This is a genomic window from Rheinheimera sp. 1928-s, from assembly GCF_029269265.1.
Taxonomy (GTDB): domain Bacteria; phylum Pseudomonadota; class Gammaproteobacteria; order Enterobacterales; family Alteromonadaceae; genus Pararheinheimera.
Genome location: NZ_JARIXP010000004.1, coordinates 403,701 through 588,418 on the forward strand (window position 1 = coordinate 403,701; position 184,718 = coordinate 588,418).

Sequence of the window (184,718 nt, forward strand, 5' to 3'; positions counted from 1 at the left end):
CTGTGTCTGCTTTGGTTAAATCGCTGGCAAAAGAATTAGGCCCAAACGGTATTCGTGTTAATGCGGTAGCGCCGGGTTTTATCGAAACTGATTTAACAGCCCATTACAGCGAAGAGAAAAAACAACAACTGACAGCACAAATCAGCTTACGCCGTTTAGGTCAGGCTGACGAAGTAGCGGCTGTGATCCAATTTTTATGCTCAAACGACGCCCGTTATATCACTGGCCATATTCTGGCGGTGGATGGTGGTTTTAGTTTATGAAGGGCCTGAGTTTTGCTCACAGACTAGAGCTGTTTGGTGACGCCATAGCCCTGCGTTTACCTGATAACAGCACTATCAGTTACCTGCAGCTGGCAAAACTAGCTGATCAGTACAGCAGCACTTTAAACAAAGTTGTGCCGAAACACTCTTTGCTGGCTTTGCGCTTTAGTTCCACTTTATCTGCTGTAGTAGCTTATCTGGCGGCACTTCGTTGTGGCAAAGCGTTGTTATTACTGGCACCGGATTTGGCAGATAGACAAACTTTAGCTTTAATCGAGCGTTTACATATTGCGGCGGTGATCCGAAGTTCTGGTGAAATTCAGCTGAGCGCTTATCAACACACCGCTTATAAACAAAAAGTGCGGCCCGATTGTGCTTTGTTACTCAGCACCTCAGGCAGTTCCGGCTCGCCCAAATCAGTGATGTTGTCCCTTCAGAATATCGAAGCCAATGCCCGCGCTATTTGTGACTATTTACCGATAGAGAGTACAGATACGGCCATTACGGCCTTACCGCTGCACTATTCCTATGGCTTGTCAGTGCTGAATAGTCATTTATGTCAAGGTGCATCCATCTTACTGACAGAAGCACCTTTAATGAGCAAAGAATTCTGGCAACAAACCAGAGACTTCAACATAACCAGCTTACAAGGCGTGCCTTTTAGTTATCAGTTGTATCGCCAGCTGCGGCTGGAGCGTATGCCCCGCCCTGCGCTGCGTTATTTGACCCAGGCCGGAGGCAAACTCAATAGCAGCCTGACTGACTATGTGCAGCAATTATCAAGTACGCTGCAAAAGCCGGTTTATCTGATGTATGGCCAAACCGAAGCCACAGCCCGTATTGCTTATTTGCCGCCGAAACTCATTCAGCAGTATGCCGATTGTATTGGTAAGCCGATTCCCGGAGGCGAATTGCTGCTGCGGGATCCTATTACGAAACACCTGATCACCGCAGACTTCACTGAAGGCGAGCTATGTTACCGTGGCCCTAATGTAATGTTAGGTTATGCCAGCTGTGCTGATGACTTAACCAGTACCGGCGTTTTAACTGAATTAAGCACAGGTGATTTAGCTGAGCGTCTGCCCAATGGCTTGTACCGTATTATCGGGCGCTTAAGCCGTTTTCTAAAAATTCAGGGCAAGCGACTGCAACTGGATCATCTGGAACAACAACTTTCAGTTTTAACAGACCCTGTCTGTTGCACTGGTAACGATGAGTTGTTAGTAGTCGCTTACACACAACAAGAACCAGCACTGACAGAACAAATACAACAGGTCTTACGCGAACAACTGCAACTGCATCCTGCTTTATACAAACTACTGCAATTGGATGCTTTGCCTGTGCTTTCCAACGGTAAAGCCGATTACCAGGCGTTATTGCAGCTTGCGAAGGAAAGTCATGATGCTGGTTGAACGAGAACCTTATAGCCTGAATGCGGCCGAAAAACAGCCTTTGCTGATGACGGAGCTCAACGAGCTGACGCAACATCATCAACAACAATGCCAGCCCTACCAGCAACTGCTGGAGGCTCAGTGGCCAGATGTATTGCAGAACCTATCAAATAGCACAGAACAACTACCTTATCTGGCGGTACGGCTATTTAAGCAGTTAAAACTGCAATCTGTGCCGGATGCAGATGTCTTTAAAGTGCTGTATTCCAGCGGCACCACAGGCACACCGTCCCGTATTGTGCTCGACAGCGCAACTGCCGCCATGCAGTCAAAAGTTCTGGTGAAGATCATGCAGCACTGGCTGGGTAAAGCCCGTTTGCCTATGCTGATTATTGACCACCCTGGCGTGATTAAAGATCGCAGCAATTTCTCTGCCCGTGGTGCCGGTATTCAGGGCTTATCTTTTATGGGGCGCAATCATTGTTATGCACTGAATGATGATATGAGTATTAACTTTGAAGCATTGGATCAGTTTTGCCAGCAGTTTGGCGATGGCCCTGTGTTTGTGTTTGGTTTTACTTTTATGGTCTGGCAGTTTTTTATTCAGCAATTAGAACAGCAGCAAAAAAGGATTTCTTTGCCACGGGCTCTGTTATTGCATAGCGGTGGCTGGAAAAAACTGCAGGACCAAGCCGTCGACAATGCCACCTTTAAACAGCAGGTACTGGCTCAAACCGGTATTAGCAAAGTGCATAACTTTTACGGCATGGTAGAACAAGTGGGCGCTATTTTTGTTGAATGTGAACAAGGCCATCTGCACTGCCCCAGTTACGCCGATGTATTGGTACGCACACCAGGCAGCTGGCAAACAGCAGCTGTGGGAAAAGAAGGTGTATTGCAGTTAATATCTACCCTGCCACGCAGTTATCCGGGCCATAGCTTATTGTCAGAAGACCGCGCCGTGCTGTTAGGTGAAGATAACTGCCCTTGTGGCCGTATGGGCAAATATTTTCATATTTTAGGCCGCTTGCCGCAGGCTGAAGCCCGAGGCTGTAGTGATACTTTTTCGTCAGGAACAACTCCATGAGCTGGACCATTTTAAACCCTGCAACGGCTAGAGCAGAACTGCAGCAACCTTTTGCTGAACAAGATTTTGCTTATTGTCAGGCCTTGTCTGAAGCTTTATTAAAAGCTCCTCAAAGCAGGGATTTTCCGGATTTAATAGCATTGGGTTTCTGGTTACGCCAGGCTAATTTAAAGCCTCTGCTGGCGCCTTATCAGCAAGGCCAGTTTATACGTCAACCCTTAGGTTTGGTGTTTCATAGTGCGCCAGCTAATGTCGACAGCTTATTTGTGTACTCAGGTATTTTAAGCCTGCTCTGTGGTAATAAAAACGTCATTCGTTTATCCAGCCGAAGTGGCGGTAGCACAGCTGTATTAATAGAGAAAATTCGAGCTCTTGCAGAAACCTTCCCAATGCAAAACGCTCGTTTTCAACTGGTGCAATGCGACTACAACAGCGCTGAACTTAAAGCCTTGATTAGCACTGTCGATGGCCGGGTATTATGGGGCTCCGATCAGGCTATACAAGCGCAGCGCCAGTTAGTAATGCCAGCTCACGCCCGCGAGCTGAGTTTTGGTCATAAGTTTTCCTTGTGTTTATTAGGCGCAGAGCAAGTGCTTTCTGCCGATGACACAGAGTTTAAACAGCTGAGCCAACTGTTTTATCGCGACCAACTGACTTTCGCCCAGCAAGGCTGTTCTTCCGCTAAAGCTGTAATCTGGTTAGGTGACGCAGCACAAGTGCAACAAGCGCAGCAGCGGTTTTGGCTGGCGTTAACTGAGCTTATAAAGCAAAAGCAACCTCTCAATAGCAGTGAGCAGTATCAGGCCTTAGCCACAGCGCAGCAGCTGATTATGAGCAGTGAACAACAGCTGATGCTGACACAGCAACAGAGCATTTCCCGTGTGGCAGTCCACACACTAGAGCCTGTGTTTATTCATCAGCATCAGGGTTGTGGTTTATTTTTGGAGCTACAACTTTCAAATCTTGCGCAGTTAAACCCTATGCTGACTCAAGCGCATCAGACCTTAACCCTCTGGGGTGTGGATCCAAGCTTGTTAAAAAACTGGCTGACAAGCGTGCATACAGGTCTTGATCGGGTGGTGCCAGTAGGACAAGCATTAAGCTTTAGCCCGGATTGGGATGGTGTGAATTTAATAGAGCAGTTTAGCCGTAAGGTGGTGTGTTCTTTTTAAGGCTGCTGTTTAAGTTGTTCTAAATAATCAATAAGCGCAGAACAAGCTTCAGTGTTTACCATACTGAACTTCTGCTGCAAGGCCTGCCTTTTTGAAGCAAAACGGTCTGACTCTAAATCCAACGCCATCTGTTCTAACATCTGAGCAAAATTCTCAGCCACACTACCGGCAATAAAATCTTCTTTGCCGATGGCAAACTGTCCCCGCACTTTAGCGTACTGATCAATGTCATACATAAAATGCAACACAGGTTTATTGCAAAGTAAAAAGTCAAAAGCCACAGACGAATAATCAGTGATCAACAGATCTGCATCAGCCAGCCAGGGATAAACATTAAAACGCCCTGGATAATGGAAAATCCGGTCGCACCCTTCTTGCTGGCGCAGCTCATCAAAAGGCGCCAGAAAAGGATGAGTTTTCATCACAAAAACTGCGTTATGCCCAACAAGAAACTGCTGCAGTTCAGGCCAGTGGATTGGATGTTCATTCTGGCCGTTGTCACGGTAAGTTGGCATATAAAGGATGAGTTTTTTACCAGCGCTTTGCCGTTGTAATTGTGACAGCGGCAAAGCGTTATGCCAGCAACGTTGTGGTGGTGCCTGCAGCAAGGCATCGTTACGTGGATACCCCAAATCCAGATAGTGTTTTGCTTTAAACATGCCGGGGAAAATCTGCTGATTAAACCAGCTGGAGCTGGAGACAAAAGCTTCATCCAGAATATGTGGAAAATGTTTATTGCCTGCCAAATGCTTAAAAGGTAAACCATGCCATAGCTGGACAACCTTAGCCTGAGTGCGGATGCGGTTAAATACAGTATCAGTTGACTCATGATCCAGCACCAATACCTTTGCTCTTTGCAATAACCAACGTACCTGCCAGGGTTTATCTATTTGCGCTGGATGAAAACCCCGCTGCGCATCTTTCACCACTAAATATACGTTCTGATGTAGCTTTTGGTGCTCATCAAAAGCCACTAATACGTTGCTATCAACATATTTTTCGGCGTAGTAGACTACAGGGCCTTTGGGTAACAGATCCAGCAGTGAGGCAAGACTCTCGTTCATCAGGGTTTTGAGTTTTTTTAGTATGGAGCCTGCTTTGTAAGGCTTAAACAGCAATGGACTCAGGCTTGTACAACACCATATTTTTTTTGCGACAAAGCCGTTTTTCAACATGCCTTCAGCTATTTTCTGCTGGAAATCACTGATAGCAATCAATACAGCGTCATGGGGTTTGCTGTTAGAGACATGATTACAAACATCAGGCCCCTGCTTCAGGTTATCCACCATACCAAGCACAGTAGCACCTTGCTGTTGCATTAATAGCGCAAGGTTCCTGCCGGCTGGATTATCCGGAGCTATATACAGGCGTTGCCCCTGCCAGTCTTTGACTTCACGTTGCATAGGCATAAAACTCGTGATGAGCGAGAGCTTTGTTGGCAGGCATTGCTAATCCAAAAAGTCCCGTTTGAGTTGCATAAACACCTGAATAGCTTTTTTCAAATCCGTAGAAGATACATTGTCAGTGCGCGGCAAATACACCACCTCGCAATAGGGCTTTAAAAAATCAAACTTACCCTGCCAGTCTGACCCCATCACAAACACATCCACCTTGTGCTTTTGCACATCGCCGATTTTTTGCTCCCAGTTTGATTCGGCAATCACTTCATCAACAAAACGTACACTACGCACCAGCTCCACTCTGTGTTCAAAGGGCATTAAAGTGGTCTTGCCTTTGGTCGCATTAAATTCGTCAGTAGAGACAGCTACAATCAGCTTATCACCCAACTCGCGCGCCCGTTTCAATAAATTCAGATGACCTATATGGAACAGGTCAAAGGTGCCGTATGTGAGTACTGTTTTCATAACTCTCCTTAACAAAGGCTAGCGAACTGCTAAGTACTTTGACAATAGTTGATCGACCCATACCAAATCTCCCTCGACAACAGGAGCTTGTCGGGTTAGTTGATTTCTTAATAAAAAACGGCGAAAACGCCTGTATCTTGCTATTAATCCATTATCAACCATTCGACCTATATACGCGCTCAGCGCAAGCTGTGCATAATCAGAACTTATCAGGCCAGCCAGTTGCTCCTTATAGCGTTCAATATCAGTCTGATGCTGCCAGTTAATTGCAGCATGTAACTTACCCCAATGTTCGGCTTCAGTGGTCTCCCGCACCATCCATATACCACTCATCGGATTGATCGTCCCCTTCGCAACAGCAACGGCTGCAATAGTCAGTTCAATGAAGTTATCATTTTCATACTGTGCTGAACGGATCCGTTCAAAGGCATCTTGAATAATGTCTTTACGGTAAAGCGCCCAGAGGATTTGTTCGTAGCGTTTGAGATAACGCTGTATGTCCAGTCGTTTATCTCCACTCAAACGAGGGAACGGTAACGAAGCTCCTGCCCATCTGAATTGCTGGTATGAGAATTCATTAAAACGAACAGGCCGACCAAAACTAGCACTGTAATCGGGTTGCTTTATCATCATATCCGCAGCTGATGTTAGAGCGCCGGGAAGAAAAAAGTCATCATCAGGTGATAACGCAACCAATCGAGTTGTTATATGGCCTAACGCTACCAGTACTTTTTCAGAAAATGACAATCCAGGTAAATGCAAATACTTCACTGTGTCAGGTAAAACCTCATTGTAAGCGGTATCTGAGGAGTCGACGATCATCAGCGCAAAGCCCAACTTCCCATAATAGGTAACACAGCGTTCCAGATAAGAATGTCTTTGGTGAGTTGGTACTAAAATAGTGAACATAATCAATTGGCTCTGATTCAATAACGGCTATTTTTTCGGTCATTCAGTAGGTTTTCTATCGCATTCCTGCCAGATAAAAAGGATTGGTCGCTCCAAAAATAGTCCCAACGCCCAAACCTGCCTGCACTGTATATCGGCACTGTATTTAAATACTGAAGTATCTGATCGCGCAGGTTTTCCATACCATGGTTAAATATGACGTTACCAAAAGGAAGCTGTTTATGATGACAAAACAAAATGCTTTTCTCATCAGCAATCTCCATCTGCAGCAGGCTTTGTCTAACATTGTGGATTAAAGCCTGAGGATCAGGAGCCGGAGTACCCGACAGACTATAAATTTCGAACTGCAACGAACTGCATCCATCTGGCGCATTCGCCGGTGCTTTTATTGACGGAGAATAAGCCCGAGCTGCGTATTGCTCCTGATCATAAATATAAAACCACAAATAAGGAGGCACCTGAGGTTGGTTCAGCCCTACAGAAACTAAATCAACTCTGGTCCACAATAAATTTCGTGCAGCGTCTTTTATCTCTTCAGGACAAAAGGTTAGCATTTCAATTAACTTGGGCAGTGGCAAGGTGTTTATTAAGGATTTATAACTCTCAGTTGTCCCATCCGAAAAACTGACAATTTTATTGATGAGATCAACAGACACAGCTTCTTTATTGCAGCGGATCTGAATAGCTTCAGCAAGTGGCTTGATAAACTCGAAATAGCCGCCTTGCTTTGGGTAACGCATCTGACTGGCATAATAATGATTATCCTGCCGTTGCTCTAACGCGCCCTGTAAAATTTCTTTTAGCTCGGCCCTGCGCATCCGGTCGCCTATCCAACTTAAAGACAACTGTTCAGCCGACAATCCCCAGTACTTCTTCGTGTAACGCAACGGATAGCGATCAGCAATGACCTCTCCATATTGCTGGATCAGCCATTGCTGATAATTCTCGACAGAACCTTCAGGACGCTTGATGAAAGATTCAATGCAGGCCACACGGTCTTCAGTTGACAAGGGATAAAGATTATTTTGTACCGGATGTTTTAGCCACAGCCCTTGGTCAAAACAGTAGGGGTTTGGCGTATGCACATGATGTGGAGTGTTCAGAAATATTGAGTTTACATAGTCGCTTTTCGAAAACGATAAATGCACCGCATTATCAAAACGAAAACCCTGAACTTCAAAATTTGACACTAAACCACCAGGGTGGCTTGCAGCCTCAAAACACTCGGCCTCTAACCCAGCTTGCTGTGCATGGTAGCAGGCAGAAATACCTGCAATACCTGCTCCTAATACTATTACATCAGCCATGATTTAATACCATCTGTGCAAATTGTCGAATAAAGTCAGCTAAGTTGCCCTTAGGTTGATACTGCTCGTAACTGCTTCGTACCACAAGTGTTGTGCTCTGCGACGGATGACTGTCTGGGACAGTCTTGATCTGGCAATTCAGTTCTGGCAGGACCTTAGCAACCAACTGCGCAAACTCCACTATAGACAATGTGTTCAGACCAAACACATTGAGTACCTGCACCTGACCAACAAGCTCTGTCGCACGCACTACATCATCGACACTGACAAAATTCCGCAGTTGCTGACCACTGGAGCGGATCTCAATTTTTCCTTTTAAGACTGCGCTTTGCACAAACTCAAAGGGAACCAGGCTCCACCGATAAAAGTCGCTGAGTTGTGGTGGTAGCCCATAAATATTGGTTGGGCGCAGAATCAGTGGCTGGTAGCCACCGTAGGAGGCCAGATCCAACACAATACGCTCAGATAAATAATGCGTCAGGCCATAGTCATTTTTCGGCGCTACCAGACTAAGTTCATCTAGCTCGCCACTGCTGCGGCCATAAACATGAAAGGTACTGAAATAAACCAGCTCAGGGATCGATGAGCGGCGGCATAATTCAACCACTTGCCTGGTCAATACAACATTCACTTGGTAGCTAAGTTGTAAGTCTTGTTGTATCTGGGTTTCGTTCACAGCAGCAGCCAAAATCAGGCGATGGATTTGGATATTTAGTATTAATGAATCAATAGAGCTCACGGCAAAGTCATCATCCTGGCGTCGTCCAAGCGTATAAACCTTCCACCCCAATTGCTGGTAATAACGATGCAGGGCCTGCCCAACAAAACCGCTGCCACCTACCAGCAAAAGATTCTTCATAAAAACGGACTCTCAAATTGATCCAGTGCAGGAAAACCTTGATCCCGCAGCGAAACGACAGGCTCAGTAACGGGCAACTCAAAGGGTAAGGAACGCCAGTGTATGCCCTGATCATGGTCTGGTGCATAAAGACTGTCAGTCTGATACAGCATTAAAGTTTGAGCTGTAACAGCTAAAAAACCATGGGCTATGCCTACAGGCAGGTACAGCAGTTGAGGTTTAGCCGCAGATAACGCAACAGTACAGGTCTGGCCAAAAGTGGCTGAGCTCTTGCGTAAATCAACCAACAAATCCAATGCCTGACCAGCAGCACAATGAACCAGTTTTTGATGAGCAAAAGGTGGGGTCTGAAAATGCATACCTCTGAGCACATGCCGTTCAGACCAGGAGTAAAACTCTTCTTTGTGCTTGAAGTCGATGCCACTCTTAGCCAACTCAGCCTGATGATAGGTTTTTACAAAGCGCCCTCTTTCGTCACTGGAATGCGGCAGATCAATTAGCTTGCAGCCCAACAGCGATAGTTCAGTCACATTCATCAGTTTCTCGCTTCAAGTTGTCTGAAGAACTCATAAAACCTGCTGATCGTAAAGTCTAAGTGGTCACTGGTTAGTCCAGGATATAAGCCAATCCAAAAGGTATGCGACATAATATGGTCAGTCACAGTCAACTCGCCGGCAACCCGGTAGTTCAGATTTTGAAAATACGGCTGTCGGGTCAAATTACCGGCAAACAATAGACGTGTACCAATCTTTGCCTGATCCAAAAAATTAATAAGCTCAGCCCGGCTAAAGCCTTTATCGGTTTTAATGCTCACAGGATAACCAAACCAACTGGGGTCAGCGCCTGGTGTGGCCTGAGGTAAGACCAGATAGTCCTTTAAACCAGCTAACCCCTGCGTCAGATAGTTAAAGTTTTGCTTCCTTGAAGCAATAAAGCTCTCTAACCGATCAAGCTGAGCCAAAGCACAGGCTGCTTGCATATCGGTAATTTTCAAGTTGTATCCCATGTGTGAGTAGGTGTATTTGTGATCATAGCCTTGCGGCAAGTCGCCAAACTGCTGATCAAAGCGTTTGCCACAGGTATTGTCTCGTCCGGGATCGCAATAACAGTCTCTTCCCCAATCACGAAATGACTCTATTATTTTCTTTAAACGCAATGATTTAGTGAACACGGCCCCACCTTCACCCATAGTGATGTGGTGCGCCGGATAAAAACTTAAGGTAGCGATATCACCAAAAGAACCCACCAGCTTGCCGTTGTAAGTGGTACCCAAGGCGTCACAACAATCTTCTATCAGCCATAAATCAAACTCATCAGCAAGGGCACGGATGGTGGTTAAATCAAAAGCATTTCCCAACGTATGAGCAATCATAATGGCTTTGGTTTTGTCACTGATCGCCTGCCGGACTAACTGGGCATTAATGTTTAATGTATGCAGGTCCACATCAACAAAAACAGGGATTAAGCCGTTTTGAACTATAGGATTGACTGTGGTCGGAAATCCTGCGGCGACGGTAATCACTTCATCACCCGGTTTTAGCCTGCGCTCCCCTAACTGTTCTGAGGTCAGCGCGGTTAGCGCCAGTAAATTAGCGGCCGAACCAGAAACAGTCGTCAATACATGTTTTACACCTAAAAAGGAACTTAACCGGCGCTGAAACTCCTGATTAAACCGCCCTGTGGTTAACCAGGCATCCAATGAGGCGTCTACCATCAATTGTCGCTCTTTTGCACCTACGACTTTGCCCGAAGGTGGAACTGCGGTTTCGCCCGCAATAAAAAGTTTAGGGGCGTCTGCCAGAGCTGAATATTGAGCAACCAATTCAGCAATTTTTGTTCTGATGTCATCCTGATTCAAGATGTAACTCCGGGTTCAGTTGTCAAAAGGGTCTGATAATTCTGAATTTCAGCCCAACAATAGTTATACATAGCTTCGCCTCTCAAAAAGGCGTGCTGCCACTGCACTATGCCTGACAAAGTGCTTTGAAGTGAGCAAAAAGTACGCCAGTTCAATTGCCTCCGTGCTTTTGTACTGTCCACACTCAATAATGTAGTTTCATGACACTGCTGCGTCTCGGAGCGCCACCCACCCGAGCCCCAGGCCCTGATTAATTCTTCAACGACCCATTGCACAGGCTGGCTGGCGTGATCATCAGGACCAAAATTCCAGGCATCCGCATACCGAACCCCCTCTTTTACCAGATGCTCGGCTAACACCAAATAGCCGTGCAGAGGCTCAAGCACATACTGCCACGGACGAGTTGCGGACGGATTACGCAGCACTATCTCTTGCCCATGTTGTAATGCAGTTAACACATCGGGAATTAAACGATCAGGCGCGTAGTCGCCGCCTCCAATCACATTTCCCGCGCGCACAGTGGCAATAGCACAGCGATGCGTTGCATAGTCGACCGCATTAAAAAATGAACTGCGAAATGATGCGGTAACTAACTCAGCGCAGGCTTTGCTGCTGCTGTAGGGATCATAACCTCCTAAAGGATCGATCTCTCGATAGCCCCAGTGCCACTCTTTATTTTGATAAACCTTATCTGTGGTCACCACCACCACTGCCCGCACAGAATCAACTTGTCGTATGGCCTGCAGCAGATTAGCGGTCCCCATCACATTCACCTGAAAGGTTTTGAGTGGGTCCAGATAGGATGCCCTAACCAAAGGCTCAGCCGCTAAATGAAAAACCACTTCTGGCTTCACTGCACAAACAAAAGATTGTAACGCCTGCAAGTCACAGATATCGCCAATCTGGGAGTGCATGCCTCTGGCAACCTCAGCACTGGTAAATAACGCAGGTTCAGTTTGTGGGGCTAAAGCGTAGCCGTACACATCAGCCCCTAATTGCTGCAACCACAGAGACAGCCAGCTGCCTTTGAATCCGGTGTGGCCGGTCAGCAATACCCTTTTGCCAGCCCAAAATGAAGTATCAATCATGGTTAATTCCATATCTTCCAGGGAGCTTTACCAGTGCGCCAAAGCTCTTCAAGCATCACTTTATCGCGCATGGTATCCATAGGCTGCCAAAACCCATGATGTTCATAAGCCATTAGCTGACCATCCTCCGCCAGTTTTTTTAATGGAAATTGCTCCCACACAGTTAAATCATCTTCAATATAATCAATAACCTTTGGCGACAACACAAAAAAACCACCGTTGATCAGATTGCCATCACCTTTGGGTTTTTCTTTAAAACTGGTGACCTTCTCGCCTTCAATCTCCAAAGCACCAAAACGAGCCTGAGGTACAGTCGCGGTCAAGGTGGCAAGACAACCGTGTTTTTGGTGGTATGCAATGGATGAGGTGATATCGATATCACCGACGCCATCGCCATAGGTAAAGCAAAAATAATCGTCATCTTTGACAAAATCACGGACCCGCCGCAAACGGCCTCCGGTCATGGAGTCTTCGCCCGTATCCACCAACGTGACTTTCCAGGGTTCAGCGCGATGATTGTGAACATGCATCTGATTGTTCTGCATGTCAAAGGTGACATCAGACATATGCAAAAAGTAATTGGCAAAATACTCTTTGATCAGATAGCCCTTATAACCACAACAAATAACAAACTCGTTAATGCCATGCGCTGAGTAGGTTTTCATGATATGCCACAGCATCGGCTTGCCACCAATATCAACCATAGGTTTAGGCTTTACCGTAGTTTCTTCACTTAATCGGGTTCCCAGCCCACCTGCCAGTATCACTGCTTTAGTCATAGCTACTCCAATCCGCTGTCATTTTCACCTTCACTCAACTTAAGCACAAGTTATGCCAGAACACTATGTCGTTTGAGTGTCTAAATAGTTGATCTCAATCCCCTCACAGAGCCGCAGGTAATCCATGATGGCTTCGATCACCTGCAAGTTATTGCAGCGCGTCAAATTCCAGACATGAGAAGAGGCAGCGTTAATCCAGGTGCTTAACCCCGGGTCGACGCTAATGACTCTGAGCCCGCTAAAACAATGAGCAATAGTCGTTAATGCCATCGAATAAAAGCCAACCACAGTGGCGGGAGGTGTGGCTTGCTGACGCAGCCAGTCTTCTATTGGCAAATGCTGCTGCATGATGGCAACAGGCAACTCAAGCCTTATCCTGGCGACAAAATCAGGGTTGGTGATGCGATGGGGTACATAGTGAATACACTTGCCTGGGAACAGCGCCACCACCTTTCTCAACAAGGCGATATAGTGGTCTTCACTCAGATAACTCAGTTGTGTTTCTCCGCCACCAAGTAACAGCACAGCCTGCTCGTCCACAATAGGGAAATGCTGTTTCATCGCCTGAAGTGGATTCTTGCATATGCTGAGCCAGGGCAAAGCAGGTAAATCAAAGACTGTAAATAACTCAAGGTGGGCCGGTGGCTGTGTGCATACCTGGTATTTTTGTCTGGCCAGCAAAGCCTGCTGCGCGCGCACTGTGTCTGGGTCGGCAGGAAAATCAAAAAACAGCCCCTGACTAAACAAGTAGCGGTAGAACACCAGGGGCGCATTGCCATCATCCATCAGTACCAGCTTAGGTCCACTTAAACTGCAAACGATATCCCTTTGCCATTGTTGCCTTATATTGGAGAAAAACACCAACTGATAGCCTTGCTGCTTCAGCCAGGGCAAATGCTGAGCATAAATACTGATCCTGTCTTCAATAGCACCGCTAACTCTGGGGACCTGAATCAAATGGGTAGGTTTCAAGCGGGTTAATAACTGCTGCAACTGACTGTAGGCATCGGCTCTGCAACAATCACAGGTGATGATATCGTAGTCGTCTATGCCATATTCTCGCACTGCTTCTTGCAGGTTAAACACCTGAGATGGTGTATCGATAACAAATAATGCACGTAAAGCAGAGGCCATCACATCGGTTCCTTTGCTGAGCTTGGGTAATTTGCCATTTGCTCATACCACTGCAAACGCTGAATTTGAGTAGTTAAATCACAAAAATGCTCAGGATCCTGAGCTAAAAACGCCTTCACCTGAGCATATAGCCCCGCTTTAAACTCATGATCTATATTATTATCAGGTGGTACTGGCTGCCACACCACCGTGCCACGCAGTTGCTGTTGCACTTGCTCCAGAGGCATAAATTGAAAACGCCTTTGCGCTGAACTGAGCTCCAATGCCCAACGCCCTGCAGATTGCCAATTGCCTTGATAGCTGAATAAGGCGCCAGACTCTGACACACCTGCCCCTGTCATCACTGCGGCAGAAGGATGCCAGGGCAGTGAGCCAGTAAAAAGACTATTCATCTGCTTAGGCGTTCCACCCAGATAAAAAGCCAGATCGATAATGTGAGCTGTGTTGGCAATCAGCCAGCGCGCTTTGACTTCATCCGGGTGGCTGGTGGCTTCGATCTGATGAGACCACTCTGTCATTTCAAAGTAAAAAGACAATACACCGCCATCGTCTTTGAGTTGTTTTCTGGCATGCTGAACACCAGCATAAAAACGTCTGTTGTAACCAATCAATACTATGGTTTGTTGTTGTTCTGCAAGCTGACGCAATTTATCCAGTTGCCATTGATACAAAGCCCCTGGTTTTTCCAACAAAATATGCTTAACACCGTAGTGCAGAAGTGCAAGACAACTTGGATACAGGTCTACGACATTCACAGCAACAATTGCAATAGTAGCGCAGTCTGGTTGCGACTTTAAGAATAGTTCCAGCCCACCACTGACCACTTGTGCCCCGGTTTGCTGACGGAAGTTCTGACAGCCTTGATCTGAGCGTCCTATCACCAGCGGTGTTTGCTGTAGTTGTTGCAAGACTTTGTAATAGGCCTGCGCCATAGGCCCTGCGCCAATTAACCACATCATAAATACTCCTCAGGTTATAGGGCAGTGATTCAGTTCAACTGACTCTTGCCGAAAATAGGCCAGCAAACTGTGAATAAGCGGCAGATGTAAAGCGGCAGATTCAGCAAAAGGAGTTAAAGAACAGCTGCCACTTCGAAGCAAATCGTCCACTACGCCTGCAGTCAACTGGCTTTGATACAGCATAGGCATATCTCTGAGTATCAGCTCTCGCTCGCCTCTTCTGTGGACAGAGCCTTTGACTTCATCAATGTCAAAACACACCTTGGCAGAGCTGCATTCTATGAGCACTGACGTTGGTGCACGTTCATCGGCAGTGCAGTGAAGAAGCAGTTCGGAACCTTGGCTAAATACACAACGCAAAGTACCAGCCACTTCAAGATATCCCACTCTTTTGCTTTGAAGACTCTGCACTAGCTGGCTGTGGTCAACACTAAGCAAAGATTCAGAGCTTAAAAACGACACTAAATCAATAAAGTGAATGCTATTGCAGGCCATTCCCCACAAATTCCCCTGAACCTTCATCAACACAGGCGTCTTAGCTGTTATAAGGCTCAGTTGCCGATACAACGGATAACAACGCCTTGGACAGTTCACATAAGCCTGAACCTCATACTGCTCAAGTAGGTTCTGCATCAGTGCATAGTGTTCAGGCCGCTGAAACAATACTTTTTCCAGCACCAGATAACGCACTTTGGCGCAGCGCAGCAGCTCTTGGCTCAACTCAAAGCGCACTGCCGCTCCTGTTGCAATCAAAGCGAGGTCATACTGCGAACTGAGTTGCTCAATGGACTGGAAAAAACGGATCTGAGCCGCGTTCACCTGCACCTGAGCCAGACGTTGTTTGGCTTTTTCAACAGACAATACATCAGGTTCTACCACGTCAATACTACAGTCAGGCAAACTGGCCATAGACTGCAAATGACGGGAGCCCAACTCACCTGCGCCAACTAACACCAGGCTGCAGTGCATGAGGCTCATAAGGTGAATCCATCATCAATAATCAGGTTTTGGCCTTGCATAAAAGTGCTATCGTCAGACAGCAAAAAGACCACAGCCCCACAAATATCGGTTGGATTAAGCATACCTTTACCTAAGGTATGCTGTTTATACTGCTGTAAAAATGTCTCTGGTTGCCCATCAAGTAAACCACCAGGGCTTACCGCATTTACTCTAAAACGAGAGTCATTGACATAACTGCTAATGTATTTAGTCAACTGCACAATGGCCGCTTTTATGGCGGCGTATTCCACAGGCATGGTCATAGGCGTATCTTTGTAGAGGTCAAACTTAGGCGCAATCACGCCATAAACAGAGGATAAATTCACCACTGACAACGGCTGCTGATGCACGCTGAAGTGCTTTGCCGCTTGTTGCGCAAATAAAAATGCCGCGCCCAGATGCAACTGCACATTTTCATTAAAGCTCTCTAGTGTGACATCAAAAAAATGCCGGCCGTAACTAGGATGCCGGGGGTAGGTACAGTTCACCGCACCAGTTAATTGAGGGTAAGTCGCAAACAATAACGCCACTTGCTCTGGCTGATTAAAATCAACCTGATGCAAAACCAGTTGCTGATCCGTGCAACCAACAGCTATCAAACGTTGGCGTAATTTGTCCAGATCCAGATCAGCAGCGATAACCACAGCGCCCCGCTGCACTAACACCTGACACAAAGTGCTACCTAATAAACCCGCAGCACCGGCAACTAATACGGTTTTACCTGTCAGCATCTGTTGTCCTTTCATTGGTTTTTACTGAGTTCTGCTGCGCTCAGCAACACTTCCGCCAGCATAAAGTCATAGATATCATCAATATCGACAGCACGCTGTTTAGGGATAACGACTGCCGTCACTTTACCCGCCAAAACCCCTGCACTCTTGCGGATATAATGTGGTGATGTTGCATAAACCACGGTAGTTAAATCAAACAACTGCGGGGCATCCTGACGGCGAATTAACTGGCCATTGGCTTTGATGGCTATATCGACCAGGCCATCTGGCAGTTGCCGCACCATATTAAAATAGGGGCTACGCTGGGCTGGTGTCATGCTGACACAAATATCAGCACCCGTTTGCTGCAACTTTAACAGCGCTGACTGCACATCCTCTTTGCTGCGTAGTGGCGCGGTGGCAGGCAAGCTGACAAAGTGATCAAACTGGCCATAGTGGTGCTCAACCCAATCGACGGCATGACGCCAGGCGAGAAATTCTGCGCTGGTGTCAGTGGCCAGTTCTGCTGGGCGTTCAATCACAATGGCACCCGCCGCCTTTGCGGTGCTGGCAATCTCAGCATCGTCTGTAGAGACAAACACCTGTTCAATCTCAGGAAGCTGTTGCGCCAGCTCAACGGAATAACACAACAGAGGTTTTCCCAGCAGTGGTTTGATATTTTTCCCCGGCAACCCTTTGGAACCGCCACGGGCAAAAACAAAAGCAAAAGTACGCATTAGTCTGTGTTCTCCGCTATCCGTCTGGCTTGTTCAATCAGCGCTAAGACAGCTAAGCCATCCTGCAGCGGCACAGGCGCCACTTTTTCTTCTGTTACAGCAGTAAAAAAGTCCTGCAACATCAGCAGATAAATTTGGTTTTTATCCCAGAGTGGCTGATGATACAGCTGCTGTCGGCCATCTGTATTAATCAGACAAACACTGTTTTCCAGCAGATCCCATTCTATACGACCTTGCTGGCCTGAAATAATGCAACGCCGTTGTGGCACCTGCTGTAAAAAATCCAGATGCAACTGACAAAGCAATGAATTGTCGCCAGACAACATCAAATCGGCACGTTCTTCCACATCCAGCTTTAATTCGCCCTGTTTTTGTAAGCGGCAAAACTCTACAGATAAAGGGCCAAACAACCAGAGCAAATAATCCAGTTCATGACTCAGTTCCAACAGAGCACCACCACCAAATTCTTGTTTTGCAGACACTGAATCCCGATAATCAATCTGCTTACGCCATTGGCTCAGATGTTGTCCAACCATAGCCTGAACCAAATACACAGGCCCAAGCCTCTGTTCTGCCAGCAGTTGTTTGACCACCTGAGCAGAGGGTAAGTAACGTAGGCAATAGCCCAGACTCAACAGCGGTGTTGACGGAGGCTCAGACAAAAAGTCTGCTGCTAACTGGCGCTGATGACTCAGAGGTTTTTCAATCAAGGCAGCAATACCGGCATCACGAAAAGCATTCGCATGCTGCAAATGTAAATGGGCCGGAGAAGCGATCACGGCAAACAAAGGCTGGACGGCTATCGCCTGCTCGAGGCTCAGCTGGGTTTGCCCAGCCAGTTCATCATCAGGCAATTGGCGGCCACTCGCTGAGACTACATAAATTTGTGCCTGTGGCCATAACAGCAGCAGATTAGCTAAATGTCGTTTACCTATACTGCCCAAACCCACCAATACAATCGTCATTACTACTCCGTCAGCTTTGCAGGGAATGGTTATAAATCCTGTAGTGTGTCATTCACAAGTTGCTGGGCTTTTTTAAAATCATCCAGTCGTCCTATATCAATCCAGTCCTGCTCAACCTGAAAATGATTCACTTGCTTTCCATCTTGCAGCCGCGCCGATAATAAAGTGGGCATATCAATCTGATCACCGGCTTTGACCTGACGAATAAAATCAGGCTCAAGCAAATAAATACCTGCATTAACAAAATAATGATGGACTGGCTTTTCGACAATGGCAGTAATACGGTGGCCATCTGTGCTAACCACGCCATAAGGCACCTGATAATCAAACTGACGCACACAGACGGTCGCCTCTCCGCCTTGTTCTTCATGAAACGAAAGCAACTGAAGAAAATCTATATCGGTCAGCAAATCACCATTCATCACAAATACAGGCTCTGTTAGTTCTTGCTGCGGTAACAAGCCTAAAGCCCCGGCCGTGCCCAGAGGCTGACTTTCATGCAAATAATTAATAGAAACTCCCCATTTGCTGCCATCACTAAAGTGAGACATGATTTGTTCCGGCATATAGTGGGTGGATATAAAGAAGCGATGAAATCCGGCCTGAATAAACCGCAGCATAATCAGTTCAAGAATAGGTTTATCACCAAGCTTTAACATAGGTTTAGGACATGATTCAGTCAGAGGCCGCAATCTGGTGCCAAAACCGCCCGCCATCAGACACACCGCATTATCCAATTTAGGCTTTTGCAGCAAATCATATAAAAACTCAATCGAAAGCAGTTGTCCATCGTCAGAGACAACCGGCAACAACAGCAGTTGAAAGCGCTCCATGCATGACAATAAACGGGTTTTGCTCCAGTCAGCCTGCGCTACTCGTGGCTCTTTTTGCATAATATCTGAAACAGGCGAGGCTAAACTGATGCCCTTCAATAGCGAACGTCGCACATCACCATCGCTGACAGTACCTAGCAAAAGCCGCTGGGCATCAACCACCACCAGACTGCGGCGGCCTTGCTGATCCATCAGAGCTATAGCGTCCGCTAATGGCATCTGAGGCAAGACCAAAATCTGTTCCCACTGTTTAAGCTTGGCCATTTTATTGTTCTCCGCTGATTGCATGGGATAACCGGACTAGAGCTGAACCACCGCGCACTGTTGCATGTGCAGCCAGGTTTTTGACCACTACTGTACCAGCCCCGACCACAGCTCCTGCAGCAATATTAATGCCCTGAATGACAGTGGCTCCGGCCCCAACAAATACCTGTTCAGCCACAGTCACCTGACCGCAGAGCACAGCTCCCGGGGCTATATGGCTGTGAGCTGCAATCACACAATCGTGTTCAACTAAAGCTCTGCTATTAATAATAACGTTATCGGCAATATTGCTATCAGCTTGAATCACAGCTCCGGCCATGATTTGCACCCCCTGCCCCAACTGGACGCTTGGACTGACCACAGCAGACGGATGCACCAGATTGATAAACTCAAACCCAGCCTGACGGGCTTTGCTGAATAATGCATAACGCGCCTGAGACTGAGGCATCATGCCAACCCCATTGACCAATTTCACCTGCTGCGGATTGTAGCTGGTCAGCGCGTCATCATCACCCAATACGGCCAATCCCCGCCATTGCTGGACTTTTTGCGCCCAAAGCAAGGGACAACTCACGCCTAAAACCGGGGTCTGCGTAAGTTGCAGCATCTCAAGCACCACCTTCGCATGACCGCCTGCGCCAAGCAATATTACGCCTTGCATGACGGTTCCTGAGTCACAGGGTCCATGGCCTGATAAGAACAAGTAGCGGTTTGTCCAAGTAAATCCCAGTAATGTATCGCTGCTGTGCCTCTGCAGCTGCGGGCACTCGTCAGGTTTTCTGCGGTAAATGTCTGACCCGCTGCTATGGCTGTTTTAGCAACAATTCGTTGCCGCACCACTTGCTGCGTATCCAGCTCAACAGCTTGTGGCGCTTTGATACCGGATCCCAACAGCAATTCAACCCGTCGAATTTGCTGCACCATATCTTTGAGCTCGCCGGGAGTTAATGAAGCCTTGTGATCCGGGCCTGGCAAATTACGATCTAAGGTAAAGTGTTTTTCAATGATAGTAGCGCCGCGGGCAACAGCAGCGACTGGCACTAACAAACCATCACTATGATCCGAATAACCCACTGGCAACTGAAAACTTTGGGCTAATGTGGTCATGGCCGCTAAATTAACCTGCTCGTCAGGACACGGATATTGCGAAGTACAATGCAGCAGTGTGACTTGCTTTTTCAGGTTCTGCTGAGCAGCAATACTGCTCCAGTTTTGCCAGACCTCTCGTAGACCTGCCGGCGGCACGTCAGCCGTGGACGCATGCGCAACAACGGCCAACGCCAATTCAATCTCGCCGAGGGTTGCCATACCAGTTGACAGAATGAGTGGCTTACCACTGCGCGCGGTTAACCATACTAAAGGCGCATTTGTTAGTTCACCGGATGGGATCTTATAGCGCTTTAGCTGCAAATTAAGCAGAAACTCAGTGCTTGGCAGGTCGAAGCCTGTCGACATAAATTCAAGCCCTAATTGTTCCGCATAGTCTTTAAGTTGGTGATGCAGAACCTGGGGTAGTTCTAAGCGTTTGAGCATCTGCCACTGGCTTTCGCTGGCATCGGTAAGTTCTTTTTGATACTGAGCTTTTGGTGTTTGTCTGGTGGCTAATAAATCAGCCTGAAACGTCTGAAATTTAACAGCGTCAGCACCTGCTTGTGCTGCTGCATCAACCAAAGCAAAAGCTAAATCAGCATCGCCATTATGATTGACCCCAGCTTCAGCAATAACAAAGGTTTTGCTCATTTAACAGTCCTTGCCTGAAGGCACATCATAGAATTTCTTTTGGCTGGAAAGTGGGATGGTTTTTAATAGTGACACCACTTTGTGACTCACTTCGCCATCACCGTAGGGATTACAGACTGCTGTGCAATCGAGTTGCATAGCAACGGCTATTGAGGTTTTTATTTCGGTCAGGTCATGGCCACAATGCAGCACAGAGCTCGCCGCCAACCGACCCGCCTGACGTTGCCCCACATTGACACTGGGCACATGCAATGAGGGTACTTCAATCACCGCACTGGAAGAATTACCCACTACCACTTTTGCATGCCGCACTGCCGCCAAATAACGTGCCTGCCCAAGCGACGAAAACAACTTAATGCGCTTGGGGTGCTGTTTTTGGGCCAGTTCAAGTTGCTCAATAATCAACCGGCCACCTTCGTCCGCATTTGGATAAGTGCCAATCAGATAAAGCGATTCAAAACTCAAACAGGCGTCCAGTACATTGCAAATGGCAGAGCTGGTACTGGCAATATCCTGAGTTTCCGGATGGTAAGTCAATAACAGGTAGTGTGCATCTGCAGGCAGACCAAGTTCTTTTAGCGTGTTTTCGCGTGACCAGGCCGTTTGCTTGGCTATGGCTTCAAGACCAGGCGCACCGACACAAAATACCCGTTCAGGAGACTCACCTAACTGGATCACTCGTTGACGATACACCTCAGTCGAGGTTGCATGGTACTGGCTGAATTTTGTGATGGCATGCCGTATTGCATCATCATAAGCGCCTTCGGTCAGTTCACCACCGTGCAGATGAAACAAGGGGATGTGCATGAGCATCGCAGCCTGCGCCACTGCCAATGCCTCGTATCTATCGCCAAGCAACACTAACAAGTCTGGCTTAAGCCTTTGCAAGGCATCGGCAAAACCAATCAGCCCCAGCCCCATACTTTTTACCGTTGCTACCGCACTGTCTGCCGAAAGTAACATATCGATGCGTGCTGCAATCTCAAAACGATCCTGTTCTATCTGCTGCACCGTGTAGCCATACTCAGGTGATAAATGGCTGCCAGAGACAATCAGCTGCAACTCCAGCTCGTGATCGCTTTGTATTGCCCGTAACACATAATATAGCAAGCCATAATCAGCCCGGGTGCCTGTGAATACCGCAATCCGACGTTTATGGATGGTCATGCGGCAAGCTCCTAACCGAACTGGGCAAATTAACCAAATGCTCAGACAGATAGTGTGTGACAGCTAAGTCAGTACGGATACAGTTCTCATACATAGCTAGTTGATGCATGGGTCGCCAGGCTGGGCGCAACATAATGCCCTGCTCTGCTGCGGTTTCAAGCAATTGTGTTTTTACTTCAGTTGAAGGACAAATCACTGCATTGAGCCAGTAGTTGGAGCGCGCATAAGGCGGCTCTTTGACACAACGAAACTCTGTGCCAGCAAAAAAGTCCTGATACAAGGCTGCTATTTCGCGTTTATCGGCGATAAAACTATCCAGTTGTTCCAATTGTCCGCAACCTAAAGCGGCGTTCAGATTTGGCATGCGGTAATTAAAACCATAGTCGTCATGCACAAACTCATAACTATGTGGAACTTTGGCTGTGGTTGTCAGATGCTTCAGCGCTATACCATCGGCTGGGTCAGCACAAAGCACCATGCCACCTCCCCCTGTGGTGATAATTTTATTGCCGTTAAAACTCAAAGTACCAAAACGCCCCACAGTACCGGTATGTCTGCCTTTATACAGAGACCCCAGACTTTCAGCAGCATCTTCAATTAAGACTAACTGCCATTGCTGGCACAATAACAGCAGCTCATCCAGCTCAACCGGGTGGCCAAAGGTATGCATAGGCACAACAGCCCGCACCCGGCGCTGAGTTTGGCGATGGATACAAGCTCCGTCCGTCAGTTCACACTGTTGCTGTAAAAACTCAGCCAGTGACTTTGGACATAAGCCCAAACTCAATTCTGAGACGTCAACAAATACGGGGTCTGCACCTGCCCAATGAATAGCATTACAGGTTGCAACAAAAGTAAAGGACTGAGTCACCACCAAATCATGGTTCACCACGCCTGCAGCATATAAAGCAGCCTGCAAAGCAGCTGTGCCGTTCATTACTGCGACTGCTTTAGACGATTTGCAGTACGAGGCCATATCCGCTTCGAACCGGTCAACGTAAGCTCCGACACTGGACACAAAAGTAGAGTCTAAGGTGTGCTGCACATAAGCGGATTCTTGTCCGGCAAAACGAGGGGCATGCAAAGGAATAAAGTCCTTAGTCTGGTAAAGCTCTCGGATAAATCGAAACAAAGTCTGCTGCATCAGGGCTTCTACTTGTTGTATTGACTGGCTTTGTAGCGGGCCAGATGTTCAGGCTGAGTGAACCATTCAATAGTACGACGCAGGCCTTGTGTTAAATCTACCGCAGGTGAAAAGCCTGTGAGTTGCAGCAGTTTGCTGTTATCGCCCCATAATCTGAACACTTCGGAACCACTTGGACGCAAACGTTGCTCGTCTATCACAAACTCGACGTCACTTTGCATCAGACTGCGGATCAAATCTAAGGTATCGGCTACTGAAATTTCATAATTCGAGCTGATGTTCACCGTCTCACCAATAGCTGCATCACAACGGCTGAGCACTTCAAAACCAGCGCAGGTGTCCTCTACATAATTAAAATCACGGGTTGGACTGGTGTCTCCCAACTTGATGCGTGTTGCACCTGTCGCGATTTGACTGATAATTGTCGGGATCACAGCACGAGCCGACTGACGTGGCCCATAGGTATTAAAAGGCCGGACTATGGTCACAGGCAAATTAAAGGCATGGTAATAACTCATCGCCAAGGCATCAGCAGCAATCTTAGAGGCGCTGTAAGGTGACTGGGCTTGCAGCGGATGTTTTTCATCAATAGGCACATACTGTGCTGTGCCATAAACTTCACTGGTAGATGTTTGTAAAAACCGTTTTACTCTATGTTTCAGTGCAGCCTGACACAGATTCAGCGTGCCATTGACATTAGTCTCAATATAACTTTGTGGTGCGCTGTAGGAATAAGGTATAGCAATCAATGCGGCCAAATGAAAAACTACATCGATATCCTGACACAAGGCGTCACAAAAAAACGCATCTCTCACGTCACCATACTGAATATCAAGCGATGGATGAACAACACCATCCAGCCAGCCAGCCGAGTTAAACGAGTTATACTGAGCTAAAGCCCGAACCTGATAGCCTTTCTCGAGTAGGTATTCCACCAGATGAGAACCGATAAAACCATCGGCACCTGTAACCAACGCTTTTTTCATCTGGTTATCCTTGTTTTACTGGTTTAAACAAATACTGAACACTGACGCCATCAAACTCAAAAGGCTCCTGCATGTAATGAGTCTGACCATCCAGCAGATAGCCGCGCCATACAGCCAACACTTGATTAAACGTCTGTAAAAATTCACTACTGTCTTCAGTAATGTTAGCAGCCAGTTTTGTCAGTACACCAGCCATGTAATTTGCACTACCGTGAAACAGACAAAAGGTGATGTCATTGTCTTTCACTGCTCTTTTACGCAAAAACTGCCACTGCTTTTCGATCAAAGCTGTCGCATCTTCTTTGTTTTCTGCATCCTGTTGCAATATGTCCAGCCACTGCTGCATTGAAGACTCAAACACAGCAGTATCAAATTGCGCATAGATAGACTCTGCTAATTCAGGGAAAGCCGGGAAATAAGCAGTAGTTAGCAGTCCTGCCAGCTCGGCCTCTTTGTCTTTAACACCAGAGGCCTCAAGCAAAATATTTTCTGGTTGCAAAGCAATGGTTCCTTTAATTTTTACACCATCGCTGCAGTTATAAACTTCAATTTTACGGCCAGCCTTGGATATAGCTTGTTCCAGTAATTTACGCGACACATCAAATTCAGGTTTAGTGTACACCATAGGCCGGAAATTCCCGGTTGAAGGAACTCCACCACCATGACGTAGCTGATAGTTATACACCTGCGAACCATCAGCCTTGTAATAAGAAGAATGCTGTGAATGGTGTTGGTTAATGTCGATAAAACCTAAATCGACACCAAAAAGATAAAAGTGTTTAAAACCTAATTTGATGGCGTAGTTCATTACCAAGTTAGTCACTGTTGGGTACGCATAAGCCAAAGAGGCTACGTTAAAACCACGCTTTTTCAGGCCATTGTGAAACACATAAGTTGACGCCTCTCCATCTTTAAAACACAACAGCGTTTCTTTGAATAAAGCGGCAGTATCCGGGTGAATACCATTTACACTGAGTAAACGAATACCTTTTAGATAATCCGTGTCATCAATTTGAGTGATCCAGTCAAAAGTAGCTCTGTTTTGTTCTATCTCAGCATGAAAGTCAGGCTGGATACCATTTCTGTGGAGAGACCTCAGCGCAGTACCACAACTGATCACAATAACCTGATCCCTGTACTCTTTTAGGTAGTCAAAACAGTGATCCAGGCTCGGACCGTTACCCACCACAAAAACAGGCAAATTCAGCGCAACATGGTTTTTGTATCCGGCATTACTATGTTGTAAAAACCTTTGCCCGCTAAAGACACTGTGATGAGTATGTGCAATACCAAAACGGGCGTGATCGTAGTATTCACCAAGAGCCAGAACAACTTTTAACTCGGATCGCAAATCACTGATCGCTTTTTGCATACCAATATTGAAATAGGTACTAAGCATATAAGTATCAGCAACTGAATAAGCTCCAATCTGATAAAACTGAGCCATTAGATCATAAAAATAATGGCTGCCATCTCCGCCTAAGTTGAGGTATATCCGACCTTTTGCTTCGTCTGCTTTAGAAAAAATTCCGGCCCAGTCAGTTACCCATAAACTGGCAGCAAAAAAATCTAGGTTAGGTTCACAAATAAACAGGTTTTTAATCTGATGCTTTTCAGTTAACAGTTCAATATGCTTACCAAGTGCAACACCAAAAATAATCAGCGTATTAACCACTGCTGGTAACTGACTTTGCTGATTCAGAGCTTTATCTATGAGTGGCTGTAGTTCGGCAACCTTAGAAAAATGCAAATAACTTTTATATTTAGAGCTTGTGCGCTGATTCAGCACCACATCGTCTTTAAACGGATGATTGACAAAGTAATCAACAAGCTCTGCCGATTCAGCCTCAAGGTCCTGATGAAGCAAAGCATTACGCTTCTGATGATACAGATTAGGGTTACCTTGCAGGTCTGACACCAGTTGCCAGGCCCGGGTTTTATGCTCCAGCATCGCCTTATGAACTTTAGGGTAAAACTTCTCTAAAGCTTCCATATTGACGTTATACAAGGCCTGCGCCTGCTCTGTTTTATAGTCTTGAGGTGTGTATTGCCCCAATAAGTTACCGGCGCGCTCAGACACATAATCCGCATAATCTTTGTATTCGGTAAACTGATGCCCTGTATGAGTCAGGGCTTCTTTATCACCGGAATGCTGCAGCAGGTAGCGGATCACATCGTCCATCATAGGATGAAACTGATGGCGATAGACAAACACTTTGTCCAGAGCCTGATCAAACTCAAGGAGTTCTTTTAACTCATGGGGTACAGCACTGGCGTCAGACCCTATTTGCAAAAAGATATGAGTGCCCATGCTGGTGGCCGTATCCAATAACTGTTGCCAATTATTGGCCTGAGCTGAACAAAGTAAAATATCTACATTAGGCTCATACACCACCAGATAACGAATATTGCAGTTCATCACCAGCTCGTTCAGGTGATAGCCCAAACCCAAACCAAAGACTAACAACACATCCACTTTTTGCGGTAATGCTTGATGCCGCCAGGTTAAATCATCTGTTTTACTTTGCAGGTTAAAATAAGCGGCATGAGAATAGAACTCTTGTACCTCAGTCAGCACTTCTTGTTTTGCAGAACTTTGGTAAAACACCCGGCCAGTGGCGAAATCGACAATATTTAATTCTGCATCTTTAGTACAAAACAAAGAATATTGCTGCACTTCATGGTCATTAATGATGCCGACTAAACTGGGGATATGTTGCCGAAAGGCGTCAATATTCTGGCGTATGTTGCGCCCTATGCTGACAGAGACTTGTTTTTCCAGAGCTTCTTGCTGCTCGGTGTTATCGAGGATTTGGTAATTAATATATTTCAGCATAAGGGCCTGGCACCTGCTTAATTATTGTCTCCGTAGCTTTGATGTGCCTTTTTACCTTTGCGTAATTGCAACATCCTGACAGCTACAGTACTTCTCTCGGAAGTGACTTGTTCAGTGATAAGACTAACCCACTGCAAGTTATCTGCCAATATACTTTGTAAATCAGGTGTTTGTTGAGGGTTTTCACAGAGTTGACGCAAGAGTTGATCGAACTCTTGCCAATAGAGAGAGAAGTCTTCGGTGGAATATTCTTCCTGCGCCAGCAACTCGACAATTTGCTGGCGTTTGGCTTGCAACATCACAACTAAATCCGTCATTAAGCAGACGCCAACGCTGCCTGCCCCTGACGCTCAGCCAGCAACTGAAAGCCTTTTTGCCGTTCTTCGACCGGAATAGCATCCCAGCCTGATTTAATTTTGATCATAATTTCAATCACATCATCGACTTTTGCCGGGCTACTTTCGCGACTGGCCTGCATCAGATGATTGACCATAAAATCGTACAGAGACCATAGGTTCTGCGATACATCGCCACCTACATCCATATCCAAAGAATGTTGCAAGGCAGAGATAATACTCATGGCTTTAGACACTGTGCGGGATTTTTCAGCAAAATCTTTACGCTCCATAGCGCCTTTGGCTTTTGCCATATTTTCCAATGAGCCCTGCATTAATAACTGAATAATGCGATGCGGGTCTGCAACTGCTAAATCATCTTTGATCCCTACAGATTTGTAGGCCTTAATACCGTAACTCATGGCAAGCTCCTGTTAACTACCATACCGTGGCAAGTTTGCCAGCTGTTGCACCAGGTAACTGGAGGTACTTTGTAATTGGCCCAAAGTGGAATCCAAAGCTCCGTAACGCTGACGCAAGGTTTCTTCGTAGCTCACTATATATCGTTCAAAGGCCTCACGATCTTTAGTATTTTTTTTCAGTTGGTCTTTTAACGAGGTTTCTTTGTTCACTAATAAACCATCCCGGTCCGTAAACTGGGAAATCACTTTGTCCAAAGACTTGCTAATACCACCTGAAGCACCAAATAAGTCGGCAATTTTATCGTAATTATTTTCCAGCGCATTATCAAAACGTTCACGGCCAGAGTCGGCGCCATATAAACGAGTACTGGAAATCTCCATTTTACCCTGGTCATTAAAAGTGATACCCAGAGCATACAAGTTATTCAGCTCGTCACCACCTGAAGAAAAAGCACTGCCTAAAGTTCTGGTAACCTGACTCATGATGCTTCTGACCATAGGGTCACTGGTTAACGCTCCACCTTCAGAGACAACTGTTTTACCATCATCTCCTATAGTGCGGTTTTTAGTTAAGCTGTTCACCTCTGTCAATAAACCGTTATAGGCGTCCATAAAAGCTTTAATTTTCTCTTCAGCGGCTTTTTTATCTGTCTCTATAGACAAAGTGGCATTGTTATCGTCTGGCGTAACGGCAAGCACTGTCAATTCAGTATCCTGAATCGCATTAGTAAAAGTGTTGTTTTTACTAAATACGCTGATACCGTCAATCACGACTTCAGCATCGGCAGCTTCAATCGCCACGCCTAAACCGCCTGAACCATCAGTATCGTTACCAAAAGCCCTGGTCGAAAGGCTATTCAGTTCAGCATTATCGTTGGTAATACGTAAGTCATTAGCTTCACCAGTGATTGATGATGTCAGCACTAATTTAGTACCTATACCATCACCGGCATTAATAATATTGGCACTGACGCCAAAATTACCACTGGCATTGTTCACTGCTTTACGGAACTGATCCAGGGTCATACCAGCGGTGACGTTTACATCAAAATTTTTACCATCAGCGCTAAACGTTAATTTACCCGCTGTGGTACTGACTACTGCAGATGCACTGGTATAAGCTTCGTCCGCACTTTCAATCCGGCTGCCTGTGGCCAGCGACTTGACTTTAATATCAAAATTACCGGGCGCAGCTGTGCTGCTGGATTTTGCTTCAAGATAAGTTTTAGTATCTGTAGGTTGTTTAATGCTGGTCGTTCTGGCTCTGAGTTTATCTTCACCCAAAGCAGTTATCGTATCTTTAAATTTTGTTAACGCGGATTTTAATTTACCAAAACCAGAAAGCGATGAATCCAGCTCCTTTTTCGTAGTGTCCAGACGACTGACTTTACTGTTTCGCTCCACTGTCACTAACTGTGTAACCAAACTTTCAAGATCTAGCCCTGATGCTGCACCTAATGACCGGATAGCCATGATTCATCCTCTCTTTATATCGTTTTGTCGATCATCAAACCTGTCGAAGCTCCCAGATCTTCCTGTAATCTTTTGATTGCTTTGGCCATCGTCAGTACTTCTTCAGACGGGATCTGACGAATGACTTCTTTGGTTTCAAAATCAACCACTTTCACTACTGGTTTTCCAGATTCTTCATCAACAGAAAAATTTAAAGTGCGTCCTTGAGAGTTAACAAACTGGTTAATATTCTCAACAGCCTCACCCAACTCATCCTCCGTAATAGCTTGCTCTGCTTGTGCAGACTCAGCCTTTACTTTGGACTCTGGTTCGGCAGTTTCTGGACCACTTTTTATTTTGTTCAGCTCAACTGCAACATTAGCAGCAGCTTTGGGGGCTGTTGGCTGATAACCAAAATTACCCGTAATTACTGAACTCATTTGCATCTACCTCTGTATCGGCAAGCAAGGCGAAAACTTTAGTCTTCGCCTCCCTCAATCTTTACCTAAAAGGCTGGTATTAACCTAATAAGGATAGTGCAGTTTGAGGCCTGGTGTTAGCCTGCGACAGGATAGTTGTACTCGCCTGTTGCAAAATCTGTGCCCGGGTCAATTCAGCAGTTTCTTTGGCAAAATCTGTATCACGGATCTGGCTGCGGGCAGAAGATACGTTTTCAACGATGTTGCTTAAGTTACGGATAGTAGACTGGAAGCGGTTTTGCAGCGCACCCAAATCTGCCCGTGCTGAGTCAATCGTTTTGATTGCACTGTCAATACTTGCTAATGCAGCTGAAGCACCACCTACTGTAGAAACTGATAGTGAAGCTAAACCTAAACCAGAAGTACCATAACCACCACCTGTACGTGACAGGTTGATGCTGATGGTTTGACCAGCGTTTGCACCGACCAGGAATTTGGCAGAGAAATCACCTTTCAGTAAGTCAATGTTACCAAACTGAGTGTTCTGAGCAATACGGCTGATTTCAGTTTTTAAAGCTGAAACTTCTTTTTGTAACGCAATACGGTCAGATGAACCGTTGATACCGTTCTGTGATTGTACCGCTAATACACGAATACGTTGTAATGAAGTTGTAATTTCATCCATCGCACCTTCAGCTACCTGAGCCACTGAAATGCCGTCGTTTGCGTTACTGATAGCCTGGTTTAAACCATTGATCTGACTGGTTAAACGGTTGCTGATTTGTAAACCAGCAGCATCATCAGCAGCGCTGTTGATACGAAAACCAGAAGATAAACGTTTAAAAGATGTATCTAATGCACTGCCAGAACTTAATAACTGACGTTGTGCGTTTAACGCGGATACGTTGGTGTTTACTGCTAAAGCCATAAGTCACTCCTTAAAGCTGCGACGGGTCTGCAAACCCTGGCACAACCTTCATTGTTAAGCGGAACCCCGCAATTCTCGCCAAACTGCAATTTGGCTTAACTAGCTATCGGCAAGCAACTTCAGGACTTTAGTAAAAAAAGGCAATTATTTTCCAGCAAGCGGCAATTAATTTCACTTTTCGTTATTTTTCAAAAAGTTATGGGTGAAATTATTTTTTAAAATAAATAGAAATTCGCAGTTTTATGCCCCTTTTTATAAATCACAGGCAAAAAAAACGGACTCTTGTAGAGTCCGTTTTTATTACCATGTCATCAAAGTCGGGTTTAGATTAACCTAACAGTGACAAGGCCGCCTGTGGACGCTGATTCGCCTGAGACAGGATAGTGGTACTGGCCTGTTGCAGGATCTGCGAACGAGTCAACTCTGCGGTTTCTTTAGCAAAATCAGTATCTCTGATCCGGCTACGCGCTGATGACACGTTTTCCACAATGTTACTCAGGTTACGAATGGTAGATTGGAACCGGTTTTGTAAAGCACCCAGATCCGCTCTTGTGCTGTCGATAGTTTTGATTGCACTATCGATGCTGGCTAATGCAGCTGAAGCACCGCCTACACTGGATATCGATAAGTTATTGATACCCAAACCTGACGAACCAAAACCCCCACCAGTGCGTGATAAATTCACGCTGATATTTTGTCCGGCATTGGCTCCCACCAGGAACTTGGCGGAGAACTTACCATCCAGCAGCTTAATGCCACCGAACTGAGTTGTTGTTGCAATACGGCTGATTTCCGTTTTCAGCGCTGATACTTCTTTTTGCAATGCAACCCGGTCTGCCGAACTATTGATACCATTTTGCGACTGTACTGCTAGTACCCGGATACGCTGCAGAGAGTTAGTAATCTCATCCATCGCGCCTTCGGCCGTTTGAGCCAGAGAAATGCCGTCGTTCGCATTGCTGATGGCCTGGTTCAAGCCGTTGATTTGGCTTGATAAACGGTTACTGATCTGTAAACCCGCCGCATCATCAGCTGCGCTGTTGATACGAAAACCTGATGATAAACGTTTAAACGCCGTATCCAATGAATTGCCAGATGTAATTAACTGACGTTGTGCATTGATCGCTGATACGTTGGTATTGACATATAATGACATGGTGTCATCCTCCGGTTAGTAAATAAGTAGCCATAAAGCCTTTCCTTTTTTCCTTTGGCAGGAGCTCCTCGCTATAGGTGCGTCAGAGCAGTGCCATAAAGTTGGTCGTACGGATCCGGCGCCCAATGCCTTCCAGATCCAGTGCTGTTCGTGTTGTCCCCCTGGTAGTTGCTGCTTCTATCGCTTCAACTACCCTGGGTAAATTCAGTCGCTGAACTTAAACGTTCTGCTTTGTCCGTTACCCTTGTAACAATGACAATGCCGACTGAGGTCTCTGATTTGCCTGCGATAAGATAGTGGTGCTGGCCTGCTGCAATATCTGCGAGCGTGTCAGTTCAGCCGTTTCTTTCGCAAAATCTGTGTCTCTAATCCGGCTGCGAGCTGCCGAGATATTTTCCACAATGTTCGACAAGTTGCGGATCGTGGACTGAAAGCGGTTTTGAATCGCACCCAGGTCGGCTCGTTTGGAGTCGATGACGTTGATCGCACTGTCGATTTGTGCCAGAGCTCTGGAGGCGCCAGCTAAACTACTGATACTTAAGCCCGCTATTCCTAGCCCAGATGCTCCGAAACCACCACCGGCTCTTGAGATATTCACACTGATGGTCTGGCCCGCATTGGCCCCCACCAGGAAAGTCGATGAATACATGCCGTCTAACAATTTCACACCACCAAACTGGGTGGTTGTGGCGATACGACTGATTTCAGTCTTTAACGCCGATACTTCTTTTTGCAGCGCTACGCGATCTGCCGAACTGTTAATGCCGTTCTGCGATTGCACAGCTAAGACCCTGATGCGCTGCAACGCATTGGTAATCTCATCCATGGCCCCTTCTGCCACCTGGGATAATGAAATGCCGTCATTGGCGTTTCGTATCGCCTGATCCAGGCCCTGTATCTGGGCGGTCAGGCGGTTACTGATCTGCAAACCAGCTGCGTCGTCTGCTGCGCTATTAATGCGAAAACCAGACGAAAGTCGTTGAAACGATGTATCAAGGGTTTTACCCGAGTTTATAAGTTGCCTCTGCGCATTCAGCGCCGAGACATTGGTATTTACAAATAACGCCATATCATTTCTCCTGAGCGTTTATTGAACAAAAAGTGGACACGTCATTTTATATTTAATCTAATCCACTCAATTACTGTATCGGCAAACAATATTGTTTCTTTAGCTATTTTTTATAATTTATCAAACAAACATTCCACTATTAGATACAAATAAAAAAGGCCATACGGTAAAGCCGTATGGCCAAAGAGCATAAAGCTCAGGAGTCGTACTAAAGATCGATTCAATATGTAATATTTATTGTTGAGTAATTAACCTTGTAACAAAGACAGTGCAGACTGTGGTCTTTGATTCGCCTGGGACAGAATAGTAGTACTGGCCTGTTGCAAAATCTGCGCACGAGTTAAATCAGCTGTCTCTTTTGCGAAGTCGGTATCTTTGATCCGGCTTCGTGCTGCCGAAATATTTTCGACAATGTTCGATAAGTTACGAATAGTTGACTGGAAGCGGTTTTGAATCGCACCTAAGTCTGCCCGCTTGGAGTCAATGACGTTAATGGCACTGTCGATACTTGCCAGAGCTCTGGATGCACCAGCTAAACTACTGATACTTAAGCCTGCAATACCTAAACCTGATGAACCAAAACCACCACCAGCTCTGGATATATTCACACTAATGGTCTGGCCCGCGTTAGCACCTACCAGGAAAGTGGAAGAGTACATACCATCCAGCAACTTCACACCACCAAACTGCGTTGTTGCGGCAATCCGGCTGATTTCTGCTTTTAACGCAGAGACTTCTTTTTGTAACGCAATACGGTCACTGGAACTGTTGATACCATTTTGTGACTGTACTGCAAGTACACGAATTCGTTGTAAGGCGTTGGTAATTTCATCCATCGCGCCTTCAGCAACCTGAGATAATGAAATACCATCGTTCGCATTTCTTATTGCTTGATCCAAACCATTCACCTGGCTGGTCAAACGGTTACTGATTTGTAAGCCTGCAGCATCATCTGCAGCACTATTGATACGGAAACCTGAAGATAAACGTTGAAACGCTGTATCTAATGATTTACCTGAATTGATTAGTTGCCTTTGGGCATTTAACGCCGAAACGTTAGTATTAACAAATAAAGCCATGATATATCTCCTGAGTTTTTTATATTTGCAGAGTAATTATTTTGTTGTTCCCTGCTTAATTACTGTATCGACGTCAGGAGGTTTTTCTTGAGGATTTTCTTTAATTTTATTGAATAAATTTAAAGACTTAGGATATTTTATTGCGGGTATTTTTGCAGCTAACTATAGTATCGGCAGGCAACTGCAGAACTTTAATTCAAATACTGGTTTTAAAGCCAAATAGGCGAAAAAGCTGGGGAAATAGAAGTTTGAGCACTTGTGGAATAGAGCAATGAGGCAGAGCTACACCTGGCGGCTTGCTCTGCGCCCCTTAATGTTGAAGCTGATAGATGTAACTGTCGTAATCAAGCAGTAGTTGCTGAACTATAGCGGAGGAATCAGTGGCTTTTGCTGCAGCGTCCAGACAAGTCTGAGTGTAATCAGCTGCAAATTCTGCATCAGTCAGATAACGCTGAATAAACTCCAGCCGTTCCTGATCAGAAGAAAACACAAAGTCATCCCCTATATACTGATACACATCACCATAGGCTTCAGTCAATACCGGGATCCCCAGACTTAAAGCTTCAATGGCAGAAGTACCACCGCCCTGGCGTCTGGGGTTAAGCATAAAGTGGCAATTGGCGATGAGGTCTATGGCATTGCTGACTCTACCACTGAAATAACTGCAGGATTCTAGCTCAGCCGGAAATCCTTCAATCGCATCAGGCCCGATAAAAACAAAAGCCGACTGCGGAAGCTGCCTTTTAATCATCAACAAAGTGTTGATAAAATCGGATCGCATTTCATGCTCAAGCCGGTAACCGACAACGACAAACTTCAGTATTTTATCTGCTACCTTGCTGCTTTTTACACAGTCAAACTTACGTAATCTGAACGGCAAACGACTGGTCAGCACCGGATGAGATAAAGACAGAGCTTCAAGCCGTAACTGATCTTTTTCTGTCAGTTCGCGATGCAACACTGGCATAGCATACAAAGGCGTGACTAGAGAAGTGACACAAGGTACATTCAGTACAGGCCGGCTTTGAGCAATAAACTCCAATACAGGATTTAAACCACCCACACCAATAATAAAGCGTGGATTGAGTTGGTTAATCACATTGACTAAATCAATCAGATGCTCTGTATCGTCCATTGGTGTTATTTGCATAAAATCAAAGTATTGATCCCAGCATTTAACCACTGCACCACCCACATTAGGTTGCTGTTTGCCTGCGTCCAAATCAAACAAGGTATCGCCTTGAAAGTATTCGTTACGCACTGTGCCAAAAAATACCGGTGCTGGCATCGGATACACATAATGCCCAGACTTGGCTACGCTGGTACAACAAATCACCACAGGGTGTTTACCCATAGCTTTTAAAGCGCTGGCGTAATTTAAAATGGTTAGAGTAGGCCCGTGCTGAACCGTGACAAACTGATTGGTCAGCAGTAACACAACGTCTTCGTTGCCGCTGCCTATCAAAGGGCTGACATGGCAAAACTCTGCACTTTGCTGGCAAAAATTATCAATCATCAATCGGTATAAAGGAGCGTAGTCATACGCAAAAGACTGGCCTACAAAATTAGCACGCATCAGTTGGCTATACAGCATGTTCTGCTGCAAAAAAGGCAGAGTACTAAAAAGGCTCAGTAGTTTTTGCCCATCCACACTTTGATCCCCCAGCAACAATAACCGTACTTTACGCCATAAAGTGACAGGCACAGAATCAGGGCTGAAGTTCTTTAAAAGGTTGAGTTGGTTTTCTGGGTCAAGAGTAGAAAAGTTGACTGTGTCCCAGTGATGAAATTCATTGACTGGCCAGTCACTGGGTTGTAAATACAGTTGATCAAAACGAGAAAGTTCTTGCAAAGACATAACAGGCTTCCTGCCGGAGAATAAAGTTTAAGAAAAGTGCTTAGTTAATATAGTCAAATAAACTCAGGCCCGTCACTCTGCCAAAGGTAGCCTGTACCGCTTGCAATGCAGTTTCCTGTTTTACCAGTTCAGTAATACCCGTACTGTAATCCAGTTCCACTACGTCGGCTTTGTGAGATTTAGTGGCAATGAGTACATCTTCATTACTGCCAAAAATGCTGTCAATCACATTTAAGCGACCACCAATAGAAGACACGGCAGAATCGACTTTTGTTGAAGCATTGTCAATTTCAACAGTGGCATCCAGAATACGCTCGTTCAGCACATCCCCGCTGTCGCCTGCTTCAATGCCATTAATTAAGTCGGTTAAAGAATTCAGAATATTGGTTTTTTCCGGCGGTTGTAGGCTGAAATCCACAGTGCCACCCGGTGCCGCACCAGTCACATCAACCGACAAACCATTGTAGTTAATTGGCTCTCCAGGCGTATACGTACCTGTGACTGCTGGTACTTGAGAGGCACCATTGCGCTGAATTTCATAATTGGATGGCGCAGAAAATACCACTGAGTAGTCATTGTTACCCGGTGTTAAACCGTCATAATTTTGCTTATAAAAATTATCAAACACACTCTGGTTGGCCACTGTCACTTTAGCCGCAGTCACAGGAGCGCCAACTGTTGCATTGCTGGTCTGAAAACGCTTGTCCACACTGTCAAAAATACTGCGACCGCTGTCATTGGCGGCTATCGAAATGGACAAAGACAACTGAATAGATTTTTGACCTTCGTCACCATTAAACTCGTATTCTCCGGTGGCGCTGTTCAGGCTGTAAGGCTGGGTTTGATCCTGGAAGCCAGAAAACAAATAGCCACCCAGTTCATCCCGACGATTCATCAAATCAAATAATTCATCACGAATATTGCCTAACTGATCACCTATAGCTTTGCGATCGTTCTCATCGTAGGTACCATTGCCTAACGACAAGGTTAAAACCCGGGCTCTGTCCATCGCATCACGAACACTGCTAAGCACAGTTTCCTGGAGTTCAAGGCTGTTACGTGCTGCAGTGTTGTTATTCTGATACTGATTGGTTTGCTGAATATTGGCTTCCAGACCAATAGCACGGGCGGCGCCGGATGGATCATCAGCAGCAGTCAGAATTTTGGTCTGCTTGTTCAGCATTAAACTTGCAGTTTGTAATTTGTCCTGTGTACTTAAAATTGAATCCAGGCTCTGGCTGTATTTCATGTTAAACGTAGTACGCATTATTACCTCGCCGCCTGCAACAGCGTGTCAAAAATTGTTTGTGACGTCGACAAAATTTTAGCCGCCGCTGCGTAAGTTTGCTGAAACCGCACTAAGTCCGCCGCTTCTTCATCCAAACTGACACCAGATAATGATTCATGCCATGCTGTCGTTTGTTCTAACAAGGATTTAGACGATGCAGCGGCAACACGAGCCTGACTGGTGTGAGTACCAACAGAGCCAACTAACTCCGAATAAGCCTGGTTAAAGGTTTGATACTTATCTGCATTGACTGTGGTGGCCGCGTTGATGCGAACCATATCGGAATTTTGCAGATCACCCAGTAACAAGCCGTTTCTGTTGTCTTCAAAACCGCCAGTGTTGTAAGCAACACTGAATGTATCGCCCACTTGCGGCACACCTTTAACAGAAAAATCAAAACCAGCATCAGCAAAGTTCACCGAACCGCCTAACAAGTTCTGATAATCAGTGCCGGCGAAGGTAATAGTCTCACTGACAACAGGAGCACCTGAGTCTTCGATCAGAAACTGATTATTGCCCAAATAAGTAATAGAAATGGGGCCATCGGTAAAGTTAGCAGGCTGCGATAATCTGTTGCCTGTCTGGCCTACGCTGGTGATAGATAGTTTATCTATTTCAGCATTGCCCAGATTGGTCAGTGTTTTTTCTCCCTTAAGTGGCGATGCAAAAGCCAGAGCCTCAGGGCGATTTGTTGCCAGACTAATATTCTGTGCCGCCATACTTAAAGGCTTTAAATCAAACTGGTCACCCGCAGCAAAAGCCGGAGCACCGTTGGTTAAGGTAATATTTAAACCAAAAAAATCGTTGGTATCGTCTGATGTGACAGTGACAGGAAAAGTCACACCGGTCCGGCTGATAGCAGTACCTGGTATCACATTGCCTGACGCGTCCATGGCTTCGACAGTAAACGCATCGGCAGCGGTGAAGGTGATACGAAGGTCATTCGCCGGAATATTTTTGCCTTGCCCTGCAGCCACTGAGGCAGTAATTGCCCCACTACCAGTATTACCGGCATAAGGAAAAGCAGTAAAATTTGGCAAGGTAAATAAATCGCCACCCAAATTACCATCGGCATTCATGCCTAAACGGTTTTGGGTGTTAAAGGCGTCGGTAAAGGCTAATGCCAGTTGCCCCAACTCCCGCTGAGCTGGATCCAGCACTTTAGTCCGAAACTCAAGCGATGCGCCTATTTTGCCTCCTAAATCTGTTTCGGAGACATTAATGATCACATTCTGATTGGTACCAGCTTTAAGCTGTAAAGTTTTTCTGTTTGGATCCGGGTTGCCCGCCACGCTGAACAAATTAAACTTGCCGTTTTCAAGTACAAGAGACTGGCCACTGCCCAGAAAAACCTGTTTATCACCGTTTTCAGCATCCAGCACATTAATATCAACCAGAACGGACAACTCTTTAATGGCCTGGTCTCTTTTATCGAGCAAGTCTAACGGCGGTGGCTTAGCCGGATTATTACCGTAAGCCAAAATCTCTTGATTTAAACGAGCAATCACCCCGATTTGCTCATTGGCATCCGCAGCATCTGTTTCCAGTTGCTGACTGAGGTACTTGTTCTGCGCTGTCATTTGGTTGGACAACGTATTGAATCTGTTTAATAAAGTTTGAGCATTCCCCATCACTAACTGGCGGGACGCTGCATTGGTCGGATCGTTAATGGCCGTTTGTAACTGACTAAAAAAAGATGACATACCTGTCGAGATACTGTTGGACTGATCGGACATCAAAGTGTCAACACGGCTCGCTTCGGATAAGTACTGGTTCGCATAACCAACAGAAGAGGTATCACGCCACATTTGCTTTTGGGCAAACTCATTGACCAGACGTTCTGTGGTGCCACGCCCCACTCCCAGCCCCAGTATGTTCGATTCAAACTCTGTGCGCTGCCTGCTGTAGCCTGGAGTGTTCAGATTGGCGATGTTATTACTTGTAGTCGAAAGCAAAGCAGTACTGGCCAGTATGGCTGAGGTTCCAATCCGAAGTAAGTTATCTGACATCTGAGTCTCCGCTGATGCCTGTGCATCGTTGCTTTATTAACCGGCATGGCTGGTTAAACATCTGGTTTTATTCTCTACTCGTTGTTTGCAAGCAGGTTTCGTGCCTGTTTGAAAGTTTCGCTGTTAAATACCGATAAAATTTTCTGAGCGTAATTTGGATCTGTGGCATAACCTGCCGCCTGCAGCTGCTGAAAATAGGCTTTGGGGTTATCCGCCATAGCCACAGCCTGCTGATAACGAGGGTTGGATTTTATAAAGTCGACATAATCCCCCAAGCTTTGCTCTGGCGATTCATAAGCACGGAATTTGGCTTTTTCTTTTTGTGCCACGCCCTGACGGTACTCCAGGGTATCTACCACAGCGACGTCACCTTGCCAGCTGTTATGCGCTTTGATGCCAAAAAAGTTGAAACTGTTATTGCCTTCAGCCGTTTTAAAGGTACGTTGCCCCCAGCCGGTTTCTAAGGCGGCCTGAGCTAACAACGCCAATGGCTCTAAACCTAGCTTCTGTGCCGCTTGTTTAGCAGCTGGCATTAGTTTCTTTATAAAGTCGCCAGGGCTTTCAAAAGTCCAGTCGTCATTGTCGGGTTCAGAAATCAGTGTTTCAGTGGCCACAGCTGAGGGTGCAACTGCTGCAGGTTGCGCTATATCAGCTGACTTTTTCACTTGAGCAACAACAGCTGCCGCATCCGTTTTTGCAGCTGCACTGCTCGTTAATTCACGCACAGGAGCGGCTTCAGTCGGTACCTTCAGCATAGAAGCTGGCGTGGTCTTGCCTTTTGTTGGCCGTAATTGCTGTACCAACAAATCGGCTAAACCTAAACTACCTTTTTCTGACAGATCAGTTGCCAATTGTTTGTCGTACATATCTTTATAAAACTTGGTAGCCTGACTGTTGAGCGCACCGTCATCTTCAAATACTTCATTGGCCTTACGCATGCTGCTCAGCAGCATGCCCATGAAAATAGACTCGAATTGTTTAGCCGCTTGTTTCAGCGCTTTATCATCATCTCCACCGGAGTTGTGCTTCAGCTGCTGTAAGCTGGTTAAATCATGATAGTTAACTTTGTGCTCAACTTTACTCATTTAGATCACCACAAGCTCACCATGAATGGCGCCCGCTTCTTTTAAGGCTTCTAAAATGGCCATCAAGTCACCTGGCGCTGCGCCTACGGCGTTGATGGTGCTGACTAAATCATCCAGTGTCGTGCCGGGGTCGAATTTAAACATGCGCGATCGGTCCGGCCTTACATCAATAATAGTATTTTGTTCAACAGCCGTATCCCCGCCGGCTAAAGCGTTGGGTTGCACTACAACAGGATTCTCGGCAATGGTCACAGTTAAGCCACCATGAGTGACAGCTGCAGGAAAAAGCCGTACATCTTTACCTATGACTATAGTGCCGGTTCTGGAGTTAATAATGATTTTTGCTGACTGGCTGGCTGGCTCCAGAGTTAAATTTTCCAGAGTCGATAAATAAGACACCCGCTGATCCATATCCCGTGGCGCTCTGACCTGTACTGAAGACGCATCAAGCGACAATGCAGTGCCTGGACCAATAAAGTTATTAATGGTTTCCGCCAGAGTTTTGGCAGTGGTAAAATCTGATCGGTTTAAATTAAAGGTAATAAAGTCACCATCAGCAAAAGGCGACGGTACTTCACGTTCTACCGTAGCACCATTGGGAATACGCCCTACAGTGGGGGTATTAACCATCACTCGTGAGCCATCCGCACCTTCAGCCCCTAAACCACTGACAATCAATGAGCCCTGGGCTACCGCATAAACATTGCCATCCAGACCTTTAAGGAAAGTTTGCAATAAGGTACCGCCACGTAAGCCTTTGGCACTGCCCATAGAAGATACTGTGATATCAATGGTCTGGCCCGGCTTACTGAACGCAGGTAACTCTGCATGTACTGCCACAGCGGCCACATTTTTGATCTGAGACTTCATTCCAGCCGGCATATTGATGCCAAAGTTGCTTAGCATGGTTCTGAAACTTTGTTCAGTAAAAGGGCTTTGCTCGCCAGTACCAGGCAAACCCACCACCAGACCATAACCCACCAATTGGTTACTGCGCACCCCTTGTACACTGGTTAAATCTTTAATGCGGGCTGCTGAAGCCGGGAAAGACAAAGCTCCGGACAACACGACCAACAAAAGGCTTTGGATTAGTTTCATCATTTCACCTGTATTAAAACGGCCACAACACACCATTAAAGAACCGGGTTAACCAACCCGGGCCCTGGCCACCATGAGTTGCCCCTGTGCCACTGTATTCAATGCGGGCATTAGCAATTTTGGTGGACTGAACAGTATTCCGCGAATCTATATCCTCAGCACGAATCACGCCTGTTAGACGAATAAACTCTTTACCCGTATTCAGTGTCAGCCACTTTTCACCACGGATCACCAGATTACCATTGGCCATCACTCGCAATACGTTTACCGAAATATCACCAACCAGGCTATTGCTTTGGTCTGCTTTGGAGTCGCCTTTAAAGTCTGAGGCGGAATTAGCACCAAACTGCAGGGTATTGCCAAGTGCACTGACCTCACGGCCACCTAACCCAATCATAGGATCAAAACTGGCAGAGCTGTCTTTACCAAACTCTGTTTTAGCCGTTTTAGAAGCCTGAGTATTTTCTTTCAGTACGACAGTAATAATGTCACCAGGGCGACGGGCTTTATTGTCTGAGTACAAGCCATTAGACAACCCCTGCGCAAACAATGAACCATTGTTTGACAGCGGAACCGCTTCTGGCTCTGGTGGCAGAGGCGCAAAATTCGGGTCATCCGGCATAGGTTCATTGAAGCTGCCAGCACAGCCGGCACAAAGTTGCAGTGTCAGTACTAACAAAATTAACTTGTTCATCCACCTACTCCTACAGCTGCTGGATCATGGTACCCAGCATCTGATCAACAGTTGAAATTACTTTGGAATTCATTTCATAAACCCGCTGACTTTCAATCAGGCTGACCAGCTCTTCCGTCACATTGACGTTTGAGGTTTCCAAAGCGCCCTGCACTAAAATACCGCGGCCTTCCAAACCAGGAATACCTTGCACCGGATCGCCGCTGGCAGCTGTTGCAGTAAATAAGTTTTGTCCAACAGGTTCTAAACCTGCCGGGTTAACAAAGTTGGTGACTGTTAACTGACCTAAAACAGCCTGATCAACCTGACCCGGTAAACGCACTGAGACTTCACCATCCTGAGAAATAGTGATGCTTTGTGCATCTTCAGGGATCACTATGTTTGGCTGAATTTGGTAACCCGCGCCTGAAGTGACTAAGTTGCCTTCACTGTCTGTCGTGAACTGACCATTTCGGCTATAAGAAATAGTGCCATCCGGCATCAGTACTTCAAAAAAACCATGGCCCTGGATCATCACATCCAGACTGCCTTCGGTAGTGATCATATTGCCTTGAGTAAAGCTTTTTTGAGTTGCCACTACTTTAGTACCAGCACCTAACATCAAGCCATTAGGCAACTCTGAGTTCTGTGAAGAGCGGCCGCCCGGCTGATTAATGTTCTGATACAACAAATCTTCAAATACAGCACGGCTCTTTTTAAAGCCAATAGTGCTGGCGTTGGCCAGGTTGTTTGAAATCACCGAAATGTCACGCTGCTTCGCGTCCAAACCGGTTTTACTGATCCATAAAGCTGGATGCATGCTAACCTCCCAGGCTTACGCCTACATAATTCTCATAATTTGGTTGTGTTGCCGATCAATATCTTCGGCTGTTTTCATCATTTTGACCTGTACTTCAAACTGACGTTGTAAACTGATCATCTGGGTCATTTCGCCAACTGCATTGACGTTACTGCCTTCCACTGCTCCGCTCATCACTCTGACCGTTGCATCTAATTCTGCGATTTCGCCATCTTTACGCCGGAACAAACCGTCTGTGCCTTTTTCAATATCCTGAAATTCAGGTTTAACCAGCTTAAGTCGTGCCACTTCCTGCATCGCATTGGCTGGCGCGCCTTCTGGTCTGATACTGATGGTGCCGTCATCACCAATTTCCATTTTGCTGATAGGCAGAGGGATCTGAATAGGACCATCTTCACCTATCACACTTAAGCCCGAAGCCGTTTGCAACATACCTGTCGGACTAAGCTGCATATTGCCTGTTCTGGTATAGGCCTCATTACCCTCGGCATCCTGAACAGACAACCACCCCTTGCCCTGCACTGCGATGTCCAGGTCACGCTCGGTGATAATAAAAGCGCCGTCGTCAAAATTTTGACCAGGTCGTTCTGTCAGCGAAAATACCCTGGTGGGTAAACCTTCACCAAAAGCCTGCATTGCCCTGGCCTGCTCCAAATCAGCTTTGAAGCCCGTCGTAGTGCTGTTTGCAAGGTTGTTCGCTTTAATACTGATGCCATTCATATTCTCTTTGGCACCGCTCATCGCGATATACAGTAAATGGTCCATAGTCCGGCCTCCACTTGAGATAAGTTAAGTAAAGCAAGACTGATGCCAAGAAGAAAACACTCTGTGGCCTAGCAGAAGGGAATGAATCTATATAATTGTATTTAATGGAAAAATTAAGATAGCCATCGTTTTTAATTTTGCACTATCAACACGGGGCTGGCTAGTTGGCTGGCGCAACAAACTTGAATCTGTTGGTAACGGAAAACGCCGTAGTGGTTGTCGTAAAGTTATAATTTGTGACTTCGATTTGTACACGAACCTTAGAAGTGACCAGCAAAGGCTGCTTAAAAACATGACTTTGGCGTTCGCCACAGTTGTAGGATCCGATAAATACCTCAGACGGACTGTACAATCGAAGTACACAATCAACAGATAAGGCCTTGATCGGGTTAAAGCCAATCATAACCAGCGTATCCAGTTGTTCTGGCTTCGCTATGTTCAGGGTACGGCTTTGAGAAGCGCCGGCTTTAAGCACAAAATCAGTGGTGATCAGCACGTCCTGTTCTGCGCCAGAACAGCAGAATGTCGCGAATATGCCGAACGTCAGAAGGGTTCTGAATTTCATCATCACCTCGGTAGTTGCCAACTATGCGCTACGAACAGAGATCTTCCTGAGTTTTCCAACAGAGCACATAAACCCCAGGAACAAAAAAGCCCAAAGTGAAACACTTTGGGCTTTTCCAAATCGCTGATTATCGGATCTGCAACACAGTATTTTGTAAGGTACTGTTAACTTCAAGCGCCCTTGAGTTGGCCTGGAAGTTACGCTGAGCGGCTATTAAATCCACCAGTTCGTTGGTCAGGTTCACATTCGAACTTTCCAAAGCTGAGGAATTAATAGCGCCAAAAGTACCAGAATTTGCCTCACCTGCTAAAGCTTCACCCGACATTAAGCTTTGACGCCATGAGGTGTTGCCAGCCTGGGTTAACCCTTGTGGGTTAGCAAACTTCACCATAGCTACCTGAGCTAAATAGGTTTGATCGCCGTTGGAGTAAGACGCCATCACTTTGCCTGTCGCATCAATATCTACGCTGGTTAAACGACCCACTGTAGTACCGTCACCATCCAGACTGCCCAGCTCAAATTTAGAGGAGTACTGAGTTGGATTTTTAGTGCCAGCCGGATCGGTAAAGTTGATTGAAACATCAGTGGTAAACTGAGCACCGTTGGCCAATAAACCATCTAAGGTCGCTTTAGGCATCACCAAAGATGGCATAGGCGTAGTGGTTGGATTACCGTTTAAATCAAAGTCCAGCACAGGTGTAGCCGCAGGCAAGGTAAAAGGAGTTCCAGTATTGTCATCTAATACCGCATAAACTTCCCAGTCATTGTCTGTAACCGGATCAGTACGACGGAAATACATAGATAAAATATGAGGTTCACCCAAACTGTCATACACAGTGGTCGAAGTCTGGTTGTTATAGGTTGCCGAGTTAGTGGCATCAAAGGCCGGAAGCGGCACTGCTTTAGGCTGCTGACGTGAATCCAGGTTCATGGTCAAAAATACGTTTTGTGTGGCACGTGGTGCACCAGCTGTATTTGGGATCTGAATAGGTGAAGTGGTACTTAAACTAACCGAGGTTGTTTCACCTGTGGCAGGGTTCACTGGGAAACCTTGTAAAAAGCCGCCGTTGTTATCAGAGATAAAGTTATTTTTATCCAGTTTAAAGGCACCGGCTCTGGTATAGGAATAATCACGGTTACCAATTTCAGGAGCTATCGCAAAAAAGCCATCACCGGTAATAGCTAAATCCAGTGAGTTGTTGGTAAATTTTAACGAGCCCTGAGAAAACTGCTGCGCCACTTTAGAAGTAGTGACACCATCACCTACTTTAGTTTTGTTTGAGCTGAATACCGAAGCTGCATACACATCCGCAAACTCAGCACGGGATTCTTTAAAACCTGTGGTATTAACGTTCGCTATATTGTTCGCTGTGGTATCAATGTCTTTTTGAGCAGCAGCCAGGCCACTTAACGCTATATTAAAACTCATAGTTCACCTCAAATCTTTGATTAGGTTGCAATTTCTTCAATATCAGATAATTTTTTCTGGCCTTGGCCATACACATTCAATAACAGGCCCTGAGTGGTGCCATTGCCTAAAGTAATACTGGTGACCGGAGCATACACAGAGGTGACTATGGCTTCATTTTTACCTGCAATAGAGCCCTCTACAGAGATGGTGTACACACCTTTCGGCGCGAGTTCCATGACCGGGTTGCCATCTTTATCCACTTTAGGAGTACCATCTTCATTCTCGGCCTGAGTATCTGTGGTTCCATCCCAAGGAAGCTGTAAACGACCTGCTGCGGCATCCTCGATAGTCACTGAGCGGACGACAACACCATCTGCATTTTTAATCTGCACTTTGATGTTAGTTGCATCTTCAGGGAAATTTGCACTGGCAACCACGGCATTTTCACCATCAAAGACCATATCGTCTGACTTCACCAATACATATTGCCCAACCAGAGAAGATGCCTGTAGCGCCTGACTGGAATTCATAGTGGTAGCAAAATCTTTAAAGTTGGTATTCAGCTGTGAAATACCATCAGCCATAGTGAATTGCGTCATCTGGGCTATCATCTGATCATTTTCAACAGGTTTGGTTGGATCCTGATAGGCCAACTGCTGTGTTAAAAGCGCAAAGAAGTCCGATTGGGTTAAAGCACCATTGCCTTCCGATTCCGGTGTTGTGGGCTTCTCCCCCCAATACATGCCATCTAAAGCACTTTTATCATTGGTTACATTACTCATGCCTTACCCCTTAGCGTTGGCCCATCATCAGCGTCCGGCTCACCATTTGTTTGGCGGCATCAGCCACCTGTACATTGGTTTCATAGGAGCGTGATGCTGAAATCATATTGGCCATTTCTTCCATAATGTTGACGTTAGGCTTGTAGATGTAGCCTTTTTCGTCAGACAACGGATGATGAGGTGCATACTCTACATTCAGCGGCGCGTCGGACTCGACTATACCCAAAACCTGAACTTTGGCGCTTTCCTGACCTTGTTGAGCCTGTTCCAGCGCTGTGGCAAAAACAGGGTGGCGGGCACGGTAGGTTTGATCAATGCTGCTGCTGATGCTATTGGCATTGGCCATATTGCTGGCGGTGGTATTTAACCGCACTTGCTGGGCAGACATTCCACTACCAGCAATATCAAAAACGTTATATAAACTCATGATTGACATACTCCGGTACTGGCACTATCAAAAAGGTTAGAAAGGCTCATTATTGTGATGCTCCGGTAATGGCTTTTTTCAGTCCACTGATACGACTATTCAGGAAGTTCAGTGTCGTCTGATATTCCATGTTGTTGCGGATAAAAGCATTTCGCTCTTCGTGAATGTCAACAGTGTTGCCATCCCCGGTATCAGGCTGATTAGGAATACGGTACTGAGACTCGGCATGGCGGGCTGTGGAGATTTCAAAGTGCCTTGGATCTGTGCGGCCAAGCGAACCAGACTGGCGTGACTGAGCACCGGCCAAAGCGGTTTGAAAATCCATGTCTTTTGCCTTGTAACCCGGAGTATCGGCATTTGCGATATTTTCGGCCAAGACTTGAGAACGTTTGTCGCGGATCAGTAGTGCTTCTGGGTGAAGCCCAAATGCGTTATCGAAGCTGATTGCCATTATTGCCATCCTGTTTTTCAGAGATGGCAAATACTAAGCAAAACTCAGGCCAGATTTTTTGTCAGACTTTTTTGCGGTACACAATGCCTGGATTACAACGCACCATATCAAAGTCGTTGTTCAGGCTGGAGAGGGATTCAGAAGCACCAAGAAACAAGTAACCACGCGGGTTTAACGCCTGTGAGAACTGTTTAATAATTTTCATTTTTACTTCAGGGGAAAAATAGATCAGTACATTACGACAGAAAATAATGTCGAACTTACCCAGCAGCGTATAACTGTCCAGTAAGTTTAAATGACGGAATGAAACGTTTTTACGTACGGCATCTTTTAGCCGCATCATGCCGTTGCCAGAATCGTCAAAAAATTTACTCCTGCGCTCCGGCGACAAACCGCGGGACAACGCCAGACCGTCATATTCAGCGCGCTGGCAATGCTCCAGCATCGCATTAGAAATGTCAGTCCCTAAAATATGCAAGCCCAAAGGAAAGGCTGAAGGCCGGCCCTGTATGAACTCCATGCCAGTCATTGCGATGGAATAAGGTTCCTGACCAGAGGAACTGGCCGCTGACCAAATTTTGACGGTTTTATGATCTTTTTCAAATTCAGGCAGGATTTGCTTTTTCAGCAGCTCATAAGGATAACTGTCACGAAACCACAAGGTTTCGTTGGTGGTCATAGCGTCAATCACAGCGGAACGCAATTGCCGCTCAAAAGGGCTTAGCGTTTTATTCAACAGTTCAGACAGCGACGACAAACCAAAACGCTGCATCAAAGGCGCAAGACGACTTTTGACCAGATATTGTTTGTTATCACCCAACACAATACCGCACTGTTGTTCGAGGAAATCCCGAAACAGACGATACTCACTTTCCTGCAGCTCTTTGTTTGCCACTAACATAAAACCTCTAATCAGTATGCAACCATTTCCGCACGGATTCGGCTAATTCATCCGGGTTAAATTTCGCAATAAAATCATCTGCGCCCACTTTTTGTACCATTTGCTGATTAAAAACACCGCTGAGCGATGTATGTAAAATCACATGCAAGGGTTTCAGCCTCGGATCCAGGCGAATTTCTGCAGTCAGGGTATAGCCGTCCATTTCTGGCATTTCTATATCAGAAATCAACAGCCCCACTTTATCAGTGACCGAATTTTGACAGGCCGCTGCGGTCTCTTGTAGATAAGTTAAAGCTTCACGGCCATTATTGACCAGGTGCATCTGCACCCCTAAACCTTCTAAAGCGCGTTTCACCTGATTCCGTGCTACAGCGGAGTCATCGGCAATCAGAATGAGTCTGTCCCCCAAATCTTCACTAATAGTCGAAGTGACGACATTGCTGCTGATCATTGTGGGTGACGGTGAAATTTCTTCGAGAATTTTCTCAACATCAATAATTTCAACCAGCTCTTTATCAATTTCAGTGATTGCGGTCAGGTAGCTCTGTTTACCACCAGTACCTTTTGGCGGTGGCATAATGGCAGACCAATTGATATTGATGATTCGTTCAACAGACTGGACTAAGAACCCCTGCACAGAACGATTGTATTCAGCGATGATAATAAAACAGTCTTTGGTATTTTCTATAGCACGGCCACCAGTGGCCAAACTCAAGTCAATTACAGAAATCGTCTGACCGCGGATATGGGCAATACCTCTGACGTATTTATTACGTTTTGGAATAGCGGTTAAAGGAGGACACTGCAGTACTTCACGTACTTTAAACACATTAATACCAAAACGCTGGCGACCACTGAGGCGAAATAACAAAAGTTCCAGTCTGTTCTGACCCACCAATTGAGTGCGCTGATTGACTGAATCCAGAATACCCGCCATAGAAGACTCCCCTGCCTGAAAGAATTAGTGCCCCCTAAGAAATCGGGAACGATTCTTGCTTAGGTCACGCTAGGATGAAAAATGACTGAAAATTGACATACTTATGTATGTTATAACCCTTTGCCGATAAAGCATAGCTGAAACCATATGAAAATGTACGATAATTTTTTGAAATACCCCCTGCTTTGCGCTTTGTCCGCAGCAGTGTTTTGTGCAGCATTTTCGCTACAGGCGGCAAGTTTCAGCCCGCAACAATTAACAGCGGCAGCAAAGGAATGGCTGGAGCAGCAGAAAGAAATTCCACAAGGTGCGCAAAGTCAGATCTCAACTCTGGACTCACGTCTGGGGCATAAAACCTGTGATCAGCCTTTGCAGTTTAGTTTTGCAGGTCCGGTCGGCAATCAGGCGACTGTACAAATTCGCTGTCAAAGCCCGCAAACATGGCAATTATTTGTCGCAGTTCGTTTTAGCCAGCAAACAGAAGCTGTGCTGAGTTTGCGAAATATAGCTTTAGGTTCTTTAATCACTGCCGATATGTTAACGCTTGGACAAGCAGATCTGAGGTTGACCCGGGGTTCTTTAATTAAAAACCCGGCTTCAGTACTGGGAGCCAGAGTGAAAAGAAGCCTGTCAGCAGGACAAGTTGTGACATTGCAGGATCTTTGTCTTGTATGTAAAGGCGATATAGTTACAATTAGTGGATTGAATAACGGTCTTGAAGTCAGGGCTGTAGGAATAGCTCAGATGGATGGCATTCTTGGTGACCAGATCCAGGTAACCAACAGACAGTCCAACAGAACCATAGTCGCAGAAGTAGTTGCAGTGAAAAAAGTTGCAATAAAATTTTAAATTCTGACTAAAGTTTTGTCGACCGCTGCCGTTATACAAAGTAAGGGATCCGAAACCGGATAGAGAGGATAGAAAAATGGCGATCAATGTAAACACAGGCCTGCCAGTCACTCAACAAGTGAAAGCAGATAAAGCCGAACAACAAAACGTTCAAAAACAGCAGGTTGTGCAACAACAGGCCGTTCAGCAGCAAGCCACTACAGGCACAGCTGCACAAAAACAGGATTCAGTGTCGCTGACGTCTCAGGCGCAGCAATTCAGTAAAGCTCAGGAGAAGGCCAAAGCCAGCTCAGGTATTGATCAAGAGAAAGTTGATAAGATCAAACAAGAGATTTCTGAAGGCAAATACAAAGTGAATGTAGAACAACTGGCGCGTCGTATTGTCCAGTTTGAAGGCGAGTTTTTCAATAAAAAATGAGTACCGCCAACTCCTCTATTCTCACCCTGCTAAATGAGCAAGAGCAGCACCTGGATGTGCTGTTTTTGTTGCTTCAGAGGGAACTGGACGCCATCCGGACCCGCGATGTTGAAGCACTCAAAAGTAATACCGAAGAAAAAATCCAACTCCTTGAACTGGTTCAGACTGCGGATCAACAACTAGCTGTATTACCCGAACTGGCTGAAGCAAAAGAACAAAGTTGGTTTCAGGAGCATTTACAGCGTCTTGAAGAAAAGCTGGCTCAGTGTAAATTCCAAAATCAGGTGAACAGCCAAAGCGTGGAACAAAGCCAGTTAGTGATTGAACGTTTTAAAACCGAGTTGTTACAAAGCCGTGGCCGTGCAGGGTTAACCTACACCAATAAAGGCAAAGCGGCTCAGGTAGATAAAGGGCCAGGCATTAAAGCCTAGACGCTCCGTTACCCGACAAAAAAAACCGTCATCTGACGGTTTTTTTGATCTGAAGGCTGCACCCGCTATTAATAGTACTTCACATTCTTTATGCGGCGAGCAGGTTGGCTGTTTAAATACAGGTCATACACCTGTTTAAAATCCAGTTCCAGCTCTGTGGCGTATACATCGCCCACCGGATAAGTTTTCACTACCCGGGCACCACGAATAATGCCACTGACAGAGGAGCTCAACTGGTCGTTGCCTACCATCATTTGCTGCATATTGGCGCGGGCGTCAATTCTTTGGCCATAAACCTGCTCTGCCAGCTCACGATAAGCCTCCAGCTTAGAGGCTTTCATCGCCATCAACATTCGTTCCTGCTCAGTGGCTCCAGGTTGTTGACTTAATGGCGCATAACCCACAGCTTTCAGTACCGGAAAACGTTCTGGTTCAACAGTTTCCCATTCTACATGCCGATCCGCTACCAAACTGCAGCCCGGTAATAAGGTCAGTAACAATGCGCTGATTGTCAGTTTGTTCATCATGGTGTGCCTCTGCCCACTTTCGCTTAATTTCATCAAGATAAAGAATGCACAATCCATGCCTTTTCTATAAATGAAGTTTTATTGGTAGAAACACGAATTCAGGCATAGCTTTTGCTTCGTACTCACTTAATTACTTTATTGAGGATTTGTCATGCGTCTATCTGCGCTCAGCTTATCAATGCTGGCATTGCCACTGGTTTGTGGCAATGCCATGGCTGATTGGTACGAGGCAACAGGTCAGGCCGTGTTGCGCTCTGGTGATACTAAAGCAGCAAGAACAGCTGCCACCGAAGATGCGGTGCGTAAAGCCCTGCTTTATTCAGGGGCCTCTATCCGCACAGTGCAACAAGTGACTGACGGCTTATTGACTCAGGAGTCTATGGTTTTACAAACTCAGGGCGAAGTCCAGCATGTACAAATAGTCTCAGAGACTGAAGAATACGGCTATATCAATGTCACTATCCGTGCTGATATTTATCCGGATCAAAATCAGTGTGCCAATCTGCAACTGAAAAAAGAGCTACTGATCAGCCCATTTATCATTGAGAACCGTGAACAGGCTATTGCAGGGCAATTGTACGAGCTGGATCAAGCCAGTACCAGTTTGTTTATTCAGAAACTGGAAGAGTCCTCCGGTTCAAGCCTGATTAAACTGCTGCCTCAATCTATCAGGCAAAAAGAACTGAGTTATGCCGACCGCAGCGCCTTACAACGTAATTATGGCGGCCGCTATTTGCTCAAAGCCAGTTTGGGAGATGTCTCTTTAGGAGAGCGTGTTGGCAGCAACTGGACTTTTTGGTCCGACCCGGACCGTGAACGTTTTTATCAGCTGCAGCTGGAGTTATCTGATATTCAGGAACAAAAAGTATTGCTGAACCAGAAATATCAAACCTCTGCCGTATGGGGTTTTCGTGACACTACAGTGATCAGTCCAAAAACCCAGCGTTTCTGGCAAACAGACTACGGCAGGTCCATCGAGCGGGTATTAAACGCAGCAGCTCAGGATGTAGAAGAAGCGTTACGCTGTGAAACCATACTGGCTGATATCACTCTGGTGGATCAGCACAAAGTGCTGTTGAACCTTGGCAGCAAACAAGGGTTAAAACTTGGCGACGAACTTACTATTCTGCATCGTCGCCAGCACAAAGACAGTTTAGGTCAATTGCAGGATCAACTGACTATCAGTGAACTGAAAGTGAAAGTGACTGAACTGACCCATCAGAACGCCTGGGCACAGAGTGTGAATATGGACTTATTAGCTAATGTTCAGGTTGGCGATGCAGCAACTTTGGTCCAAGAGCAAAGGTAGGTCAGCGCTTCTGGATCAGAGCGCCCTGCTTTTGTCATAACGAAGTTCAGCAAGATGACAGATTTGTTCAATAAAGAACCTGTTGAATTGACTGGAGTTCACAGCGCTCAATGGATGTGGTAGCTTAGCCCTCCTGTTCGCTCCATAGTTAAATGGATATAACGGCCCCCTCCTAAGGGGCAGTTACAGGTTCGATTCCTGTTGGGGCGGCCATCTTTTCCAAGTGCTGTTTTGCGGCACAACCTTACTGACTCTCTTTACAAGTATCAGGCTTACAGCTGTTGTAACACCAAAGCCGGAATTAACGTACTTGCTGAGCTGATGACGACATTATTCCTGGTAGAAACCACTCTGCTGGTGATTTGCAAACCACGACGTGTCGGAGTCATAGTACCTGTCAGGACATAATCAATGCCCTGAGGATTTCTGAGTTTTGATGTAGTGCGGGATAAAGATAAATCGCCTGTTGGACCTACAGTAATATTTTTCGTCAGTTTGTATTCAATCACTGCAGCACCATAACCAGGCAATACGGTACTCAACTCTTCAGCAAGCTGGTTACCTATTGTGCTGGTGTGTTCAAGCTGCGAATCAAACAAAACAAAACTCGCTACCCCTACTTTGGCGCCCTGCAATTGCTGATTTCCGGCCAGTTTAAAGGCCAGTTGCGCCACATAGTCACTCAATGATTTACGGCTTTGAATGAACTGGGGAGCCGAGTTATACAACTGAGGATCTGCAGCAGCCACAGCTAATTCAGAAGGTAAAGTTCTGCGGCTAAATTGTTTTACCCTCAAACCCGGAATAGGCTGACCATTGTTCACTGCAGCACTGTCTAATTGAGACTGCTGTGTCATACCCATGGCAGGCTCAGCCTCCTGAAAAGGTTGAGTCAGGCCAAACCATTCAGTGTCTCTGTTCTGTGTCGTTGCACTTTGTGTGTGGGAGCTTTCGGATGAAGAATCAGAGTCACATTTACAAAGTTCAGTGGATGAGCTGACCACTACGGAGCTTTCAGTGAAACCTTCGTCAGCCATCTGGTGGCTATCAGCTGTAGCAGACGAACTGGGGGTAACTTCTGTACTGCCAGTGCTTGAAGCAGCGCAACCGGATAAACACAGCACAGCTGCTATTAACAGTGCTTTGGCTGATTCAGAGGCCATAGTTGAATTCAATGAGTTCATAAAGTTATCCAGTTTCAACCTGTTAAGGTGTCCCAGCTGCTTTTAACTGCAACAAAGGTGCACTATGTGTTGCCTTTAACGCCTGCACCACATTTTGTGGAATAAAGGCCTGGGCCGATGCCAGCACTTTTTTATCGTTTACATTGACCATTCTGGCATTAACAATAACGCCACCATGATGGCGAACTAAGGTTCCGCCCAACACAACACTAATGGGGTACTGCTGAGTCAGCTCAAGGAAATCGCGGCTAAAGGTAAAATCACCAGTGGGAGTCACTCGAATATAATCTGTGGTTTTAAAATCTGTTACCGCTATACCAAACTGTGTAGCTTCATGCATAAAAGCCTCTGAGAGTTGATTCCCCAACAAATCACCTTGCTGGTAATCCCCGTCCAGATAAACAAAACTAGTCACCCCTACACTAAAAGTTGTACTTAACACTTCCAGATTGGCCGCTAAATCATGCATCAGACTTTGCACATAGTGATTGACCGTAATGGCAGGTTCAGGCTTGTAGCTATGTAACTTCATTCCTGCCATCCGGGCGTTTTGTACTGTGGCGCTATCGTATTGATTAACATAAAGCTCGTCCGAACTCGCTACAGGTTGATCCTTTTTATAGGTCACACGGCCTTGTTGCAGCTCAACCTTGTTGGCTGGCAAAGCAGGCCTGCCTTCAGAGTCAGTATCAATCAAAGGCGTACAACCGGAAACAGAGGCAACAGCAATGATGCTGCACAAAACAAAAAGCTGGTTATAGGTAGTCATCGATTAAGACTCCGAATTGCGATACAACTTATTATGGCGCAACTGCAACTGTTCGTTTGGCCATAACACATCTACAGGAATAACACTGGAAGCCGCAGCTAACACTTGCTGGCTTTTCAGGTCGATTAATTTGGCATTGACCGTGATATAGACTTCGCCTTCGGTCAGGGTTCCGGTGATCACATAACGCGCCTGTTGATTTTGTGCCAACAGACTTAAATCGCGTCCTAACGAATTTTCATAGCCTGTATGCACTAACACCGCATCATTTAAACGTATTTCACTCACCTGATACCCCAGTTGAGTAGCGACAGTTTGCATACTTTCCTGCAACTGCAGGGAGGCATTGTAGCTGGAATTGCGGCTGGTATCAGGAGCCATCAATTGCACGTCAGCAAAAGTAGTGACGGCTATAGCGCCGGATTCCAGAGGCTGTAATTTGTGAAACAGCTGATCAGCCAGCCGCTCGGTATAAAACAATAAGGGAGGATGCTGCGCCGCTTTTGAGAGTTCCACAGGATCGGCAAGATCTTGCCCTTGCGGCAAAGAACTGCAGCTGCATAACAGCAGTACTGTAATGACTGACCCGAATATTCGCACTGTAGCCCCCGGTGTTGGTGTTGCTTGCTGATCACTGTCAGATACACAGCAAAATTAATGCCATGAAGTTTTTGACGGTTTTTGCAATCCCGTAATTCGCCAGACTCGGTACCGTGGAGCATATGGACGGGAGGGGACAAGCCCCTCCCCTACAGGTTTATATCGCTATGGGGGCTTTGATCGCAGGATGCGCCAAATAATTGACCAGCTCAAAGTCGTCGATACTAAAACCAAAGATATCTTTGATAGCCGGATTTAATTTCATTTGAGGTAAAGGATGCGGTGTGCGGCTTAGCTGCTCGTTCACCTGCTCCATGTGATTGCTGTACAAATGGGCGTCGCCAAAGGTATGCACAAAATCGCCTGGAGTTAAATCACAAACCTGAGCCACCATCATGGTCAACAATGCATAACTTGCGATATTAAAAGGCACACCAAGGAAAATGTCGGCGCTGCGCTGGTATAACTGACAAGACAATTTGCCATCATGCACATAAAACTGAAATAAAGTATGGCAAGGCGGTAAAGCCTGTTTGCCCATAGCCGCATTGTCTTTAGGGCTGAATTTGGTATCTGGTAATACAGCAGGATTCCAACCGCTGACGATTAAACGCCGTGAATCCGGATTGGTTTTAATGTCATGGATAAGTTGACTGATTTGGTCGATAGTGCGGCCATCCGGCGTTTGCCAACTGCGCCACTGCGCACCATAAACCGGGCCTAAATCGCCCTGCTCTGTTGCCCATTCATCCCAAATACTGACCTTGTTGTCCTTCAGATACTGGATGTTGGTGTCGCCTTTGAGGAACCACAACAGCTCATGAATAATAGAGCGCAGGTGACATTTTTTGGTGGTCACTAAAGGAAAGCCCGCACTTAAATCAAAGCGCATCTGATAACCAAACACACTGATAGTGCCTGTGCCTGTGCGGTCTGATTTTTTATGACCATGTTCCAGCACATGGCGCATTAAGTCTAAATACTGCTTCATGCCTTGCTCTCTTTCTTCACTGCTTTTTTTGCACTGCTTTTACTTTCAGCTTCAGAGCCTGTTTCACGAGAGTAACCCCAGACAATCAAGCCAAGGCCAGCTGCTATCATTGGAATACAGAGCCATTGGCCCATCGACATACCCATCGACAATAAACCTAAATGCGCGTCCGGTTCACGGAAGAACTCAATAATAAAACGAGCCGAACCGTAACCCAGCAGGAATAAACCTGCGACATTACCTGCGGGCGGATTTTTGCGTTTGTACCATTGCAGCAAAATAAACAGGATGATGCCTTCACCCACCATTTCATACAGCTGGGACGGATGACGTGGCAACATACCGGAGTTTGGAAATAACACAGCCCAAGGCACGTCAGTAGTACGGCCCCATAATTCGCCGTTGATAAAGTTTCCTAAACGGCCAAAGGCCAAACCTAAAGGCAGCAGCGGCACCACAAAATCGCCAAGCTCAAGATACTTTTTGTTGTTGCGCCAGGCGAACCATGCCATAGCAGCCATCACACCTAACACACCACCATGAAAGGACATGCCGCCTTCCCAGGTGCGGAATAAATACAGCGGATCAGCGATAAAGTTACTGAAACTGTAAAACAACACATAACCAACACGGCCACCAACAATCACGCCTAAAAAGCCAAAAAACAGCAAGTCACTGACCTGATCGCGGGTCCAGCCAGACCCTGCTTTATCCGCTTGTCTGTTCGCCAGCCAGTTCGCCAATAGAAAAGCAATCACATACATCAGGCCATACCAACGCACAGCTACAGGCCCAATGCTAAAGATCACCGGGTCAATTTGCGGGAATAAAAAATAAGAGTCCACTATGAAAAGTCCTGTTCTAATCAATAAGTCAGCGTGGCGCAGTAACGCAAACACACATTCTGATAAGGTCAAACATTGTAACAGCCCTTGGTCCGGTTAAGCACGCAATTGGTTCAACAGCTGTTTTTGATCGAGGAAACGTTGTACGTGCAGACGAACTTGTTTTGGCGACTGACAGGCCAGAATTTCCGGCAGTAGCAATTGCAGCTCTGACATATTCACCCTGCGTAATAACCATTTTATTTTGGCAAGATTACTGCTGTTCATACTGAATTTGTCATAGCCCATAGCCGCTAAAATCAGCACACCGGCAGGTTCGCCTGCCAGCTCACCACAAATACTCATAGGCAACTGCAACCCCTGAGCCTGCAACGACATCTGGTGCAAAGCGCGTAATACCGCCGGATGCATCGCATCATACAAACCAGCCACTCGCGGGTTGTTGCGATCAACTGCCAATAAATACTGAGTTAAATCGTTGGTACCTACAGAGCAGAAATCAATTTTACGCGCCAGTTCAGGCAACTGATACATAATGGACGGCACTTCAATCATCACGCCCACTTTGGCTTTAGGCAGTTGCACCTCAGTGCCAGCTAATTCATCTGTCAGTTCAAAAGTGGCTTGTTTGATTAAGCGCAGCGATTCATCCACTTCTGCTAAATCCGAAATCATTGGCAGCAAAATATGCAAATTGCCCTGGCCTATATTGGCCTTCAGCATGGCGCGGATTTGCACCAGAAAAATTTCAGGGTGATCCAGAGTTAAACGAATACCACGCCAGCCTAAAAAAGGGTTTTCTTCGATAATACTGAAATAAGGCAGCGCTTTATCACCGCCCACATCCAGAGTACGCATCACTACTGCTTTGGTTGGATGTGAGGCTAATACTTTTTTATACAGCTCTATCTGCTCCGCTTCGGTTGGAAAGCGGTTGCGCATAATAAAAGGGAATTCAGTACGGTATAAACCTATACCATCTGTGTAGGATGGCTGAGTACTTTCCAGTTCAATCGCAAGACCTGCATTCACCATCAAGCTAAAAGGCGCACCACAGGCACTCTGGGCGTTTAAATGCATCTCTGATTGATAACGGGCACTCAACTGAGCATCTTCACTGATCAAGGCCTGATATTCAGCCACTATAGCTTCAGCGGGAGCCACTAAAATCTGACCACGGTAGCCATCCACAATCAGACGTTTACTTTGCCAGTGGAACAACGGCAGCTCGTCTAGCCCCATCACAGCCGGAATACCTAAAGCACGCGCCATAATAGCGGCGTGTGAGTTGACTGAGCCTTTCAGAGAAACAATAGCCACCAGCTGAGCGCGTGGAATTTCAGCCAACATAGTGGCAGTGACGTTATCGGCCACCAGCACCACTTTCTCCGGCAACTTATGATGGCGCTGCTCTGTATCGAGCAAATGATTCAGTACCCTTTGGCCTAGATCACGGATATCAGTGCCGCGCTCTCGCAAATAAGGGTCGTCCATATCGTCAAACTGGCGGGCAAACTTTTCAACCACACGTTTCAATGCACTTTTAGCACACCAGCCTTCGTGAATTTGTTTTTCAATTTCATTGCCAAGGCTGGCGGCGTCTAATAACTGATGGTACACATCAAAAATAGCCAAAGCGTCTGGCGGCAAATGCCCTGCCATACGTTCAGCTAAACGATTAAATTCGGCTTTGGTAATTTTGACGGCTTTGTAAAAGCGTGACAGTTCCTTTTCCGGATCGTCGACTTTCTTCAGCGATATCGCATCAAAGTCGCTGGACGGCTCCAATACAAAACCTTCACCTATGGCGATACCAGGAGCACCGGGCAAGCCCTGCAGCTGGCCTGTACTGTTATGTTGTTTTGAATTCTGGCTGGCGGCCTGACGCATTTCTGCATTCACCAGCACAGAGGCCAACTGTACTCCTAAAGTCACTAAAAAGGATTCTTCGTCTTCACTGAAGACCCGTGATTCCCCCTGCTGTATGGTCAATACACCCAGCACTTTACGGTGATGAATAATAGGGCAACCTAAAAAGGCCGAAAAACGGTCTTCACTGACTTCAGGGGTGACTTTAAAACGGGGGTGTAAATGAGCTTGGGCTAAATTGATTGGCTCTTCACGCTGACCCACCCAACCAATTAAGCCTTCAGAAAAACCAATAGAAATTTGGCCAACGGCTTCAGGATTTAAGCCATCAGTGGCCATCAACATAAAATGTTGCTGCTCATAGTCGGCTAAATAAACAGAGCAACACTCTGTTTTAAGAGCATTTTTTACGTTCGAGACTAAGCCAGCCAATGCGTTATTCAGTACCGGCTCTTGCGCCACATCCTGCACTATGCGCCTTAACTGGCTCAGCATTCCTAACCCCTTCTGATTAACTTCTCATTTTTTCCATCTCTACGAAGATACGGCAATGCAATAGGGGCAAACTCTTTCATCACCTTACGGTACACTTCCCGCTTAAAGGCGACGACCTGACGCACCGGATACCAATAACTGACCCAACGCCAGTCATCGAACTCCGGATGCGAAGTTTTTAACAGATTTACGTCTTCATCCTTACAGGTCAGGCGCAACAAAAACCATTTTTGCTTTTGCCCTATACACACCGGATTACTGTCCCGCCGAATTAAACGCTTAGGTAATTTGTACCTTAGCCAGTGTTTGGTTACAGCAATAATTTCTACATCTTCAGGCTGTAAACCAACTTCTTCGTTTAACTCGCGGTACATGGCCTGCTCCGGGGTTTCCCCGTCATCAATGCCGCCCTGTGGGTACTGCCAGGAATGTTGACCGTATCTCCTTGCCCAAAACACCTGTCCCTGGTGGTTGTATATTACAATGCCGACGTTGGCTCTAAAGCCTTCAGCGTCGATCACAAAAACCTCTAGCTTGGTTACAGCTGTTGTTTCATCGATTCTTTCATAAAGTCACGACTTCGGCAAATTGTATTTTCTACAGAGTTATCCACAATTTAACTGATTAATTAGCACCCACTGTGAACTTCTACACAGGCTCTGTTCATAAAGCTGTGCATAAGGGTGTTTTTGTTCTTGAATAACTTTGAATCGCTGGAATAACACTCAACCAATAAATAGAAAATAATCATAAAAAACATTGGGTTATAGTGAAAAGATTACCATTTAAGCAGTGTTACAACTGTGCATAACTTGCTTTGTTTGCTTTTTGAACAGCAAAATATGCCAAAAAATGTTAATGTTTTGAAAGACCTGAATCACTGCTGCTTTTATGACGCTTTTATGAGCCAGCCTCCCAAAAATACAGAAGAATTACTCGAACGTTGTTATCTGATTGCAGGCCTGACTTTAGGCCAGTTGGCAGAGCACTACCAACTTCAGCTGCCTGCCAATCTGCAACGGGAAAAAGGCAGTGTAGGCCAATTGCTGGAACTGGTATTAGGCGCCAGCAGTGGTAGCAAAGCTGAACCTGATTTTCCTCATTTAGGTGTGGAACTAAAGACCTTACCTGTGGACCGCTTTGGTAAACCTCTGGAAAGTACTTATGTTTGTGTGGCGCCTTTAACTGATGTGACGGGTTTGCACTGGCAGCAGTCCTGGGTTTGTCGCAAACTCAGCAAGGTGTTGTTTGTGCCCATACTGGCTGAACGTGCTATTCCTTTGGCTGAACGTCAGATAGGCACAGCTTTTTTATGGAGCCCGGATGCAGAGCAGCAAGCCCTGTTGCAACAAGACTGGGAAGAGTTAATGGAGCTGATTGTGTTAGGTGGCATCGATCAGATTAAAGGTGCTCATGGCAAAGTACTGCAGTTAAGGCCCAAAGCAGCCAACAGCAAAGCCTTAACTTCTGCTATTGGTGCTGATGGCCAACCTATTCAAACCCTGCCCAGAGGCTTTTATCTGAAGGCCAGCTTTACGGCTTCGTTGCTGGCCCGCCAGTTTGGTGCTTAACTCTGGTATTTACTCAACAGTTGTTGATAATCCCCACTGTCTTTTAATTGTTGCAGCGCCTGATTAAAGGAACTGACCTGCTCTGGTTTTACTGTGGATTTACTGAACATCACATAAATAGGACTTTCAGGCAGTTTCACCGGGTGAGGCTGAACTTGTTGCTCTAATCCTTTACGGCGGATAATAGCGGCACCAACAAAACTATCCTCAAGCACAGCATCCACCTGATCATCCAACAGCACAGCGATGTTTTGTTCACTCATCGAAGACTCCACAAACTGTGGACGCATTTGCTCGTCGCTATACAAAGCACTGATTTGTTCACCGTAATAGTAATCGCTGATCAAGCCTACCTTGTGCTTCGCCGCCACCATTTGAGCCACCGACTCAAAGTTGTAATTGTCGGCATCGTCTTTGCGAACAAACAACTGAAATTGTTCAGCACGGTAGGGTTCAGAAAATAACGCAAATTCCTCACGTGCCGGCGTTTTGGATGCGCCTAGCAACACATCCAGTTGCCCTTGTCGCAGTTGGCCTAATAAATCCTGCCAGGTGCCATGTTGCATCACTAAAGTACAATTCATCCGCCCTGCAACGGCTTGTACTATTTCAATGTCCAGTCCACTGGCTTGTTGTTCCAATCCGACATACTGGTAGGGTTCCCAGGATTCAAAACCCAGTTTCAGCTGGCAAGGTGCGGTTTTGGGTTCAGAGGGAGTTTCTGCCACTTTAGTGACAGCATCAGCGGGAGTAACAGCAGAGGTTTGAGTTTCAGCAGGTTTACAACCAAACAACAGCAGACAAACTACAGCGCTGCATAGAAAGTGTTGAACGTTCATAAGCGGCCTCTTTATTTTTTAGTGTCTATCCGCTTTGAGCTTAGTGCATCCGGGTAATTTTTCCTCTTACATCAGATACTTTTTGTAACTATAAGTAAAAAAAGCCACCCGTAGGTGGCTCAGATTTATTCATACAAAAGGCTGGCTAGTGTCAGACAAAACGACAGCGGAATTGACGGCCTTTGATTTTACCTTCGCTTAAACGCTTTAATGCGGCACTCGCCACGTCGTTGCGTACCGCTACAAAACTAACCATAGCCAGCACATTGATTTTACCTAGTTGGTCAAAGGACAAACCCAGTTCACCTGTTAAAGCGCCGACTATATCGCCTGGGCGAACTTTGTCTTTTTTACCGCCATCGATCATCACAGTACGCATAGGCGCGCGCGCTGGTACAGCGTCTTTAGCTGGATAAGCCGTTAACTCTGCCCACTGCGCTGTTAAACCCAGTTGATCTTCCAATGCGGCCAAACGGCCCATTTGTGAAGGAGTCACCAGCGTTAAAGCCAGACCCTCAGCACCAGCACGGCCAGTACGCCCTACCCTGTGTACATGCACTTCAGGGTCGTTGGATAAATCGTAGTTAATGACCAAAGGCAAAGCACTGATATCCAGACCCCGGGCTGCCACATCGGTCGCGACCATAATCAGACAACTTTGATTGGTAAACTGCATCAGCACACGCTCACGGTCACGCTGCTCTAAGTCACCATGCAATGACATGACGCTGTAACCGGCATCTGCGAGTTCATCACAAATATCCTGAGTGTCTTTGCGCATATTGGAGAAAATCAGCGTAGGCTTGGCGCCATGCCAGGACAATAGTTGCTTTAAGGCCGCAATTTTGTCGTTGGCTTCTACTTCAATAAACTTCTGCTCTATTTCAGTTTGTTCAGTATCTTCAACAAAAACCTGCACAGCATCTGCTTTTAAGTGACGTTTTAAATCGTTCACTTTGTCCGGGTAAGTGGCTGAAAACAGTAAGGTTTGGCGATCCGCAGGCAGAGCTTTCAGAATAACGCCAATATCATCAGCAAAGCCCATATCCAGCATACGGTCAGCTTCATCCAGCACCAGGGTTTCTACATCGGATAGGTTCAGCAGGTTACGGTCGATCATCTCGAGGATCCGACCCGGTGTGCCAACGATAATATGAGCGCCATGTTCTAAAGAGCCAATTTGTGGACCCACAGAAACGCCACCCACCAGCGTCAACACTTTAATATTGTGCTGACTGCGGGCTAAACGACGGATTTCCTGCGCGACTTGCTCAGCCAGTTCGCGGGTAGGACAAAGCACCAGCGATTGAATACGGAAACGTTTGACCGCAAGTTTATGCAACAAGGTCAGGGCAAAAGCCACTGTCTTGCCACTGCCGGTGCGGGCTTTGGCCAGAATGTCTTTGCCTTCCAACAGCGCAGGCAACGCCTGTTGCTGAATAGGAGTCATCTGACTGTAGCCAAGACTCTCAAGGCTTTGTAATAAATGTTCTGCTAACGGCAGACTGGTAAAAGTGGCGTTGCTCAAAAAATGGGTACTCTCTATTTATACAGAAATTGGCACAGGAAAAAGGGCGCGCACTATAACAGAAGCACCCACGCCGAGCGAGTATAAATTTTAAGCAACTTACCCTTCGTACTTGAAGCCGCAGCTTTGTTGACTGCGCTACTCGCCCCAGTCACATAGGACTACTATGCTCCTGGGGACTCCCACACTTGTCGTCGCGCTGCAACATCAATTACTTTGGGTAAGTGCACTTGCTGTTCAGGCAAAGACTGTCACTGTCTGGCGGCTGATGGCTGCTAACTGGCCGTCCGGTTGCCATAACTTGGCTTCAATATGATGATAACCATCAGCGCCATGTTCAATGCTAGCCAGATAAGACCACCAGTCAGTCGTCAGAGCTTGCGTTTCAGCGCCCTGATGCGGCTGAATAAACTCAATAGTCCAGGTTAACGAACTGGCAGGAGCCGGCTGGTTTAGTAAAGTTAAACTGACTGGCGGCCAGGCATCGACCAAGGCCAATAACTCCAGCACACCGACAGTTGTACTTTCACCTTCAGCAAAACGGATAAGCCCACCTAACTCTGTGCCTGTGCCCCCTGAAAATGGCATAGCACCGCGAGTGATATGGTAATCAAAATGCCGGGTAAATTCCGGCGCAGGCCCTTGTTTTGGCAATACCATAACCTGAGTACCAGAGTCTGGCGCTGCTTCTGCATTAATCTGATAAGCCGATGGACGTTCAGCACCAAAGCTCGCCAGCAATACTAATGCTACCTGTCCTTGCTGGGTAATCTCGACCATCGCCTGAATGACTGACTTACCCTGACGTAAAATACGCCGCGATACAGTGGCAGGCCCTGCATTTAAAGGTGCGACAAAAGACACAGACACTGAGCGCAGCGGGATTTGTGCCGGCAGCTCTGTGATTAAATGCGCCATAGCTAAAGCCGACGCCATACCACCAAACACCGCCCTGCCCTGGCCCCATTGCTCCGGCACTTCAATTTGCAGCTCATCCGGCTGTCCGGATTTAAACTGCTGCATTACATCGGCAAATAACATAGTTCTGTCCTTTTGTTACTCTGGTGGCGCAGCCACGCTTTATACAGTAGTGGCTTTACCACCAGGAAAAGAATATCTGATAATCCGGGCCACTACCGTAGCGTACTGGCGTAAAAAACTGCCGCTGTTATAAGCAATGCCATATTTTTTCGCAATAGCCTCTACCTGGGGAGCTACGTTCAAATAATGCAAAGCTGGCATATCCGGAAATAAATGATGTTCAATCTGGCAACTTAAATGACCAGTTAAAATATGAAACCAACGAGGTCCGGTAAAGTTGGACGAACCCAGCATTTGCCGATAATACCAGTGCCCACGGCTTTCACCTTCGCATTGCTCTTGGCTAAAAGTATGAACATCTGCAGTAAAATGACCACAAAAAATCACAGTGGAGGTCCATAAATTACGGATAATATTCGCCAACAAATTGCCCGCTAACACCCATAACCACATAGGCCCGGCAATTAAAGGGAAAAATACATAATCTTTAAGCAGTTGACGTGCGCCTTTGCCAAAAAAGGCTTTTTTCAAATCGCTGTGACTGACACTATTAATCCGATCAGGCTTCTTTTTACCAAAAAATACCCGCTCACCCGCCAACTCGTGGTAAGACACGCCCCATTGGAACAAGGTGCTCAATACCAAATAAGTGACGAACTGCCATAAGTTACGCAGCCGCCAGCGAAAGTCATTACTCAGGCGCAATAAGCCATAGCCAAAGTCGCGGTCTTTACCGATGATATTAGTGTAGGTGTGATGCTCAAAGTTATGAGTGCGTTTCCAGGAACCTGCATCACAGGCGATATCCCACTCAAAACGTTGAGAATGCAGCACAGGGTCATTCATCCAGTCGTATTGTCCATGCAAGACGTTATGACCTATTTCCATATTGTCGAGAATTTTTGCCAGCGCCAAAAGCGCAACACCTAAAACCCACAACCATGGCGTGATAAAACCCAGCACCATCAGGATGCGGCCAGAGACGGCGCTTAATCTTTGCGTCAGCAACATACGGCGGATGTAACGCGCTTCTTTATCACCCAACTGACTCATCACACCGGCTTTGACCTGATCCAGCTCAGCAGCCAGTTCCGACAATTGTTGTTCTGTAAGTTTCATCATGATCCTATAACTCAATTTGCAGATTGCTGTGCGCCGCGCTGATACACAACTGAATTTGTTCAGGGCCATCACCTGAGATTTGTCCAGTGCGTAAATTCAGTACCTGGCCTGATTTTTTCTGACACACACACTGATAACACACGCCTATCCGGCAACCAAAGCGTGGGTTGAGTCCTTGATGCTCTGCGGCCTGTAATAACGACACTCCTGCAGCGGCTTCCACTGTTGTTAACTTACCCTGCTGCATAAACAAGGCTTGTTTTACTGGTCCTTCTGCTGCAGTCACGGCCAATCCAAACAGCTCCGTATAAATAGCAGTTGATGGCGCGCCTTGTTGTATCAACTCGTCCTTGTACTGACGGCTCATCGCCGCCGGGCCACATACATAGTAAAAAGCCTTCGTCAGCGAAAAGCCTGCTTTAGCTTTTAATTGCTGCACTAAGTTCAACCGGCCGCAAGTTGCAGTTTCAATCAGTTGCAGTTCAAATAAAGGCTGTTTTGCCGCCAGTAGCTTCAGTTCCGCCAAAAAGGCGGCTTGCGCTGCATTTTTAACGCAATAAAACAACACAACAGGCGAAGTCCAGCAGCGTAAACTGCTTAACATGGACCAGAGTGGAGTAATGCCAGAACCTGCAGCCACCATCACTATGCTCTGTTCAAGCGCAGCATCCACTTTAGGTTCCAGTACAAAATCGCCCATCGCGTCACTGATACTCAAATGGGTGAATTCAGAAATGCCAGCAGCCAAAGCTTTAGTAAACTCGCCTTGAGATTGAATACGACAACTGATGCGGATTTGTTTTTGCCGCGCAAATACAGCAGAAGAGGAACTGATACTAAAACTGCGGCTGATATAACGGCCTTGATGCATCATGGTTACCAGAAGATGCTGACCTGGGGTAAAACCTGCCCAGGACGATGCAGGCTCTAACCAGACACTTAACATCTGATCGGTTTCCCAGCAAAAATCAACAATGCGGGCACTGTGATAATCCGGATGCAGCTGGGGCTTATTCCAGCGCAGCAGCGGATGCAGGTAGTAACCCAGCTTAGGCTGATTCGCCAGCATTAAACTAAATTGGCGATAGAGGCTCTGGCCCCATAAAGAGATCGTTTTGTTCACACTGGTCCTTCCACTCAATTTCAGCGCACAGTTGTACACTAAAAATAAGTTGAACTCCACTTCCAAGATCTGAAAATATATTATAAATACATCAAGGCACTGAATTAAAACAAATTTATAAATTAAAGAAATGAACAAAAAAACATATTTGAGTGAACATCTGTAATCTTTACTGATTTAAAAATGAAAATGGAGGGAAACTTGAACACAAGCCGCCTGTCTTCAGACAAAACGGCTGTTCCAGCAATGCCAGAGTGGAGTATGAAAACTCAGACTTTTAGTGCGGCCAGTTACTACCAGCATCGCAGTTTTCAACCCAAAGCACATTGTTACGAGAGTCGTTATTGATATAGACCTGATTCACAGCAGACTTCGGATAAATCAGCCCGTCCCCACAATCTGCACTTTGGCCTGGCCCTACCACAATTTTACTGCCGATTTTTAAGGTACAACTGCTCATTTGGTTGAGTACACTCCAGCTAGGGCAAATGGCATTGGCTTCTCTGTATTGATCCGTTGGGCCTTGTGGCAAACTAAAAGACCACCAGCGGCCATATAATGTATAGCTTTTCGCCTGATCCCAAACCCGATACACAGTTACAGGAGCTGTAGCTACAAACACCTGGCCCATACAAAGCTGGCCTTTGTCCGGCTGCCCTAAAGCGGATTGCAAAAGCTCCGGATCTGAGGTTACCTCTAAGCCAACAGCAGGTGCCTGAATACTTCCTACACAGTCAGTTGTCTGATCTGTAGTGTGAGCTGTGGTCACTGTTTGTGTTGGTTCTGGCGGCGTAGAGGAAGGTAAAGTGCTGCAACCTGCCAGCAATGAGGCAGCCAGCAGTATCCATAACTGGGGTGAATAAAAATGCATGGGGCAAACTCCTTGTTTTTGTGAATTCTGAGTAGCACGCCTGATTAGCCGTACACCAATCAGGCACAAGGAGCTTAGCCCAAAAAATGCGATTATCACCAGAACTATTTTGGGGACAGGTAAATAATCTAAAAATTTACAGCGTTTTTTCCATAAAAACGCTCAGAGGATCGAACTGATAAGAGGCAAAAGGCGCTCTGTACTGGTAGCCCAGCTTTTCATACAAGCCCAAAGCTTCGGGCTGGGAAATACCGGTTTCAAGTCGAGCCAACGGGATCTTTTGCTCAACAAGATAAGTTTCCAGCGCCTGCATCAGTTGTTTTGATACACCACGGCCTCTGAAAGCGTTCAGCACATACACCCGCTTAATTTCGCCATAAAGGCCATCATCCGACATTATTTTAACAGCGCCACAGCCTGCTAATTCACCATCCAGATAAGCCCCTAAAAACAATACATTAGGCAAAGCCAGCGCATCCAGGCTTTCCATATGATTACTTTCAGCAGGGTATAAAGAGGCCATATAAGCGTCAGATAAAGCCAATAAATGTGCAGCTGGGGCAGAGAAGGGATCAAGAGGTTTAATAAGCATCATCAAATTCTATTGAAGGTACAAATAAGGGGACCAGAGTCAGCAACTCTGATCCCATCACTTTAACTTAATACAGCCAAAGCACCGTCATACGAAGGTTCATCAGCAGTTTCAGCTACTTGCTCTGTGTACAACACAGTGCCATCAGTGCCGATAACCACGACAGCACGGGACAGTAAACCGGTCAGAGGGCCAGTAGAAAATTCCACACCATAATCTTTGCCAAATGAACTGCGGAAACTTGAACCGTTTTTCACCTGTTCTAAACCTTCAGCACCACAAAAACGCGCCTGAGCAAAAGGTAAATCGGCAGAAACACAGACAACTGCAGTGTTGCTTAAACCGGATAAGGCTTTATTAAAAGTGCGGACAGAGGTCGCACAAGTTGGGGTATCCACACTTGGGAAAATGTTCAGTACCACACGCTGACCAGCAAAATCTGCCAGTTTCAAATCGGCTAAACCCGCACCAGTTAAAGTGAAATCAGGGGCTTTGCTACCCACTGCCGGCAAATCGCCTATAGTCTGAATTGGATTACCTTTTAACGTTACTGTGGCCATAAATCGGCTCCTTGAGGTTAATAATTTAAGGGGTATAGGATGCACCAAAACCTTTTTTCGGTTTCTTTGGTTTCTCCTGAGCGGTAATAGCCAGTTGATAATTCATCATCTGACCATCTTTAATTTGTACTTGCTGAGTCACCCAATCGGCATTTTGCCATGGATGCCAGAGTTTTACCTGATAATCGCCATCTGGTACGCCGGTAAAGTTCGCCAATCCTTTGCCATCTGTTACCTGTAAAAACGGACTGTCGCCGACATAAATATAAGCCTGCATATAGTCATGAATATTACAGCCCAAAGCAATAATTCCCGCCTGATCAAATACCACAGGGGCTTCTGGTTTGTTGGCATAGAGTTTTAACTCAAACACCTTGGCTGGTGAAAACGAATACACATGATGGCGGGTTTTATCCAAATTAGGGAAATCCACAGAGGTGCCTGTCTGATAAGCCGAAACAAAAGGGATAAAAGTCAGGTCTTGTTGCTTCACTTCAGCTTTTTTTTGCGCAAACTGAAGGTTAGCCGGATCCAGCAGCTCAACGACCGCATCTTCCAGCGGTTGACCTTGCTGATCGGTCACAGTAATTTGAACTGCGGCCACAGCTCCCAGGCTATAACACAACAATAGACAAGCAGAAAAAAAACGGGCTAAAGTAGTCATTCACTAATTCTCCGGGGGCCAGAGCAGACAAAAGTCTGGTTAAACTAAAACAGTTTTGGCTTCTTGTCATCCTATGACAGCGAAAGCGGCTGAAACTTTGTCGCCTCGGCTATTTTTATCCCTTGCTGCGAACTGCTATTCTCAAGGCTGAATACCAAATAAGGAACACAGGATGTCCACTGCTCGTTTTGCTCACTTGTGTATCTCTCTGATCCCTGCATTATTTTTGTGTGCTGCAGCAACGGCTTCTGAACAGCTGAGCCTGCAGGGCCGTGGCGAATTTTACCTGAATAAACAAAATGATACAGCCCATTATTTAGAGCCATGGTGGCAGCAAGGCACAGGCCAGTTTGGCAATCATACCGAAGCAGGTGTTGGCCCCCAGTATCTGGTGGCCCATCTTGAAACCAATTCCGACTTCTCTGCCACAGTGCATGCCCAGTGGCACAGAGCCCCCGAAGCGGGCTTTGGCCTCACCGAGGCCTGGATCAACTGGAGCCCTTTACCTGTTTCCGGCTACAGAGTGCGCGCCAGAGCCGGGATTTTTTATCCGGCTATGTCGTTGGAAAACACCGACTTAGCCTGGACTTCGCCTTATACAAATTCGTTTTCTGCCATTAACAGCTGGATAGCGGAAGAAATTAAAACCAGAGCTGTTGAACTATCTGTCAGCAGGCCTGGGCGTTTTTTTAAATCAGACCACAGTATTCAGTGGGTAGGCGCTTTGTTTCAGGGCAATGATCCGGCGGGTTCCATTTTGACCTGGCGCGGTTTTGCCTTGCATAATTTGCAAACCAGCATTGGTGAGCGGGTCCACTTTGCCAATTACCCCAGCATAGCTGCGGGTGGCGAAATTGAATTGCAACCAGCATGGGTTGAACCGAACCGCGAACTGGATCATAAAACCGGCTATTACACAGGGCTACACTGGCTGCATAAAGATCAAACCGAAATACGGTTGTATTGGTACGACAACAGAGGCGAACCTACGACCTTTAAAGATGGGCAATATGCCTGGGATACCCGTTTCCTCAGCCTGGCTTTTCAACATCAACTGACAGAAGAGTGGCGCTTGCTGGCGCAAGTTCTGAATGGCGACACAGCTATGGGTGAGCAGGCTGTCGTTGCGGATTACCAAAGCAGTTACCTGATGCTGAATTATCAGTGGGAGCAACACAGCATCAGCGCCCGCTACGATCACTTTGAAGTCACAGATAAAGATCTAAGCTTGACCGATGACAATAACGGCAAAGGCCACAGCTGGACTTTTAACTGGACTTATCAGCTGACAGCGCATGTAAATCTGGCGCTGGAACACAGCAGTTTACAGAGTTTTCAACCGAACAGAACCCAATGGGTTGGCTGGCAGGCGCATGCAAAACAGCGCTCCAGCAGCCTGATTTTGGGCTATCGCTGGTAAGCCAAAGCTTAAAACAACGCTATGACTAACCCAATAACATCCACAGCGCCACTGCAAACATTAAACTGGCAGCAATACGGTTAAGCCACTGCACTTTATTTTGTTGCTGGAAAAATGCGCCCAGAGCTTTGCCGCCACTTGCGTACAGCAGCATAGACAGAAACTCCATTAAAATAATAAGAAAAACCAACACCAGCAACTGTGGCCAGAACGCCAATTGGCTATCGATAAAAGGCGGCAACAAGGCCATATGAAAAGCCCAGCCTTTAGGGTTAGACACAGCGGTAACAAAACCCTGACTAAATAAAGTGCGTCGTGGTAATAATTCCCGACGAACACCAGCCTGTGGAATAGCTAACTTGCCTTTGGCCCACCACATTTGCCAGCCGATATAAGCCAAAAATAAAGCACCAGCAATTTTAAACCACTGAAAAACAGTCGGAAATTGCAACATCATAGCGGCAACGCCACAAACAGCTAAAATGGCAACCAAAGCCACACCTAACATTTCGCCCCACATCATCCATAAAGTGCGGCGCACGCCCTGCGTCATTCCAAGCGTCATAGCCAAAGTCATACACATACCTGGTGTGACAGAAACAAATAAAAAAGTCGGAATAAAAGCGCCCATCAAAGCCAGATTAACCATAACTACCTCATCAGCTGAAGATGGCTATTCTGGCGCTGAACACTGATACCAGCAAGTAGCGCCGACTGGCTTTTTACTGCTCTGGTCGCTCGCGCAGGAAAACTGCAAAACGAGGTGTGCCTTTGTGCGTCAAACCATGGTACTGAAAGGTCACCAGACGCCCAATTTGGGGCGGATTTTTTCGCTCTTCCACACTAAAACCTGAACCTAACTTAAAGCGCCGTCCATCCGGTAATTCCACCAATAAAGCACCCAGCATGCCACTGAACTGACCTTTGCCCGGCAAATGCGCTACTACTCTGGCTTCTGCATCTTCCGCCAGTTTTAATTTCTGCAAATGACTGACCCGCCCGCTTTGATAAAGCGCATCAGCGCGATGCAACATCAATCCTTCGCCGCCTGCGGCTACCACCTGCTGCAACCACTCATTCAGTTCAGCCTTGGTTTGCAATTGTTTCTGCTCCAGCAACTGCACAAAAGCATTCTCTGGTAGTTGCTGCCGTAAAAACTGCAAACGCTCTGTAAAAGTGCCCTGCTGTGTTGGCGCGTCAAACACCATCAGTCGGATGTATTGCCAGTCTGTGTTATCAGAGCCTTGCTGCAACGCTTGCATCACCAGTTGGAACTTACCCCTGCCCGCCCATAACTCCGCATCCAACGCAAAATCAGGCAATTGTTTCAATAAATGATCCGGCAACTTTATCCATTGCCCGCTGCGACTACGCAGTTGTTTGCCGTCCCAAAAGGCTCTGACACCATCAAGTTTTTCGCTGATCCAAAAAGCAGATACGGCTTGGTGCTGCTGATAAGACTGAGCCAGTTGTAACTGGGGTAAGCTGCTTAAAGCAAAAGCCGGTGCTGATGAGAGCATGGCCGTACAACACAGCGATAAATACAAAATTCGCATTTGTCTATCCTCTTTGTTGTGTTCCTCTTTTAATTGTAGCCCTGCTTTATTTGAAAATAAAATGTTAACGAAAATGCACTTCTTTAGTGCTATCTTGTGCACTAAGGGAACATCAAGCTGTTGTTTTTTATGATAAACCCGGTCTGGAAATAATAAATTCACTAATAAAATCAAGTGATTGACATCTGGTTGTCATGCATAGGTATAGATACTGCTTCTGTTCTATGGCTCGTTTGTCTATTTGTTTTGGAGTCTGTTATGGTTCAGCTTTATTTACGCCAACACCCGCAACGCGATTTGCTGGAACAAGAATTACAGCAACGCTTTTTTCCGGCACTGGACTCTCCCTGTCAGCTTTGTCAGTTTGTGCTGACGCTGTCGAGCACCTCACGCAGTGCTGAATATCAGGCTATGCAACAACTGGCTCAGCAACATGGCAAAGATCTGCAGCCTCATGAACAGGACTGCAACCTGCAGCTTGGCAGCAGTTGGCTGCGTTGGGAGCGGCACAACGAATTTTCCACTTACACTTTTATCCGGCCCGGTGCTGCATCCAGCCTGTTCTGTGATCCAGAGGATTTAGTGCCTGATCCACACTGGTTTGCCAGCTTACCAGGCCAGTTATTCCGGGTGGTGCAGCTGAGCATAGTGCAACCCGCTCAGTTGGTAGCAAAAGACCCGGCAGAGCTTTTTGTCAGTGAACACCTGATCAGCAGCATGGTGTTTAACGGCAAAGCGCGGATCTGGACGGATTTTCGTAAACACAATGAAGGTGCTGGCCGTATGCTGGTGCTGGACCAAGGGTTAAGCCGCAGCGCCTTGGGCGCTTTGGTTCAGCAGCTGTTTGATTTGGGCAACTACCGTAAGCTGGCCCTGCTGGCCTGGCCTTATTGCAAACTGGCTTTGCATCAGTTGCCACAACAGGAGCAGCAACTGGCGGTCATCACCTCACGTATTGAGCAAAAGCAAGGTAATGATGAGCAACTGCTGGACGAACTGATCCAGCTGGCTGCTCAGACGGAACACCAGATCTCGGAAAACAGCAGTAGATTGCAGGCCAGTCATGCCTACTACCAACTGACGTTGGACAGATTAAAAAGTCTGGAAGAAGAACCAGTAGAAGGGCTGATGTCGTTACAGCATTTTACCGAACGGCGGTTAACTCCGGCCTGGCGTACCGCTCAATCTGTATTAAAGCGTCAGCAACAACTGGCAGAACGTTTGGGCCGTTCCACCGAGTTGCTGCGCACTCAAATCAATTTAAAGCTGGCATGGCAAAATCAGACCTTGTTGTCCTCTATGGATAAAAGAGCTCATTTGCAGCTGAAATTACAAAGTGCGGTCGAGCGTTTGTCCGTGGTAGCCATCAGCTACTATTCGCTGCAACTGTTAACCAAAGCTCAGGAGGCTATAGTGCACTGGGTGCCGCAGTGGCCAGCCAAAACTATTGAATCCATCAGTATTCCAGTGGTGGTCTCTATGGTGCTTTGGTATTTCTGGCATTTGCGGAAAAAATTGGCACACCATTAAAGCGATAAAAAGACAAATCACTTTGCTGTGAAATCTTCTATAGTTTGAAGCAGATATATACCCAAGTGACCTCAAGATGCAGAATTCGGCGGTAGATAAATGGAGATTTCATGGCCAAAGCCTGTTGCCGATCTGCCTCTGGAGCAGTTTAGCATTCAGCTTTTCGTTAGCGGCGGAGCAAAACTGGTTTCCGGTTGAAGTACAAGCCGACGGCAAAACTCTGGAGTACCAACCATTAGAAAAAATCAGTAAAGCATGGCGGCTCTGTGCTTTATTGCCTCATGGCAAAGATCATTACTGGTGGGGCGTGTCCTGGGGCTTAGCGGAAGAAGCTAAACGTCAGGGAGTACAACTCGGAATTTATGAAGCCGGAGGTTATGAGAATCTGCCACGCCAACGTCAGCAATTGCTGGATTGCGTCAGTAATAAAGCCGATGCGCTGATTATTGGTGCTATTTCAAGCGAAGGGTTAAACGATTTAATAGCGCAGTTAAAAGATGCGGGTATTCCTGTTATTGATTTAATTAACGGCATTAATAGTGACGCCATAACAGCCCGATCCTCTGTGTCTTTTGCTGATATGGCGACCAAAAGCATGTTGTATTTGCTGCAACACAGCCAACAAAGCTCTATTGATTTGGCATGGTTTCCCGGACCAGTTGTGGCTGCTTGGGTGCAGGATGCCGAGCGGGGGTTAAAGCAAACATTGCAAGGCTCAGAGGTGAAACTTTTACATGGTGGTTATGGTGCAACCGACAATTTTTCACAAGCCACTTTAGTGCGGCAGTTATTCAGTCGGGAACAACCTGACTATGTGCTGGCAAACGCTGTCGCAGCTAGTGTTGCTCAGAACTTTCTCTCGGCGGAAAACCTGACAAAGGTTGCGGTCATGGCCTATTACGCTAACCCTGATGTCGTCAGGCTGATCCAGCAAGGCCAACTACTGGCAGCAGCAACAGATTCACCTGTGATCCAGGCCCGTATTAGTATTGATTTGGCCTTACGTGTTCTGGAAAAACAAGCTTACGCCAGACAAGTCAGCCCGCAAATACGAATTTTGGATCCAAAAAGCATCCAAGAGTTGCCATTACAGCAGATCATAGCGCCAAAACAACAATGGATGATCCGTCAGCCTTTATCAGCCCCAACGCCTTAGTCTTTTCAGCATCAAAGTTTGGGCCCAAAACATAAATCTCCGGCATCACCCAAACCCGGCACTATATAAGCCTGCTCGTTCAGGTGCTGATCCAAAGCACCTAACCACAAATAACTGTTTTCAGGTAAATGTTGGCGCAAGGCTGCAACGCCTTCAGGTGCAGCGATTGCAGCGGCTACGTGCACAGAACGAGGAGTCGCCTGGCTGGCGATCAGTTGCCAGACTTTAAGCAAAGAACCGCCTGTAGCCAGCATAGGGTCTATCAAAATTAAATCACGGCCTGTTAAATCAGGCAAAGCAGCATAATTCATACGGATTTCAAGCTGTTCAGCCGATTCACCTTCAACACGATAAGCGCCAATAAAGCCACTGTCAGCGTCGTCAAAGGCATTGGCAAAACCCTGATAAAATGCCAGACCAGCTCTTAACACAGTCACTAACACAGGGGGTTGCTGTGGCACTGGGATCTCGGTTTTCCCCAGTACGGTGTGCACTTCAACCTTCTGTACCGGCAGAGTTTTTGCCAGTTCTGCTGCCAATAAAAAACCTAAACGCTCTAAGTTAAACTTAAAGCGCAGCCGGTCTTTTTGAATACCAGGATCACGCAGTTGTAACAAGATAGGGTGCACTAAACCCGGAGATAAATTCAGCTGAAATAGGTTCATAAAAAAACTCAGTCACTTGGTATGACTCGAAGGGTATAGTTTTTTTCCGTCAGGACGCAACCTGTTCTGAACAGATGACCTTGATTTTATCCACGGCGGCGCCATAACAGCATTATCAGGGCTTATCTGGAGCACGTATTGTGCCTTTATTGTTGTTAACTTTGCTGACCTTAGTGGTGTTGGCCGCGGTGTTTGTACCTCCTGCCTGGCGGCACTATCGCCGGAAAAAAATTCAGCAGCAGCCTTTTCCTGCAGCCTGGCGCCAGATCCTTAAGCAGCGTATGCCCTACTTCCGCGCTTTACCTGCCGATTTACAACTGCAACTGAAAAAGCTTATTCAGGTTTTTGTTGCCGAAAAACAATTTGTCGGCTGTGCAGGTTTAACCGTCACTGACGAAATGAAAGTCACTATAGCGGCTCAGGCTTGTTTGTTGCTGCTGAATAAACCTGCTCATTATTATCCAAAATTGCAGCAAATCCTGATTTACCCGGCCGCTTTTGTGGTGCCTGCCCAGCAGTCAGATGCTGCAGGGGTGGTGAGTGAAAGTGCACAGGTACGTTTGGGTGAATCCTGGCACACCGGCCAGATTGTGTTGTCATGGGTCGATACTTTGCACTCTGCCGCCATCTGCAACGATGGACATAATCTGGTGATCCATGAATTTGCTCATCAGCTCGATCAACTCAAAGGCCAGGCCACAGGAGCACCTTTGCTCAGAAGCAGAGAAGCTTATCAAGAATGGTCACAGGTGTTATCCCGGGAGTTTGAGCAGCTGCAGCGCCAGTTGGCTCATGGTTTACCTACCTTGTTTGACTCTTATGCTGCCACTAATCCAGCCGAATTTTTTGCGGTCATTTCTGAAGTGTTTTTTGAACAACCTGATTTATTCGCCGCTCAGCATCCGGCTTTGTATCAGCAATTAAAATCTTTTTATGCACTGGATCCATTGAACTGGGTGCACACTCACCCGGTAAATCAGCATTAACCACAGAAAAAAGTCGACCCTAGAAGGGCATTGCGCAATAATAACCGCCATTTTTTTAGCAAGCAGCGGATACACAGACAATGCAAATCACCAAAGATACAGTGGTTCAGTTTCATTACACCTTATCAGACGACACTGGCGTATTAGAAAACTCCAGAAGTCAGGACCCGGTTTTATACCTGCAAGGTCATGGCAACCTGATTGAAGGTTTAGAAAAATCAATGGAAGGCCATCAGGCCGGTGATAAATTTACCGTCACTTTAGCCCCAGCCGATGCTTATGGCGAGATCGCTGCCGACTCTATTCAAAGCGTTCAGGTGAAACACCTGATGGGCGCAAAAAAATGGAAACCGGGCATGGTGGCCGTGGTCAATACAGAACAGGGTCAACGTCAGGTCACTGTAGTCAAAGTGGGCATGTTTAAAGCTGAAGTGGATACCAACCACCCATTAGCGGGCAAAACTTTAAGTTTTGATATTGATGTGATTGATGTGCGTGCCGCATCTGCAGAAGAAATCGAACATGGTCATGCCCATGGCGTAGGTGGTCATCACCACCACTAAGTCGCAGTCAGGCTTTTATTTCAGCCGGACTTTTTGGTTCAGCAGCTCTGTTGCAGTTGCTGAACTGAATTAACCCTTGTCCTTGGCCTGCGCTTTCGTTAGATTAATAGGATGTTAAAGAAAAGCCTGAGGCGTTATGCTGATGCGATATGTTTTAGCTCTTGTGGTACTGCTGTTGAGCAACTACAGTCTGGGCGAAGCATCAAAACCAATGCTGAACTGGGCAATCAATACAGGTCCTCCTTTTCATATAGTCGGCGGCACCTTTAACCAGCAAGGCCTGTGCGACCAGTTACTCTCCAGTATTCAAACTCATCTGCCCAACATCAGCCATCAAAATTTATTGATGCCGCAAACCCGTATCCATCAAGCATTAAATAACAGAGAAACCTTATGTTTCCCTTGCATGATCCACAGAGCCCAGCCGACTAAAACAGCGGTGTTCAGTACCCCCACTCATTGGTACAGACCTCAGGGCGTGATTACCCGTCAGGCGCTGGCCGATCATTTAACTGAACAATTTGGCACGCCCCTGGTATTGACCAGACTGCTCCAAGCTAAAATCTTTAAACTTGGACTGGCCGCAGGTCGCAGATATGGGGATATAGAACCTTTACTGGAGCCTCATCGTAAAAGTGAGTTAATACGCTCTGGGGATGATGGTCCTGTCGCCTTACTGAAAATGATCCAAAGTGGCCGTATTGATTACACTCTGGACTACGACATTATTCTGACATACCTGAACAAAACAGCGCCGGAGCAGGCCAAAGGTCTGGTGTATGTGCCCATTGCCGAGTTATCCGCGCCTATTGCCGGAGCCGTGGGTTGCAGCAATAGCGACTGGGGCAAACAACAAATTGAACTCATTAACACTGTGATACCCAAAGTTCAGGCCGATCCGGCTTTTCAGCACAGCCTTGAATTGTGGTTTGATGGTAAGGTTTTGTCAGCACCGTCGGAGTCAAAAATCAAGCAAGAGCAGTAATTGGAGATAAATCAGTATGTTTGATCGACAAACTTCAGCAAAATTCAGCTGCAAAGCCTGCTTATACCAGTTAAAATCGAACGAAATGGCAGATGCCTGAACTCATGGATAAGAACTTGTCATCCCCACCAGATTTTAATCAAATGCAATTTGATAACTACCGCGACGAAAGACCGTCAGAGCAAGCTGCACCTGTGGTTCAGCAACGGCGGCGTCGCAGCCTGCTCCCCTGGTTATTTATTTTATTGCTGCTTTCTGGCGCCGCGCTGGTCCTCTACGAGCTGTCGACAGCCCATTATCAATCCACAGAAATCAGTGCTTATGCGAAAAAGCTGACCTATAAGCTGCAATCAGGCCCAACAGAACAAGTGTCTTACCCTATAGCCGGGCCTTTTGACCAACGTTTAGGCTATTCCAAATTACCCAAATTTATTCCAGCTTTAACCCAGCGTAATTTTGTGGTTGAGCAACAAGCTGCGTTTTCGCCTGAAATGCTGTTTTACACTCAGTTAGGTTTTTTTCCGCCTTACCGCGAAAAAGCTCAGGGCGGACTATTAATTGGCGACTGCCGTAACGAAGAGTTGTTTTCTTTTTCTCATCCACAACGAGTGTATAAACACCCGGCTGAGGTTCCTGCAGTAGTGCGTGACAGTCTGCTGTTTATAGAAAACCGTAAGTTATTAACCTCTCCTGCCCGCGCTAACCCTGCTGTCGACTGGCCACGTTTTATGATGGCTGCTGTGTCTCAGGTGACTAAAGTGTTAAATTTAGAAGGGCAATCAGCGGGCGGCAGTACGCTTGCGACCCAGATTGAAAAGTACCGTCATTCGCCACAAGGTTTAACCCAGGGCTTTACAGACAAATTTTTGCAGATGGTGTCAGGCTCAGTGCGGGCTTATCGTTATGGTGCCGACACCTCATTAACCCGGCATGAAGTGGTATTGGATTATTTAAACTCTGTACCTCTGTCCTCAGCTCCGGGTTTTGGTGAAGTGCATGGTGTGGGTGATGCGTTATGGGCCTGGTTTGGCACCGACTTTAGCCGTTTTAATCAGGTATTAAATGCTGAAGCTACAGAACAAAATAAAAGCTTAAGAGGCTTGGCTTTACGCCAGGTATTGGCGCTGATGATAGCCCAGCGTCGCCCCTCTTATTATTTATTGCAAGGCCATGATGATTTAGAGCAACTGACCAACAGCCATTTACGAGTACTGGCCAATGCGAAAGTGATAGATAAAGATCTGGCCGATTCAGCCATGTCACAGCGTTTATTGTTTAAAGGTGGTAAAGCGCCGGGCATTAAACAAGATGCGCAAACCCTCAAAGGCATTAACGTAGCTCGTGGTCGTTTAGGTACTCTGCTGAATCAACAGCTTTATGATTTAGACCGGCTGGATTTAACGGCCAAAGTGTCTTTGCATCACGAATTGCAACAAAAAGTCAGCCATTACCTCAATAGTCTGGCCTCCCCTGTGGTCGCGGAAAAAGTCGGCTTGTTGGGTGAAAAACTGTTAAGTGCCAGCAATACCGACAAAGTCACTTACAGTTTTACCTTGTTTGAAAAAACGCCGGGCGGTAACAGAGTGCGGGTTCAAACCGACAATACCGACCAGCCTTTTGATTTAAACGAAGGCAGCAAACTGGAACTGGGTTCTACCGCTAAGTTACGGGTTCTGACCACTTATCTGGAAATAGTAGCCGAGCTGCATGACTCTTTTATTGATGAACTGCCGGAAAACCTGTTAAACCTTGAAATAGCGCCAAACGATCATTTAACCCGCTGGGCTGCCACTTATATGGCGCATACGGCCGATCGTGATTTATCAAAAATGCTGGATGCTGCTTTACAACGCACTTATTCAGCCTCTCCTGTCGAACGCTTTTTTACCGGCGGTGGTTTGCAGGTATTTAACAACTTCCAGAAAAAAGAAGACAGCAGAGTTCCTACTGTACTGGAGTCGTTAAAAGAATCCATCAACCTGCCTTTTGTCCGTATTATGCGCGACATCGTATCCTACAGCAGCAGTTACCAGACGGCAGGCAGTACCTCGTTGTTACTGAAAAACGACAAAGACCCCCGTCGTGAAGAGTATTTACGCCGTTTTGCCGATAAAGAAGGCAGCTCTTTCCTGCAAAGGTTCTGGCGTAAGTACCAGAAAAAAACCGAAGAAGACCGTTTAAACACCTTTTTTGAAGGTTTAAAACAAACGCCGGATCGTTTAGCTGCAGTGCACCGTTATTTGTTGCCTGAGTCTGACTTTGCCAAATTCAGCGCCTTCTTGCAGCAACGTTTGCCGGAAGAAAATTTGACGGTCAAAGACATTGATGAGCTGTATAACAAATACGGCCCTGGTAAATTCAGTCTGATGGATCAAGGCTATATAGCCCGGGTTCACCCGCTGGAATTATGGTTACTGAGTTTTATGCAACAAAACCCGCAGGCGACGTTAACAGAAGCTGTGAATGCTTCAGCAGAGCAACGTCAGCAGGTGTACCGCTGGTTGTTCAGAACCTCTAACCGCAGCGCAAGGGATACCCGTATCCGCATTATGCTGGAAGTAGAAGCTTTTCTGGATATCCACCAGCGCTGGAAAAAACTGGGTTATGCCTTTGATCACCTGGTGCCGTCACTGGGCACGGCTTTAGGCAGCTCTGGTGACAGGCCCGCGTCTTTGGCAGAACTGATAGGTATTATTCAGAATGACGGTATGTTACTGCCGACAGTCAGGGTAGATCAGCTGCATTTTGCCGCCAATACACCTTATGAAGTGAAGTTGAAGTATCAGCCAAATGAAGCACAGCGAGTGATGAAACCAGAAGTAGCCAGAGCCCTGCGTTTTGCCTTGTCGCAAGTGGCAGATGGCGGTACTGCCCGTCGTTTACAGGGGTCATTCACTAAAGCTGATGGTTCGCCTTTAGTCATAGGTGGAAAAACAGGTACGGGTGATAACAAAATGGCAACCCAGGTGATCCGTGGTCGCACAGTGCAATCGACCACCATCAACCGCACTGCAACTTTTGTGTTTTACCTGGGAGAGAATCACTTCGGTACTCTGACCGCTTTTGTACCGGGTAAAGGCGCTGAAGATTTCAGCTTCACTTCTGCCCTGCCGCTGCAAGTTCTTAAAGGCATGGCGCCTATACTAAGTCCTTACATCCAGCAAGGTCAGCTTTGCCGTTAAACCAAGGGTCAGACTCAAAGACTCTGACCCTGCCAAATGCCTTTAGGGAAATGTTCTTCTAGAAAACCTGCCAGCTCGGGTTGTGGTATGGGCCTGGCAATCAAATAGCCCTGCGCTATATCACAGCCCTGCTGACGCAATAGCTCCAGTTGCTCACGTGTCTCCACCCCTTCAGCCACAACCTGAAGTTGCAGCTTTTGCACCATCGCAATAGTAGAAGCAATGATTTGAAAATCAGCGGCATTTTCCAGCATTCCTGACAAAAAGCTCTTATCAATTTTGATGCAGTCCATCGGCATTTTTTTCAGATAACTTAAGGACGAATAGCCAGTACCAAAATCGTCGATAGCAAAATGAATACCCATGGCTTTAATTTGCGACATGATGTTCAGCATAGTGTCTATGCTCTGCACCAAAGTACGCTCTGTCAGTTCCAGTTCAAAATAAGAGCCTTGCAGCTCGTATTTATCCAGCAGTCGTTTCAGTGTTGGGATCAATTGTGGGTCAACAAACTGTTCAGCCGACAAGTTAATGGCAATACGGAAATGATGCCAGCCACTGTGCAATAAATTCAGGCATTGCTGCATACATTGTTCGATGATCCAATAGCCCAGCGGCACTATTTGTCTGGATTGCTCCAGCACCGGGATAAACTCATCCGGCGGCACCATACCTCTGCTGGGATGACGCCAGCGGATCAGGGCTTCAAAACCATACAAAGCCCCAGTGGCTATCGTCATTTGGGGCTGAAAACTGAGACTGAACTGGTTCAGTAACAACGCCTCTTTTAAATCCTGTTCCAGCAATACGCGCTGCTGCACCCGCTGATACATATCCAGGTTATAAGCCTGAGCGCCATTGCCACCATTCACTTTGACTTCATGCATAGCTAAATCGGCCTGACGAATTAAATCATCAGCATCTGTCGGCGTAGCCATACTTATGGTTAAACCTATGCTGGCCGTCATGACAAAGTTTTGCTGATCAATGGTCAAAGGCTGCTGAATACGCTGCAATACCTGACTTGCTAAACGAAAAGGCGCATCCACATCTGCCTGTTGCGGCAACACAAAAACAAACTCATCGCCACCAAAACGACATAGCAAATCGTTGACACCACAACAATCTTCTAACCGCAGCGCAACCAGTTTCAGTAACTTATCTCCCTGCGCATGGCCCAGGCTGTCGTTGATGCGTTTGAAGTCATCCAAATCAACAAAAAGCACAGCCAGAAATTTGTTCTCCGTGCTTTGGCTGCTCAGCATACGCTCCAGTTGATACTGCAACATATTCCGGTTCGGCAACGTAGTCAGTAAGTCGTACATCGCCACTTTTTCCAGCTCATTGGTATGCTGCTCTACTTTATGGTTCAGTTGCTCCAGTTCAATACTTAACTCATCAGCAGCCTGACGTAATAAATCCACTTCATCCGGCCAGATGCTGGCATCAAACTGGCTTTGCTGACGAAAACCTGCATATTGTTTTTGTGATAGTAAAGGTAAAGCCTGACTGAGCTTTTTTAACCTCAGACTGATGCGGCGCATGATCAGATACACCAGCAGCACCATACCGCCAAATAAAAACACTGAGGTAATGAGCAATTGACGACGATAGCCATTATTAGTAGCGACAAAATCACTGATATTGTCCACCACAGTCAGGTACACGCCCTGGCTTTGCATTTCAAAAGCGGAGATCAGGTACTGCTGGCCATTGTGATGCAATTCCAGCCCTTCACTTAAAGCCAAATCCGCTTCAAGATCTGAGACTTTTTGCAACAGTGCTGTGACTAACCGCGGGTTAGAGCTGGACACCAGTTCGCGGTTGATTTTCCCTGTTGCTGATTTACTGGCCCGGATCAAGGCCACATCAGAATTTAAGCTTTGATGCAACGCCGATAAAATATCAACCAGCGTTGTGGTCACTGTCATCACGGCCACTTCACCTGAGGCGTTCAGCACAGGCAAACTCAGCTGTTTGACACAATACTGTACACATAAATTAATAGTCGACGGACTTTGTTGTTTCAGTACCTTTTGCACTAAAGTGGGAGAAAAATAAGAGGTTTGCTGACCACTATTAAACAGCAGTTGCATATCGCTGTTGTGCAACCAAATTTGCTCAATATTCAGATGCAGTTGCATATTGGCGCTTTGTTCAGCCAGATGCTGAATAAAAATTGAAAAATCAGGGTGCTGGCTTAACTGCACCAGATCAGAAAAGCTTTCCAACCAGACCCGCAGCTGTTGCTCAATAATGGTATTTTGTTGCAGATACTGCTGTCTTGCCGATTCACGTTTGACCTGCTGCTGCTGATCAAACTCCTCGCTCATTCGCATCAAACCCAAACTGGTTTGCAGCACCGTCATACAAAGCAAAGCGCTGATGGTCGCCAGCAGAATTTTCCAGGGTAAACTAAATACAAAAGGCCGCATGCTATTTAAAACCAATACATCAGTTGCATAGCCCACATTTGCCAGTATTCAGATTTATTATGCTGCAAGTCCGGCATCACAGGGTAAGCTAAACGTGCCGTGCCCTTCACCCAGTGGTGCTCCATAGTTAAACGCAGATTGTCTTTAATATCATAAGTTAAACCTAAAGTGACATCATCCTGATAACCAAAATAGGCAGGCACCATACCGCCTGTACTTTGTGAAAACTTAACCCCACTGCGATCATCTTTGTCCAAATCAAAGATATCCACACTCAACAGTGCCCAGGTACGTGGCATCAGGTTATAGCGCCCCTGCAGATACCAGCCCTGACTAAAACTGTTGCGTTTAAAACCAGGTACATAAAAATCACTGATATCCAGCCGCTCCTGCACCCATTCACTGCTCAACTCCCAGTATTCAGCCGCATAACGACCATTTAACATCACCCGTTGTACTGTCATGGCACCATCGCTGTATAAATCCAGTTCGGCTTTTTTGTAGCTGAAGTCTGAGTCGAGCAAAGATAGCCCCAATTGCCAGGCGGATTGATCCGGTCGCCAGAACACACTAGCCTGATGCACATAGTCTTGTTCAGCATTCCCTTGGGCTTGCGTACTTAACAGGATCTGACCTTGCTCTTTACTTAAGTTGGTTGCGCCCCAACTCCAGTTCAGTTCAATTTCACCTATGCTGGTGTCGTGGGTACTTTTTAATGCCAGACCATCACTGCCCACAGCAATATCGCGAAAAGAATCAAAATAGACAGATTGTGGCAATACTATGGCATTGCGGGTAAAAGGCACATCGCGGGTGGCAGAATAAAGCCAATGTTGGTTTTTAAAGCGACCAATAAACAAATTCAGTCGCCAGTCAAAATCGCTGTATAAAGTCCAATCTAAAAATAAGTAGTCCAGCCGGGTTCCTTTGGTGTAGCGGCGGCCACCATCCAGATACACCGCCTGTCCAGCCAGACGCAGCTTCTCCGACACCCCCCAGGACATATTGACTCCGACATCAGTCAACTCTGCGGAAATACTGTCATCCAGATTAACAAAGTTAGTCTCAGGCGCCTGAATGAGGCCCTGTGAAATAAAACCATGCCATTGCAGTTCATCAGCCTGCAACTGCCATGAGCAGCTCAGCAGTAGTAAAAGACACAGCTTACTGCGTAACATGAATGACTTTAAGCGTGGATAGTTCATCTGAATTCTCAATATAACCTATAGCCCCTTCGGTATTTGCTACCATTTCGCGCATTTGTTGCTCTGAAGTCAGCACCACAGGCGCTGCACCTAAACCCGAATAGGTAATTTTCTGCCAAATCCTGTCCAACTGATAAGGAAACATCTGCAGTTTCTCTTTGGCAAAACTCTGATGTATCGGATTTTTTGCCGACAACACAAAGACCCGGATCGCTTTGCCATCGGGCCAGTTTTGTTGCCGCATAGAATAGATGGCACGCAACTGAGTGACTGTCAGTTGGTCCATAGGCACGGCAGGATGCGTTACGACTTCAGTAGCTAAAGCAGAACATGCCCAAAGCACAAAGCCAGCAACGGCGAACTTGATATTCACGTCTTTGTGATTCCTCACGATATACCCGGATAGGTGCACTATCTTTGGATACACGTATTAAATGGCGGCAAGGGAGTTTGTGAAAAGTGTCGCCATGAAGCCTGGATTGTCCGCGCTCAGTATAGTAGCAGTAGCTGAAATTGTATTGTAGTGAAGAAAAAAAAGTAGTGTTTTCAGTGAAATGAGAATAACTCATGCTCTCTATATTTCAACAAATGGTGAACAGTAAACGACGAGACAAGAGTTGATAACACTGAATAAACAGAAATTAAAAAAGGGCCCGCTGAGGGCCCTGAAATCACCAGGAACAGTGATGCATGCAACAAGTTTAAGCCCGTTCAGCATGCCGTGTGCGCTTTACAAAGATGTGACAGCTGAGCGAAGCTTTGATGAAAACAAAAGATAAATCATGGTTTTACCATGGCCTGTTGAATTTGGTATTTAGCCAACAACAGTTGCCACTCCTGATCGGCAGGCATTTGTCGGATCACTTGCTGTAAAAACTGATGCAGCTGCGGATCGGTTTTACTTAGCATAAAGCTACGTTGGATCACGTCATGGGGTGTTTTGGCGACATAAAAATGCCTTGCCTGTTCGCCGTGACTGAATTTATAAGACAAAGTGGAAGAGCTGATAATGGTAAAGTCGCCACGCCCTAACCTGAGCATATCCAGCACATAATCCTCCTGTAAGGTATCTACCCTCTCCAGAATGCCTGAGGCAACAATCTCATCTATACCTTTGTATTTATAGCCTTGTGAGCCAATAAAGGTTTTACCTGTTAAATCAGCTAAGTCCTGATCCCGCACTGGTTTTCTGGCATCAGATACATACATATCCTTGTCATATAAAAAAGGGGCGGTAAACAGCATTTGATCTGCCAGAGACTTAAACCAGGCAGGCTGAACCCCAACCACTACATCAACAAAAGGATCTGCCAATAAGGCATCCAGTCGCTTTCTTGGCATTAACTCGGTTTTAAACTGGTATTTGTCTGTTTTGTGGTTTAAGTACGAGGCCAAATCAAAATACAAACCCCGTTGCTCCCCCCAATCAATCACATAAGGGGCTTTTAAATGATAAGTCAGCAACAACACCTGTTGTTTTGGCGCTGCATAAGCATTCGCTGTAAAACTAAAACTCAGTAACAAAATACAAAATCTAAACCACATAACCACAGATCCAAAACATTACTGGTTTGAGAGTAGATAAGTTTTACGTACAGAGCCAGTTTCAGCAGACAGGCAGTGCTCAATTTTTTCGCACTATTACAAGCGAAAGCAACAGAAACGAAACAGAACCACAGCTTTGCTCCAAACTGTGGTTGTGCAGCAGCGGTGAGATAAAAACTATTTAGTGGTTAGCAACTGGACTAAAGCAGCTCCGACAGCGGTGGCAGATTGTGGATTCTGTCCCGTAACCAGACGCTGATCCACCACCACTTTACTTTGCCAATTGGCTGCTGCACTGTAGCTGGAACCGCGCTTGATCAGTTCATCCTGCAAAGAGAATGGCACCACCTGGGTCAGTTTTACCTGCTCTTCTTCACTGTTGCTAAAACCTGTCACTTCCTTCCCTGAAATCAGATAGCTGCCATCGGCCAGTTTGATATTCAATAAAGCAGCAGGACCATGACAAACTGCCGCCACTATGCCATCGTTCTGATAGAGATCTGCAGCAAATTGTTGTAACGTTTTATCTTGTGGGAAATCCCACATGGTGCCGTGGCCACCGGCAAAAAGCACAGCACGGTAATCTGCAGCTTTTAAATCCGCTAACTTCAATGTCTGCTGTAATTTATTGCTGTGTATGTTGTCAGCCATAAACCACTGATTAACTTTATCTGCCTCAGCCAGGCTGCGTTCGTCCACTGGCGCTTTGCCGCCGGCAATGCTGGCAATATCGACTTCAATACCGGCATTGACCAGTTCTTGATAGGGATGTGTGACTTCACCTAACCAATAGCCGGTTTTTTCACTGGTATTGCCCATTTGGCTGTGGCTGGTCACGACAATCAATACTTTGTCGGCTGCCATAGCTAAAGCACTGCTTAGCGTCAGGGCTGCTGCCAGCCCCAGTTGTACAACGCGTTTTGATAATTGCATCTGTCACCTCTGTGTTGTGGATTTGATGGTGCTTAGTCTGCAGTAAGGCTAAACTTCAAAGAAGTGAATTGATTTAATATCAGCTATCCAAATTATGAATATCAAAAATAAAGATCTGAATTTATTGCTGCTGTTTAAAGTGTTGTACGAAGAGTTGAATGTCAGCACTGCAGCAACCCGTCTGAATCTGAGCCAGCCTGCACTCAGTCATAAACTGAATAAGCTACGCCATGAGTTTGCCGATCCACTTTTTGTCCGCGCTGCCAGGGGGTTAACTGCAACACCCAAAGCGATCAGTATCTCCACCGAAATATTGCAGCTGGTGTCTTCACTTGAAGGTTTTTATCAGCATCAAAGTGACGTAGATTTTTTAAATCAGGCCGACCGACTGGTGATCTACAGCACTGATTACATAGAAAGTGTATTACTGCCGGACTTGCTGCCACTGTTATCCGAACAGGCACCACAAGTTCAGCTGGTGATGCGCCATACTCAGGGGGTTTTGCCTAAGCAGCAGTTGGAACGTGGCGATTGTGATCTGGCCATTGCTGGCTTTTACCGTGATTTACCAGAGAGTTTTTATCAGCAACAATTGCAGAGCGAAGACTTTGTGGTACTGATGCGTCGTCAACATCCATTGGCCGAGCAGGAGCTAAATCTCGACCACTATTGCCAAGCCAGGCATATAGTAACCACACTGACGGGCGATCTGGATGGCCTGGTTGATCAGGAATTAGCCAAAGCTGGATTAAAGCGTCAGGTCAGTACCGGAGTTTCAGGTTTTTTATCACCAGCCCATATAGTTCACAAAAATGATGTGCTGCTGACCTGCCTGCAATCAGTGGCGAATATCGCGGTGCAGGCGAACTCAAATTTGCTGTTCAAAACCTGTCCTGTGTCATTACCACAAGTGCAAATCAGCCAGGTCTGGCACTCCAGAACTCAGGACGACCCGTTACGACGCTGGTTACGCCAGCATATTCATCGGCTGTTACATAATCCAGCCTGATGCATCAAGCTAAATTGATTAAACAATAAGAATGATTCCGCATACAGAACACAATTGACAATAATTACCATTCATAGTTAAATTAGCGCCCACTGATACAGCCAGTCAGGTAAGCGGCGTAGAACTCGTTATCAACTCCGCCTGTTTTCAACACCTTGATGGTTTGAGCGTTGAATTTATTACAAGGAATCCAGGATGTCTGCGATGTTGTTCACAACCCATTTCCGCCCGTCTCGTTTAGCTCTGGCTGTTGCTATTGCAGCCACTGGTTATGCCTGTAGCAGTAGCGCCGAAGAAAACCCAGTTGCAAAAAAATCAGTGATGCCAGCCATGGAAGTGGTGAAAGTGGTAGGTCAGAAAGAAGACCATCGTTTTAACGCTACAGGTTCAGTCAATCTGGTAGAACTGGAAGAAATTCAGCGGGTGCAACCTCTGTCAACTGAAGATGTATTGCGCCGCATCCCTGGCATTAATATCAAAAGTGAAGAAGAAACTTCTGTCATTGCTAACTTTGGCATTCGAGGTTTATCTGCAGGCGAGTCCAAATCTTTACTGCTCGAAGATGGTGTGCCTGTGGCTCCTGGTTTATTTATCGGTAACGACCGCTACTTTAACCCCCGTATTCAGCGGGTAGAACGGGTTGAAGTACTCAAAGGTTCATCCTCTTTACGTTATGGCCCTTCCACTATAGGCGGTGTGGTCAATTACCAGACCAAAACTCCGGATGATGGTGTCGAGCTGTCCGCCCGTGCCGGTTCTTTTAATATGAAAGAAGTGGGTATTGAAGCGGGTAATAAAAACGCTGCTGGTGATGCCTTTGCCGGTATTGTCGCTACCCATGCAACCAGCGATGGCTTTATGGATAAAGGCTACACCATGAATGATGTGATGGCCAAAGCTGGTGTTGAGTTTGCCAATAACCAGAAATTAGGTGTCAAGCTGTCCTGGTACGAAAATGACGTCAATATGTCGTACCGCGGTTTATTGTTAAATGACTACAAAGCTGGCGCTGACTACAACCCGGCTCCGGATGATGATTTTCTGGCTGACCGCGTGGCTTTTGATATCAACCACGAATGGCAACTGAACGACACTGCAACTTTAAACACATTGGTGTACTGGAGCGATGTCACCCGTGATTACTGGCGTTATGCTGTGGATACCAATGCGTCAGTTGCTGCAGGTCGTTGGGTCTATACGGATAGCCTGACAGGCAATAACAGATCCTTTGAGCGCACAGGTGCAGAAAGCCGTTTAACGCTTGAGCAGCCGTTGTTTGGCCTTGAAGCCAGCACAGAGTTTGGTTTGCGTTTCATGCATGAAAAATCCAACGATTTACGTATCACCACCACCCGCGCCGCAGATCGCACCGGTACTATTGCCGGTCATCTGCAGGACAGCGCTGACAGCGTCGCTGGTTATATCCAAAGCCGTATAGTACTGAGCGACAAACTGGCATTAACTCCAGGCTTGCGTGTTGAATCTTATCAGCAAGAACGCTTAAATCTGCAAACGAATGCGCTTGCTAAAACCTCGAATACTGAATATTTACCTGGTGTGGGTTTAACGTATGAGTTAACAGATGCAGCGCAGTTGTATGCAGGGGTCTACCGTGCTTTCTCTCCTGCATCCAATGCAGTAGCGCTGGATGGTCTGTCCGACGCTGCCTTGGATGGCGAACGCTCAGTCAATTATGAAGTGGGTGTGCGTGGTGTAGCGGGCTCCACCAGTTACGAAGTGGCAGCTTTTATGATGGATTTTAGCAATCAGGTAGTGACTGGTAACAGCAATGCAGGCATAGCGACCTCTAATGCCGGCGAGACCAGTCATTATGGCATGGAGTTTAGTGTCAGCCAGCCGCTGATGGCAGGTCTGAACCTGGATGCCAACGCGACCTGGGTACCGGAATCTGAGTTTGAAACCGGTGATTTTAAAGGCAATCGTATCTCTTATGCCCCTAAAATACTGGCCAATCTGGGCCTGAACTATCAGTTAGAACAATTGAACCTGTCTCTGAACCTGCATCATCGCGGTGAGCAATTTGGTAACGAAGCCAATACAGTCGAGCTGCCAACCGCAGCACCAAGTTCTATTTGGGGTGGTTTGTTACCAGCTTATACAGTGGTTGATTTACTGAGTCAGTATCAAATCAGTGATAACCTGAGTGTATCGGGTTCGGTCAAAAACCTGACAGATAAACGCTATATCAGCGGTCTGCGTCAGGGTATATACGTCGGTCCTGAGCGTTCTTTTGAACTGGGCGTCCGTTACCGCTTCTGATCATTTTTAGCAACCTGCCTGACAATCACGAGGCCACAGCATGACTTATCACAGCATGCTGTGGCCTCAACACCTGCTCTCACAATTAACAAGCCAGGAATATTACTGAATAAAATCCTGCGCTTAATTGATCTTCTGCAATCAGCTGCCAGTATTAAAACACCTACCCTGTTGCCATAAGTTCTTTATGCCAAAAACTCTGCTGCTGATCGCTATGCTCTGTTGTGCTCCCGCCCATTGCACAGTGCTTTGGCAAGACTTCAGGCTGAGTTATTTAACAGGTAACAATTACCGCTTAGGTGACAATAAACGCGCTATCTATACCTTTGAACATGCAGCGGCCACCAGTTGGGGCGACAGCTTCTTTTTTCTCGACCACATCAGGCCAGATACCGGTGATTTAACCAATTATGCCGAATGGGCACCCCGCTGGAGTTTTAGCAAATTGGGACTGGCTGAAGGCAAATGGGGCCTGATCAGCGAGGTTAGCTTGGCGACTACAGTCGAAATGTCCAGTCAGGCCACTCATCTGCTATATGGCGTTGGCGTTAATCTGGACATCCCCCACTTCCGCTATGTTCAGGTCAATCTGTACCGCCGTAATAATGATAACCGTAGTGACAACTGGCAAACGACTATTACCTGGGGCCTGCCTTTTGCAGTGGGTGATCAGGATTTTCTCTATGATGGTTTCCTTGACTGGGCCAGCGCAACAGAGGATCACAATGCCACTCTGAATATGACCTCGCAATTCAAGTGGCTGCTAAGTAAACCTTTGAATATCGAAGATAAAATATATCTTGGTTTTGAATATGTGTTGTGGCTGAACAAATTTGGCATCAAAGACCAGCCCAACTTACGCAGCAACGAATACAACCTGAACCTGCTGCTGAAGTGGCATTTTTAATCCTGCACTTTATAGAATAAATGAGCAGGCATAAAAAAAGCAGCCGGTTTATGGCTGCTTTTTACAAAACCTATCTGGCTTTATTCAACAATAATTTCAAACAAACCACGCATATTAGCTTTCGCTGCATCTGAGCGTAAAACTGATGGGTTTGCTTCATACTCCGCAGGATTTCTTTGACCAAAACCTATGGTTTTAAAGCGATTGGCGTCCACACCTTCAGCTATCAAAAAAGCTTTAATCGACTGGGCACGACGTTCACTTAATGCCTGATTATATTCAGCGCTGCCGCTGGCTGAGGTATAACCTGCAATACGCACACGCGCCTGAGGATTGGCTTTTAACGTTTGAACATGCTGGCGTAAAATGACTTTGGTTTCGTCATTTAACTCAGCCGTGTCAAAATTAAAATGTACATCTTCCAGCACCAGCACTTCGGGCTCTTTCACCACAGTTTGTGCCACTACAGCTGCTTGTGCTTTTTGCACAGGAGCCGGGGCTGCTTGCGGTTCTGCTTTAGTGGTTGAGCCAAAACGGTAGACTAAACCCAGAGAATACAAATCCAGATCGCCTTTGTTACCCACTAAATCGTCCATGCGATAACGTTCGGCTTCCAGTCGCAGTGTCAAAGCGGCGGATAAGTCATATTGCAAACCCAGACCAAACTTATGTTTGGTGTAGCTGTCATCCTGGTTATAAGCTGCAGTGTTAATTAAACCATTGCTGCTGTAGCGGGTTTTTGAGTCGTTTTGAGTCACGCCAATACGGGCTATTGCCGAAAAACGTTCTGTCAAAGGCAGAGTGCCGACCAGATCCAGATTCCAGCCCTTTAGCCCTGTTTCACCTCTGAAATCAGTCACTGGCAAGGTATTCGCCAGAAAACTAAAATCATTCAGATCAAAATAACCGCCCTCAACTGCCAGATAAGTGCCAAATTGATAACCTACATAGGCTTTGTAGCCTTGATTGCTACTGTCTTCGTCAATCGAACTAACGACGAAGCCATTGTCTTCCAGGCTGGTCTGAAGCCTTTCTGCATCAATATTGGCTTTAGACTGACCTATGTTCGCCCCTATGTACCAACCATTTTTGTCATAGCTGGACTGATCCTGAGCCTGAACATTGGTCGATATCATCAAGGGCAAGCTGCTGGCGAAAACCAACAGCACTTTCGCACTATTTAACTCTGTTAAGTTTTTCATTTCTTATTCCTTATCTCCGACTGACAAGCCTCTATTGAGGCTTAGTCACAGCATTGGCATCTAAAGTGACTTGCTCAGTCACGGAGAACAAACGACCTGTGATGGCAGTGCCTGTACCCAGATTGATTTGTGGCCAGGCAAATACGTTACCGGCAAAGCTGGTATTGCTGCCGAATACTGTGGCTCCGCCGGTCCGCCAGAATACATTCTTAGCCTGAGCACCACCGGTCAGTACAATATTTCCACCCGGAGCTCCGGTCGTGAAGGTGCCTGCAATCACAAAGATAAAGACTGAATCTGGATCACCCTGTGCATCCAGCGTCAGGTTGCCCTGCTGGATAATGACATTACCTGCATTGCGATAAACACCCCGAGTCATCACCCGACCACCCAGTTCCGCAGGCAAGGCCTGAGTTGCGGCAGCAGGATTAGGATCAGCAGCTAAAAATGTTGCAGCTACCCCTAAATCAGTACGAACCTGGTTAATAAAGGCCACCATAGATGCATAAGGCACAGGCACTACATAAGGTGGGGTGACATCATCAGGCGCATAAGACACACCATTGGTCAGTTGAGTAAACTGCCCTGCGACCGGGCCTGGAGTAAAACCAGCGTAAGCTGTGCGGGCTAAATCAAGGATGGCCATATCACCATCAGCGACAGCAGAGCCTGCAGTTGTAGTGATAGCCTGACTGGCTATCATGACAAAACGTTCCAGTTCACCCATAGCCGGCGCCTGAGGATTATTTGCTAAAGCCGCTGTGACTGTCAGCACTGCACTATCCTGAGCTGAACCTAAAGTAGCGGTAACAGTACTGCTGCCTGCTGCCATAGCTGTCGCCAGACCACTGTTTGGCTGACCACTGGCATTCATTACAGCAACACCGGTATTGCTCGAAGTCCATACCACAGTGCTAGTGATATTGACCCTGCTGCCGTCGGTGTAAACGCCTGTGGCAATGAACTGCTCAGTTTCATTTACTACAGCTGATGCATTCTCTGGCGTCACTTCAATAGCCGTCAGAGTTGCAGCTGTTACCGTCAGAGTGGTGCTGCCGTCTACCCCGGCAAAACTGGCACGGATTAACGAAGTACCAGCCGACAAACCGGTAGCAAGGCCGCTATTTGCAGTCAGACTGGCGTTCATGCTGGCCACAGCAATAGTGCCTGATGTCCAGTGCGCAACAGCAGTCAGATCCGCAGTACTGCCGTCACTGTAAGTTCCGGTTGCATTAAACTGGCGGCTTAAACCATCCACCACACTTGGGTTTAACGGGGTAACACTGATACTGCTTAAGCTTGCATTGGTAACTGTCAGAGTTGCTGCACCAGAGATGCTGCCCAGCGTCGCGCTGATTTGTACTACACCTGCTGCCTGACCTGTGGCCAAACCACTTGCTGAGTTACCATTGGCATTCATAGTGGCAGTTTGCGTATTGGCCGAAGCCCAGACCACAGACTGGCTGATATTCAGTGTTGAACCATCAGAATAAATACCTGTGGCCACAAACTGGCGATTAAGACCCACTGCAACAGATGAGTTCAAAGGAGTCACACTAATAGAACTTAAAGTTGCAGCTGTCACAGTCAGAGTCGCTTCTGCCGATACAGCCGCCAGAGTAGCGCGAATTTGCACTGTGCCAGCGCTTAGTCCTGCCACTAAACCACTATTGCTCTGCATATTGGCATTAGGTAAAGCCACAGCATTATCGGATGAGGTCCAGGTGACCAAAGAGGTCAGATTATCTGAGGAACCATCAGAGTAAATACCTGTTGCGGTAAACTGTCTGTTCTGACCTGAAACCACACTACTCAGCGCAGGCGTAACCACCAGACTAGTTAATGTGGCACTATTCACAGTTAAACTGGCACTGCCAGATACTGAGCCTAAAGTTGCAGTGATTTGTACTGTTCCTGCGGCCTGACCTGTCGCCAAACCACTATTCACAGCACCGTTGGCGTTCATAGTGGCAATCTGCGTATCGGCGGATGCCCAAACCGCTGAGCGGCTGACATCAAAAGAGCTGCCATCTGAATAATTAGCTGTAGCAATAAACTGGCGCGATAAACCCATTGTCACAGTGGAAACAAGCGGAGTTACCACAATGCTGTTCAAGGTCGCATTGCTGACTGTCAGCATGGTTTCAGCGGACACTACGCCTAAAGTTGCACTGATTTGGGTAGTACCGGCAGCAAGTCCTGCAGCTAAACCATGATTTGCACCTGCAGCAGAATCAATAGCAGCAATGGCCTGGGCACTGGAAGCCCAACTGACTAAAGCACTGATATCCTGAGACGATCCATCTGAATACACCCCTGTTGCACTAAACTGCCGACTGACGCCAACAAATAAATTAGCGTTTACCGGAGTCAGCTGTATCGACATCAGTACCGCATCAGTCACCGTCAGACTGGTCGTGGCAGACAAAGCCCCCAGAGTGGCGCTTATTTCTGTACTACCAGGAGCCATAGCGGCAGCTAAACCACTTGAAGCCGTTTGACTCGGGTTCATCATAGCGATAGATGTATCACTGGATAACCAGCTCACAACACTACTGATATTTTCCGTAGTGCCGTCAGAATACACCCCTGTTGCAATAAATTGAGTGGTTAAACCATCGGCCACACTGGCATCCAGCGGACTGATGCTGATACTGGTTAACACTGCATTGGTGACAGTTAAAAGAGTGTTGGCCGTTTTGCCGGCAAAAGAGGCTGAAATCACAGAGGTACCAGACTGCAATGCAGTCGCCAGTCCCTGACTATTAATGGTAGAGACAGCAACAGCAGCTGAGCTCCAGGTCACTTTGTCACTGATATCCAGTGAGGTGCCATTTGCATAGACACCAAGCGCGGTAAACTGCTGCGTTAAGCCTGCAGCTATAGTGGGATTTTCCGGTGATATTAAAATCGACTGGAGCCCATCTACAGGCTCCAATCCAAGAATTGGGTCTTTATCGCTATTACAACCAGCAATAAATAACAGCACAAGCAAGCTTAGTAGCCACCTGTAGCAGACGTTAAGCTGTACTTTTTGATTTCCTACCATGATGCCTATCCTTTCTTTTAGTTAACGCTGATGCGTAAAACACTTTTCAGCTGGATAGCTTTTCTCATAGCAAACCAAGCTCGTCTGTGTGCTATCGCACAGATGGATTCTTATATTTACAGCACCGTGAACCAGTTATTGACTGGCCTTCAGCCACATGTAATAAATTATTTGAAAACAATAATTTTTAGAGTAAATACTACGTAAAATAAAAACCCTAACAGACCTGTTTCACCCTCCTGTTTATCACTTTTAGCAGGGCCAAAAATGAAAAAAGCAGCCGATTTAAGGCTGCTTTTTTATTAGAATGTATTCACCTTACTCCACAATAATTTCAAACAAACCACGCATATTAGCTTTCGCCGCATCAGAGCGTAAAATTTCAGGATTAGCTTCATATTCAGCAGGGTTGCGTTGACCAAAACCTATAGTTTTGAATCGGTTGGCATCCACACCTTCGAGTATCAAAAATGCTTTGATGGACTGGGCACGACGCTCGCTTAAGGCCTGATTGTATTCAGCTGTACCGCTGGCTGAGGTATAACCAGCAATACGTACTCGCGCTTGCGGATTGGCTTTTAACGTCTGGACATGCTGACGCAATATCACTCTGGTATCGTCGTTTAATTCGGCTGTATCAAAATTAAAATGCACATCTTCCAGCACCAGCACTTCAGGTTCTTCAGCCGCAGTTTCTGCGACAGCCACAGGGTCAGCAGCGCGCACAGGTTGTGGTGCAGGAGTGGCAGCATAAGTTGGCTCTGTTTTGCCAAAGCGCAACATTAAACCTAAAGAATACATATCCACGTCACCACTGTGAGCGAGCAAATCGTCTAAGCGATAACGTTCGGCTTCCAGTCGTACCGTCAAAATAGGTGAAATATTATATTGCAGTCCCAGACCGTATTTGTTTTTTGTATAGCTGCCATCTTCATTGTAGCCGGTGACATCGATCAAGCCATTGCTGCTATAGGTATTTGAAGTTTCGTTTTGAGTCACACCAATACGGGCAAAACCAGAGAAATCTTCGGTAAATGGCATAATGCCCACTAAATCAAGATTCCAGCCCAACAGCTTGGTTTTACCGCGAAAATCGCTGGTTGGTGTTGTGTTTGCAAGTGCGTGGAAACCACCCACATTAAAGTAGCCACCTTCTACAGCCAGATAAGGGTTAAACTTATAACCCACAAAAATTTTATAGCCTTCGCTGCGACGGTCTTCCAACACAGAGTTAATATTAAAACCCTGATTTTCTAAATCAGTGCGTATAGTATCCTGCTCGATTCCGGCAATAGATTTACCGATGTTCATACCAGCAGACCAGCCGTTCTCTTCAAAATTGCTGTAATCCATTGCGTGAGCTGCGGGGATCATCAGTACTGACAAAAGGCTTAAAACCAAAGGCTTCAAACGAAAAAATGGGCTTGTTTTTTGAGTTGTTGATAACAAATTCAGAGCAGTACTTTGCTGTCCTATAACTTGCACATTCCTTGTAGCCTGATAGCTGTTCATAGTTTTTATTTTCCTGTAGTTAAAGCTGAGGTGTTCATTACCATCAGCTGTACAGGTTTTCTCATATCCGTTACTTTCCTTCCGTGCGCTGACGTACTTATAGCTGTCAAATTTATCTGTACTATTACGCGCAATGGAAAGTACGCGCTATGAAAAGCCATTTCCCTTATTCATAGCGCAGTTCAACTCAGCGAAAACAGGATTAACGCGGCTTTGAGGCCAGAGCACTGTCCTTTAACAGCAGGTAATAGAAACTGACCGCTTTGGCCATATTGTCTACACTCATGCGCTCATTGGTTCCGTGAAAACCAGCGCTGTCTTTTGCATCCAGCACCATAGGATTAAAGCGATAGGCATTATCAGACAGTTTTTCATAAAAACGGCTGTCAGTAGCCCCCAGCGTCAGGCCTGGTACCACCAGCACAGCGCCGTGGGTTTGGCGGGCAGTTTTAGCTATGAGCTCAAAAGCTGCGGCTTTGCTGTCAGCTACTTTAGAAGGCTCGAAGGCTTGGATCACCTTGATGGCAATACGTTCGTCATCTATCACTCTAGTGACATAGTCCACTATGCTTTGCACAGAATCCCGCGGATGCAGACGAAAATTCACTGTGGCTGTAGCTTCTATCGGCAGCACATTAGATTTAACACTGCCGGACAACATAGTGGCTGCTGTGGTGGTTCTTAATACGGCATTTCCACTGGGCATCTTGCTCATTTGCGCTTCAATGAGCGAGCCAAACAACCAGGTATTGGCCAGCAAGACACGCTGCAGCAGCGGCATATGGCGGCCTAAAGTTAGATAAAAATCCAGTGTTAAACCGTCCAGGCCTCCTGGCACAGGGGCTTGCTGCAATTTCACCAGTGCTTGTGCGATCATAGTGACCGCAGTTTCTGAAGCAGGCATAGAGCTGTGACCGCCCTGAGCTGTGGCCAGCAGCTCCAGTGTCAGAAAGCCTTTTTCTGCCACATTAATGCTGGCAATCTGAGGTTTGACACCAGGCACCAGACCATTGAGCACAAAGGAGCCTTCATCCAGTGACCAGGCCAGCTTCACCTGTTGTTGTTGCAACAGCTCCACTACAGCGGCTGCGCCCTTACGGCTGCCAATTTCTTCGTCGTGGGTCAGGCTGATATAAATATCCTGCTCTGGCTGATACTGCTGTTGCAGCAGTAAAGTTACAGCTTCCATCAAAGCCACCACAGCACTTTTATCATCCATAGTGCCACGACCCCAAATATAGCCCTGGTCAATCACACCCGCAAAAGGCGGATGTGCCCATTTTTTTTCGGTGCCTGGGATCACAGGCACCACGTCATAATGAGCTGACAACAAAATGGCTTGCTGCGCCGGGTCTTTGCCGGTCCATTTAAACAGCAAGGTGTAGTCATTCACTTTTTGCAGTTGCAGCTGCTGATGCAGCTCAGGATAAGTGCGGGCAAGCCAGTCAATAAATGCATCAAACTGCGGATAAGGGATCATTTTTACATGATCAAACGAGATAGTCCGAAACTGCACAGCTTCAGATAAACGCTGCGCTATCCGTTCGGGTTCTATGGCGACAGTCTGGACTGTCTCCTGAGATAAAGAAGCGGGTTGATAGCTCAAGGTACGTATAGCCAGCACTGCTATCAGCAAGACAAATGCTGCGCACAGAAGTAAAATGATTTTTTTCAGGGTCATGCCAAAGCTCTCTTGTTTTACCAAAGTCAGGCAACTACTGTTGCGGTCACTTTGGATATAACAAAAACAAGCGGGCAAAAGATCCGACTTTGCAAAATCAGACAAATACGGCCTTAGCCTGACTGCTGGCTACTCATCACAGCACTTTGCGGCTGCTTACGATACTGTTTAGGCGTTACCTGCAGACGGCTTTTAAACTGACTGAAAAAAGTTGAGTTCGAATTAAAGCCCGCCTGAAAGCCTATTTCGGTGACAGACAAAAAATCCATTTTAGGTTCAGTTAATAAACGTACCGCCTCCTCCACTCTGTAGTTATTAATAAAATCATAAAAAGACAAGTTGGCATAACCATTAATGGTTTCAGATAAATGATTCACAGAAACCCCCAGGCTTTGCGCCAGATCCGAAATTTTTAACCCGGCTTCCAAATGAGGCTGCTCAGCGCGCATACAAAGCTGCAACCTTTGCCACAAAGCTTTGGCATCCTGTTCTGTTAAGCTGCTGGTCTGGTATTTTTTTGCCGAACTCTGCTCTTTGCAGAACTGCTGCACCTGGCCACTCTCTGCAGTGTCCGTCTTTGGGCTTTTTGGCTGCTGACTGTGATCTTCAAACTGCACCATCACCTGACGTATGCCATAGGTGACCATCAGCAGCACGGTAATAAAAGGTGAAAACGCCTGCATCATGGCGCCAGTTAACATAACAGGACTCCCCAGATAATTCAGCAGGTCAAAAATTACTGTAGTGGCAGTGCTCGCGAGGTAACAACCACAAATAAGCATTAGCCAGTGTAGTTGCACCCCTTCAATGCTGGAGTAATAGGCTTTAATACGGCGCTGATGCGGAAATAATAAACGCAGCGCCAGCAACGAATAACAAATCAGTGAACTCCAGGCTGCCAGTCTGTGCAGCAGACGGTGCTGATACATCTGACCACAGTCTTTTTGCGCCGGGCAATCCATATAAAGCAGGCTTTGTTCAGATAAAGGCAATTGCAGCAACCACAGTGTGGCAAAGAGACCGGCAGGCAACAGATGCAACAACTGGCTCCAATGCCAGCTGTAGCCAGGTTCGGTCTGAAATCTGGTATAAAAATACAACAAAGGCCCTTGCAGCATCTGCAGCGACACCAAGGTATAAAGCCAGGGTCTGGCCTGACTATTTTCCACTTGCAACACATACACCAGCGCCAGCACAGAGGTGACCAATGTGCTTACACTTAAGCAATTCGCTGCCCGGCGATTTTGCCCGGGCGCACGCCAAATCACATAAGACAAACCAAAACCAAAGGCTACACAAGCCAGTATCAGCAGGTTTTTTAGCTGTAGCGTCACTTCCAGATCCAGCATCATCCGCTCCCTTTTCTTGCTTAACTCACCCAATCTCTGCAATCGGAACAGATCAGACCTGTACGGTTTAGCAAACTATACTGCAGCCGACTTCCGCACTGCAAGCTGCTCTGCCGCTGAAGATCATCTTGCAGCTTTGTTGTATATCGCTCGCCGCATTAAAGTGTGCAACTTTGCAAAGACGGATAAATTTTTAACTGCTTTGCTGCTTTTTTCTTCGACTTTGCAAATCAGGACGCTCCTGCCAGAGCGCGCTGCTAGAACAGGTGGAGAGTTACTCGCCATAAAGAGCGCAGAACTCCAAACCAGTAGCAACAATTTGAAGGAACAGCATTGTGATCAAATCAAAAAAAACACCGGTAGCACAAGCTATCCCTTATTTGCTGGGTTTACTGCCCTTAGCTGTATTGGCAGAGCAAAGCTCCGCAGAGTCGCAGCCCGAGCTGGAGCGCATTGTGGTCACAGCACAAAAACGTGGTGAAAACCTGCAGGAAGTTCCATTGGCGGTATCTGTGCTCAGCAGCAAAGAGCTGGACAGAGGCAATATCCAGAACTTTCAGGATATTCAGCATTCAGTACCCAACCTGTCGATGAATGTGATGTCGGCTTTTGCCACCACAGTGAATATGCGCGGTATTCCGTCCAGCCCCAATGGCGTATTTAATTCAGGATCCAGCCCTGGCTTAGGTATTTATGTCGATGGCGTAGTGTATTCCAGAGCCACAGGCTTTAACCAGGAACTGGCCAATATTGAAAGAGTCGAAGTGCTGCGTGGGCCACAGGGCACCTTATTTGGTCAGAATACCAATCTGGGAGTAGTCAGTATCACCACCCGCAAACCATCGGACACCCCCGAGGCTAAACTAAAACTCGACATAGGTAACTTTGGTTTAGTCAAAGCCAATGGCTTTGTCAGTGGCGCTTTAATTGAAGATGTGCTGGCTGCCAGCCTGAGCGCTTATGATGTCAAACGCGACGGCTTTATTGAAAACCTGGCAGATGGCTCGGACATGTTCAGCGACAACAGACATGGCGGCCGGGCTCAGCTGCGTTACACCCCAACTGCAGCGTTGACGCTGGATATTAACGCCGATGTGCTCAAAGACAGCAGTATTCCACCGGGCCGTAAACTGCTGGCCGACAGTGGCACAGGCTTAGGAGCTTTGGGCTTATACAATCAGGGCCAGCAGGCGGCTAACTTTATTACGGACGACCCGCATCAGGTGATGGCCAATTCTGAAGACTCCTACGGCATACGTGACAACTGGAGCGCCGACGCGACTTTGGCCTACCAGTTTGATAATGGTTTTGTGTTTAAATCTATTAGCGCTGAAAAAGTCTATGACTCTTTGCTGGCCAACGATGCGGATGCCACCAGCATCAATTTATCCTCCAGCATAGAATCAGAAAACAACAGGCAATTTACTCAGGAGTTTCAACTGATTTCTGACGAAAGCAGCGCTTTGCGTTACGTGGCAGGTTTGTATTATCTGGATAACGAAGCAGTCAACCTGCAGCGCTTTTTTACGAAAACCGGTATTTATGGTATCCCAACCGGCTTGAATGCCCCTATGCCCACCACCTTGAACTTACCTGCAGATGCAGGGGTGGAAATAGACGGCAGCCTGCGCACCAAAAGCAGCGCCGCCTTTGGTAACTTAACCTATGACATCAGCAGCAGCCTGAGCGCTTTTGGTGGTTTGCGTTACTCCAGAGTGGAAAAAGACATGAGCTTTGCGCAGGACGGTTATGAAACCAGTCTGCCTGGTTTTTTTCTGCTGAATTACATCCATATCCCTCAGACCAATCAATCGCAGCAGGATAACTTTGTGTCCTGGACTATGGGTCTGAATGGCAAGTGGAATGAAGATCTGAACCTTTACGGCAAAGTATCCAAAGGCTATAAAGAAGGCGGCTACAGTTTCAGACCCCAGTCTTTGCAGGCGATTGGCGGTGATGTCAATGCGCCGGATATAGGTTTTGCCGGTGAGCAGGTCATTAGCTACGAAGCAGGTTTAAAAACTGACCTGCTAAACCGCAGGGCCCGGTTTAATCTGGCTGCTTTTTATCTGGACTACAGTGATATTCAAAGCCTGCTGGTGGATGATGACGGCGTCAACCGGGTAGTAAATGGCCCTTCAGCGACCAGCCAGGGCCTGGAAGCTGAACTGGTATTTCGCCTGACACAACAGTGGAGCATCAGCTCTTCTGCAGGTTTTGCCGATGCAAAGTTTAACGACTTCAGTAACTGCCACAGCATAGACGACTGCAGCAACAACCAGTTGCCAGGGGCCGCTAAATGGACAGGCAATCTGGCGAGCAGCTATGAGTTTCCGGCCTTTGACGGCTGGGATGGTTTTGCCGGCGTCGATGCTTCGTATCGCAGTGCAATGTACTCGGATGCCCGCAACTTGCCACAGGCCAGGCTGGCCGCACTGACGCTGGTCAATGCGCAGCTCGGGCTGGTGTCTGCGGATGGTCAATACGAACTGATGTTGTGGCTGAAAAATGCACTGGATAAAGAGTATCAGGTGTATAGCAATGACAAGCTGACGTCGGATCTGGGCTTCAGCACTGCAGTGTACGGCCCGCCACGAACCTATGGTGTGTCTTTTACTTATAATTTCCTCTAACTACCGCACTACCACAGAGGCAGACCCATCAGATGAGTTCTGCCTCTTTCACTGCTCAGCTCAGACCGTCAATTGTTTGCACATAAATACAGAGTTCGGATCTTCCTTATACTGGGCAAAAGGCCCACAGAGTTCAAAACCAAAACTGCGGTATAAAGAACGGGCCGGGACAAAATAATCCATAGCACCGGTTTCCAGATACAACTGCTGATAACCCCGGCTTTTTGCTTCGGTCATTACATGCTGCAGTAGTAGCTTACCTACCCCCTGCCCTCGAAACGCTGTGGCACTTCGCATGGATTTAATTTCAGCTTGTCTGGTGTTTAATTGCTTCAGCGCCACGCAACCTGCCAGCTGTTGCTGCTGCCATAAAGTCCAGAAGCTGATGTCACTGGCTTTTAAAGCTGCCAAATCCAGCGCATGTTTACTCTCCGGAGGCGACACCGCATTCATGTCATTTAAATGCTCTTGCAACAAAGCAGCAATGTCAGAGCCTGTCAGATCATCACGTTGAACACGCATAGAAAACCAAAGATAAGAGTTTGTATTGGCTTAGAAATATATCGAAAGTATCGCAGAAGAACTAGTCAAGAGCAGAGATATAAAAAAGAAACAACGAGCCTTAGGCTCGTCGGACAAGACTCGCAATAAAAAGTAAAACTACGGCACCTGCTGTTGCTGTAACAATAGAGCCTAATAAGCCGCTGGCGCTGATCCCCAACATACCAAACAAGGCACCGCCCAACACAGCGCCCACTATACCGACGATAATATTGCCCAGCAGACCAAAGCCACTGCCTTTCATAATAAGTCCGCCAAGCCAACCAGCTGTGGCACCTATTGCAAGAAATACTAATAATCCAGTTAAACTCATTGCCATTCCCTCTGCTTGTTTAACGCTTAAAGGCTAAAAAGAGACCAGCCACAATACTGATAGCACCGCCAATATAAAACTGCATCACTTTGTCTGTCTCTGCGCCAGTCACTACTTCAGTCAATTGCGATTGCACTGAATCTGATAATTGAAACCCCCAGTAAACCAAACCAACGCCCAGCACTAACAACACTAAGCCAACCAGTTTTAATAACGAATTTGTTCCATTAGCCATATTTAATCCCTCAACATTTGATAAAAAACCACGGTCCAGACACGACAAAATCTCATAGATCAGCCCGGTACCAGTACAGTATTAGTCTAGCCAGCCTGAACCTCACCTGAAGTCAGTAGTTTGGGAACTAAAACTTCGTCGTCCAAAGTGACTGATCTGCCTGAGAAAATTGAGCAAATACAAAGCTCACAACAGACGGGCAGCAATGCACCCAACTTGGGGTTCACTGCTGCCAGGCTCTTAACCTCGGGTAACCAGGGTACGCTTGTTATGGGCCATCATCAGGCCTATCAAACCTATGACTGCCACAACCACACCTATAGGTTTACTGTATTCCACAGGTAAATTCAGACCAATACCAGCAGTCGCTATATAAGCCACTGTCATGCTGGTGCCAATCACGGCCGGAATGCTGGCAATCCAGTGCAAAGTGCCACGGTCAAATAAGTACTTAGTCGCCAACCATAACACGCTGGTGGATAACAACATATTGGAGAAGGCGAAATAACGCCAAATCAAGGAGAAATCCAGCATCGTCATAAAGTAAGCAATAGCCAGAATAGGTACTGACAATAACATTCTGTTGCGCAGGCTTTGCGGAATATTAAAAGCATCCACTATGGTCAGACGCAATGAACGGAAGGCAGTATCACCTGAGGTAATTGGGAATACTGCAACAGCCAGAATGGCCATCACACCACCAAAAACGCCCAGATAACCTGTGGCTATATGGTTCACCACTAAGCCAGGTCCGCCCTGAGCTAACATAGCTTTTAGCTCAACATAACCACCCGGAAAAGCGGCAATACCAGCCAAAGCCCAGACACAAGCCACAATACCTTCACACATCATGGCTCCGTAATACACAGGCCGGACGTATTTTTCATTGGTTAAACAACGGGCAATGATAGGTGCCTGAGTGGAATGAAAACCACTGATAGCGCCACAGGTAATAGTTAAAAACAGCAGAGGCCAGATCGGCGCGCCATCAGGATTAGGAGTTAAAAAATCATGTTCATGGTGGCCATCAAAATAAGCAAAAATATCAGCAACCTGCGGTAGGTGAGGAGCATCCAGTAACAAAGCCCCTGCAATCAGGGTGGTCATGACGATCATCAGTACACCAAAAGCCGGGTACAGCTTGGTGATAATTTTGTCGATAGGCAGCAAAGTCGCTAAAAAATAGTAGGCTAAAATAACCAGCACCCAAAAGGTATTACCCGCTAAAAAAGTGCCTTCAAAGTAGGATAAATTACTTAAAAGCCCAGCCGGACTCATAATAAATACCACTCCGACAAAAAACAGCAGCATGGCGGTAAATACCAGCATTACCCCTTTAAAAACCACGTTGTAATAGTGACCTGCTATCTCAGGTAAACTTTTGCCGTCTTCTTTGATACTCATCACACCGGAAAAGTAGTCATGCACTGCACCACCTATGATATTGCCTATGACAATCCATACCAAAGCCACAGGACCATACACAGCGCCCAGGATAGGTCCAAAGATCGGACCAACCCCGGCCACATTTAGAAACTGAATTAAAAAGGCTTTTACCGGACTGATAGCAACATAATCGACGCCTTCGCTAAAACGCTCTTGCGGCGTTACAGCTTTAGGATCTATGCAGGCCTGTTTTTCAACAAAGGGACTATAGAATTTGTAGCCAAGGATAAGTATGGCAATACTGACAAAAAAGATAAGCATAGAAAGAGGTTCCTTTTAATCTGACAAAGGGCTGACGGCCGTCAGCACGGCGCACTTTTATGGACCATTTTTACCATACCACGAGTACTTTAGGTTGGACATTAGCCCTTAGTGGAAAGTATTTAACGCACCAGATGCCATTTGGTTTGACGCCCTGCCAGATAAATCACCTGCTTGCCATCAAAATACGCACTTTGTTCCAGCTTAATTTGCACATACTGCCCATTCCACTCTGGTACTTGCTGTTTGATATTCCCTTCAATGGCATAAGCTGTATTGGCATACAAAGGCCATTCTCCTCCGTCAGAGGTCGGCCCCTGATTGTCCCACATGCCAATAGTTGGCCCAGGCGCGTGACCAACAAAACCTAAAGGATGCGTATAAGTACTGCTGATAATGCCCTGCTTTTTTGTCTCTTTGATGGTAGCGGCAAGAATTTCATTGCCAGTGCGGCCTGTTTTAAATTGTTGGGTTAAATTGTCCTGCCATTGATTGCCTGTTGCCAGTGCTTTAATAAGACCTGCAGGTGCATCCTGTTCATCGGCTTTGAGTACATAAGCCATTTCCTGAGTGTCGGTACACAGTTTCAGGTAACAAATGCCCACATCTGTATGCAGCACGTCACCTCTGTGGATCACCCTGCTTTGACCACAAAAAGGCGAATCAGCTTTACACTCATCCCCCGGACGCTGACTATTTACATCAGGCATAAACCAGACAGGCAAACCTAAAGCTTCATAACGCTGACGAATATACCAGGCCACATCATCCGTTGTGGTAACACCTGGAGTAATGACCTTGGCACTGAAGGCTTCGGCAATCACAGCACGGGCCAGACTGACAATATGAGGATAAAGCTCTAATTCAGCGGCTGTGCGCTGCTCCATCCAACGCACCACTAAAGGCTCAGCACTGACTAAACGGCTGGCATAGTCTTTTGGTAATACATCCAGCAACAACTGATGCATGGCTTTGGTTAAACCATCAGCCACTGCCCAATCTGCCGATACGTTGATGCCAATACGTTGTGGCTTGCGTTCTGTAATAACCTGAGCCAATGCCTGCCATTGCTCTGTTAAATCTCCCCCCGACCAGGCTGAGGTATAAGGTGCGCCAAACGGATAACGGTTCACGGACAGACGTTCGACCGAACCATCGGCTTTACGATAAAACACCAGCATGGTGGTGCGACGGGCGGCGAAAGTGGGCTGAGGCACTAAAGTGAAATACACCGGATCTTCGCTATATTCCCGGTTGATCACCAGCCACATATCCAGTTTAGCTTCGGCCATCAGCTGTGGCAGAAGACTATCCAGACGTTCAGTGAGGATAAGGTTTTCCGTATTCACCCTGTCTCTTGGCGCCAATACAGCAAAATCAGCAGCAGAACTTAGTTGTCGGCCTTGGCTAAACTCTGCAGCCCAAGTGGCGGGTACAACCGTGATTAGGCTTAGGAAAGCCGCTGTTATTATAGTTTTCATCTGTAGCGCCCTGTGGTGTTGACTCTGTTGAACGTTATACCGGGAATTTGACTAAAACTAACCGATAAAGAACAACTTACAAGTGCCTTGGGCTAAAAAACCAACAGGAGCCACAGATTGTGCGACAAAGGGCTACTCCGAACTCTTTGCCATTTAGAATTCAACTAACCGAGTTGCAATCTTCTTCATTGCCGCTGCAGCTTGCGCGTCTGAGCCTCTGTTCATCAGAATAATAAAACCATCTTTACTGTGGCGATCAAAATACATAGCGGTAAACACACCCAGATCGGAGCCCATATGACCTGTTAACCCCATCTCATTATCGCGCCAGAAAAAGCGCTGATTGGCAGAAACCGACTCCGGCAGCTGCAATTTAAACATTTCTTCATACATCGCATCGGATAATAACGGTTGACCTGAACTATCCTTATTATTCAACACCGCCACTAAAAACTGACTGAGCTCAGTGATGCTGCTACGCACTCCGCCATCTGGATATTGTGGATTACCAAAATGCGGATAAGCCGCAAAGCTTTTGTAGGCCGCAGGCGGATTGATATAGCGGCCAATCAGGTAATTCAGTTCTGTCGATTCAGTATCAGCGCATATAAACAAATAAGGCACACACTGTTTTACCTCGTAAGGTACTGCAATCTGATCTAAAGGCAGATCATGCAGTAACCAGCTGGTTGTAGGCATAGCTAAAGACGGGAACAAAGTATCTTTGCTGTACTGTGCCAAAGATTTGCCTGTAGTTGCCTCCACCAGATAACCAGCCAGCCCTGCCGCCAGATTACTGTATCGACGTTTCTCCCCTGGCATTTGCGCTAAAAAATACTCGCCTTGCTGGTAGTGGCTGCCTTCTGGCAGCAGTAGGTTGGTGATGTGCTGCTGCAGGGAAATTTGTGTGTCCTTATTCTCTGCATAGCTGTTGATATCGTAATAGTCAGCAATACCCGAGGAATGACTGGCCAGATGACGTAGGGTTATTTTTTCATCCTGAGTATGAGGGTTATCCACTTTAAAAGACAGATACTGATTAACATCCTGATCTAAATCGAGTTTCCCCTGTTCAACCAGTTGTAACAGCACCAGCCCCATGATGGGTTTACTGATGGATGCCAAATTAAACAAGGTATCTTTTGTGACTGGGTCTGCGGTTTCAATATTGGCTTTGCCATAAGTCTGCAGCAAAACAGTTTTGCCATTTTTAATTTTGGCAATCGCCAACCCCGGGATCGCAGCTTCTTCCATCAATGCCGGGATATAAAGCTCAAGTTCGGTAAGCTGATCACTGCTTTGTTGCTGTTTCGGCAATACAAACCATAGTAACGCTATACCAAGCGTAGCACTCACTACAGCAACAACAATTCCAAATGCTTTTTTCATGTATATCAATCCTTTAGTTGGCAAAAGCTCTGATGAAAGCAAGTTGCGCACCAGTCAAAGAAACAATATAACCATTTGAAATATAAATAAATTATAGAATGAACTCTACATTCGGTTGGTCAGTTTCACTAGATATTAGTGAAGTAAACTTATTCGATGGTCTGATTTAATTGGTCACAGCTACTCACAAAACCGCCGGAATAAACCAGAATCAAAGTGGCTTATGTTGTGTACCTTCACTAGACGTAATAAACAGCAGCTTTGCTTCTCACCTCTGTCCTGCTGCACAACAAAAGTAATCTGGTCTGATAGCAGAATCACGGTTTCATTCCTTTGTGGGCATTTTCCCATGACAACCGTCTTGCTCAAACCCAAAGCAGGAAATCAGACCACATAAGCCTGTTCAAAACTGAGTTTTGTTCTGGCCATTACTCCGCCCTGCTTTGCCGGATTGAATGTCAGCTATGAATACTGAACTGATACTTCGCCTGGCCATTTTCGGTTGAGCGAAAAGAACCGGATCCTGCAATTCCGGCCAATTGCTCTTTGCCTGAACCTGCCACAATCACAAAGTCGCTTGACGCGACACCCTGCTTAAAAGTGCCATTGTGTTGTATCACCACAGTACCGGTTTTATCTGCGATAGTTCCGCTGAAGGTCTCGAAGCCGTTAAAGACAGCTGAGCCTGCCCCCTGATAGCTCATCAGATAATGCACAGAACTTGTGCCTTCGATTGCCCCGCTATAGCTTTGCGACACTTTGGCGTAACTTTGTTTAACTCCATCTTCGCCTTCTGAATAAGGCTCTTCGTTCCAGCCGGTAATTTGAAACAAACCTTCCAGTGTGGTCATGCTTTACTGCTCCCTTGTGTCGTTGTTACTAAGCTTGGTTGTTATCAGGCCATTTATTTTGGCGTATTGCAGCAACATAATAGTTTTGCCGTCTTTAATTTCACCTGTTCCAATCATCGAATAGGCTGAATCAAAATCCAGCTCCAACACTTCGATATTTTCCTGCTCATGCGCCAAACCTCCGCCTGCTGAAACCTGCATATTCTCGGTATATTCAGCGGCAAAAAAATGGATGATTTCGGTGACAGAACCCGGCGACATATAAGCTTCAAACAGTTTTTGCACTTGATCTACTTTGTAGCCGGTTTCTTCTTCAGCTTCGCGTTTAATGCAGTCTTCCGGATTGTCCTGCTCCAGTAAGCCGGCGCAGGTTTCAATGAGTAAACCATCTGCATTGCCATTGATATAAGTCGGCAAACGGAACTGGCGGGTCAGGATCACTGTGCCTTTACTGTTGTTGTACAACAAAATAGTAGCGCCATTACCGCGGTCATAGGCTTCACGGTGCTGCTGCTGCCATTCACCACTATGGCTCTGGTACTCAAAAGAATACTTATTCAGGCTGTACCAGTTATCCGACAACAGCGTTTTCTGAATATTTCTGATTTTATTACTCATTAAAAAAACTCTGCCATTCTATATCCAAACATCGTTCTGGGCGGTCAGCGTACTTTGGGTATCACCCGTATTCACCACGCCTTTAGGTTCTACCAACAGGATCTGACATTCATCTTTGGCGCCGGGTTTATGCTTTACGCCTTTAGGTACTACAAACATTTCGCCCGCTTGCAAGGTCACTTTGCCATCTTCAAATTCAATATCCAACACGCCATTTACCACAATAAACACTTCATCGGTATCAGGGTGATCATGCCAGACAAAGTCTCCCTCAACTTTCACCAGCTTAAACTGGTAATCATTCATCTCTGCAATCACCCGGGGCGACCAATGGTTGTCGAACTTTTCAAACTTGTCTTTAAAATTAATGGCCTGATAATTCATACCTTCTCCATAGTTCGCCTTCAGTGTTGTGTCTTTTTATTGAGGTGAAGCAAACCGAAATACCAGCTTTGCAAAGCCACAGTGCCATGACTTTCATGCTGGAAAAATTGCTCGCTCACCTTCACTGTAGGGTGTTTTTTAAGTCTGGAAACCAGTTCCATGCCCCATTGATAGTTCGTCGCGCCTATATCTCCGAAAGCTTCATTATTAGCAAAAGAGAACCAGACATTCGCCTTTGTCAGTTTTTTGTCGTAATCAAGCGCAATGTACTTTCGGTTGAGGTAATTGTTATCCCACAAAGATGTCGGATCGATAATTAAATAGTCCGTAAAAACATCTGGTTGACTCAGCAATGTATGAGCAGCAAACAAACCACCAAAAGATTCTCCAACCAAGATCCTTTTGTCAGAGGTTCGGTACTTTGCATTTATTTGTGGGATTAGTTCTTGCCGGAAGAACTCGATAAAGCGGTCCGCTTGGCCAATATTGTCAAAATCCTCAAGCAATTTGCCCTTAAACACCCAGTCAACATTTGTCGGTGTCAGATCTCGCTCTCGAATAGCGAGCTCACTGTTGGGTATAGCGACAATAATAGCTTCATTGACCTGCTGCTCCAGAATTTCTGTACTTAAAGCGTCCTGGATACCTGCCACTACATTCAGTCGGCGTTGATCACCATCCAACAAATAAATGACAGGATATTCTTTGTTCGACTTACCATAAGAAGGTGGCAGGTACACCGCAAAATTACGCCGTTCCTGCATCACTTTCGAATCAAGACCGTGCCATTTCCCTAATGAATCGGCAGCTTGGGTAACCGCAGATACACTACTGACCAAGAACATAAAAACTAGCTTCCCTACCAACTGATGCATAAAATCCCTCTGTTCAGATAAATAGTTTTAACTCAAATGCTGTTTAAAAAATTCGATAGTACGACTCCACGCCAGCTCTGCAGCGGCTTTGTCATAACGTGGTGTAGTGTCGTTATGAAAACCGTGTTGGGTGTCCGGATAGATAAAACTCTGTGCGTTTTTGCCTGCTGCTTTTAACGCATCGTCGTAGGCTTTGGCACCAGTATTTACCCGCTCGTCGTCACTGGCGTAATGGATTAACAACGGTGCTTTAATTGCAGCCACTTTATCTAAATCGCCCTGACGGCCATAAAAAGGTACAGCTGCTGATAAATCCGCTAATTCTGTGGCAAGAAAATTCGACATGCCACCACCATAACAAAAGCCCACAACACCTACTTTGCCGTTACCTTCGGGCAGCTTTTGTAAAATACGCACGCTTTCAATAAAGTCTTGGCGGGTTTTGTCCTGATCCAAAGTGCCAAACAATTGCCGGGCCTTGTCTTCATCCCCCGGATAACCGCCCAGTGGGTACAAGGCATCAGGTGCAAAGGCAATAAAACCGGCCAAAGCCAGACGACGTGTTACATCTTCGATATGAGGATTCAGACCACGGTTTTCATGCACCACCAGCACCAGCGGTAATTTGCCATTTTGCTGTTTAGGCTTCGCCAGATAGCCCCGTAATTCACCATAGCCTTTTGGGCTTGGAAACGTCAGATAGTGCGTATCCACTGCAGGGTCGTCAGGTTGAATTTGCTGGCCCATCGCATAGTTGGGAGTCAGCGCCTGCAAAATGGTCACAGCGGTCATGCCTGCCACAGCAAATTTTGCTGCACCTGCTAAAAAGTCACGTCGGCTGATATCACCATGCACATAACGGTCAAATAAACGCAGGGTTTCAGGATGAAAATCTTTGGCCGTTTTACGTTCAGACATAACAACTCCGCTGTGTTGAAAATACAATGAGCGCTTTTTGCGAAACGCCATCTTTTGTGGTCTGTTTACATACTGCACCCGACAGCGCTGCAGGCACAACCTTTAATTTATTCGTATAGCCCCAGCTGAAACAGAAACATAGCAGCACAGATAAAGTTGCAAAGTTAATCGCAAAAAAATGCTGTTTTATCGCCTTTGTAAAAAAAACGATGGTTCAAGCTGACGTGATTTTACTGCTGCCAACCACAAAAAAACCTTGGCAGCAGACTGTCGGAAAAAGCAAAAAAAACACGTCATAAACATATGATTTAAAATAACTTTTAGTACTCTTCAAAAAAACAACAAATGAAATCGGTTACATTCAACATCTTTTCCCTCATCAGGGCCCCTAACCTTTTTCTCTCTTTTTGTTCACACTTCCACTTCAACCCCTTCTCATCACTGAAATAAAAACATCATAGTTGCTCTGTAATCTCGCCCGTCATTGAGCACCGTCTCAGCCCTTTCAGGGCGGTATGGTGGCAAAAAAAACAAAAACATCAGCTAAGGGTTTGGGAATGAAACATCAGAATCAATACCGTCATCATCTTGTATCAAAACGCACAGCTTTAAGTTTGGCCGTAGGCCAGTTGTTGCTGGGTTCAGCCATCAGTTTACCTGCTTATGCACAAGACCAGCAGACTGAGCAGAAAGTTGAAGTTATAGCGGTTAAAGGCACCTACAGCAAAAGTCTGGAACAAGCCGTTGATATGAAAAAAGAGAACATTGGTTTCTCTGATTCTATCGTAGCCACCGACATTGCCGATTTCCCTGAGCAAAACCTGGCAGAAGCTCTGCAACGTATGCCTGGCGTCACTATTGAGCGGAACAAAGGCTTGGGTAGCAAAGTGAATGTGCGCAGCCTGCCTTCTGAATTTACTCATGTGTCGATCAATAACCTGGCTACAGCTTCAGGCAGCGGTGGTCGTGATGTTGAGTTTGATATTTTTGCCTCTGAAATTATCCAAAGTGTGACTGTGCAAAAATCTCCTACTGCAGCAGATGAAGAAGGTGGTATCGCAGGTTCAGTGCAAATTGGCACAGCCAAACCTTTTGATTACAGCTCAGCCCAATTTGTGGTGTCTGCTGAAGGCGCTCATAACTCTATTTCAGAAAAAACTGATCCTAAATTCTCGTTCCTCGCCAGCGACACTTTTGGTGACTGGGGCGCGTTAGTGTCATTCTCTAAAGCAGAGCGTAGCAACAGAACAGACTCCAACTCTGGTATCAATTTCCGTCCTATGGGCCGTTTCCTTGAAGCTTCAGCACCACGCTCAACTCAGGCTGCGGCAGTGCTGGAACGTGATGCTGGCGTGATCGTCAGTGATTTCAGAGATAAAGACGAGACCAGCCGTATTATTTTCCAGGATAAGGTAGGCGACCGTGTCTTCCAGAGTGAGCAAGACAAATGGGGCAGCACAGCCGCCATCCAATACAAACCAAGTTCAACCTTCAGTCTGACCTTTGATGCCATGTTAGGTGGTTATGACAACACTGAAGATGAATACGATGCAGCAGCTTACACAGCATCAAGCCGCAGTACACTGGAAACCATTCATGCCTACGACGATACCACGCTGGCTGACTACGGTATGGTGGTTCTGACTGACGTGTCTTACACTGCCACTCAGCACGAATTTTTAAGCAAAGAACGTATCAACGAAACTGATTTCACTCAGTACAGTGCTACGATGGACTGGTTGGTCAATGGTTGGGATATCAATGCGTTAGTGGGTTACTCAGGCGCTGAGAAAACAGCTGACTACGCCAACCTGAAACATGTGGCTTATGCACCATCGCGCAGCCGCTGGACTGCCAATGGCGGAGAAACCGTCATGAGCGCCAACCCGGCCAGCATCGACATGTACAACGCTGCCGACAAATACCTGTTTGAAGCTTATGAAACCCAACTGGAAGAAGTGCAGGACGACAAATATGCCGCTCAGCTCGACTTCAAAAAAGAGCTGGAATTGTCCATGCTGCCTGCACTGAGCAGTGTGCAGTTTGGTGTGCGTTATACCGACAAATCCAAAGAACGTAACTTTGGTGAGATCAAAATTCAAGGCCCAACAGCAGGCGACAGCTCTTGGGTAAATACCCGTACATTGCAGGACAGTGAACTGGGTTATGTGACTGATATCGCCTCTGGCGGTGGTTACAAGGCCAAAGACCTGAACTGGATGCAGGTGTCCAACGACTACGCCCGCAGCACTTTCCGTTATGCCGGTTTCTTCACTCCGTTCCAGGATAATCAGTACTACCGTGTTGATGAAGAAGTGACAGCTTTGTATGCCATGACTAACTTTGATTTTGAATTAGGTAGCTTGCCGAGTAAGTTAAACGCAGGTGTACGTGCAGTAGACACTGCAGTAACCTCTTTTGGTTACCACCCGGTTCAAAACGAAGATGGCACTACAGGTTACACTGAAGATCCAGTCTCTGCAGACGGTAGCTACAACGATGTGTTACCCAGCTTTAACCTGACAGTTGAAGTGGCAGAAGATGTGATTTGGCGTACAGCTGCATCAGAAACCTTAATGCGCCCTGCCCTGGGTGATATTGCTTACAAACGCACAGTCAGTTGGAATGAGTTCCGCTTTAAAGACGGCAACCCAGGTCTGAAGCCAACCAAGGCAAAACAATGGGAAACCGGTGTTGAATGGTACATGGAAAACGGCGGTATTCTGGCAGCCTCTTACTTCTGGAAAGATATTGAAGGTGTAGTACGTGAAGAGCTGACCGGAGTAGTAGAAGACGTAGAAAAACGTAATGCCGACGGTTCATTAGACGGTTATTACGATTTTGAAGTGTTCCAGCCAGTCAACGCTGAAGGTTCGTACAAAGTGACAGGTCTGGAGCTAATCGCCCAGTTGCCTTTAACTATGCTGAGCGACTCACTGGAAGGTTTTGGTATCAACGCCAACTACACTATGCTGGACAACAGCTTAACTGGTGCTTCTGATTTAGATATACCAACGCCGCCAGAAGGTTTAGCCGATACCACCTACAACTTTACGCTGTATTACGAAAACGATATTTTTGATGCTCGTCTGTCTTACAACTACAAAGACAAGTACGTAGAGTACATTCATCTGAATATGTACCCAGTGTACCGTGACGCTTATGGCCAAACAGACATAGCTTTAGGTTACCAGTTGACAGATAACGTTAAACTGAGCTTAAAAGGTATCAATATTACAGACGAAGAAACCAGCGGTTACACTATGAACCCGGCTTTCCCTGTGATGAATGAGTTCTCAGGCAGAAGAGTAAGTTTAGGTCTGCGTGCCGACTTCTAATACTGTTACTCAGCTTGTTTAAGTGATAAAAAAGACCAAGGCCACAGCATCGCTGTGGCTTTTTTATTAGAATTTCAAGGAAAGCACCACTGATGAAAACCCTTTGTTTTGGCTTTGTATTCGCTTTGTTTGGTTTGCCAGCGCTGGCCACTCCGGCAAGCGCTCCGCAACAAATCGCCTTTTTACCTGATGTGCATTTTCACGATGTGTATGCCAACTTCCCTGACGGCAGTTTTAAAGGCCTGCAAAGCCAAACCACAGGCAAAGCAGCCACTATCCGCACTATGGCCGCTCAGCTGCAATCTACAAGGCTTTTTAACGAAAACTACTTTGCGCTGCGTGCAGCTTTAGATGATCTGGTGCGTCGTAATGTCAAACTGGTGGTATTGCCGGGAGATTTCAGCGACGACGGCCAGACTGCCCATATACGGGGTTTAAAACAGATCCTGCAGCATTACAGCAGCACTCACGGCCTGAAATTTTTACTGACGCTTGGCAATCACGACCCGGTACGGCCTTATGCCCAGAGCGCAGGCAAACCCGACTACTTAGGTCCTGACGGCAGGCCTCTGGCTATTTACAGCCCAGGCTCTGAACCTTGTGTTGGCAAAGAGAAAAGTGTGGTTTGCACTGAAGAAGTAAAAGAGCTGGGATATGCCGAGTTGATGACAGAGCTATCGGACTTTGGCTTTTACCCCAAAGCTGATGATCTGTATTGGGAAACACCTTTTAGCAACTACGATCAAAGCAATTATCACTACAGCCAAGCTCTGGCTCAATCAGATTTAACCAAACGTCAGTTGGAGATTTGTTTGCAAGGGGCTGGTGGCGCTTTTAAAAAACCACATCACAGCCATTGCCAGTTTATTGCTGATGCAAGTTATCTGGTGGAACCTGTTCAGGGTTTGTGGTTGCTGGCCATAGATGCCAATGTGTACAAACCTAAAGCTAATTATCAGGGCAAAGGCCAGGAAGCAGCTGCTTTTGAAGGCTCTGGCAACGCAGGTTACAACGCGATGTTTGACTACAAGCCTGCAGTGATGCAATGGGTGAAACACGTGGCAAAACGAGCCAAAGCTCAGGGCAAAACACTGATCACTTTTAGCCATTATCCGATGATTGAGTTTTATCAGGGCCAGACAGAGCAGATAGCTACCTTGTTGGGTGAACAACGTGGTCAGTTATCACGCAGCCCACAGCAGCAGATCAGCCATCAATTAGCAGACCTTGGCGTACAGCTGCATATTGGCGGTCATATGCATTTAAATAATACCGCTGTGGTGAAATCGAACAGCGGTAACAGCCTGGTCAATATTCAGGCCCCCTCTTTAGCCGCTTATGTGCCCGCCTATAAATTACTGACGCTGACCAGCAAAGAGCACATCAAGGTGCAAACCATAGTGCTGGAGCAAGTGCCGGGTTTTGATCAGCTGTTTGAGCATTACCAAAAAGAATGGCAGCAGTTAAAGCAGGACAAACAACCATTATGGGATGCCAGCATTTTGCAGTCGAAAAACTACCGTGACTTTGCCAATGGTCATTTACGCGAGCTGACACGCTTACGCTTTTTACCCAAGGACTGGCCGGATGAACTGAGGCAGTTACTGCTGGGTTTAAATGGCGAACAAATGTTAGTGCTCTCAGAGCTCGACAGCAGTGTCACTTTGAAAGAGTTTTCACCAGCTATGTTGCAGCAATTAAGTCAAAGCCCTGAATGGCAACAGGCCAGACAAAAAGCCACAACTAAAGCTGCCACAGCGGGTTTAAAGCTGGAAGACTTCACCCACTGGACAGGCTTTGATTTAGTGCTGGATTTTTACCGCTTACAAAATGCCGGTGAATTGGCTTTAGCTGATATTTCTGCTCAGCGCCTACAGCACTATGGCTTTTTTACCGCGCTGTTGCAGAACGTAGCTACAAAGCCCCAGGCTCAAAACTGGCAAAACTGGACCCTGCCGCAGTATTGCCAAAGCAAATTTTCCGGTTTGTTTCAGATCATCCATGGTTTTTTACAAGGCCAGCCCAATGGTGATTTTATGCTGAATATACAAACAGGCGAATTAACTTCGTTGAACAACACCCAGGCGCCTTAGCCCCTGGGTCAGCGCGGCAATTGCTCCAGATGGCTTAGCTGGTCTTTTAATCTTTTTAGCTCACTGCTGGTTTCTTCCAGCTTTTTACGGTATTTCAACACCTTATCTTTTTTGCCATCCTGCTCTGCTTGCTGCAGATCGGCCTGATACTTCACCAAATCTTTATTCGCATCAGCAAGTTTTTCAGTTAAATCATCTTTTAATTTATTTTCACTGCAGTTGGTTCTGGCGTTATCCAGAGCCATTTGCAAGCCGGCAACCTGATCATTGTCACCTGTTTGTTTAGCCAGATTCAGCTGAATTTCCATCTCACAGAACTTCAGTTCACAGCCTTTTAAGCTGCTGCAACTGGCCTGTGATTGAGCAACAACAGGACTAACAGCGATTAGAGCGGCCAGATACAAAGGTACAAAAAGCTGACGTGGAGAAATAGTTGGGTTAAGCGTCATTTCAGTTTCCTTCTTCAAGACGGTTGAGTGCAACAGAATGTCACAGTACCTTTAAAGCTAGCAGTCCATGCTGAACTCAAACTTAAGCTCTGCTATCTGTTTTTCGTCTGTACCTTCTTGCTACAACCCCAGAGCTGAACGTTGAATCGCGGCTTCAATAGCAGCCAAAGCCTGTGGACTGTTTTTCCAGCAGCTGGTTCTGAGCATAGAGGCCACACGTTCAGCGATTTCTGCAGCGCTGTGGCTGGCAAGTTTTTCAAAAGAATCCAGACCAATTTGCTCAAAGCGTTGGATCACTGTGGGGCCTACGCCTTTTAACTGCAATAAAGCCGTTTTTTCCTGCTCAGTAAAAGCCACGTGAGCCTCCGTGCTGATGTGTTTTATGAACTGCGTTATAACATGTAAGGACAACAGCTGTGAAATACAACGAAGCGAAAACAACGCACGACAAGCAATGTGCTGCAGTCAGGCTGCAGCAGATTAAAAAGAATGGATGCTTAGTAGCGGTCTTTAATATCCTGATAAATACCAGGGTAGTTTGCCTGTAACTCTTTGGCTTTGGTGGCAGCAATATCATCCCAGTTAAACCAGGTATTGGCCCACAAGGCATCAGAGCGCGGCACATTGTTATTCGCCTGCTCCATGATCAACGCATCATTACGGGTTTTAAAGCTGGCAGAACCAAAGTTCGATTGCTCCAGCGCGATGCGGTATTGCGTATTGCGGTCATGGCGGCTGCGCTCATTCGAGTCCCACACAGCTACAGCACGGTAGTGACTGATAATATTAGGCGCATAAAACTCGCCCCAGTTGCCCAGAAACTCCACATTGGCTTTGTCAGTTGCATTGGAAAAACGAAAGGCATGAGTTCGGATGCCGTGTTTGTGATACACCACCAACGGATGGCCATTGTGTTGCTCTAAGGTGTTCATAGCGCGGGTATCAAAGTTACCATGAGCACTGGTGGATACATGACTGACAAATTCTTGATTATGACCTTTCAGAGTCCAGACAATCACAGTTTCAACATCATGACGATGGCCGCCTAAAAAGGTTAAATGCACCGCCTGATCTTTCTCAAAATACAATTCATAAAAATGTGCGCAACGCTCCCAGCCATCCGTCCCTTGCTGGCATAACTGTCTGTGAATGGTATTGGCGGTATTGCCCCAGCCTGCATCACGACAGCCACCATAATAACTGGACGTTGCTGCTAAACCCGGGTTCTGGCGTAAGGATTCATAACGGTGAAATGGGGTGCCCGGATAACAGCCATCTGAGTCAAAATCAAAAGTGGGGTGAAATTTTCTGACCTGGCCTTCGTTATAGGCGGTAATGGCCGTATCCCAACGAGGGAATTCATCGGCATTGGCAGTATTGAGGTTAAAAAAGGTAAAAAAAACTAAACAGCTTTTTACTGTCATTAAGGTGGTTAATTTGAATGTACTGAACACGAGTTGGACCTCCTATTGATGATTGTTGTTTTATCCCAATTCCGCTTTCCAGATTAAAAGCGAAATTAGAAACAACAGTCTAAGGTCCGGTAAATGACAGCATGAAGTCATCATGAAAATTTAATAAAAAGTCAGGAGTAGTTATTACCTGAGTAATTTTCTGATATAAGCCCCGACAAAAGTTGTGATAAAAAATACGCCAACATAGCTTTGCAGTGCCACAAGAAATAGCAGATCATTTTTTGAATCTAAAGATGCGGCCCAGGAGCCAAAAAAGGCACCGCTAAAACTCTGAATACTTAATAAAAAGCTTTCTTTCACAGAAAGTGCATTTGCGCTCAGAAAATAAAGCGCTGCGAAAAGCATAATCACTATGGCAGATGATAAGGCTATATTGGAAATTCGTACTCCCCACCCAAACACACGGCCTAAAAAAAACTTAGTCAGAATGCCAGCAGCAGACATATCCCGCATATGAAAAAACGCCATGTCTTCATAAGCCAGCTTGCCTGTGTCATGAAACCAGTGCTTTAAATTGGAATACTGCTCTTCCATACTTTTGCTGGAGCTGTGTTTGACTAATCCGGCAAATTCACGGGGTGAAAAAAACTTGAACTTAGCTTTCCCAACAAAAAGCTCTGGCACGTTAGTGTAAAAGCGATCCGATATAAATCTATACAGATCAATAGCTTCATTCTTAGCTGTTTTAAGATCTTCCAAATAAGTACATTGAGAAACAGAACTGTTTGCCAAAGACAGTCGAGACTGAATATCACAGTTTTCCAGCTTCAGGTTTCTGGCAACCATCACCTCGGATAAACTGACTTCCTGCATGACTTTCATATTCTTCAGCTCAATGTCTTTTTGCACATGGCTTGATAAAACAGTGACATTTTTCGCAGTTAAATCAGATAAATATAAAGCATTCAGTTCGACGTTCTGTATAGCGACAGTTTCGAATTCATAGCCAAAGACTCTGATATCAGCAGAGCTTCTGGTCAGGTTCGCTTTTTCATTTTGATAACATTCTGTTCCAATACAAAGGTGGCCAACCGGCATTTTGCTGTCAGACACCTCATCCTGACGGTTAAATAACTGGATCTCCGATCTGAAATCTCCACCAATACTCAGTACACCGGCTACAGAAACTTCATTGAGCCAGACCATATCTGCTGGCCCTTTCACGCCAAGATCAAGATAGATATTCCGGCAACAAACGCCACGCAAGGATAAGCCACCTTCCCCATAAAAGCAGACAGATTCCAGATGCACCGAACCGGCCAGCTGACTGGCTTTCAAACTAAAGTGCTTATAAAAAGTACAGTGAGGAAACCATACCGATTTGCTGAAGGTTGAACTCGTCAGCCTGAAATTATCCAAAAAGGTGCATTGGCAAAACAGCAGATCCTGTTCAAAGTGCAAACCGGATAAATGAATTTCTTCAAATTCACACTGGTAAAAAATCAGGGTTTTGTCGGCTGAACTGGCAAACAAAGCTGCCAGGCTTTGTGAGGTGAATTTTATACCGGTAAATTCTGCAGTGTTCGCTGTCACCGCCGGACCATCAACCTGAAGAGCTGATAGCCTGATACCTCGAAAGCAATTGTCTGGTTGCGTAATATCCTGGAACTGCATCAGGTAACTGTGGTTTTGTGTCAGTTGAGTGACGCTGAATTTCTTTAGTTCAGTCCAGTAGCAAAAGCGGATATCACCCACAGAGTCCATTAATAAGGAAAAACGGTGATTCACCTTGTCTTCGTAAATACATTTCAGTGCTTCCAATGCTTAAAACTCCACACTCATACCTTGTTTTGCAAAACCTGAAAAATAAGCTTTTACCTGCTGTTCAAACTGCGGCCAGCTGTCTTCATAACTCATCAGGTACAGCTTTTTTCGCACAGCTTCGGGGTAATCCATCAGGCTGGATAAAGTGGCATGCACCGGATTCCAATCTGTGAGCGTCACGTCATGAAATCCAACATCAAACTTAAGTTCCGACACTATATCGGGTATAGCTATCGTATCAGATGAGTAAAATACCTTATCGTTTACACACAAACCCAGCGTCTTTTTGCCCGGCGTATGAGCCACTTCAAACACATCGTAGTGATTACCTAAACTTTCGAAGCCAGGGCCTGTAAGCGGGCACAATTCAAAATAGTCATCAAAAGCCAGGCTGCCCTCGCCTATTTTTGCCAAAGAGCCTTTTAGTGTCTGCTCCCACAGCTCCTGATAAATATCGGGGTGATAATGAAGTTTGATTTTTTTCTGGTATTTAAAGCGGGTTTCATAAGCAAAACGTTCAAGCCCAAACACATGATCACCATGCACATGAGTAATAAAAATCTCGTCGACATCACCAATAGTCAAACCAAGATCATGCAGTGCGTGTTTTGCAGTGTGCCCGCAATCAATTAATAACACACCATTTGAATTTGACACCAACGCGTTGTTGTTATGATGCAGTAAGGATTCTGAATGACCACACCCTATAATGGTGAATCTGCTGTTTTTATCCATGGTTCAGCTCTCCGCTAGGATCGGGGTTGACACCTCAGCATTCGGGCAGTGCTCTTCCATACTAAATACTGAGTCTGCTTTAGACTTTTGTTATTGCACTGATCTGAAGAGCAATAACAAAAGCTTGCGCTGAGTTTTCCATAACTCAGCAAAAAATGCTTACAGGCTTAAAAACTTACGCCATAGTTCGCATCGACCAACTCACTAACCTTTAATTGGTCAACAGAAGGCAGAGCTTTAAACCATGCGGTGATCACAGAGATATCTTCCTGTGTGGCAGAACCATAACGGTGTGCAGACCAAATAAAGGCTTCAAACTGAGTTTTATCGCCACCGCCGGCCATCACCAGATCACGGCTTTCAATCACAGTAATAAATTGGTCCAGCAATTTGCTGAAATCCTGATCAGACTCCAGTCCTAATGAACAGGACAACATAAAACCGTATTCAGTAAATTCGCCTAAATAGAGCTTTTTCTGTAAACGACGGCTTTTTGGCTTAGACATGAGATCTCCTTGATGCAATGGCCGGAAATTCAGCCAACAGCAGAATAAAAGTGCTATAGGGTCTCGTTATTTCCCCCTGCTTGGCAAGTGTTTTTTCGGATCAAAAGGCTTTTTGTACAAAGTCCAAAGCCAACATTCTTTGAACAGCTTTATGTTACTTCGCAAAAACACCGAACTGAGATATGATGCGCGGCCGAAAATTTGAGCACAATATACAGCACCATGCACTCATCCAACGCGCTTTACACTGATCTTTCTGGTTATTACGACCTGATGTGTGCAGATATCGACTATCAGGCGCAAAGCCAGAGTGCGCGCAGGTTGCATCAATTTTTTGGCGGTGATGGCAGAACTCATCTGGATCTAGCTTGTGGTACAGGGCCACATATCCGGCATTTTCTGGACGCTGGTTATCAAAGCAGCGGTCTGGATTTAAATCAGCCTATGCTGGATAAAGCTCAGCAACGTTGTCCTGAAGCCCGCTTTATGCAACAGAATATGTGTGATTTTCAACTGGAACATCCTGTGGATCTGATCACCTGTTTTTTATACTCCATTCATTACAGCGCCAGTATAAAAAACCTTAAAGCTTGTTTCGCCAGCGTGTTTAACGCTTTAAAACCAGGTGGCGTGTTTTGTTTTAATGCGGTGGATAAAGACAAAATCGATAATAACTCTTATGTACGACACAGCGCCGTGCTGAACAACAGTCATTTTGTGTTTGAATCTGGCTGGAATTACAGCGGCACAGGTGAGCAGCAGTCGTTGAACCTGAGCATAGAAAAAACCACGGCCGATTTGAAGCAGCTCTGGCAAGACCAGCACCCTATGGTAGCCATCAGTTTTGCCGAACTGGAACAACTGCTTTGCCCTTATTTTGAAGTGCATGTGCTTGAGCATAGCTACGAAAAAATCGCAGCATGGGATAACCACTCAGGTAATGCACTTTTTGTTTGTATCAAGCGTTAAGAGCTCAGGCTGCCGCCTCATAAGCGGCTTTTAACCATGCCACTAACTCAGCGTCCACTTCTGCAACATCAGCTAAGCGGATTTTATAGTTACACATCTGGCCTGCTGGCATCACTTTTAGTCTCTCACTCAGAGGCAGATCTTTCACGTTTAAGCCAATTTCAACTGCTGTATTGGTCGCTGGCCCTATCATGCAAAACTGTTTAGCACGGCGATAACTGATATAGGTTTTTTTGGGCGCCGTTTCATAATCACCAAACTGACTCAGCTCTGCCAGCAGCTTCTGATGCACAGGTTTCAATGCGGCCTTTTTATCCCTATAAAGCTCGTTCAGACCTTGCTCCGGATCCTCTGCAATTGCAGCCGTCGGAGCATTATCACTGCGGGCCAGGTGCACAATGGTATTGGCATCGCCATGTCCCATGCCCAAACTACTTTTTAACAGAGCCACCAACTCGCCATGTTTCACCAGGGCTGAAGCCTGAACCAGTTGGGTTAACTCTGCAATGGATTTACCTGTGCGTTTTTCAATATTGGCCAGTTAAGTAGCCAGAGCTTTATCAAGATCTGCCATAAGTGTCTCCGGTTTTAGTCTTTACTTAGGCAACTTTATGCCAAAAACAGCAGCGCCAATGCAAGAGCCGCCGGCATAGCCTGAATATAGAAGATTTTCTTACTGACTGTCATAGCGCCATACACACCAGCCACAACCACACAAAGCAGAAAAAACACTTTAAAATCAAGCCCTGCATCGCCCTGATGCACTATGCCCTGAAACAAGCCCCAGAATAAACCAGCGGCCAGAAAGCCATTGTACAAGCCCTGATTGGCCGCCAGTACTTTGGTATCAGCCGCTTTTTGTGGTGTCAGGCCAAAAGCTTTCATACCTTTAGGTTTGTCCCATAAAAACATTTCCAGCACCAGAAAATACAAGTGCAGTAATGCCACCAGAAGTATCACCAGGTTTGTGATCAACGCCATCTCTTTTTCCTTATGATCAGCGGAATAAATATCATCTTACCTGAGCAGCTTAGCTGTAAACCAAAGATTTTTCTGCTGCTGCCTGTTAAACACAAAAGTAAAAACGAAAGGTCAGTTTTATCCAATACAGCAAGGGTGAGAAAGCCCATAGTCGACGCCTGATTGAGTTACTACAGGAGTACCACTATGACCTTATCCCTTATTATGTCCATGGCGTTATTTGCCTTTGCCGCTTCATTTTCTCCTGGTCCAGTTAACCTGGTATCGGTGAGTCATGGCGCTCGTTATGGTGTGGCGAAAGGCCTGAGTTTTATCACAGGTGCAACTCTGGGTTTTATCCTGTTGTTTTTAATTATTGGCTTTGGTTTGCATCATGTGCTGGCTGCGTTGCCTTTACTGACACTGCTTCTGCAGTGGCTGGGGATCGCTTTTTTACTGTATCTGAGTTACCAGTTATTCAGTGACAACGGAGAGCTGAATAATAACTCTGAAGCTAAAGCGCCTGATTTTATCACCGGAGCCTTAATGCAATGGCTGAATCCCAAAGCCTGGCTGGCATCTTTGTCCGGTATTGCCGCTTATATTCCAGAGGCAAGTACTGAACAGCTACTGCTATTTGCCAGTCTTTATTTGCCTATTTGCTGGCTATCGCTGGCGGCATGGCTTTGGGCTGGTATTGTGCTGCGTCAGTATTTACAGAACCCGCGAAGCATGCGACTACTGAATAAAACTCTGGCGCTGTTACTTGCAGCGAGCTGCATCCTGATCCTGCTCTGACACAGAACGGCGGTACTGATCCGGTGTCGCCGCTACTCTTTGCTTAAATACCCGCTGAAAGTGGGATTGATCACTAAAACCTGTAGTCTGAGCTACTGCAGAAATGGCCTCACCTTGTTTTAACGCCTGCTGCCCCAATTGCACCCGACGGTTTAACCGGTAAGCATGAGGCGTCATATGAAAAAGACGCTTAAATGAGCGAACCAGATAACCTGCACTGTAACCAAATTCTGCACTGATGCTGTCGATAGCCCTGTCTTCATTGCAGTGTTCATTCAGATAAGCGGCCACCTGATACAAAGGGTTAGTTGGCAACAGATCATCTGTTGTCTGGTTGTGTTTATCCAGCTGTAAAAATAATCCGATCAGATAGGTCTTTAACCTCTGCTCTTTCTCATCAACCTTGTGCCGGGGTGACATCAAATACCCGGCCATAGCAACAAAACCGTCAAACAACGAGGTTTCACGGAGCGTATTACTTTGAGTGTCACACCAAAGATCCTGAGGTCTAACGCCAGTCTGCAGTAAAAGATCAGCTAACCAGTGTTTGTCCAGATGCATCATGTAATAAGCCCAGGGAGAGCCTTGGCGAGGGTTGCAGGCATGAACCTGATCCGGGTTCATCACCACCAAAGCCCCCTGCTCCACATAATGCAGCCTGTCGGCGCAAAGAAACTCACTTTGTCCGGCCAGAATAGCCCCCACAGACCACTGCTGATGTGAATGCGGAGCATAAGTGACTTGGCGTCCATCCAGTACCAAACGTAACTCCACATAAGGCAAGCTGCTGTGACGCCAAAATAATGGGTGAGTTGAGGGAGTCATTTATCTGTCCGCCTATCCTTTTTGCATTGGCTAATCTGAGGAACCAGGCTCTGGTCTGATACCTGACAGCAAGTGCTGATAAACTCCGGATTTTTTAAGCTGCTTTATACCAGCATCCAAGGCTTCAGCCCTTTTGATACTCTGGGGATTATTTTTGCTAAAAGCCAGATAAATTTCGCTGCTGTAGTTCAGCTGACCACGCTGAATATTCTGTGCTTTCATGCCTTCGTGTTGCAGGTAATAACGCAATACATCATCAAAAAATATCGCCAGATCCAGCTTGTTGCTATTTAACAAACCAATAAGTTGAGCATGAGTTGACACCTGAACCAGCTTAAACCTGTGTTTATGCTGCTCAAATAAATCACCGTATTCATAACTCAAAATAACACCCACTACGGCGTCATCTGGAATTTGCGCTACCGAAGCATAAGGTTTTGGCCGAAGGTAATAATAGAATGAAGAATCGGCACTAAATAATGGTGTTTTATGCAGGGTAAATTCCTGTTCTGTGTTTTGTTGACGAGTGACATTCCAGCAGGCATCTGTTTTGCCCTGGCGGGTGAAATACAAAGCCCGGGCATAAGGCACAACCAGGGTGGTGATTTGATAACCCTGAGTGGCAAAAGCTGCTTTGACGAGCTGCTCGGACAAACCTTGCCCCTTATGGTCAGAAAATGGCGGCCAGTTATCCTCAGCCGCAATGCGAATAAGCATGGCAGAATCTGTTAGCACGCGATCATCCTGGCTTACCGCTGAAACAGGCCATATCAATAGCCAAAGATACAGATACAATCGCAAATGACAAACTCGGTTAAACCTTGATGATCTAAAGATAAACCAGATCAAAACAAGCCACCAGTTGCAGACTTGATCTAAAACAACAGCACTTTAATTAGTGTCTTCTGTTGTAAAAATTTAAACAAAATAAAGGGAATTCCCCCTGTGCTACACTGAATCGCGAACAGAGCATTCCATCGCATGACCACCAGAGATAAGCTATCGAATACTCAACTGTCAGCACTCATCAAGGATACTTATGCAATTCATCAAGCCTTTCGTCATCAAATATAAAAACCTGCTGCTGTTTACTGTTGTTGCCGGTATTTTGGCCGGATGTGCAACCCAGCCTATGGCAGGTCAAAGCGAATCAGACCCTATGAGTTTTGTCATGGGGCTTATCCACGGCTTCTGTATAGTTTTCAGCTTAATTGGCAGCTATTTTACCGACGTTCGTATCTATGCTTTTCCCAATTCAGGAGGCTGGTACGATATTGGTTTTGTCATAGGTGCCGCCATGTTTTTAGGGGGCGGTGGAGCCAGCGCCAGATAGTTTGTTTTCAAAGCACAGCATTCAACCAAAGGATAGATAAACAAAATCTGGTCTGCAGTGGTGTTGTGCCTTTCATTTTGTTCTAAAACGACTTTCCGCTTTAAAAACCAAACTGGCTGCCTATTTGTCGCTTCGCCAAGTGGGTTAAACCTATTCAGTTGCAGCCTGTTCCGTAGCTTGCCATAGTGTTTTCAGGTATACACAAAATAAAAACTAAGGAAACCTATGCGTATTTTGTCTTTGCTCAGCACTGCCTTACTAGTCACTCTTGCAGGTCAGCCCGCTTTAACCGAAGCCGCACCAACAGCACCTGAACGAACCCCGTCCGCGCCAGAACGGGACAGGGGCGAAGGCCCTTACAAACGGCTGATTTTGCGTGGCGGCACTTATATCAGCGGCGAAGGTGCTCCTCCTGTTGGGCCTGTGGATATAGTGATTGAAAACGACCGCATCACTGAAATCAAAGCTGTAGGTAATCCTGGTGTGCCTGTATTGCCGGAAGGACGGCCAAAAACTCAGGCTGGGGATCAGGAAATGGATGTCAGTGGCATGTATATTCTGCCAGGTTTTGTCGATATGCATGGTCATATAGGCGGGTCGGCCAACGGCACACCAGCTGAGTATGTGTTTAAACTTTGGCTGGCACACGGCATTACCACAGTGCGTGAACCTGGCAGTTTTAACGGCGTCGACTGGACTATGCGCCATGTCAAAGCTGCTGAAAAAAACACTATAGTGGCGCCCCGTATTGTGCCTTATATCGGCTTTGGTCAAGGCCTGAGCAAACCAGTATTCAGCCCGGAACAAGCAAGGGATTGGGTACGGGATATTAAAAAATCCGGAGCTGCGGGTATTAAGTTTTTTGGTTCAACGCCCGCTATTATCTCGGCCGCTTTGGATGAAGCCAAAAAACAAAAACTCGGTACCATGATGCACCACGCACAGCTCAACGTGATGGGCACCAATGCACTGGACAGCGCCCGTATGGGCTTAACCTCGATGGAGCATTGGTATGGTTTGCCTGAAGCTTTGTTTACAGGACAAGTGATCCAAAACTACCCGGCCAGCTACAACTATCAGAATGAGCAGGACAGATTCGCCAGCGCAGGCCAGTTGTGGAAACAGGCCGCAGCACCGGGCTCAGAAAAATGGAATGCGGTGCGGGATGAACTGATCAAACTGGACTTTACCATCAACCCTACTCTGACTATTTACGAGGCCACCCGCGATGCCAGTGCCCAGCGCAACGCCGAATGGCATCAGGACTACACTCTGCCCACTTTAACTGACTTTTTTAAACCCAACCGTTATGCCCATGGTTCGTTCTGGTTTGACTGGACCACGGATCAGGAGATTGCCTGGCGCGAAAACTACCGCATCTGGTTCCAGTTTTTAAATGACTACAAAAACCATGGCGGCCGTGTGACTGCTGGTTCAGATGCGGGTTATATCTATAAAATTTATGGTTTTGCTTATATTCAGGAACTGGAGTTGCTGCGTGAAGCAGGCTTTAACCCGTTGGAAGTGATACAAGTCGCTACCTTAAATGGCGCCCAGGCTTTAGGTATGGAGAAAGACATTGGCAGCTTAGTACCGGGCAAAAAAGCCGATATGCTGATAGTGGCCGAAAACCCGCTGGCCAACTTTAAAGTACTGTATGGCACAGGCCATTACCGTTTAAACAACAACAATGAGCCAGAGCGCAGCAAAGGAGTGCGTTACACCATCAAAGACGGCGTAGTGTACGACGCGCAGCAATTGCTGAAGGATGTGCGTGATCTGGTTCAAAGCGAAAAAGACGTGCACAAAGCAAAAAAATAACCGCTGTAGGGACGGCGGCTTGCCCCCGCCCGTTCATCCGACTAAATCAAGCAAAGTTTATCCCGCCCTATTCTCCGGGCTGTTGCATTAATCAGTGCGTCTGGTTAACAAATAGGTCTATACTCCAACAGCTATTTAGTTTTAGGGAAGCCAGACGCAGATGGCCCTCTGTCCGCCGTCCACTTGTGGCAGCAAGCGCGGTGCATGCTCGTCCATCGGAAAGGAAATGTGTATGTCTGACTTTAATACTCCTCATAAAGACGCAACTTCATTACGCCAGCAAGCAAATGAAAGACTCAAAGATGGCTCTGCTCAGTGCAGTGACGTCGTGGCCGCAAGTGCGGAAGCGCTGGCTGTGTTGTACCAATTAAGCAGCGCGCCTGATACCGCAGGTGATGGCCTTAAGTTGCTACACGAGCTGCAAACCTATCAGGTTGAGCTGGATATGCAGCTTGAACAACTGCAAGCGAATGAACTGGAGTCGAGTCATGAACTGAACTGCTACCGGATGTTTTTCGAGATGTCTCCCACAGGTTGCATGCTGCTCAGAACGGATGGCGTGATTATGGATTGTAATCTGGCCGCCGCCCGCTTGTTTGGGATTACCTCAGAACAACTACTTGGCCAGCCGGTAGATTCTTTGTTAAACACTGAAAGTAAAGCTCAATTTCGGGCGGCTTTGGCCAGACTGCAAAGTGGTGATACCAGCGTAAACAAAATCCTGACGACAAGTCCGGCTCAGCAGGGTCAACAAAGTCTGGAACTGAACATCAGCCTGTCACCGGACCGTCGCGCCATTATGATGATGGTTTGCGATGATGAGCCCAGGCTGCCTAGCTAAAGCAATCGTTTTTTTAGCTGAGCTTTAATGCCCGCTGGCAACAGTGGGCCATCTTCTTTTCTGTAATGAGCATGATCTGATTGAGTTCACACACTATTTCCAAAACCTCAGAAACCAAAGCAATACGTATTGTTGGTATAGGTGCTTCAGCCGGAGGCCTGGAAGCACTGAATCAATTTTTGGCCCAAACGCCAGCGGATACAGGTTTAGCCTGGATTGTGGTCCAGCATCTGGACCCAACCAAAAAAGCGCTGTTGCCTGAATTATTGCAAAAAGTAACAGCTATCCCTGTGCAGCAAGCCAGTCAGGGCATGTTAATTAAAGCCAACCATATTTATGTGATCCCACCCAATACCGAATTAACAGTGGCCAAAGGCGTCTTGCATCTGGCGAAACCAGAAGAACCACGTGGCATGCGCCTGCCAATCAATATTTTGTTTTCCTCCTTAGCCAGCGCCTTAGGGGACAAAGCCATTACCGTAGTGCTGTCAGGCATGGGCTCAGATGGCACTATGGGGGCTCAGGCAATTAAAGCTGTAGGTGGTTTATCGCTGGTACAGCAACCTGCTTCGGCCCAGTTTGACTCTATGCCACTAAGTGTTATTGCTGCAGGATCCGCCGACATTATTGCCACACCAGCTGAGTTACCCGGACGCATTCTTGAAGTAATGGCACACAAAAGCGAAAAGCATCAACCTCATACCGACACAACGACACTATCGGACAAGCCATCCGATGCATTACAACAAGTAATAATGCAGTTGCAGCGCCATACCCGCCATGATTTCTCCTCCTACAAAACCAGCACTTTATTAAGACGTATTGAGCGGCGTATGGCGATCCATTCCATCGGCTCCTTGCAAGACTATGCGACTTTTTTGCCAGACAACACGCAGGAAATCGACCTGCTGTTTAAAGAGCTATTGATTGGTGTCACCAGTTTTTTCCGCGAACCAGCGGTCTGGCAACATCTGTCTGAAATAGTCTTGCCTGAACTCATACAACAGCGAATAGACAGCAAAACCCTCAGAGCCTGGTGTATTGGTTGTTCAACAGGTGAAGAAGCCTGCACACTTGCCATTACATTCTGCGAAGTAGTAGAGCAAAACAGCGAGTTTAAAGGCTTTAGTTTGCAAATTTTTGCCTCCGATCTCAGTCCGGATGCTATTGCCAGTGCACGCCGTGGTCAATATCCTTTGTCTATTGCTGACCATGTATCAGCCGGGCGGCTGGATCGTTTTTTTGTGCGCCATGACCACTGCTACCAAATTAAACAATCCCTGCGTGACATGATTTTATATGCCCAGCATGATGTGATTCTGGATGCGCCTTTTACCCGGCTGGATTTAATTGTCTGTCGCAATCTGCTGATCTATTTTGATACTATGCTGCAGCGCCGTTTATTGCCGCTGTTTCACTACAGCCTGCGTGAAAAAGGTATTTTACTGCTGGGTAGTTCAGAAACCACAGGTCGTTTTCATGACTTGTTTGTTCCAGTGCAAGCCAAATTGCGGCTATATCAACGCCAGCCGCGCCTGACTCAGGCCGGACGCCAGTTGCCAGTACAATCCTTTCCACCTCTATCCACTTTAGCCAGGGAGCTTCCGGTGCCAACTGATAAACCCTCTGTACCACACCCCGACAACCTGCAACAGGCCGCCGATCAGCTGTTGCTTCAGGTCTATTCACCTGCTGCAGTGGTACTAAATAATGGCGGTGATATTGTTTATATCAGTGGCAGAACAGGCAAATACCTCGAACCAGCAGCGGGCAAAGCCAACTGGAACTTTCATGCCATGGCACGGGAAGGATTAAGGGCTCCGCTTGCTACCGCATTAAAACAAGCATCTCAACATAGCAGCCCTTTGCAGCTACGTGGCCTGACGGTATCGGTGCAAGACACAACTCAAAGAGTGGATGTGACAGTGCAGGCACTGCGTGAACCTTCAGCCTTACAGGGCATGACCATGATAGTGTTCCGTGATGTGGCAGGTGAAGTGACAGACCCGCAAGATCCGGTCTCAAGCGTCGATTTTTCTTTAGCTGCAGTGCAGCAACAATACCTGGATGAAATTCAGCTGTTGCGTGAAGAAACTCAGGCTTCCAAAGAAGAGCTGCAATCCAGTAATGAAGAGCTGCAGTCGACCAATGAAGAACTGCAATCGACCAACGAGGAATTAACCACCTCGAAAGAAGAAATGCAGTCGATGAATGAAGAGCTGCAAACCATTAACACCGAATTGCAAACCAAACTGGATGATTTAGCCCTGGCACAAAGTGATTTGCAAAACACCCTGAACAGCATAGAAATAGCTGTGTTGTTTTTAGATCAGCAGCTTAACGTAAGACGTTATACCGACAGAGCAGCCAAAATTATTAACCTGCGTGAAAGTGATTTGGGCAGGCCACTGACCGACCTGACCAGCAGTTTGTTGTATCCAACTTTGCATCAGGACGCTCAGGACACCTTACGTACCTTAGTGTTTTCAGAAAAACAAATTCCAACCAGTGACGAGCGCTGGTTTACCGTACGCATTATGCCGTATCGCCGATTGGATAACGTGATAGACGGGGTCGTTATTACCTTGGTGGATATCAGCACCACGAAAAAACTCGAAGCTGCTTTGCGGGAGCAATCGACTCCGACTGTAGTTGGCCCCTGACAGGGCCTTTTTAGTGCAGCTTATTTAAGGCTGACACCCGGAACTTCAGTGACGGTTTTGGCACCAGAGCGTTCAATAATTTTGACCAGTACAGACTGAATAGTCTCATCCTGCCGCACATCTTCTGTACTGGAAAACTTCTGCTGCTGCGCTGCAGCCCCTTCTTCCAATACAAAGGTCACCACCACTTCGGTGGCCTTCTCTGCTGTTTCACCAAAATAGGCCAGCGACACGCTTGGATAACCTTCAAAGCCTTTGGTCAGTTGCTTTGACAGGCGTTTTTTCGCTTTATCTAAATTCATACGATTTTTTCATCTGTGGGATAGTCAGCAAGACTATACAGCGCCAAAGCCTGCGCCGCAGTTATTTCTGTTAGCTCAGCCCTGCTCTGTGCCACAGTTCCAGCACAACTCAAAAGAAGCAGCGTTTTCCTCTGCACATTTGCTGCAATGCCAATCCTCAGCATCACTGTCTAGGTTCATATTCTTTAAAATCATACTGGCCAAGGCAAAATCGTTTTCATCCACCAGCCATAATTCCAGCCAGCTATCAAACGCAGAGGCTTCGCCAATCAGGCTGACCGCATGTTCGTTTTTGACAAAAACGTCAAAACCACGGCGCTGCAGAATATTTTTGATATTGCTGACAATCAACCGGTTTTCATGGGTATAGATCATTTTCAAGCTGGTTTTACTCCTGTCGTCAAACCAAAGATCAGTTAATAGTCCAGATAACGAACCATCAAGATACAGGAAACTACTTGAGTGTAGCTAATAGCAGAAAATACAGGAGTGCTGTATTAACCTCCACAAAACAGCAGCTTTGTGGAGGAGTAAAGATTAGGTAGCTTGCAGTGCTTTGGCACACACCTTTTTCGCCGCCACAAATAACAGCTTCAGCCGCCCCAATGACACTGCCCAGCCTGGTTACTGAGTTTTATTCCAATTCGGTGTTTGCTGTTGCTTTAAATGACGCAGGAAAAAGTCGAACTGACGGCGCTGCACATAACGAATGGGGCCAGTAGAGCGCCCTACCGCATGCTCGCCTCCCGGTACCAGCAACAAATCAAAATCTTTATCGGCTTTAATCAGGGCATTCACCAGTTGCATAGTCGATGCAGGGTCAACATTACTGTCCTGTTCACCGTTGATAATCAGCAGCTTTCCCTGCAACAGCTTCGCATGTTCGGTGACTGAAGATGCTGCATAATGAGGCCCAACCGGATAGCCCATCCACTGCTCGTTCCAGCTGATTTTGTCCATGCGGTTATCGTAACAACCGGCGTAAGCCACACCCACAGTGTAAAAATCCGGCTGAAACAGTAATGCGGCGACCGTACTCTGCCCCCCTGCGGAAGCCCCGTAAATACCTACACCCGAAGCTATGTTGTACCAGGGAAATTGTTGAGCTGCGGCTTTGTGCCACAGCACTCTGTCCGGAAACCCTGAGTCAGCCAGATTTTTCCAGGCTACATCATGAAAAGCTTTAGAGCGGTTTTTGGTGCCCATACCGTCAATTTGTACCACCACAAAGCCAAGATCAGCCAAGGCCTGCATGCCTATCACTTTATCGCCGCCCGAGTGAAAACCAAAGGGCCAGAAGCTTTTTGGCACAAAGCTGTCGTGGGGTCCGGCATAAATATTTTCAATCACAGGGTAGCTTTGATCCGGCTTAAAGTGTTGTGGCCTGACTATTAATCCCCAAATATCTGTGCTGCCATCCCGGCCTTTGGCCACAAAAGGTTGCGGCGCTCTAAAACCGGCGTTGGTTAAACGACTGATATCGGCTTTGGCCAGAGTACGGACTAAACTGCCGTCGCTGCTGCGGCGAAGTTCAGCCACATTAGGTAAATCCACCCGTGAATATAAATCGATGTAGTACTGCCGGTCGGCGGAAAAACTCACCTGATGAGTAGCATTTGCAGTGGTTAACGCTGTCAGGCCGCTGCCATCGAAGTTAATACGGTAATAATGGATAAAATACGGGTCTTGCTGCGCGTCCATGCCACTGGCAGCGAACCATAACTGCTGCTTTTCTTCATCCAGATGCAGCACTTCACGCACCCGCCAGTGACCCTTAGTGATCTGATTTTTCAACTGACCATTCTTGTCATAGCGATACAAATGCGCCCAACCATCCTGCTCAGATAACCAGACAAAATCGTTGTCTGCCAACTGCAACGGCTGATAAAAAGCGCCCCACTGATCAATAAAGCTATCGCTGCGCTCCGTCAGCAAGGCCCGTGGCTGCGCCGTTTTTGCATCCACTGCAATAATACGCACCAACTGGTGACCCCGTTCGGTATAACGAAAAGTAAAACTACTGCTGTCAGCCAGCCACTGCACTTTATCCAGCGTATAAGGCTGGCTAAACAGCTGATTATTGATCAGCCGCGCCTTGCCTGAATGCAGCTGCACCAACACAGGTTGGTCGATATCCACAGCATCCCCAGGTTTAGGGTAAAGCTGGCTCAGCGTTTTAGGCTCAAGCTGGTCATCAGGCGACGACAAGACACGATTCACCATTCGTGCTGTGCCGGGTTTGACCTTCATCACCAGTAAAGCTGAACTGTCGGGCGCCCATTGAATGGATTGCGCGTCATAAAACTGCTCAGCTGTGCCATCCTGGCTTTGGTATTTAATACTGCCATCTTTGGCTTTAATCAACAGATTATGCCCAAGAGTCTGCGCCTGGTAAGCACCATCAGGCGAAGTTCGCAGTGGGTTATCGGCTTCAATCCGCAGATCTCTGACCACACCAAAAGCCTTAGGCTGGCCTTTACGCTCCAGGGTTTTACAAAGCCTTCCGTCTAACTGACATTGCCAGCTTTTGCTGTCGTAATAAAACTGGATCTGCTGGCCATCCTGGCTGTAACTGAAACTGTCAAAAGGCAACTGCAAGGCACTGAACGACTGACCCGAGGCTTGGCTTAACGCTTTGCTGAGCAATTGATGATCAAAGGCAGGTTCTGGTTTTTCGTTGTCCACCGTATCGCGGAAAAATAGAAAACCACCTTCCACACTCAGTTTGTAATGAAACTGATGCCCTTCAGCCGCCCATTTGGGCTCAAGCAGCACATCGCGGGTCAGGTTCATCCAGTTATCCCGCAACGACAAAGACTGCTCCATCGGAGCTGTATCAACAGCCGCCTGAGCAGAGATACAACAGAGCAAAGCTAAAGCAGCGCAGTAAGCTGTTAATTTCATAACAATTGATACCCATAACAAAGGAAGAAACCAAGCTATAGAAAAAAGCGGTGAAACAAAAGGCAGCGAAAACTAATTCACGTTTAAAGCACGGCAAGGTCAGTTGGAATGCGGTGGGAAAGCAAGCCCCGTCCTTAAGGCTGATATTGTTGGATCAATACAAGGCTCTCAAGACTGTCGCCTGATGATCATAAAAATGTTTTAATGACTCGCTTTCTTTGTTTTCAACTCCCTGACTTTGGTTGCACTAAAAACGGCAAGCAGTAGCAATATCGGTGAATGGCCTTTGAACTGGATAACAAAACAGTGCCAGAAAACAGGGCGCAGTTCATTAGTATCTCACCCTGCCCATACACACTCTATTACGACCAGAAACCTTAGCCTGCATCATGGCTTGATCGGCTTTGTGCAGTAAGTTTTCCAGCATAATTTGTGGTTCAAATTCAGTTGTCAGTTCAGCGAGGTTGGCACAGGCTATACCAAAACTGGCAGTGCAACTGATTTCTCCGCCCTCAATCACTATTTTGTGTTGTTCAAAGCCGACACGCATACGCTCTGCCAGTTGCCTGGCCTGCTCTACATCCGTATCAGGCAAGACCATGGCAAACTCTTCTCCGCCTACACGAGCCAGCACGTCAGAGCCACGCACTATGTTTTGCGCCAGCGCTGAAATATTCACCAGCACAGCATCACCTGCGGCGTGGTTCCATTGATCGTTCACCTGCTTAAAATGGTCTAAATCAAACATCACCACCGCAAGACTTTGCCCGCCACGATGCGCCTGAAGAAGCACTTGTCGGCTCAGGGTAAAAAAAGCTCGTCTGTTATACAGCTGAGTCAGTTCGTCCGTATTGGCTTGTCGTTCAGCCAAAGCTTTGGCATCCGCCAATTGCTGTTCCATATGCTTGCGATCAGTAATATCTGTGGCTATTTCAATACGCACCAAACGACCATCTACCCAATAAATGGCCTGATCGCGGCACTGATACCATCGACCATTTATGGTGTTCTGAAACTCCCAGACATAAACGCCGGATGGCTTTCCGTCAGTATCAAGTAACTTGTGGTTGGTGCAAAAATGACAAGGCGAGTCCTGCCCGGCCTGCAGTACCTGATAACACTTCCTGCCCGCTACTGGCCCCCACTCCGCCGCACCATAGTCGTTGATATACAACAAATCGTAAGTTTGCATATCAGACACATACACCAGCGCATCCAGACTATTCAAAATGGTCTTAATAGCCTGATAGCTATGGTTTTCGTCCATCAAAGCAACAGACTTTGTCGCACCTTCTGAAACAACAGCATCAGCAGAAATAGAATTCATGGCAAACCAACTGATAAAAATGAAACATCCGAACATTACCATAAATGAATATAGTAGTGTTAATTTCAGCTTGCTAAGCTGGTCTTCTGCTCAGCCTGTTAGTTGATAGAAATTCTTGTCATCAGACGCATTAAAGGATAGAACAGTAAATAAACATCAAGGAGTTAGTTATGGCTTACCGCTTTTTTTCTGCAGTGTTACTGCTGTCGTTATCGATATTTTTTAGTCCTTTACAAGCAGCAGAAACGACAGTCCAAACCCAAAGCATAAAAAGTGGCGCTGTCGCCTCCCCCGATCAATACGGTGCTTTGGTGGCTGAGCAAATTTTGCGAAAAGGCGGTAATGCGGTAGATGCGGCCATAGCCACAGCCTTTACTCTGGCCGTAACCTACCCCGAAGCCGGCAATATAGGCGGCGGTGGTTTTATGCTGGTGTGGTTTGACGGTAAACCTTATTTCCTCGATTACCGTGAAACAGCACCAGCAGCAGCTCATAGGGATATGTACTTAAATGCCGACAAGCAGGTCATTGAGAATTTAAGTTTAATAGGCCATAAAGCCAGCGGCGTGCCAGGCACTGTGATGGGCTTGTGGCTGGCGCATAAAAAGTTTGGCTCCCTGCCATGGCAGGATTTAGTAGCTCCGGCCATTCATTACGCCAGCACTGGTTTTACTGTGGCTGAAAACCAGTATCAGTACCGCGCTGATTTGCTACAACAACTGGAGGGGAAAACCAATTTCGCCCAGTATTTTGCTGCGATGAAAGCAGGCGAAAACTTTAAACAAGCTGAACTGGCCGCAACCTTAAAACGTATTGCAGCCCAAGGTCCAGACGATTTTTACAAAGGCAAAACCGCAGAGCTGTTAGTGGCAGAAATGCAGCGTGGCAAAGGCCTGATCACTATGGAAGATTTAGCCGCTTACCGCGCGGGTTGGCGCGAAGCGTTAGTCACACCTTGGCATGACAAGCAGCTGATTAGCGCACCGCCACCAAGTTCAGGCGGCATAGCGCTGGCGCAATTATTGGGCTTAAAACAGCGCCGAAGCGGCGACTTCAACAACGTAAAACACAACAGCAGCCAGTATGTGCACTTACTAGCTGAGCTGGAAAAACGGGTTTATGCTGACCGGGCAGAATATTTAGGTGACCCTGGTTTTGTCACAGTGCCGCAGCAGCAATTACTCGACAGCAGCTATCTGGATAAACGCGCTAAAGAAATCAATCCGCTCACTATCTCTGAAACCAAAGCTATTAAACCTGGCCTTGAAGGCTATCACACCACTCACTTCTCCATTTTGGATAAGCACGGCAATGCGGTATCAAACACCTATACGCTGAATCTGGATTTTGGCAGCGGCGTGGTGGTGCAAGGCGCAGGCTTTTTATTGAATAACGAAATGGATGATTTCTCTTCCAAGCCGGGTATACCCAACGCCTTTGGTGTAGTCGGTAACGACGCCAATGCAATAGCACCGGGCAAACGTATGTTATCGTCCATGACCCCCAGCATTTTGGTGCAGGACAATAAAGTGCAACTGGTCGTTGGTACACCGGGAGGTTCAACCATCATCACCTCAATTTTTCAGGTGATCACCAACCTGTTCGACTTCGACATGCCACTGCAAAAGGCCGTGGCAGCCCCACGTTTTCACCATCAGTTATTACCCAAAGATCAAATCACCATGGAGCCTTACGCCCCACTGGCAGCTGAAGTGCAACAAGAGCTGACGAAAAAAGGCTACAAACTACATACCCAAGGCTGGAATTTAGGTGATGTGCAGGCGATACAAGTGACAGCTGATAAAGTAACAGCAGCAGCCGATCCACGTTCCCGTGGTGTGGCCAAGGTTATTGAGTATTAAGTTGAATATTAAGTCGAATAGTAGAGTGAGATTTAACGTTCTCGGGGCGGGATAAACCCGCCCCCTACAATTTAATTCAGCCTATCATCTTTAGCAAAACCACCACCACCCCATACACCAACACACCTATGCAGACAGGCCAGCCTAAAGAACGGGTTCGCCGCCAGACCAGTATAGTGCAAAGCCCACCTAAAAGAGTTGCCAGCCAGGAACTGATACCAGGGTGAGCAGGCGCCAGCGACACACCAAACATAGCGGCAATCATGGTTGGCGCCAGCACTGTCAGCCAGACTGGCATAGCCTCGTTGGTATTGCTGATACTGCGGCGCACCAAATGCCGCCGCATCCAAATTAAAGGTACGGCCCGCAGTAAAAAAGTGCCCACAGCACAGGCCAGCATTAACAACCAAACCGAGTTATCCATGGATTTCCCCCTCTGCTTTTAGTTTGGCCTGCAGCAGATAAAACAGTGACACACCGCATAAAGCCGCCAACGGAATGGCTGAATTGGTCATACCCATCAGCTTCAGCACCAAGGCAGCCACTATGCTGACGAGCATGGTTAAGGTCCACTGCACAGAGGTAAAGCGCGGTGCCAATAACACCAAAAACAGCGCAGGCAAAGCAAAAGGCATCACTTCGCCCAATAAAGGCCAGCGACTGGTAATTTCCGCTCCGGCAACGGCCCCTACTGCAGTACCAACAATCCAGCTTAACCAGGCAATCAAAGCGGCGCTGATGTACCAACCCATTCGATCTTTTTCTTCCAACTGCGGCAATCTTGTATGGGCCAACGCAAAAATCTGATCGGTTAAGCCATGCATCAGCACTGGCCACCAGCGGCTGTTTGATAAATAAGGCGCAATATTAGGCCCATACACCAGATGCCGGGCATTAATAAGCAATGTCATTACCAGCACCAGCCACAACGGTGCACCTGAAGCCACCATAGCAATAAACAAAAACTGCGAGGCACCCGCATAGATAAGGGCTGAAATAAGCACAGTTTCCAGCGCGCTAAAACCCGATTGCACAGCAATCAAACCAAAAGAAATCGCCACCGGAATATAACCACCGAGTAGCGGCAACGCATCACGGGCACCTTGCTGCCAAGGTGAGTTTTTTACTGTTTCAACAGAACTCATAGGGCCCCTCTGCTTTGCTGATACACAATGGTCAAAAGCGCTGTGGCCCAGCTTTCACCGGTGCGATATAAATGCGGCTGGTCGGCTGAAAAGCTGTGGCTTTGTCCGGCCACTAAAGTTTTGCTCTCGCCCTCAACGCCCACTTCAAGCTGGCCGCTGATCAAAGTTATAGATTCCACAGTGCCTATGGAGTGAGCCTCCGCTTTGCGTTCTGTAAAAGGTGCACAAGACATCCAGTAGGCATCAACTGGAGGATTGTCTTTGCCCTGATCAATCAGCCGCACCTGAACCCCACTCTCGCCCACTAAAGCACTGACAGGCGCTATCAGATTGCCAAAAGGCACCTGCAGCTGCAACGACAAGCGCCAGATGGTATCCAGCGTTGGATTGCCATTGCCCTGCTCCAGTCTGGAGAGGTTAGATTTCGCAATACCGGCATCTGCAGCCAACTGCGACAACGACAAACCGCGGGCTATTCGCAAACTTTGAATATGGCGCCCCAGCGTATCAAGAGTAGGTTTATCCATCACAGTTCCAAATCGTTCTTTATAAAGAACGTTCTATATAATGAACACTGTCTTGTCAATACCATTATCAATGGGTTTTGGCCTTTGAAGTCAGGCACAGTGCCAGCCCCCTGTATTTCCTCCAAATAAAGATGCGTCCAATCAGCGACAAATTCAGCCAGAAAAAGTAGCAAAACGGCAGGCTTCGTCTACAGTGTATCGGCTTGGCAAAGCACTCATATTACCCTGATATGTAGTGGCGCATTGAGCCTGGCAAAACCACTTACCAAGGACATGTTATGAAACTATCTTTTTTGTCTTGTCTGTTATTTTCCGCTGTTGTCTGTAGTGATCTTCACTCTGCTGAAGCGTCACATCATGCCGTCAGCGATGAAGTGATCGCTCAGCAGAATGCCAAACTAGCTGCAGCAACCAAAGGCAAAGGTTATGGCCCGCAATCCCCGCGCGATATCGATGCCAAAACCGGCAGTGATCGGCGCATATTTGCACTGGCACCGTCTTATGAACGTATGAACCTGTGCAATATTCATATGCACGTCAGCGCCGAACACAAAGGCGGAGAGTTCACTACTTATGCCGGTAATGGCGACGGCAAAGGTATGGGCTCGGGTTATAAATACAATGGCAAACTTAGCCAAGCCGAGTTAACGCCAGTAAAAGAACCAATCTGTGCTGGTGAGCATGGCAGCTTGCACTCAGGCGACACCATTGAAGTGCATTATGTGCATACCAGCGCTATGGCCACGCCGGGTGCTACCTTAAACTCCTGTATGAGCGAAGCCATTAAAAACCCGGAACTGCGGGTAGAGGCTCAGGTATTTGTGCTGGTAAACGACAGCAAAGCGCTGGATTTCACCAAACTGGCCGCAGTTGGCATGGACGACGACTACCATCAGGCGTTGAATATTCCAGATGATACAGGCGATCCAGTGGAGTATGCAGGTTCAACCACAGGCCCGGATTACAACGAAGTGGCTTCACCTTTTCAGGTCACCTGGGGCGTTCGTCCTAAAGTGGCCAAGGTGAATATTGCCACAGTGGGCGCCTGGTGTAAGGCCAACCCATTTAAAGAATCCGAAGCTCACGCTGTACGTAATCTGGTGACCAACCCGGATTTATTATCAAAAATTGATGACTGATCTCTGATCAAAGCTGTGGCCTGCTCCACTCTGGTCACAGCTTTATCTGTCGTTTTCCCCTAAAGCGCTTTTTACTTCTAACAGTGATCAAAGGTAATGATCCAGCGCCAGATAAGTACGCTGCATAATCTTCTCCACACAGAAATCCTGCTGCTTTACATCGAATTGCCACAACATCAGCGCACTGAGTAATTCGCTTTTTCTATCGGCATGCCGGGTTAATAAACAATGGCAGCTGTGACTTCTGGCGACGAGAACTGCTAGGGTCTGTGGGTCAAAAAAGCCGCCATAACCAGAGCACAAAAAATACCAGCGTTAAACTTTGGCTGCCAGTACTCCATAAATAGAAAAGTGATTGCTAGCCATCCCAATCCAGCAACAATTGCCAAAACTTGCACAAACCTTTCGTTCATCAGATCCATTGCTCGCCACGCTAAGAAAAGTCCAAGCAATCCGAAAACAATTTTTCCTAATGAAAAAGCGGAGTTGAGTCCGTAATACAAAGTCGTCTCTAAACCAGGGGCACGCGCACCACGCAGGTATTGGGAAGCAACGTCGACGATGAAATGAAGAATTCCTGTTAGGGTAAGCCAGCCATATGCGGTGTAGATGATGTATTTTTGCATGCTTTATTTGCCTTTAAATCCGGCATAACCCGCTTTTGCACCTGTGCAAAAGCTTAAGTTATGAAGTGGTTGTGGTTTGCGGTGAGACAACAGGTATTGCTTGCAGCTCCAGAATAGATCCCCAGCTCCTGTGCCACTGCGCGAGCGCCTTATCGTCTCCTTTGAATATCAAATCGAAATAGGCCAGGGTAAGGTCTGCAGTAGCAGTTTTCACTTTGGGGTTTAGTGATAACCCCCCGGTAAATGGACGATCAGTAAACATACTGTGGGACCCATCACGATAGACAACAAGCAACTTGTTCGGGCCTGAAATTGCATTAAAGAGCTTCAACCTATCCTCAGTATCAGAGTAATAACCAGGAATATTGATCTCATCGTCCGTAGAAGTAATGTGGATGGTAGGGACAGAGATATTGCTAAGTACTGCCTTCAGGTCTGTTTCACCATAAAACGGCGGCGCTGAAATAATAATCCCGGCCCGGAAACGGGCGTCCAGGCAGTCAATTGTTTTGCCCTCTCTTACCACTTGTGCGCCTACTTTTAGTAGTGCTGTATTTGCACCATACGAATGACCCGCTATGACGATGCGCTGATGATCAATGGCTGCGCTATAGTGGCCAGTCTCTGCAGAAAGCAACTGATCAAGTGCAAAACTGACATCTGTGGTGCGGGCGAGCGCCTCATCCTCTTGAGCGGCCCCTTGTAATCGGTCAATCAGACCCAATGGATTACCTTTCCAAAGTTCCGCGTCGCTACCCACATGCTGGACATGAAGACTGGCAACACCATGTGTCGACCAATGCTTTCCAAGATAACTATATCCTTGCCGCCCACCCCCCATGCCGTGTGAAAACACCACTAATGGCATAGCCGTTTTATAGGCAGTTGCCGTCGGCCAATAAAGGCGCGCAGGAACCGGACGTGAACGCGCTGGATCGATCCAATTAAAATCGATCACTTGATAGCTCTGTTCATTGGGCTGGACTATGTCACTTGAGTGACATGCAGCTAGTGGGGCAAGGAGTAACATCAGGCATAATTGCCTGCGTTTCTGGTTTACTTCCATATCTGCTGGCGAAGTTTTGACTGGAGTCAGGTCGCAATCAACGCCTTGATGCCCGGGATCTATAGATAAATGCTTTAGTTGGCGGCTTAAAGAATCAAGTTGCTCTTTCTTGTGGCCTAATAAATTTTGCATGCATATGCCTCAAACAAGATGAGAAAGTTGTCCACCGCATCTATCCCGATCACCGAAGAATCTCTTCGGATCAGAACAATCAAGGAGCACAACCACGTTGAGTCTGTTGCTCCGCAAGCAGGCTCATTCGCCTGTCTGCTTCACTAGAAGCGGAGGCAGCTTGACCATAACGAGCGGCCACGATAACTGGCATAATCACATGCCAGGAATCACTTTTCGCTTGCTCTGCTACATCTTTTGTCTGTTTTGCTTCCTCTGTTTGCTGAACTAATTCTGCACAACTTAAAGCTCCAAACTGCGATTCTTCCACAGTACTTTCCGGGATCTGCGCACAGGCAAAAAGAAGCGTCGAGACCATAAGCAAACCAGCCAACCGCATGGCTAATATTAACTTAATCTTCTTCAAACCTTTGATAACATTAAAAAAGATAAAACCTTTTTTCACCAACACGCTCATTTTTGTGTTCATTCATTGCCTCAATACTTGAAAGTAAAATTTTAGAAATATCGTGATACGCTACTGAAAAAAAGGTAGCCCGGCACTCATTGACTTTGGTTGTAAATTACCTGGATAAACTATGTCAGTAAGTATTTCCGACTCAGTCCAGAGCCTTGCACATGCACTCTCATCAAGGCTTTGCGGGGGAAATTTTGCTGAGGCGGGGTTTCCCCTGAGCTCACTTAGTTTGTCAGGGCCGTAATAGGCCCCCCCATTTGCCTGTGCAGAAGTTGCGGCAAATAATGTGGGTAAAGCACCTTGAGGAGCTGGCTGAAATAGAAACCAAAGGAAGCGACGAGCCATGCCTTGAGAGCTCCAGGGACCGGCACTGTTAATCAGCAAGTCAGTACGGGAAATACCGGGATGAGAGGCGATACTCTGGATTCCCCAGTGAGCTGCATCACTTTGTCGCTGAAGCTCGCGAGCGAACATCAGGCAGGCAAGTTTTGATTGACTGTAGGCCGACATTGGCTTGTAGTCCTTCTGCGATTGCAGATCGCCAAAATTGATTGCCCCGCTTCGTGCCGCAATACTGGAAACCGTCACTACACGCGGCTGATTTCCTTTACGCAACAGCGGTAAAAGCCCCGCCGTCAAAGCAAAATGGCCAAGGTAATTGGTACCGAATTGCAGCTCAAATCCATCTGCAGTTGCTTGCCACTTGGGAGGCGTCATCACTGCTGCATTATTGACCAGAAGGTCGATACTGCTGTGTGAAGCCTGAATCTGTTGGACGAATGCATCAATAGAGGCCAAACTGGCAAGGTCTAATGTCATGTATGCCACATTCGCATTTGCGACAGTTTTGCTGATCTGGTTGAGTGCAGCCATCCCCTTTAACTGATTTCGACCTGCAATAATTACATTGGCGCCGGCTTTAGCCAGTGCCATTGCAGTTTGGAGTCCGAGGCCGCCAGTACCTGTAACCACGGCTGTGCGACCATGTTGAGATGGGATGTCAAAAGCAGTCCAATGGGTCATAATACTTGCCTTAAAATGGTGAGATAGTTACAATTAGTGCACATTAAACTGCACTCAGTGCAAACATTAATGCATCGGATGCGTTAATGCAATAGGTTTTTTAAATGTCAGAAATTCATACTCTATTTGTGTCACCAGCGTCAGAAGGTGTACGTGAACGCAAACGTCGTGAAACACGTCAACGTATTGCTGAAGTTGCACTGCGTTTGTTTCTTACTCAGGGTTACGACGGTACGACCTTGGATGTGATCGCTGAAGAGGCAGGTATTTCACGCCGTACTTTCTTTTCTTACTTCAAATCGAAAGACGATATTATCTTGTTTGGGGTAGAAGCTGATTGGGCTAGCATGCTTGGTGATTTGCTAAAAACATCGCCGGATATAGCCCCAATAAATGCAATTCGCGATCTGATGGTCAGGCGAATTGAACGTCATACCACAGAACAGATGCAAGCCATCGACAACCTGATGCTCTCAAGCGAATCACTGCTTGCTCGTAAGCAGTCGCTCTATATAAAACAGGAGCAATTGTTGTTCAACGCACTGTGTGAAGTATGGCGACAGCCTGAACGCCGCCCGGCTTTGCGTATGTTAGCAATGATGTCTATCGGGGCGATGAGGATTGCACTTCAAGCATGGAGAGAAAGCTCTGATCCGAACAAAACAGTGAGCAGTTTTATACTGGATGCATTCAACTGTGTCAGAACTGAGCTTTAATTTTAATAGTTCATCGCGATATGACGGAGTCATCTGATAATTGCTGACTGGTTAGTGCTGATCAGAACTCGCTCACAGATCCTTTAGTTGTTGTATGTCGGTAAGATCCACACAAATGACGATGTGTTAAGGCTTAAAGGTTAAAGTGTCCCGGGCGCATTGGTCCCGGGATGCTTCTGCTACTGCCGGGCTACTGACTGCGGCGAAAGATCATGCCGCCGTGATGTAAGGTGTTTTGATCGACAAACACACCGTCAGCGGTAAAGCCTGTGTCGTCCCAATAATCAATCTGGTTGCCTTTGACTTGGTAGCGCCCCTGATAAGCACTTTTTTTGTTACCACGGGCCTCGTCATAGCGGCCATTGGCAAGCAGCTCCTGACGGATCCTGCCATCGGCTGTGACCCACATGCCCAGATAAGGGTGTTGTGCACTCATTGGTTTATCTCCTTTTTCAACAAAAGATTTTGCAAGCGGAATACGATTAATTACATTGTCGTATTGAGTTAAATCGAGAAAAGCTATCACTTCAGTGGCACGCAGCCCCTGCATCCGGAAAATCCAGACAAAGCTGTTGTTATAGGGCTTACCGTCAACGGCAACAGCTGATCCGTCCCAATACACAACCACATCATTGCCATCAGCCCAGATGTCATTCACCTTGGGTTTGACGAAGGAAGAAAGACGGTCCGCGAATGGCGCAACGGCCTGCTCAATAAACACAGCGCGGCCTTTGTAAGTGCCTGCAGCCGGGCTGGTGCCTTTAATAGTCCACACCACATCCTCTGCCAGCACATCCTGAAAAAATGTGCTGCCACCAGCGGCCCACTTGGCAAATGCCTGAGTAATAAAGGCTTTGTTTTTCTCTGCAACGGCCTTATCCGAACTGGCCTGCGCAAAAAAACTGGTCATTATGGCTAAAACTAACAGCATGCTGCTAAACAAGCGGCTTGGTACTGTCATAGTGATTTCTCCTGTTGCTCATTAGTGCTACAGACCAGCTGTGTTCTGGTCTGTTTTTGTTCAGCACTACTCTGGCTCAGGCAGAATCAATGGCGATAGAAAGATCCTCCAGAATTCTTGCATTATTGTCCGGTGGATAGTCGCAGTTACGAAGAAACAGTTTTTCAGCCGTAGGAGGAAATTTGATGATGGATGGGTAGCGGATAAATTTGGTGACCTCTTTATCCCGCTATTTCGGAATTAGTTTTCCATCTTTATTTACTGCTTTTAGCTGGAAAATACTGTCATGAAATCTGACATAGCTGACTTGATTTACTAGAGATGCAGGCTGGCACAGCCTTTAAGCAGCAAAAATACAGGAAACCAATAGCCCCATAGATTCAAAAATGTATTAAGCACAAATAAATCGAACTCCGTAAAACTCTGTTGTGATCATGTCTAACCAACTTTCCTAGAACACTCAGTCAATGAGCCTTTAGGTTGGTTTTTCATAATGAATTTCGACTCGTTAATTTCCACTATTTCGACGACATCGATAATCTCAGGTAACTCCAAGGGGTTTGCATCCTCTGACGTTTGTTGTGAGGAATTGCTGCTTTGTTCATGCATTGTGATATTTCCGGTGGTTGTTAACTGGTTCCCATCTAGCGCCCAAGTACCAGTGGCAGTGGCTAAATATTTAGTAGCTGCCTTCTCACCAGGAAGTTGAATCTTAATTTTCGCAACCGAATTGAACCTCCCGTTACTGGTATAAGTGTCCTCACTACGACCCGATGCACTCATGCCGGTTATATCTGTAGTGAAATCACATACCCAGGTTCCGGGTAGATAGAGTTCGATAGTTTGTTGCTCGACCTGCAACATTTGCGCTAGTACAACAAAGGGGGTGAATGACAAAAGGAAGATAAAAGTACTAATTTTCATAAACATCCATATCTATCATCAAGTTATAACATTGAAGTGAAAGCAACCAGATACCAAGCTATCAATTAAAACTAAGGTTATCAACTTTACTGGCCCGCTTCAGTTTCAATTAGCCCGGCACCGCTAAAGGATTATCTTTACCTAAGCTTTCGGCCCATGCCTGCACAGCTTGGTGATCGATCACCAGCCCAGCATCTACATCTGCCAAAGCTTCACGAGTTAAGCGTTCCCGCTCTTCTCCCTGTTCCAGCCAAGCAGATAAAGTTTGTGTCACGGTAATACTCCTGAAGTAAAACAATTCAGTACTAACCTTACTGACAAAAACTCTTTCCATCAAGGTCTCGCCCGCTTCTGACACTAGTACAAAGCATGAACGCAGCCTCTTGAGTGCGCCCCCTAAACAGGCAATCACATCCTCTAAAACCCCAACATGAAGATCCTTCATACAGCAGATGAAATAAAACCATTTTTCTTCATCCAGCCATCCGCGTATAACAGACACATAGGATTTAGACATCCAGACTTCTTAATGGATATTTGAGCCGCGCAGAGTAAAAACCACTGTGAAACGGCTGACAGGCAAATAGGATACCAAGTACTATGAACAACTTCAGATTTAGCATTAAAAGTATTGGTTTTGATGAGAATTATCAGCCGACAGACAATACCCGTATCACCACTAACTTTGCCAATTTAGCTCGCGGTGAGCGCCGTCAGCAGAATCTGCGCAACACCTTAGCCATGATCAACAACCGTTTTAATAGTCTGGTGTGTTGGGATAACCCAAACTCAGATCGTTATTCGCTGCAGCTGGATATTATTTCTGTGGCTATTCAGATAGAAGACACCAGCGAGAGCAATGACCATCACTTCCCGGCCATTGAAGTATTAAAAACCACCATTATTGACAGCAAAACCAACCAGCGCATTGAAGGCATTGTTGGCAATAACTTTTCCTCCTATGTGCGGGATTATGATTTCAGCCTGGTGCTGCCGGAACATAACAAAAACCAGCCTAGCTTCAGCATTCCGGATCAGTTTGGTGATCTGCATGGCAAACTCTTTCAATACTTTGTCAATTCAGAGGTTTACCAGCACCACTTTACCAAGCCACCTGTGATTTGCCTGAGTGTGTCCGATAACAAAACCTATCAGCGCACCAGCAATCAACACCCGGTTTTAGGGGTTGAATACCAGCCAAATGAAACCTCTTTAACCGAACAGTACTTCAAAAAAATGGGCTTAGAGGTTCGCTACTTTATGCCTGCTGGCAGCGCCGCGCCTTTGGCTTTTTACTTCTTTGGCGACTTGCTGAACGACTACAGCAACCTGGAGCTGGCCAGCACCATCAGCACCATGGAAACCTTTCAACGCATTTACCGGCCTGAAATTTACAACGCCCATGCCGCCGCCGGAGAGCGTTATCAGCCCAATTTAAAAAACCGCGATCACGCCCTGACAGACATAGTCTACGACAGAGAAGAGCGCAGCAGATTAGCGGTGGAACAAGGCAAGTTTGCGCACGAACACTTTATCAAGCCGCACCAGGCGCTGTTAAGCCGTGTGCTTGAACAGAGCCAAGCGCAGCGTTAAAGAAAGCCCTGCGTTAAAAATAGCGCAGCGCTAAACCTCGCAGGTATTAAGGGCATTAGCCCACACAGCATTTAATTTAACGAACGAGCAAAATATTAATGAAAAAATTACTCCCCACTTCAACGGCCGGCAGCTTACCTAAACCTTCATGGCTGGCCCAACCTGAAACCTTATGGTCGCCGTGGAAATTGCAGGATCAGGAATTAACAGACGGCAAACAGGACGCTTTACGTTTGTCTTTGCATGAACAAGAGCTGGCTGGCATTGATATCGTCAGTGACGGCGAACAATCACGCCAACACTTTGTCACTACCTTTATCGAGCATCTGGACGGCGTTGATTTTCAAAAACGCGAAACAGTGCGTATCCGCAACCGCTACGATGCCAGCGTGCCTACAGTGGTCGGCCCGGTCAGCAGGCAAAAACCGGTCTTTGTTGAAGATGCCAAATTTTTACGCCAGCAAACCAACCAACGCATTAAATGGGCGCTGCCAGGCCCTATGACTATGATTGATACATTGCACGACGCACATTACAAAAGCCGCGAAAAACTAGCCTTTGAGTTTGCCAAAATTCTGAATCAGGAAGCCAAAGAACTGGTTGAAGCCGGTGTGGATATTATCCAGTTTGATGAGCCAGCCTTTAATGTGTTTTTTGATGAAGTAAACGACTGGGGTATTGCCGCTTTGGAACAAGCCGCCGACGGCCTGAAACAGCTGCAGTGCGAAACTGCAGTGCATATTTGTTATGGCTATGGCATTAAAGCCAATACCGACTGGAAACAAACGCTAGGTTCAGAGTGGCGACAATATGAGGCTGTGTTTCCTAAGCTGCAAAAATCCAACATTGATATCATCTCGCTGGAATGTCACAACTCCCGTGTTCCAATGGAGCTTTTAGAACTTATTCGCGGCAAAAAAGTGATGGTCGGCGCTATTGATGTCGCCAGCCACAATATTGAAACACCAGAGGAAGTAGCAGCGACTTTGCGCCAGGCGCTGCAGTTTGTCGACGCGCACCACCTCTACCCATGCACCAACTGCGGCATGGCCCCGTTACCCCGCCATATAGCTCGAGGCAAACTGAATGCATTAACAGCAGGGGCCGAGATAGTGCGTCGGGAACTGGCGGCGAGCTAATGATTGGTTGAATGCGACAGTGAGGGGTAATCTTTTGACTCCCCCTCACCTTGCGCTGGTCGTGAAAGCCTGTAGGATCAAAGTTCCGGTTAATCAGCGCCGAAGTTTCAGCAGAAATAGGGGCAGCAGCATCACTCAATGTAGACTCTGCTTGTTGTTGGAGAGACTGATTAAGTAATCGAATCGCCGCATCATTGTTACTTTTAGTAGAAGACCAGCTCAGTATCGTAAGCCATCACACTACAAAAATAATCAATACCGCCATACCCGCACTTAATTTAAAACCTAATGAATCAACTTGCATCATTGATCTCGCCCCCAGAAATTTTACCACCGCCAGCTTTATGGCCACTATGCGATTTTAGGGGATGTTTGCAATAACATACCTATACTTAAGGATAGTTACGAAGCTATAGCGCTTGGTCTAACATTTTCTATGTTAATTAAGAGGAATAGCCTAATGAGCAAAGATTACACTGATGCAGGTGTGTTCAATGAATCTCCATTTCTGCACGGCCAATGCCATTTAGACAAGCCAACACATTTCCTCACCAAAACACTGAATGAAAGCATGGGTGATACAGGGTTCCCCAAGCATCATCAAATGCATAAGTTTGATAACGCCGCTTTTAATTTGCTATATCCTGATCAACTCCCACAGGTTCTGGTATGAAAAACAATCTCAGTACACTGATATACAGCGCAATTGGGCTACTATCAGCCCTGCTGCTTATCAGCGGCTGGACTATAGGTTTTGCTGGCGGTTTGTATTACATCAGTGCTGCCAGCGTTAGCGTTGCTACAGTACAAAGCGGTGATTTTACTCAACGAGTCACAGGTTATGGCAGCCTGCAATCGCAAAATCAACGTTTGCTTACTGCCAGCAGTATGGCAACAGTCGATGAAATTAAGCTTCGGCCCGGCGCTGTCGTCGAGCAGGACAGTATTATTCTGACGTTAAAAAACCCCTCCCTTGAAGTAGCTGCACAGCAGGCACTGGCTAATTTACACAATAAACGCAGCAATAGTCGTCGGCTGGCGCTAGAGCAACAGCGTGAAATTTTAGAGCAGACATCACAACTGGCTGAACTGAGGTCCGAAGCAGAGTTAGCCAGATTGCAGGTTGAAGCCGAAGCACCGCTGGCAACTGCTGGTATTATCTCAGGCATGGATGCACGTCGCAGCCGAGCCCGCGCCGAACAGCTCGCCGAGCGTTATCAGTTAGAGCAACAAAAACTGGCTACCCTACAGGAAGTACATCAACAATATTTGCTGATACAGCAGGAAGATGTTCAACAAGCTGAAGCCGAACTAAATAATGCCACTTATCAGCTACAGCAGTTAGTTGTTAAAGCTGGTTTGAAGGGTGTTCTGCAGCGATTACCTGTAAGTCTAGGACAAAGCGTTAACATTGGGGATGAGTTAGCTCTGGTTGGAAGTCTGTCTCCTTTAGTTGCAGAAGTGAAAGTACCACAAATGCAGGTGCGTATGCTGCAAGTGGGCGCTATCGCTGAAGTGGACAGTCGCCACGGCATTGTTACGGGACAGGTGGTACGTATTGATCCTGTCGTTGCCGATGGCGCTGTGCAGGTAGATATTTTATTGCCAGAGCAATTAAGCAGCGATATCCGCCCCATGCAGATGGTGGATGCACGGATCCATGGTCAAAACCGTGGCCAAATAAGCTTTGTCGACCGCCCTGCAGGTATTGCCGAAGATGCGCAAGTAGACCTGTTTAAACTGGATGCGAATCAACTAGGAACAAGAGTACCAGTTCAATTTGGCAAAGCCTCTGGTCAGCAAATAGAAGTGGTCTCAGGGCTGAAGCCAGGTGATCGTATTATTGTTAGCGACTTGCAACTTGATAGCAGCGTGACGCAACTGAAACTGACTCAGTAAGGAAGTGGCGATGAAAACTGATGTATTAAAAGTAAAACAACTCAAAAAGGCATTTCAGTCGGGTCAGCAACAGCAAGCCGTACTTAATGGTGTAAGTTTTAGTGTGCATGAAGGCGAATATGTGGCCATTTGCGGCCCTTCCGGTTGTGGTAAATCGACTTTGCTCAATATTCTGGGGCTGCTGGATACCCCTGATAGCGGCGAATATTACATTGATGATTTGTTAGTATCTGATATGAATGCTGAGCAGCGGGCGCAAATGCGTAGTCGCCGTATTGGTTTTGTATTTCAGGCCTTTAATCTGATTGACGAATATACAGTACTGGATAACGTGGCATTGCCACTAAAGTACCGCGGCGACAGCGTCAAGCAACGCCAGGCCAGGGCGCTGGAATGTTTAGAAAAAGTCGGCTTAGCCGATAAAGCAATGCTCTTTCCTAATCAGTTATCTGGTGGTCAACAGCAGCGGGTGTCGATCGCCCGCGCCCTCGCAGCCAATTCTGGCATCATGTTGGTGGATGAGCCCACAGGGAACCTCGATTCGAAAAATGGCGACGCAGTGATGGCGTTGCTGTCTGATTTACACCAACAAGGGACCACCATCATTTTGGTGACCCACGACCCGCGTTACGCCGATATGGCACACCGGCAAATCAATTTGCTGGACGGTCAGGTTGTTAGCAGCACCTCTACTGTGAAAACTCTGGAGCAAGAGGCATGAGCTGGAGCATGATCTGGCGTGGCTTTCGGCAAGCCCGGCAATATTATTTAACTGTGGTATTAAGTCTGGTATTGACCCTGACCTTGCTATTTAGTGTGCTGAGTCTGGTCAATATTACCTTTTTTGCCCCGCTGCCGTATAAAAACGATCAAGAGCTTTATCACATAGGTGCTGAGCTGAATTATCAAGGCGCGGTAAACCAATCCAGCAATGTGCAAACCCTGTTTGATTTGCAGCAAAAAAGCCAGCTTATTGAGCATATGGCTGTGTATTTTAGCTTTCAAACCGAATATAAACTGTTGGATCAACCGACACGGCCAAAAGTATCAGTGCTGTTTGGAGCACATGATATTTTTGATGTGATGGGGGTAGAACCCTTGTTAGGCCGGCTGTTTAACGAACAAGAGCTGGTAGGTAACAAGCAACCCTCTGTGGTGTTAAGTCAGTCCGTTTGGCAGGAACATTATCAGGGCCGTTCAGACATAGTGGGTCAAACGATTCAGCTGAATCAACGTCAGTTTACTGTGATCGGCGTATTAAAACAGGTATTGGAAATACCAAATTTAAATGATGCACATGAAGCGATTTGGCTTCCGCTGGATATGGATGAACTTATAGATATTCGCACCTTTAGCGGCTATTCCTCCACTTTTGCTGCTTTGGGTCGGCTAAAGCCAGGAGTAAGCCTGCAAGACGCTGATGCCGAGGCCTATCAGCTCGTCAAACAGTCTTATGTCGAGCGTTACCCTGAAATGCAAACTATGTTTGAGTACTATGGCAAGGTTGTACCGTTACGACAGCAAATTCAAGGGGACTCCGGCCCTTTGGTGCTGATGCTTTTGGCAGGGGTTTCCTTACTCACTCTGATAGCCTTGGTCAATTTATCCAGCATGCAGCTGGCACGGGCGGTAAAACGTTTGCAACCCCTGGCGGTGTGTTACGCTTTTGGTGCCAGCAAAAAACAAATGTTTTATCAGGTGTTCCGCCATAATATTGCTTTACTAGCGGGTTCCGGCCTACTGGCGCTGCTGCTGACATGGCTTGGTTTTGGTGTAATTGCCTCAGTTGCGGCCGAACAGCTACCTCGCATCAGTGCGTTACGGATAGATGGCCTGATGTTACTCCTGACCGCCCTGGTGCTACTGATTATTGCGTTGTTATTTAGTTGGATTGAACTCAGTGGTGTGCGCGAGCAGCAGTTGATGGCCAGCCTACAGAGCAGCGGTAAAGGTGCAGGCAAACAATTACGGCAGGGTGTAGCACATAGCTTAATTGGGGTACAGTTATTGTTGTCCTTGTTGGTGTTGCTGGCCACCGCCCATGTGTTTGTCGCGGCCTGGACAGAAGCAAACCGGCCAACCGGCATAGATAGTACCAATCTGTGGTCAGTCACCATTAATTACAGCAGTTTAGATAACCCCGAGCAGCAGCAAAACAACCACCAGATCTTGTTGCAGAACCTTGCAGCTATGCCCGGAGTACAACAAGTGACCGCTGTATCTGAACCTCGCGCTGTAAAAACACGCAATCAGGGCGGGGTAAGTAATGCCCAGGGGGATCTTATTACTTCAGCCCGGCTCATTGCTGTATTGCCCGGTTATTTTGGGTTTTATGGGCTGGAGTTGACTGGACAGGACTTTAGCGCAGAACAGGTTGATTTAGAGCATTATCCGGTGATCATCAATCAGCGCTTTGCTGATCGCATTGCCCGCTTAAGTGGTAGTCCAGCTCTGGGGCAAACAGTATCACTCAATAGTGACAGCACCCAGAGGCCGATTATCGGCATAGTGGCCAATACCAACTTCCCCGGCAACCCAGGCTTTGAAGTAGATGAAGTGTTTTACCCCCGCAAAAATATCGAGCGGCGCGACTACAGTTATTTATTAAAACTCAGCGCTGACAGCTCGCTGAGTGATACTGCGTTGTTAGATATGTTGCGTGCACAAGACCCACGCTTGGATCTGTCAGAACTCACCACTGTACAAGCAGCTTTCGATTACTTTACGCTGCCAAATCGGCTGGCAGCGGCGTTAGCCGCAACGCTGGCTTTGATGAGCTTACTTACAGTACTGGCAGGTATTGCAGGCATAGTCAGTTATTTGGTGCAGGCTCGGCGCTATCAGCTCGGCGTAGAAATGGCGATGGGTGCCAGCTTAAAGCAATTGCTGAAAGATAATTTGAGCAAGCTGGCGCAACCTATTGTCGCTGCATTATTGCTGGGCTTTTGCTGCTTTTTCTTTATTGCTGCCGTTAGCCGTACTCAGCCGGAACTGATGTTTCAAGCGAACTGGGGCCTTGTAGCTGGCGTACTGGGAATACTGACTTTTGCCGCCCTACTCTGCAGCTTTATTCCACTGCGTCAGGTATTGCTGACTGATCCGGTGAAAGCCTTACGCAACGAGTAATATATGGCCTGTAAATATACGGGCCTATACATATGAATTGACCGGGGAATCCGTTCACCGAGTTAGATTTGACTGAAGAACTGAAAGAGATGGATAGTCGAGCCTTAGCGACCTATGGAGATGATGTTCCACTACTACCTGCTGTAACTATAGCTGTCGCTGAGCCCCCCTTTTTTTAAACTACATTTAAGATTTATCCGTGTAGATTGCCTAATTTGTTGACCACTACAAATAAGGATAATTTGAATAGCAAATAATTAATCTTCGCTAAGGATCTTTAAGTGTCACTATGTAATTGTTCACTATAAATCAGGTTCCATTATTGAACGACGCGCAAATTCCTGGATATTGTCATTTACTAAAAATGGGTTCCGAATTACTCAGATGAATATATTTCAGCTGCAATGCAGCCTAATCAGATAGACCCTCAATCAAAAGGTCGTTTAATAAAAATGTATAACCATTTAAAAAACTTTATTACTTCGTTGATACTAATTCTTCCATTTATTGCGTTTGCAGCCTACGCAGACAGCAGAGTCTATGCCGTCATAGACCTCCCGCCCTATGGTTGTGAGCCATCAAGTGAAGTTCACTGTATCAACACTAAGATCAGCCAAATAATTGCTGATGCAATCGACGAAGGTAATAGTACTATCCAGGCTTTCCCATACCCTCGGGCTGTGCATATGTTTGAGAGTGGAAAATCGACGATACTTGTCGCGTTAATGAATAAACGACTCATGAAACAAGCCCATGTATTTGATTTATATTCTGTCATTTTTTATGTAGTCGCTATGGAAAGAACTGTACCATCAAAAAGCAGCGCCGCTATAGCACTCCTCAACGGAGCCGATGCTCACAAAGAGATAGCAAGTTCTATTGATGCAACAACAGTGGAAGTAAACAACTATCAGCAGATTATAATGATGTTAAAGGCACACAGATTAGACTATGCAATCATTCCACGTATTGTTTATGAATCGGAGGTAAAGGGTGCTTTAGATAATGTCAAAATTGTATCTGAACATCGCTTGCCAGTTCTGTTGTATGTAAACAAGAAGGAGTCACAGTATCTCGGAAAGATCAGAGACGCCGTATCACAGTTATCAATACAGACTTCAGAACAATATCAATACCTTTTTCCTTAGAAGCTATGCCTAACTCTTTTGTATCCAATCTGAACTGCACTCTCTTGAGCATGTGACGACACTAAGCATCCTCAGGTGGCGTATGATAAGCATTTGGAAAAGCAAGCATTTATTGTAGATACCCAGTGCTGCGCTGCAACTAGTTAACACCTCAGGTTTGTGTCACTTCAAGGTCGCAATAATGTTCCTGGCGTAACAGCCATATCAGAATGCCAATAGGCACCAATAAAGCCCAAAACCCCAAAGTTACATAACTAAAGCCAGCCACGATAGCACCTGTAGCAAATGCAGCTATAGTCCATAAAGATTTAGACATTCTTACTTTAGTGGCTGTATCACCTTTTCCTAACATCAGCTCCATCGCATCCAGCACTATTTGCGTAACATTACCTGTCATCATCGATGTTGGTGCCAGATGAGGCAGCAACAAACGAGTGTAAGCACTGTGTGCGCCCATCGCAGCTGCCCCAAACATGCCGCAAATGATAGCTCCAGTGGTTTGCTCATTACCAATAGGAGAGGCCAACAAACCTGTCACCATAAACGCCACGAGCAGAACCAGCTGCAGTAAAACGGTCATTTGGATTTGTAAACTTTGCTGGTGTTTACTGTCGAGCCAAATAGTTAAGATGCGAATAGCAGCTATGCCCACAATAAAAGCCGGAAATGCTAAAAACTTAATCAGCACTGCGGAGTTCGACTCACTGACTAAGTTAGCACCTATCAGTATAAAGTTACCTGTCACCAGGGCAGTCATCAAACCAAATAAAGCAACAAAACCCAGGGTGTTCACATAGCCAGCCAGAAAACCTAAGCTAATGGCCTGAAACCTATGTTTAGATTCGATACTCATAATGTGGATCCTTTTTAGTAGCTGGGGAGACATAAAACATTCAGCCCCAGCCAAAGCTATGCAGCCAAAACTAAGGCCGGCAAACCGTCTTTATTGGAGTCAAGCAGCCCCATACAGCGTCGCTGACTAACAGCCCCCGTATCAGGCTGTTGTAAAAGACTCGGGGTTAGTTTCATTTGTTCAGCTCCTGTCTTTAGAAAGCAAAACAGCTGCAACCTAACACCCCCCAAAACGAATTATGGTCCGATACCGGTAGATCAGAGCGACGCGCGACATCATGCGAATGACCATGTACACCGCAAGAGCCAGAGCACTGATGCGGTAAATTATTCAGCTGCGGATGAACTCTGGCATGACCAGGATACATAGCCACAGGTGACCATTCAGGAAGAACCGGTATAGGCGCAGGCCCATGGTCTGAGAAATCGTCAACAGCATAAACTACCTGACCATCCACCACAGTCATCACAGACTCAATACCTTTGATTTCCTCTTCAGGGACAGTAAAAAAGTCTGAACTCAGTACGGCTAAATCCGCAAGCTGCCCTGCTTTGATCCGGCCTTTTTTCTCAGCTTCGCCGGAAAACCAGGCGCTGCCCGCAGTCCAGAGTTCTAATGCGGTATCGCGGGGTAAGCAATCTTTGTCCAGATATAAAGGCATACCACCTACGGTTTTACCTGATACTAACCAATACAAAGCTGTCCATGGGTTGTGACTTGCAACACGAGTGGCATCTGTGCCGCCCCCTACAGGCACGCCCATTTCTAACATTCGGGCCACTGGCGGTGTATTTTGTGCCGCCTGTTGGCCGTAACGGCGGACAAAATATTCGCCCTGAAAGGCCATACGGTGCTGAATAGCAATGCCGCCGCCTAAAGCCCGCACCCGTTCGATATTTTTTTCAGTGATGGTTTCTGCATGATCAAATAACCAGCGTAGGCCGTTAAATGGCGTGTCTTTATTCACTTTTTCAAACACATTCAGCATACGGTGAATGGATTCGTTGTAGGTTGCGTGCAAGCGGAAGGGCCAACGGTTTTCCACCAGATGCCGTACTACTTGTTCCAACTGCTGCTCCATGTCGTCGGCTAAATCAGGTCTGGGTTCGACAAAGTCTTCAAAATCGGCAGCGGAAAACACCAGCATCTCACCAGCACCATTATGGCGGTAAAAATCGTCTCCTTGACCCGGAGTGATCATTTGGGTCCACTTCTGGAAGTCTTCCAGCTCCGCGCCTTTATTTTGAGTAAAAAGGTTATAGGCAATTCGCACTGTGAGTTGATTTGCTTTGGCCAGTCGTTCGACGACCTGATAATCATCAGGGTAGTTCTGGAAACCACCTCCAGCATCGATAACGCTAGTGACCCCCAAACGATTGAGCTCCCGCATAAACTGCCGCGTTGAATTGACCTGATGAGAAAGAGGCAAAGTTGGCCCCTTTGCAAGAGTCGCATAAAGGATCATCGCATTAGGACGGGCTATTAGCATACCGGTCGGATTGCCTTTGGCATCCCGCTGAATTTCGCCACCTGGAGGGTTAGGAGTATCTTTGGTGTAACCCACAGCTTTTAAAGCAGCCCGGTTTAACAAAGCTCTGTCGTACAAATGTAATAAAAACACCGGCGTATCAGGAGCTGCTTTGTTAATTTCATCTAAGCTGGGCATACGCTTTTCAGCAAACTGAAACTCTGTCCAACCACCCACTACCCGAACCCACTGCGGATGAGGTGTACGGTCGGCCTGAATTCTGAGCATCGCCAGAGCATCCACAACAGAAGACACTCCTTCCCAGCGTAGTTCCAGGTTGTAGTTTAAACCGCCTCGGATCAAGTGGAGATGGGAATCATTTAAACCCGGAATTACAGTATGGTTCTTGAGATCGATAACCTGACTTTGTTCAGTCTGATGACGCAGCACTTCTGCTGTAGCGCCCACTTCAACAAACTTGCCGTCGCGGATTAATACGGCGCTGGCGACTGGTTGTTCTTTATCCATCGTATGAAAACGACCATTAATCAGGATCAAATCATTGCTTGAAGATTTATCCATTGGTATGACTCCTCTGTAAATAGCATGCCCACTAAGTGCTAGTAAGGCTTCGGGGCGGTAAAAACTTTTTCAGTGATTAAAGTTTGGGAAAAATCCAGCATCCCGTCTAGCTATACAAACAGATAATGGTGAAAGACCAAATGCACTTCTAGTATATGTGGAGCTCTGACGATTTATTCAGACTACCAGGGTAACGAGTCGGTTGTGATGAAAATTGTATCTACTCCGCTTTGCTACCTGACTCTCACTGAGTGAGCATAGCTTATTGAAGTTTTTCGTTGCTGAAGTTGTGCTCACAGAACCAGGCTTATTAATCAAGTCAACACAGTTTTGTAATGATCTTGTGACTGACCAAAGAAGGAATTAAGTAAATGGCAAACCCTAAACTTGAAGTACTGACTCCACATAACAGTCAACTGATTTTTATCGACCACCAGCCACAAATGGCCTTTGGTGTGCAGTCGATGGACAGACAAACCATGAAAAACAATACGGTAGGTCTGGCTAAAGCGGCCAAGATTTTTAACATTCCCACCACCATCACTACAGTAGAAACTCAGGGTTTTTCCGGGTACACCTATCCTGAGTTATTGGATGTATTCCCAGGTAAGCCAATACTGGAACGCACCTCAATGAACTCATGGGATGACCAGAAAGTTCGCGATGCTTTAGCCAAAAACGGCAAAAAGAAAGTCGTAGTGGCTGGTTTATGGACTGAAGTTTGTAACACCACTTTTGCACTATGCGCCATGCTCGAAGGCGACTACGAAATTTATATGGTGGCTGATGCCTCAGGCGGCACGACTAAAGAAGCGCACGATTACGCAATGCAGCGTATGGTTCAAGCCGGTGTTGTGCCTATGACCTGGCAGCAAGTACTGCTGGAATGGCAACGCGATTGGGCACACAAAGATACTTACGAGGCAGTGACCACTTTGGTGAAAGAGCATTCAGGTGCTTACGGTATGGGCGTTGATTACGCCTACACCATGGTGCATAAAGCACCACAACGCACAACAGGAACTCATGAAACGCTAGCTCCTGTCGCTGCTAAATAAGCTTGCTGTGGGACTGACAGCTGATCTTTGCTGCACCAAAGCTTAGCTGTCAGTCTATTGAGCACAGCGCCCTATTCGGGTTAGCTGGTGGATAAAGCGTGCTGACCCGAACCTTTCAGGCTGTTCTGCCAGTGGAGTTTTGTATGAAATTATATTTGTTGTCGCTTGGTGCCGGTTTGCTGGTCGGTATTATTTATGCACTGATGCAAGTGCGCTCGCCAGCACCGCCAGCCATTGCTTTGTTAGGTTTGCTTGGCATGCTGATTGGCGAACAAATTGTACCTTTAGTGAAACAATTAGTCGCAGGTCAGCCTGTGACTATGCTATGGTTTAAAACAGAGTGTGTTCCTAAAATTACCGGTACGCCAGTCACTTTAGTCTCGAAAGCTAAAACAGAAAAAGATACTAATACTAAAGACGATGTCTAACACCTGATGTGTTTATTCAGTGCTGAATAATTGCAATAACCGACCCAAGGCTGCGGACTCTCAATGATCTTTACTTGCTAAGCAGTACAGGAATCGTATGCAGGAACTTGATGGTTCAGGAACTCTGATTGCAATTGTCGATGATGATTTGTCTGTCCGCGCTGGGCTAGATAACTTATTGAGTTCAGTTGGTTATAAAACATTATTATTTGAATCAGCTGAAGCCGTATTGCAAAGCGATTTACTCAGCAGTATCCATTTTATGGTGCTTGATGTGAAACTCAAAGGCATCAATAGTATTGAGTTGTTTGAACAGCTGCGTGCTGTAGAAGTGAATATTCCTACAGTCTTTATCTCAGGGAATGCAGATCTGAACACTCAGTTACGAATAGCCCGTGCCGGGGCTTTACTATTTTTAACAAAACCGGTGGATGTAGAACTTTTACTGAGAACCATAGGCGATACACTAAAGCTCTGAACTTTTGAGCATACCTAAGTTAGTGATATGTCATATTAAGAAGCCTGGGGAATGGTTAAACTGGATTGAAGTGGGTTCAGGTATCCTCCGTTGTGATCAGAGGTCCTCTTGGGTGGTGAGCAAAGACAACGCCAGGTGCTAAACTCGAACCGCCCGACGATAATCGGAGGGGCTCATGTGCAGATATTTAAAGAACACCCGAGATAACACCTGGCTGGACGAGTAGCCAATTTTCAAAGCTACTTCAGTGATTGAAAGGTCAGTTAAGGCGAGAAGCTCACAGGCTTTCTCCATCCGTAATTGCGTCAGATAAACGCGTGGTGGTACACCAAAGCTATGCTTGAACATGCGGGCGAAATGGTAAGGCGACAACTGCGCTTCTGCTGCCAACTCATCCAGGCAAATGTCTTCCGACAAGCGCGCGTGCATTAATTCCTTACATCGCCTGGTTACCCACGGCGCCAATCCACCTTTTACCGGTATTAATGGCGCCCCACTCAACCGACACAGCTCGGCCAATATCTCACAACCTGCGGCTCGCGCAAGCAAACGAGACGGCGCGCCTTCTTCTTCCGATAATGCCCAAAGATTCCTTAAAGTTAATTGGATGGCCAGCGAATGAAATGCGCCTCGGTAAAGCCGTAAATAGTCTACTGAGCTACCGCCAGCTTCATCAAGTATTTTCTGCCAGTGAATCACAGGGAAAGATAAACTACGTAATTTATGATCGGCGCTCGCGATAACAGTGTTGTCAAAATTCGGTGCAGCGAGATAGAGCGCGCCCTTATCACTCAACTGTTTGAAAGGACCTCCTCCTGCATTGCCCTGGACATAGCCGCCACCCAACTGGTCCTGATACAAAACAAGTTCGGGTATCGCGGGGCGAGACATATCCCCCGCCGGCCTTGCTACTTCAATAAGATCCAGAATACCGCCAGGGGCTTTTCGCGCGCGCACGTAGTTCGCTTGTTGGCCTTCGCAGTACCATTTGGTGAAAGAAAGTTCCTCCATGGGTTTGGCTCCTGAAAAATATCCATAGCATTCTCTTAAATCTAGACTCTCTACCAACAATTCGCCTGATCAGTGCAAATCAAAAGCTTCAATCTGACGCTTTTTTCTTGAAGAGTAACAATAAGTTTATCCAAGGATAAAACAAAAAACTGCTTTAAATTCTAATGTAAGACGTTACTGGGACAGCCCGACGATAATCGGAGGGGCTCATGTGCTGATATTTAAAGAACACCCGAGACAGCACCTGGCTGGACGAGTAGCCAATTTTCAACGCTATTTCAGTGATTGAAAGGTCAGTAAAGGCGAGAAGTTCGCAGGCTTTCTCCATCCGTAATTGCGTCAGATAGACCCTTGGTGGCACGCCAACGCTTTGTTTGAACATGCGTGCGAAATGATAAAGAGACAGCTGCGCCTCCGCCGCCAACTCGTCCAGGCTGATGTCCTCAGAAAGCCGTGCTCGCATCAATTCCTGACAACGCAGCACTATCCTGGGAGCAAGGCCACCCTTTGCTGGTTCGAACATTGCCCCACTCAATCGACACAATTCGGCAAGGATCTCGCAGCCAGCGGCCCGTGCCAGCAGGCGTGACGGCGCGCCCTCATCTTCACAAATAGCCCACAGGTTCCTGAGCAGAGTGCGAATGGCTGGTGAATCAAACACTCGCCCGTAGATACAGAAGCTCTCAAACGAAATCCGGCCATCTGCTGCTTCATCGAGCACACTTTTCCATTGCGCCATAGGAAACGCCAGGCTGCGAAGCTGATGGTTAGCATCATTCATGACAGTAGCGGCGAAGTTTGGTGCAGCAAGAACAAGGTCGCCTTTCTTACTCGTCACATCAAAGCGCCCCCCTCCGAGGTCGCCTCTAACACGACCACCACCCTGCAAGTCTTGAAACAAGACAATATCCGTTACAGCAGGGCGAGACATATCTCCAGCTGGTCTCGCCACTTCAAGCAGATCAAGGATCCCGCCGGGAGATTTTCTTGCGCGCACATAGGAAGCATGCTTGCCTTCGCTGTGCCATTGGGTGAATGACAAATCTTTAGGTTTGATCATTGCTGTGCACTCTTTAAAACAGCTATCGCAACAGTTAAGTAAAACTTCTCTGCGAGCCATGCGCGCCACTTAAGCGCTCATTGAGGGATGAGTAACTCTTTAAATATAACTGATAAGCCTGTAAAAACGAATTTCCCTTTTATGTACACTGGCAATCATTCAGCAAGATCTGCCACCAGCAGCAATTACCGCAACGCAGCATTCTTCAGCTCCCGCTATACTCAGTCTACACTAGCATCGTAAAAGATAGCTTTTCCTTTCGCTCTCTTACTTGGGCTAAAAATGCAGCTGCTAAAACGCATAGTTCGGATTGAACGTATTTTTCACAAAGTTCTTAGAGCATTTGGTTTTATCTATACAAGCCTTTTAAACCCGGGCCACAACAAAGGCGGGAAGGAGAAAAAACTTGGATAACTCCAAAGGCAAGCACGCAATCATCATCACCTGTTTTTCCTACATTGGAGCCGCAGCAACAAGCTTGCAACAGACCATAGGGTGCTATCAAAACTGGTCAGCAGAATACAATATCCGACAATTTGAGGGGTTGTGCTTTGCTACAGGCATTGCATTGTTATCCGATGAAGCATAAAAAATTACAAATTTCTGACGATAGCAATAGTCAGCAACTATCTATTCTGCTCAACACATCCAAAGCTATCTCCAAAGCAGTAGATTATGAAACTTTATCAGAAGCGTTGTTGACCATTATTATTGAACAGGCTGGCGCGCAGCGGGTATTACTGCTCCACTCACAAGGCGAAAGCCTGATATTGGAAGCCAAAGCAAAAACTACATCTGAAGGCGTCATTTTTGAGTCCGTGCATTGTGAAGCTAAGTGGGACGATTTGCCTAAATCCTTAGTAAATAATGCGATTCAGACACAAAAACTGCTGTATACGAATGTCGGTCAGCAAAACTCACCTTATGATATCGACCCTTATTTTCAACGTTTCTCCGGTTTCACAGCTCTTTGTGTGCCAGCAACTAAACAAAATAAGTTAGTTGCTATTTTTTATATTGAGCTAAGTGAAAATGATGATCGGCTCAAAGATGAGTACCTCAATACACTGACCATTCTTACAGCTCTCGCGGCTGCGGCTATAACAGCTGCCCGTTTACAGACTGACATCAATGAAATGAACCAGCAGCGCCAGAAGTTAGAAAAAGCATTGCACCTGGCCGATGCATCATTGGCTATAGGTGAGCAAATCAGTAGAACCGGCAGCTGGCGCTGGGAACTGAATAAAAACACCCTAGTATGCTCGGAAGAGTTTTGTCATATCTTTGACTTAGACCCTTCGCATCGTACTATTTCATTTGCTGATTTTGCCGCTTGTATTCATCCGGACGACAAAAAAGTTGCGTTAGACCGGATTAATTACGCAGTACAAATGGAAACGGCCATTAATGTGGAATATCGTATTCTTAAAGCCGATGGTAGTGTTTTGTATTTGACGGGGCAAGGCTGCCCAGTCTTTGACAGCAACAAACTCGTTGATTATGTTGGCATAGTAAATGACGTCACTGCAAGGCGGACTGCTGAAAATGCGTTACGTGCGGCACAGGACGATTTGGTCAGGATGTGCCGGATTACCACCATAGGTCAATTAGCCTCGTCTATTGCTCATGAAATTAATCAGCCTCTCATGTCTATTGCCACAAATGCCGGAGCCGGCTTGCGATGGCTGCATCGCTCTGTGCCTGACTTACAGCAGGTCAGTGCCAGTTTGCAGGCTATAGCATCCGAAGGACAAAGAGCAGGACAAATTGTACAAAGCCTTCGGACTTTAACTAAAAATACCAGAGCATCGCTAAATGTGTTGGATATACATGATGTGCTGAAAGGTATTCTGGCCATAGCACGCCGCGAAATTGAGCGACGTAATGTAGTATTAGTTATGCAGCTGAATGCACAATCGTCATATATTCGGGGTGACATAGTGCAGTTGCAGCAGGTCATGTTGAATCTGCTAATGAATGCCATAGAGGCGATGAGTGAAGTCAGTAGCAGACAAAGAGTGTTAACCATCTCCACTTTTACAAAAGACGAGCAGGTTATTTTTATCGAGGTCGAAGACACTGGGCCTGGTATTAGTGATGAGATAAAAGACCGTTTATTTGAAGCCTTCTTTACAACTAAGAAAGACGGTATGGGAATGGGGTTGGCAATTTGCCATTCAATAGTAGATATGCATGGAGGCAAGTTATCTGCATTAGCGCGTCAGCCTGTTGGCAGCGTGTTTTCATTTTTTATCCCTTTAGCCAAAGACTAAATCTAAACACTTAAACGGAGGAAAAAATGAATGGCTTGGTGATGGTAGTGGAAGATGAAGATCTGGTGCGAGCTGCGCTAGTGAGGCTGCTGCAGTCAGCTGATTATCAAGTACGTGATTTTGCATCGGGTACAGATTTTTTGAGCAGCACAATTCCAGAAAGTCCGGTTTGTTTGCTGCTGGATATGCAAATGCCAGACACTACGGGTATGGACATTATTGAACAACTGGCCAGCATAGAAGCCAGAATTCCCGTGATTTTTATTACAGGACATGGCTCTATCCCTCTGAGTGTGCGGGCGATGAAGTCAGGTGCCAGAGAGTTTTTAACCAAACCTGTTTGCCCTGATGCGTTATTGGCTGCAGTGGAGGAAGCTTTGATATCGGATCAGACCAATCTGCAACATCGTATTGAGCAGTGTGAGCTGACTACTCGCTATAACTCACTAACGCCTCGGGAACAGCAAGTACTGGAGTTTATAATCAGTGGTTTATTAATCAAACAAATTGCGGCTGAACTAGCTGTCAGTGAAATTACCATTAAAGTACATAAAAAACAGATTATGAACAAAATGCGCACCAAATCTATTACCGATCTGGTACGTATTACCGAGCGTTTGCATATCTCCCAAGCAAGAAGCCGCTAGGATATCGCTTATTTAACTTTTAACGTCATGTTCCAGACTACGCTCTATACGCTGATCCGGGGTCAACCAAAGTATGGCAATGCCAATGTAAAGCGCTAAAGCCAAGCACTGAGAAACAAAGGACAGCAGAACACCTAACAGATAACACAGCATAGATAAGCGACCTTTCCAATCCTTTCCTACCGCGTATTTCAACCTCGATTGCTCGCCTTGCGAAACAATAATTCTACGTTCCAGTATCCAATAAGCTAAAGAGGCCATTAGCAAGACAAAGCCATACAAAGCGACCGGCTGAGCTGAGAAGCGACTTTCCCCCATCCATGCGGTCGTAAATGGGATCAGAGATAACCAGAACAGCAGATGCAAATTAGCCCAGAGGATAGACCCTGTCACTTTGTCGCAGACGTAGAGCATATGGTGATGATTATTCCAATATATGCCTAAATAGATAAAACTCATCACATAACTAAAAATCACTGGTAGTAAGGGGAATAAGGCTTCCAAACTGTGCCCTGTCGGGATGTGCATTTCAAGCACCATTATAGTGATAATAATGGCCAAAACCCCGTCAAACAATGCCTCTAATCTATTCTTTCCCATAAGAGTGTTTCCCTTCTAACTCCTGATGTCATATCCCGGAGAATCAGATTACCGTTACCGCAAGTCTACTAAAGCTGACAGTGAAGTGAACCTATACATAGGCATAAGTTATCTGTGATCTTTCCCCGAGATCAACACAGATCCTTCGATGATATTTCCAGTTACTTGAATTGCAACAAGTCAACATCAGTGTTAAGCATCTACCAATAAGAGAGCAAAGATGGGCACAAACGGCAGCAAAAGCTAAAAACAATAGGGCACACGAACAGCCCGGCGATAATCAGACGGACTCATATGCTGATGTTTAAAAAATACCCTGGCAAGTACCTGACTAGACGAGTAGCCAGTCTTTAACGCTATATCCATGATTGGAAGATCAGTTAATGCAAGAAGCTCACAGGCTTTCTCCACCCGTAATTGCGTCAGGTAGACGAGTGGTGATACGCCCACACTTTGCTTGAACATGCGGGCAAAATGATAAGATGAAAGTTGTGCCTCCGCAGCCAACTCGTCCAGGCTGATGTCTTCAGATAGCCGCTCGCGCATCAACTCCTGACAACGTCGAATAGCCCAGGGTGCAAGGCCCCCCTTTGCTGAATAGAATGCTGTTCCACTCAAACGACAGAGCTCAGCCAGTATCTCGCAACCTGCGGCTCGGGCCATTAGACGCGACGGAGTACCTTCTTCGTCAGACAATGCCCACAATTTCCGCAGCGTAGACTGGATAGCTGACGAGTTAAATGAACCTCTGTAAAGCCGTAAGTCTTCCCACGATATCTTACCGTCAGATGCTTCATCGAGCACTCCCTGCCATTGCGTTACAGGAAACGACAAACAGCGAAGTTGATGACTGATATCAACCGTAATCGTATTGGCAAAGTTCGGCGCAGAAAGATAGAGACTGTTCTTTTCGCTTGTCACATCGAAACGCCCCCCGCCAGAACTACCGCTCACACGGCTGCCACCAAGCATGTCCTGAGTCAAAACGAGATCTGGCAAGGCCGGACGAGACATCTCGCAACCTGGTCGCATGACTTCAAGCAAGTCCAGGATACCTCCCGGAGATTTTTTTGTGCTCACATAAGATGCTTCTTTGCTCTCAGAATACCAGTGGGCAAAAGATGGGGGATAAGATGCAGAAATTGTTGTGTCTCCTTTGAAATAGCGACTGCCTCCGTTCGATAATCCTTTTGAATAAAATCATGCGCCATATTATCGTTGGTCCAATTCTAATTATAGGAATTGTAATAGTTAGACACCAACAAAAAAGCATTCAGAGTAACAATTCTTTACCTTAAAAAGTGTAGTAACTTAATTTTTAAATCACTTTAACAGCTAGTGACATATAGGATGTTCGATTCACAGCACCACAATAGCGAGCACTCCGTCAAACATGGCTTCCAGTCTGTTTTACCCATACATCACACCTATATCTGCCATGGATAAATCTCAAAAATTCAGCCTGAAAAACCTGATTGCTAAGGCTTTCCCTTTACTTCAACAGAGCATCAAATGGACCTATACACAGGCATAATATTTCCACTATTTGATTGATGTTATTCTGCTTATACTCAATGTAGTTCTCGATGATTTCTTTTTGCCAATTGATCTGATTGCAAAAATCACACTGAGTTACCTTCCATAGGAGATCGATAGCTAGGAGCAGCTATTTAGTACCGACGACTTTTTCATAATTAGCTCATGAGGCTTATCAAGATGAAATCAATTTATTTACTATTCGTACTTCTATCCACTTTTGGTATCCATGCTTGTACGCCACAAAAACCCTTTATGGATTATGTGCTTAACTGGGACGGAGACACCTCTATACTGGAGGTCGAACTGACGTATTCTGCATCCCAAAAGGACAGTACTGTATTTGTATTCGGAGACCCTAGTTTTGGTGGACAGAATGATATATTTAAAGTCATCAAAAATATTCGTGTTGCCCCACCTGAAGTGGTCAAGATTGACTATGCGACCAGACAAATCACCATACATCACAATGGGGCTGAAGAACGCAAGATCCGCTATGAAATAGACGGTTCGTTTAACAAGAATCAGCCAACGCTAGCATCTCAAACGGAACTGTTCAGGCCAGTTATCACCAAAGGATTATTAACCTTGGTAAATAAGCAATTTACCTTAAAAATAACCGATGAAAGTAATCCATTGGTATCCTTCATATGGCGTGATCATCCCGAAAACTTTAACTATTTTAATTCCGTTGTTCCATCTCAAAGAGACCCATTGAAAAAGATTTCAGCCTATTACAACCAAGTTTCCGAAATGGTTTACTTTGTCATGGGAGATAATATCGATGTTAGGGAATATGATGTTATGGACGTTCCCTATTACAGTGTGACTACGAAAGAGGACAAGTATGGGAATGATTTGCAGGGGAGTCTAAGCCCTTTTTTCGAAAGCTATTTCCCAAGCATCCATAGGTTTTGGAACGATACTGATTTTCCGTTCTATTTTTTAGCCGCATCGGCACTTCAAAATAATCAAAAGGAAATAGGAGCAGGTGGCTTTGGGATGAAAAACGGCTTTGTAATGAAGCTGGGAAGAACATTTGGTGCCTGGGAAAAGTATGTAACAGCACACGAAACTGCCCATACCTGGATAGGGATCAAAATGATGTTGGGTAAGGGAAGTTTTGATCATCAATGGTTTGGTGAAGGGTTTAACGACTACACCACCCTCATTAATTTGGCAAACAGCAAAATTTATGAGCAAGAGGATTTTCTGCATTACCTGAACGACGAGACCCTAAAAAAGCATTACGAGAGTAACGTTAAAGGGGCACACAATGATTCCATTGCCGCAAACTATTGGACGGACTACGCCAATTATGGAAAGCTCCCCTACCGACGGGGTCTGATCTATGCTTTTTTTCTGGACAACCAAATCAGGTTGGCCTCAAATGGAAAATTCACCCTTAGGAATATGTTGCTTGACCTTTACCAGTATAGAAAGGCAAAAAATAAGGATGAGGCTTTAACTGTTGATGATTTTATTAGCGTAGGCGCTACTTATATAGACAAAGAAGAGCTATCACAACAAGTACAACGTTTTATGATAGAAGGGCTCCCTATTGATTTTAACAATGTAAAGCTTATAGACGCATTCAATATCGAAATAAACGGTGGCATACCACAGCTAAACTTGAGTGAGGGAGCAGACCTGGCAAGAATATATCAATGGTAATTGATAATATGAATTGTACTAAATAACTTATATGTACATCACATGGCGTCAACCTTTTTACTTCAGATAAGTGACAACTGACATGAATGAGTGTGATGACCAAGGGATAGTGCCGGTCTAATTACCGAGCGACTTTGTCGTAATGAGACTATAAGATTTTCTGTGTAACTGACTGTTCATCAGTTACGTACCTATAGCAAAAACACTGCCAACCGATAGCCCAAGGCTTATAGTTATACAGTTAGTTACAGCCATTAAGTGAGCAGCATAGTATGTTGTTATATATGACAATTATTCACTTTAAGACTAACTAAATAAGGTTCTCGGATGTTCGTTTGTCGTTATTTTTCAGCTGCAGTGTTAGCTGTAGCTGCGTTATGTAGTGCTAAAGTAGCAGCACAGCAAGCCGCTCATCAGGGCTTTTTGTACGGTGTAGGTATAGGAGTAAATCAAGAGATATATAACGACTTCAGTAGCCGCACCATACCTTTACCAATACTGGGTTATCAGGGTGAAAGATTATCCGTTTATGGCCCTTTTATCAGTTATAAGCTGTTGGAGCTGGAAAATATTAGCTTCAGCGCTAAGCTCGCGCCACGGTTCGCTGGCTTTGATGGATCTGACAGTCCTGTGTTTACCAACATGGCTGAACGCAAAGACTCACTGGATGGCGGTTTGGGTGTGCAACTACGTCAGCGAGGCTGGCTACTTGAAGCCGATACAGTCTTTGATCTATTGGGTAACTCAAATGGCAGTGAATCGAAACTGACGGTAAGTTACAGTTACCTTGCCACAGTGGTAATCATTGAACCTAAGCTTAGTGTCAGTTATTTCGACACTAAGTTAGTGAACTATTACTACGGCGTGCGCCCTGAAGAAGTAACAGCACAACGCCCTGCATACAAAGCTGACGGTTCTGTTAATTACAACGCAGGTTTTTCGCTTAGTACACCATTGTTTTTCGACGGCATGACCAAGCTGGGGCTAGAGCACCATTGGTATGGTAACAGCGTCAGTAATAGCCCTCTTACTGATCGAAATCGCGGCTGGTCAGCTTCTTTATACTGGTTTACATTGTTCTGAGTGAATTGCTGCCCGTTGCTACCATCTTAGCCGTATGGCCCCAAAGTATGCTGAGGTTATAGGGACTTTTGCTGCTAAAGCCGATTTACAGACGCAGTAATATCAGCTCTTTGCACAAGCATAGTGAGGTATCTGTGATTATGATTGCGGTCATTCATTCCACATAGGGCTCGACCACCAACTTCCGATAGCTTGCACACTTTTTAGTGTGCAAGCTATCGGAAGAAAAGCAACTTACATGAGGGTAAAACTTCGCTTTAAATGTTGTTCATGGTGAGGTATCGAAGGTGTCCAATGAATGTCCGGATAACTGGTCCAAGTTTATCTGTATCATTGTAGTTAAGGTAATACATCATACTTCTTAGCCCACCTCTGGATAACGGAAGAGCACTCAATTGCCCGGAATCAATATAGGGTTTAACTAAATGCCCCGGTAGCCATGCAAAACCAAGACCTTTTAATAGCAGATCAATAGAGGTGCCTATATGACTTACAGTCCATCTCTGCTCTGAACCAATCCCCACTGGCTCCCTACTTTTCCTCAATCCAGAATCCCGCAACACAATCTGCCGGTAGCATTTAAGATCATCCAGACTCAACTCTTTACCACATTGATTAAGTGGATGGGTTTGGGCTGCAACTGCGATAAATTCAACATTACAGATATCCTCACAAAGATGATGTATAAAAGGTGACACAGCAATCTCGGCCTTCCCCATAGAGAGTAATTCATCTGCGCCAGATAGCACTGTCTCCATCAACTCTATCCGGGTAAGGGGATATTCCTCTGACACCGCTGCTAATGCCTCGTATAACGCAGCTCTGGGGAACCCGTAATCAATAGCTATATTAATTATGGATTCAACACCCGTTTGGTAGTTTAACGCCACATTCTCCATTCTCTCTGCTTCAGAAAGTAACAGATTAATACTCTGCAACAACTGCTCTCCAGCCGGAGTTAAACTCGTTTTACGATTTTCAACACAGACTAATCGCACACCCAGAGAGTCTTCCATTTTATACACTGCATTGTGAATGCTTGACTGACTTTTAAAAACAACCTCAGCGGCCTGGTGAAATCCACCATGCTCAGCAACAGCTTTAAACATTCGCCATTGCTGTACTGTTGAACGTACCATATTGACCTCTTAAAACTTATTCCGTCTTGAAACAATACAAGTAACCTTAAAAAGTAAGCTGATACTCCTACTCTTTACTCTGGGGTTGCGGTTTATAGAATGGGCTTGGTTCAGGGATAATTACATTGCTGCGGACCAAGGTGCGCCCATTGTCCTGACCACCAACCAGTTCCAGCTTCAACCGTTCTTCGTCCCGGAAACGCACATCGCTAAGTGCATTCTTTGCCTCTTCACTGTCAAAGCCTAAACCAGTTAACACCGCCTGACTGAACATCAGCGCAGACTCAAAAGTTTCCCGGATCTGGAACTCCACCCCCGCTTTGATTAGCCGCAGCGAATGGCCACGGTCGAATGAGCGAACATAAAGTTTAGCCATAGGAAACGCCGATTGGCACAACTTAACAATATGGTCCGCAGCCTCATGTTTATCAACGCAAACCAATATCGCTTCGGCTGCTTCTGCGCCTGATGCGTGCAGTACATCGAGGCGTGTACCGTCGCCATAATGAACCTTAAAGCCAAATTTAGCAGCGGTTCGGATCATGTCTACGTCGGTCTCAATCACTGAGAGCTCAACTCGCTGCGCGAGCAACGCCTGGCTGACAACCTGCGCAAATCTGCCAAAACCAACACAGAGAACTTTTCCACGCAGGCCATCTGCTTCATCAATTCCATGAAGATCAGTCATCAACGAACCTTGGCGCACTTGCGCTTGAACAAGCAGAACTATGGGTGTAAGCGCCATAGAAATAATCACTATAGCGCTCATGATAGCTGACGCACGTTCATCGAATATGCCCACGGCCGTAGCGGCAGCATAAAGGACAAAAGCAAATTCACCACCTTGCGCAAAAAGCGCAGCCCTGTGCAAAGCCTGATCATGTGTAGAACTTGTCAAACGTGCAATGCCATAAATACTGATGGCCTTAACGACCATAAAAGCGAATACGCCGACCAGTACAATGCCCCACTCATCAGCAACGATTTGAAGGTTTAGCGACATGCCCACACTAAGGAAAAATAACCCGAGCAAAATGCCACGAAACGGCTCAATATCCGCTTCCAGCTGATGCCGGAAGTTAGATTCAGCAAGAAGTACACCTGCGATGAAAGCCCCCATCGCCATTGACAAGCCAATACTGTGCATGAACACCGCTGACCCCAAGACTACCAACAAAGCGGCAGCGGAAAGCACTTCTCGTGCACCAGCTCGTGCGATGATTCTGAAAAACGGGTCGAGTAACCAGTGACCCGCCACCAGCAGTGTGGTCAAACCGGCGACTGCTATTGCCGCAGCTTGCCATATCGGCGCAGCGTTAGCGTCTGGCGGGCTGGCTAACGAGCCCCAAAGAGCCACAAGTGCAAGCAAAGGCACAATAGCCAGATCCTCGAACAACAGGATTGAGACTGCTCGCTGCCCTTCAGGCGATGATGTCTCGCCCTGCTCTTGCAACAGTTGCATGATGACAGCGGTAGACGAAAGCACAAATCCCATTGCCCCAACCGCGGCAACAGGAAATGATACGCCAGCCGCCATCGCGACCAGAGTTAGCAAGATACCGCATGTGACTACTTGTGCTGTACCCAGTCCAAATATCTGCCGCCGCAACGCCCACAGCTTTGAGGGATGCATCTCCAATCCGATGATGAAGAGAAACATAACAACACCTAGCTCAGCGGTATGAAGAAGTGTTTCAGGGCTGTCAATCAATTGAAAACCAAAGGGGCCTACTGCTAATCCCGCGGCGAGATAGCCGAGAACAGAACCCAGACCTAGCCGCCTGAATAGGGGGACAGCAACAATTGCTGCCCCCAATAAGACAACCACTTGAACTAAACTGAAACCGGAAGCATCCATCACCAACCCCTCTTATCAAATGATGTAAACGGAGCAGGTCCAAACTGCGACAGGAGCAGCACTGCATTATCTGCTTTGGCTGATTTCCGGTTGCAAGCTTTCAAGCTGCCATGAAGCTTCCAGGCTCGTTGCCCAATAATCATTTTGCCTCTCTTACTTAACCATTATTGCGGCGACTGTTTAGACGTCAAATGCATTCATGAAGCCGGGTCTGATGGTTTCGGCAAGCCGGGACTTAGCAGTCGTTATTGCCATTTCGCGTGCTTCAGGTCCGTACCCTATCTTTTCGGCATGAATAAAGGTGACATCGGAAATACCGATAAAACCTAATAGCGTCTTGAGATAAGGTTCCTGAAAGTCCATCGACATTGTCGGCCCCTCTGAGTACAACCCGCCCCGTGATTCGATAACAATTGCACCTATGCCTGTGAGCAGTCCCTGTACCGATCCGTCTTTGTAGGCAAAAGTAACCCTTGGGCGCAATACATGATCAAACCAGGCACGAAGCGACGTCGGTATACTGAAGTTGTACATAGGAGCGCCTATTACGACGACAGAAGCCGCCTTTAATTCAGCGATCAGCTCATCCGAGAGAGCCTGAGCCGCCAATTCAGCCTGGGTTTCAGGTATCGCCCTGATCCCTGCAACTGTCGCTGATGTCAGATGTGGAATGGGGGCATCCCCAACGTCGCGATAGCTAACCACGGCCTTTGGGTCTATCACCAACAAACGTTGTACAGCCTCATCTACCAAAATTCGTGAAACTGATGTGTCACCTGAAAGGCTGCTGTTTATAACTAAGATTCTGTTCATGAGCGTTGCTCCATTGGATCAAACATTGGAATGCTATTGAGGGCTGATTTTACTGGAGCTTCGTTCTGCAACACATCCCAGTGTTCGGCGAGCTTGCCATTCTCGATTCTGAAAATATCAACGACGATTTGCGGTACCTCAGCCCAGCCACGGATGCGGCCATGAATTGCAACAAGGTCATCTTGTGCAACAATAAGTCCGGGCTCGTAGTAAAGGTGTTTTGGCAGACCAGCGACAAGAGCCTGTAATGCATCTCTGCCTTGAGGGATATCCGGGTTGTGCTGAATGTAATTATTTGCGTACAGCCTTTGCACTGCAGATGCATCATGGCGTTGGAACAGTGATGTCATAGCCTCCAGCACCAGCGCCTTGTTACGCTTAGGACAAGCATCAAATACATCGTCAGCAGGCCTGGTTACAACAACGGTGCCGGTCATGCGCAGGAAGGTGCCATCAGGTAATGTAGCGAACGAATGAACCAAGCCGCTATCGTAGTCTTGAATATTGGTGACAGTGGCCCCCTCTTTCTCCTGCCAGCTTACGGCGAACAGGCTGTTGCCAAGCGGGATAACTTGAATATCAACGGTTTCCGTCCGGGCGAATGGACCTTCCTTGATCTCGAACTTCAATTGTGAAACAGATAATAGTGTTAGGCTAACCTGAAAGTTTGGATAGTTAACATCCATTTTCAATCCGACTGGAAAATTATTTTTTGCCATGCTTGCAGTTCCTTTTTCGGGGATATAAATGGCTAGGTTGCTCAGACTAAAAGCCATTAAACTGATAATGCCCGGGAATAACCTGCCCGGGCCTTGCCAATTCAGCCCTTATTTAGGTACTGGCGTATTGAGCAACTGCTGCTCCCACATATACGCAATACTGCTGCCACCGCCATGCTGCCTCATGACATCGAGTATCCCGGCAAGGTGCTCGGTCCGCGCCCAGTCACGCTGCCATTCGGACGCCAATGCCATCCAGGTCATCATGTTCACGCCGGCTGCAATCATGCGCTGTATGCCAACCTCGTGGGCCTCCACCGACGTACCGCCAGACGCATCCGTGATGACAGTGACGTCCCAGCCCTCGCCAGCAGCCTGGATAGCAGGCATCGCAACACATATTTCGGTCCACAGGCCTGCGATGATCAGCTGCTTGCGGCCCGTCGCCTTGACCGCGTCCACTGTCGGCTTGTCTTCCCAAGTGTTGATGAAGGTGCGGTCGATGATCTCCTGCCCAGGAAATACATCCGTGATCTGAGGAAAGATGTTGCCGCCCTGCGCAGCGACCACACTCGTCAGGATGGTGGGAACATTGAAGGCTTTGGCAGTCTTGGCCAGGGCCGCCGAATTGTTAATTACCATCATCGGCTCGTGGCTGTTCAGGTTAGCAAGCTGATAGGGTTGATGGTCGATAAGAACAAGTACAGAGTCTTCAGGACGGAGAAGTGAATTAAGGCCGTTACGTAAAGTCATGATTATACCTCTACTGTTGTAAATACATTTAAGTTGCTAAGAGTCGAGCGTCAGCAAGGATGCACATCCGACAGGTAGAGATTGCCATTCCAAATGAAGGGGCGATATTATCTATTGAGATAGTATCCATTAATGACACTCTGCGTCGCGTCAGGGGGAACGGTAAATAAATGTGTTTATCCTCTGGCTCCCGAATACCACCGGAAATATTCTTTGAATGAATCGTCTAAGTATGATCTGGTCTCTATCGCAGGCCACCAGAGAGGACCTGCCTTTTAACAAATGGTTATTTTCAGTAAACAATGACACTCTGCTCCTTTGGCAGCAAAGGCTTACTAGTCAAAATGGTGGTGCGGTATTATCTATGGAGATAGCTCCTTTACCACATTGTGTATGGAGCTCTAAGGGATCTAGGTACATTGAAGGGCAATCTATAGTTGTAGAGAGAATTGCAGCGCGCAAGCTTTGGCTTGTAGTACCGGTTGTTGGCCAACGACTTGCATATGAATAAGGAAAGCATAAGCAAAAAGGCTGATGAATCAAACCAGCTGCACTAATGATGCACAAACTATAAATGCGATGATGACTTAACATGAAGACAGCAGAGTCTGTATCCGCGCAGCTAAATTCAGTTTTATCGAAGCAATAATCCAGTATTTTCAGTTATGTTTCTGCAACAGCATAGGCACAATAGAGCCTCTTTCAGCCGTCATTCCTCACGAGTCACATAATGCAACACACCAAACGACAAGCTCTGTTTATTTCACATGGTGGTGGGCCTATGCCACTATTAGGGGATCCTGGACACCAACAACTGGTTGATACGTTGCAGCAAGTAGCAACTACGTTGCCAAAACCCAGCGCCATTCTGTTAGTGAGCGCCCACTGGGAGGAGCCTATAGCTACTGTAGGCAGCTCTCCCACACCCGGTTTACTCTACGACTACAATGGTTTTCCAGCAGAAGCTTACCAGATACAATACCCAGCACCCGGCGAGCCCGCGTTGGCCACACAAGTGGTCAATTGCCTTCACCAAGCAGGCCTACCCGCTCAGGAAAATGCTACGCGGGATTTTGATCATGGCATGTTTGTACCATTAAAACTGATGTATCCGCAGGCAGATATCCCCTGTGTACAGCTATCGCTGTTAAGCTCTTTAGATGCCAGTGCGCATTTAAAGCTGGGTAAAGCCCTGCAGAAACTGCAATACCCGGGCTTGCTGGTCATAGGCTCAGGCTTTTCATTTCATAATTTGCGGGCTTTTCTTAGCCCACCAACTGCGGAAACCAATGCCCGAAATCAAGCTTTTGATGCCTGGCTAACTGATACCTGCAGCAATACCAACCTTACAACAGCAGAACGGGAATTGCGCCTGCAAAACTGGGCTGAAGCCCCTGCTGCGCGTTTTTGCCACCCGCGTGAAGAACATTTATTGCCACTGCATGTTTGTGCTGCTTATGCGGGCAATGCCAGCCAGACGCATTATGCTGTTAAAGTTATGAACAAAGAGTCAGGTATGTTTTACTGGGTCACCGCGTAACAGATTAAATCACAGGGTCTTGCAGCCAGAAATAGCAGAGTCTAATTGTGATACTCCTGCTTTGAACCATGCTTGCTGCACAAAAACAGTACTGCAATGTGCGTCAATTGATATCCGTGCAGCAGAAGTACGTAACCAGGTTTGGGCGAATTTGTAGTGGTGTCCCCGATGAACCCGGCGGCGGGCAATGATATCTGCCTATCCTGGATAACTGGCATCACGTGGCAGTTTAATTGCAAAGCATGCTGGCCGAAAAAATTTCCGGTGGTGCTTACAATAGTGCCTCATTCGCTCAAGCCAGCCTTACGCCGCCTCTGCTGTATAAGATGCTATGTTTTAGGCTGAAGAAATGAAGTCAGGGCATTTTATAGATCCATGATTTATAGTCCGATAGCTCAAATGACCAAGAAACTGGCGTCAACTGCAGTTTTTCCTACGACAAACTGAGATTACCATTCCAAGGTGGATGCGGTATTATCCAGAACGATAGTATCCATTTATGACCCTCATCGTTTGCATTAAAGGAACTAAAAGTTGGACATCGAAGAGCTGCAAACATTTGTTGAGATTGCGGATGCAGGGGGTATTTCACCTGCTGCACGTAGGCTCGGTGTTTCTAAATCGATCGTTAGCCGAAGACTTTTGAGGCTTGAGAAAGAACTTGGTGTTCAGCTCCTTTCGCGAAGCCCCAAAGGTGCGGCACTGACCGAAGCGGGGTCAACGTTCAGGGATCATGCAGTAAAAGCTTGTACTGAGATCGACATAGCAAGAGAAACGATCCTACCAGAAGGTGATCTGCGCGGCAGATTACGAATTGCTGCGCCGCTGTCTTTCGGTCCAACCCATCTCGCTCCCCTATTGGCAAAAATGGCGCTAAGCCATCCCCATCTTCATATCACTACTTGTTATAGTGATCGCGTCGTCGATCTCATCGCAGAAGGATATGATTGCGCTATCCGACTTGGTTATCTTCAGGATTCAAATCTGCCTGCAAGACAAGTCGGCCCTATCTATGGAACTGTTGTTGCAAGTCCAGAATACATCAAAACTCACGGCGCACCAGAAACGCCAGAGGAACTTCTTACCCATCAAGCACTGATGCAGGGTACTGAAAGCTGGCAATTCATGGATGGTGATAAGGTTATTACGATTCGCCCACAAGGGCGTTTCAAAGCTGACAATGGCTCAGCTTTGGTTGCAGCCGCAATTGCAGGACTCGGCATAGCTATGGTTCCTGACGGGCTTATTCATGAATATCTTGCATCTGGTGCCCTTGTACCTGTGATGACTCGTTATCCTGTGCGCCCGGGCGGTGCATATGTTGTTCATCCGTCATGCTCACATCCGGCACGAAAGATACGGGTACTCACTGAACTGCTGATCGAACATTTTAAAAACGCACCGCATTTTGCAAAGGCTACTTCTGATACTTTCAAAAAGACCAAAAAGTGATGCGTTTTCTCTGAACCTGCAGTCAGATGCTCAGCTAAGCTGGTTAACTTGCAAACTACTCTATTGACCTGGTAAACCTTATACAGGAAAACAATGCATGCTCTCTAACTCTGCCTTTGAGTCAGACAGGGCCTGTTTGGGCAAATGTTTTCAGGAACTGGCTTTGGCTACAGACATTGTACGAATAATTAATTCCAGATCTTTTAACGCGGCAGCAGCAGTTGCTAATAAATTCGATGCGCCCCCCATAACAAACAGCTCTCCCATTTCTGCAGTTTCTACCAGCATTGCTTTCATTCGACCATGAACCGAGGCAAAGGGGTGATTTTTCGGGAACAGTTCAAGTTTTACGCTAATTTGGCAGTTATCTCCATGATGATTAATTACCCCTATCAATCTCGGAGTTAAGTTAGCTTCCTTCCATTGAATGATATGGTCTTGTGTAACCTGTTCTATCCCATCACGCTGAATATCAGTCACCTTTACTTTTGCATCAAATACCGAATTAGCGATGATGATGCATTTATTTGCCGTGTCCCAGCCTTGAGTATCCAATGACGGATCCGCTTCAGCAATACCAAGCTCTTGAGCTTTGTTTAATGCTTCCTGGAAACTACATCCTGTGTCCATCATTTCTGAAAGAATCATATTTGTAGTCCCTGTTAATATGGCTTTAACCTGCCTTATATAACAACCAGCGACACAAACCTGAAGTAAATCCATGGTTGGCAGAGCAGATCCTGTCGCGCCGCTCATTAATAATAAAGTGCCCTGCTGTCGTGCAAGTTCTATTAATCCGGAAACATCATGCACCAAAGCGCCTTTGGATAAGCAAATTACTTTCATACGCCGCGAAAGTGCGTTACGGATATAAGTAAGGCCCGGCTCTCCGTTATTCAGGTTGGTTGGTCCTGCTTCTATTAAAACATCTGCCGGCACTGTGTTGATAAACTTTAAACCAGTCAATCCTCTTGTATGAGTCACGGTAGAGAGCGCGTCCTCCACTGATAATCCTTGCTCAGAAATACGTCCGCCATTGGACGTGCAGACTCCAACTAATCGCACGTCATACTGGTATTGACGAAGATAATAATCATGTCTGGACGCCAGGAGTTTTACTATCTGTTGGCCGACACTTCCCAGACCGGTAATAGCAATGTTCAAAGTATGCATACTCAATCTTCCACCCAAGACAACAGATTAGATAATAGAACCGCATCAGCATGTACTAATTTACTGATGGACTGATCAAGGCGCACAGACTTTTAGCCACAGTCTCAGATTACTTCAGTAATGATTCGGGTCTCACTATGCGCCATCAACTTGTGTATCGGACATTTTCCCGCTATGTCGGCAAGTTTCTGCTTATCCGATGCAGCGAGTTCACCAAAAAATTTCAATTTTACGTTGAGAACATAAAGGCTTTTTGCTTCCTGACCACCGTCACGCTCAATATCAACATCAACGTAATCTAACGGAATATTCTTATTTTTTGCATACATCATTACAGTGATCGCTTTGCATGCAGCCAAAGAGGCATCGTACAAATCATGAGGATCCGGCGCACTGTTATCCCCGCCAAGAGAGGCAGCGACATCTGCAAAAATAGTATGTTGATGGATCCGAATGGTTTGACGAAACGCACCGCTATCACTTTTTCTCAGCTCAATACCCATTAGTTTGCTCCCGGTAAAGGGATAAATTCATCTTCGTCACCTGGTACTACAGGGAACCTTCCTTCGACCCAATCACGTTTTGCCTGCTCGATGCGTTCTTTTCGACTGGACACAAAGTTCCACTCCATATAGCGACTTGATATCTTTTCACCACCTATCATGGCTATCACAGTTGGTTGAAGCGCAGTGACAGTCACTCCGTCAGCATCCGACAGAATAATCATTTGTTTTTCAGTATAAATACGCTCTTTGATCTTTAGCTCACCACTTGCAATATAGATCCCTCTCTCAACCTCATTGGGTAATTCAAGAGTCTGCCCCGGAAGCAGCTGAGCTTCCAAATACAAGGTCCGGTAAAACTCTTTTACCGGAGACTTCACCCCATAGGCGCGCCCAATCATGACTCGAACTGACACACCATCTACAACAACGGACGGTATCTCAGCTGACGGATAATGATGAAATTCAGGATCTATTTCTTCTAACTCTTCAGGTAAAGCCATCCACAATTGCAAGCCATGAAGTCCACGCCTTTGTTGTGTTATCTCGGATGCCTCACGTTCAGAATGCACAATACCTTTGCCTGCAACCATCAGGTTAACGGCCCCTGGCGTTATCTTCATGAAAGTGCCCAAGGAGTCCCGATGTAATACTTCACCTTCAAATAAGTAGGTAACAGTAGCTAAATTTATATGAGGATGAGGCCGAACATTAATGCCAGCCCCTGGCTGGAAGATTGCAGGCCCCATCTCATCGAAGAATATCCATGGGCCCACACTGCGTTTTTCCATCACAGGTAAACACCGGTTGACAGTAAAACCGCCTAAGTCTTTGGGCTTGGGTTGTATAACAAGCTCAATGGCATCACAACCTTCCACAGCCTGGCATCTTGTCTCAAGTTCTAGTTGTTGAGTACTCATAGCGTTTTACCTCTCATTTATAGTGACGGCTTAATAGGAACCAGCTCAGGTTAATTTCTGTGAGCTGCTATTTTGGTGCAATGGCTTTGAAGCTAATTTCAACAGTTACTCTGGTTAGCTTGTCAAAAAAGTCGACATGGTCTGGAATAATGCTGCTGGTAAGCCTTGGCACACAGGGGTATTTAATTTACTAAACCTGGTCGCAAAATAAACCTATACATAGGCATAGGTTTACTTAATGGAATCGAATGGAAAAAGCATGCAAGGATAGGAACCTATGTGGAGTTATTTTTCAAAATGGGGAAACCGGACAAGGCCCCTGAATAACTCCGTAGCCAAAGAGGTCGTATTGTTCGAATCTTCCTTAGTTGAAATATGGCAAAATTTCTTTGGCCAGTCGTTTCAAAGTAGTTCCGATGTCGGCCTTGTTAAAACGAAGATTCAATCCAACATGGTTTATGCCAATAGTCTGGAGTTCTTTCAAATAAGAACGCAGAGCATTGACACCAGAGCTGAACCCCAGGTGTATCGGACGAAGTGGAGCATGGGGATCCTCCTGAAGATCTATATAAAGCGATTGCATTGCTGGCTTGTCCGCAATACCCGCTTCGTCCATGCGCTTGCGCCAGTCAGTAATAATGGCCGCCTGGGAGTCGATGCGTCGCGGGTATGTAATCCAACCATCGCCATTATGTGCGAGCCATTCGGGGCTCTGCCGACTGGAACCTGTAATCAATAATGGCAATTTTCCCGATGTCGGCTTGGGGATAAGATCGATACCAGGGCCCGGACTACCGAACGCATTCGTGAAGCCCTGAGAGTTCCCCCAGGAATTGCGAATATAATCAATGCTTGAACGAAAGCTTTCTCCGCGGCTGTCAAACGGACGGTTAAATGCTGGGTATTCTTCCGGGCGATCGCCAGACGCAACCCCCAATAATATGCGCCCACCAGACAGAACATCGGCACTGGCGGCCGCCTTGGCCACGTGAGCAGGGTGTCGCAGCGGTAAGACAATACTTGACACTCCAAGCGCTATTCGACTGGTGTTGCCCGCTAAATACCCCAGGTATACAAAAGGATCGAATATCTGCCCTGCGTCACCAAAAGTCGGAACGTTGAAAGGCACGTCGCGCAGCCATACCGCGCTGAATCCCAACTCCTCCACCAATTGCACCCGCTGTAAATGATGCTGCATGGTGGGGACTGCGCTATACGCATGATTTTCAATCGGAACGAAAATACCTAAGCTAAGGCGCCCCGGCTTAAATGTTTCACTATAGGCCTTATTGATTGCCTGAAAACTCATACTGCCTCCAATGACCATCAGGCGTAAAGGAATGGTTTCCCCCTCTCCCCTGACCGCTAAATTCTGTTTAATTTGCTGTGCTTTGCACCTTGGTGTCGGATCAAAACACCAGATGTCAAATTGTTAAGAGACAGGTATTTTAGTCTCTCTTAACCTGTCACCGCCCCGGCTGACCTTTCACTAACGCGTAAAAACGCATTACTTTCAGCTTAGCTTTGCTGCCGTCAGAGCCGATCCCAATATTCCCCGGGGAGGTGTCGAGGTGCTAACATTTTTAACCTCCTATTGATGTTGGTGCCGTATTGAAGTGAAAAACCTCTACTTCGCCCTGTATGAAAGGCAGCAGTGCATTAATAAAAATTTCATGCGCTTCACTTGGCTCAAAAAGCTCAACATGATCTTCGTAGCTTCGCCATTGCACCATTAAACTGATACGAGACGGATCTTCGATCTCCTGGCTAATGATGTGCGACTGATAACCTTCAGCGTTTTCAACGTAGGTTTTCACATCGGCAAAAGTATCAAAGAAAGCTTTTTGTTGCTCAGGTGCAACTTGAAAGCGGGCAATTTCAATAACCATTGATTATTCCTCCAGGTTTATGACTTCATTAAGCAGTTACATCGATGGCAATTTTGCCGCGTAACCCATTGGATTTTTGTTCAAGCCGGGCATGCGCCTGACCCACTTCAGAGAGCGGATACACTGCACCAACCACCGGCTTCAACTGGCCTCTTTCGACCAAACGAGATAAGTCATCTAACTTGCCCCGGTTTTGACGGGTAAACACAAAGTGATAACTGGCATTGCGTCCCCAGGCTTCAATCAGGTTTTGCGGAGTAGCTATGTCGACTATGCTGACCACTCGCCCCAGTTGCGCCAGTACCAACGGGCTTTTCTGCAGCGTAT

General features: G+C 46.5%; 175 protein-coding genes and 1 tRNA gene (1 of these 176 only partly in view). 49 read left to right on the top strand and 127 right to left on the bottom strand.

Annotated features, from left to right (window positions below):
* The 4 genes in view from P3C17_RS12165 to P3C17_RS12180 are tightly spaced (each overlapping or abutting the next) and all read left to right on the top strand, a layout consistent with a single transcriptional unit that may run on beyond the window.
* Positions 1 to 263: the final stretch of an SDR family oxidoreductase gene (locus P3C17_RS12165; protein WP_300929685.1), read on the top strand. Its footprint begins 487 nt before the window's first position; only the last 263 of its 750 coding nucleotides appear in the window; the start codon falls outside the window, past its left edge; it ends in the stop codon at positions 261 to 263.
* Positions 260 to 1,675, top strand: a complete 1,416-nt coding sequence (locus P3C17_RS12170; RefSeq protein WP_300929686.1) for an AMP-binding protein — start codon at positions 260 to 262, stop codon at positions 1,673 to 1,675. Before P3C17_RS12165 ends, P3C17_RS12170 begins: the two co-directional genes overlap by 4 nt.
* Positions 1,665 to 2,741 (top strand): acyl-protein synthetase, encoded by a 1,077-nt coding sequence (locus tag P3C17_RS12175; protein WP_300929687.1) that lies wholly within the window; start codon positions 1,665 to 1,667, stop codon positions 2,739 to 2,741. Before P3C17_RS12170 ends, P3C17_RS12175 begins: the two co-directional genes overlap by 11 nt.
* Positions 2,738 to 3,913: an acyl-CoA reductase gene (locus P3C17_RS12180; protein ID WP_300929688.1), complete on the top strand. Its 1,176-nt coding sequence runs from the start codon at positions 2,738 to 2,740 to the stop codon at positions 3,911 to 3,913. The genes P3C17_RS12175 and P3C17_RS12180 overlap by 4 nt, the downstream gene beginning before the upstream one ends.
* Here P3C17_RS12180 and P3C17_RS12185 read toward each other — a convergent pair.
* The 45 genes from P3C17_RS12185 to P3C17_RS12405 all read right to left on the bottom strand — a co-directional run bounded on the left by P3C17_RS12185 (position 3,910) and on the right by P3C17_RS12405 (position 48,982).
* Positions 3,910 to 5,322: a CDP-glycerol glycerophosphotransferase family protein gene (locus tag P3C17_RS12185; protein ID WP_300929689.1), complete on the bottom strand. Its 1,413-nt coding sequence runs from the start codon at positions 5,320 to 5,322 to the stop codon at positions 3,910 to 3,912. The genes P3C17_RS12180 and P3C17_RS12185 overlap by 4 nt on opposite strands.
* A gap of 39 nt (positions 5,323 to 5,361) precedes the next feature.
* Positions 5,362 to 5,778: a glycerol-3-phosphate cytidylyltransferase gene (gene tagD, locus P3C17_RS12190; protein ID WP_300929690.1), complete on the bottom strand. Its 417-nt coding sequence runs from the start codon at positions 5,776 to 5,778 to the stop codon at positions 5,362 to 5,364.
* Between the two features lie 18 nt (positions 5,779 to 5,796).
* Positions 5,797 to 6,687 (bottom strand): TIGR00180 family glycosyltransferase, encoded by an 891-nt coding sequence (locus tag P3C17_RS12195; RefSeq protein WP_300929691.1) that lies wholly within the window; start codon positions 6,685 to 6,687, stop codon positions 5,797 to 5,799.
* Between the two features lie 17 nt (positions 6,688 to 6,704).
* On the bottom strand, positions 6,705 to 7,994 hold the full coding sequence (locus P3C17_RS12200; protein WP_300929692.1) for an NAD(P)-binding protein: 1,290 nt from the start codon (positions 7,992 to 7,994) through the stop codon (positions 6,705 to 6,707).
* Positions 7,987 to 8,853: an NAD(P)-dependent oxidoreductase gene (locus P3C17_RS12205; protein ID WP_300929693.1), complete on the bottom strand. Its 867-nt coding sequence runs from the start codon at positions 8,851 to 8,853 to the stop codon at positions 7,987 to 7,989. The genes P3C17_RS12200 and P3C17_RS12205 overlap by 8 nt, the downstream gene beginning before the upstream one ends.
* Positions 8,850 to 9,389, bottom strand: coding sequence for a dTDP-4-dehydrorhamnose 3,5-epimerase family protein (locus P3C17_RS12210; RefSeq protein ID WP_300929694.1), 540 nt, complete (start codon positions 9,387 to 9,389; stop codon positions 8,850 to 8,852). Before P3C17_RS12210 ends, P3C17_RS12205 begins: the two co-directional genes overlap by 4 nt.
* Positions 9,389 to 10,711, bottom strand: coding sequence for a lipopolysaccharide biosynthesis protein RfbH (rfbH, locus tag P3C17_RS12215; RefSeq protein ID WP_300929695.1), 1,323 nt, complete (start codon positions 10,709 to 10,711; stop codon positions 9,389 to 9,391). Before rfbH ends, P3C17_RS12210 begins: the two co-directional genes overlap by 1 nt.
* Positions 10,708 to 11,799 carry a CDP-glucose 4,6-dehydratase gene (gene rfbG / locus P3C17_RS12220; RefSeq protein ID WP_300929696.1) on the bottom strand — a complete coding sequence of 364 codons (1,092 nt, stop codon included), beginning with the start codon at positions 11,797 to 11,799 and terminating at the stop codon, positions 10,708 to 10,710. The genes rfbH and rfbG overlap by 4 nt, the downstream gene beginning before the upstream one ends.
* 2 nt (positions 11,800 to 11,801) lie before the next feature.
* A complete protein-coding gene (gene rfbF, locus P3C17_RS12225) occupies positions 11,802 to 12,578 on the bottom strand; it encodes a glucose-1-phosphate cytidylyltransferase (RefSeq protein ID WP_300929697.1) in 777 nt (258 codons plus the stop codon).
* A gap of 63 nt (positions 12,579 to 12,641) precedes the next feature.
* A complete protein-coding gene (locus P3C17_RS12230) occupies positions 12,642 to 13,712 on the bottom strand; it encodes a hypothetical protein (RefSeq protein WP_300929698.1) in 1,071 nt (356 codons plus the stop codon).
* Positions 13,712 to 14,671, bottom strand: a complete 960-nt coding sequence (locus P3C17_RS12235; RefSeq protein ID WP_300929699.1) for a Gfo/Idh/MocA family oxidoreductase — start codon at positions 14,669 to 14,671, stop codon at positions 13,712 to 13,714. Before P3C17_RS12235 ends, P3C17_RS12230 begins: the two co-directional genes overlap by 1 nt.
* Positions 14,672 to 14,680: 9 nt before the next feature.
* Positions 14,681 to 15,649 carry a Gfo/Idh/MocA family oxidoreductase gene (locus P3C17_RS12240; RefSeq protein ID WP_300929700.1) on the bottom strand — a complete coding sequence of 323 codons (969 nt, stop codon included), beginning with the start codon at positions 15,647 to 15,649 and terminating at the stop codon, positions 14,681 to 14,683.
* Positions 15,646 to 16,401 (bottom strand): oxidoreductase, encoded by a 756-nt coding sequence (locus P3C17_RS12245; protein ID WP_300929701.1) that lies wholly within the window; start codon positions 16,399 to 16,401, stop codon positions 15,646 to 15,648. Before P3C17_RS12245 ends, P3C17_RS12240 begins: the two co-directional genes overlap by 4 nt.
* Positions 16,402 to 16,412: 11 nt before the next feature.
* On the bottom strand, positions 16,413 to 17,117 hold the full coding sequence (locus P3C17_RS12250; protein ID WP_300929702.1) for an acylneuraminate cytidylyltransferase family protein: 705 nt from the start codon (positions 17,115 to 17,117) through the stop codon (positions 16,413 to 16,415).
* Positions 17,117 to 18,082 (bottom strand): Gfo/Idh/MocA family oxidoreductase, encoded by a 966-nt coding sequence (locus P3C17_RS12255; RefSeq protein ID WP_300929703.1) that lies wholly within the window; start codon positions 18,080 to 18,082, stop codon positions 17,117 to 17,119. The genes P3C17_RS12250 and P3C17_RS12255 overlap by 1 nt, the downstream gene beginning before the upstream one ends.
* A 29-nt stretch (positions 18,083 to 18,111) precedes the next feature.
* On the bottom strand, positions 18,112 to 19,179 hold the full coding sequence (locus tag P3C17_RS12260) for a nucleotidyltransferase family protein (RefSeq protein ID WP_300929704.1): 1,068 nt from the start codon (positions 19,177 to 19,179) through the stop codon (positions 18,112 to 18,114).
* Position 19,180: 1 nt separating this feature from the next.
* A complete protein-coding gene (locus tag P3C17_RS12265; RefSeq protein WP_300929705.1) occupies positions 19,181 to 19,840 on the bottom strand; it encodes an acetyltransferase in 660 nt (219 codons plus the stop codon).
* Entirely contained in the window at positions 19,828 to 20,919 is a 1,092-nt protein-coding gene (gene neuB, locus P3C17_RS12270) for an N-acetylneuraminate synthase (RefSeq protein ID WP_300929706.1), read from the bottom strand. The genes P3C17_RS12265 and neuB overlap by 13 nt, the downstream gene beginning before the upstream one ends.
* Complete coding sequence (gene neuC, locus P3C17_RS12275) at positions 20,920 to 22,086, bottom strand: UDP-N-acetylglucosamine 2-epimerase (RefSeq protein WP_300929707.1); 1,167 nt, start codon at positions 22,084 to 22,086, stop codon at positions 20,920 to 20,922.
* Positions 22,073 to 23,230 (bottom strand): LegC family aminotransferase, encoded by a 1,158-nt coding sequence (locus tag P3C17_RS12280; protein WP_300929708.1) that lies wholly within the window; start codon positions 23,228 to 23,230, stop codon positions 22,073 to 22,075. Before P3C17_RS12280 ends, neuC begins: the two co-directional genes overlap by 14 nt.
* Before the next feature lie 8 nt (positions 23,231 to 23,238).
* On the bottom strand, positions 23,239 to 24,216 hold the full coding sequence (locus P3C17_RS12285) for an NAD-dependent 4,6-dehydratase LegB (protein WP_300929709.1): 978 nt from the start codon (positions 24,214 to 24,216) through the stop codon (positions 23,239 to 23,241).
* 4 nt (positions 24,217 to 24,220) lie between these two features.
* Positions 24,221 to 27,052 (bottom strand): 6-hydroxymethylpterin diphosphokinase MptE-like protein, encoded by a 2,832-nt coding sequence (locus P3C17_RS12290; protein WP_300929710.1) that lies wholly within the window; start codon positions 27,050 to 27,052, stop codon positions 24,221 to 24,223.
* A gap of 17 nt (positions 27,053 to 27,069) precedes the next feature.
* Positions 27,070 to 27,369, bottom strand: a complete 300-nt coding sequence (locus tag P3C17_RS12295; protein WP_300929711.1) for a hypothetical protein — start codon at positions 27,367 to 27,369, stop codon at positions 27,070 to 27,072.
* Positions 27,369 to 27,809, bottom strand: coding sequence for a flagellar export chaperone FliS (gene fliS / locus P3C17_RS12300; RefSeq protein WP_300929712.1), 441 nt, complete (start codon positions 27,807 to 27,809; stop codon positions 27,369 to 27,371). The genes P3C17_RS12295 and fliS overlap by 1 nt, the downstream gene beginning before the upstream one ends.
* A gap of 12 nt (positions 27,810 to 27,821) precedes the next feature.
* Positions 27,822 to 29,282, bottom strand: coding sequence for a flagellar filament capping protein FliD (gene fliD / locus P3C17_RS12305; RefSeq protein ID WP_300929713.1), 1,461 nt, complete (start codon positions 29,280 to 29,282; stop codon positions 27,822 to 27,824).
* A 14-nt stretch (positions 29,283 to 29,296) separates the two neighbouring features.
* Positions 29,297 to 29,707 (bottom strand): flagellar protein FlaG, encoded by a 411-nt coding sequence (locus P3C17_RS12310; RefSeq protein ID WP_300929714.1) that lies wholly within the window; start codon positions 29,705 to 29,707, stop codon positions 29,297 to 29,299.
* Positions 29,708 to 29,780: 73 nt separating this feature from the next.
* A complete protein-coding gene (locus P3C17_RS12315; RefSeq protein ID WP_300929715.1) occupies positions 29,781 to 30,608 on the bottom strand; it encodes a flagellin in 828 nt (275 codons plus the stop codon).
* Positions 30,609 to 30,936: 328 nt separating this feature from the next.
* On the bottom strand, positions 30,937 to 31,764 hold the full coding sequence (locus tag P3C17_RS12320; RefSeq protein WP_300929716.1) for a flagellin: 828 nt from the start codon (positions 31,762 to 31,764) through the stop codon (positions 30,937 to 30,939).
* Positions 31,765 to 32,002: 238 nt separating this feature from the next.
* On the bottom strand, positions 32,003 to 32,833 hold the full coding sequence (locus P3C17_RS12325; RefSeq protein ID WP_300929717.1) for a flagellin: 831 nt from the start codon (positions 32,831 to 32,833) through the stop codon (positions 32,003 to 32,005).
* A 248-nt stretch (positions 32,834 to 33,081) separates the two neighbouring features.
* Entirely contained in the window at positions 33,082 to 33,912 is an 831-nt protein-coding gene (locus P3C17_RS12330) for a flagellin (protein ID WP_300929718.1), read from the bottom strand.
* A 310-nt stretch (positions 33,913 to 34,222) separates the two neighbouring features.
* Positions 34,223 to 35,770, bottom strand: a complete 1,548-nt coding sequence (locus P3C17_RS12335) for a hypothetical protein (protein ID WP_300929719.1) — start codon at positions 35,768 to 35,770, stop codon at positions 34,223 to 34,225.
* 40 nt (positions 35,771 to 35,810) lie between these two features.
* Positions 35,811 to 37,037 (bottom strand): flagellar hook-associated protein FlgL, encoded by a 1,227-nt coding sequence (flgL, locus tag P3C17_RS12340; RefSeq protein ID WP_300929720.1) that lies wholly within the window; start codon positions 37,035 to 37,037, stop codon positions 35,811 to 35,813.
* Positions 37,038 to 37,039: 2 nt separating this feature from the next.
* Positions 37,040 to 39,067: a flagellar hook-associated protein FlgK gene (flgK, locus tag P3C17_RS12345; RefSeq protein ID WP_300929721.1), complete on the bottom strand. Its 2,028-nt coding sequence runs from the start codon at positions 39,065 to 39,067 to the stop codon at positions 37,040 to 37,042.
* A 74-nt stretch (positions 39,068 to 39,141) separates the two neighbouring features.
* Positions 39,142 to 40,152: a flagellar assembly peptidoglycan hydrolase FlgJ gene (flgJ, locus tag P3C17_RS12350; RefSeq protein WP_300929722.1), complete on the bottom strand. Its 1,011-nt coding sequence runs from the start codon at positions 40,150 to 40,152 to the stop codon at positions 39,142 to 39,144.
* A complete protein-coding gene (locus P3C17_RS12355; RefSeq protein WP_233078053.1) occupies positions 40,153 to 41,250 on the bottom strand; it encodes a flagellar basal body P-ring protein FlgI in 1,098 nt (365 codons plus the stop codon). It lies immediately after the preceding gene.
* Between the two features lie 13 nt (positions 41,251 to 41,263).
* A complete protein-coding gene (flgH, locus tag P3C17_RS12360; protein WP_300929723.1) occupies positions 41,264 to 41,944 on the bottom strand; it encodes a flagellar basal body L-ring protein FlgH in 681 nt (226 codons plus the stop codon).
* Positions 41,945 to 41,954: 10 nt separating this feature from the next.
* Positions 41,955 to 42,743 carry a flagellar basal-body rod protein FlgG gene (flgG, locus tag P3C17_RS12365; RefSeq protein ID WP_008898555.1) on the bottom strand — a complete coding sequence of 263 codons (789 nt, stop codon included), beginning with the start codon at positions 42,741 to 42,743 and terminating at the stop codon, positions 41,955 to 41,957.
* A gap of 21 nt (positions 42,744 to 42,764) precedes the next feature.
* Positions 42,765 to 43,508: a flagellar basal body rod protein FlgF gene (locus tag P3C17_RS12370; RefSeq protein ID WP_300929724.1), complete on the bottom strand. Its 744-nt coding sequence runs from the start codon at positions 43,506 to 43,508 to the stop codon at positions 42,765 to 42,767.
* Between the two features lie 160 nt (positions 43,509 to 43,668).
* Positions 43,669 to 44,094 carry a hypothetical protein gene (locus tag P3C17_RS12375; protein WP_300929725.1) on the bottom strand — a complete coding sequence of 142 codons (426 nt, stop codon included), beginning with the start codon at positions 44,092 to 44,094 and terminating at the stop codon, positions 43,669 to 43,671.
* Positions 44,095 to 44,200: 106 nt separating this feature from the next.
* Positions 44,201 to 45,502, bottom strand: coding sequence for a flagellar hook protein FlgE (gene flgE, locus P3C17_RS12380; RefSeq protein ID WP_233078057.1), 1,302 nt, complete (start codon positions 45,500 to 45,502; stop codon positions 44,201 to 44,203).
* 20 nt (positions 45,503 to 45,522) lie between these two features.
* Complete coding sequence (locus P3C17_RS12385; protein WP_300929726.1) at positions 45,523 to 46,266, bottom strand: flagellar hook assembly protein FlgD; 744 nt, start codon at positions 46,264 to 46,266, stop codon at positions 45,523 to 45,525.
* A gap of 10 nt (positions 46,267 to 46,276) precedes the next feature.
* Entirely contained in the window at positions 46,277 to 46,693 is a 417-nt protein-coding gene (gene flgC, locus P3C17_RS12390) for a flagellar basal body rod protein FlgC (protein ID WP_233078059.1), read from the bottom strand.
* A gap of 49 nt (positions 46,694 to 46,742) precedes the next feature.
* Positions 46,743 to 47,144 carry a flagellar basal body rod protein FlgB gene (gene flgB / locus P3C17_RS12395; RefSeq protein WP_300929727.1) on the bottom strand — a complete coding sequence of 134 codons (402 nt, stop codon included), beginning with the start codon at positions 47,142 to 47,144 and terminating at the stop codon, positions 46,743 to 46,745.
* Positions 47,145 to 47,205: 61 nt separating this feature from the next.
* On the bottom strand, positions 47,206 to 48,045 hold the full coding sequence (locus P3C17_RS12400; protein WP_300929728.1) for a protein-glutamate O-methyltransferase CheR: 840 nt from the start codon (positions 48,043 to 48,045) through the stop codon (positions 47,206 to 47,208).
* Between the two features lie 7 nt (positions 48,046 to 48,052).
* Positions 48,053 to 48,982, bottom strand: a complete 930-nt coding sequence (locus tag P3C17_RS12405) for a chemotaxis protein CheV (protein ID WP_300929729.1) — start codon at positions 48,980 to 48,982, stop codon at positions 48,053 to 48,055.
* Between the two features lie 153 nt (positions 48,983 to 49,135).
* Between P3C17_RS12405 and flgA the strand changes: the two genes are divergently transcribed.
* The 3 genes from flgA to flgN all read left to right on the top strand — a co-directional run bounded on the left by flgA (position 49,136) and on the right by flgN (position 50,680).
* Complete coding sequence (gene flgA / locus P3C17_RS12410; RefSeq protein ID WP_300929730.1) at positions 49,136 to 49,831, top strand: flagellar basal body P-ring formation chaperone FlgA; 696 nt, start codon at positions 49,136 to 49,138, stop codon at positions 49,829 to 49,831.
* Between the two features lie 76 nt (positions 49,832 to 49,907).
* Complete coding sequence (gene flgM / locus P3C17_RS12415; RefSeq protein ID WP_233078064.1) at positions 49,908 to 50,249, top strand: flagellar biosynthesis anti-sigma factor FlgM; 342 nt, start codon at positions 49,908 to 49,910, stop codon at positions 50,247 to 50,249.
* A complete protein-coding gene (gene flgN, locus P3C17_RS12420) occupies positions 50,246 to 50,680 on the top strand; it encodes a flagellar export chaperone FlgN (protein WP_300929731.1) in 435 nt (144 codons plus the stop codon). Before flgM ends, flgN begins: the two co-directional genes overlap by 4 nt.
* A 68-nt stretch (positions 50,681 to 50,748) precedes the next feature.
* On the opposite strand, the gene P3C17_RS12425 is transcribed toward flgN, so the two are convergent.
* On the bottom strand, positions 50,749 to 51,207 hold the full coding sequence (locus P3C17_RS12425) for an LPP20 family lipoprotein (RefSeq protein ID WP_233078066.1): 459 nt from the start codon (positions 51,205 to 51,207) through the stop codon (positions 50,749 to 50,751).
* Between the two features lie 151 nt (positions 51,208 to 51,358).
* On the opposite strand from P3C17_RS12425, the gene P3C17_RS12430 reads away from it, so the two are divergent.
* Together P3C17_RS12430 and P3C17_RS12435 are read left to right on the top strand one after the other, a co-directional pair.
* Positions 51,359 to 52,516: a flagellar assembly protein T N-terminal domain-containing protein gene (locus P3C17_RS12430; protein WP_300929732.1), complete on the top strand. Its 1,158-nt coding sequence runs from the start codon at positions 51,359 to 51,361 to the stop codon at positions 52,514 to 52,516.
* A gap of 138 nt (positions 52,517 to 52,654) precedes the next feature.
* Positions 52,655 to 52,729: transfer RNA gene (locus P3C17_RS12435), tRNA-Arg, on the top strand.
* Positions 52,730 to 52,788: 59 nt separating this feature from the next.
* Here the strand turns inward: P3C17_RS12435 and P3C17_RS12440 are convergent.
* From P3C17_RS12440 to rppH, 7 genes are all read right to left on the bottom strand, one after another.
* A complete protein-coding gene (locus tag P3C17_RS12440; RefSeq protein ID WP_300929733.1) occupies positions 52,789 to 53,700 on the bottom strand; it encodes a FlgO family outer membrane protein in 912 nt (303 codons plus the stop codon).
* A gap of 22 nt (positions 53,701 to 53,722) precedes the next feature.
* Positions 53,723 to 54,469 carry a FlgO family outer membrane protein gene (locus P3C17_RS12445; RefSeq protein ID WP_300929734.1) on the bottom strand — a complete coding sequence of 249 codons (747 nt, stop codon included), beginning with the start codon at positions 54,467 to 54,469 and terminating at the stop codon, positions 53,723 to 53,725.
* A gap of 3 nt (positions 54,470 to 54,472) precedes the next feature.
* Positions 54,473 to 55,069 (bottom strand): FlgO family outer membrane protein, encoded by a 597-nt coding sequence (locus P3C17_RS12450; protein ID WP_233078070.1) that lies wholly within the window; start codon positions 55,067 to 55,069, stop codon positions 54,473 to 54,475.
* A gap of 157 nt (positions 55,070 to 55,226) precedes the next feature.
* Positions 55,227 to 56,060: a thymidylate synthase gene (locus P3C17_RS12455; RefSeq protein WP_300929735.1), complete on the bottom strand. Its 834-nt coding sequence runs from the start codon at positions 56,058 to 56,060 to the stop codon at positions 55,227 to 55,229.
* Positions 56,057 to 56,905, bottom strand: a complete 849-nt coding sequence (gene lgt, locus P3C17_RS12460; RefSeq protein ID WP_300929736.1) for a prolipoprotein diacylglyceryl transferase — start codon at positions 56,903 to 56,905, stop codon at positions 56,057 to 56,059. Before lgt ends, P3C17_RS12455 begins: the two co-directional genes overlap by 4 nt.
* A gap of 96 nt (positions 56,906 to 57,001) precedes the next feature.
* A complete protein-coding gene (gene ptsP / locus P3C17_RS12465; protein ID WP_300929737.1) occupies positions 57,002 to 59,269 on the bottom strand; it encodes a phosphoenolpyruvate--protein phosphotransferase in 2,268 nt (755 codons plus the stop codon).
* A 2-nt stretch (positions 59,270 to 59,271) separates the two neighbouring features.
* A complete protein-coding gene (gene rppH / locus P3C17_RS12470; RefSeq protein WP_008898589.1) occupies positions 59,272 to 59,790 on the bottom strand; it encodes an RNA pyrophosphohydrolase in 519 nt (172 codons plus the stop codon).
* Between the two features lie 381 nt (positions 59,791 to 60,171).
* Here rppH and mutH point away from each other — a divergent pair, with 381 nt between their 5' ends.
* Entirely contained in the window at positions 60,172 to 60,840 is a 669-nt protein-coding gene (gene mutH, locus P3C17_RS12475; RefSeq protein WP_300929738.1) for a DNA mismatch repair endonuclease MutH, read from the top strand.
* On the opposite strand, the gene P3C17_RS12480 is transcribed toward mutH, so the two are convergent.
* From P3C17_RS12480 to P3C17_RS12520, 9 genes are all read right to left on the bottom strand, one after another.
* Complete coding sequence (locus tag P3C17_RS12480) at positions 60,837 to 61,679, bottom strand: transporter substrate-binding domain-containing protein (RefSeq protein WP_300929739.1); 843 nt, start codon at positions 61,677 to 61,679, stop codon at positions 60,837 to 60,839. The genes mutH and P3C17_RS12480 overlap by 4 nt on opposite strands.
* A 151-nt stretch (positions 61,680 to 61,830) precedes the next feature.
* Complete coding sequence (gene dbpA, locus P3C17_RS12485; protein WP_300929740.1) at positions 61,831 to 63,207, bottom strand: ATP-dependent RNA helicase DbpA; 1,377 nt, start codon at positions 63,205 to 63,207, stop codon at positions 61,831 to 61,833.
* 237 nt (positions 63,208 to 63,444) lie between these two features.
* Complete coding sequence (locus P3C17_RS12490; RefSeq protein ID WP_300929741.1) at positions 63,445 to 64,248, bottom strand: thioesterase family protein; 804 nt, start codon at positions 64,246 to 64,248, stop codon at positions 63,445 to 63,447.
* Positions 64,249 to 64,287: 39 nt separating this feature from the next.
* Positions 64,288 to 65,370: an acyl-CoA desaturase gene (locus tag P3C17_RS12495; protein WP_300929742.1), complete on the bottom strand. Its 1,083-nt coding sequence runs from the start codon at positions 65,368 to 65,370 to the stop codon at positions 64,288 to 64,290.
* A 4-nt stretch (positions 65,371 to 65,374) separates the two neighbouring features.
* Positions 65,375 to 66,493 (bottom strand): iron-sulfur cluster-binding domain-containing protein, encoded by a 1,119-nt coding sequence (locus P3C17_RS12500; RefSeq protein WP_300929743.1) that lies wholly within the window; start codon positions 66,491 to 66,493, stop codon positions 65,375 to 65,377.
* Positions 66,494 to 66,770: 277 nt separating this feature from the next.
* Positions 66,771 to 67,364: a hypothetical protein gene (locus P3C17_RS12505; RefSeq protein WP_300929744.1), complete on the bottom strand. Its 594-nt coding sequence runs from the start codon at positions 67,362 to 67,364 to the stop codon at positions 66,771 to 66,773.
* A gap of 136 nt (positions 67,365 to 67,500) precedes the next feature.
* On the bottom strand, positions 67,501 to 67,959 hold the full coding sequence (locus P3C17_RS12510; protein WP_300929745.1) for a GNAT family N-acetyltransferase: 459 nt from the start codon (positions 67,957 to 67,959) through the stop codon (positions 67,501 to 67,503).
* 59 nt (positions 67,960 to 68,018) lie between these two features.
* Positions 68,019 to 68,516: a thiol peroxidase gene (tpx, locus tag P3C17_RS12515; RefSeq protein WP_300929746.1), complete on the bottom strand. Its 498-nt coding sequence runs from the start codon at positions 68,514 to 68,516 to the stop codon at positions 68,019 to 68,021.
* A 25-nt stretch (positions 68,517 to 68,541) separates the two neighbouring features.
* A complete protein-coding gene (locus P3C17_RS12520) occupies positions 68,542 to 69,180 on the bottom strand; it encodes a methylamine utilization protein (protein WP_300929747.1) in 639 nt (212 codons plus the stop codon).
* A gap of 172 nt (positions 69,181 to 69,352) precedes the next feature.
* On the opposite strand from P3C17_RS12520, the gene P3C17_RS12525 reads away from it, so the two are divergent.
* Complete coding sequence (locus P3C17_RS12525; RefSeq protein ID WP_300929748.1) at positions 69,353 to 70,600, top strand: hypothetical protein; 1,248 nt, start codon at positions 69,353 to 69,355, stop codon at positions 70,598 to 70,600.
* A 25-nt stretch (positions 70,601 to 70,625) separates the two neighbouring features.
* Here the strand turns inward: P3C17_RS12525 and P3C17_RS12530 are convergent, their stop codons facing one another.
* Both P3C17_RS12530 and P3C17_RS12535 read right to left on the bottom strand, forming a co-directional pair.
* A complete protein-coding gene (locus P3C17_RS12530) occupies positions 70,626 to 71,249 on the bottom strand; it encodes a LysE family translocator (protein WP_300929749.1) in 624 nt (207 codons plus the stop codon).
* Positions 71,250 to 71,322: 73 nt separating this feature from the next.
* On the bottom strand, positions 71,323 to 72,156 hold the full coding sequence (locus P3C17_RS12535) for a DNA ligase (protein ID WP_300929750.1): 834 nt from the start codon (positions 72,154 to 72,156) through the stop codon (positions 71,323 to 71,325).
* Positions 72,157 to 72,414: 258 nt separating this feature from the next.
* Between P3C17_RS12535 and P3C17_RS12540 the strand changes: the two genes are divergently transcribed.
* Positions 72,415 to 73,686 (top strand): DUF3422 domain-containing protein, encoded by a 1,272-nt coding sequence (locus tag P3C17_RS12540; protein ID WP_300929751.1) that lies wholly within the window; start codon positions 72,415 to 72,417, stop codon positions 73,684 to 73,686.
* Between the two features lie 76 nt (positions 73,687 to 73,762).
* Positions 73,763 to 74,842, top strand: coding sequence for a TMAO reductase system periplasmic protein TorT (torT, locus tag P3C17_RS12545; RefSeq protein WP_300929752.1), 1,080 nt, complete (start codon positions 73,763 to 73,765; stop codon positions 74,840 to 74,842).
* 11 nt (positions 74,843 to 74,853) lie between these two features.
* On the opposite strand, the gene upp is transcribed toward torT, so the two are convergent.
* Positions 74,854 to 75,507: a uracil phosphoribosyltransferase gene (gene upp, locus P3C17_RS12550; protein WP_300929753.1), complete on the bottom strand. Its 654-nt coding sequence runs from the start codon at positions 75,505 to 75,507 to the stop codon at positions 74,854 to 74,856.
* A 140-nt stretch (positions 75,508 to 75,647) separates the two neighbouring features.
* Here upp and P3C17_RS12555 point away from each other — a divergent pair, with 140 nt between their 5' ends.
* From P3C17_RS12555 to P3C17_RS12570, 4 genes are all read left to right on the top strand, one after another.
* The gene (locus P3C17_RS12555) at positions 75,648 to 76,493 is read left to right on the top strand and encodes a M90 family metallopeptidase (RefSeq protein WP_300929754.1); all 846 of its coding nucleotides are present in this window, start codon (positions 75,648 to 75,650) and stop codon (positions 76,491 to 76,493) included.
* Between the two features lie 80 nt (positions 76,494 to 76,573).
* Positions 76,574 to 77,056, top strand: coding sequence for a peptidylprolyl isomerase (locus tag P3C17_RS12560; protein WP_233078091.1), 483 nt, complete (start codon positions 76,574 to 76,576; stop codon positions 77,054 to 77,056).
* A 142-nt stretch (positions 77,057 to 77,198) separates the two neighbouring features.
* The gene (locus P3C17_RS12565; protein WP_300929755.1) at positions 77,199 to 78,041 is read left to right on the top strand and encodes a hypothetical protein; all 843 of its coding nucleotides are present in this window, start codon (positions 77,199 to 77,201) and stop codon (positions 78,039 to 78,041) included.
* Positions 78,042 to 78,157: 116 nt separating this feature from the next.
* On the top strand, positions 78,158 to 81,223 hold the full coding sequence (locus tag P3C17_RS12570) for a transglycosylase domain-containing protein (protein WP_300929756.1): 3,066 nt from the start codon (positions 78,158 to 78,160) through the stop codon (positions 81,221 to 81,223).
* A gap of 14 nt (positions 81,224 to 81,237) precedes the next feature.
* Here P3C17_RS12570 and P3C17_RS12575 read toward each other — a convergent pair whose 3' ends face one another.
* The 5 genes from P3C17_RS12575 to P3C17_RS12595 all read right to left on the bottom strand — a co-directional run bounded on the left by P3C17_RS12575 (position 81,238) and on the right by P3C17_RS12595 (position 87,341).
* The gene (locus P3C17_RS12575; protein WP_300929757.1) at positions 81,238 to 83,658 is read right to left on the bottom strand and encodes an EAL domain-containing protein; all 2,421 of its coding nucleotides are present in this window, start codon (positions 83,656 to 83,658) and stop codon (positions 81,238 to 81,240) included.
* 5 nt (positions 83,659 to 83,663) lie between these two features.
* Positions 83,664 to 84,863 (bottom strand): hypothetical protein, encoded by a 1,200-nt coding sequence (locus tag P3C17_RS12580; RefSeq protein WP_300929758.1) that lies wholly within the window; start codon positions 84,861 to 84,863, stop codon positions 83,664 to 83,666.
* On the bottom strand, positions 84,823 to 85,236 hold the full coding sequence (locus P3C17_RS12585) for a hypothetical protein (protein ID WP_300929759.1): 414 nt from the start codon (positions 85,234 to 85,236) through the stop codon (positions 84,823 to 84,825). Before P3C17_RS12585 ends, P3C17_RS12580 begins: the two co-directional genes overlap by 41 nt.
* A 407-nt stretch (positions 85,237 to 85,643) precedes the next feature.
* Positions 85,644 to 86,408 (bottom strand): transporter substrate-binding domain-containing protein, encoded by a 765-nt coding sequence (locus P3C17_RS12590; protein WP_300929760.1) that lies wholly within the window; start codon positions 86,406 to 86,408, stop codon positions 85,644 to 85,646.
* 177 nt (positions 86,409 to 86,585) lie between these two features.
* Positions 86,586 to 87,341 (bottom strand): type 1 glutamine amidotransferase domain-containing protein, encoded by a 756-nt coding sequence (locus P3C17_RS12595; RefSeq protein ID WP_300929761.1) that lies wholly within the window; start codon positions 87,339 to 87,341, stop codon positions 86,586 to 86,588.
* Between the two features lie 94 nt (positions 87,342 to 87,435).
* Here P3C17_RS12595 and P3C17_RS12600 point away from each other — a divergent pair, with 94 nt between their 5' ends.
* The 3 genes from P3C17_RS12600 (at position 87,436) to P3C17_RS12610 (ending at position 91,537) form a co-directional block, all read left to right on the top strand.
* Complete coding sequence (locus P3C17_RS12600) at positions 87,436 to 88,350, top strand: LysR family transcriptional regulator (protein ID WP_300929762.1); 915 nt, start codon at positions 87,436 to 87,438, stop codon at positions 88,348 to 88,350.
* Positions 88,351 to 88,545: 195 nt separating this feature from the next.
* On the top strand, positions 88,546 to 90,630 hold the full coding sequence (locus P3C17_RS12605) for a TonB-dependent siderophore receptor (protein ID WP_300929763.1): 2,085 nt from the start codon (positions 88,546 to 88,548) through the stop codon (positions 90,628 to 90,630).
* Positions 90,631 to 90,817: 187 nt separating this feature from the next.
* The gene (locus tag P3C17_RS12610; RefSeq protein ID WP_300929764.1) at positions 90,818 to 91,537 is read left to right on the top strand and encodes an outer membrane protein OmpK; all 720 of its coding nucleotides are present in this window, start codon (positions 90,818 to 90,820) and stop codon (positions 91,535 to 91,537) included.
* An 80-nt stretch (positions 91,538 to 91,617) separates the two neighbouring features.
* Here the strand turns inward: P3C17_RS12610 and P3C17_RS12615 are convergent, their stop codons facing one another.
* From P3C17_RS12615 to P3C17_RS12635, 5 genes are all read right to left on the bottom strand, one after another.
* Positions 91,618 to 92,739 (bottom strand): OmpA family protein, encoded by a 1,122-nt coding sequence (locus tag P3C17_RS12615; protein WP_300929765.1) that lies wholly within the window; start codon positions 92,737 to 92,739, stop codon positions 91,618 to 91,620.
* Positions 92,740 to 92,770: 31 nt separating this feature from the next.
* The gene (locus P3C17_RS12620; RefSeq protein ID WP_300929766.1) at positions 92,771 to 95,788 is read right to left on the bottom strand and encodes an Ig-like domain-containing protein; all 3,018 of its coding nucleotides are present in this window, start codon (positions 95,786 to 95,788) and stop codon (positions 92,771 to 92,773) included.
* 318 nt (positions 95,789 to 96,106) lie between these two features.
* Positions 96,107 to 97,300: an OmpA family protein gene (locus P3C17_RS12625; protein ID WP_300929767.1), complete on the bottom strand. Its 1,194-nt coding sequence runs from the start codon at positions 97,298 to 97,300 to the stop codon at positions 96,107 to 96,109.
* A 202-nt stretch (positions 97,301 to 97,502) separates the two neighbouring features.
* Positions 97,503 to 98,981, bottom strand: a complete 1,479-nt coding sequence (locus tag P3C17_RS12630; RefSeq protein WP_300929768.1) for a M20 family peptidase — start codon at positions 98,979 to 98,981, stop codon at positions 97,503 to 97,505.
* A 113-nt stretch (positions 98,982 to 99,094) separates the two neighbouring features.
* Complete coding sequence (locus P3C17_RS12635) at positions 99,095 to 100,333, bottom strand: AraC family transcriptional regulator (RefSeq protein WP_300929769.1); 1,239 nt, start codon at positions 100,331 to 100,333, stop codon at positions 99,095 to 99,097.
* 332 nt (positions 100,334 to 100,665) lie between these two features.
* On the opposite strand from P3C17_RS12635, the gene P3C17_RS12640 reads away from it, so the two are divergent.
* Positions 100,666 to 102,963 carry a TonB-dependent receptor gene (locus tag P3C17_RS12640; RefSeq protein ID WP_300929770.1) on the top strand — a complete coding sequence of 766 codons (2,298 nt, stop codon included), beginning with the start codon at positions 100,666 to 100,668 and terminating at the stop codon, positions 102,961 to 102,963.
* A gap of 60 nt (positions 102,964 to 103,023) precedes the next feature.
* On the opposite strand, the gene P3C17_RS12645 is transcribed toward P3C17_RS12640, so the two are convergent.
* The 11 genes from P3C17_RS12645 to P3C17_RS12695 form a co-directional block, all read right to left on the bottom strand.
* Positions 103,024 to 103,485: a GNAT family N-acetyltransferase gene (locus P3C17_RS12645; protein WP_300929771.1), complete on the bottom strand. Its 462-nt coding sequence runs from the start codon at positions 103,483 to 103,485 to the stop codon at positions 103,024 to 103,026.
* Between the two features lie 100 nt (positions 103,486 to 103,585).
* A complete protein-coding gene (locus P3C17_RS12650) occupies positions 103,586 to 103,837 on the bottom strand; it encodes a GlsB/YeaQ/YmgE family stress response membrane protein (RefSeq protein ID WP_233078105.1) in 252 nt (83 codons plus the stop codon).
* 19 nt (positions 103,838 to 103,856) lie between these two features.
* Positions 103,857 to 104,072: a DUF3185 family protein gene (locus tag P3C17_RS12655; RefSeq protein ID WP_300929772.1), complete on the bottom strand. Its 216-nt coding sequence runs from the start codon at positions 104,070 to 104,072 to the stop codon at positions 103,857 to 103,859.
* A gap of 240 nt (positions 104,073 to 104,312) precedes the next feature.
* A complete protein-coding gene (locus tag P3C17_RS12660) occupies positions 104,313 to 105,779 on the bottom strand; it encodes a carbon starvation CstA family protein (protein WP_300929773.1) in 1,467 nt (488 codons plus the stop codon).
* A gap of 122 nt (positions 105,780 to 105,901) precedes the next feature.
* A complete protein-coding gene (locus P3C17_RS12665) occupies positions 105,902 to 107,260 on the bottom strand; it encodes a M24 family metallopeptidase (protein ID WP_300929774.1) in 1,359 nt (452 codons plus the stop codon).
* Between the two features lie 153 nt (positions 107,261 to 107,413).
* Positions 107,414 to 108,649: a serine hydrolase domain-containing protein gene (locus tag P3C17_RS12670; RefSeq protein WP_300929775.1), complete on the bottom strand. Its 1,236-nt coding sequence runs from the start codon at positions 108,647 to 108,649 to the stop codon at positions 107,414 to 107,416.
* A 458-nt stretch (positions 108,650 to 109,107) separates the two neighbouring features.
* A complete protein-coding gene (locus tag P3C17_RS12675; RefSeq protein ID WP_300929776.1) occupies positions 109,108 to 109,500 on the bottom strand; it encodes a DUF3224 domain-containing protein in 393 nt (130 codons plus the stop codon).
* Between the two features lie 3 nt (positions 109,501 to 109,503).
* A complete protein-coding gene (gene nudK, locus P3C17_RS12680; RefSeq protein ID WP_300929777.1) occupies positions 109,504 to 110,118 on the bottom strand; it encodes a GDP-mannose pyrophosphatase NudK in 615 nt (204 codons plus the stop codon).
* Between the two features lie 18 nt (positions 110,119 to 110,136).
* Positions 110,137 to 110,502: a cupin domain-containing protein gene (locus P3C17_RS12685; protein WP_300929778.1), complete on the bottom strand. Its 366-nt coding sequence runs from the start codon at positions 110,500 to 110,502 to the stop codon at positions 110,137 to 110,139.
* Between the two features lie 20 nt (positions 110,503 to 110,522).
* Complete coding sequence (locus P3C17_RS12690) at positions 110,523 to 111,377, bottom strand: alpha/beta hydrolase-fold protein (protein WP_300929779.1); 855 nt, start codon at positions 111,375 to 111,377, stop codon at positions 110,523 to 110,525.
* Positions 111,378 to 111,404: 27 nt separating this feature from the next.
* The gene (locus tag P3C17_RS12695; protein WP_300929780.1) at positions 111,405 to 112,295 is read right to left on the bottom strand and encodes a dienelactone hydrolase family protein; all 891 of its coding nucleotides are present in this window, start codon (positions 112,293 to 112,295) and stop codon (positions 111,405 to 111,407) included.
* A 557-nt stretch (positions 112,296 to 112,852) separates the two neighbouring features.
* On the opposite strand from P3C17_RS12695, the gene P3C17_RS12700 reads away from it, so the two are divergent.
* Both P3C17_RS12700 and P3C17_RS12705 read left to right on the top strand, forming a co-directional pair.
* Positions 112,853 to 115,633, top strand: coding sequence for a TonB-dependent receptor (locus P3C17_RS12700; RefSeq protein ID WP_300929781.1), 2,781 nt, complete (start codon positions 112,853 to 112,855; stop codon positions 115,631 to 115,633).
* A gap of 92 nt (positions 115,634 to 115,725) precedes the next feature.
* Complete coding sequence (locus P3C17_RS12705; RefSeq protein ID WP_300929782.1) at positions 115,726 to 117,726, top strand: metallophosphoesterase; 2,001 nt, start codon at positions 115,726 to 115,728, stop codon at positions 117,724 to 117,726.
* Positions 117,727 to 117,734: 8 nt separating this feature from the next.
* On the opposite strand, the gene P3C17_RS12710 is transcribed toward P3C17_RS12705, so the two are convergent.
* The 6 genes from P3C17_RS12710 to P3C17_RS12735 form a co-directional block, all read right to left on the bottom strand.
* Entirely contained in the window at positions 117,735 to 118,175 is a 441-nt protein-coding gene (locus P3C17_RS12710; RefSeq protein ID WP_300929783.1) for a DUF1090 domain-containing protein, read from the bottom strand.
* A gap of 120 nt (positions 118,176 to 118,295) precedes the next feature.
* Entirely contained in the window at positions 118,296 to 118,532 is a 237-nt protein-coding gene (locus tag P3C17_RS12715; RefSeq protein WP_300929784.1) for a helix-hairpin-helix domain-containing protein, read from the bottom strand.
* A gap of 140 nt (positions 118,533 to 118,672) precedes the next feature.
* Positions 118,673 to 119,629 (bottom strand): NPP1 family protein, encoded by a 957-nt coding sequence (locus P3C17_RS12720; protein WP_300929785.1) that lies wholly within the window; start codon positions 119,627 to 119,629, stop codon positions 118,673 to 118,675.
* A 144-nt stretch (positions 119,630 to 119,773) separates the two neighbouring features.
* A complete protein-coding gene (locus P3C17_RS12725) occupies positions 119,774 to 121,411 on the bottom strand; it encodes a hypothetical protein (protein WP_300929786.1) in 1,638 nt (545 codons plus the stop codon).
* Positions 121,412 to 121,414: 3 nt separating this feature from the next.
* Positions 121,415 to 122,149: an MBL fold metallo-hydrolase gene (locus P3C17_RS12730; protein ID WP_300929787.1), complete on the bottom strand. Its 735-nt coding sequence runs from the start codon at positions 122,147 to 122,149 to the stop codon at positions 121,415 to 121,417.
* A 167-nt stretch (positions 122,150 to 122,316) separates the two neighbouring features.
* Positions 122,317 to 122,655 carry a YggL family protein gene (locus P3C17_RS12735; RefSeq protein ID WP_233078119.1) on the bottom strand — a complete coding sequence of 113 codons (339 nt, stop codon included), beginning with the start codon at positions 122,653 to 122,655 and terminating at the stop codon, positions 122,317 to 122,319.
* Positions 122,656 to 122,877: 222 nt separating this feature from the next.
* Here P3C17_RS12735 and P3C17_RS12740 point away from each other — a divergent pair, with 222 nt between their 5' ends.
* Positions 122,878 to 123,624, top strand: coding sequence for a class I SAM-dependent methyltransferase (locus P3C17_RS12740; protein WP_300929788.1), 747 nt, complete (start codon positions 122,878 to 122,880; stop codon positions 123,622 to 123,624).
* 4 nt (positions 123,625 to 123,628) lie between these two features.
* Here P3C17_RS12740 and P3C17_RS12745 read toward each other — a convergent pair whose 3' ends face one another.
* Positions 123,629 to 124,165, bottom strand: a complete 537-nt coding sequence (locus P3C17_RS12745; RefSeq protein ID WP_346015667.1) for a DUF5655 domain-containing protein — start codon at positions 124,163 to 124,165, stop codon at positions 123,629 to 123,631.
* Positions 124,166 to 124,233: 68 nt separating this feature from the next.
* Positions 124,234 to 124,605: a DUF1304 domain-containing protein gene (locus P3C17_RS12750; RefSeq protein WP_300929789.1), complete on the bottom strand. Its 372-nt coding sequence runs from the start codon at positions 124,603 to 124,605 to the stop codon at positions 124,234 to 124,236.
* Positions 124,606 to 124,791: 186 nt separating this feature from the next.
* Between P3C17_RS12750 and P3C17_RS12755 the strand changes: the two genes are divergently transcribed.
* The gene (locus P3C17_RS12755) at positions 124,792 to 125,382 is read left to right on the top strand and encodes a LysE family translocator (RefSeq protein WP_300929790.1); all 591 of its coding nucleotides are present in this window, start codon (positions 124,792 to 124,794) and stop codon (positions 125,380 to 125,382) included.
* Here the strand turns inward: P3C17_RS12755 and P3C17_RS12760 are convergent.
* Entirely contained in the window at positions 125,347 to 126,207 is an 861-nt protein-coding gene (locus P3C17_RS12760; RefSeq protein WP_300929791.1) for an AraC family transcriptional regulator, read from the bottom strand. The two genes, P3C17_RS12755 and P3C17_RS12760, sit on opposite strands and share 36 nt — an antisense overlap.
* A gap of 30 nt (positions 126,208 to 126,237) precedes the next feature.
* Positions 126,238 to 126,942 carry a transporter substrate-binding domain-containing protein gene (locus P3C17_RS12765; protein WP_300929792.1) on the bottom strand — a complete coding sequence of 235 codons (705 nt, stop codon included), beginning with the start codon at positions 126,940 to 126,942 and terminating at the stop codon, positions 126,238 to 126,240.
* 304 nt (positions 126,943 to 127,246) lie between these two features.
* Between P3C17_RS12765 and P3C17_RS12770 the strand changes: the two genes are divergently transcribed.
* The 4 genes from P3C17_RS12770 (at position 127,247) to P3C17_RS12785 (ending at position 132,865) form a co-directional block, all read left to right on the top strand.
* Positions 127,247 to 127,540 (top strand): hypothetical protein, encoded by a 294-nt coding sequence (locus tag P3C17_RS12770; RefSeq protein ID WP_300929793.1) that lies wholly within the window; start codon positions 127,247 to 127,249, stop codon positions 127,538 to 127,540.
* 225 nt (positions 127,541 to 127,765) lie between these two features.
* Positions 127,766 to 129,361, top strand: coding sequence for an amidohydrolase family protein (locus P3C17_RS12775; protein WP_300929794.1), 1,596 nt, complete (start codon positions 127,766 to 127,768; stop codon positions 129,359 to 129,361).
* 232 nt (positions 129,362 to 129,593) lie between these two features.
* Positions 129,594 to 130,202: a PAS domain-containing protein gene (locus P3C17_RS12780; protein WP_300929795.1), complete on the top strand. Its 609-nt coding sequence runs from the start codon at positions 129,594 to 129,596 to the stop codon at positions 130,200 to 130,202.
* A gap of 80 nt (positions 130,203 to 130,282) precedes the next feature.
* Positions 130,283 to 132,865, top strand: a complete 2,583-nt coding sequence (locus P3C17_RS12785; protein WP_300929796.1) for a chemotaxis protein CheB — start codon at positions 130,283 to 130,285, stop codon at positions 132,863 to 132,865.
* Between the two features lie 20 nt (positions 132,866 to 132,885).
* Here P3C17_RS12785 and P3C17_RS12790 read toward each other — a convergent pair whose 3' ends face one another.
* The 4 genes from P3C17_RS12790 to P3C17_RS12805 form a co-directional block, all read right to left on the bottom strand.
* The gene (locus tag P3C17_RS12790) at positions 132,886 to 133,167 is read right to left on the bottom strand and encodes a hypothetical protein (protein WP_300929797.1); all 282 of its coding nucleotides are present in this window, start codon (positions 133,165 to 133,167) and stop codon (positions 132,886 to 132,888) included.
* A 75-nt stretch (positions 133,168 to 133,242) separates the two neighbouring features.
* Positions 133,243 to 133,542, bottom strand: coding sequence for a DUF2007 domain-containing protein (locus P3C17_RS12795; protein ID WP_300929858.1), 300 nt, complete (start codon positions 133,540 to 133,542; stop codon positions 133,243 to 133,245).
* 249 nt (positions 133,543 to 133,791) lie between these two features.
* On the bottom strand, positions 133,792 to 136,071 hold the full coding sequence (locus P3C17_RS12800) for a S9 family peptidase (protein ID WP_300929798.1): 2,280 nt from the start codon (positions 136,069 to 136,071) through the stop codon (positions 133,792 to 133,794).
* A gap of 331 nt (positions 136,072 to 136,402) precedes the next feature.
* Positions 136,403 to 137,398: a GGDEF domain-containing protein gene (locus P3C17_RS12805; RefSeq protein ID WP_300929799.1), complete on the bottom strand. Its 996-nt coding sequence runs from the start codon at positions 137,396 to 137,398 to the stop codon at positions 136,403 to 136,405.
* 170 nt (positions 137,399 to 137,568) lie between these two features.
* Between P3C17_RS12805 and ggt the strand changes: the two genes are divergently transcribed.
* Positions 137,569 to 139,260 carry a gamma-glutamyltransferase gene (ggt, locus tag P3C17_RS12810; protein ID WP_300929800.1) on the top strand — a complete coding sequence of 564 codons (1,692 nt, stop codon included), beginning with the start codon at positions 137,569 to 137,571 and terminating at the stop codon, positions 139,258 to 139,260.
* Positions 139,261 to 139,336: 76 nt separating this feature from the next.
* Here the strand turns inward: ggt and P3C17_RS12815 are convergent, their stop codons facing one another.
* From P3C17_RS12815 to P3C17_RS12825, 3 genes are read right to left on the bottom strand one after another with little or no spacing between them, the layout of a single operon-like run.
* Positions 139,337 to 139,684, bottom strand: coding sequence for an AzlD domain-containing protein (locus P3C17_RS12815; RefSeq protein WP_300929801.1), 348 nt, complete (start codon positions 139,682 to 139,684; stop codon positions 139,337 to 139,339).
* Positions 139,677 to 140,405, bottom strand: a complete 729-nt coding sequence (locus tag P3C17_RS12820) for an AzlC family ABC transporter permease (RefSeq protein WP_300929802.1) — start codon at positions 140,403 to 140,405, stop codon at positions 139,677 to 139,679. The genes P3C17_RS12815 and P3C17_RS12820 overlap by 8 nt, the downstream gene beginning before the upstream one ends.
* Positions 140,402 to 140,932: an XRE family transcriptional regulator gene (locus P3C17_RS12825; protein WP_300929803.1), complete on the bottom strand. Its 531-nt coding sequence runs from the start codon at positions 140,930 to 140,932 to the stop codon at positions 140,402 to 140,404. Before P3C17_RS12825 ends, P3C17_RS12820 begins: the two co-directional genes overlap by 4 nt.
* Before the next feature lie 278 nt (positions 140,933 to 141,210).
* On the opposite strand from P3C17_RS12825, the gene P3C17_RS12830 reads away from it, so the two are divergent.
* Positions 141,211 to 142,071 (top strand): delta-class carbonic anhydrase, encoded by an 861-nt coding sequence (locus P3C17_RS12830; protein WP_300929804.1) that lies wholly within the window; start codon positions 141,211 to 141,213, stop codon positions 142,069 to 142,071.
* Positions 142,072 to 142,331: 260 nt separating this feature from the next.
* Here P3C17_RS12830 and P3C17_RS12835 read toward each other — a convergent pair whose 3' ends face one another.
* The 4 genes from P3C17_RS12835 to P3C17_RS12850 all read right to left on the bottom strand — a co-directional run bounded on the left by P3C17_RS12835 (position 142,332) and on the right by P3C17_RS12850 (position 145,375).
* A complete protein-coding gene (locus P3C17_RS12835) occupies positions 142,332 to 142,697 on the bottom strand; it encodes a hypothetical protein (protein WP_300929805.1) in 366 nt (121 codons plus the stop codon).
* Between the two features lie 58 nt (positions 142,698 to 142,755).
* Positions 142,756 to 143,895 (bottom strand): acetylhydrolase, encoded by a 1,140-nt coding sequence (locus tag P3C17_RS12840; RefSeq protein ID WP_300929806.1) that lies wholly within the window; start codon positions 143,893 to 143,895, stop codon positions 142,756 to 142,758.
* Positions 143,896 to 143,974: 79 nt separating this feature from the next.
* Entirely contained in the window at positions 143,975 to 144,364 is a 390-nt protein-coding gene (locus P3C17_RS12845) for a hypothetical protein (protein ID WP_300929807.1), read from the bottom strand.
* Positions 144,365 to 144,412: 48 nt separating this feature from the next.
* A complete protein-coding gene (locus tag P3C17_RS12850) occupies positions 144,413 to 145,375 on the bottom strand; it encodes an SDR family oxidoreductase (RefSeq protein WP_300929808.1) in 963 nt (320 codons plus the stop codon).
* 104 nt (positions 145,376 to 145,479) lie between these two features.
* Between P3C17_RS12850 and P3C17_RS12855 the strand changes: the two genes are divergently transcribed.
* Positions 145,480 to 146,091, top strand: coding sequence for a TetR/AcrR family transcriptional regulator (locus P3C17_RS12855; RefSeq protein WP_300929809.1), 612 nt, complete (start codon positions 145,480 to 145,482; stop codon positions 146,089 to 146,091).
* 190 nt (positions 146,092 to 146,281) lie between these two features.
* Here P3C17_RS12855 and P3C17_RS12860 read toward each other — a convergent pair whose 3' ends face one another.
* The 3 genes from P3C17_RS12860 to P3C17_RS12870 all read right to left on the bottom strand — a co-directional run bounded on the left by P3C17_RS12860 (position 146,282) and on the right by P3C17_RS12870 (position 148,493).
* Positions 146,282 to 147,052, bottom strand: a complete 771-nt coding sequence (locus P3C17_RS12860; RefSeq protein ID WP_300929810.1) for an Atu4866 domain-containing protein — start codon at positions 147,050 to 147,052, stop codon at positions 146,282 to 146,284.
* Between the two features lie 438 nt (positions 147,053 to 147,490).
* On the bottom strand, positions 147,491 to 147,976 hold the full coding sequence (locus tag P3C17_RS12865; protein ID WP_300929811.1) for a hypothetical protein: 486 nt from the start codon (positions 147,974 to 147,976) through the stop codon (positions 147,491 to 147,493).
* Positions 147,977 to 148,085: 109 nt separating this feature from the next.
* The gene (locus P3C17_RS12870) at positions 148,086 to 148,493 is read right to left on the bottom strand and encodes a hypothetical protein (RefSeq protein WP_300929812.1); all 408 of its coding nucleotides are present in this window, start codon (positions 148,491 to 148,493) and stop codon (positions 148,086 to 148,088) included.
* Positions 148,494 to 148,576: 83 nt separating this feature from the next.
* Between P3C17_RS12870 and P3C17_RS12875 the strand changes: the two genes are divergently transcribed.
* The 7 genes from P3C17_RS12875 (at position 148,577) to P3C17_RS12905 (ending at position 156,881) form a co-directional block, all read left to right on the top strand.
* Complete coding sequence (locus P3C17_RS12875) at positions 148,577 to 149,569, top strand: DUF1852 domain-containing protein (RefSeq protein ID WP_300929813.1); 993 nt, start codon at positions 148,577 to 148,579, stop codon at positions 149,567 to 149,569.
* Positions 149,570 to 149,667: 98 nt separating this feature from the next.
* Entirely contained in the window at positions 149,668 to 150,708 is a 1,041-nt protein-coding gene (locus tag P3C17_RS12880; protein ID WP_300929814.1) for a methionine synthase, read from the top strand.
* Positions 150,709 to 151,168: 460 nt separating this feature from the next.
* Positions 151,169 to 151,381: a hypothetical protein gene (locus P3C17_RS12885; RefSeq protein WP_300929815.1), complete on the top strand. Its 213-nt coding sequence runs from the start codon at positions 151,169 to 151,171 to the stop codon at positions 151,379 to 151,381.
* Entirely contained in the window at positions 151,378 to 152,607 is a 1,230-nt protein-coding gene (locus P3C17_RS12890; protein WP_300929816.1) for an HlyD family efflux transporter periplasmic adaptor subunit, read from the top strand. The genes P3C17_RS12885 and P3C17_RS12890 overlap by 4 nt, the downstream gene beginning before the upstream one ends.
* Before the next feature lie 10 nt (positions 152,608 to 152,617).
* The gene (locus P3C17_RS12895) at positions 152,618 to 153,328 is read left to right on the top strand and encodes an ABC transporter ATP-binding protein (RefSeq protein ID WP_300929817.1); all 711 of its coding nucleotides are present in this window, start codon (positions 152,618 to 152,620) and stop codon (positions 153,326 to 153,328) included.
* Positions 153,325 to 155,733 (top strand): ABC transporter permease, encoded by a 2,409-nt coding sequence (locus P3C17_RS12900; RefSeq protein WP_300929818.1) that lies wholly within the window; start codon positions 153,325 to 153,327, stop codon positions 155,731 to 155,733. The genes P3C17_RS12895 and P3C17_RS12900 overlap by 4 nt, the downstream gene beginning before the upstream one ends.
* A gap of 404 nt (positions 155,734 to 156,137) precedes the next feature.
* The gene (locus P3C17_RS12905; protein WP_300929819.1) at positions 156,138 to 156,881 is read left to right on the top strand and encodes a hypothetical protein; all 744 of its coding nucleotides are present in this window, start codon (positions 156,138 to 156,140) and stop codon (positions 156,879 to 156,881) included.
* Between the two features lie 151 nt (positions 156,882 to 157,032).
* On the opposite strand, the gene P3C17_RS12910 is transcribed toward P3C17_RS12905, so the two are convergent.
* Entirely contained in the window at positions 157,033 to 157,734 is a 702-nt protein-coding gene (locus tag P3C17_RS12910) for a YoaK family protein (RefSeq protein WP_300929820.1), read from the bottom strand.
* A 193-nt stretch (positions 157,735 to 157,927) separates the two neighbouring features.
* Positions 157,928 to 159,784 carry an amidohydrolase gene (locus P3C17_RS12915; RefSeq protein ID WP_300929821.1) on the bottom strand — a complete coding sequence of 619 codons (1,857 nt, stop codon included), beginning with the start codon at positions 159,782 to 159,784 and terminating at the stop codon, positions 157,928 to 157,930.
* A gap of 371 nt (positions 159,785 to 160,155) precedes the next feature.
* On the opposite strand from P3C17_RS12915, the gene P3C17_RS12920 reads away from it, so the two are divergent.
* The 3 genes from P3C17_RS12920 to P3C17_RS12930 all read left to right on the top strand — a co-directional run bounded on the left by P3C17_RS12920 (position 160,156) and on the right by P3C17_RS12930 (position 161,748).
* On the top strand, positions 160,156 to 160,842 hold the full coding sequence (locus P3C17_RS12920; RefSeq protein ID WP_300929822.1) for a hydrolase: 687 nt from the start codon (positions 160,156 to 160,158) through the stop codon (positions 160,840 to 160,842).
* 143 nt (positions 160,843 to 160,985) lie between these two features.
* On the top strand, positions 160,986 to 161,270 hold the full coding sequence (locus tag P3C17_RS12925) for a XapX domain-containing protein (RefSeq protein ID WP_300929823.1): 285 nt from the start codon (positions 160,986 to 160,988) through the stop codon (positions 161,268 to 161,270).
* Positions 161,271 to 161,367: 97 nt separating this feature from the next.
* Positions 161,368 to 161,748: a response regulator gene (locus P3C17_RS12930; protein WP_300929824.1), complete on the top strand. Its 381-nt coding sequence runs from the start codon at positions 161,368 to 161,370 to the stop codon at positions 161,746 to 161,748.
* A 138-nt stretch (positions 161,749 to 161,886) separates the two neighbouring features.
* On the opposite strand, the gene P3C17_RS12935 is transcribed toward P3C17_RS12930, so the two are convergent.
* A complete protein-coding gene (locus tag P3C17_RS12935; protein WP_300929825.1) occupies positions 161,887 to 162,759 on the bottom strand; it encodes an AraC family transcriptional regulator in 873 nt (290 codons plus the stop codon).
* Positions 162,760 to 162,913: 154 nt separating this feature from the next.
* Positions 162,914 to 163,819 carry an AraC family transcriptional regulator gene (locus P3C17_RS12940; protein ID WP_300929826.1) on the bottom strand — a complete coding sequence of 302 codons (906 nt, stop codon included), beginning with the start codon at positions 163,817 to 163,819 and terminating at the stop codon, positions 162,914 to 162,916.
* 406 nt (positions 163,820 to 164,225) lie between these two features.
* On the opposite strand from P3C17_RS12940, the gene P3C17_RS12945 reads away from it, so the two are divergent.
* From P3C17_RS12945 to P3C17_RS12955, 3 genes are read left to right on the top strand one after another with little or no spacing between them, the layout of a single operon-like run.
* Positions 164,226 to 164,408, top strand: a complete 183-nt coding sequence (locus P3C17_RS12945) for a hypothetical protein (protein WP_300929827.1) — start codon at positions 164,226 to 164,228, stop codon at positions 164,406 to 164,408.
* A complete protein-coding gene (locus P3C17_RS12950) occupies positions 164,398 to 166,092 on the top strand; it encodes an ATP-binding protein (RefSeq protein WP_300929828.1) in 1,695 nt (564 codons plus the stop codon). Before P3C17_RS12945 ends, P3C17_RS12950 begins: the two co-directional genes overlap by 11 nt.
* 26 nt (positions 166,093 to 166,118) lie before the next feature.
* The gene (locus P3C17_RS12955) at positions 166,119 to 166,739 is read left to right on the top strand and encodes a response regulator (protein WP_300929829.1); all 621 of its coding nucleotides are present in this window, start codon (positions 166,119 to 166,121) and stop codon (positions 166,737 to 166,739) included.
* A gap of 12 nt (positions 166,740 to 166,751) precedes the next feature.
* Here P3C17_RS12955 and P3C17_RS12960 read toward each other — a convergent pair whose 3' ends face one another.
* Together P3C17_RS12960 and P3C17_RS12965 are read right to left on the bottom strand one after the other, a co-directional pair.
* Positions 166,752 to 167,339, bottom strand: coding sequence for a TMEM175 family protein (locus P3C17_RS12960; RefSeq protein ID WP_300929830.1), 588 nt, complete (start codon positions 167,337 to 167,339; stop codon positions 166,752 to 166,754).
* 243 nt (positions 167,340 to 167,582) lie between these two features.
* Positions 167,583 to 168,353 carry an AraC family transcriptional regulator gene (locus tag P3C17_RS12965; RefSeq protein ID WP_300929831.1) on the bottom strand — a complete coding sequence of 257 codons (771 nt, stop codon included), beginning with the start codon at positions 168,351 to 168,353 and terminating at the stop codon, positions 167,583 to 167,585.
* Positions 168,354 to 169,055: 702 nt separating this feature from the next.
* Between P3C17_RS12965 and P3C17_RS12970 the strand changes: the two genes are divergently transcribed.
* Both P3C17_RS12970 and P3C17_RS12975 read left to right on the top strand, forming a co-directional pair.
* Complete coding sequence (locus P3C17_RS12970) at positions 169,056 to 170,549, top strand: hypothetical protein (RefSeq protein WP_300929832.1); 1,494 nt, start codon at positions 169,056 to 169,058, stop codon at positions 170,547 to 170,549.
* Positions 170,550 to 170,876: 327 nt separating this feature from the next.
* A complete protein-coding gene (locus P3C17_RS12975) occupies positions 170,877 to 171,632 on the top strand; it encodes a MipA/OmpV family protein (protein WP_300929833.1) in 756 nt (251 codons plus the stop codon).
* A gap of 257 nt (positions 171,633 to 171,889) precedes the next feature.
* Here the strand turns inward: P3C17_RS12975 and P3C17_RS12980 are convergent, their stop codons facing one another.
* The 5 genes from P3C17_RS12980 to P3C17_RS13000 form a co-directional block, all read right to left on the bottom strand.
* Positions 171,890 to 172,771 carry a LysR family transcriptional regulator gene (locus P3C17_RS12980; protein ID WP_300929834.1) on the bottom strand — a complete coding sequence of 294 codons (882 nt, stop codon included), beginning with the start codon at positions 172,769 to 172,771 and terminating at the stop codon, positions 171,890 to 171,892.
* A 67-nt stretch (positions 172,772 to 172,838) separates the two neighbouring features.
* Positions 172,839 to 174,629: a monovalent cation:proton antiporter-2 (CPA2) family protein gene (locus P3C17_RS12985; protein ID WP_300929835.1), complete on the bottom strand. Its 1,791-nt coding sequence runs from the start codon at positions 174,627 to 174,629 to the stop codon at positions 172,839 to 172,841.
* A 180-nt stretch (positions 174,630 to 174,809) separates the two neighbouring features.
* Entirely contained in the window at positions 174,810 to 175,442 is a 633-nt protein-coding gene (locus P3C17_RS12990) for an FMN-dependent NADH-azoreductase (protein ID WP_300929836.1), read from the bottom strand.
* The gene (locus P3C17_RS12995; protein ID WP_300929837.1) at positions 175,439 to 176,161 is read right to left on the bottom strand and encodes a nuclear transport factor 2 family protein; all 723 of its coding nucleotides are present in this window, start codon (positions 176,159 to 176,161) and stop codon (positions 175,439 to 175,441) included. The genes P3C17_RS12990 and P3C17_RS12995 overlap by 4 nt, the downstream gene beginning before the upstream one ends.
* 108 nt (positions 176,162 to 176,269) lie before the next feature.
* A complete protein-coding gene (locus P3C17_RS13000) occupies positions 176,270 to 176,914 on the bottom strand; it encodes a hydrolase (RefSeq protein WP_300929838.1) in 645 nt (214 codons plus the stop codon).
* Between the two features lie 730 nt (positions 176,915 to 177,644).
* Here P3C17_RS13000 and P3C17_RS13005 point away from each other — a divergent pair.
* Both P3C17_RS13005 and P3C17_RS13010 read left to right on the top strand, forming a co-directional pair.
* Complete coding sequence (locus P3C17_RS13005) at positions 177,645 to 178,454, top strand: class III extradiol ring-cleavage dioxygenase (RefSeq protein ID WP_300929839.1); 810 nt, start codon at positions 177,645 to 177,647, stop codon at positions 178,452 to 178,454.
* Between the two features lie 534 nt (positions 178,455 to 178,988).
* Positions 178,989 to 179,906, top strand: coding sequence for a LysR family transcriptional regulator (locus P3C17_RS13010; protein ID WP_300929840.1), 918 nt, complete (start codon positions 178,989 to 178,991; stop codon positions 179,904 to 179,906).
* A gap of 150 nt (positions 179,907 to 180,056) precedes the next feature.
* Here P3C17_RS13010 and P3C17_RS13015 read toward each other — a convergent pair whose 3' ends face one another.
* The 6 genes from P3C17_RS13015 to P3C17_RS13040 all read right to left on the bottom strand — a co-directional run.
* A complete protein-coding gene (locus P3C17_RS13015; protein ID WP_300929841.1) occupies positions 180,057 to 181,079 on the bottom strand; it encodes a hypothetical protein in 1,023 nt (340 codons plus the stop codon).
* 104 nt (positions 181,080 to 181,183) lie between these two features.
* Positions 181,184 to 181,582: an OsmC family protein gene (locus P3C17_RS13020; RefSeq protein ID WP_300929842.1), complete on the bottom strand. Its 399-nt coding sequence runs from the start codon at positions 181,580 to 181,582 to the stop codon at positions 181,184 to 181,186.
* Positions 181,582 to 182,502, bottom strand: a complete 921-nt coding sequence (locus tag P3C17_RS13025; protein WP_300929843.1) for a pirin family protein — start codon at positions 182,500 to 182,502, stop codon at positions 181,582 to 181,584. The genes P3C17_RS13020 and P3C17_RS13025 overlap by 1 nt, the downstream gene beginning before the upstream one ends.
* A gap of 364 nt (positions 182,503 to 182,866) precedes the next feature.
* Positions 182,867 to 183,811 carry an LLM class oxidoreductase gene (locus P3C17_RS13030; RefSeq protein WP_300929844.1) on the bottom strand — a complete coding sequence of 315 codons (945 nt, stop codon included), beginning with the start codon at positions 183,809 to 183,811 and terminating at the stop codon, positions 182,867 to 182,869.
* Positions 183,812 to 184,085: 274 nt separating this feature from the next.
* On the bottom strand, positions 184,086 to 184,391 hold the full coding sequence (locus P3C17_RS13035; protein ID WP_300929845.1) for an antibiotic biosynthesis monooxygenase family protein: 306 nt from the start codon (positions 184,389 to 184,391) through the stop codon (positions 184,086 to 184,088).
* 28 nt (positions 184,392 to 184,419) lie between these two features.
* On the bottom strand, positions 184,420 to 184,718 hold a 299-nt coding region (locus P3C17_RS13040; protein WP_300929846.1), incomplete at its 5' end, for a zinc-binding dehydrogenase.

Bases quoted from the DNA above. Each gene is read 5' to 3' on its own strand.
- P3C17_RS12740 (WP_300929788.1), top strand. From the start codon at position 122,878: ATGCACTCATCCAACGCGCTTTACACTGATCTTTCTGGTTATTACGAC.
- P3C17_RS12800 (WP_300929798.1), bottom strand. From the start codon at position 136,071: ATGAAATTAACAGCTTACTGCGCTGCTTTAGCTTTGCTCTGTTGTATC.
- P3C17_RS12185 (WP_300929689.1), bottom strand. From the start codon at position 5,322: ATGCCTATGCAACGTGAAGTCAAAGACTGGCAGGGGCAACGCCTGTAT.
- P3C17_RS12890 (WP_300929816.1), top strand. From the start codon at position 151,378: ATGAAAAACAATCTCAGTACACTGATATACAGCGCAATTGGGCTACTA.
- P3C17_RS13035 (WP_300929845.1), bottom strand. From the start codon at position 184,391: ATGGTTATTGAAATTGCCCGCTTTCAAGTTGCACCTGAGCAACAAAAA.
- P3C17_RS12795 (WP_300929858.1), bottom strand. From the start codon at position 133,542: ATGATCTATACCCATGAAAACCGGTTGATTGTCAGCAATATCAAAAAT.
- ptsP (WP_300929737.1), bottom strand. From the start codon at position 59,269: ATGCTGAGCCAGTTAAGGCGCATAGTGCAGGATGTGGCGCAAGAGCCG.
- P3C17_RS12960 (WP_300929830.1), bottom strand. From the start codon at position 167,339: ATGGGAAAGAATAGATTAGAGGCATTGTTTGACGGGGTTTTGGCCATT.
- P3C17_RS12480 (WP_300929739.1), bottom strand. From the start codon at position 61,679: ATGAACGTTCAACACTTTCTATGCAGCGCTGTAGTTTGTCTGCTGTTG.
- P3C17_RS12590 (WP_300929760.1), bottom strand. From the start codon at position 86,408: ATGTGGTTTAGATTTTGTATTTTGTTACTGAGTTTTAGTTTTACAGCG.
- P3C17_RS12255 (WP_300929703.1), bottom strand. From the start codon at position 18,082: ATGACGATTGTATTGGTGGGTTTGGGCAGTATAGGTAAACGACATTTA.
- P3C17_RS12980 (WP_300929834.1), bottom strand. From the start codon at position 172,771: ATGGTACGTTCAACAGTACAGCAATGGCGAATGTTTAAAGCTGTTGCT.
- P3C17_RS12875 (WP_300929813.1), top strand. From the start codon at position 148,577: ATGAACAACTTCAGATTTAGCATTAAAAGTATTGGTTTTGATGAGAAT.
- P3C17_RS12615 (WP_300929765.1), bottom strand. From the start codon at position 92,739: ATGAAAAACTTAACAGAGTTAAATAGTGCGAAAGTGCTGTTGGTTTTC.
- P3C17_RS12235 (WP_300929699.1), bottom strand. From the start codon at position 14,671: ATGATGTGGTTAATTGGCGCAGGGCCTATGGCGCAGGCCTATTACAAA.
- P3C17_RS12815 (WP_300929801.1), bottom strand. From the start codon at position 139,684: ATGGATAACTCGGTTTGGTTGTTAATGCTGGCCTGTGCTGTGGGCACT.
- P3C17_RS12780 (WP_300929795.1), top strand. From the start codon at position 129,594: ATGTCTGACTTTAATACTCCTCATAAAGACGCAACTTCATTACGCCAG.
- P3C17_RS12600 (WP_300929762.1), top strand. From the start codon at position 87,436: ATGAATATCAAAAATAAAGATCTGAATTTATTGCTGCTGTTTAAAGTG.
- P3C17_RS12755 (WP_300929790.1), top strand. From the start codon at position 124,792: ATGACCTTATCCCTTATTATGTCCATGGCGTTATTTGCCTTTGCCGCT.
- P3C17_RS12315 (WP_300929715.1), bottom strand. From the start codon at position 30,608: ATGGCTTTAGCAGTAAACACCAACGTATCCGCGTTAAACGCACAACGT.
- upp (WP_300929753.1), bottom strand. From the start codon at position 75,507: ATGAACCTATTTCAGCTGAATTTATCTCCGGGTTTAGTGCACCCTATC.
- P3C17_RS12265 (WP_300929705.1), bottom strand. From the start codon at position 19,840: ATGCAAGGCGTAATATTGCTTGGCGCAGGCGGTCATGCGAAGGTGGTG.
- P3C17_RS12230 (WP_300929698.1), bottom strand. From the start codon at position 13,712: ATGGCCTCTGCTTTACGTGCATTATTTGTTATCGATACACCATCTCAG.
- P3C17_RS12355 (WP_233078053.1), bottom strand. From the start codon at position 41,250: ATGAAACTAATCCAAAGCCTTTTGTTGGTCGTGTTGTCCGGAGCTTTG.
- P3C17_RS12730 (WP_300929787.1), bottom strand. From the start codon at position 122,149: ATGGATAAAAACAGCAGATTCACCATTATAGGGTGTGGTCATTCAGAA.
- P3C17_RS13025 (WP_300929843.1), bottom strand. From the start codon at position 182,502: ATGAGTACTCAACAACTAGAACTTGAGACAAGATGCCAGGCTGTGGAA.
- P3C17_RS12695 (WP_300929780.1), bottom strand. From the start codon at position 112,295: ATGTCTGAACGTAAAACGGCCAAAGATTTTCATCCTGAAACCCTGCGT.
- P3C17_RS12685 (WP_300929778.1), bottom strand. From the start codon at position 110,502: ATGAATTATCAGGCCATTAATTTTAAAGACAAGTTTGAAAAGTTCGAC.
- P3C17_RS12665 (WP_300929774.1), bottom strand. From the start codon at position 107,260: ATGAAAACTATAATAACAGCGGCTTTCCTAAGCCTAATCACGGTTGTA.
- P3C17_RS12625 (WP_300929767.1), bottom strand. From the start codon at position 97,300: ATGAACAGCTATCAGGCTACAAGGAATGTGCAAGTTATAGGACAGCAA.
- P3C17_RS12880 (WP_300929814.1), top strand. From the start codon at position 149,668: ATGAAAAAATTACTCCCCACTTCAACGGCCGGCAGCTTACCTAAACCT.
- flgH (WP_300929723.1), bottom strand. From the start codon at position 41,944: ATGAACAAGTTAATTTTGTTAGTACTGACACTGCAACTTTGTGCCGGC.
- P3C17_RS12325 (WP_300929717.1), bottom strand. From the start codon at position 32,833: ATGGCGTTATTTGTAAATACCAATGTCTCGGCGCTGAATGCGCAGAGG.
- P3C17_RS12620 (WP_300929766.1), bottom strand. From the start codon at position 95,788: ATGGTAGGAAATCAAAAAGTACAGCTTAACGTCTGCTACAGGTGGCTA.
- P3C17_RS12560 (WP_233078091.1), top strand. From the start codon at position 76,574: ATGCAAATCACCAAAGATACAGTGGTTCAGTTTCATTACACCTTATCA.
- P3C17_RS12675 (WP_300929776.1), bottom strand. From the start codon at position 109,500: ATGACCACACTGGAAGGTTTGTTTCAAATTACCGGCTGGAACGAAGAG.
- P3C17_RS12260 (WP_300929704.1), bottom strand. From the start codon at position 19,179: ATGGCCAAGCTTAAACAGTGGGAACAGATTTTGGTCTTGCCTCAGATG.
- P3C17_RS12425 (WP_233078066.1), bottom strand. From the start codon at position 51,207: ATGATGAACAAACTGACAATCAGCGCATTGTTACTGACCTTATTACCG.
- P3C17_RS12690 (WP_300929779.1), bottom strand. From the start codon at position 111,377: ATGCATCAGTTGGTAGGGAAGCTAGTTTTTATGTTCTTGGTCAGTAGT.
- flgL (WP_300929720.1), bottom strand. From the start codon at position 37,037: ATGCGTACTACGTTTAACATGAAATACAGCCAGAGCCTGGATTCAATT.
- P3C17_RS12970 (WP_300929832.1), top strand. From the start codon at position 169,056: ATGAAATCAATTTATTTACTATTCGTACTTCTATCCACTTTTGGTATC.
- P3C17_RS12790 (WP_300929797.1), bottom strand. From the start codon at position 133,167: ATGAATTTAGATAAAGCGAAAAAACGCCTGTCAAAGCAACTGACCAAA.
- P3C17_RS12455 (WP_300929735.1), bottom strand. From the start codon at position 56,060: ATGAAGCAGTATTTAGACTTAATGCGCCATGTGCTGGAACATGGTCAT.
- P3C17_RS12940 (WP_300929826.1), bottom strand. From the start codon at position 163,819: ATGATCAAACCTAAAGATTTGTCATTCACCCAATGGCACAGCGAAGGC.
- P3C17_RS12870 (WP_300929812.1), bottom strand. From the start codon at position 148,493: ATGTCTAAATCCTATGTGTCTGTTATACGCGGATGGCTGGATGAAGAA.
- P3C17_RS12670 (WP_300929775.1), bottom strand. From the start codon at position 108,649: ATGAAAAAAGCATTTGGAATTGTTGTTGCTGTAGTGAGTGCTACGCTT.
- P3C17_RS12370 (WP_300929724.1), bottom strand. From the start codon at position 43,508: ATGGACCATTTACTGTATATCGCGATGAGCGGTGCCAAAGAGAATATG.
- P3C17_RS12735 (WP_233078119.1), bottom strand. From the start codon at position 122,655: ATGTCTAAGCCAAAAAGCCGTCGTTTACAGAAAAAGCTCTATTTAGGC.
- P3C17_RS12540 (WP_300929751.1), top strand. From the start codon at position 72,415: ATGGTTCAGCTTTATTTACGCCAACACCCGCAACGCGATTTGCTGGAA.
- P3C17_RS12995 (WP_300929837.1), bottom strand. From the start codon at position 176,161: ATGGCAAAAAATAATTTTCCAGTCGGATTGAAAATGGATGTTAACTAT.
- P3C17_RS12430 (WP_300929732.1), top strand. From the start codon at position 51,359: ATGCGTCTATCTGCGCTCAGCTTATCAATGCTGGCATTGCCACTGGTT.
- P3C17_RS12760 (WP_300929791.1), bottom strand. From the start codon at position 126,207: ATGACTCCCTCAACTCACCCATTATTTTGGCGTCACAGCAGCTTGCCT.
- torT (WP_300929752.1), top strand. From the start codon at position 73,763: ATGCAGAATTCGGCGGTAGATAAATGGAGATTTCATGGCCAAAGCCTG.
- P3C17_RS12200 (WP_300929692.1), bottom strand. From the start codon at position 7,994: ATGGCTGATGTAATAGTATTAGGAGCAGGTATTGCAGGTATTTCTGCC.
- P3C17_RS12955 (WP_300929829.1), top strand. From the start codon at position 166,119: ATGAATGGCTTGGTGATGGTAGTGGAAGATGAAGATCTGGTGCGAGCT.
- P3C17_RS12290 (WP_300929710.1), bottom strand. From the start codon at position 27,052: ATGCTGAAATATATTAATTACCAAATCCTCGATAACACCGAGCAGCAA.
- P3C17_RS12895 (WP_300929817.1), top strand. From the start codon at position 152,618: ATGAAAACTGATGTATTAAAAGTAAAACAACTCAAAAAGGCATTTCAG.
- P3C17_RS12610 (WP_300929764.1), top strand. From the start codon at position 90,818: ATGCCAAAAACTCTGCTGCTGATCGCTATGCTCTGTTGTGCTCCCGCC.
- P3C17_RS12295 (WP_300929711.1), bottom strand. From the start codon at position 27,369: ATGACGGATTTAGTTGTGATGTTGCAAGCCAAACGCCAGCAAATTGTC.
- P3C17_RS12930 (WP_300929824.1), top strand. From the start codon at position 161,368: ATGCAGGAACTTGATGGTTCAGGAACTCTGATTGCAATTGTCGATGAT.
- P3C17_RS13020 (WP_300929842.1), bottom strand. From the start codon at position 181,582: ATGGGTATTGAGCTGAGAAAAAGTGATAGCGGTGCGTTTCGTCAAACC.
- P3C17_RS12180 (WP_300929688.1), top strand. From the start codon at position 2,738: ATGAGCTGGACCATTTTAAACCCTGCAACGGCTAGAGCAGAACTGCAG.
- P3C17_RS12635 (WP_300929769.1), bottom strand. From the start codon at position 100,333: ATGATGCTGGATCTGGAAGTGACGCTACAGCTAAAAAACCTGCTGATA.
- flgE (WP_233078057.1), bottom strand. From the start codon at position 45,502: ATGAGTTTTAATATAGCGTTAAGTGGCCTGGCTGCTGCTCAAAAAGAC.
- P3C17_RS12320 (WP_300929716.1), bottom strand. From the start codon at position 31,764: ATGTCATTATATGTCAATACCAACGTATCAGCGATCAATGCACAACGT.
- P3C17_RS12535 (WP_300929750.1), bottom strand. From the start codon at position 72,156: ATGCGAATTTTGTATTTATCGCTGTGTTGTACGGCCATGCTCTCATCA.
- flgK (WP_300929721.1), bottom strand. From the start codon at position 39,067: ATGTCAGATAACTTACTTCGGATTGGAACCTCAGCCATACTGGCCAGT.
- ggt (WP_300929800.1), top strand. From the start codon at position 137,569: ATGGCTTACCGCTTTTTTTCTGCAGTGTTACTGCTGTCGTTATCGATA.
- P3C17_RS12335 (WP_300929719.1), bottom strand. From the start codon at position 35,770: ATGTCTTTGCAAGAACTTTCTCGTTTTGATCAACTGTATTTACAACCC.
- P3C17_RS12385 (WP_300929726.1), bottom strand. From the start codon at position 46,266: ATGAGTAATGTAACCAATGATAAAAGTGCTTTAGATGGCATGTATTGG.
- P3C17_RS12975 (WP_300929833.1), top strand. From the start codon at position 170,877: ATGTTCGTTTGTCGTTATTTTTCAGCTGCAGTGTTAGCTGTAGCTGCG.
- P3C17_RS12525 (WP_300929748.1), top strand. From the start codon at position 69,353: ATGTCCACTGCTCGTTTTGCTCACTTGTGTATCTCTCTGATCCCTGCA.
- flgN (WP_300929731.1), top strand. From the start codon at position 50,246: ATGAGTACCGCCAACTCCTCTATTCTCACCCTGCTAAATGAGCAAGAG.
- rfbG (WP_300929696.1), bottom strand. From the start codon at position 11,799: ATGATTGATACTTCATTTTGGGCTGGCAAAAGGGTATTGCTGACCGGC.
- fliS (WP_300929712.1), bottom strand. From the start codon at position 27,809: ATGAGTTACGGTATTAAGGCCTACAAATCTGTAGGGATCAAAGATGAT.
- P3C17_RS12710 (WP_300929783.1), bottom strand. From the start codon at position 118,175: ATGACGCTTAACCCAACTATTTCTCCACGTCAGCTTTTTGTACCTTTG.
- P3C17_RS12855 (WP_300929809.1), top strand. From the start codon at position 145,480: ATGTCAGAAATTCATACTCTATTTGTGTCACCAGCGTCAGAAGGTGTA.
- P3C17_RS12885 (WP_300929815.1), top strand. From the start codon at position 151,169: ATGAGCAAAGATTACACTGATGCAGGTGTGTTCAATGAATCTCCATTT.
- P3C17_RS12925 (WP_300929823.1), top strand. From the start codon at position 160,986: ATGAAATTATATTTGTTGTCGCTTGGTGCCGGTTTGCTGGTCGGTATT.
- P3C17_RS12770 (WP_300929793.1), top strand. From the start codon at position 127,247: ATGCAATTCATCAAGCCTTTCGTCATCAAATATAAAAACCTGCTGCTG.
- P3C17_RS12330 (WP_300929718.1), bottom strand. From the start codon at position 33,912: ATGGCTTTATTTGTTAATACTAACGTTTCGGCGTTAAATGCCCAAAGG.
- P3C17_RS12835 (WP_300929805.1), bottom strand. From the start codon at position 142,697: ATGCAAAAATACATCATCTACACCGCATATGGCTGGCTTACCCTAACA.
- P3C17_RS12245 (WP_300929701.1), bottom strand. From the start codon at position 16,401: ATGCTGACAGGTAAAACCGTATTAGTTGCCGGTGCTGCGGGTTTATTA.
- tagD (WP_300929690.1), bottom strand. From the start codon at position 5,778: ATGAAAACAGTACTCACATACGGCACCTTTGACCTGTTCCATATAGGT.
- P3C17_RS12985 (WP_300929835.1), bottom strand. From the start codon at position 174,629: ATGGATGCTTCCGGTTTCAGTTTAGTTCAAGTGGTTGTCTTATTGGGG.
- P3C17_RS12195 (WP_300929691.1), bottom strand. From the start codon at position 6,687: ATGTTCACTATTTTAGTACCAACTCACCAAAGACATTCTTATCTGGAA.
- neuB (WP_300929706.1), bottom strand. From the start codon at position 20,919: ATGAGCAAAACCTTTGTTATTGCTGAAGCTGGGGTCAATCATAATGGC.
- P3C17_RS12175 (WP_300929687.1), top strand. From the start codon at position 1,665: ATGCTGGTTGAACGAGAACCTTATAGCCTGAATGCGGCCGAAAAACAG.
- P3C17_RS12445 (WP_300929734.1), bottom strand. From the start codon at position 54,469: ATGACTACCTATAACCAGCTTTTTGTTTTGTGCAGCATCATTGCTGTT.
- P3C17_RS12910 (WP_300929820.1), bottom strand. From the start codon at position 157,734: ATGAGTATCGAATCTAAACATAGGTTTCAGGCCATTAGCTTAGGTTTT.
- P3C17_RS12700 (WP_300929781.1), top strand. From the start codon at position 112,853: ATGAAACATCAGAATCAATACCGTCATCATCTTGTATCAAAACGCACA.
- P3C17_RS12775 (WP_300929794.1), top strand. From the start codon at position 127,766: ATGCGTATTTTGTCTTTGCTCAGCACTGCCTTACTAGTCACTCTTGCA.
- P3C17_RS12580 (WP_300929758.1), bottom strand. From the start codon at position 84,863: ATGAACTATCCACGCTTAAAGTCATTCATGTTACGCAGTAAGCTGTGT.
- P3C17_RS12530 (WP_300929749.1), bottom strand. From the start codon at position 71,249: ATGGTTAATCTGGCTTTGATGGGCGCTTTTATTCCGACTTTTTTATTT.
- P3C17_RS12830 (WP_300929804.1), top strand. From the start codon at position 141,211: ATGAAACTATCTTTTTTGTCTTGTCTGTTATTTTCCGCTGTTGTCTGT.
- P3C17_RS12990 (WP_300929836.1), bottom strand. From the start codon at position 175,442: ATGAACAGAATCTTAGTTATAAACAGCAGCCTTTCAGGTGACACATCA.
- P3C17_RS12565 (WP_300929755.1), top strand. From the start codon at position 77,199: ATGCGATATGTTTTAGCTCTTGTGGTACTGCTGTTGAGCAACTACAGT.
- P3C17_RS12210 (WP_300929694.1), bottom strand. From the start codon at position 9,389: ATGAATGTGACTGAACTATCGCTGTTGGGCTGCAAGCTAATTGATCTG.
- P3C17_RS12860 (WP_300929810.1), bottom strand. From the start codon at position 147,052: ATGACAGTACCAAGCCGCTTGTTTAGCAGCATGCTGTTAGTTTTAGCC.
- P3C17_RS12630 (WP_300929768.1), bottom strand. From the start codon at position 98,981: ATGACCCTGAAAAAAATCATTTTACTTCTGTGCGCAGCATTTGTCTTG.
- P3C17_RS12845 (WP_300929807.1), bottom strand. From the start codon at position 144,364: ATGAACACAAAAATGAGCGTGTTGGTGAAAAAAGGTTTTATCTTTTTT.
- P3C17_RS12490 (WP_300929741.1), bottom strand. From the start codon at position 64,248: ATGTTATTTGCCGATGTAATGCAGCAGTTTAAATCCGGACAGCCGGAT.
- P3C17_RS12310 (WP_300929714.1), bottom strand. From the start codon at position 29,707: ATGCAAATGAGTTCAGTAATTACGGGTAATTTTGGTTATCAGCCAACA.
- P3C17_RS12705 (WP_300929782.1), top strand. From the start codon at position 115,726: ATGAAAACCCTTTGTTTTGGCTTTGTATTCGCTTTGTTTGGTTTGCCA.
- flgJ (WP_300929722.1), bottom strand. From the start codon at position 40,152: ATGAGTAAAGTTGAGCACAAAGTTAACTATCATGATTTAACCAGCTTA.
- P3C17_RS12900 (WP_300929818.1), top strand. From the start codon at position 153,325: ATGAGCTGGAGCATGATCTGGCGTGGCTTTCGGCAAGCCCGGCAATAT.
- P3C17_RS12170 (WP_300929686.1), top strand. From the start codon at position 260: ATGAAGGGCCTGAGTTTTGCTCACAGACTAGAGCTGTTTGGTGACGCC.
- fliD (WP_300929713.1), bottom strand. From the start codon at position 29,282: ATGGCTATCCGGTCATTAGGTGCAGCATCAGGGCTAGATCTTGAAAGT.
- P3C17_RS12505 (WP_300929744.1), bottom strand. From the start codon at position 67,364: ATGCATTTTTATTCACCCCAGTTATGGATACTGCTGGCTGCCTCATTG.
- flgG (WP_008898555.1), bottom strand. From the start codon at position 42,743: ATGCATCCAGCTTTATGGATCAGTAAAACCGGTTTGGACGCGAAGCAG.
- P3C17_RS12280 (WP_300929708.1), bottom strand. From the start codon at position 23,230: ATGCAGCAGACTTTGTTTCGATTTATCCGAGAGCTTTACCAGACTAAG.
- P3C17_RS12660 (WP_300929773.1), bottom strand. From the start codon at position 105,779: ATGCTTATCTTTTTTGTCAGTATTGCCATACTTATCCTTGGCTACAAA.
- P3C17_RS12920 (WP_300929822.1), top strand. From the start codon at position 160,156: ATGGCAAACCCTAAACTTGAAGTACTGACTCCACATAACAGTCAACTG.
- P3C17_RS12520 (WP_300929747.1), bottom strand. From the start codon at position 69,180: ATGACTACTTTAGCCCGTTTTTTTTCTGCTTGTCTATTGTTGTGTTAT.
- P3C17_RS13000 (WP_300929838.1), bottom strand. From the start codon at position 176,914: ATGACTTTACGTAACGGCCTTAATTCACTTCTCCGTCCTGAAGACTCT.
- P3C17_RS13005 (WP_300929839.1), top strand. From the start codon at position 177,645: ATGCAACACACCAAACGACAAGCTCTGTTTATTTCACATGGTGGTGGG.
- P3C17_RS12400 (WP_300929728.1), bottom strand. From the start codon at position 48,045: ATGTTAGTGGCAAACAAAGAGCTGCAGGAAAGTGAGTATCGTCTGTTT.
- P3C17_RS12840 (WP_300929806.1), bottom strand. From the start codon at position 143,895: ATGCAAAATTTATTAGGCCACAAGAAAGAGCAACTTGATTCTTTAAGC.
- P3C17_RS12240 (WP_300929700.1), bottom strand. From the start codon at position 15,649: ATGAGCCTCATGCACTGCAGCCTGGTGTTAGTTGGCGCAGGTGAGTTG.
- P3C17_RS12205 (WP_300929693.1), bottom strand. From the start codon at position 8,853: ATGAAGAATCTTTTGCTGGTAGGTGGCAGCGGTTTTGTTGGGCAGGCC.
- P3C17_RS12935 (WP_300929825.1), bottom strand. From the start codon at position 162,759: ATGGAGGAACTTTCTTTCACCAAATGGTACTGCGAAGGCCAACAAGCG.
- P3C17_RS12250 (WP_300929702.1), bottom strand. From the start codon at position 17,117: ATGCGTACTTTTGCTTTTGTTTTTGCCCGTGGCGGTTCCAAAGGGTTG.
- P3C17_RS12575 (WP_300929757.1), bottom strand. From the start codon at position 83,658: ATGCGGCCTTTTGTATTTAGTTTACCCTGGAAAATTCTGCTGGCGACC.
- P3C17_RS12495 (WP_300929742.1), bottom strand. From the start codon at position 65,370: ATGATGAAACTTACAGAACAACAATTGTCGGAACTGGCTGCTGAGCTG.
- P3C17_RS12285 (WP_300929709.1), bottom strand. From the start codon at position 24,216: ATGAAAAAAGCGTTGGTTACAGGTGCCGATGGTTTTATCGGTTCTCAT.
- P3C17_RS12405 (WP_300929729.1), bottom strand. From the start codon at position 48,982: ATGGCGGGTATTCTGGATTCAGTCAATCAGCGCACTCAATTGGTGGGT.
- P3C17_RS12650 (WP_233078105.1), bottom strand. From the start codon at position 103,837: ATGAGTTTAACTGGATTATTAGTATTTCTTGCAATAGGTGCCACAGCT.
- P3C17_RS12510 (WP_300929745.1), bottom strand. From the start codon at position 67,959: ATGATGCTTATTAAACCTCTTGATCCCTTCTCTGCCCCAGCTGCACAT.
- P3C17_RS12865 (WP_300929811.1), bottom strand. From the start codon at position 147,976: ATGAAAATTAGTACTTTTATCTTCCTTTTGTCATTCACCCCCTTTGTT.
- P3C17_RS13015 (WP_300929841.1), bottom strand. From the start codon at position 181,079: ATGCATACTTTGAACATTGCTATTACCGGTCTGGGAAGTGTCGGCCAA.
- P3C17_RS12655 (WP_300929772.1), bottom strand. From the start codon at position 104,072: ATGGCTAATGGAACAAATTCGTTATTAAAACTGGTTGGCTTAGTGTTG.
- P3C17_RS12645 (WP_300929771.1), bottom strand. From the start codon at position 103,485: ATGCGTGTTCAACGTGATGATCTGACAGGCTCTGACATTGCTGCTTTG.
- rfbF (WP_300929697.1), bottom strand. From the start codon at position 12,578: ATGACTAAAGCAGTGATACTGGCAGGTGGGCTGGGAACCCGATTAAGT.
- P3C17_RS13030 (WP_300929844.1), bottom strand. From the start codon at position 183,811: ATGAGTTTTCAGGCAATCAATAAGGCCTATAGTGAAACATTTAAGCCG.
- flgB (WP_300929727.1), bottom strand. From the start codon at position 47,144: ATGGCAATCAGCTTCGATAACGCATTTGGGCTTCACCCAGAAGCACTA.
- P3C17_RS12915 (WP_300929821.1), bottom strand. From the start codon at position 159,784: ATGGATAAATCTTCAAGCAATGATTTGATCCTGATTAATGGTCGTTTT.
- P3C17_RS12440 (WP_300929733.1), bottom strand. From the start codon at position 53,700: ATGAACTCATTGAATTCAACTATGGCCTCTGAATCAGCCAAAGCACTG.
- neuC (WP_300929707.1), bottom strand. From the start codon at position 22,086: ATGACCATCCATAAACGTCGGATTGCGGTATTCACAGGCACCCGGGCT.
- P3C17_RS12820 (WP_300929802.1), bottom strand. From the start codon at position 140,405: ATGAGTTCTGTTGAAACAGTAAAAAACTCACCTTGGCAGCAAGGTGCC.
- flgA (WP_300929730.1), top strand. From the start codon at position 49,136: ATGTACGATAATTTTTTGAAATACCCCCTGCTTTGCGCTTTGTCCGCA.
- flgC (WP_233078059.1), bottom strand. From the start codon at position 46,693: ATGAGTTTATATAACGTTTTTGATATTGCTGGTAGTGGAATGTCTGCC.
- tpx (WP_300929746.1), bottom strand. From the start codon at position 68,516: ATGGCCACAGTAACGTTAAAAGGTAATCCAATTCAGACTATAGGCGAT.
- P3C17_RS12950 (WP_300929828.1), top strand. From the start codon at position 164,398: ATGAAGCATAAAAAATTACAAATTTCTGACGATAGCAATAGTCAGCAA.
- P3C17_RS12905 (WP_300929819.1), top strand. From the start codon at position 156,138: ATGCAGCCTAATCAGATAGACCCTCAATCAAAAGGTCGTTTAATAAAA.
- P3C17_RS12825 (WP_300929803.1), bottom strand. From the start codon at position 140,932: ATGGATAAACCTACTCTTGATACGCTGGGGCGCCATATTCAAAGTTTG.
- P3C17_RS12750 (WP_300929789.1), bottom strand. From the start codon at position 124,605: ATGGCGTTGATCACAAACCTGGTGATACTTCTGGTGGCATTACTGCAC.
- nudK (WP_300929777.1), bottom strand. From the start codon at position 110,118: ATGAGTAATAAAATCAGAAATATTCAGAAAACGCTGTTGTCGGATAAC.
- flgM (WP_233078064.1), top strand. From the start codon at position 49,908: ATGGCGATCAATGTAAACACAGGCCTGCCAGTCACTCAACAAGTGAAA.
- P3C17_RS12850 (WP_300929808.1), bottom strand. From the start codon at position 145,375: ATGACCCATTGGACTGCTTTTGACATCCCATCTCAACATGGTCGCACA.
- P3C17_RS12965 (WP_300929831.1), bottom strand. From the start codon at position 168,353: ATGTCTCGTCCGGCCTTGCCAGATCTCGTTTTGACTCAGGACATGCTT.
- P3C17_RS12805 (WP_300929799.1), bottom strand. From the start codon at position 137,398: ATGAATTCTATTTCTGCTGATGCTGTTGTTTCAGAAGGTGCGACAAAG.
- P3C17_RS12595 (WP_300929761.1), bottom strand. From the start codon at position 87,341: ATGCAATTATCAAAACGCGTTGTACAACTGGGGCTGGCAGCAGCCCTG.
- P3C17_RS12605 (WP_300929763.1), top strand. From the start codon at position 88,546: ATGTCTGCGATGTTGTTCACAACCCATTTCCGCCCGTCTCGTTTAGCT.
- mutH (WP_300929738.1), top strand. From the start codon at position 60,172: ATGAGCCAGCCTCCCAAAAATACAGAAGAATTACTCGAACGTTGTTAT.